Below are 230686 nucleotides of genomic sequence, written 5' to 3'. Positions count from 1 at the left end.
TAACCGTGCTGGTTGGGGTGGATTATTACAACCTCTTGCAGATGGTATGAAGTTATTCTCGAAAGAGGAGTTTATACCTAATACTCCAAATAAATTTTTATTTGTTGTAGGTCCTGCAATTGCCATGAGTACTGCTTTAATGACAAGTGCCGTAATTCCTTGGGGAGATAAATTACATTTATTTGGCAGAGATATTTTACTACAAGCTACGGATATCAATATTGGATTATTATATTTCTTCGGAGTTGTTTCTGTTGGGGTTTATGGTATCATGATTGGTGGATGGGCATCTAACAGTAAATTCTCATTGATGGGAGCGGTTCGTGCTGCTTCGCAAATGGTTTCGTATGAAATCGCAATGGGATTGTCGATGATTGCTTTATTGATGATGACTGGTAGTTTAAGCTTAAGAGAAATCTCTATGCAACAAGCTGAAATGAACTGGAACGTATTTTACCAACCATTATCATTTTTAATTTTCCTTATTTGTGCATTTGCTGAAACAAACAGAACTCCTTTTGACTTAGCAGAATGTGAAACGGAATTAGTTGGTGGATATCACACAGAGTATTCTTCGATGAAAATGGGATTCTATTTATTTGCTGAATATGCAAATATGTTTATCTCGGCTACTATTATCTCTGTATTATTCTTTGGTGGATATAACTATCCTGGTATGCAATGGATGGTGGAGAATGCAGGTGTAAACCCAGCTAACGTTTTAGGAATGGTTGTTTTATTTGCCAAAATATGCTTTTTCATATTTTTCTATATGTGGGTTCGTTGGACTATTCCAAGATTCAGATATGACCAATTGATGCATTTGGGTTGGAAAATATTAATTCCGCTTTCTATCATCAATATCATGATTACTGGTGTTGTAATGTTAAGAGGTGAAATTGCAGCTTATTTAGGGTTTTAATAAACGAAATACCTAGCCCTGATAGAAGTGGAAATCCTTTATTGTTTTCCTTTAAAACAATAAAGATTGTAACGGATAGCAGGATTAGCTTCAGATAAAAATAAAAGAAATAAATTTTTGAATTTGGTTTTGGAATCAAAATCGCAAATGATAAATTAAAATGTCGATAGAAACTATATCATTATCGGGTAGAAAAAAGGTAGTCTCAAATAAAGAGATGACTTTTCTTGAGCGATTGTACCTTGTTGCAATTTTCAAGGGCTTGGTTATTACAATCAAACACTTTTTTAGACGTAAGAAAACAATTCACTACCCAGAACAAGTTCGTGTACGAAGCGATGTTTATCGTGGTCAACACCAGTTGAAACGTGATGAACAAGGTCGTGAGAACTGTACTGCATGTGGATTATGTGCTTTGTCATGTCCTGCTGAGGCAATCACGATGAAAGCTGAAGAGCGTAAACCAAATGAGAAACATTTGTACAGAGAAGAAAAATATGCTTCGATATATGAGATTAATATGTTGCGTTGTATTTTTTGTGGATTGTGTGAAGAGGCTTGTCCTAAAGATGCAATTTACCTGACTACGTCAAAAGTATTAGTTCCTTCTAGTTATGAAAGAGAAGATTTTATTTTTGGAAAAGATAAATTAGTGATGCCATTAGATGTGGCTATGAAAAACGCTCAACTTAAAAACGCTAATTAATGATACATATACCTGATTTTGCAAATGCAAATGCAATACAAATTACTTTTTGTATATTAGCTTTCATAACAGTGATAACTGCTTTCTTAACGATTTTTAGTCGTAACCCTATTCATAGTGCTATTTATTTAGTGATTTGCTTTTTCTCGATTGCGGGTCATTATTTACTATTAAATGCTCAGTTTCTAGCGATTGTTCACATCATAGTATATTCGGGAGCCATAATGATTTTGTTTTTATTTACCATTATGTTGATGAACCTGAACGAAAAACACGAAGTACATAAACCCCGAATTACTCGTTTGGGCGCTATTGTTTCTTTCTGTTTGATTTGTATTGTATTAATTGCAATATTTATTAACTCTAAACCAATTGTTGGTGAATACGACTCGACTGGTGAAGATTTTCAATCGATAAAAGTATTAGGTAAAATATTACTGAACGAATATATGGTTCCGTTTGAATTTGCTTCTATTTTACTTTTGGTTGCCATGATTGGAACTGTGTTATTGTCTAAAAAAGAAAAATCGAAAAAATAATGAATAATATTTTAAATCAAATAGGTATTGAAAACTACATATTTTTAAGTGTAGTCCTTTTTTGCGTAGGCATATTTGGTGTTTTATACAGACGTAATGCGATTATCGTTTTTATGTCAATCGAAATCATGCTTAATGCAGTAAACTTATTATTTGTTGCTTTCTCTACTTATCACCAAGATGCACAAGGACAAGTATTCGTATTTTTCTCGATGGCAGTTGCTGCTGCTGAAGTAGCGGTTGGATTGGCAATTTTAGTATCGATATTTAGAAACATACATTCAATTAGTATCGATAATTTAAAAAATTTAAAAGGATAAATGGCAATGGATACCAATTTAGCTTTAGTTTTAGTATTAGCTCCTTTTTTAGGATTTTTAATCAATGTTTTCTTTGGGAAAAGTCTAGGAAAGACAGTTTCTGGCGCTATAGGAACTCTTTCTGTAGTTGTTTCATTTGCTGTAACTATTTATTTTTTCCTTCAAATAAATCAAACTCAACAACCTATCAGCATTTCTTTATTTGAATGGATTCAGATAAGTAATTTCAAAGTTGATTTAGGTTTCTTATTAGATCAATTGTCATTGCTTTGGTTACTTTTTGTAACTGGTATTGGTTCTTTGATTCACTTATACTCTATCAGCTATATGCATGATGATGAGAAAATGCACCAGTTTTTTGCTTACTTAAACCTGTTTGTGTTTTTCATGATTACATTAGTTGTTGGAAGTAACTTATTGGTATTATTCATTGGTTGGGAAGGTGTAGGACTTTGTTCTTACTTACTAATCGGTTTCTGGTATAAAAACCAAGAATATAATGATGCAGCTAAAAAGGCTTTTATCATGAACAGAATTGGGGATTTAGGATTATTAGTTGGTATTTTTATCATCGGTTCTATGTTCTCTTCTCTAGATTATGCAACTATAAAAACTGCAATTGCTAGTGCGACTGACTTAAATGTTCCGTTACTTTCTTTAGCTGCTTTTTGTTTGTTTATTGGTGCTTGTGGTAAATCGGCTCAAATCCCATTATACACATGGTTGCCTGATGCGATGGCTGGACCAACTCCGGTTTCTGCATTAATTCACGCTGCTACAATGGTTACTGCTGGTATCTTTATGATTACCAGATTAAACTTTGTTTTTGATTTAACTCCAGATGTTCAAAGCCTAATTGCTATTATTGGGGCAATAACTTCTCTTGTTGCTGCTACAATTGGTCTGGTTCAAAATGATATTAAAAAAGTACTGGCTTACTCTACTGTTTCGCAATTAGGTTTAATGTTTTTAGCATTAGGATTAGGTGCTTACGAAGTAGCTGTTTTCCACGTAATAACTCACGCTTTCTTTAAAGCTTGTTTATTCTTGGGTTCTGGTTCTGTAATTCACGCTTTACATGGTGAACAAGATATGCGTAAAATGGGTGGATTGCGTAAAGCAATGCCAGTTACATTTATCACGATGCTTGTTTCTTCATTAGCAATATCGGGAGTTCCATTATTCTCTGGTTTCTTCTCGAAAGACGAAATTTTATTGACTGCTTTTCATCATAACATTCCGCTTTATGTTGTTGCATCGGTTGCATCTATCATGACTGCTTTTTATATGTTTAGATTAATGTTCTTGACTTTCTTTAAAGATTTTAGAGGAACTGAACACCAAAAAAGTCATTTACATGAAAGTCCTGCTTTAATCACTTTTCCATTAATCGTTTTAGCAATCCTGGCTACTTTTGGCGGATTGATTAGCTTACCTGGAAATAGCTGGTTGAATACTTATTTAGCTCCGCTTTTTACAAAAGTAGCTGGCGAAGCTCATCACTTAGGAACTACTGAATATACCTTAATGGGTGTTGCAGTAATTGGTGGTTTAGTTGGGATTTTTATTGCCTACTTAAAATACATCAAACAAAATAATGTTCCTAGTGAAGATGAATCTATTACTGGAGTAACAAAAGTATTATACAACAAGTATTATGTTGATGAAGCTTACGATTTTGTATTTGTACGCTCTATTAATGGATTATCTAAATTCTTTAGAGATTATGTAGAAACAAGTATATCAGCTCTTGTTTTCGGATTAGGAAAAGTAACCAATGAGATAAGTTATCAAGGTAGAAAATTACAAAGCGGAAGTATCGGACTATATTTGTTTGCTTTTGTTTTGGGTCTTTGTGCCATTGTTTCTTATATATTTTTAGCTCAATAATTTAATAACTATGAACGTTTCTCTTATATTAATTATACTTTTAATTGGTGCATTTGTCACTTATTTTGTTGGTGATAAACTAGCTTCAAAAGTAGCTTTGTTCTTTAGTTTGGCCGCTTTAGGTTGTTCGGTTGTATTGTTAAATCATTATAATCTTGGCGAAAGCATCAGTTATATTAGCCAATGGATTATTCAGCCTAAAATTTCATTTGTATTAAATGCAGATGGATTGGGTATTGCAATGTTGTTGCTTACAACGGCATTGACTCCTATAATCATACTTTCTTCTTTTGGGAATTCTTACCCAAATGCAAAAGGATTCTATGCTTTAATTTTATTCATGGCATTTGCAATGGTTGGGACTTTCCTTGCCGCAGATGGTTTGTTATACTATATCTTCTGGGAATTATCATTAATCCCTATTTATTTCATTGCCTTAATTTGGGGTAATGGCGATACCGAAGAACGCAAAAAAGCGGTAGTTAAATTCTTTATCTACACTCTTGCTGGTTCATTGTTTATGCTTGTAGCATTTGTTTACTTATACACAAAAGCAGGTAGCTTCTTATTGACTGATTTATACGAATTGGATTTATCTGCAACGGAGCAACTTTGGATATTCCTGGCTTTCTTCTTAGCTTATGCTATTAAGATTCCTCTTATTCCATTTCATACTTGGCAAGCAAGTGTATACCAAAAAGCACCTACTGCAGGAACTATGCTTTTATCTGGTATCATGCTTAAAATGGGACTATACAGTATCATTCGTTGGCAATTGCCAATTGCTCCACTTCCTGCAAAAGAATACATGACTGTATTTATTGCATTAGGGATTGCTGGTGTAATTTATGGTTCTATTGTTGCATTAAGACAAAAAGACTTAAAAAAATTACTTGCTTATTCTTCATTGGCTCACGTTGGGTTAATCGCTGCAGGTACTTATACTCTAACTGCTGATGGTTTAAGCGGATCGGTTTTACAAATGATTGCTCACGGTTTTGTAGTAGTTGGTTTGTTCCTTGCTGCCGAAATCATCTTTAGAAGATACGAAACCAGAGTTATCTCTGAAATGGGTGGAATTCGTTACCAATCGCCTAAGTTCACTTCGATGTTCTTGATTTTAGTATTGGCATCGGTTGCATTACCATCTACTTTTAACTTTGTTGGAGAGTTCACGGTATTATATAGCCTTTCTCAAATTAATATTTGGTTTGCCGTTTTAGGTGGAACTACTATTATTCTTGGTGCTTACTATATGCTTAAAATGTTCCAACATGTAATGTTAGGAGAAACAAATACAAAGCCTTTTGCTGATGTATCTATCTCTGAAGGAATTTCGCTTGTAGCAATTATTGCTGTATTATTCTTTTTTGGATTGTATCCAAAACCAATTACAGATTTAATTTCTCCAAGTTTAGATGTAATTTTAAAAGTTATACATAGAAACTAAGCTGGTAAAGAATAAATAACATATTTTAAATAAAAATAAATTAGGGCATCATTAGTTTTAGATTCCTAAATCAAAAAAACAAAAATGAATACATTAATAGCTATAATAGGATTGGGTGTTTTTTGCCTACTGTTTGAAATTCTTAATTTAAGAAAAGCCATTATTCCAGTAACTATAATTGGTTTATTAGGCGTTTTGGCAATAAACTATTCAGAGTTCGGTTTAACCGAGAGTTATTACAATAACATGATTGCGGTGAGTAAATACTCTACGGCGTTTTCATCTTTGTTTATTGTTTTAACGATTTTTTTAGTGGCTTTGAGTTACAATTTCTACGAAGATCACCAAACTAAAATTTCTGATTATGTAGCTATAAAAATATTCTTATTGGCAGGAGCTGTTGCAATGGTTTCTTTCGGAAACTTAGCGATGTTCTTTTTAGGAATCGAAGTATTATCTATTGCTTTATACGTATTAGCCGCTAGCGACAGAACGAAAATAAAAAGTAATGAAGCCGGAATGAAATATTTCCTAATGGGTTCTTTTGCTTCTGGAATTATCTTATTCGGAATCTGTTTGATTTACGGAGCTATGGGAAGTTTTGATGTAATTGAAATTAGTGATTTATCTCAATCTGCTGAATTGCCAATTTGGTTTCCTATCGGGATTGTTTTATTAACTGTTGGTATGTTGTTTAAAGTTGCTGCTGTTCCTTTCCACTTTTGGGCTCCAGATGTTTACGAAGGTTCTCCTGCTTTAACAACTGCTTTAATGAGTACTTTGGCTAAAGTTGTTGCTATTGCTACTTTATACAAACTATTAACGATATTAAATGCTGAGCTTTCTGAAAGTTATGTAATCGTAATCGTGATTGTTTCTATGTTATCTATGACAGTTGGTAACATTATGGCATTGCGTCAAGTAAACGTAAAACGTATGCTTGCATATTCTGGTATTTCACATGCAGGTTTCATGTTAATGACTTTATTAACTTTGGCTACTTCTGCAGGAACTCTTTTATATTACACAACTGCTTATGCATTGGCTGGAATCGCAGCTTTTAGCGTAATCTTATATGTTTGCAAAAATCAAGATAACGAGGATATTACCAATTTTCATGGTTTAGGAAAAACGAATCCTTTATTGGCAGCAATCCTTACGGCTTCGCTTTTATCTATGGCAGGTATTCCGATTTTTGCAGGTTTCTTTGCTAAGTTATTCTTGTTTAATCAAGCAATACAAGCTGGATATATTGCATTAGTAATTGTTGCAGTGGTTAACTCTATTATTAGTGTTGGTTACTATTTCAAATTAATCTTAGCGATGTACACTAAAGAACCAAATGAAACTCGTACTGGAAGACCTTTCCTTATATACGCTGTTGCAGTAATTTCTATACTATTAAACATTGTTATCGGTTTGTTCCCTTCTTTGGTTTTAGACCTTTTGAACTAAATAGACTTACATAAAAATACAAGCCATCAAGTTTTAAACTTGGTGGCTTTTTTATTTAAACCATATAAGTCATTTAAGAGAATATACGTTTTTGCTACTTTTCTTAAATGAACTTACATAACCTATATGGTTAACCCGTTGGGTGTAATTAATTTTAACACATAGAAACATAGGCTTTGTATTCTCAAAGAAGTCGTTTCACTTATTTTAAATGCACATAGCTAAGCTATGTGAAAGAAATGTATTTCTTTTTGTGTTCTTTTTACATAAAATCTATGTTTCTATGTGTTAAATGAAATTTTTACGAATTACACCCAACGGGTTATGGTTAGCTTTTATCTATTATAGTTCCGATTAATACCGTTGATTTTTTATGACTATATAGATTGAATTGTCTCTTGCTTTAGCTCAATGTCATTAAGTTAAAACATAACCTTTAATACCGTGCCGAATAAATCTCTCGCAAAGTCGCCAAGTTTACACCTAAAATCTTTGCGCTTTTGCGACTTTGCGAGAAAATAATTAATCATGATTAGCTCACTTAATGACATTGTGCTTTAGCCACAGGTTTAATGAATTGATAATAAACCTGGCTTTAGCCAAAAGAAGAAGAAGGTTTGGCTAAAGCCAATACTCGTTTTGCTCATATTCCCCCAGCTAAAGCAGGTGGTTATTCATAAATAAGATGTCCTTAATAAATCTCTTGTCAGTATAAAAAAGCCATAATCCAATTGTTAAAATATATATAGGGATTGGAGCAATTATGAAAATATGCGTTATATTTGGTACGTTTTAAAATCAAAATATATTATGGCTTTCAACTCAAACAATCCGTTTTTAAGTAACAAACGTTTTTCTCCAACATCGGTTGCTGCAAAAAGTGACAATGTTCACCAAGCAAAAATTATCGATTACGGTAACGAAATGACATTGTCTGGTACTATCAACAAAACTCTTATCTTATTTTTATTGCTTACTGCTACAGCAATGATTACTTGGTGGATGTCTTTTAACGGAATCAACCCTATGCTTCCTACTATTGGTGGAGCTATCGTTGGATTAATTTTAGTAGTAGTCGCTGCATTCAAACCGCAACTTTCTCCATACTTAGCTCCAGGTTATGCCTTGTTCGAAGGTTTATTCATTGGTGGAATATCTGCGATTTTTGAAGCAATGTATCCTGGTATCGTAATTCAGGCTGTTGGTGCTACATTTGTAACATTTATGGTTTGTCTTGGTTTATATAAATTCAAAATCGTAAAAGTAACTGAGCAATTCAAATCGGTTGTTATGGCAGCTACACTGGCAATTGCTACTTACTACTTAATTTCTTGGATAGTTTCGATGTTTACAAGCTTTACTCCTGTTCATCACGGTAACTCTATGATGAGTATTGGTATTAGTGTTTTTGTTATCGTTATTGCTGCTTTAAACCTATTTTTAGATTTTGACAGAATCGAAGAAGGTGTTCAACAAAAAATGCCAAAATTCATGGAATGGTACGGCGCAATGGGATTAATGATTACTCTAGTTTGGTTGTATATCGAATTCCTAAGATTGTTATCTAAATTAAATAACAGAAACTAATCCTTTCTATACTTATAAAAAAAGCCTTTTTTGAAATTCAAAAAAGGCTTTTTTTATGCCGCTTTCTCAAAAGCAATAAAATGGGATAGTTTTCCCTTTACATTAAAAACAGGGAAAGCATTTATAGTACAAAAGTATGTTTCTCCGTTCTTTTTATAATTAAGAATAGTCTTTTCAAAAATTTCTTCAGAATCGATAGCTACTCTAATTTCATTTGTGGTTTGTGAACAGGTTTCAGGTCCTTGAAACATTTTTGGTGTTTTACCCAGAACCTCAACTTCTGTATATCCAGTCATGTTTACAATTCGGCTGGAAGCAAAAACGATCTTCAGCTCTAGATTGGTAATTACGACAACTTCTTCTTTCAATCGTTCTAAAACATCAAATTCGGATTCATCCCAATTAAATTGATTGGAGATATTGTTTACTCTTTGCCAATCTGAATAATTAGCTTTTAAGTCATTTAAAAAACCATGATGAAAATCCCATGAAATCACAGGAATGCCGTTGCAATTCATCTCTCGATGGTATTTTGCAATTGCGGTATCATAGGCATCTAAATTAAACATAAACAAAAATTTTAATCAAAGGTATATTGAAAACAACATCTATCATAGCGATATTACGCATTTAACGCTTGTTTAATCAATTTAAAAGTCAAATTTAAGCTGTACGACAATAGCCTTCTTTTCTTCTGTATTTAGATTGCTTAATGAAATTCCGAGTAATCGAACCGAATCTTTCATTCGTTCCTGATATAATAACTCTTTTACAGTTTCCATAATCAAACTCTTATCGGCAATAAAATAGGGCAATGTTTTACTTCTGGTTTGCTGAGTAAAATCACTATACTTAATCTTAAGTGTGACTGTTTTACCAGAAACTTTATATTTTTTTAAACGTCTTTCTAATGAGGTTGCAATTCTTTCTAGTTGTTCTAGCATAAAAATCTCCGAAGAAAGATTGACATCAAAAGTATGTTCCGCTGCCACCGACTTTGTAATTCTATCAGCTTTTACTTCGCTATTATGAACCCCACGTACAACATGGTAATAGAAAGTACCCGATTTTCCGAAATGCTTTTCCAGAAACTCTAAGCTTTTACTTTTTAAATCTGTACCGGTAAAAATACCAAGCTGATACATTTTTTCGGTGGTTACCTTCCCTACTCCATAAAACTTCCTAATAGGTAATTCTTCTAGAAAAGGAACAACCTCATCTGGATTAACCGTTTTCTGACCATTTGGCTTATTATAATCACTAGCAACTTTGGCTACAAATTTATTTATCGAAATTCCTGCCGAAGCTGTTATTCCGACTTCATTAAAAATACGCTGTCTTATTTCCTGAGCCAATAAACTAGCACTCGGATTTCCTTTTTTGTTAACCGTAACATCAAGATAAGCCTCGTCAAGCGAAAGTGGCTCAACTAAATCTGTATATTCATGAAAAATTTTATGGATTTTTATTGATATCTCTTTGTATCGGTCAAAACGCGGAGGTACAAAAATAAGCTCTGGACAATATTTCTTGGCAAGAACTCCGCTGATTGCACTACGAACACCAAATTTTCGAGCTTCATAACTCGCTGCAGATACTACGCCTCGATTCTCTGAACCTCCAACAGCAAGGGGTTTCCCTCTTAAAAAAGGGTTATCCATTTGCTCTACCGAAGCATAAAATGCATCCATATCTATATGGATAATTTTTCGATATGTAGGCAGTTCAGACATGCTACAAATTTAGACAGGAAACTGTTATAACAGATTCAAATGACACCAAAAAAATTCGATAAATACGTTAAATTTTATCTATAGTCTGGTAAACCAAAACAATCCTGAGGAACGTAATAAATAGGCTAATTAAATAAACTAAGATTTTTGTAATAATAACAAACATTAACAAGTGAATAAGTAAATACCAAATCAATTTCTGCTATTTTTGTAAGTACATTACAAAATATTAAAATGAGAACATTCGTTATTGGCGATATACATGGTGGCTTGAGGGCTTTGCAACAAGTCATGGAAAGAGCCGCTGTAACAGACAAAGATACCTTGATTTTCTTGGGTGATTATGTAGACGGTTGGAGCCAGTCGCCACAAGTAATTGATTTTTTAATTGACCTGAGACAAAAACAAAACTGCATTTGTATTCGTGGCAATCATGATGATTTACTACAACAATGGATGAGAGATGGTATAGACAATGAATTATGGCACCATCACGGAGGCGAAGCCACTGTACTTGCATACGAAGCAATAAGTAACAGCCATAAAGAAATACATGTTGCCTTTTTTGAATCATTACAGAATTATTATTTAGACTCCCAAAACAGATTATTTGTTCATGCTGGTTTTACCAATATGAATGGAGTAACCTATGAATATTCTAGTGAAGCCTTTTATTGGGATAGAACTCTTTGGGAAATGGCTCTTGCCCTAGACCCAAATATGAAAACTGATTCTTTGTTTTACCCTAAAAGATTAAAACACTATAAAGAAATTTATATTGGCCATACTCCTGTAACTAGAATACATGAAACTGTTCCTGTACAAAAAGCCAATGTTTGGAATGTAGATACTGGCGCTGCATTTACAGGGAAATTAACAATTATGGACGTTGACACTAAGGAGTTTTGGCAAAGCGAACCCTTAAACGAACTCTATTTTGACGAAAAAGGTAGGAATTAAGATATAAAAATCCTAGTTTTGCAAAAAAATTAAATCAATAAATTTTATGAAAAAGATTATTACACTTGCGTTTTTATTGGCATTTGGTTTAACTCAAGCACAACAAGCATTTAGTGGTAAAGGTGACACTAAAGTAAATATCGGTGCAAACATTCAAGATGGTGGATCAGGAATTCAAGCTTCTGTAGATTTTGGTCTTGGAGAAAATTTCTCTATCGGATTTGTTTCAAATTACTTATTAGGAGTTAACGAATATTCAGGTTTCTATGGTACAACTCAGTATTATGGAACTAAACCAGATTTTCAAGATCGTTTTGATGCTAAAGTTAGAGTTAATGCTAACCTAGGAAGCGTTATTAATGTAGATAAAAAATTAGATGTTTACCCAGGATTAAGCTTAGGTTTAAGAAATTTTGGTGGTCACGTTGGTGGTCGTTATTTCTTTACTGATGGATTTGGAGTATTTACTGAACTTGGTTTTCCTATTGCAAAATACGGAAATGATGACAGAGTATTTTACAACCTGAATAATCAATTCACATTTAGCTTAGGAGCTTCTTTTAATTTGTAAAAGAACAAGAGATAAAGCTTTTACACATAATTACTGTAGAAACTTACAAAAAAGACCATTTGAAATTTCAAATGGTCTTTTTTTATGACTAAACTACAATATGTCTATTAATTATTAAATACATTTGTAATAAATTATTTACATCTTAATTATGAAAAAACTAATTCTAAATTCGTTCTGTTTTGCAGCAATAGGAGTTTTAACTCTTAGTACTCTATCCTGTAAAGACTCTAATAAAGCTTCTGGATCTGAACAATCAAATCCATTTGCAGGTACATGGGTTGCTAAAGACTTCATCGATAATATAATTGAAGACAATGGAATTGAAACCGTTGATAATGGGGTTACAGAAATAATTATCCCAGAAACACTAAAAGACAGCATTACTTTCCTAAATGAAGATTTAGAAAGAGGCAAATATACTGCTACAATTAAAAACGACACTTTAGTTAATCATCTATACGAAACCAAAACTCAAAAAGCAGTTTTACAAAATGGAAATTTAGTATTATTACCTCTTGACGAACGCTATGAAGCACAGGAATACGTAAAGGCTGACAGTACTTTGGTAAAGAAAGCAAAAGAAGCAAATGTATCGGTAGTACGTATTTTAATAAACAAATTACTTTCAGGAAATACCTATTCTAATAAATCTTCTACAACCGAAATTAAATTTACTGAAGATGGCAAAGTAAGCGGATTAGCGAATTTTAAAAACTATTACATTAGTATTAATGGCGATGATGCCAATACACAAGGCATAACATCCATAAATTTTACAACTACAGATGGAACCTACAAAAAAATGGGAATAGAGTTTCTAAAAAACAAAATAGAACTATACGATGTTGTTCTATTAACAAAACCAGATGAGAAACCATCATTTAAAAAAGGTAAATTATTATTTTCGTTGAAAGTCACAAAGTCAAAATAATTTAAAGAAAACTATTAAAATAGAAAAACGATGCATCCTCATTCGTTTATAATAAAAAGCAACTCCTATTGAGTTGCTTTTTTTATGACCTAACATCAAAAAAACTACTGAACACAGAAGAAAGGACAACTAATCCTATACCAATAGAAAATAATTAACAAAACCAGAATAGACACACACAATCAATATTCAAACACGGTTTTTTTTATACAATGCGTATTTTTTTGACAAAATAATTACTAATACAGAAATTTTATTTACTTTCGTGTAATCGATTACATTTTAGATTAAAACAACAAACCTATTGCAACCAATTAATTACCAAACCATTATTAAAAACCATGATTATGAAAAAATTTCTACTTTTATTGACAATTACACTTGTCTCTGCTCAAGTTTGGGCACAACAAGTCACAATTAATGAAGCTTCAGGCTGGCTAGAATCTGCTTACGTAAAATGGCAACCCGTTACTAATGCCCAAAGTTATAATGTATACTATTCGGGGATGGGCGTAACCGACCAAAAAATAGATGGACAACTCATCCGTAGCTACGGAACATATTACCGTGCAGATATACCAGGAATTAAAGCTGGCTCATACACCATAAAAATTAGACCAGTCATATCTGGGGTAGAAGGCACAGGCTCAACAACAAATGCTATAACCGTAAAAGCGCATGACCGTGCAGGATTTGCTTTTTCTAACGGTCGTATTCCCGGAGCATACAATGCAGATGGCACACCAAAAAATGGAGCCGTAATACTATATATAACTGAGAATACTAAAAATACAGTTTCACTAGCAGTAACTGGTGCAACTCCGAGTCCTTCTGTAGGTTTACAAACCATCTTGGATGGTTATAAAAAAGGGAAAGATCTACGACCTTTAATTGTTCGTATAATTGGGCAAATAACAGACCCTGCCTATATGCTGGCTGGCGATATTGTAATCGAGAACAATAATAATGCTTCAAGCTATATAACTCTTGAAGGAATTGGTGATGATGCAGTAGCAGATGGCTGGGGGATTCGCGTAAAAAGCGCCTCAAATATCGAAATTCGCAATATAGCCACAATGAACTGCGACAGTGGCGAAGGTGACAATATAGGCTTGCAACAAGACAATGACTATGTTTGGGTACATAATTGTGATTTCTTTTATGGAAATGCTGGTGGTGATGCGGATCAGATAAAAGGTGATGGTGCTCTGGATTGCAAAAAATCAACTTATATCACATTCTCTTATAATCATTTTTGGGATTCTGGAAAATCTAATCTTTTAGGTTTAAGTGAGAATACTACAACAGGATTATACATCACTTATCACCACAACTGGTATGATCACTCAGATTCACGTCATCCGCGTGTTCGTTTTTATTCAGCTCATGTATATAATAACTATTATGATGGTAATGCAAAATATGGTGTAGGATCGACTATGAGCTCTTCTGTATTTGTTGAAAACAACTTTTTCCGTAATTGCAAATACCCAATGCTTACCTCTATGCAAGGTACAGATGTATATAATGGTGCTTTAGGAACTTTCTCTAAAGAAGATGGGGGAACAATAAAAGCCTATAACAATACCATGAGTGGAGAAACACGTTTTGTTGCCTATGATCCTACCAATTTTCCAATAGAATTTGATGCTTATGTAGCAACTACAAGAAATGAATTAGTGAGCAATACCATTGTTTCTAAAAAAGGCGCTAAAACATACAATAACTTCGATACAGATACAGCTGTAATGTATCCTTATACACCAGATAGTCCCGAAGTTGCCAAAACTAATGTTATGCAATATGCGGGGCGTATTTCTGGAGGTGATTTTAAATGGACTTTTAACAATGCCATAGATGATGCCGAATCTTTGGTAAATGCACCATTAAAAGCCGCTCTGGTAGCTTACAAAACAAGTTTAATAGCAGTACAAGGAGAAAACAACACACCAATAACTTCTCATACACTAACTTCAACTGGAAACAATGATCAAACTGTTGCTACTGGATCAGCAATTAACACAATTGTGTTTACTTGGGGTGGAGATGCTACAGATGCAACTGTAACAGGATTACCTGCATCTGGAATTGCGTATACAAAAAACTCAATTGCCAAAACAATTACAATAACTGGTACACCAAGTGCTACGTTATCCTATTCTATTACTACTACTGGTCCTGTAGGAACACCTGCCACTGGCTCAGGAACAATAACGGTTTCTACCAATGGCAGCGGTCCTGCAGATAAAACACATAATTTTACTACCGATGCAAAAGTAAATGCTTTCTATACAATTATAGGAAACATGAACTCAACTGCAGGATCTGTAACCTATTCTGGTTTATCATTAACAGCGCGTTTAAAAATGGAATCGAGTACATCTATCACTTATACCACAACTAGCGAATCGACATTAACCTTAGTGTTCGACAATACATTTGCTGGAAAGGTAAAAGTAAACGGTTTAAATTATACCGCAGTAGCAGGAATTGTTACCATATCGGTACCGGCAGGTAACAATACTATTACCAAAGGCGATACCACAAACTTATTCTATATAAGTACTGAATACAAAACGACATTACGTATTGAGGAAGAAATCATGCCAACAAAATTAATGTTGTACCCTAATCCGGTAACTGATTATTTACGCATATCAAACCCAAATCAAAATATAGAGAAAGTAACGATTTACAGCATGAACGGTTCAATAGTAAAAACTACTGAAAAAGGTATTGAAACTATAGATATGAGCCATCTAATTCCTGGAAATTATTTGGTAAAACTACAAACAGCAGAAGGCATATTAAACCAAATAATAATTAAGAAATAACCAAAACCAATTACTGCTTTAAAACAAAAGGCTTCCGAAATCGGAAGCCTTTTGTTATTGCAACTTTATTGCGAAAAGTATTTTCAATGCGAATTTCACAAATCAAGATCAATTTATTTAAAAAATTAGCACTAATCTGGGCAATTTACATTAATCTAATTACTTAAATCCAAATAGCAATTATGTTGCATTATCTGTTTCTATTTCTAAATTCCTGTTGTTCTGTTAATTTGCCAAACTCTTTTACAAACTTTTTAATCGTACTAAGATTAAACACTACAAAGAATAACATCCCTGAAAAGATTGTTATCCAACTGTAAATTAGCTGCACGCCTGAAATGTCTGATGCTACTACACAAAAAATAATTGTTGGTAATATCGAGATTAACAATGTTAGACCTAAACACAATATTAGTGGTGATATAAAATAACTAATAATAGCAGTTAAACCAATCTTTCTAAATATGATTGCAATAATACTTAATCCTAAAATACCAAATATTAGAACAGCAAACCCGTAGATTAAAACTAAGTCATGTGCTTTATTGATTTCGGTTTCATAACCGAAGAATGTATTAAAATTGAATCCCATTATATGCTTTTTCTTCTGTTGAAACTTCAAATAACGTTTGTGTATGATATCCTAATATTTTTGCCAAAATAAGATTAGGGAATTCCTGAATTCCGATATTATAAAGATTGACACTATCATTAAAAAACTCCCTTCTATCGGCGATTTTATCTTCCATCTGAGAAACTCGTCTTTGTAATTCCAGAAAATTTGAATTAGAAGCTAATGTTGGATAATTTTCTGAAACGGCAAATAAGGTTTTCAATGATTTAGAAAACTCATTGGCGTTTTCAATCTTTTCGTCGACTGTTTTAGAATTTAAGAAATCAGTACGAAGCTTAGTCAAATTAGTTAACATAGCGGTTTCGTGTTCCATAAACTTAGAAGCAACTTTAACCAATTCGGGAACTTCTTCTGCTCTTTGCATCAAAATAACATCTATATTTCTAAAAGCTTTTTCGAAGTTATTCTTAAGCATAACCAGTTTATTATATGTACCTATAAAAAAGTTAAGTAGTATAATTACCAGAATTAACCCTACGATTAAAGCAATGTTTTGTGCTGACATAATTTGTTTAGTTTAAAATGATATAGATAAGTACGAGTGTGATAAAAAATAACGTGGTTAAAAATGAAATCAACAATGGTTGATATTTATTTCTAAATGAAATGCTTTGAGGAATTGCAACACCAAAAATGCCATTAGAATCTCCTTTTCTGAGAATAACGTTCCCATTATCAGAATCGGCATAACCAATAAGCAACATATAATCATCATGTTTTAAATAGGTTTCAGAATATCTCTTTTTACCTCCCTCTTGCCTATCGACTCTATCAAAATAGAATTCTAATCCTTCTCCATTTACAGTAACACTTCCCGTTTCGTCTTTTATTTTAAAATTACCCGTTTTTAGTTCGGTAAAAATAGTTCTATAAGATCTTTTACCATCATCATCTGCCGGACCTTCTTCTTCGATAGTATAATAATATCCTATGCAAGGTTTACTGAAATATGGTGAAATGATAGGTTCAATTTCTTCCAAATCGCCCTCTACTTCAACTAATCCCATAGCAATAGCATTCATCTTAGAAGTTGGTAAGACTGCCTGAAGTTTAAGAAACTTACTTTTGTTACTCGGAAAAAAAATAATTTTTATAAAAATAAGCCCTGGAATAATAAAGAAAAGAAACTGTAGTTTCTCTATATAAAGCAACCAAAAAAATCCTCCAATAACTCCAAGCATCATAAGCAAGCCCAATAGTTTCTTGCCTAAAGGTGTTTTCTGGATGTTGTGTTTTGCATTAAATTTTTCTCTTTCTGCTTTTTCACTTTTACTACTTCTAATTCCGGAATAAAACATACCGACAATTCCGAGTATAAAAACAGATGCAAATAAGAAGAAGAAAACCATGAGAGCATATTTGGAATCTACCAGAAAGCTCAAGCCAATAAACAATGGACATAAAACAAAAAATAACCAACTTGGGAACTTTAAATTATATAACCCAGAGAGAATTATAGTTTGAAACAAAGCAATACCAAGACTGAAGAACATCAGGAATACTACCATTCCTCCATCTAGTTTATTCTGCTCAAAAAAGGCAAAGAATTCGTTCATTATTAGAATTTAAAAAAGGGTTATCAATATTTAGAAGTTATTAAAACACTATTTCGACCTGATTAGCAAGCAACTTACGAATCTTATTTCTTTCTACGTCAGAAATAGGATTACCACTTAGATCCAAACCTATTAATTGCTGCAACTTATTTACTTCGTTGGGGATTTCACTAATATTATTATTACTTAAAGTCAGAAACTTAATATTTTTAAATTGTAAAATCGCTACGGGAAATTCATCTATTTTGGCATTAGCTAAATTTAACTCCACTACCATATCGGGTTTTAGCTTTGCTTCTTCTAATTTATAAAAAGTGGTCTTTTCTTTTTTCTTACCTTCTTTAGTTTGAATTACAAGACCAATAGCAGCCAAAATAAGTGATGCCAAGAAAAAGATACATAAGAAAGCAACCCAAATAGGAGAATCATCTTTTTCATGAGTAAAAAGCCTTAAATAAACAAAATAAGCTAAGCCGCCAACCATCGTTAAAAACAATCCGAGCACTATTAAAAACAAAACGTATTTAAAAATCGTAAGAAGCACTTTTTTAACTCTCGTTCTATTCTTGCTGAATACAATGAATGCTGCCAAAACTAAAAGTACAGACCAAAAAACAGCCACTCCTATCTGTGCAATTTTTGCCCCATTCTCTATAATCGAAAAAGATATAGAAGCAGGAAACATTAAAGCAAACCAAATAACAAGAGCTGTTAACCCGACGGAGAGACATCCCATCTTTTCTTTTTTGCCCGATGACTTAAGCCACATATACGCAATTAAAACAGACAATGCCAATATTCCTAAAAAACCATATCCATAAGGCGTAAGTCCTGCTAAAAAAATCAAACTCATTTTAATAATTTTTCAAAATATTATTTGGTTACTCTATTATTATTTCTGCTACTATTTACCCAAAATAGCATCAGAAATAACAAAAAATTTCATACTTAAATGCGAATTTAAATAAAACACTATAAATTATGCAATAAAAAAAACCGCTTCTTCCAAATAATATGGAAAAAAGCGGTTTTTATATAAATGATTCTAATCTTACAAATCAAATTTTATTCCTTGTGCCAATGGCAAACTTGTAGTATAATTGATAGTGTTAGTTTGGCGACGCATATATATTTTCCAAGCATCAGAACCTGATTCACGACCTCCACCAGTTTCTTTTTCACCACCAAAGGCTCCACCGATTTCTGCACCAGAAGTTCCAATGTTTACGTTTGCAATTCCGCAATCTGATCCTACAACAGATAAGAAATACTCTGCTTCACGCAAATTATTAGTCATAATTGCAGAAGATAACCCTTGAGCAACTCCATTTTGTATATCAACAGCATTTTCTACAGTTCCACTATATTTAATCAAATATAAAACTGGAGCAAATGTCTCGTGTTGTACAATTTCAAATGAATTTTCAGCTTCAGCAATAGCTGGTTTTACATAACATCCACTTTCGTAACCTTCTCCAGAAAGTACACCACCTTCTACAAGGATTTTACCTCCTTCGGCAACAACTTTAGTTAAAGCATTTGCATACATCGCTACCGCCTGAGTATCGATTAGCGGACCAACATGATTATTTTCGTCCAAAGGATTTCCGATACGTAATTGTTTGTAAGCCGAAACAATCGCATCTTTTACTTTGTCATAAATACTTTCGTGAATAATTAAACGACGTGTAGATGTACAACGTTGTCCTGCCGTTCCTACTGCTCCAAAAACAGCACCAATCACAGTCATTTTAATATCTGCATCTGGAGTAACAATGATTGCATTATTTCCTCCTAACTCTAATAATGATTTACCTAAACGTCCAGCAACAGTTTGCGCAACAATTTTACCCATACGAGTAGAACCTGTAGCTGATACTAAAGGAATACGTTTATCTGCAGTCATTAACTCTCCTACTTTATAATCACCATTAATTAAACAAGAAATCCCTTCTGGAAGATTGTTCTCTTTAATTACCTGTGCAATTATATTCTGGCAAGCTATACCACAAAGAGGTGTTTTCTCTGATGGTTTCCAAACGCAAACATCTCCACAAATCCAAGCTAAAGCCGTGTTCCATGACCAAACTGCCACTGGGAAATTAAATGCCGAAATAATTCCAACAATTCCCATTGGGTGGTATTGCTCATACATACGGTGTCCTGGACGCTCTGAATGCATTGTTAATCCGTGAAGCTGACGTGATAATCCTACTGCAAAATCACAAATATCAATCATCTCCTGAACTTCACCATATCCTTCTTGTAATGATTTCCCCATTTCGTAAGAAACCAATTTACCTAAAGCTTCTTTATTTTGACGTAATTTTTCTCCAAACTGACGTACGATTTCTCCACGTTGTGGCGCTGGCATAAGTCTAAATGTCTTAAATGCTTCAGTCGCTGTTTGCATTACTTTTTCGTAATCGGCAGCTGTAGATGTTTTTACCGATGCTATTAATTTTCCGTCTACTGGCGAAAAGCTTTCAAGAATATCACCTGAAGAAAAATTATTTATTCCGGTTGATGTTCCTTCGTTTATGGCTTTTATACCCAATTGCGCCAATGCGTCTTTCATTCCGAATTGCTCTGCTATTGTTATCATTGTAACTTTTTGGTTAGAAATTGTTATATTTTTTTATGTAAATATATTTGAATTTATCTATCTATTAAAATTTTATTACGTGTGGTTACATAATGTTTTTCTTTTTAAACCAGATATAAATAAAAAAACACATGACAAACATAAAAATAATTGCGTACAAATAACCATATTTCCACTCCAATTCTGGCATAAATTTAAAATTCATCCCATAAACCCCAACTAAAAAGGTTAAAGGCAAGAAAAAAGCAGAGAAAACTGTTAATAGTTTAACCACATCATTATTTTTTTGCGCCGTTACAGACAAGAAAGTGTTCATTAAATTTATCGCATCCTCCATCGCTTCCTCATAGGCTAAGATGAGCTTAACAAGATTATCTTTTACATCCTCAAGTGCCGACAAATTTTCGTCTGGAACATGAATCTTATTAATTACATTTTGCGTAAGCACCAATAACTTCTTACTAATCCTTGTTTCGGCTTTCTGGAAATACAAATCTTCCAGCGAAATTTTGTTTTCCTTTTTCAGGAAGATCGTTTTCTCAACTTCATCGACCTGATCCGTTTGCCATTGCGAGGGTACATTATAAGTTTGTACGATTTCTTTAAAAATATGAATAAGTAATTCGTAAACCGATTTAAACTTCAAATCTGATTTGTGAATATCTTCCAAAAAAGGAAATGCTGTTCTATGAATCGTAATCAATTGCTTTTCATTATAAAAAAAAGCAACTTTATTTGACAGTTCTTCTACTGTAGAATTGTTATCAAACTCATTTGCCGTATAAGCCCTCAAAATGATAAAATCAAAGTTTTTAATCTTTTCTAGTTTAGGTAAATGCCCATGCTCCACCGAATCTTTGACTGGAAAAACCTCTAGATCAAACTTTTTAGCAACATCTTCTAATTGTGTTTCAGTAGGTCCTTTTATGTCGAGCCAATTAAATGATTCAAATGTTTTCTCGGAGATATTTTTAGTCATTATACTATTTAGTTTTTTAATTAAGATTGAACCTATTAGGCGTAATTAATTTTAAACCTATAAAGTTACGATTAAGGATTTAAAACAAACAAAATGATTTTTGTTTCACCCAGATATTACAGATTAAAGCAGATTTATAAGTAAATAAATCTGCGTACATCAGCTTAAATCTTGTGAAATCTGCGTGAAAGAATATTTATACCTCTTTATTGTTGAGTTTGGATATGCGTAAAACTAGTTAAAACATATTCTTTTTCTTGAACAAGAAAACACCACAAATTGATATTAATAATGAAATCAATAATATGATAAAGAAACCGTGATTGTTTTCCTGAAGATTATTAGGAACGTTCATCCCGTATAAACTCGCCACCAATGTTGGAATCATCAATATTATCGAAATAGAAGTTAACCTTTTCATGATAACATTTAAGTTATTAGAGATTACAGATGCATAAGCATCCATCATTCCGGTCAGGATATTGCTGTAGATATTTGTCGTTTCTTCCGCTTGACGTAACTCAATCTCGACATCTTCGACTAAAACAGGATCAAAATCATCTCTGTGATTTTTAAGATTCTTAATTCGGTGAAACAACATATCGTTGCCTTTAAGGGAAGTAATAAAGAAAACCAAACATTTTTCTATTTGAAGCAATGCTTGTAATTCTTCATTTTTAATCGATTTTTCAAGATTATCTTCAGCCAATCGAATACGCTGATTGATTTGCTTTAAGTATTTTAAGAACCAAATACTTGAAGACAGAAGCAATTTTAAAACCAAATCGAAATGATTACTAATATCCGATTTTTTACGTTGGGTATATAAAACAAAATCGGGTAAAATCTCGGTTTGATGAAAACTAAGCGACACAAAAACATCGTCTTTAAACATCAATCCTAAAGGTGCTGTATTAAAAGGTAATTTTGCATCATTGCTCTTAAAAGGAATTCGCAAGATGATAAGAAACCAACCGTTTTCGATTTCTATACGAGGTCTTTCGTCGATATCTTCAATATCGTTATAAAAAGCTTCTGGAATTTGTAACTCCTGGAGTAAGAATTTAGTTTCTTCCTGAGTAGGGCAAACTACATTGATCCATTTGTTGTCTTCACGGTTTTCTGTAGGGAATAATCCGTTGTTGTTTTTGTAAAAGGTAATCATAATGCAAAACGTTATTATAGAAATAGCGCATGCATTATGCAACAACTATTTCTGTTTATCTTTCTTCTTCCTCGAATAATAATCGTCCATGTGGATAATTTATTTTTTTTTGCAAAAGTATACCTTTTAAATAGAAAACTCAGAATTATTTTTTGGCTATAAATCTTGGATCAGATTCCATTACAGTTCCACATTTTGTACAGGTTCTCAAATCTTTAGAATTATAAAAATGCTCGAAGTGTGGCAAGAAATCTTTCTCGATATTATGAAGCTCAAAAAATACTTCGTATAATTTATGATTGCAATTATCACAATGCCAAAGCAATCCGTCTTTATATCCTTTCCCTGCACGTTTTCTTTCGATTACTAAACCTATAGAGCCTTCTGAACGTACTGGAGAATGTGGTACACGAGCAGGATGAAGATACATATCTCCCGCATGTAATTCCATTTCCTTTCGTTCGCCATCTTCCTGAATAATAACTTTTATACTTCCCTCTAGTTGGTAAAACAACTCTTCGGTTTCATTATAATGATAGTCTTTTCGGGCATTAGGTCCCGCAACAACCATTACAATATAATCACCAGATTCGGTATATAAATTTTTATTTGCAACTGGTGGTTTAAGTAAGTGACGGTTTTCATCAATCCATTTAGTAAGATTGAATGGTTTTGCTATAGCCATATTTTTTAGGTGCTAAGTTACTAAGCTGCTAAGTTAATAAAAAGTACGCTGTCTCGATGTTCAGTCACAGTTTTTAGTACCAGTATTCAGTAGCAGTTCGCTGTACCAATTCGCTGTACCAGTCGCAGTTTTCAGTTGTAAACTGGTACTGCGACTGTAACTGTGACTAAAAACTAAAAACCCATCTCTTTAATAAGATAAACATAAACCGGAAAATGGTCACTGTAACCAACTTCGGTTGTGGCATGTCGAAGCGGATATCCTTTGTATTGGCCAGAAGTTTGTATTAAATACGATTTATTGAAGATTCCTGCTTTCCAGAATCGATAGGAACTGAAATCTGTCTTAATCAAGGATTCTGTAACCATGATTTGGTCAAAAACATCCCATGAATCTCTATACGCGATAGTTCCCATTCCTTTCTTTGCCATATCTTCAAAGGGATTGTAAACACCAAACTCTGGAACATCGGCTTTATTGGCTTTCGCGCCAAGCGCAACTTTTACACTTTTGTTATAAGGTCCATCGTTTAAATCGCCCATTGTAATAACTTTGGCATTGCGATTTATTTGCTGCAAGGAATCAATTATTTTCCGGTTTAAAGCCCCAGCAGCTTCACGATACGGACTCGATTTTTGTTCTCCTCCAGAACGTGACGGCCAGTGATTTACAATTATATTAATTTCCTCCCCATCCAGAAATCCCGTTACAAGTAATTGATCTCTTGTAAACACCCGATTCTTTTTATTCGCGATTGTATCGACACTATTTTCTGTTGGCTTTTTATAAATAACAAGCGGAATATTCGAAAACGAAACTGGTTTAAAATGTTTCTTCTGATATAGTAAAGCCACATCGATACCTCGCTGATCGGGCGAATCAAAATGAATGATTCCGTATTCTTTATCTATTAATTTAGGTTGTTTTATTAAATCCTCCAGAACTCCCCTATTTTCTATTTCGGCACAGCCAATAAAAGTTGGTGAATTAGGATTTTCTGGCGTTCCAATTTCGGATAACACTCTGGCAAGATTGTCTAATTTCTTAAAATATTTTTTAGATGTCCAATGTCGTGTACCATTTGGTGTCCATTCGTCATCCAGAATATGCGGATTCTTTATGGTATCAAAAAGATTTTCGAGGTTATAAAAAGCCACTGTATGAATCGTGTACTTTTTTGTTTGTCCGTGTAATTGTGTCATCAATAAATTGAAAAATATAAAGATAGAAAAGGTAATTGTTCTCATAGCAATTCATATTAAAAAAGAAAAACCTTTAAATTAAAGAAATTTCTTTCAATTATAAATCTAATTCATTTAATTAAGATATTTTAAATTACTTTTGATAATGGCTATCTTTGTTTTACAAAATCTAATTTATCCCATAAATACTAGGGATTGACATTTATAATATTAATATAGAATGAAACTTTTAGCGACAACTTTACTCGTCCTTTTATTCAACTTTACTTTTGCACAAGTCACTTTTAAAGTAAATAACTTTTCGAAGGATTATTACGGAAAGATATTTATCGCAGACACATCCGAAGTTTTTTCTAAAGGCTGGATTGCGATTTATGATACTAAATCGCAAAAACAAATTATAAAAGTAGATGCTGAAGAACTGGCACTGAGTTTACATGACGGAAAAGCACTTGCAAACATAAAACAGTTGCCTTATGGCGAACAAAGTTCAATAATGTATGAGGATTACAATTTTGACGGAATTAAAGATTTTGCTATCGAAGACGGACAAAACAGTTGCTACCACGGCCCTTCTTTTAAAATATATTTAGCAACTAAAAATGGTTTTAAATTCAGTCCCGAATTTACAGCACTTGCTCAAAATTATTGCGGAATGTTTCAGGTAGATTATGAGACTAAGAAAATAAGCGTAATGACAAAAAGCGGATGTTGCTGGCATCAGTTCTCGGAATTTATTGTCGAGAATAACAAACCGAAAGTAGTCAAGATAGTTGAAGAAGACCAAATGGGATATCCTTATAATAATTATAGCGAAGAAAATTGGGATGGCAAAAAAATGGTACTAACATCAAAAAGGACGATTAATCTTGATGAAGATGGTATAAAAACCCTACTATCCTTTACAGTCGATAAAAACCAGAAGCGAGTTGTTTTATTTAACATCAACGACCGCACGCTTAATTATGCTTTAATTGATAAAAATGATGAAGTTGAGTTTTCTTATCCTATAAATACAGTTTATCAGAACCCCGATTTTACTCTTGACAAAAAGAACAATACCGTTACATTTAAAAATAAAGATGTTGTTTATACTATATATGACAACAACGATTCTATCGGAATCACAATAAATACTGGCGGAAAAACATATAACTGGATTGGAAACAGTACAACCAAAAAAGGCAAACTAACGGATATAACAACAACACAATTAGACAATGTTGTTGTAAACTAAAGATAAAAAACATGAACACAAACCAATTCCGATACATCAAGAAACATTTTGCTTTTTGTAAATTCGCATTTCTTATTATAGCATTACAATCATTCACCTGTCAATCTCAACAAAACATGATAACACCACCTTACTTACAAAAAGGCGATACTGTAGCACTTGTAGCAACAGCTAGAAAAAACATCGATGATAATTTAAAACCAACTATAGACTTACTTAAAAGCTGGGGGATAGAAGCTGTAATAGGAAGCACAATAGGTTTAGACACCAATCAGCTTGCTGGAACCGATGAACAACGTGCAGCCGATTTCCAACATCAGATGGACAATCCAAACATTAAAGCTATTTGGTGTGTTCGCGGTGGTTACGGAACCGTTCGAATGATAGATTTACTTGATTTTACAAAATTCAAACAACATCCTAAATGGGTTATTGGTTTTAGTGATGTTACCGTTTTACACAATCATCTAAACACGATGGGGTATAAATCTATTCATGGTATTATGCCAGTAAGTATTCCGCGCGCCACTCCAGATGCAATTGCAACTATGCAAATGGCTTTATTTGGCAATCCAATATCTTATGCTGTTTCGCCAGATCCTATGAACCGATTTGGTAAAGCAACCGGAGAATTAGTTGGAGGTAATTTATCTATACTATATAGTTTATTAGGTTCGAAATCGGCTATCGATTGTCAGGATAAAATACTTTTTATAGAAGATTTAGATGAATACCTATATCATATCGATCGAATGATGATGAACTTAAAACGTAACGGTTGTATCGAAAACCTAAAAGGAATAGTAATTGGTGCAATGACTAAAATGAAAGACAACGATATTCCGTGGGGAAAAAATGCCTTAGAAATCATTGATGATGTTACCAAGAAATATAATATTCCCGTAATCTTTAATTTCCCTGCAGGTCATATTCAAGACAATAGAGCATTGGTAATGGGAAGCACCGTAACAATAGAAGTTAATGCATCAGGAAGCACACTTGTTTTTAAATAAAGTTATAAGTAAGGGTTGAAATAATAAAAAAACATCACTATGAAAAAAGTATTATTATCTGTTTTTCTCTTTTCTTCTGTAAATCTGATTTTTTCTCAAGAATTATTCACTGAAATTCAAGGGAAGAAAGTTGATTATTTTATAAATATTGAGAAAAATTTAAAAAGCAAATTATTTACTACTGATACAAATTTCATTTCATTTGATGATTCTGCTCAACCAATAATTTACAGAAGAAAAGAGAAAAATATTCCCGACTTACTAGTCTATTATACTTTTAGCAAAAAAGACTCTATTGTTAAAAAAATTTTATATGAATGGGACGTTTATAATTTCGACAAAAGCGATAATAATGTCAAACCTGAAAAATTCAGTAAAGCCTTGATTGAAAAATACAACTCACTTTTACAGATTTTCACAAACAAATACGGGAAAAGTGAAGTGCAAGGAAATCTAAATAATGTAAAAAAAATAGATTCCCCTGAAGGATTAAAGAGAAAAGACATTTGGGAACCAAATAAAAGCTTAGAAATCATTATGTATACATCTATTTCTAATTATTACAAGAAAGAAGGTATTGCAACAATAAATCCTACTCACAGAATAAGGCTTTATATAAAAAACATTAAAGAAGACACTGAGGAAGATGTTGAACCTGTGTTAGATGATGAAAATATTATTATTTCAAATCAAAACTTTGAAAACTTTATAGCAAAACTTAAAGAAAACCAATTTACCGAAGCTAAATCATTTTTATCTGAAGAAATTTTGCAAACCACAACGGATGATAAATTTATAAAACTACGAGGATCCATCAATTTTGACAATAAGCTAGTTCGATTTCTTACAGGAATTGAATTTACTGCTACAGGCGAAAGTTGTTTGATGATACAATACAAATATGATAATGATCCAAGTGAAGTCCCAACATCTATTATAAAAGTATTGTTCAATAACGAAAATAAAATTCTTGCTATTCAACCATTACAATTACAAAGAAAAAAATTATAAACTTCAAATTAAAGTTTTACAATTTTTCAAAACCCATAACTAAAAAAAATGGCTGAACACAATGAGCTCGGAAAAAAAGGAGAAGATCTTGCTGTGGAATATCTCCAACAAAACGGCTATAAAATTCTAGATAGAAATTGGACTTTCCAAAAAGCCGAAATTGATATTATTGCTACCAAAGAAGATATCTTGGCAATTGTAGAAGTAAAAACCAGATCGAGTTTAGATTTTGGCTCGCCACAAGATTTTGTCGATGCAAAAAAAATTCAACTTCTTGTAAAAGCAGTAAATGCCTACATAAACGATAGGGAAATAGATTTTGAAGTTCGTTTTGATATCATCGGAATCCATAAAAATAAGGAATCATTTGTGGTTGAACATCTTATAGATGCTTTTTATCATTTTTAACATAATTTTTTATTGTTATAATTGTAACAAATTGTTTTTTAATTTATATTTGTAAAAAAATATAACACAACAACTAACTAAACCAACCACACTAAATTAGTAAAAAACCAGAAAATTATGAAAACTGTTTCCTCCATCGTAGAAAATTACATCAAAACGAAGCCTTTTTTATTAAATGCATTATCACTCGGCATTATTAATCTGACCTCATTGTCTAGAAATATAATGACAGAATTAGAAAGCGAGTTTGGCAAAGAAGTAAAACAAGGTGCTGTAGTAATGTCTTTAAAGCGTTTAACGGAAGAATTAGATTTTAAATTAAACCACAAAATCAATAAAGTAATCAAGAATATCGGTGAGATTACTGTTCGCTCAGAACTTACAGATTACACTTTTGCAGCATCAGAAACTGTCTTAAACAAACAAGCTGATTTAATTTCGGACATTAATACATTATCAGATATATTTTATACCTCATCTCGTGGTGTAAACGAAACTAACATTGTAGTTAGCAGCAGTATAAATCAACTAGTTGAAAAACATTTTGCTCGCGAAAAATTAATCCAAAAATTGAGCAACTTAGCTTCAATTACTGTAAAACTACCAAAAGAAAACATTGTAGTTCCTGGAATTTACTATTTCATTTTCCAACGCTTAGCTTGGGAAGGAATTATAATCAACGAAGTAATTTCGACTTCAAATGAATTTACCATTTTAGTAAGCGAAGATCAGGTAGATATCGCTTTTAAAGTAATTAAAGACCTGAAGAACTAGATTCTTAATAAATATACCGAAATCCCTTTTCCAATTTAAAAGTTGAAAAAGGGATTTTTTTATGTATACTTCTCAATACTTGTAACATATAAAACGAGGAAAAGAAAAGCGCCTTTAAACATTGCCACCAAAAAATCAAACTGATTTGTACTGGTAGGGTTATTTTTGAATCAATCCGAAAAGAATAAACAGTTCTCCCGCTAAAACTTTTAGTATTAAAAAAGAATAGATTCTAACTATTAATTGTACTAAAACTCATACTTAAAAATTTACTTCGACTACAGAATAATTTCAAAAAAATAGCATTTAAACAGAAAAAATACAATTAAGAGATTACTTTAAAATATTCACCCCAACACATTTCACTTAATATTACAACGAAAAACCTTATGTTTTTTCGTCATTCAATCAAATTTTACTCCATTTTAGTTTCCTCTTTACTAATTTATGAGTATTTAAAATCATTCCTCTTTTTTGATTTTCTAAGCTAAACAATCTACTGATTTTATCACTTGGTAAAATGGCACACTTGGCACACTTTTTTCCAAGCATCAAAAACAAACTGGTAGGTACTGGTGTATTTTATATATACAATCTTCTAAATTTGAATTTCATTATTCTTAGTAAAAAGCATTCAAAAAAATAAATATCACTTTTTTAAAAGTAAAACCCATTCATAATGACAAAAAATTAATAACCACGACAGACAAAACCACCCAAATAGAATAAAAAAGCTTAACCACAACCAGAAACCAAAAACTAACACCAATGAAACAATTAAAAAACTTACTTAGGAAGCCTTTTCTAATGCCGATCATTCTCCTTTTTTGGCTGCCTAATACCCTGCTTGCGCAGGAAAGTCAGGCAAAAAAAACTATCTCTGGAAAAGTTACAGATGATAAGAACAACACCTTACCAGGTGTTAGTATATCTATAAAAGGAACCAAATACAACGCTGCAACCGATTTTGATGGGTCTTACTCCTTAACGTATACTCCTAGTGGCACAAATCAAACTATTGTTTTTTCATATGTAGGTTTTATAGAGAAAACTGAGCCTCTTGATAATCGCAGTGAGATTAATGTATCCATGCAAGAAGAAACCAATAAACTTAACGAGGTAATCGTGATTGGTTATGGTACTCAAAAGAAAGGTAATGTTACCGGAGCTATCTCATCAGTAAGGAAAGAAAGTCTTGAAACACGAGCTACAACAAATCCAGCCGAAGCATTACAGGGTTTGGTATCTGGAGTAAATGTGCAAAAAGCAGGTGGTGTTGCAGGTGCTGATGTGAGCGTAAAAATACGTGGGGTAAATACCTTTGGAGCTACTGAACCGCTTTATATTATTGATGGTTTTCAAGGAAACATCAACACAGTTAACCCAACAAATATAGAATCTATTGAGGTTCTTAAGGATGGCGCAGCTGCTGCAATTTATGGATCTGTTGCTGCCAATGGTGTAATTATTGTTACAACCAAAAACGGTCAGAAAGAAGGAATAAAAGTAGACTTTAGTTCTTTTTTAAGCATCACTAATCCATCAAAAACGTTGGATTTATTAAATGCAGATGAATATAAAACCGTACACAAAAGAATGTACGATGAATATAATAAATATGCTACTTCTCCTAAACCACTGCCTGCATATATAAGCGCACCATCTACTACCGATACTGATTGGCAAGATGAGGTTTTCCGTTCTGGACTTACACAAAATTACGGTTTGGGAATTCAAGGAAGACAAGGCGATATTAAGTTTGCATTATATGGTAACTATGTAAAGCAAAAAGGAATTGTAATCGATAATGATTTTGGTCAACAAACTGCCAGCGCAAGAGTTAGTTTCAAAAAATCAATCTTTGATGTAGATGGAAAAATGGCATTTATAGGAACACAAAATGCACAGCCAACTTTTCAGTTAAAAGAAGTATATACAATGTCACCATTAGTGCCTGTTTATGACGCTGACGAACCTTATGGATATGGATTATCAAACAAAAATGGTTTACCAGCTGGTACAAACCCGGTTGCCGAAGAACATTTTAGAGATAGAATGAACAAAGGACAAGATTTAACTGCAAATATTGCCATAACTGCAAACATTACCTCTTGGTTAAAATATAAAATAGCGTACTCTTACCGTGTAAAAAACAATCAGGAAACCTATCATTTCCCTCCATACATTGCCAACCCTAAAGAAATACATCAATATGCTTCACAAGAAGAATTAAGAACACATTGGGATGAACAAATATTAGACAACATTATTACAATTGATAAAACTTTTGGAAAACATTCTTTTGGATTAATGCTTGGTAATACTATAAACGGAGTTTCGTCTAACTGGAATCGAGTAACTGTAGAAGGAAAAACAACCGATTATTCTGTAGAGAATGGACAATTGGTATCGATTGATCGTCCGTCTGGGTTTTTAGATCCAGGTTTTGCAACTATCGGAGCTGGTAAAGGAGGAACATTTTCTGCGGATGGTTCAAAATATCAATACAACCGTGTTTCTTTCTTTAGCCGATTAAACTACTCATTTAATGATCGTTATTTACTTCAAATGACGGTTAGAAAAGATGGTTCTTCTAAATTTGGAGAAGACAGCCGTTGGGGAACTTTCCCATCTATAGCATTAGGATGGAAAATAGAAAAAGAAGATTTCTTCCCTAAAGATTTCATTATATCAACTTTAAAATTACGTGCTAGCTGGGGACAATTAGGTAACGAAGCTGCCTTAGGATATTACTCTGCAAATACATTAATTAAAACAGGAAACACTTTAGGCTCAGGTTATGTACAAGGAAGCGGAAGCAACCCTTGGCCAGGAAGTATTGCAACAGCATTAGAGAACAGAAACTTACAATGGGAAACAACAGACTCTAAGAATATTGGTATCGATTTTACACTTAAAAACGGGAAAATTAGCGGTTCTATGAACTACTACCATAATGTAACCGATAATTTATTGATTACAAAAAAACTGGCTCCATCTGCTGGAGTAGATGACCCAACACTTAACGTAGGTAAAATTAGCAATAAAGGATTTGAACTTGAAGTTAATTATCGTGATCAAATCGATGAGTTTAAATACAACGTAGGCTTTAACTTTACAACGCTTAAAAACAACGTAGAATCTCTTGCAAACGAAGGGCAAACCATTTACGGACAAGGATTAAAATTTGGTACAGAACATTTCCCAACTCAGGCACGTGTAGGAAGCCCGATTAGTGCATTCTACTTATACAGAACCGATGGTATTTTCCAATCTACTGACGAAGTAAATGCTCATAGCAAAAATGGTGTTTTATTACAACCAAATGCGCAACCAGGAGATATTCGATTTAAAGATTTAAACGGAGATGGTGTTATAGACGAAAATGACAAATCATACGCAGGAACAGGATTGCCAAAAATGGAAGCTAACCTTAGTTTAGGTGCTAGTTATAAAGGATTTGATTTCTCTGCATTGATAGGAAGTGGTTGGGGTAACAAATTATATAACGGAAACAGATATTTTTACGAATCTATGAATTCAGGAACCAACATGTTGGCTACAACACTTAACTCATGGACACCAGAAAATCCTAGTAACACTCCTCGTGCGGTACTACAAGATCCTAACGGAAACAGTCGCGAATCTGATCGTTTCTTAGAAAGTGGTGATTTTATAAGAATGCGTCAATTACAAATAGGATATACAATACCTAATAAAATGTTAGGTGGTGCAAAAATAGATAAGCTTAGATTTTATGTAAGTGTTGAAAACCTATTTACTATCACTAATTACTCAGGTATTGACCCAGAATTCTCACGTGAAACAGTTCTTAATACAGGAGTAGATCGTTTTGTGTATCCATTTACAAGATCATTTGTATCTGGTGTTCAATATATATTTTAATACTATTATAAAAAACATAATCATGAACAAGATATTTTTTATATTATCCGTTATAGGTTTATTCACAATCACTGCTGGTTGCAGTGACTATTTAGACCAACAATCGCCCGACCAACTTACATCTGAAAATTTCTGGAGGAACAAATCTGATGCTGAGTCTGCTCTCGCTGCAGCATATTCTCAACTTGAAGCTGCTACAGATGAATGGACTTTTGCCGAAATAAAATGGCCAGTTGAGGCATACCGCGAAGATATTTGTGATTTAGGTAGCGATGCATTGAATTACCAAAACTGGGTAGAACTTTCAACATTTACCTACACCAATGGTAATAGCCAGTTTACGGAATATTGGAAAATCAATTATAGAGGAATTAGTAATGCCAATCAGGTTATTGATAAGTTACCACAAGTTCCAGCATCGACTATTACCGATGCTGACAGAGCGCAAATAGAAGCTGAAGCTCGTTTTTTGCGTGCGTATTATCACATGAAATTGCTTCTTAACTGGGAACAAATTTATGTTAGAAGTAAGTATGTTACTAAAGAAAGTGATTTAAACATACCATTATCTACACGTGCCGAAGCTTGGGATTTTATTACAAGCGAGTTTAAAGCTGTAGCTGCAATATTGCCTCCTAAACAATCTCAGGATAAAACGGGTCGTGCTACCAGCGGAGCTGCCAATAGTTATTTAGGATTTGCTTATTTAACCAGAGCTTACGAAGAAACGGCTCAAAAACAAACCTACTTAAACGAATCTCTTACTGCATTAAACAAAGTACAAGGATATGATTTGGTTAAAGATTATGTATCTATGTTTGACGGAACTAATAAGAACACCAAAGAATCTATATTCGAACTTCAATTCTCAGAAACAACTGCCAATGGAGCATTCTATCGCAATGCACTACATTATTGGATGGGTGCTGCAGAACTTGGTGGATGGGACGAAATTCTTCCGAGTACAATGCTAGTAAATGAATTTAAAAAAGAAGGAAAAATAGCGACTACAGGAAACTACGATTCACGTATTTATAGCACACTTTTCTTTAAAGATCCTTATTTTAATGACCCAGATAACCCAAGAGTATTAGGAACTACTTATGATGAAAGATTTGGCGATGCCGACAAACCTGTATTCCGAAAATTCATACCAAGTACTCAGGAAAAAATGGATCAGGAATTTACTGCAATCAACATTCCGCTTATGCGTTATTCAAATGTATTGTTGATGCAAGCAGAGGCATTAAACGAATTAGGTCGTACACCCGAAGCAATCCCATATATTAACAAAGTTCGTGACAGAGCCGATATGCCTGCAATGACTGGTACAACAGGTAGTGAGGTAAAAGCACAAATTGAACACGAAAGAATACTAGAATTCCCTCTAGAGAACTATCGCTTTTATGACTTACGTCGTTGGGGAAAAACAAAAGCGGCACTTGATGCTGTAGGCCGTACCGGTTTTGATACATCAAAAAACAATTTTTATCCAATACCATTAACAGAATTACAAACAAATTAATCCATTAAATCATTTTAATTTTTAAAAGAATAGCCCTATATTTCTTGGGCTATTCTTTTTATCTACTGATTTCGTATTTCTCTATTAATCACTACTTAAAAAAAGAAATATATCTCAAAACCAAAAACATTCAATAAAAAACGAAATAACATGGGCAAAAGGCAAACACTTTTTATTCTTTCATTCTTTTTTATATTACAATCCAGTTGGGCACAAAAAGACTTTCCGATTTTAGAATCTTCAAAAAACAGCATAAACTACAAAGGAAACCCAGCAAATGCAACCGATAGAGAATCATTGGTTTTCTCGGATAAAGGCGCTTGGTTCGGATTCGGATTTCTAGAACCTTCTGAAGTTCAAGGTGGTTTTTCTGGTCCATTTTTAATGACAGAACAAAACGGAGTTTGGTTAAGTCCCTCGTTTGTTTCCTTACAACTTAATGACGAGAACAAACAAGAAGCTATAAACTGGAAAAAGGCTTTAGTAAGTCAAAACAGCTACAATAGCCACTTAGAACAGCAATTTAAAAACGAAAAATTAGAGATAAAGCAACAACTAGTTTTTTTATCAGGACATTCGGCATTACAAAAAACAAGTATTACCAATAAATCAGGAAAAACAATAACACTTTATCCATCTTATGGTTCAACTACTTTTTTAGATGATTTACAATTATCTAAAGAAGGTAAAATATTAAAAATCGTTTCCACGAAAAGTACAGCCGTGGGTTACATTCAGTTTTTTAATGCAACACCAGAAATTGAAATCACAAAACAAGGTTATAAAACTCAAACAGAAAAGCTAACATTAAAGCCAAACGAAACCAAAGAAATAGTTGTTTCTCAATCCTTTATTTTCTCACAGTACTCATGGAAAAAGGAGAATGAAGTTATAGCAAAAACAACATTTAATACGCTACTTAAAAACACACAAAAAGAAAAAGAAACTCAATTAGCACAATTAATAGCCAAGAAAAAAGCCATCTACAAAGACAATACGTATTCTGATTTAGTCGCTAAACTGGTACTTACATTACAAAACAATACCCGAATTGCTGCCGAAGGTTTAAAACACGGTGGACTTTTCCCGAGTTACAATTATGAGTGGTTTCATGGTTTTTGGGCATGGGACAGTTGGAAACACGCAGTTGCAGTTGCCAATTATGATGCTGAACTAGCAAAAGACCAAATGCGTGCGCTATTTGATTATCAGGAGCCAAACGGATTTATTCCGGATTGTGTTTATAGAAACAATCTAATAGAAGAAAACAATTACCGAAACACAAAATCTCCACTTGCTGCATGGGCAATCTGGAAAATTTATGAGAAAACTAAAGATGCTAATTTTATAAAAGAGTTTTATCCAAAACTAAAATCATATCATAACTGGTGGTACAAAGAGCGTGACCATGACCAAGACGGAATATGCGAATTTGGTTCTACAGATGGAACATTGGTCGCAGCCAAATGGGAAAGCGGAATGGATAATGCTGTTCGTTTTGACGATAGTAAAATCTTAAAAAACGGTGATAAAGCCTATTCGCTAGATCAAGAAAGTGTTGACTTAAATTCCTTTTTATACGCCGAAAAGAACTATTTAAACAAAATGGCTCAAGTTTTAAAATTGAATGAAGAAGCTAAAAAATGGCAAGACGAAAGTGTTGCATTAAAAGCTAAAATCCAAACTCAATTTTGGGATCCAGCAACAGGTTGGTATTACGATACCACAATCGACGGTAAAACATTGATAAAAGCAATGGGTTGCGAAGGATATTTACCTATTTGGGCTGAGGTTGCTACTTCCGAACAAACCAAAGCAATGAAAGAAAACATGATGAATCCTGCTATTTTCAACACTTTTGTTCCGTTACCAACATTGGCAGCAAATCACCCAAAATTTAAACCAGAACGTGGCTATTGGAGAGGACCAATTTGGCTTGACCAAAGTTATTTTGGTATAAATGGATTAGAAAAATATGGTTATACAACCGAAGCAAATCAATTGGCACATAAACTCATTCATAATGCAGAAGGTGTTCTGGATAAAGGCACATCTATAAGAGAAAACTACCAACCCCTTACAGGAAAAGGAATGGAAGCTTTTAACTTTAGCTGGTCGGCATCACATTATTTAATGCTACTTTTAGAAGATAAATAATTAAAAAAATACCACATATTCGATTAACTCAATACAACCAAGAATGTTCAAGCAAAATATACCATTAGTTAAAATTTTATTTACACTATTGCTTATCGCAAATTGTAATTCGAATCCCGTTTTTTCTCAAAGCAAAAAAACCACTTCTACGGAGAACAAAGACGCACAACGTTTTTTTTCAAAACCCGATTTAATGCAAATTGGTGTTTACTATTATCCTGAACAATGGCCAAAAGAACAATGGGAACGTGATTTAAAAAACATAAAAAAACTAGGATTTGAGTTTACGCATTTTGCCGAATTTGCCTGGACGTATATGGAACCCGAAGAAGGGAAATATGATTTTAAATGGCTTGATGATGCACTTGCCATAGCCGAAAAAAATGGATTAAAAGTGATTCTTTGTACCCCAACTCCAACTCCACCAGCATGGATGGGAGACAAATATCCTGAAATTTATTTGGTAGATGCAAGCGGGCGTCGCAGAGAACACGGTAATAGAGCTAATGTATCTATAACAAATGAAAAATACCGAGAATTTACAGATCAAATAGTTGCCGAACTTGGAAAAAGATACGGTAAGAACAAAAATATTATGGGTTGGCAAATCGACAATGAACCTTTGGGAACTGCCGATTTCAGTCCTTCAGCTCGTAAAGCATTTCAAATTTGGCTTAAAGCCAAATACGGAACAATCGAAAAACTAAATACAGAATGGGTTGGGAATTTTTGGAGTACTCGTTATAATAACTTTGAACAAATAGTTTTACCTAATGCCGAAATTTATTTTGAAGATAAGCTAAGCCCTCATGCCGTTTTAGATTTTAAAAGATTTACCTCGGATGCACAGGGTGAATATTTAAATAGACAAGCCGAAATACTTAGAAAGTATGTTGATCCAAAACAATGGATAACAACCAACTTTACCAATGTAATCTATGATGCCGATCCTAGAAGTGCTAACAAAATGGATTTCATTACGTATACCATGTATCCTGTAAGTGGACAGAATCCTTTAGGAGGAGATAGTTTTAGAATGGGGCATCCTAACAAAATATCTGAAGCAAACGATTATTACAGATCTATAAGCGGTGTTACTGGTATTATGGAGTTACAACCTGGGCAAGTAAACTGGGCTGGAATTAACCCACAATTACAACCAGGAACGGTTCATATGTGGATATCTCAAGCTTTTGGTGGTGGTTGTTCATTTACTTGTACGTATAGATACAGACACCCGCTAGGAAGTAGTGAAATGTACCATGACGGAATCGTAGGAACCGATGGTGTTACACTTACTACAGGTGGAAAAGAATTTGTACAATCTATCGAGGACATGAAATTGCTTCGTAAAGAATACAATCCTAAAGCGGTAATTCCTCAGGAAATTGCAAAAAGAAAAACAGGTTTTTTATGGAGTCATGAAAATCTTTGGGATTTAGAAAACCAAAAACAAACAGAATTCTGGAGTACCTGGAGACATAGAAACATATATACAACTGCAGTAAAATCGACTGGTGCGCCAATGGATTTTATTACAGAAGATGAAGATTTCTCTGCTTATCCGTTTATTGTTGCTCCTGCTTATCAACTTATAGATCAGAAATTGGTCGATAAATGGACTAAATATGTTGAAAACGGAGGAAACTTAATCCTTTCTTGCCGTACAGGTCAAAAGGATAGAAACGGACATTTCTTTGAAGCTAATTGGAGTGCGCCAATCGTACCATTAATTGGTGCCGATGTAGATTTTTTTGATATGCTTGTTGCCAATGTAAACGGAACAATAAGCTCAGGAAACAATACCCACAAATGGAATACCTGGGCAGATGTCCTAAACCCAAAACAAGGAACGGAAGTATTAGCAACCTATGCAGATCAATTTTATAAAGGTAAAGCTGCTGCTATTACAAGAAAATTAGGCAAAGGGACTGTTACTTATATCGGTGCAGAAAGTAAAGACGGAACTTTAGAAAGACAAGTTGTACGTACTATTTACGAACGTGCAAAAGTTACTATCGAAGATTTACCAAAAGGAGTATTTGTAGAATGGAGGGATGGTTTTTACGTAGGTGTAAACTATACAAACGAACCTATAAACTTACCAATACCTCAAGGAAGTAAAATTCTTGTGGGACAAAACCCTTTACAACCAGCACAAGCCATTATTTGGAAATAAAAAAACAGCCACAACCCGAGCCTGAAAGAGCGAACTGGCGAAGCAATTAGCACAAATATAAGAATGCTTTTATTTAAAAAAATTAGCGATAATTTGTGAAATTTGTGGTGAAAAACTTTTCACTACATAATCAAAAAAATACCTTGTAGGAAAACGAGAAAACAGACAAAACAACTTAATAAACAATACCAATGATTTTTTCAGAAACAGACATTCAGCAATTAGCGATAGAACATTATGGATTATCCGCTACCGTAAAAGCGTTAGACGGTTATGATGAATTGAATTTTATCTTAACCGATGAGAAAAATCAAAAGTATATATTAAAGCTTTCTGATGAAAATCAGCCGTATCCTTTTCTGGATGCGCAGGTTAAAATCATTCAGCATTTAAGCAAAAGCCCTTTAGCAGACAATTTTCAGCAGTTTTCTATCAATAAAAACGGAGAAGCTTTAACCCAAATAATCAGAGATAACAAAACGTATTACGTACGAATTCTTAGTTTCCTCGAAGGCACTTTTTGGTACGAGGAACAAAAAAAATCAAGCACTGCTCTTTATAATTTAGGTGCATTTATGGGGAATATGGATAAAGCATTACAAGACTTTTCTCACCCTGCAATGCATCGCCATTATACGTGGGACATTAGCAGAGCGGGTGATGCCAATGAAAAACTGAAGTACATTACCAATCACGAACGAAGACGAATTGCTGGGTATTTCCTTTTGCAGTTTGATACCGAAGTGCTTCCGCAAATACATTCATTACGACACGCATACATTCATAATGATGCCAATGATTGTAATGTAATGACGCAAGGAGAAAAAACTACTGGTTTGATAGATTTTGGCGATATGGTTTATTCCGCTTTAATCAATAATCTTGCAATAGCTTGTACGTATGCAATCCTAGAAAGTGATGATCCGTTAACAGCTGCTTCATTCATCGTAAAAGGATATCATGAAGCATATTCGCTTACAACACAAGAACTAGATTTATTATATTATTTAATCGCTGGAAGGCTTTGTATAAGCGTAACACAGTCGGCTTATAACGCATCGCTAAATAGCGATAATGCCCATCATTTCATAACAGAGAAGCCAGCTTGGGAGTTATTATACAAACTCATCAAAATAAATCCTATAAAAGCTCAGGATACTTTTAGAAAAGCTTGCGGATTTGATGGCGTGATAAATGATTCCGACTATTCTGATTTATTACAGGCTCGTCAAAAAAATGTAGGTAGAAATCTAAGCATTGGTTACAACGAGAAACTAAAAATCGTAAAAGGGGCATTACAATACTTATATGATGATAAAGGAAGAACCTTTGTAGATTGTGTAAACAATCCATCCCACGTTGGACATTGTCATCCTGTAGTGGTAAAGAAAATGCAAAAACAAATTGCAACTTTAAACACTAATACAAGGTATCTTAACGATACTATATTAGAATATGCTGAAAAACTTACCGCAACATTACCATCGTCATTAAGCGTTTGTTATTTCGTAAACTCTGGTAGTGAGGCAAATGACCTTGCTATAAGAATGAGTCGCCACTTTACTAAGCAAAAAGACATTATTGTATTGGATCATGCTTATCACGGAACCTCAACCGTGGCAATGGAAATGAGTCCGTATAAATTTGACAGTAAAGGAGGTTTTGGAAAAATGCCGTGGATTCATAAAGCAATTAATCCCGATTTATATCGAGGTCCTTATAAATATGGCGATGCAAATGCAGGCGAAAAATATGCTGCCGATGTACAAAGAATAATTGAAGATTTAAAAAAAGAAGACAAAGCACCAGCAGTATTTATCTGCGAAACCTTATTGGGAGTTGGAGGTCAGATTCCATTACCCCAAAACTATCTAAAAACAGTGTATGATTACGTAAGAGCTTCGGGTGGAGTATGTATTGCCGATGAAGTTCAGGTAGGATTTGGAAGAGTTGGGGATAAATTCTGGGGTTTCGAGTTACAAGATGTCGTTCCCGATATTGTTGTACTAGGAAAACCTATAGGAAACGGTCATCCGCTTGCAGCAGTAATCGTAACAAACGAAATTGCCGATGCTTTTAATAACGGAATGGAATACTTCAACACTTTTGGAGGTAATCCAGTATCTATGTCGGCTGGACTAGCTGTTCTGGAAGTAATTCAAGATGAAGAAATGCAACAACATGCCTTAGAAGTGGGTAATTACTTAATGGATTTACTAAAAGGATTAATGAATAAATTCCCAATCATTAGTGATGTTCGTGGGCATGGTTTATTCATTGGTGCCGAAATGGTAAAAGACAGAACAACCATGGAACCCGCAATTCCAGAAATTGACATTGTTGTCGAAAAAATGAAAGAAAAAGGATATTTACTAAGTACTGACGGACCCTTGCACAATGTTTTAAAAATAAAACCACCAATGCCATTCAACAAACAAAATGCAGATGAAATGGTACAATACCTTGAAGAGATATTAAAAGAAGTTCATGTTTAAATAAATTAATTGTCAAATAGTTAATTACAATAATCGGATATAGTTTCTATCCCGTTGAATTAATAAGGGCGTATGAAAATTTCATACGCCCTTATTTTTTTTCAGGAAACTCATTTGTTTTTATGCTCTAATAAATTTTAAGAAGCTCATCCATAAAAATGTTTTATTTTTGAACCCTCTTCATCAATTCAATTAAAGCAACTCGTAAGTGATAACAAACAAACCTTATTTAAAAGAAATCTCACTCAAAAGAGAATCAATTACAAGTTATGAGGAATATCCCTTTACGATACCATCTATAAAAGGGTTGGATAAAGTTGAATTTCACTCTGATGTTACTTTTATCGTAGGAGAAAATGGCTCAGGAAAATCAACGCTGATAGAAGCAATTGCTTTAAGTATGGGATTAAGTCAAGAAGGAGGAAGTAAACATGCTCGTTTTAGTACCCATCAGAATACATCTGGTCTTTTTAATTATTTGAAGATTGCAAAAAGTCATAGTCTCCCAGAAGACTATTACTTTCTTCGTGCTGAAAGTTTTTATAATCTGGCAACTTATATGGAAGCAACAGACAACCTTCAGGGAACGGGTCATTCCTTGCATGAATGTTCTCATGGGGAATCTTTCATGAAAATCATTACTGAACGATTAGGCGGAAATGGTCTTTATGTTTTTGATGAGCCCGAAGCTGCTTTATCTCCCATGAGGCAACTTACACTGTTTGCGGCAATAGATGAACACGTAAAAAACAATTCGCAGTTTATAATCGCTACCCACTCTCCCATTCTTCTGGCATATCCGAATGCAATAATATATCAATTGGATGAAAACGGAATAAGACAAGTCGATTATGAAGAAACGGAACACTACTTAATCACCAAAGGTTTCTTAAATAATTATAAGAATATGACCGAAATACTGTTGGATAATAAAAAATAGAATTTACTATAGTACAGATCTAACAGGTTTTAAAAACCTGTTAGTTCTGATCCAATATTACTCCCCCAACATTTCCATCAACTCCAAAGCTCTTTTGGTAGATTTTACATTCTCGAAAGTCAATAAAAGACGTAAACCATTTGGAGTTTCTTTTTCTTTCATTTTGCAAATATTACTATGTGTTTGCACAAAATTTATCACTTTATGAAAACGTTTCGATTGATAATAATCAGACTGTTGATCGGAAACAAAATAGCCAATCATTTTACCTTTTTTCATTACCAGTTTCTCAATTCCTATTTTAGTCGCAATCCATTTAATGCGAATACTATTCATCAAAGCATTGGCACGCGGAGGCATTGGTCCGAAACGGTCAATTAATTTGTTCTGGAAGAGAACCAGTTCTTCTTCATTTTTCACAGAACCTAACTCGTTGTACAAACTCAAACGCTCTGTAACATTATTAATATATTCATCAGAAAACAATAACTCAAAATCGGTATCGATTTGCAAGTCTTTTACGTACTCCTTCGTTTCAATATCGTTCTCTGCAGGATATAAATCTTTGAATTCGTTTTCTTTTAATTCTTCGATAGCTTCATTCATGATTTTCTGGTAAGTATCAAACCCGATTTCATTAATGAAACCACTTTGTTCTCCTCCTAATAAATCTCCTGCTCCACGAATTTCAAGATCTTTCATAGCGATATTAAAACCACTTCCTAACTCGCTAAATTGTTCTAAAGCCTGGATTCGTTTACGAGCATCTTCGGTCATGGATGAATATGGCGGACAGATGAAATAACAAAATGCTTTCTTATTGCTACGCCCTACCCGACCACGCATTTGATGTAAATCCGACAATCCGAAGTTATTAGCATTATTGATAAAAATGGTATTGGCATTTGGTACATCAAGTCCACTTTCGATAATTGTTGTAGCTACCAGAACATCAAAATCTCCGTTCATGAACGCTAGCATTAATTCTTCCAGCTTAGCACCTTCCATTTGTCCGTGTCCGATTCCTACTCTTGCATTTGGAACCAAACGCTGAATCATTCCGGCAACTTCTTTTATATTTTCGATTCGGTTATTAATAAAGAAAACCTGTCCGTTACGCTGAATTTCATACGAAATTGCGTCACGAATCAATTCTTCATTAAAACCAACTACATTAGTCTCGATTGGGTAACGATTGGGCGGAGGTGTTGTAATTACAGATAAATCTCGCGCTGCCATTAAGGAGAATTGTAATGTTCTCGGAATTGGCGTTGCTGTTAATGTCAACGTATCCACATTGGCAGCAATTGTCTTCAATTTATCTTTTACGTTTACTCCAAACTTTTGTTCTTCGTCGACAATTAGCAATCCTAAATCTTTAAAAACTACATTTTTATTTACTAATTGGTGTGTTCCAATTACAATATCCAGTTTTCCTTCGGCTAAATCTTTAAGCGTTTGCGCCTTTTGTTTTGCAGTTCTAAAACGGTTTAAATACCCAACAGAAACTGGCATTTCTTTTAATCGTTCCGAAAAAGTACGGTAATGTTGGTAGGCAAGAATTGTGGTTGGTACCAAGACTGCAACTTGCTTGCTATTATCTACTGCTTTAAAAGCGGCACGAATTGCAACTTCTGTTTTTCCGAATCCTACATCACCACAAACCAAACGATCCATTGGTCGGTCGCTTTCCATATCGGCTTTTACTTCCTGAGTTGATTTCGTTTGATCTGGTGTATCTTCGTAAATAAACGAACTTTCTAATTCGTTTTGTAAGTAACTATCTGGCGCAAACTGGAATCCTTTTTCCAATCTTCTTTTTGCATACAGCTGAATAAGATTGAAGGCAATATGTTTGACACGTGCTTTGGTTTTTTGTTTTAAAATCTTCCAAGCATTCGATCCTAACTTATAAATTTTGGGTGGCGTTCCATCTTTTCCGTTGTATTTAGAAATTTTATGAAGCGAGTGTATACTCACATACACTATATCATTATCGGCATAAACCAGCTTAATGGCTTCTTGCGTTTTTCCTTCTACCTGAATTTTTTGCAATCCACCAAATCGCCCGATTCCGTGATCGATATGTGTTACATAATCCCCAACCGATAATGTGGTCAATTCTTTAAGCGTGATATTCTGTTTTTTAGAATAGCCGTTTTTAATATTGAATTTATGATAACGCTCAAAAATCTGATGATCGGTATAACACGTAATCTGATTTTCGTCATCAATAAAACCTTGATACAATGGTAAAACTATCGTATGATATTGCTTGCGAATATTCTCAGAATTGGCTTCGTCCAAGGTTTCAAAAATATCATGGAAACGTTTTGCCTGCGCATCATTTGAACAGAACAAATAATTCTTGTATCCGTTAAAATGATTATCACTTAAATTATTCAACAATAAATCAAACTGTTTATTAAATGAGGGTTGTGGCTGAATATGGAAATCGTATTTCTTGATTGTTTTAAAAATTGGTTTACTGGCCAATTCTACAATCGAAAAATCTAGTGCTTTTTTTATAAATGACTTTTGGTTTAGGAATAACTGATCTGGCGTTGCGCGCTTAATTTCTTGCGATAATTTCTCGTAAGCTTCTTCGGCTCTTGCAAATTGTTTGTCTAACTGACTCAGAAATCCATCTGTATCTTGAATAAAAAGAACTGTTTTTTCAGAAATATAATCCAAAAAACTTTCTCTATTTTCCTGAAACACTTTGTTCTCGACATTGGGTATTATCGTGATTTTTTTATGTGTTTCTATAGATAATTGTGTCCCAACATCAAAGCTTCGAATACTATCGACTTCGTTTCCAAAAAACTCAATTCGATATGGATTATCATTTGAAAAAGAAAACACATCTACAATTCCTCCTCGAACAGAAAACTCTCCAGGCTCGGTAATAAAATCTACTCTTTTGAATTCATATTCGAATAAAACTTCATTAATAAAATCAATTGAAATTTTATCGCCAACTGATACTTTCAACGTATTCTTATCCAACTCTTTTCGAGTCACTACTTTTTCAAATAATGCTTCGGGATAAGTTACAATTACAGCGGGTTTTTTACGCGAATTAATTCGGTTTAATACTTCCGCACGAAGCAAAACATTGGCATTATCAGTGTCTTCTATCTGATACGGTCTTCGGTAAGATCCGGGATAAAATAATACATCTTGCTCCCCGATCATTTGTTCTAAATCGTTCAGATAATACGCTGCTTCTTCTTTATTATCCAAAATAACAAGAAAAGGCAATTCGACTTTCTTAAACAAAGAACGAATTACAAATGAAACCGACGATCCTAACAATCCGTTAAGATGCAATTTTACTTCATTGTTTTCTATTAACTGATTGGCAATTTGCTGTGTTTTGGGCAAATTATCGTACGTAGTATATAAAGCACTTTTACTCAACTCTAGGAATATTTGGGGTCACTTTTTCATTAGGAATTGCTCTTGCAGTATCCTTTATCATTTTCATTAACTCTGTCTCCCCGTCTTCAACAGGAATCTTACTCTTTACAAGAATCTTATCCATTTGTCTTTGTAAAGCCATTAGTTCATTATTTATTTCTCTGATTAAAATACTGACCTTTTCGTCGGGAATTCTATCCAAATGAATATATAAATCCATCATTTTTATTTTCGTAATTATGATAGCGATTCTAGTTTTAACTTGAGGTACATTAAGTTGGGCAGGAATATTATTATTTAAAGCCTCGGCGCTTTTGGTGATTTCAGTAGATTTTTTTTGAAATGCTCCAATGGTTTTTTGAGGCGTTCCTTTTAATACTTTTAAAAACAGGTGCCATTCATTCCACTGGTTTTCAATTTGTTCTGAAGCCTCATTGATAGAACTATCGTAAAAAACCCAACTATTTCTAATATTATTAAAAATCAATTCTTTCTTTTTGGCTTCCTTTTTATTTTCGGCAAGTCGCTTTTCGTCGTTATTCTGACATGAATTTAAAAGAAAAACAAAAAGCAGGAAAAGAGATATTCTATATTTCATCGGTTCAAACATTAAGCTACAAAGTTACAAAGTAATTTTACAATTACGAATTCTGTTTTTTGCTAAAGATTCTATAAATCATGGTTGATTTTTTGGCCCACAGATTTAGCGGATTAAACAGATTGACACAGATTTTTTCTAGTTTTTAAACCATCATTTTGAAAAATTAAACCGCAAAGCACGCAAAGATTTTTATTTTGTGTTAAGGTTAGAAAACACAAAGTTCGCAAAGCTTTGTATTGATCTAGCTTTGCGAACTTTGTGTGTTTATAAAATGGCTTAATTAAAAAAACTTTGCGTGCTTAACGGTAAAGATAATTAAACACCTCAACGGAGAATAATCCAAAAATCAATCTTCATCCTTATTAAATTTATAATTTGTTATTCCGAAAAGTAAAATTATTTGCGAAAACGTTATATTTGCGTTACTAAAAACAACACATAATGAATCCAAAAATATTAATCATTGGTGCTTGCGGTCAAATCGGAACGGAGCTTACCCAAAAACTACGCAAATTATACGGAACAGAAAATGTAATTGCATCTGACATTCGTAAATTAAATACTGACGTTGTTAATTCTGGTCCTTTTGAAGTAGTAAATGCCTTAGATTTCAATCAAATCGAGCACCTTGTAGAGGTTCATAAAATAACTGATATTTATTTAATGGCTGCTTTATTATCGGCTACTGCCGAAAAGAATCCAGCTTTTGCCTGGGATTTAAACATGAACTCATTGTTTCACGTTTTAAACTTAGCCAAGGCAAATAAAATAAAAAAGATTTTTTGGCCATCTAGTATTGCTGTTTTTGGACCAACAACTCCAAAAGAAAACACTCCACAATATACTGTCATGGAACCTTCTACTGTATACGGAATTAGTAAACAAGCTGGTGAAAGATGGTGCGAATACTACCATAACATATATGGTGTCGATGTAAGAAGTATCCGTTACCCTGGTTTAATTAGCTGGTCTACACCTCCAGGTGGTGGAACAACAGATTATGCTGTTGATATTTTTTATAAAGCTATTGCCGATAAAAAATACGAATGTTTCTTATCATCTGAAACTAAAATGCCAATGATGTATATGGATGATGCTATAGAAGCAACTATAAATATCATGAAAGCCCCTGCTGAAAAGATCAAAATTCACTCCTCTTACAATTTGGCAGCAATGAGTTTTACTCCTACTGAAATTGCAGCAGAAATTAAAAAACATATTCCTGAATTTACGATTTCATACAATCCAGACTTCCGTCAAAAAATTGCTGATAGTTGGCCTGCTAGCATCGACGATAGTTCGGCTAGAGAAGATTGGGATTGGAATCATACTTTCGACCTTGAGTCAATGACTAAAGATATGCTGGAGCATTTAGGTAACAAAAAATAAACATCGCCTTTATACGATAAAAGTCCATTTTTAAAAGGAATTCCTTTTGAAAATGGACTTTTCTTTTTTTACCAAACAGATCCTTTCCTTTTAATTACAAACATTATTTGTCATTTAAAATTTGATTGCTTTATATTTTTCTTATTTTTGATTTAGCTATGAATAACTCAATAATTCATACAAAATCATCAATCAAATCACAATAAAAACGTTAATCAAATGACAAATTCTTATCATCCTGTCGAACAAAGCAAAAGAACTGCTATTGTCGACATTCTTCGGGGCTGGGCCATATTAGGCGTTGCAATTGGCAATTATTCCGGTTTACCACACATTAATCTACCACAAGAAACTAAGAATAGTATGTTATCTGAAATACTATCTAATTTTGATCAGTTTTTTTTCTCTGGAAAATCCTGGACTTTATTAACAATCTTGTTTGGTTATGGCTTTGCAATTTTAATTAATAATGTCGCTGCGAAAGGCAAAAATCCAGTTACTTTTTTTAGCTGGCGAATGATATTGCTTTTTGGTTTGGCTTTTATTAATTGTATTTTTTGGTTTGGCGACATCTTAAAAGATTATGCTTTTCTAGGACTTGTATTATTGTTTTTTTACAAATGTTCTGCAAAGACATTAAGTATAATCTGTACAGTTCTTATTCTTATCATTCCTTTTTTAATGGCCTATATCAAAGGTTTTAACTTCGAAAGAATAGATATTATCTCCAATCCTGAATATTTAAAATTATACCACTCAGGAAACTGGCTGGACTTTTTTAAATTTAATCTATTGGCTTCTTATTACCAACAAATCGTTTCTCCTGGTTATGCCATTATAGCACATATTGTAATGCTGGCTTGTATGCTTTTTGGGGTTCTGCTTCAAAAATTAGATTTTTTTAATCGTTTAAACGAAAAGAAAAAACTTTTAAAATATGTACTTATAATCAGTCTGATTATTGCCGTTATAATTGGTATTGTTTTTTTCTTTGCTATTGAAAACAAAGTTGGTTTCCTCAAATTCTTCCACCCCTATTACTGGCTTATTTTAAGTACAATGGTTTTTATTGCAACGGGAATATGCTTACTATATGAAAATGGTAAACTAAAAACGATCTTCAAATATTTTAGTGCTGGCGGAAAAATGACTTTGACAAATTATATATCTCAAAATATACTCGTTGCCTTTATTTTCTCCGGAATTGGTTTAAATATTGAGAATTCCTTTCCGTATTGGTTTTACTTTTTACTAGCTGTTTCTGTTTTTATAATTCAATTATTTATTAGCAAATGGTGGCTTTCTAAATACAATTATGGACCAATTGAGTGGCTATGGAGATGTGCAAGTTATAGAGAATTATTTCCGTTTAAAAAACAAAAACAGAACACCTTTATTTCTGAAACTAATGCAGAAGCAGCAGAATAATCATCTCAATAAAAAAACCATTTATAAAAACTACAAATTCAGTTAATTATATGACAAATTCATTTCAACCAGTTCAAGAAAACAAAAGAACTGCCATCGTAGATATTTTAAGAGGATGGGCATTATTAGGGGTTGTAATAGGTAACTATGTCGATTATCGTTATGTAGGATTAGAAAGCGCTGTTCTTAAAAAAGGCCCTTTTTCTGAAGTAATCGCTGCAATTAATCAATATTTTTTTGCCGCCAAATCCTGGACTTTACTAAGCGTTTTATTTGGTTATGGTTTTGCAGTACTTATTAATAATGTGGCAAGTAAAGGCAAAAATCCAGTTTTATTTTTTTGCTGGAGAATGGTTATTCTTTTTATACTTGCTTTTATTAACTCTGCATTTTGGTTTGGCGACATCTTAAAAGATTATGCCTTTTTGGGTCTATTTCTTTTATTGTTTTACAAAAGTTCTAAAAAAACAATACTTATAACCTGCGCAATACTCTTTTTGACTATTCCGTTTCTTACAGCATACATCAATTCGATAACACAGACTTTACCAAACGTACAATCGGACGTTAAATATTTAAAGCTATTTTACTCGGGAAATTGGCTGGATTTATTTCAATTTAATTTGCTAGGTACTTATTATAGCGAAATGATTAATCTCGTATATGCTATTACGGTACACGTAGTAATGTTTGCTTGTATGCTTTTGGGTTTTTATGCTCAAAAAATTAACTTCTTTAATCGCTTACCTGAATTTCAAAAATTATTAAAAAGAACCATTATAACAACTTTTATTATTGCGCTAGTATTTGGTTTTCTTTTAATAACGGCAATAAATTATAAAGTACCTTTCCTTAAATATTTCCATCCAATATTCTGGTTAATAATAAATACGATGCTATTTATTGCATCGGGAATATGCTTGCTTTACACAAATGGTAAACTAAAAACTGTTTTTAGCTATTTTAACGTCAGTGGAAAAATGACATTGACCAATTATATGGTTCAAAACATTCTGGCTACCTTTATTTTTTCGGGTATTGGCTTAAAAATCCACAATACATTACCTTATTGGTTTTACTTTTTTCTTGCGGTAGCATTATTCATAGTTCAGCTTTTTATAAGCAAATGGTGGCTTTCTAGGTACAACTATGGTCCTGTCGAATGGTTATGGAGAGTCGCGAGTTACAGGCAATTATTTCCATTTAAAAAACAAAAACAGAACATTGTTATTTCTGAAACTAATACGGAAGTAGTAAAATAATCATTTTTTAAGAAAACCATTTTTTAAATAAAAAGCCCTTAAAGAACAATATGTCTTTAAGGGCTTTTTTATTGAATAAGAGCAAAGATTTACTTCACTTCATAAACATTATTCGCAGCTTTAATATCAGCCATTAATCCGCTTGGATCAATAGTGATTTTCTTAATTGTGCTTTTGCTTTTTGAGATTGTCAAATTATAAGTTGGCATTGCCCAAGCCCAGTCATTTGAAACCGTTCTTTTCATAGAAGGATTAGGATTTTCTTTTATGAAATTCATCATTCGTAACGGAATGTAAAAACTCTCTTTTGTTCCATCTGTATATTCTACAGTTAAATCAATAGGCATTGGCATTCTTCCAATTCTTTCTAAAGTTACAACTGTTTTATCTCCACTATCAGCTACGTCTTTAATACCGTAATCAATAGTATTCGTAGTTCCTGTCCAATCGATTAAATACCAATCTAACTCTGCTCCAGAAACACGCTCAGCAGTTCTCTTGATATCGTTTGGTGATGGGTGCTTGAATTTAAAATCGCTATAATATTTTTTTAGCGTTTTATCTAGATTGTTTTCACCAATCAAATATCCTAATTGAGATAAAAAGATACTTCCTTTTACATAAGAAGAAATACTATATGGTCTGTTCTCATCATAACGATCACCATGTGTAGTTTGTGGTTGTTCTTTACCAGATTCTACCAATTTATAATACGCTGCATAATTTCCTTTAAACGGATTTTCTACTTTTTTATCTCCAGCTAATTCATTTAAAGCTAAATCTTCGATATAAGTTGTAAAACCTTCATCCATCCATGGGTGCTTAGATTCATTTGAAGCCAAAACATGCTGGAACCAAGAGTGTCCTAACTCATGCGTTGCCGTTCCTAAAATCCCTTCAAGAGTTCCGTTTCCTAACATTAGAGTACACATTGCATATTCCATTCCGCCATCTCCACCTTGAATAAATGAATATTGTTTGTACGGATATGGTCCTACTTTATGATCATAAAAATCCATTACTTTCACCATTAATGGCTCTAGTTTCTTCCAGTTTTCTGTAGTTTTTGGATTGTTTTTGTATAAGAAATGTAAATCAACATCATTTGGTCCTTTTACCACATCATGAGTATATTCTTTATCGGCTGCCCAAGTAAAATCATGTACCATTGGTGCTACAAAATGCCAGGTAAGTGTTTTTGTTTTTTTAGGATAAACTACTGTAACACCAGCATCTTCATATCCATGACCAATTTCATTTTTGTTTTGCAAATATCCAGAACCTCCGATTGTGTAGTCTTTGTCGATTGTAATTTTTACGTCAAAATTTCCCCAAACTCCATGAAATTCTCTTGCGATATAAGGATCTGCATGCCAACCTTCAAAATCAAATTCGGCCAATTTAGGATACCACTGAGACATTGACAAAGCAACACCTTCTGAGTTATTTCTTCCTGCACGGCGAATTTGTACTGGAACTTGTCCGTCAAAGTCTAATGTAAAAGTAGTTTTTGAGTTTGGTAAAATTGGCTTAGCCAAAGTAACTTCCATAACAGTTCCCGAAACTCTTGTTGTAGCAGTTACACCATCTTGCTTGAAATTGGTAATATTAAGAAAACCTATTTCATTAGGTTTTAAAGTTTTCATGCGGCTTTCTTTAACATCTTTGCCATCAACTTTTACCTTATTTATCATTCTTCCATCAGGATCTTTTATAGTCTGGATTCTTGCATCCATCTCACTTCCTGGCTGAAATGCATTAAAAAACAAATGGTAAAATACTTTTCTTAAAGTATCTGGCGAGTTATTAGTATAAACCAATTCTTGCTTGCCTTTGTATAGATAGTCTTTTACATCCATCGATACATCCATTTTATAATCTACATGTTGTTGCCAATAAGGTGCATTTTGAGCAACTAGTGAGCCAAAACTAAGGCTCAAAAAAGAAAGTAATATAATTTTTCGCATGGGCTATATAATAAAAATGGAAGGGTTGCCACCCTTCCATCGGATTAATATTCTTTACAATTTATTTTTTTGACATTTTTTCTGCCATCAATAACGCATTATAAGCATTCACCATTTTAGCCGTTTTTGACGACTCTGACGATGAAACAGCTACTGGTTTTTCAGCTGGATTTGGATTTTCACCCAAAACTACCATCGACGGAAGCAAAACACCAGAATCCATCAATATATGTTTTACTTGCGAAGCTTTTAATTTTGGATAGTACGAACGAATTAAAGCTGCAACTCCCGCAGCATTTGGAGCAGCCATCGATGTTCCTTGCAAATATTTATATTTGTTATTAGGAACTGTTGCATAGATTTCTTCTCCTGGAGCATAAACATCAACATTTATTTTTCCAAAATTAGAGAAACTAGCAATTACATTTTCTCCGTATACTTTATTAATTGCTCCAATTGTAATTAAATTATCTGCAAACTCTTTTATGTTGTCTTCAGAATCATTTGGGTAATTGATGTTTTTCTCAATATCTATATTGTATCCATCATTTCCAGCTGCGTGTACAATTAGCACATCTTTTTTAGCAGCATATTTTATGGCATCATAAACCCATTTTTTATGTGGAGAAAAGCTTTTCCCGAAACTTCCGTTAATTACTTTTGCTCCATTATCTACTGCATAACGTATTGCCAATGCAATGTCTTTATCATACTCATCTCCATCTGGAACAGCTCTTACAGTCATAATTTCGACATTATTAGCAACTCCGTCTCCACCTAAATTGTTATGACGAACCTGAGCTACAATACCTGCTACGTGAGTTCCGTGTAATGCTTTTTCTTTATCTGGTCCTGTAACATTGTTATTACCATAACGAGTATTTTTAATATCCTCTGGATTATCACCTACAATTTTACGACCATCAAATTCTTTATTCAAATTATAATTTAACTGATCATAAACCTGAGCTCTATATTCTTCAAAATCTGCTTCAGGATTAAAAGTTGGACCTGCATTACCAAAAATTTGGGTCATTATCATTTTAGCTCTAAGTACTTTTGAATCTGTAGAGCTAATTGTACTTAAATCTTCAAGATTGTAGTTTTCTTTATTCAAAGCTGTTTTCACAGTCTTGTGTACTTCTAGTAAAAAATCTACTTGTTCTTTATCTTTTAAAGCTTTCTCGTATTTTTCATTGTATTGTGCCAATGCGTTTTTATATTCAGCAGAGCCATCGTCACCTTTCTTTACGATACGAGTCATTTCTGTATTCTCGTTTACAGCATCACCAAGAAAGTTCCATCCATGAACATCATCTATAAAACCATTCTTATCATCATCGATTCCGTTACCAGGAATTTCTTTTGTATTCGTCCAGATGTTTCCTTGTAAATCTTCGTGTTCTATATCTACACCCGAATCAACAATTCCTACGATTACCTTTACTCCTTTTTTGTCTTTTAGTAATTCGGCATACGCTTTATCAACACTCATTCCGGGGATAGTATCTTTTACTAAATCCAGATGACTCCATCTTTTTAAATCATTTTCAGAAAGTGGGGCTTTTTTTACAATAACTAAAGGTGCAGTAATCGTTTCTTTAGAAGTTGAAACTTGTGCCTGTACAGTTGCACTACTAGCTAAAGCAAGTAATACCCAAGCAGATATGTAAATAGGTTTAATACTATTCATTTATGTAAATTTAATAAAAGTTAAAATATGGGCCTAAATTATGATTTTTGTTACAAAAAAAAGACAGATTAACAATCTGTTAGGAATCTGATTTAATCTTTTCTTGACAAAATGAAACGGCTCAAATATAAACATTCTTTAAGAAATGAAAATACTGAATCTAATTACAATCTGATAAATAAAATTTTAACACGAAATCATTTGTAATTTGTATCATTGCATATTCTAATTCAAATAGTTAAAATTATGATTAAAAAACTACTCTTTATTATTTTTTTGGCATTTTCCTCAACTTATGCTCAAACTTCTACTGTCCCAACATATGTACCGAAGGACGGATTACTTGCTTATTTCCCTTTTAATGGTAATGCAAATGATGCAAGCGGAAGTGGAAGCGACGGAAATCCTACAGATGTTACTCTAACTACCGATCGTTTTGGAGTTGCCAATACAGCCTACTCTTTTAATGGCATCAGCAGTAATATTAATGCTCTAATAACTAATATTCCTCAAAACAATTCTCCAAGAACAATTTCGGGATGGTTCAAGACAAATGATGCCTTTACAACCCCAGACAAATATGAAATTTGTATTTTTAACTATGGTATTTTAGCAAAAACACAAAGACTTTCTCTTTCTGTTTACTCAAAGGGATACCTCAATGTAGTAAATGGCCCTGTTTTTTCTGACGGCTCTTTTTATGTAAACAACTTTGATTATTCAAACAATGACTGGTATTTCTACACACTTACATACGATGGAACTAAAGCTTCATTATTTATCAATGGCGAATTTGTATCTGAAAATCTTATAAGCTTAAACACTACAGGCAATACTTTTAAGATAGGACAAAGAATTCCTGGGGATACTACAGATGAAAGCTTCAAAGGTAAAATAGATGATATTGGAATTTGGAATCGTGTTTTAACTCCAACAGAAATCAACGCTTTATATGAGTCTGGTGACACAAGCAGTTTTTACACATTAATCCCCGACGCAAACTTTGAGAAAAAGTTAATTGCGTTAGGACTTGATTCTGGTCCTATTAATGGGAAAGTCATGACCGCAAATATTTCATATATAACTTCCTTAGACGTATCTGCCAGTCAGATATCCGATTTAACTGGAATTGAAAGCTTTGCCGCTTTACAAGTCCTTAATTGCAGAGCTAATTACTTAACAAATTTAAACATATCCAAAAATAATGCTCTGACATATTTAAACTGTAGCAGCAATCGACTAACAAATTTGGATATTTCTAGTAACATTAATTTAAAAAATTTAAGCTGTGATAACAATCAATTAACCAGTTTAGATGCCTCTAGCAACATTGCTTTAACAACTTTATATTGTAGCTCCAATAGCGCACTAACAAATTTGAATGTTTCTAAAAATACTGCTTTAACATATTTAAAATGTAATGCTAATAAGTTGACATCTTTGAATGTTTCCAATAATACTGCTTTAACAAATTTAAATTGTAGTGACAATAAATTAACTAATCTAGATGTTGAAAAGAACGTCTCTCTAAATATTTTATACGTAGCGGTTAATCAATTAACAAATTTAAATCTTTCTAAGAATGTTAACTTAACAGAATTATATTGCGGCGTAAACCAATTAACTAATTTAGATCTTTCAAAAAATATTGCTTTAACAAATTTCGATTGTAGTGAAAATCTACTATTAGCAAGTCTTAATTTAAAAAACGGAAAAAATACGCTTTTAAAAAGTTCAAATTTGGGATTCATTTACAATCCACAATTAACCTGTATTCAAGTAGATGATGTAGCATATTCTGATGCAAATTGGTCAAGCAAAAAAGATGCTAAAGCAACTTTTAGTACCGATTGTTCTCCAAAATACATACTACTACCTGACAATAATTTTGAACAAAAATTAATTGATCTAGGAATTGATACAGATGGTTTAAACGGAAAAATTTCCAATTCAAATATAAGCACGATCACCTCTCTGAATCTTTCAAATAGTAATATTTCAGATTTAGCAGGTATTGAAAATTTCACATCGTTAACGGATTTAGATTGTAGTAATAATCAATTAACGACTCTAAACCTGAATCAAAATCTACTTTTAGAAACACTTAATGCGTCTTCTAACCAAATTACTACATTGGATTTATCAAAAAACACCAATCTTAAAATCATATATATTGCAAACAATCCGCTAGTATCATTAAACATACGAAATGGAAATAATACAAAACTTATCGTACCATCAAAAGCTAGAAAAAGAACTGCTATTAGCACAAGCTTTCTAGGTCTTAATAAGCTTGGCTGCATTCAGGTTGATGATGAGGAATACTCAAACGCCAATTGGTCAAATATAAAAGAACCAACCACGATTTATTCAAACACTTGTAAAACTTTGGGTCTCCAAGAATCCATATTCGACAAAGTTGTAATTTATCCAAACCCAACAAAAGGAGAATTACACATTAATAACATTTTGCTAAATAAAGCAACTGTTTATGATGCTTTGGGCAAATTGATAAAAACAACGACTTTCAGCACTGGTAATAATGACAACATAATTCATTTAGCTGGTTTACCAAAAGGCATTTATTATGTATATCTAGAAAGCGAAGGTGCAAATACTGCTAAAAAAGTTATCGTAGAGTAACCAACTTTAGTTTAAACTAAAAAATCCCATTCTCGTTATATATCGAGAATGGGATTTTTGTTTTAATGCCATTTTTTAAATATATAAAAATTTTAAACTTCTATTAAACATACACAACAATTTTATCATAAAAAAGATACAAAATATAGAATAAAATCAAAAAAGAAACCATTTCTAATTTGTAATATTGCAACACCTAATTTTTCAAACCAATCTATGAAAACAAAACTACTTTTATTTTTATTATTACTTTCTTTAACAATTACTGCTCAGACCAATTTGGTACCGAATGGTAATTTCGAAACTTGGTCTTCATCATCTCAACCTGACAATTGGTACCGTTTTTTTAGCGGTTATATTTCTCAGAGCACAACTGCCCAAAATGGCAAATCGAGTACAAACATGATGATTGCTACGGGAACTTTTAATTACATGAATAGTGACTTTTTTGCTGTACAGGCAAACAAAACCTATCGTGTAACTTTATATCACAGAGCTGTAAAAGGAACTTTTTCTTCTGTAGATTTAAGTTTATACCATAAACCCAGCACTTTTAAAGAGGAAATAATTAAAAAGTCTGATGTTACTTTTTCTACTACAGAATGGAGAAAAATTGAATTTGAATATACTTCAAAAATTACAGAAAACATCGAAGTTGATATATGGACAAACGGATCTCTTGATTCTGAAATCTTGATTGACAATGTGTCTGTTGTAGATGTAGCAGATGTGCCTGCACAATATACCCTTATTCCTGATGCGGAGTTTGAAAAAAGTCTAATTGATCAAGACCTAGATTCTGGAGCAATAGACGGAAAAGTACCTACATTGAATATAAAGTCTGTTAAAACGTTACAATTAAATTCGTTAGTTATTTCTAACTTAACAGGTATTCAAGATTTCGAATCACTAGAATCCCTAATTTGCAAGGGCACTGGATTTTCTAGTGCAAGTGGAGGCAATGGAAAATTAACAACTCTAAATGTTTCTAAAAATTTAAACTTAAAAACCTTAGATGTTTCTGCCAATCAATTAACTAGTCTGGATGTCTCTAAAAATACTGCTTTAACTTCTTTAGATTTCAGCGCTAATAAAATACCAGCGATTAATCTTACTAATAACACAAAATTGACTGCTTTGACTTTTAATTATAATCAAATTAAGGGTATTGACGTTACAAAAAACCTTGCTTTAGAAAAATTAGAATTCACAACTACATTAGTATCTGCTATTGACCTATCTCAAAACACCGCTTTAACTTATTTAAGATGTGTAGACAACTCAGGTATAACAACAATTGATGTATCTAAAAACATTAATCTAATCTACTTAGAAGTAAGTCTTCTTAAATTAGCCTCTCTGAATGTTTCAAAAAACACCAATTTGCTTACAATAAATTGTTATTCAAATCAAATAGCTTCTCTTGATGTTTCTACAAATATTAATTTGAATTCATTAAATTGTTCCGACAATCAATTAACCACTCTTGATATTTCTACAAATTTAAATTTACACACTTTATCTGTTTTTAAAAATCAGTTAACAACTCTTGACGTTTCTAAAAACACTAAGCTAACTGGCATTATTTGTAACTCAAATAAGTTAACGTCTCTTGATGTATCTAAGAATACTCAATTATCAAATTTTGGATGTGCTACAAATCAATTAAAGAGTTTGAATCTGAAAAATGGTAATAATTCTGCAATGAAAGGATATTCTATAATTCTTACCCAAAATCCAGATCTCTCTTGTATTGCAGTTGATGATGTTGCCTACGCAAATACAAACTGGACAGATCAAAAAGATCGCGAAACTTACTTCTCTTCTTATGATTGTGCAACTGTTACACAAATTTCAGACCCTACATTTGAAGACAAATTAATTGCTATGGGAATTGATACTGACACCAAAAACGGATTGGTATTAAACTCTAGTATTGCTGCAATAACTTCATTAGATATTTCGAGTAGTTCTATTGTTAATTTAGACGGAATTCAAGGATTTAAAGCTTTAACAACTCTAAATGCTTCTGGAAATTTATTAAAAAAAATAGATCTTTCTAAAAATAGTGTTTTAACAACCTTAAACACTTTAAACAACCCTACATTAACCTGTATTCAGGTTGCTGACCTTGCTATTGCTGCTACTTGGAATACTACTAAAGATGCTACAACAAATTTTAATTTAGATTGTAATTTTTATACCTTAATTCCAGATTCTAAATTTGAAGATAAGCTAATTGCGCTTAATATTGACAGGGATGGGAAAAATGGAAAAGTTAAAACGGAAAATATTGAATCTGTAACAAAACTAGATGTTTCTAACCTTGACATTACCGACTTGACAGGTATACAGGATTTTAAAAATTTAAAAACTTTATATTGTAACGGCTCTAACTCTTTTAATGTTTCAACTGGAAAATTAACAAAACTAGATGTTTCGAAAAACCTAATGTTAACGGAATTAAATTGTTCCTACAATCAATTAACCAATTTAGATGTTTCAAAAAATCTGTCATTAGGAGTATTATACTTAAACAATAATAAATTTACGGAGATAAATTTTTCAGCAAACAAAAACTTAACAACGCTTATTTGTAGTAACAATCCAATAACTAAAATTAATACCTCCGAAAATCCTGCATTAGCTTATTTATATTGTACTGATGTTTCTGTAACAAGCCTTAATGTAACAAACAATTTAGCATTAAAGGCTCTTGATTTTGAACGCAATACTATAACTGATATTGATGTTTCTAAAAACACAGCTTTAGAGTTTTTAAATTGCGCCCAAAACCCAATATCTTCATTGAACCTGACTAACAATAAAAACTTAAAAACCCTTAATTGTTCTGGAAGCTATTATCAAAATAGTGGGGGATCAGGCAAAATCACCACTTTAAACCTTTACAACAACCCTTTACTTACCACTTTAGATTGTGGTTCTAATCAATTATCCAAACTTGATTTGAGCTCAAATCCGAAGATTGTGACTCTTCGCTGTTACGGGAACATTTTGACCGATTTAGATCTTTCTAAAAATACAGCTTTGACACAAGTAAGTGCTAACAGTAATAGATTAAAAAGCATAAATTTTAAAAACGGAAATAACACCAAAGCAACTACTGTTGAATTCAATTCTAATCCAAGCCTAGATTGCATACAAGTTGATGATGTTAGTTATGCTAATTCTAATTGGAGTACTAAAAAAGATGAAACTTCAAATTTTAGTACAGATTGCGCTTATTCAACACTAATTCCAGATCCTAAATTTGAAGATAAACTAATTGCTCTAGGAATTGATTCTGGCGAAAAAGATGGTAAAGTACTCACTCAAAACATTGCAAACCTAACTTCTTTAGATGTTTCAAATGCTCAAATTAGTGATTTAACTGGTATTGAATCTTTTATTAATTTAGAATCATTAGCAGCCAATACAAATAGTTTAACAAAAATAAATGTTGCTGAAAATCAAAAATTGACTAACTTAAATGTTTCAAAAAACCAATTAACGAGATTAAATGTTAACAATAATCTTAAACTTGTAAGTATTTATTGCAGTGATAATTTACTTACGAATCTTGATTTATCAAAAAACTTAAGTTTAATCACTACTTATTGTCCTAACAACAAATTGACTTCATTAAATTTAAAAAATGGAAACAATATTGCTTCTGATATTTCAGGCATCAAAAATTTTACAAATAATCCAGATTTAAGATGCATTCAAATAGATAATGAAACTCATGCGAATGCAAAATGGGCATCTTACAAAGATAGTAGCGCTAATTACAGTTCAAATTGTGAATATTCAACAGCAATTCCAGATCCTAAATTTGAAGACAAATTAATTTCTCTTGGAATCGATTCAGGTGAAAAAGATGGCAAAGTAGCTACAGTAAATATTAGTGGTATCGTAAAAATAAATTTAGACAGTTCAGAAATTAAAAATTTAACCGGGATTCAGGATTTTGTCTCTTTAAAAACTTTATCTCTTAGAAATAACCAATTAACAACTTTAGACATTTCTAAAAACAATGATTTGATAAGTTTAGATGCTTCTCTTAATCAATTAACAAGTATAGATATTTCTAAAAACACTAATTTAAGAAGTTTAGACGCTTCTCTTAATAAGATAACAAGTATCGATGTTTCTAAAAATACAAAATTAGAAAGTTTGATTATTACAAATAATGAATTTACAGATCTAAACATCTCTAAAAACACAAATTTAACTGCATTATACATTAATTACAATAAAATATCCACTATTGATATCTCCAAAAATACATTACTAACTTCTTTATACGCAGTTAGTAATAAATTGGAAAGTCTAAACCTTTCAAACAATAAATTTTTAGCTGTATTAGATGTAGCATCTAACCAAATATCAAGTTTAGATGTTTCCCAAAATACTCTTTTACAAGTCATAAAAATATCAGAAAATATTCTAAAGACATTTGATGTATCTCAAAATCCAGCTTTAAATTTTTTAACTGTTAATAATAACCAATTAACAAGCCTTAATCTAAAAAACGGCAAAAATACATTACTAACTAGCGGCTATATCTCTCTTTATACAAATGCAAAATTATATTGTATTCTTGTTGATAATGTCACTTATGCTAATACCAATTGGTCTAATAGAAAAGATGATTTTGCAACTTTTAACACAGAATGTACGGGAGAATTAACTTTACCAGTTAACAATTTTACTGTTGAAGCTAAAGGAGAATCTTGTATTGGTGAAAATAATGGAGAAATAAGTATTGTTGCAAAAAGCTCATTTGCTTATACTGCAACGATCAATGACGAAACGTATGCTTTTACTAACAATAGTTTAAAAGTGGCTAGTTTAACTCCAGGTGTTTACAAAATCAAAATCACGATTCCTGAGATGATTTTCGAGCAAAACTTTACTCTTACTATTGCAAAAGGCGCTACAATTACAGGAAAATCAAGTATGACATCTAAAACAGTCGATGTAGAAATTACAGCCGGAACTGCACCATTTACTGTTTTTGTTGATGGTACTGAACAGTTTCAAACCAATGACGCAACATTTTCTGTAGATGTTACTAAAAATGCCTTAGTAGAAGTAGCCACTGCAAAAGCTTGTGAAGGTGTTTTTGCCAAAAAGGTTACAGTTTCAGATTTTGATGCTGACTATCAAATTTTATCTGCTTATCCTAACCCTACTGCAGGTAATTTTGAAATTGAAATTCCAAGTGTTAAAAATGAAATTAAAATAGAATTATACAATTTCTCAGGTCAATTAATTTCGGCTAAAACATATCCTATCGAAAGCGGAAAGGCACAATTAAATATTGAAAATCAACCTTCAGGAATTTATGCAGCCAAAATTTATTTAGACACTCCGGAATACATTAAAATTATAAAAAAATAAAAATGAAGAATTTAATATACCTATCCATCATTGGCTTTTTATTCACAGCTTGCGGCAGCGGCGGAGATGATTCAGACCCTACTCCCGAAGCAAATGTAGCACCAACAGCACCTGCATTAGTCCTTCCGGCAGACAATAAACTATGCGTAGACAATACTGTTTCGTTTCAATGGAAACTTTCTACAGATGCCAATAAAGACCTGATAACGTATCAAATTCAAGTTGCAAAAGACAATACGTTTACTCAAATCGTAAAAACAAACGAAGTTACAGTTGATAATTCTTCGATAAGTTTAGATAAAAATACGGCATATTACTGGAGAGTAAAAGCTACCGACAGCAAAGGTTTATCTAGTACTTATTCGCCTACCTATAAGCTGTACACAACTGGTAAAGCTGTAGTGAATCATTTGCCATTTTCTCCTGAATTAGTACAACCTGCTATTAATTCTGTATTGAATACAGCAACTGCAACTTTAAAATGGAAGGCGACTGATGTTGATGCGACTGATGTTCTAACTTATGATGTTTATTTTGGAAAAACAAATCCGCCTACAGCAAAAGTAAGCGAGAATACAAGTGCAACTTCATTTGATGTTACACTTGAACCTGCAACTCAATATTTCTGGAAAGTTGTCGTAAAAGACAATAAAGGAGGAGAAACAATTGGACAGGTTTGGAAATTCAAAACCAACTAAAATTTTAATAATTACAATTAGTTAACTAAAAAAATCCCATTCTCTTTATATATAGAAAATGGGATTTTTTTTATGTTTGATTTTTTCTGTTTAAAAAATGTCTTCACAAGTAAAAACATCTTTAAGGCGAACACCTTTTTCAGTATGTTCTACCGTTATGATTTGATTGTGTGCATCATGTTCCAGAAACAAATAGTAATTGTTATCTGCGGCAGCGTTTAGGAATTTTGCTTTTTCAGGTAGCGTTAACAAAGGTCGAGTATCATATCCCATAACATACGGTAACGGAATATGTCCGGCTGTAGCCAATAAATCAGCACAAAAAACAATCGTTTTATCTTGGTACTGAATATGCGGAATCATTTGTTTTTCGGTATGACCATCGGCAAAGAAAATACCAAAGCCAAGTTCAGATGTTGGAAGAAAATCTGTTTCTGGTCTTTTTATAAAATTTAATTGTCCGCTTTCTTGCATTGGCAAAATATTCTCGGACAAGAAAGAAGCTTTCTCACGAGCATTAGGTTTCGTTGCCCATTCCCAATGATTTTCGTTACTCCAGAATTTTGCATTTTTAAACGCTGGTTCATACCCTGTTTTATCAGCATTCCATTGTACACTTCCTCCACAATGATCAAAATGCAAATGCGTCATAAAAACATCGGTAATATCATCTCGATGAAACCCATATTGAGCCAATGATTTATCTATAGAGTGTGAGCCCCAAAGCGAATAATACCCAAAAAACTTTTCAGTTTGCTTATCACCCATTCCAGTATCAATCAGAATAAGTCGATTACCATCTTCAATAAGCAAACATCTTGCGGCGATATCTATTAAATTGTTAGCATCGGCTGGGTTGGTTTTATTCCAAATAGTTTTAGGTACAACACCAAACATTGCACCTCCGTCTAATTTAAAATTTCCAGTTTCTATAGGATATAACTTCATTATATTTTTTATTATAAAATTAAACATCAAAAAAGCAAAATCACGATATATTCAAAAAAACTATCAAATAGCGTCTTAAATTATCAAAACCTCAAACTTTTTAAATAATCCTGCAATTTAACAAAATCCTTTTGCATTAAATGAAATCAAATAGACTTTATCTATTTTAACATTAATTATAAAAATGTTAAGCGTTATGGAAAAAGGTTTTTATATAGTATCTTTGCCCATAATTTAGACAATAATCTATATAACAATGATAAAGGTTTCAGATACTGCCAAAAAGAAAATTATCGACTTGATGCAAGACGATGGTTTTGATGCCGCACATGACTACGTGAGAGTAGGCGTGAAAAGTGGTGGTTGCTCCGGTTTATCATATGATCTAAAATTTGATAAAACCAAAGGAGACGACGATAAAATATTCGTAGACAATGATATAACTATTGCTGTCGAGAAAAAATCATTTCTGTATTTAGCTGGAACAATATTAGAGTTCTCAGGTGGATTAAACGGAAAAGGATTTGTATTTAATAATCCAAACGCAAGCAGAACTTGTGGTTGTGGAGAATCTTTTTCTCTATAAATAATTAAATGATTGCAAAATTTAAAGATTTAAAAATTGCGTAAGTGATTTTGATATTTAAATCCTTCAATTTTTAAATCTTTCAATAAAAAAACAATGAGCAAATACACAGAAGACGATTTAAAAATCGAACTCGAAACTAAAGAATACGAATACGGATTTTATACAAATATAGAATCGGATACGTTTCCTATTGGGCTAAACGAAGACATAGTTCGTGCCATTTCTCTAAAAAAAGAAGAACCTCAATGGATGACCGATTGGCGTATTGAAGCTTTTCGTGCATGGGAAGAAATGATTGAACCAGAATGGGCAAATGTACATTATCAAAAACCCGATTTTCAGGCTATTTCATATTACTCTGCTCCTAAACAGGTAGATCCAAATAAAACATTAGACGATGTTGATCCGGAACTTTTAGAAATGTACAAAAAGTTAGGAATCTCTGTCGATGAACAAAAAATGATGAACAATGTCGCTATGGATATTGTTGTCGATTCTGTTTCTGTTGCCACTACTTTCAAAAAAACATTGGGAGAAAAAGGCATTATTTTTTGCCCAATTTCAGAAGCAATTAAAGAACATCCAGAATTAGTTCGTAAATATTTAGGAACAGTTGTACCACAAAAAGACAATTTTTATGCTGCATTAAATTCTGCAGTATTCTCAGATGGTTCATTCTGTTATATTCCAAAAGGCGTTCGTTGCCCAATGGAACTTTCAACTTATTTCCGAATCAATCAAGCAGGAACAGGACAATTCGAAAGAACATTGGTTATTGCTGACGAAGGAAGTTATGTATCATACCTGGAAGGCTGTACAGCACCAAGCCGTGACGAAAATCAATTACACGCTGCTGTAGTAGAATTAATCGCTCTTGATGATGCTGAAATTAAATACTCGACTGTTCAAAACTGGTATCCAGGAAATAAAGAAGGAAAAGGTGGGGTTTTTAATTTTGTAACCAAAAGAGGTTTATGTGAAACTAACGCAAAAATTTCATGGACTCAGGTTGAAACTGGTTCTGCCGTTACTTGGAAATATCCTTCTTGCGTTTTAAAAGGCGACAATTCGGTAGGTGAATTTTATTCGATTGCCGTTACCAATAATCACCAACAAGCGGATACTGGAACAAAAATGATTCATTTAGGAAAAAATACTAAATCGACTATCATTTCAAAAGGTATTTCGGCTGGAAAATCACAAAACAGCTACCGCGGATTAGTGCAAATAAGTGCTCGAGCAGATAATGCCAGAAACTTTTCACAATGTGACTCCCTTTTAATGGGTAATAATTGCGGTGCGCACACTTTCCCTTATATCGAAAGTAAAAATCCTTCTGCAAAAATAGAACACGAGGCTACAACAAGTAAAATTGGTGAAGACCAAGTATTTTACTGTAACCAACGTGGAATTCCAACTGAAAAAGCAATTGCATTAATTGTAAACGGTTTCAGTAAAGACGTTTTAAATAAACTTCCAATGGAATTTGCTGTAGAGGCACAAAAATTATTAGAAATTTCTTTGGAAGGTTCTGTAGGATAAAAAACAAAGTATTATGGATATCATCTTAAAAAATGTAAAGAAAAAAGATTTTCCAGTATTAAAATCACTGGCAAAATCTCTTGGTTTTGAAATTGTTGAAGAGATAGAGAAACCATATGATCCTGAATTTGTAAAAGAGATTTTACAAGGTCAAAAAGACATCAAGGAAGGCAAAGGCATAAAAATGACAATGGAGGAATTACAAGCTTTATGCAAATAATATTTACTCCAAAAGCTAAAAAAGATTTAGAATTTTGGGTCAAATCAGGAAATAAAAATATTCTAAAAAAAATTAATGCGTTAATTGAAGATATACAACTTCATCCTTTTGATGGAATTGGAAAACCAGAAGCGCTAAAGCATAATCTATTTGGCGTTTGGTCACGAAGAATTGACAAAGAACACAGATTAATTTATGAAATTACAGACGAAAACACAATAGAAATACTAAATATCCTTTCTTTAAAAGGGCATTATTAAAAGAAAAAACACATTAAAAAGATGTTATCAATAAAAAACCTTCACGCCTCAATTGGCGATAAAGAAATTCTTAAAGGAATAAACATAGAAGTTAAAGCTGGCGAAGTACATGCCATCATGGGACCAAACGGTTCTGGAAAAAGTACACTTTCGGCAGTAATTGCCGGAAACGAAAACTACGAAGTAACACAAGGTGAGGTTTTTCTTGACGGAGAAGATTTAGCCGATTTAGCACCAGAAGAAAGAGCACACAAAGGCGTTTTCCTTTCTTTTCAATATCCTGTAGAAATCCCAGGAGTTAGTGTAACTAACTTTATGAGAACTGCAATCAATGAGACTCGCAAAGCAAACGGACAAGAGGAAATGCCAGCTAACGAAATGTTGAAAGTGATTCGCGAGAAATCTGAATTATTAGAAATTGACCGTAAGTTTTTATCACGTTCTCTTAACGAAGGTTTTTCTGGTGGAGAGAAAAAACGTAATGAAATTTTTCAAATGGCAATGTTGGAGCCAAAACTAGCAATCCTTGACGAAACAGATTCAGGTTTAGATATCGATGCGTTAAGAATCGTTGCTAATGGTGTTAACAAACTAAAAAGCGACAAAAATGCAATTATTGTTATCACACACTACCAACGTCTACTAGACTATATCGTTCCTGATTTCGTTCACGTACTTTACAACGGAAAAATTGTAAAATCTGGAGGAAAAGAATTGGCTTACGAGCTTGAAGAAAAAGGATACGACTGGATTAAAGCAGAAAATTAGTTTGCAGTTACAGTTTACAGTTTGCAAAACTCATAACTTATAACTCATAACTTACAACTAACAAAAATGGATTTAAAAGAAAAATTAGTATCGTCTTTTATGGCTTTTGAAGAAAGTGTTGATGTCAATTCAGATCTTCACGAAATCAGAACACAAGCGATAAAAAACTTCGAGAATAAAGGTTTCCCAACTAAAAAAGAAGAAGCTTGGAAATATACATCGTTAAATGCCATCCTAAAAAATGACTTTACAGTATTTCCAAAACAAGAAAATGCAATCGAATTTAATCATGTAAAGAAATACTTCTTACATGAAATAGACACTTATAAAGTAGTTTTTATTGATGGTGTTTTTAGCTCGCATTTATCTTCTACCACACATGATGGAATTGATGTTTGTTTGATGTCTTCAGCATTGACCAAACCTAAATATAAAATGGTTATTGATAAGTACTTTAATCAAATAGCAAATAAAGAAGATAGTTTAACTTCTTTAAACACTGCATTTGCAATTGAAGGAGCTTATATCAATATCCCTAAAAAGAAAGTAGCTGCTAAACCTATCGAGATTATGTATTTCTCAACAGGGAATGAAGCTGCACTTATGGTTCAACCAAGAAACTTGGTAATTGTGGGTGAAAATTCACATGTACAAATTATTGAACGCCACCAAAGTTTAAATGAGAATCCTGTTTTAACCAATGCTGTTACAGAGATTTTTACAGAAAAACGTGCCATTATTGATTATTACAAGATTCAAAATGACAATAGCGAAGCCAATTTGATTGACAATACTTATGTTTCACAACAACAAGAAAGTCACGCATCGGTTCACACATTTTCTTTTGGCGGAAACTTAACCCGAAACAATCTGAATTTCTATCACTTTGGAGAAAGGTTAACAAGTACGTTAAACGGAATAACAATTATTGGCGAGAAACAACACGTAGATCATTATACTTTAGTAAAACACTCTACTCCAAATTGCGAAAGTTTCCAGGATTACAAAGGAATCTTTACAGACCGTTCAATAGGTGTTTTCAACGGAAAAGTATTGGTTGAAAAAGAAGCGCAAAAAACAAATGCGTTCCAAAAAAGCAACAATATCTTATTGAGTGATAAAGCAACTATAAATGCTAAACCACAATTAGAGATTTTTGCCGATGATGTAAAATGTTCTCACGGTTGTACAGTTGGACAATTAGACGAAACAGCTATGTTCTACATGCAATCTCGTGGAATCCCTCAAAAAGAAGCCAAAGCATTGCTAATGTATGCATTCTCGAATGCCGTTATCGAAAGCATCAAAATACCAGAATTAAAAAAACGAATCACTACGATTATCGCTAGCAAACTAGGCGTAAAAATGGGATTTGATTTATAGAGGATTTTAACCGCAAAACTTTAAAGATTTAACCGCAAAGTTCGCAAAGGTTTACGCAAAGGGCGCTAAGTTTAGTAATTAAACTCTGCGCCCTTTGCGATTTCTTTTACTTTGCGAACTTTGTGGTTAATTTTTTATTTAATGGCAGAAACTACCTCCTTCAAAAATACATTAAAATCAAATTCGAGATCATCTGTCAAGCCCATTCTTACTATTACTAAATCCAAAGACGGAATAATAAATACTTTCTGACCTTGAAAACCGCTACAGTAAAACATATCTCGTGGCGCATCTTTATACTTTCCACCGGCATTTAACCAAAATTGAGCTCCGTAATCACCATTTGATGTATTGGTAGGTGTAGATACATATTTCACCCAACTTTCGTCAAGAATTTGCTCTCCATTCCAGTTTCCTTTATGCAAATATAACAAACCTAATTTCGACCAATCTCTTGTTGTAGCCCAAGCATATGACGAACCTACATAATTCCCAACCATATCCGTTTCAATAACCGCCGAGTTCATTCCGATTTTATCTATTAAAGCCGAATACCAAAAATCCAGATATTCCTGATGTGTCTTAAATTGTTTTCTTAAAATAGCCGATAGCAAATTGCTAGTTCCCGAAGAATAATTCCAGTGTGTATTAGGCTTAAACAAAGCTGGTTTTTCTAACTGCACTTTTGCCATATCTTCAGATTCAAAAAGCATAATAGTAGCATCACAAATTGTATTGTAATTCTCAACCCATTCTAAGCCCGAGTTCATATGAAGCAAATCGTTGGTTGTAATGACTTTACGTCCATCATTTTGCCATTCGGCTATGGGAGCAGGTTTATAAATATCAAACTTTTTTTGCTTTTGCAGAACCCCAAACATAGTTCCAGTAATACTTTTAGTCATAGACCACCCAAGTAATTTACTGTTTTTGGTAAAACCTGATTCGTACTTTTCAACTATCAATTTATCTTTATACAAAACCAAAACCGATCGTGTTCTTTTCGTTTTTCCTCCTGAAGTATCAAAAGCGTTTGCAACAGCTTTATTTAATTTTGCATAATCTATATTAGAAAACAAGGTGTCTTTCGGTTCATTATTCCCATAAGGGAATGGTAAATTATTCACCAACTTCGTTCTTTTAGGAACTTCATATGGTTTAGATACATCAAAATTATCATTAATTAATGTAGCACCGATGCCTTCACGGTAAATTGCTTTACGTTCTTTTAATCCGTAAACATTTGATGTAGCAAATTTCCCTTCTTCATTAATTTTACTTGTCGCCAAGTCGAGTAAAGGAATATCATTATCTCCTTTTTCTATAGATTCCAGCGAACGATTATCGATAAAATGACATGATGCAATACTTTTTGAAGTAAAGCCAGAAATCAAATCGAGTTTGGGATAAGTAGTAAATCTGAAATAAATAACAATGATAACCAGAAGAAGAACAAGTAGTTTTAAGATTTTTTTCATAATTGTACAGGTTAATTTACACTGCAATATAATTATAATTTCTTCACAAATTAACTTTGAATCCATTCAAAATCAAATACAAACCACTAAAAAATATCAAATCAGCAAGACAACATTGTATTTAATGTGATTATCTAAAACCAGAAAAGGAAATTTAGCAATTGCTACTTAAAACAATTTTGTTTTAGTACTTTTGTATGTAGAATTTTTCTAAATAAGATATGCTAGATATTCATAAAATAAGAGCTGAGTTTCCGATACTTTCACAAAAAGTAAACGGGAAACCTTTGGTATACTTTGATAACGGAGCAACATCACAAAAACCACAAGTTGTGATTGATGCAATTTCAAAATATTACCAAGAAATTAATGCAAACATACACCGTGGAGTACATACTTTGAGCCAGTTAGCAACCGATGCTTACGAAATTTCAAGAGTAAAAATCCAACATCATATTAATGCCAAACTTTTGCACGAAGTACTATTTACTTCGGGAACAACTCACGGAATTAATTTAGTCGCAAATGGTTTTGCTTCTATATTAAAACCTGGAGATGAAGTACTGGTTTCGGCGTTAGAGCATCACAGTAATATTGTGCCTTGGCAAATGTTGTGTGAGAAAACTGGTGCTATTCTTAAAGTGATTCCGATGACTCAGTCTGGAGAACTTGACATTACTGCATACGAATCTTTATTATCGGATAAGACCAAGATTGTAACTGTAAATCATATTTCGAATGCGTTGGGAACAATCAATCCGATAAAACATATGATTGAGAAAGCCCATGTAGTTGGCGCAGCAGTTCTAATAGATGGTGCACAAGCCGTTCCACATTTAAAACCTGATGTTCAGGATTTAGATTGTGACTTTTATGCTTTTTCAGGACATAAAATGTGTGGACCAACAGGAACTGGAATTTTATATGGTAAAGAAAGTTGGCTAAATAAATTACCTCCTTATCAAGGTGGTGGTGAAATGATTAAAGAAGTTACTTTCGAAAAAACTACTTATGCTGATCTTCCTCATAAATTTGAAGCCGGAACGCCAAATATTGCTGGCGGAATTGTTTTAGGAACTGCAGTAGATTACATGAATAGCGTAGGTTTTGAGAATATTCAACAACAAGAAAATGAATTATTAGCTCATGCTACAAAACAATTACTTGAAATTGAAGGTTTAAGAATTTATGGTACTGGTAAAGAAAAAGCTTCGGTTATCTCATTTAATATCGACGGAATTCACCCATATGATATTGGTTCGATAATTGATAAATTAGGAATTGCAGTACGAACAGGACATCACTGTACTCAACCGATTATGAATTACTTTGAAATTCCGGGAACTGTTAGAGCATCTTTCTCTTTTTATAATACAAAAGAAGAAATTGATTTAATGGTCGAAGCAGTGAAAAAAGCTAAAACAATGCTATCTTAACAACACGACATATGAAAATACTATCTTTTTTACTTCTGACAATTTTTATAGGAAACAACTGTACTAGCCAAAAGAATACAGATATGAGTACAACACAGATAGAATATTCGGCTATGTCGCGAGGTTATTATCTGAAGGTTGTGGTAAAAGACCAAATGGTTACTATCACAAAAAGCAGAGGTGAAGAATCTGCTACCAATAAAATCAATGGAATGCAATGGGCAAAAATTACTTCTGAATTTAAAAAAATAAATTTAGAGGCAATTCCAAATTTAAAAGCACCTACCGAAAAACGTTTTCATGATGGAGCTGCCATTGCAAATTTAAAAATAACACAAAACGGAAAAACCTATGAAACAAAAGGATTTGACGATGGTTTTCCGCCAACAGAAATAGAAAAATTAGTAACTTTATTAGTTGCTTTTACGCAAGAATAACATGACAATAAAAGAAATACAAGACGAAATAGTCGATGAGTTCTCCATGTTCGACGATTGGATGCAACGTTATGAATACATTATCGAACTAGGCAAAAATCTTCCGTTAATAAAAGAAGAATATAAAACAGACGAAAATCTAATTAAAGGCTGCCAATCGAAAGTTTGGTTACAAGGCGAGCAGAATGATGATAAAATTGTTTTTACTGCTGATAGTGATGCTATTTTAACCAAAGGAATCATTGCAATCTTAATTAGAGCTTTCTCAAATCAGAAAGCAGAAGATATCTTAAAAGCAGATGTTGATTTTATTGATGCAATTGGACTAAAAGAGCATTTATCTGCAACACGTGCAAACGGTTTAGTTTCGATGATTAAAAATATCAAAATGTACGCTTTGGCATTCGACTCAAAAAACAAAAATTAAATTAATAAAACATAATGTTTTTGATTTGAACCATTAAGAAATTAAGTTTCATTAAGAAATAAACTTAATCATCTTACTATAAAATAACTAAAACATTAAATTTCATAAAGAAGCAAAACTTAATTTTCTTAATATCTTAATGGTGAGAAAAAAATAAGCTTGCTGTTTAAAATGAACTTACATCACTTATACGGTGAAAAAAACAAAAACAAAAAAATGGAACACGAAATAGACACTAACGAATTAGGAGAATCAATCGTAAAAATCTTAAAAACAATATACGACCCTGAGATTCCTGTAGATATATATGAGTTAGGATTAATTTATGATGTAATGGTAAATACTGATTACGAAGTAAAAATCTTAATGACACTTACATCTCCAAACTGCCCAGTAGCCGAAAGTTTACCAAGAGAAGTTGAAGAGAAAGTAAAATCTATCGACAATGTAAAAGATGCTGAAGTAGAGATTACTTTTGATCCGCCTTGGAGCAAAGAGTTAATGAGCGAAGAAGCTAAATTAGAATTAGGAATGCTTTAAAAAGTAAACGGTTTTCAGTCTCAGTTTACAGTATTTAACTGTGACTGAAGACTGAAACTGAAAACTAAAAGAAATGGAAGAAATAATCAATAAAGTTGCCAATAGTGCTTTGGAAGTTTTTGACCTAGAGGATTATTATCCAAAAGGATTGCGTGCGCAAATTGATATTTCGCAATGGCTACTGGAAGGTTTTCTATTAAAAGAAAAAGACTTTCGCGAACACCTTAAAAACCACAATTGGTCACAATACCAAGATGCTTATGTAGCAATTAATTGCAGCACAAATGCGATAGTTCCCGCTTGGGCTTCAATTTTGGTTGCTGTGCAATTAGCTCCATTTGCTAAAAAAATTGTTGATGGCACATTAGAAGATCTAGATGCTAGTTTGTATGAAGAAATCTTGCGCGAGCTGGATTATACTGCATATAAAAGCAAACCTGTTATTATAAAAGGATGTTCTAAAAAACCTGTCCCTACACGTGCTTACATCTTGGCGGCACACTATTTACAACCTTTTGCCAGAAGTATCATGTATGGCGAAGCGTGCTCTGCCGTGCCTTTATATAAAGAAAATAAGAAATAAATTACAAATAAAATTGAGTAAGTTTTAACAACTTCAAGGTTTTTAGTATATTTGTTTAAATCAACTTTTAAACAGGATCATATGAAAAATCTTCTTCAACTCCTTTTTATCTTCCTAACAAGCTTAACGTTTGTTGAGGCACAGAACACTGAAAAAGAATTAGTAAAAAACACAGAAAAAGCGGTAAAATTCATATCCGATACAACAGGAAATGGATGGAAAAGCACAGGGAATATCTCATTCCTTTTTAACCAATCTAATTTTAATAACTGGATTGCTGGTGGTGAAAATAATGTATCGGGAAACTTAGGGCTTAATTACAACATCAACTACAAGAAAGATGACATCAGTTGGGACAATAAAATCCTGGCTTCTTATGGTATCTTACAAACCGAGAATTCTGATTTTGAGAAAAAGACAGATGACCGTTTAGAGATTAATTCTATTTACGGAAAAAGGGCATTCGGAAATTGGTATTACTCCTTTTTTGGTAATTTCAGAACTCAGTTTACCAAAGGATATGTTTACGGACAAGATGCAAATGGTGCTGAAATAAGAACTGAGAACACTAATTTCATGTCTCCGGGTTATCTTACTTTTGGTCCAGGTATTTTCTGGAAGAAAGATGACAATCTAAAATTAAACTTCGCTCCTGTAACCTCAAAAATGACTTTTGTAGACAAGTTATACACTTCTGAAGTTGGATATGTAGATGAATCTTATTTTGGCGTTAAAGCGAACAAAACGATGCGTTACGAGTTAGGTTTCTATGCTTCGGCATATTATAAACTTAATATTATGACAAATGTTTCTGCCGAAAACATCTTAAACTTATATTCTAATTACTTAGAGGATCCTCAGAATGTAGACATCGATTATTCATTAAACATTGTAATGAAAATCAATAAATTCCTGTCGACCAATTTATCCTTTCAAGCGATTTATGACGACAATGCTTTTCAAGGGTTTCAAACCAGAGAAGTATTTGGTTTAGGAATCAACTACTTATTTTAAAACATAAAAAAAGCGCTTACAAATTGTAAGCGCTTTTTTTTTAATCTTCATCTTCTTCTTTCTCGATTGCATCCTTATAATCTGGATACAAAAACTTATTGTATGGGAATCGGGTAATATGAATTTGTCTTACAGCTTCATAAACTCGCTCTCTAAACTCTTCGAAGTTTTCTTTATTGGTAGCCGAAATAAACAAAGCATTTTGCTCTCCTAAACGGTGCATCCAAGTAGTCTTCCACTCTTCAAGCGTATAATGTCTTGGTGTTTTTTCGGTAATTAAATCATCTTCATCGATTGTTAAATGTTTGTAAGCATCAATCTTATTAAAAACCATAATAACTGGCTTATCATTAGCTTTAATATCTAACAAGGTTTGATTTACCGATTCAATATGATCTTCAAAATCAGCATGAGAAATATCTACAATATGCAATAACAAATCGGCTTCGCGAACCTCATCTAGTGTACTCTTAAAAGAATCTACTAATTGAGTTGGTAATTTACGAATAAACCCTACCGTGTCCGAAAGTAAAAAAGGTAAGTTTTTGATAACTACTTTACGAACTGTTGTGTCCAAAGTAGCAAACAATTTGTTTTCTACAAAAACATCACTTTTACCAACTGCGTTCATCAATGTCGATTTTCCAACATTGGTATATCCTACCAAAGCCACACGAACCATTGCACCGCGATTACTACGTTGCACACCCATTTGCTTATCGATAGTTTTTATTTTCTCTTTCAATAATGCAATTCGGTCACGAACGATACGTCTGTCTGTCTCGATTTCCGTTTCTCCAGGTCCACGCATTCCGATACCACCTTTTTGGCGTTCCAAGTGTGTCCACATACCCGAAAGTCTAGGCAATAAATACTGGCATTGTGCTAGTTCTACTTGTGTTCTCGCATAAGATGTTTCGGCTCTTTGAGCAAAAATATCTAGAATAAGATGCGTTCTATCAAGGATTTTACAATCTATAATTTTGGATATATTCTTTTGTTGCGATGGTGATAATTCATCATCAAATACTAGAGTCGAAATACCATGTTCTTTTACAAAAAGATTGATTTCGTCTATTTTACCTGTTCCAACAAAAGTTTTAGGATTTGGACGTTCCATTTTTTGCGTGAAGCGTTTTATAACTTCTCCGCCTGCAGTAAAAGTCAAAAACTCTAACTCGTCCAGATATTCATTTAACTTTTCTTCACTTTGATTTTGAGTTACAATCCCAACAATGGCTGTTTTTTCAAAATTTAGTACTTCTTTTTCTAACATAACTTTAAATAAGCTACAAATTTAGTGATTTGCAAGGTACTAAAGCCAATTGAAGTCTTTTTTTATAATACAAAACCAAAGACTTCAATTGCTATTCAGTAATTATTCTTACTCGTAAATGTAAGTTTTATCAATTTTAACAATACCATTTTGCTCTAAAAACGAAGATGATATTGGATAATTCGCAGCATTATACTTATATTTTCCGGTAACTCCAGTGTAATTTGTAGATGATGGAATAAATGCTAATTCATTATTATATGAAATAGATTCAAAGTCAAACTCTTCTTCATGAAAAGAGATTAATGGTACAATTACTTTATAGTTTGGTCCAAATAAATTCTGCACGATTAATAAATCAACCGATTTTTTGTCATCGAAAGTAAAATTATTAAACATTTTTTCTCCAAGTACTCCTTTGTGTCTTATCACATTATCATTAGAATACACATATTCGATCTTATTAAAAATTTGTTGATTTCTATCTCTGGAAGAGCGTCTGATGATAAGTCCATTTTCAACCACATATTCTATATCCTCAATTACAGTATGAATATTACTTTTTTTGGTAATAGCTTTTATTCTGGCACCTTCGTAAGTCATCGTTACTGTCTTGGTTACCGTCTCACCATTTTCATCATATTTTTTTAAGAATTTGGTGATTCTGTCTTCTTTGTCATAACTATAATTTACAACCTCTTTCCAGTTGCTACCTATTCTTTCTTTTACAGTCATGTCTAGCAATCCTTTTGGATTATAAAAAAAACTTTGCACAACGTCGGATGTCTTAATTGACAAAAGTTTACCGTCCTTAAACAGAACCGTTTTGTTTTCAATTTCACCACTTTTTAAATCGCGGTAATTAGTCTTTACGACATTAATTTGTTTTAACTTAACTTGATTTTCTTGATCTTGACTGTGGATCAAACATGGAAAAGCCATCATAAAAATGGCAATGAAGTAGTTTTTCATCATGGTATTTATATCGATTTGGGATGACCAAAATACAAAAATCATCGAAAAAATACTGTTTTTACTTCTAAAAAACTAAGTCATATAACAAATCCTTAAAACAGGTTTTTATTTATCAATTGAATACCAGCGATTTATATTATTTTACAAATAGTACTCAAAATATAAATCCTTACTTATCTCCTACAATTACAACATCGTCTACCATAAAAGCTCCGTTAAGTGTTTTGTCTTTACCTGATCCAATATACTTAAATGCAATATGAATATTTCCTGAATAAGCAGATAAATCTATACCTCCTGAACTTATAAACTGTCGTGTAGGAGTTGATAACGAGGCGACTTTTGCAGTTAATTTTGTCCATTTAGCCTTAGTGATATTCGAACCATCAAAATTAGTTGACACATAAACTTCTAAAGCATTCAACGGAGAATCCACTTTTAAATCATGTTGTGCACTTCTAAAAGACAGTACCGCGTTTTTATAATCTGTTGTATTGATTTTAGGAGAAACCAACCAAGCAACGTTTTCGGCGGCTGTTGTACTTGTCGTATTGAACTCGGCGTAACCATTACCTGCGTAAACAATACTTTTCCATAATTTGGTTGCTTTTTCAACAATATTACTCCAACCTGGCAGACTAAAATTCACATTATGTTTGACTGATTGAAAATCTTCTGAGAAAAACGGAATAGTTCTCTTCCCTTCCATTACTACATCTTTTTCTGAACGTACCATTATTTGATAATCTGTACCATATTTTGTCAATATTCCTCGAACTGTTCCACTTCCTTTTGGCACTAAACTGGTTGCGAAATCGGCATAACTACTAGTTCTAAAAATAACCTGATTACCCGCTTTATCGCGCAAATTCCAGTTTGTAGCACCTCCTACATTATTTGCTTCTTCAAAATAATGACGACCTAATGCTGCATCGGCAAATTGAACATCAGATAATTGCACTAATGTATTTATGTTATTATCATTTAATAATTCTGACAGCGAAAGGGAACGAACTAACTTGTTTTCGTCAATTACAGTACATGAAGTATTCAATACATTTTTATACTCATTTTGCGCAATTCTTCCAACTGTTGCTTCTCCATAGGCATTAACATACAAACTCCCAATCCTCATTCCGCCATAGTAAATATCAGTAAATTGGTTCTTTAATTTTATGAATACCTTGCTTCCTATTCTATAATCGATATAGGAGTTTGTCGCGTCAAACCCTATACTAAATCCTTGTGCAACGCCATTTATAGGTATGGTTTGAAAAGATATTGTTTTAAAAAAATTACCCGATTCATCACTAGAAACGACATATCCTTCTATAATATCATCATATAAATATTTAGCCGCAACAGGATTGGCAGCATTATAAACATCAGACACAGTTTTGTTTACTTTTAAATCAGGCTGGTTACATGTAAGTTCCGGAATTGCCGTTTCTTCTCCTGCACAACCAAAAAAAGCAAGCATCACAATTACTAAAAAAACCGAAGGGTTATATTTATTCTTCATATTAAATACGTTTATATATTTATAAATTAATTGCCAGGTTTCCGAAATAGGTTCTTCCGTATCCATAAAAATACTTTGGCGCAAATGATGGGGTTCCGCTCGAAGCTTGCTGATCTAATCGGCGGAAATTTGCATTCCTTGCTTGTTCAAAACCACCCGTTTTATAGATCGTATTCAGCACATTATTTACACTTGCAAAAAGAGAAATATTCTTTCTGCGAATACGCCATGATTTTCCTCCTGTAATATTTAATAATGAAATCGGATTAAACTTTTCTTGCTTCAATAATACCCTGGCTCTTTCTGCTGAGGCTTCAGGAAAAGGAAAACCACTCTTAGGATTAATATAAAACTGCGCTGTTCTGGAAATTGGAGATACGTCTATATAAGAATTTGTGAGGTAATTTATATTCGCGCCAAGCCACCAATATCTAGGATTACGATATTCAACCCCAAATGAATAGGCTTGTTGTGGCATTCCTGGTTGTTTGTAATTTTTTAGTGCCGCAGTTCCAAAATTATAAACAGGATTACTATTTGTTAAAGATGCCTGAGCATCGTTTGTAATTGTTACATTCGGGTTACTATCATACGTATATTGCCCGTATGCAGCAGACAAAGTGGTTTTAAAAGTAGGCAGGATTTGATATTCAAAACTTAACTCAGCACCAATATTCTTTTTGTTTAAATGTGTTAATGTCTGGCTTACAAATGCATTTGTATTATCATATCCAGCACCATCATCAAAAATTCCTTCGGCATAGAAAAAGGAAGTTTGCGTTGCATTCTTTATCAAACTATAATATCCCGTAAATCTGGTTTTTAGTTTAGGCGAATGATATATGTAGTTTCCTTCAAGACTACTAATGTTCATACTTTCTATTCCGTCGACTATACCATTATTAAGTCGAGCGTTGGGAAATGTATTTCTTATTGTCGGTGCTTTGGTTAAATGCGCTCCATTAAAAAACAACCATTGTTTTCCTGATATTTTATATGTTAATCCTCCCTTAAAAGCAAAATTCTCAAAATTCACTTTCTCACTTTTGCCAAAAGAATTTGTAGCATAGATTCCGTTTTGATATAAACCATCTCTTTGATAAGTAGCACTTGAGAAGGCCTGAGCAAGATAAAAATCGACTTTGCGATAAGAGAATTTAAACTGCGTAAAAACGTCAACTGTATTTGCCAGATAATTATAGTTATATCCATACGTATCTCCTACTCCTACTTGACGATTTGGATGCTGCAAATCCGATTGCGATTGATCGCCTTTGTAAAACAAATCAATATCTACAAAATACGATCCTCCCAATAAATCCGTGAGAAATTGATAATTATGTGATTTTAAATTTCTAAAAGCGATTCCGCCATTAAAAATTATATTCTCCGTTAATTGAGAGTTTATAGTAGAGTTAAAAGATATTGTTTTATCATCTGTTCTGTCTTCATACAAAACGTAATGACTCTGAGCAGCTACATAACCATTTACCATTCCTTTTGAGTCGGTTGTAATAGTTCGATTTGATCGATATAATTCATCCCAATTTATTTGAGGATTTGCTAAGAAATGAGTTCTGTTTATCTCTGCATTTTCATAATCGGGTGTAAAATCGCCTGGGTATTCTCCTCGGTCTTTTGCATAAAGCGAACTATAATAACTTGGTAACTTACGATAATAGGTAGGATCAGGACTATCGGCATTTTGATAATCGATATTACTATTGCTGATTTTCCCGAACTGATATGTTATACTGGAATTTAAAGTTGTTTTATCATCTATCTTAAAAAAATGATTCAGCATTAAAACGGGTTCTTCAACAGTTTTTAGTCGTGCATTTCTTTTCTTACCATCTTGCCACCCCCAATAAGAATTATATTGTTCGTTGGTAAGTTGTGTTACTTCGTTTGTATTTGGTGAATTTTTCCCTCTTGAATTTGGCGTATAAAATCCAGTGAAATTGAGCGAATGACTGTCACTTAATTTCTTTTCGACACTCATAAAGAAAGAATCGGCATCGTAATTTGTTCCTTCAAAATAACCTTCGTTTGCCCAACGTTTCCCTGCTGAAACTACAAAAGCCCATCCAGAAGGCATTAATCCTGTAGCATAGGTTGCCATTGCTCGCAAACTATAATTGGTATTACTACCCGAAAATGTAATTCGGGAAGTTGGTCGGTATATCGAAGCACGGGTATTAATTTGTTGCGTGCCTAAAATCCCTCCAAATGTATAATCTGATGTTGCCGTCCCGACAGAAAACTCTTGATTTCTGGTAGCATCATTCAGCCCACCCCAATTTCCCCATTGTGGTCTGCCATCATACATTTTGTTCATTTCAACACCATTAATCGTCATTTTAGCATGCTCGCTATCTAATCCTCGCATCCTAAAACGGGCTTGTCCCCAATTAAAAGCCGATGCCTGTAAGAACGCATCACGAGATGATTGCAAAAGTCCCGAAGTATTCTCGGATGTACTATTATCATCTGTCAAATCACTCTCGGATAAAGAAATCAGAATAGCTTGTGAACCAATTTGATTGTCTTCATCTAAAATCAAAACTCCTAAATCTGTCATTTGTCCAGAAACAACCTTTACAGGAAAAAGCAAATCTTTATATCCTTGACTGTGCAGTAATAATAATTGATCTCCTTCGGATAATAAAAGTAATTTAAATGTACCATCGCTATCTGTTAATTGCATGGTTGAAGAATTTTGAATACTAACCACAACATATTGCAACGGCTTCTGTGTTCTGGAATCGATAATTTTTCCTAAAAAACCAGTTTCGCTTTGCGCGAAAGAAATCGCTACTTGTAAGATAAATAAGAATACCGCCATCCAACTTTTCATAACCATTTTATTTTTTTAAATTTTAAAATATATTATCGAAAAATGGCGTTCAAGAAAGAATTTCTGAAAGCACTACAACTCAAAAGAATGAACTTTCAAGTTATAGAGCAATCAAGAAAAAAATCTATTTTTGGAATAGTGCTTTAATAATAAAACAAGTGGTATTTTGAAATTCCCTATTAAAAAAATGTACGTTTTTTCTTTAATTTAATTTCAAATATAACTAATTTATATTTAACTTTATTTTTCCTGTTAAATAAAAATACAAAAACGCAGAAAATTACATTATGAAGAGCTGAGAAAATTAACGTATTACATCATTCACTTTCATACTTAAAGTTCTAAACTAACACTTTAGTTTGAACCATGTAAGTAATGAAAGTAAATATAAGCGTGACTATCAGCATAAAAACTTAAATGAGCTTACATAACTTATATGTTTAACTTCTTTCCACAATTTTAAAGTAATGTGATATGATTATTCTATTGCTTTGATTCTTGTAACCATAAAAGCAATAAAAAATCCGAAGATACCGATAAAAGCAAAAGAAAAACGAAGACCAAAAGCTTCGGCAATATGACCGATAACAGGTGGTCCCATTAAAAAACCAAGAAAGCTAACGCTCGAAACGATTGTTAAAGCTTCACCTGCCGGAACCGATGGGTTTTTACCCGCAACACTGTACAAAGTTGGCACAACAGTAGAAACTCCTAAACCAACAAACATAAAGGCAATTGTACAAGGAATTATATAAGGGAAAAGAACTGAGGTAAAAAGTCCAAGCGAAATGACCAATCCGCTTATTTGCAGTACTTTTTTTCTTCCGAATTTAAGAATTAGTCCATCACCAAGAAAACGTCCGCTTGCCATCATAATCATGAATGATGTATACCCTAAGATTTCTAATGCCCCAGGAGCTTTTACGACATCTTTAAAATAGACACCGCTCCAATCGAACATTACTCCTTCGCTCGCCATACAACAAAACCCAATTACTCCAAGCCAAATTAATGAACTGTCTGGTTTTGCAAAAAGTTTCTTTTTCTTCTCCTGTACTTTGATTTTTTCTTTGGCTTTGACCAAAAATTTATAATTGAAAGCAATCATAATAAGTACAATTCCTGCAACAATTACAAAATGATAATATGGTGATAGTTTTAACGCTAACATTCCTAAACCAACTAAAGCTCCTGTAAAACCAGCAAAACTCCACATGCCATGAAAGGAAGACATTATAGTTTTCTTGAAAAGTACTTCGGTGTAAACTCCTTGTGTATTTACTGCAATATTGGCTAGGTTTCCGAATACTCCGAAAAGGAATAAACCTATAGATAACTGCCATGATGTAGTTGCTAAACCTAAATTAGTTAAACTAAAAGCATAAAATAGTAAAGAAAAAATTAAGATTCTATGACTGCCAAAACGAGTTACAACTTTACCAGAAAAAGGCATAATTAGTAATTGTCCCAACGGTAATGCAAACAAAATAGATCCTAATTGTCCTTCGCTTAAATCTAATGCGGCTTTAATACTCGGAATTCGGCTTGCCCAAGTAGCAAAACATAAACCCATTGCAAAATAAAACATTCCGACAGCAAAACGGATTCGGTTTAAGTACGAAGCTTTAGCATTTTTATATGTTTTCTTAAATTTTGCTTTACTTCTGAATCTGCCTAGGAAGTTTAAATCTATCAAAATGAGTTATTTAAAGTTTGATTGGACAAAATTACGAAAATCATCCTTAACATTAATTCAACCCTACTAGTTAGGATTAATTATAACGTTATTGTTTATAAATTAAGTGGAACGCAAATGGAACACGGATGAAGCGGATTCGCCAAGGCGAAAAAACGGATAAAAACGGATTTTCTCCCATCCAAAAGCTGAATGTCATTAAGTTAAGAATAAAAGCGCCGAATAAATCTCACGCAAAGTCGCCAAGCCGCCAAGTTTACACCTAAAACCTTTGCGCTTTTGCGTCTTTGCGCGAAAAAAATTAATCATAATTAAATCAAAAAAGCTTAACTTAATAACGTTGTCAAAAACTTAGGGATTAATTATTTTTAAAAATCCGTATTTTTCCGCGTCTTTACTTTAGTAAATCCGTCCCGACGCTTCGGGATCGCGTTACTTTCGCAAAGAGTTAAATGCTTACAAATCAATCACTTTGTGTTGCGCATTACTTGCAATAGCTGCTTCGATGATTTTCATGGTTTTAACACCATCTTCGGCTGTAACTGGCTCTATAGCATTTGTCGTAATCGACTTGTAAACTCCATCAAAGAACTCATAATAGTTTCCTTGTAAAGTTGGAATTTTCTCTTTGATAACCTCACCATCAATTTCTGTGTGTAAAATTCCGTTTAAACCTTCTGCTTCTGTTCCCCAAGTTACAGTATCTGGTTTTTTGCTCAATTTTAAATCATCTTCCTGAACATCTCCACGAGGTTTTAAGAACGAACCTTTTTTTCCGTGAACTACATAAGCTGGATTGGCTTCTCTAACAAAGAAACTAGCTTTTAGTCGAACTCTAAAATCATCGTAATATAATAGTAAATCGATATAATCATCGACCAATGAATTTTCGCGTGTTATTCGGATGTCTGCAAAGACTGATTTTGGAAATCCAAACAGATGCAATGCCTGATCTATTAAATGTGGTCCTAAATCTTTTAGAATTCCTGCGCCTGAATTGGCAGTTTCTTTATGTGTTTTAATACTTAATAAAGGATTATAACGATCAAAATGAAATTCGGCTTCGACCAAATCTCCTAACAAACCGTCTTTAACAACCTTTTGAACGGTTTTAAAATCACTATCCCATCTTCTGTTCTGGAAAACGGCCAATTTTAATCCTTTTGCTTTAGCTAAATCAGCCAATTCTTGTGCCTGTGCAACGGTGGTTGTAAATGCTTTTTCGACTATAGCGTGTTTACCAGCCTCTAGAACTTTTTTGGCATATTCGTAATGTGTTTCAACTGGTGTGTTTACAATCACCAAATCGACATCGTCTGCAAGAACATCATCGATAGTTGGGTAACTTTTTACTGTTGGATAATCTTCTTGTATTAATTTCTTGCTTCTTTCCCAAGAACCAATAAGTTCAAATCCTGGGTGAATGTTTATAAATGGTGCGTGAAAAACTTTCCCCGACATTCCGTATGATAATAGTGCTGTTTTTATTTTTTGCATTTGATTTTTATTTTTTTTCTTCACCATTAAGAGATGAAGAAAATTAAGTTTATTGTTTTGTCACTCCCGATAGGTATAGAGATAAAGGATTTTCCACCATTAAGAAATGAAGAAAAAATTAAGTTTCTCTTTTTAATGAAACTCAGTTAATGTTTATTGTTTTTGTCACTGATTAAATTAAGTTTTTTTACCATTAAGAAATAAAGAAAACTAAGTTCAAAGCTTAATATAACTTAATCTCTTAATGGTTCAATTAAAAAACTTGTGTTTTATTTCTTCTAACCATTAACAGATTGAAAAAAATTAAGTTCAACGCTTAATATAACTTAATCTCTTAATGGTTCAGTTAGAAACTCATGTTTTATCTCTTAATGGTTTAAATAAAAAACATTAATGTTTCATCAAATCTTAGCTCGTTCGTATTGTTTTGGCCATTGTATATCGGAGTTTAACTCGGATGCAAAATGCAAAGCCAAGTTTGGGTCACGAAGCGATTCTCTGGCAAACAAAATCAAATCGGCTTGACCTGAAGTTAAGATTGCTTCGGCTTGAGTAGCCTCGGTGATTAAACCTACTGCTCCTGTTAAAACTCCAGTGTCTTTTTTTATCCTTTCGGCAAAAGGAACCTGATAATTTGGTCCTAGTGCAATTTTTTGATGAGAAACCAATCCTCCCGAAGAAACATCTACAACATCTACTCCTTTAGATTTTAAAATTGCCGAAAGCTGTACCGATTCTTCAAGATTCCAACCTCCTTCTGCCCAATCGGTTGCCGAGATTCGAACAAACAACGGTAAATCTGCTGGCCATTCTGATTGTACTGCATCAACGATTTCTAAGGTAAGACGAATTCTATTTTCGAAACTTCCGCCATATTCATCAGTTCTTAAATTAGACAATGGCGACATAAACTGGTGTAACAAATATCCATGCGCTCCATGAATTTCCAAAACCTGATATCCTGCAGCAACGGCTCTTTTGGTAGTTGACTTAAAATCGGCAATTACTTTCTGAATTCCTTCTTTATCCAAAGCTATTGGAGCAGCTTCATTATCATGATAACCTATTGCACTTGGCGCAACGGTTTGCCATCCGCCTTGAGCGAAATCTAACTTTTTATTTCCTTGCCATGGAGCTGAAACACTCGCCTTGCGTCCGGCATGTGCAATCTGGATTCCGGGAATGGCATTTTGAGAAACAATAAATGTATTGATTGCTTTTAATTTTTCTATTTGTTCGTCTTTCCACAGTCCTAAATCCTCGGGTGATATTCTTGCTTCAGGCGAAACCGCTGTTGCTTCCTGAATTATCAATGCTGAACCTCCCGTTGCACGAGCTCCTAAATGTACCAAATGCCAATCGTTAGCAAAACCATCAATAGCTGAATATTGACACATTGGCGAAATAACGATTCTATTTTTTAAGGTGATTTTTTTTATCGAAAGCGGAGAAAATAATAATGAAGCCATATAATGTAACTTTTAGCGGATTAACACTACTAATATTTAAAATAGTGTTTAAAAAGTAAAGTTACTGCATCTTGTTAAAAGTAGAAATCTAAATGTTTATTAATTAACAAACATTTAAAACCTTATGACTTATATTGCACTATGAATTAAAATAGAAAACGTTACTTTTGTGCGTTATTTAAGAACTAAAATTAAACAATGGATATAGTTATCAAGCTTTCTCAATTTTTATTGAGTTTATCATTACTTATTATTCTTCACGAATTAGGGCATTTTATCCCCGCAAAATTATTTAAAACAAGAGTCGAAAAATTCTATTTATTTTTTGATGTCAAATTTTCACTTCTAAAAAAGAAAATTGGCGATACTGAATATGGTATCGGTTGGTTACCTCTGGGTGGTTATGTAAAAATCTCCGGAATGATTGACGAAAGTATGGACAAGGAACAAATGGCTTTACCACCACAACCTTGGGAGTTTCGTTCTAAACCAGCTTGGCAACGTTTAATCATTATGTTGGGTGGTGTTACGGTAAACTTTATTCTTGCGTTTATTATATATATAGGAATGGCATTTGCTTATGGTGAAACTTATGTTGCTAATGCTGACATAAAAGACGGTCTTTCTATTGAAAATCCTGTTATGATTAAAGCTGGTTTTAAAACTGGTGATAAGATTCTAGCTATCGATGGTAAAAAAGTAGAGAGTTTCGACAATCAAATAAACATGGACTTAGTGATGTCTAAACAAGTTCTTATTGAAAGAAACGGTGTTGAACAAACTATCCAGATGCCAAACGATCTTGTTGACCAATTATCAAAACATGAAAAAAGCCCTCTTGCTTCTATAAGAATGCCTTTTGTTATTGGAAATATTGCTGCTGAATCTCCAAATAAAGAATTGCAACCAAAAGATTTGGTTACTTCTCTTAACGGACAGAAAGTAAAATATTATGACGAGGTAAAAACAATACTAGAAAATAACAAAGGAAAAACTATTCCTGCCGTTGTTTTAAGAAACCAAAAAGAGACTCCAGTTAATGCTATTGTTACTAAAGAAGGTAAACTTGGTGTAAATGTTGGTACTCTAGGAATGGAATCATTAGAGAAATTAGGCTACTATAAAATAAGTACTAAAGAGTTTGGATTCTTTGAATCGATTCCTGTAGGGATTGAAAAAGGAAAAGATCAATTGGTAAGTTACGGAAAACAGCTTAAAATGATTTTTAACCCAGAAACCAAAGCTTACAAACAAGTAGGTGGTTTTGCGGCTATTTATAATATTTTCCCTAGTACTTGGAGTTGGGAAGTGTTCTGGTCTATCACTGCACTTTTATCAATTATGCTTGGAGTAATGAATTTATTACCGATTCCTGCTCTTGATGGTGGTCATGTGATGTTTTTATTATACGAAATCATTAGCGGTAAAAAACCAAGCGATAAATTCCTAGAAAACGCGCAAATGGTTGGCTTCGTTTTACTTATAACATTGCTTTTATTTGCTAACGGTAACGATATTTATAAAGCAATCGTAGGCAAGTAAAATTTATTAATAAAAAGTGCGAAAAAATTTTTTAGAAAGGAAAAAACCTTCTATATTTGCACTCGCTAAAAAGAACAACAACTTCCTCCTTAGCTCAGTTGGTTAGAGCATCTGACTGTTAATCAGAGGGTCCTTGGTTCGAGCCCAAGAGGGGGAGCAACTTTTTTTTAGCAAACATATTTACCTTTAAGGTGATTCCTTCTTAGCTCAGTTGGTTAGAGCATCTGACTGTTAATCAGAGGGTCCTTGGTTCGAGCCCAAGAGAGGGAGCTTAAAATACCACTTACAAATGTAAGTGGTATTTTTTTTTTTGCACATTACATCCAATCTGTTCCTTATGCACTTTGTTTACATTATTTACTCTCCAAGCAAGGAAACCTATTATATTGGGGAAACTTCAGATATTCAAATTAGAATACAATGGCATAATTTAGGTCAGTTTAAAAATTCACACACCAAAATTGCAAATGACTGGACATTGTTTTATTCTATTGAATGTGTTGATATTTATCAAGCAAGAAAAATAGAAAAACATATAAAAAGTATGAAAAGCAAAACCTACCTTCTTAATTTGCAAAAATATCCTGAGATTACAGAAAAACTATTATTGAAATACTGTTAATCAGAGAGTCCTTGTTCCGATAGCTATCGGAACGAGCCCAAGAGAGGGAGCAAAAAAGACTATCAGAAATGATAGTCTTTTTTTTTGGTTATAGGTTTCCCATATTTTATTCCTTACCTCAAACCCGATAACACAGATTTTCATTGATTGTGGTTTTTTACCGCAAAGAACACAAAGGTTACGCAAAGATTCGCAAAGTTTAATCAATAGCTTTTCAAACAACGATAACGCGAATCCATTGTTTGTGGGTTTTACCGCAAAGAGCGCAAAAGATTACACAAAGATCCACAAAGCTTAATCAATAGCTTTGATAACCTTTTTGCTCGATAACACGGTTTCCCTTATTTTATTATCACCCAATCTTGTCACCCTGAGGAACGAAGGGTCTCCGCTAGTAACTCGATTACAAAAGTTGAGCATTAAATAAAAAGACTTTACCGCAAAGAGCACAAAGAAAAAAACGCAGAGGTTCGCAAAATTTAATCAATAGCTTTTCAAACAACGATAACGCGGATCCATTGTTTGTGGGCTTTTACCGCAAAGAGCGCAAAGGATTTACACAAAGGTTCGCAAAGCTTAATCAATAGCTTTGATAACCTTTTTGCTCGACAACACGGTTTCCCTTATTTTATTATCACCCAATCTTGTCACCCTGAGGAACGAAGGGTCTCCGCTAGTAACTCGATTACAAAAGTTGAGCATTAAATAAAAAGACTTTACCGCAAAGAACACAAAGGTTACGCAAAGATTCGCAAAGCTTAATCAATAACTTAGCGAACCTCTGCGTCTTTTTCTCTTTGCGCTCTTTGCGGTTAAATTGAGCGTTATTATATTACGACTGTTTTACACGCAAAATTAGAAGCATAAAGGCATTATTAAGCTTTTACAATCCCATTGCAGGCTTTTTCTATTTCTTGATCGGAGAATCGCTCTAATGCTTTTTTCAGCATTTTACTCGTTTTAATACAACTTATCATTTTAGTTCGTAAATCCTGGTCATTACCGATTTCTGTTTTGAGAATATTCTCGAAAATTTCAACTAAATAGTCCGGTTGATACCTAAACTCTCCTTCCACCCAAAGAGCCGAAAGGAATCTCGCTACCGATTGCATTACCTCATCATGATGCAATGGAATATGATTTTCTTTTTGCATTACTATATTTTTTTGTTTTTAATCTCTACCTGTGCGAAAAATTGTATTTTTACAACACATCGCAATTAAGCAATCTATTCAACTGTACTGTATCATTTCTAGCCGTACCGTACTTAGCTAAATATGTTTTTTACATATTGACTGTTATTACACTTAATTATTATCTTTGAATTATGAGCACACTTACAAAACCAAATCATATAGGGCGAAAAATAAGCCGTATTCGTGAACTTCGAGATATGAAGCAAGAAGCTTTGGCACAAGCTTTAGGAACAAACCAACAAGCAATCTCTGCTATTGAAAACAGCGAAACAATAGATGATGAAAAACTTAAGGCAATAGCTGAAGCATTAGGAGTTTCTGTTGAAGGAATTAAAAATTTCTCTGAAGAAGCGGTTTTAAATATTATTGGAAACACATTAAATGACGGCAGTGTCATTAATGGAAACGCATATAATTGTACTTTTAATCCGCTTGATAAAGTGGTAGAACTTTATGAGCGTTTGGTTTTGGCTGAAAAAGAGAAAGTTGAATATTTGGAGAAGTTATTAAAAGGGAAGTAAATCCTTTGCAGAAATATTATCGTTAATAATTAAGAAAGAGGACTCATGAGAGCCCTCTTTCTTATTAAATTACCCCCCTTATGAAGAAAATCTATTGGTCAAACAGATGGAATACCCTTGCAGATGAAATTAAGTTTACATTTTTGATAAGCTTCTCCCTAATTATTATTATAGAATTTGGCCTTGGTGAATTCAATGCCTTCAATGATTTTTGCTATAGATTTGGGCAATTTATACTAAAACTAAGCTATTCTTTTACAGCTGCATCTATTTTCTATTTCTTAGTTCAACATATGCCAAAAGAAAGAAAAAGAATAAAGCTACACGGCTTACTAAGTTATAAAATACGCAACATAGAAATGCAAATCACCTACCTTATTAAAGATTTATTGGGAGATAACGAATTAAAAACTATTAAAGAAATATCACTCATTAAATGCTCAAATTTACTTGCTGACCTCTCAGTAGATAAAGAAATAAATATAGATAATATGTTAATTAAAGGCACTTATTCAAATGAAGAATATTTCAAATTATCTATTGCTAATACATTGAATTTCTGTGATGAAATTTTAGAATATAACGAATATGTCGACACAAAAGCAATCCATAGAATTGCTCAAATTAAATCATCTTGCGAAAATATAACGAGATTAAACATCTATCACAAAACTAACAATTTACGCAAATATGATTTTGATTTTTACAATATTATACAACATAATCTTAAATTAGAAGAAGCTATTCAAAGCTATTCTAAAAATTACTATAAAGAAAGTCAAGCACTTAACACAACGTACCATAAGATCAAAGAAGGGGAACAATTTGAAGGAGATGATATTATTAATAATTGACTATCTTATTTTGACCATAACTCAAGGTTGAAACCGTGTGATACAAATTGCAATAATGCATTACACTCCAACGGTTGAAACCGTTGGCTATGTTTATAACATTTTATTTTTATTTACTACCTCATTTACCCATATTCAAAAAAAGCCTTATGAATTCTAAGGTTTTTTATGCATTTTTAATTGACTAGCCTAAATTTATACATCTACATCAAAGCACATTCAAGAAAGTTTTTATCTATATTAAAGAAAATCTACAAATAACTATTAGAAAATCTTAATGAAGATAAAGAAAGTTATTAGTAATGATGAATCTTTATATATACTTAAATCATTACATCAAAATAGATATAAAAATTTCTATAACTTAAAGTAAAAAGATTGTCACCATTGTTAATAATCTAAAAACAATACATAATTTAACTATTTATAGCTATTCCATTGTTAATTATTTACTATTTATTTTATCTTTATATTAAAATATGCGTTTAAATTTTTTTATATGAAAGACATGAATAAGAACAGCCCCTATGATGAGCTAGTTAATTTTGACGACCAACCACGAGAAATCAAAGAAAACGACAGGGAAAGATTATTAGAAGAATTAGAAAAATTTAATAAATGGTTAATTGATGAAAAAGTTACTGAATCTTTATTTGACATTAAAGATGTAACAATAGAGCCAACTTCTAAAGGAGACTGGATTATGAAAGTTCATAATCATAATGGAGCACAAAAAGTTTCATTCAATCCTGTTAATCTTAACGCATGGGGATATGATTTCTTTGAGGTTGTAATTTTACATGAATATTTTCATCTTGTTGTTCAAAAAGTACCAAATAAAGATGATGCTGTAAAAATTAAAGATTATTTCGGATCAGATTTTATGAGTTTAATAGATATTGAAGCAGATTTTTATGTAGCTTTATATTTGAAAGATATAAAAGGCTATAATATAGATTCATATTGGGAATTGAATTTTAAAGGCTCGACAGCTTTTTCTGACGATTGGATTAGAGCAAAAAAATTTGAACGCTTTTTAGGATCATTATTATCAGTGAATAAAATGTTTTTAAGTCCAACAAAAATATTTGATTTATATTTGCCCTCAATTTCTCCTGTTTACACAGAAGATCATATGAAAATTTTAGTATTAAAGCGCGAACATATATATTTTGAAGAAATAAACGCATCTTATCAAGATTTTATTGATATAAAAAAGATCTATAAACAACCTTCAGAACACAGTGTTACAGGATATATAAAAACGATTAAAAAATTCACAGCAAAAGCTTTGAATACCTCAATAGAGTATTAACATTTTAAAAAAAAATGTATGAATAGTATAGAAGAAAAAAAAGTTATAGTTGAAAAATGGTTGGGTAAAAACGGTTTTTCTAATATTAAATTCACAGACAATAACTATTTTGTCAAGGCTGATGGAAGAGATCAGAAAATGTTCATTACTATTAAAGATAATTTTGATCTCGATAAAGACGAATTGAAAAAGTTTGCAACAAAAAACTACAGACAAGCATGGATTGCTGACGTGAAAAACGAAAATGAAGAATCAATAGATTGGGAATATATTTAATTTGTTTGATTGATTAATATTAATAAATAAAGCCACTCAAATTGAGTGGCTTTATTTATTTTAAAAAGATTAAATTATTTTTCTGCTGAGATGGAAATGCATTCTTAAACTTATCTGGTTTAGGCTTCTCAAATTGTTTTTTAGAATTTTCGATTTTGATTCTGAAACCAGCATTAGGATCTTCATACAAAGCTTTCTTTAAAGCTGATGTATCAGTTTGCGGGATCGTTCTTTTTTCCATTGTGATTAATTTTTTTAGTGGTAGGTTTTTTTGTAACGTCTGCTTTTGATTTAGGTTGTTTTCGTTCAACAGTTTTATGATCTATTCCATTATTAAGCAATTCTTGAGGAATAGGTAATGTTTCATTTTCTTCTTGATTTTGTTTTATAATAAATCCTATAAAAGTAAAATCTTCTTGGATTATCAATTCAGAAGAAATTTCGGTAAGTAAATTTTCGTAAATAATTCCTAATTCGCTTGATTTTGATACATTCGTCAGAAATTGAGAAATCAAATTATAATCAATAACATATCCATGATCTGGACAGCCGTTAACTAAATAATCAATTAAATAGGCTTTGTTTTTGTCAGGCAAATTAGGATGATACGTAGAAAGTATCCGATCCGCATAATTATGACCTATCTCCAACATTCTCTTTTTTCTCCCCAAATGGTATGGATTAATTTGACTTAATAAAGGTTTGTAAAATGAAGCTAAATATTCTAAAAGCTGTTTTGATAATTCAATTTTATTAATTTTAATATCATTACTGGAATAAAGGTTTGTAAACATTTGATAGTATAGTTCCTGCGACCTAGCTTCTATTCTTCGAACAGAATATTCATCATTCAATGCACTTTCTCTATCAATTTCAGGACTATCATCTCTTTCAACAGCAATTTGAATATCTAAAGGCCCAAACTCTCCAAATTCATCCATTATAATTTTAGTTGCGCCTAAACTGAGTAATGTTGCAGCACTTTTAGCCCAAAAGGGAACTATTACATTTACCGTTTCAAAATTATTTCTTAAAGTTCTTATTATTCTGTAAGCATCAGCTGGCGATCCTCCTGGGGAATTAATTATAAAATCTATTTCATTAACATCTGCAAATTCTTTTTTAAAGGAAAGTATTTCATCTCTTACTGCTACCATAGTATGAGGATGAATTGCTTCTGCAAATAAAAATTGAGGAATATCACTCCTTATTTCAGATAGATTTTCGATTAAATCTAGAATTTTAATTTTTTTACTCATGATATCCTTTAATGAATTATTTTAAAACACTAACTAAACAATATACTATGTAATTATCATAAATATATGATTTTACAAAATCAAAACGTCATTTTAATATCAATTTATAATACAGCAACTAAAGACTTTAAATTAACTTAATCAATGATCATAGTAAATATACTATAAATTAATAATATAAAAACAGGTAAATTTACTTGTTTATAAATTTACTAAAGACTCTGTTTTTTAATTTAAAAACTAAGGTAGAACTTTAATAAGATTTTTTTTAACTTTTTATCAAATTTGAATAATGCTATATTTTGGGTATATCATTGTTATATTTTAATTCCATCAAAATCGATGTAATTAAAAACAATAAATACAATAAAAAAGCGCCACAATTTCTTGTAGCGCTTTCTTTATATTTTAAAAGTTCTAATTAACTTAAACTCCTAACTTCTTAGCAATATCAGCAGGTAATCCGCCTTTGTTTACCATAAGAGCAGTAGTTTTATACTTCACGAAGTTTTTAGTTACAAACAAGAAACCTTTGTAGTCATTTGTTTCTCCCCAAGAATTTTTTACGATGTAATATTCTTTACCAGTTTGATCTTTGGCTAAACCAATAATGTGCATTCCGTGATCATCTGTAGTTTGATAGTTATCAAAAGCAGCCTGACGCATTTCGGCAGTAATTTCTGGTTCTGCTTTTGGTCCGTTAAACATATCTGCTTTTTCATCTGCAGTCATATCATCAAATTTCTTTGTTGGTACATATGCTACACCGTTTTTCCAGCTAAAGCTTTTCTCACTTACATCTGTAGCCCAAGCTACTGTATATCCTTTTTTTAATGCATTATCAATAACATCGGTCATGTCATTAACTTTTACATTGTAAACCTGATCAAATGACCAGTTGTCTGGCACTGCCAATAATGTTTTTTGGTAATATGGAGCTGTTGTAAATGATGACATTTCAACATATTCATCTGGATTAACACCTACTATCTCTTTAGCAAATGATTGTGGTGTATAATTTTTTCCTTTGTAAGTAAAGTTTTCTGGCACTTTTCCTAAGTAAGAATCAATAACTGCTGCATAGGCTTTTTCCCAGTTTGGAGTAAGTTCTCCGTTTGGATTTTTTACTACTGCTGTTAAAACACCTTCGTTTATAGCTGCCATTTCGGCAAATTTATTTTTATCTGTTCCGTAGTTTAATCCTGTATATACTTCTCTTGGAACAGCTCCGTATTTTCTGTACATATTGATTACATCATGCAATGAACCTCCGTCGCCTAATGTTACTGCTCCATGCATACGCACGTAGTTTTTACCTTTTTCTACATACACATTTCTTGCAGAGAAAATTTGAGACAACTCAACTGGTTGTTTCCCAAGTCTAATCATTTCTGACTCTAAGAAAGAGTTTGTCGCATAGCTCCAACATGTTCCTGAAGAACCTTGAGATTTTACCGATGTTGTTCCTAGGTTAATTTGCTCCGTAAATTTAAAATTCTCTTTACTTTTTTCGCTTGCATTTAACTTTAAAGAGTTAACCAAAATGTCTTGTGCGAAACAACCACTCACACCTACCATAAAGGCAGATGCTGCGAATACCGATTTCATCGTAATTTTATACATAATCAATGATTTAAATAGTTGACTAATTAGTAGCCTTGATTTTATTTTTGTTACAAAACAATTAAATATTAAATAAAAAAACTAACCTAATGCAGTTAATTTTTATACAATGTTTTTATTAATCTATAAAAACTTACAAAATACTCAAAACAGGTAATCTTTTTTTAGCAATAAAGTAAAATTATGCTGTTGCTTCTAAATAAAAAGTCCTGAATAATCTAACACTCACGCGTGTTCTCTTTTTTTATATAAAGTTTTCTTAAATTATTATTTTTATCAAGTCTAAATAAATATATATTTGCACCGTAAAAATCCAAATACCATACAATGAAACTAATTTATATAGTGCTACTTATAGCATTTTTTAATATTGGGCAAGCTCAAACTACCCAAATTACAGGAAAAATAGTTACCGAAAACAATGAAGAGGCTTCTTATGCAGCTGTCTTTATTAAGGAACTAAAAAAGAATATCTCCGCCGACGAAAAGGGGAATTTCCAGATCAATAATCTTAAACCAGGAACCTACACTCTTCTTTTTTCTAGTTTAGGTCTTTCTTCTCAGGAAAAATCGATCGAATTACATGAGGATGAAAAACTAAACTTACCAACCATTACGCTAAAAGAAAATATTAATACGCTGCAAACTGTAGAGATTACTGGTAGAAAAGAGAAATCATACAAAAACACAAAATCTTTTATTGGTGCAAAAACAGAAATTGCTCTTAAGGATTTACCACAAGCGGTTTCTTATGCTACTAAAGAACTAATTGCCGACCAAGGCGCAATACGCATCGGAGAGGTTATAAAGAATTTTAGTGGTGTAAGTCAGTTCACTTTTTATGATGATGTATCGATTAGAGGTTTTAGAATAAATGGAGGAAGCAATACGCAATTACTAAATGGTTTAAGAACTTCGACAGGATTCTGGAAACAGCCTTTGGCAAATTATCTGGAACGTGTAGAAGTATTAAAAGGTCCATCATCAGCATTATTTGGTAATGCATCGCCTGGTGGAGTTATAAATAGGGTAACCAAAAAACCATTGGATCAACCAGCAAATAGTATCAGTTTTTCTACAGGAAGTTTTAATACTCTTAGAGCATTAGCCGATTTTACAGGACCGCTTACCGAAGATAAATCACTTTTATACCGCTTGAATATAGGTTACGAGAATGCCAATTCTTTTAGAGATTTACAATTTGATAAGAACATTGTTATTGCTCCTTCGCTATCGTTTTTACCAAATGATAAAACCCGAGTAAACTTTGATTTAATTTATACAAGTTCAAAAGGGATGCTAGATCGTGGACAATCGACTTACGAAAACAACTTGTATTCTACAAAAACCAAACAATCATTAAACTCTCCTAATGATTATCTTAACGAAGAAACTTATATTGTTACAACTTCATTAAACCATCAATTTACCGATAAGTTGTCATTCTCTGCTTCGTATATCCGAACTGGCTATAATGAAGACTTGCTAGAACATCGTGGCGCCAACAAATATGCGTCTGCAGCAGATGGTAGTACAATTCCGTCTGCGATAGAAATGCAGGTTTTTATGCGTAAACGTAAACGCTATATCGATAATATCTCGACCTTTTTTGTGTACAAAACAAAAACAGGCGATTTAGATCATAATTTAATCTTAGGATATGACTACGCTCAGGAACAAGTACCATCTGGAGGTTCTCAGCTTGAGGCAAAAGGATACAGAAATGCAGCAAATAATGGAGCGATTAATACTTATAATCCAAAAAATAGCAATGCTTATTTATTAGATTCCAAAGGAAATCCTGTTCCGAATGTTGCTCATTTTGACTTAACAAATCCGTCTGGATCACAACAACTAAAGGATGTTAGCAAATATTTTTATACTGCACGTCCATTCGACCCTAGCTATTATTCTTTATATGGAATCTATTTGCAGGATCATATAAAATGGGGACGTCTGCAAGCCTTAATTGGAGTTCGATATGACGAATATACCGACCGCGAAAATTACACAAAAGACAATGAGAAGAAAGTAAAACAACATTCATTCTTACCACGTATAGGTCTAACGTACACTGTAAACTCAAACATTAATGTTTATGGTACCTACGTAAAAGGATATAACCCACAAACCACATCATCATTATCTAATCCAAATGCTGGTGGACCTTTTGATCCTTTAGAAAGTAATATGATAGAATTTGGAGGTAAATCGTCATGGTTTAAAGAAAAGTTATTCGTTACTCTGGCACTATTTAAGATTCAACAAAAAAACACGTTGTATAATGCCAATGATCCTTCTAATATTGACTTAATGAGACAGGTTGGTACAGAAGAATCTAAAGGAATTGAAATTGATGTAAATGGAAGTATAACTCGCCAATGGAGTATTTCTGCAGCTTACTCTTATAACGAAGCACATATTACCGAAAGTCCAATAGCTGACGAAATAGGAAGACAAAAACCAAACACTCCAATACAACAAGGAAACATCTGGACACGTTATAATTTTGTAGATGGTGCTCTAAAAGATTTTGGGCTTGCTATGGGAACAAACTTTGTAACAACTCGTAACTTAAGTATTAGTGCAACACAAACAATACCTGGTTACACGTTAATGAATGCTGCTTTGTATTACACTATTAACAAATTTAAAATACAATTGAACGCAAATAATCTAACCAATAAAACCTATTGGGTTGGTGGATATGATTACATCCGTTTATTTCCCGGAGCTCCAAGAAACTGGTTGCTTACGCTTGGATATTCATTTTAAGAAAACGGTATAGAAATAAAAAAAACCTGATAGCAATTGCTATCAGGTTTTAGACAATTATTGAATTAACTAACTAACAGATATTTTTTTAAGGTAAATTAACGAAGCCAATTACTTCCAAAAACCACATAATATGCCCAGTCTTCCGGACCTCTCGCTACATCGACCCCCATTCTTAATTTAAATTTTCTAGCAATTAAATATCGAAAACCTGTTCCATAACTATAAACAACTGGTTTAGCAAAAGCTTTATCCCAATCGTTAAAAGCACTTGCCAGACCGCCATAGCCCATAAGACTCCATCTTCTGTACAAATCCCATCTTAGTTCAGCCTCTGTAACAACACTGGCTTTACCCTGATATCTGGCTGAAGGAATTCCTCTTAAATTAATTCCTGGTCTAAGGTAAAAAGGAGCATTACCAAGTGCCTGTTCTCCTTCTAGTCTAAGTCCGCCAATTAATTTTTTAGCGATAGGATAATACCCTATTGCTGAAAAATTTAACCGCCATGCATCATAATCACTGCCAATTGTGTTATCTGACCAGAAAAAGTCAAACTGAAACCGCATTCCTTTATCTGGCGTAAAGATATTATCGCGCCCATCAAACTGAATGGCTCCACCTAATTGACTTACTACACTTTTTACATCACTTAATTTAGCAAACGAAGGAAGATCATTTAAATCTGGGAAATTAACTTTAGAATCCAATAAAAGATACTGTGGACCTGCACTCCATTTTCCGTTTCTAAACTGTTTCATAACCCGAGCATAGAATGCAAATGATTTAAAATTAAGGTCAATTTCTTTGTCTTTACCATTAGGCAAATTTTCATAAAATGACATATTTACATCTCCATAGCCTCCTCCTACACGATACAATATTCTTGATTTTATAAAACTTCCTGCACGAAATGCTCCTACTGCCCAACTTTTGTTACCAGTATACATTCCCATGGCTCCTGTTATATCAGGATCTATAAATCTTTTCTTTCCATTTGCATCAATAATTGGATCATGTTTTTTAAGATAAAGAGGTAACACCGCTCCCCCGATTCCTCCTAAAGCAGGCTCAGTAATAAGTGTAGGTACAACTATAAAACCATGTGCATAAATTATGTAATCACTTAAATCAAAAGCCCCATCTAGGGAATCTTTCATACTTATGTGTTTATGTTCATTGTCCTGCCCTGTCATCGTTATCGTCATGAAAACTATAAGAAACAGGAATACTTTTCGGAGTTGGTTTGTTTTTTTCATATTAAAATCCAAATCGATAATTTACTGAAGCTAAAATTGAGGAACGTCCACCAAAAAAGCCTGCTTCTGTTCGAAACTGCCAATGGTGATCTAATTGAAACTGTCCACCCACAGACATACTCCAAGGAGAAAGTGCTTTCTTTTTAAGTGAATACGAAATTGAAGCATCTTCTGGATCTAACTTATCTAATTTGTCTCTTATTTTATCGGCTATTTGTTTAATAATAACCTTATCTGCCGCAGGTAAATTTTGATACCAAGCCTTATCTTCGACATCAAAATCTGCCGAGTTTCCGCTAACTCCTAAATCCGAAAGATTAATAGTTCCTTTGGTCACTCTGTTTACAAAAAGTCCCTGAACTCCAATCCATGGAGCAAAATTCCTATTCGGTTTTCGTCGGGACTGAAAAACATATCCAAATCTTGGCGCTAACATTTGAGAATGAATAGATCCTTCGATTTGATCAAATTTTGTCCATGTATTGTTATAATCTAAGGTTCCGAATACATGTTTGTAAGCACCTCCTAAAGTCATTCCGACTCCAAAAGTCCCTCCTTCAAAATCGACTTTGTTACTAAAATTCATTGGCTCGACAACGTTTACACTTGTACTCGCCCAAGTTTTACCTACAACTGCATAAATGTCTACAAAAGGCAATGCCCAAACATCTATACGTGAGGTTACGGAATTAAGTGTGGCTTTGGTTTCTCCAAATTTCACAAAATCAAGAGGAACTAACGGGCTATTGTTTATCCCTACTTCCAGATCACTGATAACAACCTTTTGACTTCCTGAAAAATAATTTATCATAATCCCGATCGGATATGGCAAATCGACTCCTCTTTTGGTAATACGTTGTCCCCAAGCGGGTAATCTATAAGCCCATGTAGATGTTTTTATACTATCAGCGTAAGCTTGGCGTAAATCTTCTTTTTGGGCAAATACTATATTCTGATTAATGATAATAAATATCAGTACTAATAATCCTTTTAATTTCATACGCAGGTATATTTAATTACTTGTTGAGAGATTTCACACCTTTATCAATTGGAACCCTTATACCAATTTCTTATAATTGGCTATTTATTTCTTTGTACTAAAAACATGAGCCAACGTTATAAAAAAAGTATTCCCTTTAAATCTGTTAATAGATTCAACTTCTCCAAACCAGCGTAATCCCGCTGAGGTACTTGAGCTAATATGAAAATAATTTACTTCGGCACCTAAAGCCATAACACGATCTTTGTTACCTGAAAAAACGGAGTTCCCAATAGGTATTTCATCGCTTGTTGCTTTAAACTGCATGTAGTAAACTAAACCTGCATTAATTATAGATTTCGGAGCTGGTGCATCTGTAGTGCCTCCCATTACATAATATGTTTTTCCGAATCCTCCTTCAAGGCTAAAAAGATCTCCTGTTTTAATATCGGTATCTTTTTTCTTTCCATTTATTTCATAAGAAGCTAATGCTGATAAATGCAATGTTTTTTTATCATTAAAAAAAAGTGTTGTTCCTGCCGAAAACTCATTTATAAACATTCCTAAACCACTGTTATCACTAGCTCCGTTTTCAAACTTACCCGTAGGCAAATACATGGCGTAAGTAAAAATGAAATCGGCTTTTTTATTATGCCAACCCAATTGTAGTGGTATGATATAAGTATCTGAATACGCAAAAGGGCTTTTTGAGCTTACATAATTCCCCTGAATTGCATTGGAGGCAAATGGTAATAATGCTGATGCTCCATAATTTCCTCCTAAAATCTTAAAATCGCTTACCCAACTTACACCTACGGCTGTAAGGAACATATTTAAGTTTGGATCTGCGATTGCAACGTCGCCATCGTTATTTCGTAAAGAAGTCGTGTTATAAAAATAAACGGGTACAAATACAGAAAGGGTATTTTCGGGTGTTTGGGTACCCGATTGTAATCCCATAGCCCCCAGAAAATGTCCACCTTTAAGTTGTGCATTACTAAAAAAAGGAATTAATAAAACCAGTGTTGTAACAACTGTTTTTATAGATTGTATGTTTTTATTAAATACTGTTTTCATGATTTTACTTTATAATAATTCATTAAATAATTTTAGAATACTTAATCAATAAAAGAATCCCTCAACACAAGTTTTATCTTGTTCTGGTAATGAAATTATTTTATCGAGAATTCATTTCTTCCTTCAGAAGTTACTCGAATAAATTTAAAATACTCTGATGGAGATTTACCTGTGTGTTTAACAAATGCTCTAAAACAAGTTGTTCTGGATTTAAATCCCGAGCCCCATGCCATTCCTTCCAGAGATAAGTGTTTCCAATCGATATCGTTTACTTTATCTTTAAAGTATTCGATTCTTTTAAGATTTACATAATCCTGAAAATGAAGATTATATTCACTATTTATCAGACTTGAAAGATGGTGAACTGGTATTCCTGTTTCTTCGGACAAATCGCGAATGACAAGATTTTTCTTTAAGAAGAGTTTTTTACTAAGAAAGGCTTTTTCAAGTGTTATTAAATAAGTTATTTTCTTTTCGTCTGTAAGCAAGCTTAATATAGGCAAAGCGTCTTTTACTTCTTCTGTCTTTATAGTTTTACTAAAATTATCGTTGCTAAAATTACGCAAAGTAATAAGCGGCTCACGTAAACCGTACAAAACCTGAGGTTTAAAATACAACCAACTCACTGTAAAAAGAAGGATAAAAGATACCATTGCGTTGTACAGAAAATCAATATTAATTACGGAGCTACTCAAGAATCGATGCACAAAAAGTGTCGAAAAAAGTACTATAATCATAATATTAAAAATCCTCAACCAATTAATAACCTTATCATTATATCGTTTAAGTTTATGTGTGTTTTTTAAATCAAATTTTAAAATCATTATGGTTTGCACAAAAGCATATCCTAACCAAGATAATATTATGATTAACGGAAATGCAGCATTTACTTTAACAGATAAATAGTCTGTTCTCTGTATTATATCCTCATTAAACAAACCTCCTAAATAATTAAGATAACGGTCTGAAAATGAAAATAAAATATAAATGAAACATACTATAAAGGGAGTAAAATGTATCCAATCGTATTTTCTAATCATTTTTCCAGGCAACAAAACATTTCTTATATATAAAAAAGAACATGGTGCTACCAAGAAAATAAAAGAACGGGTGATTATAAAGAAATTTGAAAACCCTTTTAATACACTTGCAGACAAGTAAAAACTATAAATACTTCCTATAGCAAGGCTAAATAAGCAAAGACTCAAAAAGAAATTCTGATTAAGATTTTTTTTGGTAAAAATAATCATCAACGAAACAGCAAAACCTGCTATTGATGCGATAAAGAAAAAGAGAGATAGTAATATATAAATCATGGGGGAAAGATTTAACATTTTTATTCTAGAAATGATTTCACTTATAAAATCAACATTATCAAAGACATTGTAGTTGCCTGCATTATAAAACGATTAAACTTATCTAGTAGGGAGATAAGTTTAATCGAGTTGTAATATACTCGTTGTAGAACTTATTTTTTTACAACTAAGCCAGGAGGGAATCCTGCTAAAATTTTCTTTACAGAAGAACTAATAAATTCATCTGGATTATCTGGTCTTTTATCCAATTCGGTATTACCGATGCCTTGCCAAATTAGTTTTTGTGTTTTTGTAGATACAATATCAATTACCAAAGATCCATCAACATAATCGTAGGTATCATAAGTTGTAGTACCACTTAACATACCACCACCAGCACCCCAATATCCATACGGACGATACATACCGCCATATCCATAGAAATTAGAATTTGCTGTAACCTGTTTTTTGTCTTTTAAAATGGTAACCGCATTAACTTTCAGATCAGGATTGTTTGCTGTTTCTTTAAATCCTTTACTAGCCATTTCTGTACGAATTGCATTTGCAATTCTATCTACATTCAACTGGCTTACCTGACCCTCTTGCGCTTTTAAGTCATAAACCGCAAATGTTTTATATTCTGAAAAATTAGCTGAATGGTCGTAATCGTTTGTAACTTTTACGCTTGGAGCACAGCTGTAAATCAAACCCAATAATATAACTGGGATTATGAATAAGGTTCTTCTTCTCGTGTTCATTTTATTAAATTTTAAAGTGATTATTAAAAAATTAGTAAGCTATTTAAACTATTAAATAAATGATCAAATTTTGAATGAGCGGAAATTCCTGTTAAGAATATTGTTTTTTTAAGTTAAAACATTCTTAAAATTAAGTGGTATTTTCCCTAAAGGTAAATTATTTTATTAATTACCCCAAACAAATTTGATTAAATATCCTCCATTATAAACTGAATTGCACATGTTTAGCCTTACAATGGAAGTTTTTACAAATACATTCTGTCAATTATTTACCTTGTACGACAACGTAACTATCCTGACCATCTTTAGAAATTGGCTGATAATACACATTGTTATAAAGCAAGTATTTTTGACCGTCGATTGTTTTTTCTTCTGCTCCTTCTGGAAGATGTGTTACAACTGCTCCAACTGGTGCTGTTACAACTTTATACTTGCCTGAAGTTTTACTATAATAAGTTCCTCCATAATAGTAATACTCGGCACCCGAGACAGTTATTGTTACATATCCTTTTGGCAAATCAGATATTGTTGCGCCTATTGGTGCTGGTACAACTTTATACCCACTGGATTCTTTTACATAATATACTCCATCGTCATAATTATAGTTTGTATTCTCTACAGATACAATTATTGCTGCGGTGGTTAATGTTGCCAAAAAGAAACCTACAGGATACCATGTTGGCCCCCAAACATAGGGCACAAACGGATGATAGGCATATGGAAATGGTACTGGGTAAGGATGAAATGGCACCGGATACGGCCTTGGATACGGGTGTGGAGGTGGCGGCAACGGCCTTGGCGGTATCGGCCTAATCGGTTCTGGACGTGGCATAGGTCTAATCGGCTCCGGACGAGGCATTGGACGCGGCGGTGGGAAATGACCAAAACGTTGTGCTGTAACTGTTTCTGGAATCATTAATAGCATTGCAAACAATACCATAATAAATATCGAAATTCTATTTGATTTATATGATTTCATAGGAATCTATTTATGTGATTACTTAGTTTTTTCTCTAGGAGCAAATTTTGTTTTGGTAGCCTTAGGGGGAGCTTTAAACTCAAACAAAGTGTCTGGCAAGTCGGCGTTTATTACCCAGTCTTTATAAACTGCTTCAAATTGTGGACTCTCTTTTTGATCTGTATAAATTATTACCATCTTAAGAGGTAAAAACAAATCATCATTTGCTATCCAAAACTGAAAACTTTTGGTTTTATCTCGTCCTGCAATATGAAAACATTCCTTTCCATCAATAGTTGTTTTTCCCAAAAAGACCAAATCTTCACTAGAAGACTGAATATCGCTAACAAAAGATGGGTAGAAAAAATCGGCAGCCGAAAACTCAATTCCGTACTTTTTGCTAACATCATCTATTGTTTCAATCACAGAATTTGGTGCAGCGGTCGTAGCATAAGTATTATTATCGTAAGAATAATAATTTAAACTTTGTCCATTATACAACAATGCCCGATTGCCTTTGTCTCCTGTAGAAGTTACTTTCATTTTCTCTGGAAACTTAATGGCAACTTTATCAATAATAGCGTGCTTTACAAGTCCTAAATTATTCGTTAAAATATCATAAGTCGTTACCGCAGTAAAACTACAAGACTTTATATCCTGCATGGTTTCGGTAGTTCGGCTTAAGAGATAAACAGCCGTAGAATCTATACGCTGTGTTTGGGCATTTGTTGAGATAACCATCATCAAGAAGCCTATTAAAAATAAAAACTTTCTATTCATATGTAGATATTAATTGATTTTTATCGGTCATATGTAATTCGCATATCTTCATTGGTGTTTGCGACCAATTTAAGGTCATGCTCATTTCATACGTTTGTTTCTTATTTACTTATTAAATTAACTTTCCATTGGTATCGGTAATCTTCCGCTTTTAACAGCTTCTAACATTTTCTTATAATCTGCTTCATTTTGATTGGCATAGGAAACCGAAAAATCGGCAATCGCATTGGCAAATTCTTTGTTTTTACCCATATAACCAGATAAAACCGAAGCATCTCCCGAACGTGCATGTGCTCTTGCTAATACCCATCCGCATGCTTTGGCATAATCCATAAGATTTTTGGCTTTCATAACCTCAAGAACAGGTTTAACTTTGGCATCGCGAAGTTGTCGTATGTAAAAAAACTTCCCACTTTCTCCATCTGTCCATCCCAAAAACATATCCGATGCTGACTGCATTAACTTCTGTCCCATTACGATACGTTCACCTTGATGTTTATAAATACTTTTGGTTTTTAAATTAGGTTCTAATACACTTTGCCTAGCTTCTTTAAATTGTAAAAAAATCGGTTCGCCAGTTCCCGACATTAACAGACTTATCCCGCAAAGCGTTCCTACACTTCCTACTCCTACTACTTTTATAGCAATATCATGTACTGAATATCGGTTTAGGAGTATTCGTTTATCTTCAGATAATGATTTTATATACTTTTTATGAACTGCCTCTGCTTGTCTCAGCATATTTTCGCCTTCTTCGCCCGTTAGGTGATAAATAAGTGGTGGCTCATCTTTAATACGAGCCCGTTTTCCTTCTTGATACGTGAGTTTGGCAAACTCTTTTTCATGGGCAGTATATTCTGCCGCTTTTTTTAGTCTTTTTTTCTGGAACTGCTTTATTTCTTCATCACTTCCTAAGTCTATCAAGTCGGCTAGATCAATATGAGCATACCATATTTGTAGTGCTGATAATTTGCTATATTCAAGCATGTGTTTTTTGTAACTCTCGGCAACCAGTCGAGCTACTTCTTTGCTTATTTTTGGAGAAAAATTCTTCCATCTTGCTGCAATAGTAAAACTGGTTGCAAGTCGTTTTAAATCCCATTCCCATGGTCCGGGAAGCGTTTCATCAAAGTCATTAATATCAAAAACTAACTGACGCTCAGGAGTCGCAAATCCTCCAAAATTCATTAAATGACAATCTCCGCAAAGCTGAAGTTCTATTCCTGTTGTGCGGGACTGTTTTAAATCGGCTGCCATAATTGCTGCTGCACCTCTATAAAAGGAAAATGGAGATTCCATCATCCTACTATATCTTATAGGTAATAGACTTTCGACTCTACCTACACTTGTATTAATTAATATAGCAACAGGATCTTCTCTATCTTTGGCGGGTTTCCACTCGCTATGAATGGAGCGCGGTGTAGTTTTACGAATTGCTTTTCCCTCGGCAAATCGCTCTGCTTTTGATATTCCAGAATCAAATATGTTTTCGTTGGTTTCTTTGGATTCATCAATCATAGCTTCTAATTTTTATTTTCGTTTAAAAGGCAAATCAGTTGTAAGCGTAATCCTAATCGTATGATTCATTCTGCTAAGCCCACTTTCGGTATCGGGCGATTTCCAGAAAATCTGATTCATATATCCTACTTCCAATCGTATTTCTCTCCGTTTGTCAAGACTATAAGCAGTTCCCAAATACAATCGGTTTTGATCTAAGTAATTCTCATCGCTGCTGGCTGCATTGGTTCTTATATGAACCTCATCATAAACTACAGCTGCCCATCGTTCTTTAAACCATAATTGATACCGTACTTGGTATCGTAACGTATTTTCGAATTTGTAATAATCAAAATGGTCGCTTGTGCTATTTGGATCGTCTTTTCTACCTAACCATCGTTGTTCCATCCTAAAACGTTGTGACCAAACTTCTTTTCCTTCTTTCTTTACTATACGCCAAATAAATTGCTCGTATATTCTGTAATCTGGATTATTGTATGGTAAGGAGATCTCATCATACGGCAAATCCCATTGATAGGCAATACCTGCTCCTAATCGGTTTCCGTTTTTAAGATAATAATTGGCTCCTGCTCTGTAAAAAGCCCCTTGAAGTTCAGATACAAATTGATTTCCTTTTGAATATCCTTCCAACAACAATCCCCATCTTCCATCTTCTTTAAATGGTAAATACAATTCATAACCAACCCATGCCGCAACATTTTGTTCCATTTTTTGAGCATTTGTTTTAACACTACCCAAAAAAGTAAATACGATTATAAAACTTATGGTTTTCAAAATATTGGTTATGTTCATACAACTACTCAATTAGTTTTCAATAATTTAAAAAAACACTTAATCTCTACCTTAGTTTTATTTCACAAGTTCTGGCTGCGGAGCTTTCCATGTACCATTTAATATCGATTCGTCTGGACCATAAATTCGGATTAAATAATAAAATGCATCTGTGAGAGTAGACAACTAGTTGAATTCTTTTTTCTTTGATATTTTCTTTCAAGTAAAAAATACAAAATGCTTTTATGAACCTGGAAAAACAAAAGCCAATACTGCTCTTAGTCCCCAATCTGGTTTAGATTCTGATGGTCCATCTATTGGGATTAATGGCATTAAGGCAAATTGAACGACTTGACTTCCTAATTTTGTTACCGCTCCTATCGAAGGGTTGAAAGATATTGTTGTTGTTTTTCCTTCCCAGTTTTGGGTTACTTCTACATTTGCGCCTAAACTGGCACCACTTTTAAAACTATGAGAAAGGAACGCTTGTATATAGAATTCATTAAAATCGGCGCGGTCTTCATTTCCTGCTACCGACCATATTTGGTTGGCAAGAAAACCTACCGAAAGTCCTTTTCCCTGATGCATGATTAATACACTAGGTCCTACCCCGAATTTCTCGGTTCCTAAAAACTTATCGGTTGCGGTTGGAACTAAAAATGCTGGACCAACTCCCCATATAATCTTCTCACTTTTGGGTGCAAAAAAAGCGGTTACAGTTGCATCACTTAATCCAAATTGATGTGTATTTTCACCTGTAATATCTCTTTGATCTACAATTGGAACTATATAACGGGTAATTAAATTTAGATTATCACTTAATTTAAAAGGAATTACCGGTTGTACGTTAACTGTATATTTAGATCCATTATAAGGACCAATACCATAATTAAGATTATTTTGCAATGGAACGCTTATAAGACTCGCAACTGGATTTGCCAATTTATCTGCAAGTTCTTGTGCGCTTGCACCTGCTTTTTCTTCCTGTGCATTTGCTGTAAAATGAGTTAAAGAAATTACTATTACAATAAATGCTGATTTAAGTTTTAGAAATGGGGTAAAACGTTTCATATATTCGATTTTAAAATGTCCTTAATTGTACTTATTAAAGGATACAGCTTTTAAACAAACAAAAAAGCTGTATCGCTTTAAAACCTAACCAAAACCAATACTTATTTGTCTGCAAAAACTTTCTTCCAGTCTTCTTTCATGTTTATCACATGCCAGTTGTTTTTTGCAGCAGCATTCAATGATGCATTATCTTTTTCCTGATAACTAAATTCTCTTATCGAATCATTGTGATTTACTAATAATTGAAAAGATGGGTATTTGTTACCTTGGGTGTATTTAAGCATTGCGATATCTCCAGCACCACCTTCGTTACCACAAGCAAATACAGGTCGTTGCCCGATATGCAATTGAATTCCGACTGGCTTGCCTTCTTTATCGTTCAATAAATCAAGAGCTGGTTCACGGGTAATATTACCAGTTGCAGCATCAAATTTGTATTTGAAAGAAGTACCTACAACTTGTTCTTTAGGGATTCCATAAAAATCGGCTGAGATTGCACGAACCAATTCTATAGTTCCACCTGTAACAATAAATGTTTTGAAACCATTAGCGCGTAAGTAGTTCAATAACTCCAATTGTGGTTGATAACGAATTTGTTTCAACGGAACATTTTTTCCTGGATAAGTTGCTCCAGCGAAAAATTCCTTAACTGAACTCTCAAATTGGTCTTCGGTCATACCCGTATGAGTTGCCGCAACCAGTTCTATAAGTGCTTTATCTCCTCCTTTGGCAAAAAAATCTTTGTCTTTTTCAACAACAGCTTTAAAAGGTTGCACTTTAGCCAATTCTGGTTTTACCTCTACCATTTTTTTAACACGGTAAAAAGCAAACAATTCCTGAACATATGGCTTTTCAGCCCAAAGTGTTCCATCATTATCAAAAGTTGCAATTCTGCTTTCAACTGGAATAAAGTCGGGGCTTCCTTCCTTAGTTACTTTCTCAACATAAGCTATGATGTCTTTTTTTAGTTTTCCATCATTCCAACTTGGTAACGGATCACCACTTGTTGCAACAACTGTTGTACTGTCATTAGAATTAATACTTGTAACAGTATCAGTTTTTTTACAAGAAACAAGCAATAATAAAAACAGGGGTACTATATATATTTTTCTATACATGATGATACTATTTAAGTGAAAAGAAACAGGACTATTTAAAATCCTGTTTCCTTAAAGTATTATTATTTCTTTTTTGATGCTGCTTCATCCTCTTGTAATTTAGGAAGTACATTCTTCTCAATATATTTCTGTGCTTTAATATCTTTCATTGCCTCTTCCATAATTGTATAGGCTGAGAAGCTCGGCGGAATTGATCTTGGAGGATAATCTTTAAATGTTTCTGCAAATACAACTACATCTTGTATTGCGCCATACATTAGCTGAACGTGATTCAACTGCCACTCCCAAAAACTATTCGAAGTGATATCTGCTCTTTCAAAAGGATCTTGGTACAAATTGAATATTTTTTGTAGGCGCAGTTTAGTAAAAGGTTCTGCCCAAACTCCCATCGTACCTCCCAAACGTTGTTCTGCAAAAACATATTTATAATCACCTTCTCTCAAACCAACCAATAAGCCATCATCATCTGTATAAAAGAATTTGTCTCTGGCACTTTTTTGTATTTTGCCTCGTAAAAAGTTACTTTGATCAAAACCATCTAAATGCACTTTGTACGTTTTTCCGTTTGCATTATAACCCTTTAAAAGTTTATTAGTTAAATCTGGCTCACCGACAATTGATGCTAAAGTTGGAATCCAGTCATTGTGAGACATTAATTCAGTTGTAACTTGTCCTGGTTTAATTACTCCTGGCCAACGTACTAAACATGGAACACGAAATGCACCTTCCCAGTTAGTATTTTTTTCAGAGCGAAAAGGGGTCATTGCACCATCAGGCCATGTATTCATGTGAGGACCATTATCTGTAGAATAAACTACAATTGTATTATCAGCGATTCCTAAATCATCCAATGCTTTTAAGATATCTCCAATAGTTAAATCGTGTTCAATCATACCATCAATATATTCACTATCTCCATGAGTATATTTTCCTCTATGTTCTGCTCTAACGTGTGTACGAAGGTGCATACGTGTAGCATTGAACCAACAGAAAAATGGTTTTCCTGCAGCCGTTTGTCTTTTTATAAAATCAATTGCAGCAGCAGATGTTTCGTCATCTATTGTCTCCATTCTTTTTTTAGTAAGAGGGCCTGTATCTTCTATTCTTTGTTTTCCAACTCTGCCAAATCGTGGATCAGTGGTTGCATCATCTGAATTTGTTGCTGTACATTTTAGTACTCCTCTAGGACCAAATTTTTTCAAATAGGCAGGGTCTTTAGGATAATCTGGCAATTCTGGTTCTTCTTCAGCATTTAAGTGATACAAATTTCCAAAGAATTCATCAAAACCATTTACTGTCGGTAAACTTTCATTACGATCTCCTACGTGATTTTTACCAAACTGTCCTGTAACATACCCTAAGTTTTTCATAATGCCTCCAATAGATGGATCAAGTTGGCTCATACCCATTGGTGCTCCCGGGAAACCTACTTTTGTAAGCCCAGTACGAAGACCATGCTGTCCTGTTAAGAATGCTGCACGACCCGCAGTACAGCTTTGTTCTCCATAATAATGTAAAAAACGTAATCCTTCGTTTGCCAGACGATCAATATTAGGGGTAGTATATCCCATTAGACCATCACTATACGCGCTTATATTGGTAGTACCAATATCATCTCCCCAAAGTATAAGAACGTTGGGCTTTTTACTGTTTTGAGCTTCCAGCTGGGGTACTGCAAGACATCCTGCCGCAAAAACTAATATTGCGCCTTTTAATCCACACTTGTTAAATAATTGTTTCATAATAATAATAAAATTTGTTAATAATCCTTGTTGCTTTATAAATACTAAAAATGTGAACCTAAGCCCTATTTAACAAGTCACTTAAGGGATAAATATGTTCAACATTTATTTTACTTCTTTAATATCATCGCTTTGTAACCTTAGTAAAAATTGGTTACATAAAAGCGTATATAAATAAACTTGTATATGCTTAAATAAGGCCTACTACTATTTTGATTATTAATTCTTGATTTTGATTTCTCATTCATCGCATTTAAGCTTTTGTAAAATCCTGTTTACTATTACATCTATCGTTAGATACCTAAATAATAAAACCAAAAACGTACATTACTAGTTTGCAATTCATTGAAAAATATGAAACAAGAATTTTCTTAAAATTATCATAAGGCAATCAAAATTAAATATTAAAAAAGAGCAACATGTCTAAGATGAGCTATCCTTCGTTTCATTTTATAAAATGGAACGTCAAAAAAATTGCTTTTTTCGTTTCATTTTTAAATATGAAACCTTAATAAAAGCGAATTAATCGCTATGTAAACTATAATTCTTATTTTATATGTACGATTTATCCCAGATTAGTGGTTTTCTCTTTTTTCAGGTAAATGGAAAGAAATGATTAAAATCTGCCCCTAAAAATGTCATAGATGTAGTATTTGATGTAGTATTTTGTTTAAAAAGTTTTCTGAAATAATAAACAGAATTTAGAGCTAAAAAAAGTCCCATGAAAATCATTTCACGGAACTTTTAAGTAATTAATGTGTAAGCTATTTGTTTCCTAATAAAAGTAGTTCGGTTATAACGACTTCGGTTATAAAACGTTTTTCTCCGTTTTTATCATCGTAACTTCTATGTGTTAATTTCCCTTCAACAGCAATTTCTTTTCCCTTAACCACATATTTCTCGATAATCTCGGCCGTTTTTCCCCAGGCAACAAGACGGTGCCATTCGGTTTGCTCTACTTTTTCCCCATTGCTATTAGTGTATCTTTCATTTGTAGCAATTACTAAATTGGCTAACTTTTTACCTCCTTCAAGGTTTTTAATTTCTGGATCGTTTCCTACGTTTCCTACTAACTGTACTTTGTTTCTTAATGTACTCATGGCGTGTATGTTTTAAATATTTTATATTGATATGTCTCTCAAATCAACAAGGCAAAGTTGCGACAAGTAGGTATCGTTAATCGGTTGGTAACTATTTACTTTCGGTTGTAACTACTTGTAAGCGTTTGTAAATGGGAATAATTCATTATATTTGAGGAAAATCTCACATTATGCAGGCCAAAATCAATAAAGTAGAATTACGAAATTTAGAATTTGAGGACTACAAACAGTTGAAAAACTCTATGGTAGAATCCTATCCTGCCATGGCCGATTCTTACTGGAGGGTAGAGCATATTGAGAAATTACTCGAAATTTTTCCTGAAGGTCAATTAGTGATTCTTGTTGATGGAAAAGTGGTAGGGTCAGCATTATCGCTGATTGTCGATGAAAAATTAGTTGATAAAAAACATAATTATCTCCAGGTAGTAGGAAACTATACGTTTTCGACCCATAATAAAAACGGAGAAATCTTATACGGGATTGATGTCTTTATTCATCCTAATTATCGTGGTTTACGTTTAGGAAGACGTTTATATGATGCCAGAAAAGAATTATGCGAGCAACTTAACTTAAAAGCAATTGTTTTTGCTGGTCGAATTCCAAATTACGCACAACACGCCAAGAAACTAAGCCCGAAAAATTATATTGATAAAGTAAAACATAAAGAACTACACGACCCTGTCCTTTCGTTTCAATTGAGTAACGATTTCCACGTTATCCGAATCATGAAAAATTATCTGGAGGGCGACGAAGCTTCGATGGAATTTGCTGTGCTTCTGGAATGGAATAATGTTTATTATGATGAAAGTCCGAAATTAATTAATCTCGACAAAAGCATTATTCGCCTTGGACTGATTCAATGGCAAATGCGCCAACTTAATAATATTGAAGCTCTTTTTGAGCAATCGGAATTTTTTATAGATGTAGTTTCGGGTTATGGAAGTGATTTTGCTTTGTTCCCTGAACTCTTTATTGCGCCTCTTATGGCGGATTATAATCATTTATCTGAAGCCGAAGCGATACGCGAATTAGCCAGACATTCGGACCCGATTCGTAAGCGTTTTCAGGAATTTGCTATTTCTTATAACATCAATATTATTACGGGTAGTATGCCGTATATGGAAAACGGTAATTTATATAATGTTGGTTTTTTGTGTAAACGTGACGGAACATCCGAAATGTATAGCAAAATACACATAACGCCCAACGAAGTACAGCATTGGGGAATGAAAGGTGGCTCGGAGATTAAAACCTTTGATACTGATTGTGGTAAAATAGGAATCCTGATTTGTTATGATGTTGAGTTTCCTGAGGTTTCAAGAATTATGTCTGACGAGGGTATGAATATTTTGTTTGTTCCATTCTTGACTGATACTCAAAATGCGTATGTTAGGGTAAAACATTGTGCACAAGCCAGAGCGATAGAAAACGAATGTTATGTTGCTATTGCGGGTTGTGTTGGTAATTTGCCTAAGGTGAACAATATGGATATACAATATGCGCAAGCGGCTGTTTTTACGCCTTCGGATTTTGCTTTTCCTAGTAACGGAATTAAAGCTGAAGCAACTCCTAATACGGAAATGACATTGATTGTAGATGTAGATCTGGATTTGTTAAAAGATATTCATGAGCATGGTAGCGTACGAATTTTAAAAGACCGCCGACATGATTTATATGAAATTAAGAAATTAAATCCATAAGAATATCAGGATTGGTAAGAAAAACAATTATCCCCATTAGCCCTGATAGAGCCGATATCCTCGTAACGTAGTGGAGAGATAAAGGCGAAAGCAGGAACGATGTTAACAAATAAAAGCTATTGACTCGCTCATAATAACAAAGTAATTGAGCTGTTTAATATAAAAAAGTGAATCCATGAAAACATGCTTGGAATGCTCTGAAAAAATTGTAGGTCGAGAGGATAAAAAATTCTGCTCTGACAGTTGTCGGAATGCCTATAATAATAAAATAAACAAGGATAGTACTAATTTTATGCGTAACGTAAATAATAAATTACGCAAAAACTATCGCATATTATTGGAGTTAAATCCCGACGGAAAATCAAAAGCTACAAGAGATAAAATGCTTAGTAAGGGTTTTGATTTTGATTTTTTCACCAATATTATGGACACTAAAACCGGAAATACCTACTATTTTTTATATGACCAAGGATACCGTTCTTTGGAAAACGATTATTTTTTGCTTGTTAAAAAAGAACTCTAGCCCCCCAAAAATACCACATGAAAAAAACCATTCCCTCCATCTTATCTATTCTAGGCATACTTGCCGTACTAGCTTTTGTTTATGTCACTCTTAAACCACAATGGGTTTCTAAGGGTGAAGAAGCTCTTGCCGAATTTTCGACCGATAGAGCTTTGGCTCACGTTAAAGAAATTGCTCAGGAACCTCATTATGTCGGTTCGGCAAATCATGAAGTAGTAGCACAATATATCGAATCTGAACTAAAGGAACTAGGTCTTGAAACTTCTGTTCAGGAAGGTTTTACAATGAGTGACTGGGGAAATCTGGTAAAATCTAAAAATATTATGGCCCGCATAAAAGGGTCTAACAATAGCAAAGCGTTGTTATTATTATCTCATTATGATAGTGCTCCGCATTCTTTCTCGCATGGTGCAAGCGACGATGCATCGGGTGTTGCAACGATTCTAGAAGGTGTTCGCGCCTTTTTGTACAGTAAAGAAAAACATAAAAATGATATTATTATCCTTTTTACCGATGCCGAAGAATTAGGTTTAAACGGTGCTGCTCTTTTTGTAACACAACATAAATGGGCTAAAGATGTAGGTTTGGTTATAAACTTTGAAGCTCGTGGTACGTCTGGACCAAGTTATATGCTAATGGAAACTAACAGCGGAAATGCTGAGATGGTTAAAGAATTTGCCGAAGCAAAAACTACTTATCCTGTATCGAACTCGCTTATGTACAGCATTTATAAGATGTTACCTAATGATACCGATTTAACTGTTTTTAGAGAACAAGGTAATATTCAGGGTTTTAATTTTGCTTTTATAGATGACCATTTTAATTATCATACGCAACAGGATGACCTTGCTCATTTAAACAAAACTAGCCTAACACACCAAGGTAGTTACTTAATGCCTTTGCTGAAATACTTCTCTAACAGCGACTTAAATCACGCTCCAACTACTGAGGATTTTGTTTATTTCACCATTCCGTTTACGTTTATAAATTATCCTTTTTCATGGGTTTTACCAATAACTCTTATTGCATTAGGGCTTTTTATATTCTTGATTTTTATAGGAAAAGCAAAAAGAATTATCACATTTAGTGACATGTTTAGAGGTTTTATCCCTTTGCTTGGTGCAATAATTGTTGCCGGACTTGTTACTTTCCTGGGCTGGAAGTTAATATTACAAATTTATCCGCAGTATAACGACTTGCTAAACGGTTTTACGTATAACGGTCATGCTTACATTTCTGCCTTTGTCTTATTGACAATCGCTATTTGTTTTTCATTTTACAATAGTTTCTCTGATACAAAAGTTACAATTAGTCATTATGTAGCTCCTTTATTTTTATGGATTGTTATTAATGGTTTATTAGCAAATAGCTTAAAAGGTGCAGGATTTTTAATCATTCCTGTTTACTTTGGGTTAATCTTATTTGCAGCTTATATAATTACTCAAAGAGTAAATTTATTCGTTAGTCTATTATTCAGCATTCCTGCTTTGTTGATTATTGCGCCTTTTATCCAAATGTTTCCAATAGGTTTAGGATTAAAAGTACTTTTTGGAAGTGCTATTCTTACTGCACTAACTTTCGGGTTATTACTTCCTATTTTTGGTACATTTATAAGAAAAGGAATTTGGGCATTGTTCTTTCTTATCGCTTCGATTGGTTGTTTTGCATGGGGTGGTTATACTTCTGGATATGAAAATGGCAAAGCAAAATCGAATAGTTTGTTGTATGTATATAATGCAGATACGGACAAGTCTAAATGGACAACTTATGATGTTAACCTAGACGAATGGACTCAAAAATATTTAGGGCAAGACCCAAAAGATGCTATTGCCTTAAACAACCTTCCGCTATTTAGCAAATACAGCTCTGGGTTTACCTATAGCGCAGATGCTCCAAAAATAGCATTGGCAAAACCTACAATTGCTTTTCTACAAGATAGTGTGAGAGGAAATACAAGGTTCTTAAAAATTAAAATTACGCCTAACAGAAACGTAAATCGTTATGATATTTTTGGAGATCCAAAAATGGCTTTCAATAATTTTAAAGCAAACGGTACAGCACCTCTTGGACAAAAAGGAAGCCAACTGGAACGAAAAGGCGCTAAAGTTTTAAGTTATTATGTGGTGAACAATGAACCGCTTGTAATGCAATTTAGCATCGATGCAAAAACAGTTTTCGACATGACTTTAATAGAAAGTTCGTTTGATTTATTGACTAATCCATTACTTAAGGTCGAGAAAAGAGCTTCCTGGATGATGCCAACTCCTTTTGTATTAAACGATGCTGTTGTAATTAAAGAAAAAATAAAACCTTCGAAAGTAGTTTTAGACACTCCCGAAACAACAACCGTTGCTCAAGACAGTTTAAAAGTTGTAAAAGATAGCTTAAAACCAACTGCAATCACACCGCAATAATACAAGGTTTACACAAAAAACAAATCCCAAATTATCAAACTGATAGTTTGGGATTTTTGTTTACTACAAGTAAACATTCTTCATTTATTGTTATTGGTTTTTCTTTCTTTTTATAATTGATGATAAAAACTCCCAAAATAATCAATGCTGTGGCAATGATAAAATCAACCGTAATTACTTCGTCTAGTAACAACCAACCCAAGAACACTGCGATTATAGTATTGATATAAGACAAAATAGAAATTTGAACCGCCGTTACTCGCTTTATCGCATAATGGTAAGAGAAGAATGCGAGCACAGAACCAAAAACTGACAAATATAAAGCCGCAGAAAAGCTTCTTAAACTCCACGAACTTATATCTGGATTAGGAGAAAAGATAAAAGCCAAAACAAGCTGAACCAAAGTCGCAATTGCAAATTGGTAAAACAAATTGAGTGCAATCGTATTCGATTTATGCGCTTGAGCTTTGGTATAAACCGTTCCCGATGCCCAACCAAAAATTGCCATGCTTATAAATATAAGTCCGTGTTGGTAATTAGAATCTAAAAAAGCCCCAAGTCCGTCTTTAAATATAAAAACGACTCCCGAAAACCCTATTATAACACCTACAAAACCTTTTAAACTCGCTTTTTGTAATCCAACGAAAACACTTCCAACAAAAATAAGTATGGGAGATAGCGCGCTCATTATCGATGCGAGTCCGCTTGGTAAAGTTTGTTCGGCAATTGTTGTGAACCCATTTGCAATAACAATCATTAATAAAGATGGAATTAACTGATGCCTGAAATTTGTCCAGCCAATCCATTTCAGTTCTTTTTTAAATAGTAAAATAACCATTACTATTAATCCTGCCAATCCTTGTCGGATGGAGGTTACAAACCAAGGCGGAATCGTTTCAACCGCAACCCTGATTCCTAAAAAGGTTGTTCCCCATACAATCCCTACTGTTGCCAAACAGAGTAATAATTTATAATCTGGACTTTTTTCCATTATGATTAAATGTGTTTTTTATTAATTATGAGAATCATTTTCTCGCTAAGTCGCAAAGTCGCAAAGCTTGCATTTGGTTTCTTTGTGGCTTTGCGTCTTTGCGAGAGATTTATTTGCCAAAGCATTATAGTGTCTTTCTTATTTTTGTGCCAGAAGGCTAAAACAGAAGGGCTATTCTTAACAAGCACATTCAATTTTCAATCCTGTTTGTTTTCCATTTGTGCCTTCGGTAGCATAACCATCAAATTTCCACCATTCGATTCCTCCCATTAATTCTTTTACCTTAAATCCCAATCGGGTCATGGCAAGAGCGCCTTTTGTCGATGCATTGCAACCAATGCCATCGCAGTAGGTTACATATAAAATTTCTTTATCCAGATGTTTCGTGTTTTCGATTGTCATCTCGCGATGCGGAATATTAATTGCTCCCGGTATATGCTCGGCTTCAAATCCAAAAGCTTTTCGGGCATCTAGTGCAACAACTTTATCACCAACGTTTAAAGCATCGAATAAATCTGATGGATCCATTTCAAATGCTAGTTTGTTTTCATAATGTTTAATTTGATCTTCCATTATAGTATTGTTTTTAGTTATTTAACAATCCAAAATTAGAGCAACAACAACTGTAATAAAAACGAAAAGAATTCATGTATTGCATTACTTTTTTTCATGCAAATGCAAGTATAAATTTTTGTTTCTTTGTGTAAACAACGCTCAAAAATGGAAATAAGACATTTACGATTGATAAAAGCAATTGTCGAAGAAGGAAGTATTACCAAGGCTATTGATAAACTACATCTCACTCAATCGGCATTAAGCCACCAACTGAAGGAGGCAGAATATCAACTAGGAACCAAGATATTCCTGAGAGCAAACAAAAAACTGGTTTTAACTAAAGCTGGTGAAAAACTATATGGGATTTCTAATGAGATTCTGGACAAAATATCAGAAACTGAGCAAGAAATCAAACAAATGGTTTTTGGCGAGTATGGAGAAATCCGTATTAGTACCGAATGTTTTTCCAGCTATCATTGGTTGCCTTCCGTTTTAAAGCAATTTCACTTTGTATATCCAAATATTGAACTCAAAATAGTAACCGAAGCCACGCAACAACCCGTTCAGAAATTACTTGATAATGTAATAGACATTGGTATTGTAAGCGACATTATAAAAGATGACAGAATAAAATACCTGGAACTTTTTCAGGATGAAATGGTAATGGTTGTATCTGAAAATCATTCCTGGGCAAATAAAAAATATGTTGTAGCCGAAGATTTTATCAATGAACATTTAATCATTCATTCGCTACCGATAGAAAGTGTTACAATTCATCAAATGCTTTTGGTTCCTGCCAAAGTAACTCCCCGAAAAATAACTCCCTTGCCACTTACCGAAGCTTCTATCGAAATGATTAAAGCTGATATGGGCGTTATGTCAATGGCAAAATGGGCAGTATTACCATATTTAAAAAATAGCCCGTTAAAAGCGGTTAAAATTGGTAAAAATGGCTTAAAAAGAAAACATTTCATCGCCATTAGACAAAGCAAAGAATATCCAGACTATTTTAATCATTTTATAGAATTTTTACAAACCGAAATTCACCATCAATGGAATTTATAATACGAGATTGCAACACAAACGACTTACCAAAACTGGTCGACTTGTGCCAAAAACATGCCGAATACGAGAAAGCAACTTATAATACTGAAGGAAAAGAAGACAAACTAAAAATTGCTTTGTTTGCCGAAAGTCCAAAACTGTATTGCTTAATTGTTGAGCTAAATGCTGCAATTATAGGTTATGCTACTTATACTTTCGATTATTCTACATGGGATGCAGCCGATTTTATGTACTTAGATTGTTTGTATCTTGAGGATTCCGCTCGTGGATTTGGAATTGGCGAAGCCATTATAGAAAAGCTTAAGCAAATTGCGATTAACAAAAACTGCATTAATATACAATGGCAAACGCCGACATTTAATACAAGAGCGATAAAATTCTATAACCGCATTGGTGCAAACGGAAAAGATAAAGTTCGTTTTTTTCTAGATTTCTTAAATTAAGGTGCAAAGGCACAAAGGCGCAGAGATACAAAGGAAATAACGCTAAGAATAAAACTTTCTTATCGAGAAAATACACACTGATTACAAGAAAACTAAATGACAAAAATTAGTATTTTAGGTTGTGGATGGTTGGGATTACCTTTGGCGAAAGCCATGATTACAAAAGGCTTTTCGGTAAACGGATCTACAACCTCAACAGAAAAATTATCAATATTAGAAGAATCCGGGATTAATCCGTTTTTAATAAATATCAATCGCAACGCAGAGAATCCGCCTTTCGGCAAAAGTACATCAGGACAAATTGAAGCTTTTTTGAATGAAAGCACAATTCTTATTATCGATATTCCGCCCAAGTTACGTGGCGAAAACGCAGATAGCTTTGTAGATAAAATCGCTTTCCTGATTCCTCTTATCGAAAAATCAACCATTGAAAAAGTACTTTTTATAAGTTCGACATCCGTTTATGGTGAAAGTGATTTATTGATAACCGAAGAAACAAAACCTGATGCCGATACCGAAAGTGGTAAACAATTGATAATTGCCGAAGAACTTCTGCATAGCAATACCAATTTTAAAACTACTGTTCTCCGTTTTGGAGGTTTAATTGGCGAAGACCGAAACCCTATTAAATTTCTATCTGGAAAAGAGAATGTCGAGAATCCCGATGCGCCTATCAACTTTATTCATCAGGACGATTGTATTGGTATTATCCTAAAAATTATAGAATCCGACTCATGGAATGAAACTTTTAATGGCGTTACTCCATTTCATCCTACGCGTGAGGAATATTACACCCAAAAAGCGATTGAAAAGGAATTAACTCCTCCTAAGTTTAATCACGAAAAAGAAAGCTTTAAAAAGGTTATTTCGAGTGCTAAAATAGAAACGGCACTTGGATATAGTTTTTTGAAGAAAAGGTTCTGAGGTTTTTTAAGAAGGTACTGAGGTTCTGAGTGACAAAGGTTCAAAGGTTTTGGTTTGCGCATAAAGTTACCACAAACTTGTCATTCCGAAGAATTGAGGAATCTCCGTTAGTGGCTCCGCAATTTATGGAATACTTTATGTTAGTTACTCGCGTGGCTTCGACTCCGCTCAGCCTGACAAGATTGAGTTTTTTTATGCGCAAACCAAGCCTTTGAACCTTTATTTCTGTACATAATTTCTGTCCCCCTGAGCGGAGTCGAAGGGCGTGGGCTTCTCCCGAAGTTTCGGGACGCTCAGCCTGACAAGATTGGGTCTTTTTTATGCACAAACCAAAACCTTTGAACCTTTGTCACTCAGAACCTTTGCACCTCAAAAAAAAGGGGGCTGCTTTAATAAAAGCAGCCCCCTTTTTTTTATAAACTTGATATTACCAGATTTTAACTCTTTTCTCTGGTTCTATGTACATTTTATCTCCTTTTTTAATAGAGAATGCTTCATAGAAAGAATCCATATTCTGGATAGGCACATACGCACGGTACATTCCTGGAGAGTGCGGATCTACTTTTACTTGATTTTTTAAAGCTTCATCACGGCTTTTAGTTCTCCAAACCGTAGCCCAAGAAATAAAGAAACGTTGCTCTGGAGTTAATCCGTCGATTAAACCTGGATTACCATTTGCTTTTAAGTACAATTGTAAACCATCGTAAGCAGCGTTTACTCCACCTAAATCGCCAATGTTTTCACCTAAAGTAAATTTACCATCTACGTGAACTCCCGGAAGTGGCTCTAATGCACTATATTGATCTGCAAGAGCAGTTCCTAATTTTGTAAATTCTTTCAAATCATTTTCTGTCCACCAATCAACAAGGTTTCCTTCTGCATTATAACGAGCACCAGCATCATCAAAACCATGAGAAATTTCATGACCGATTACAGCACCGATTCCACCATAATTTACTGCTTCGTCTGCTTCGTAGTTATAAAAAGGAGGTTGTAAAATAGCTGCAGGGAATACAATTTCGTTATACGATGGGTTGTAATATGCATTTACAGTTTGTGGAGACATTCCCCATTCTGTTTTATCAACAGGTTTAGGTAAATCAGAAAGTCCTTTATTGAAACTCCATTTAGAATAGTTTTTCATGTCTTCAAAATAGCTTCCGCCTTCAGCAAGACTTTTAACTTCTAAAGCTGAGTAATCTATCCATTTATCAGGATAACCAATTTTTATAGTAATCTTGTTTAATTTCTCAATCGCCTTAACTTTAGTTTCAGCAGACATCCAAGTTAAATTGTTTATTCTGTTTTGGTAAGCTAAAATTACATTCTGAATCATTTTCTCTGCTTTTGCTTTAGCTTCAGCTGGGAATAATTTCTCTACATATAATTTACCTAAAGCTTCACCAATGGTTTGGTTTACAACCTGAAGTGCTCTTTCTTCACGTGGACGTTGCTTAATCGCTCCAGTTAATGTTTTTCCGTAGAAATCAAAGTTTGCACTTTCAATATCAGTAGACAATTGTGATGATGATGCACTTAATAAAGACCATTTCATGTATTCTTTCCAAGCTGCTATATTGTTTTCTTTGAAAATAGTTTCCATAGCTTTCATATATCTTGGTTGCAGAACAATAACAGTATCCACTTTAGCCATTCCAATTCCTGTAAGGTAATTTTTCCAGTTAATAGCTGGTGTCATTTTTTGCAAATCAGCAATCGAAGTTGGATTGTACTGTAATCTGCTATCTCTGCGTTCTACTCTATCTAATCTTGGTTTAGACATTTCGATTTCTAATGCTAATATTTTCTCAGCATTTTGCTTTGCAACTGCAGGAGTTTCTCCTATAAATTGCAACATTCTAGCTACGTGAAGTACATATTTTTCACGTTTTTCTTTAGAATCTTTTTCTTCAGATGTGTAATAATCTTTATCTGGTAAACCTAATCTACCTAAACCAAGACTTACTGAGTTTTTAGTACTATTTTTTTCATCAGCACTTACATATACTCCAAAAAATCCAATTCCGCCAATAGGCTCCGTTTCGATTAAAAACTTCTCTAAATCAGCAATATTTTTTATTGCATCGATTTTTTTAAGATATGGTTTTAAAGGAGTAATTCCTTGTTTGTTTCTTCCAACAGTATCTAAGATTGCATTAAAAAGATTTATTGCTTTTCCTTGATCCGTATTCGATTTATATTTTGGATCTTTTGATGCTTCTTTTAAAATAGCTAGCGAATTTGCATCTGTACTCTTCAGCAATTCATTAAAACTTCCCCACGTAGTTCTGTCTTTAGGAATTTCGGTCTTATCTAACCAAGTTCCATTTACATAACGAAAGAAATCTTCGCTTGGCTTAACTTTTTTATCCATTAAGGATACATCAATTCCAGAAGCTGAAGGCGCCTGACTTTGAGCCTGACACATTGCAAAACCCAACACTGCTGGTATTGCAAATAGCAAATTCTTACTATTGTTCTTTTTCATTTTTAAATAAGGTTTTATAGTTACTCACAAACTTATTGTTATTATTTTGAATAAAATGTTAATTTTTGTTAGATTTAAGTTTGTAATCAATTGGTCTGCCTTTTGAAATTTTGTTACATATTTAGATTAAAAAATGTAAGCAAAAAAGCAATTTTATGATATTAATTCAAAATTATTTCTGAATATTTACATCATAAAACGATCAGTACGTGAGAGCTAAAATTCAGCAGGCATTTTCTAACAAAGTAGAATCTATTGGTTTACCAATACTTGCTTTATGCTGGGTTAGTTTTTTTTGGGGAACAACATGGCTGGCATCCAAAGAAGGCGTAAAACATATGCCTGCGTTGCAACTAGCAACTATCCGACAGTTTATGGGCGGAATTTTATACGTTGGTTATTTCATACTCAAGAAAGAACCTTGGCCAAAAGGAAAACAATGGCAAACTATCTTGGTTTTAAGTATCTTAAATTTTGTTTGTAGTAATGGTTTAAGCACTTGGGGCGTAAAATATATTAGCAGTGGTTTGGGTGCCATTATTGGTGCTATTTTCCCAATATGGATTGTTGTTATTTGTTTTTTTAAAGGGGAACGCATTGCCCGACTTGCCGTTGCGGGAATCTTAATTTGTTTTGTAGGTGTTTGTATCATTTTTATAGATCACCTTTCTGATTTCTTAAACCCTCAATTCCAATTCGGAATCTTCTTATCCGTTGCTTCAACCATAACTTGGGCTTTCGGGATTTTACATACCATGAAAAAAGCAGCTAGTTTTAATCCTTATTTTAGTCTGGGATTGCAAATGCTTATTTCGAGCTGTATTCTTTTTGGTATAACCGAAACAACTGGAACTAATATTCCTCTAAATCAAATCCCTGCTTCCTCTTGGTGGTCTATTGGGTATCTGGTGATTATCGGGTCGGTTTTAACCTTTATTGCTTTTATCTATACATTGCAGCATTTACCAAAAGAAGTTAGTAGTATTTATGCCTACATTAATCCTATTGTTGCCATTTTATTGGGTTTCATCCTTTTTGACGAAACGCTTACTCTTGCCATTGTCATAGGAGTTTTGGTAACTTTAATTGGTTTGTATTTAGTAAACTCTTCTATTAGGAAGATAAAGAAATAGACTAATTAGACTTCTTAGACTTGCTTAGATTTTTAGACTGACTTAGATTGATTAGACTGACTTAGACTTCTTAGATTGTTAGACTAGTTAGATTTGTTAGACTATCTTAGATTCTTAGACTGACTTAGACTTCTTAGATTGTTGGGCTGGCTAGATTTGTTAGACTATCTTAGACTTCTTAGATTGTTAGACTTTTTAGGTTTTACCTTTAGTATCGCAAAGCCTTTTCCTGATATTAGTATTTAATAATAAAGAAATTGCTTTTAGGTACAAAATACTTAATACTTAATACTTAATACTTAATACTTAATACTTAATACTTAAATAAAAAACGGCTGCCTTATTAAAGACAGCCGTTTTTGTATTTTTATTTTACCAAATCTTAACTCGTTTTGATGGTTCTATATACATACCATCTCCTTGTTTTATAGAGAATGCATTATAAAAAGCATCTACATTTTGTAACGGCACATAAGCTCGGTACATTCCCGGAGCGTGTGGATCTGTTTTAACCTGACTTTTTATTGCTTCATCACGACTCTTAGTTCTCCAAACTGTTGCCCAAGATATAAAGAAACGTTGTTCTGGTGTAAAACCATCTATTAATCCAGGGTTTCCATTGGCTTTTAGATATAATTGCAATCCATCATAAGCAGCATTAATACCTCCTAAATCGCCTATGTTTTCACCCAAGGTAAACTTTCCGTCTACGTGAATTCCAGGTAAAGGCTCTAATGCACTATATTGGTTTGCCAATGCAGTTCCTAAAGCTGTAAATTGTTTTAAATCATCTGCTGTCCACCAGTCAACTAAATTACCGTTTGCATTATAACGCGCACCCGAATCATCAAAACCATGAGAAATTTCATGACCAATTACTGCACCGATTCCGCCATAATTCACAGCTTCATCTGCTTGATAATTGTAAAATGGAGGTTGTAAGATAGCTGCTGGAAATACAATTTCGTTATATGATGGGTTGTAATATGCATTTACCGTTTGCGGAGACATTCCCCATACCGTTTTATCAACTGGCTTTTTGTATTTAGCAATATCTTGATTATAGTTCCATTTAGCCAGGTTGATGCTATTATCAAAATAACTTCCTCCCTCGGACACATCTTTAATAACCAACTCGCTGTAATCTTTCCATTTATCAGGATAACCAATTTTTATGGCAATTTTATTCAGTTTTTCAATTGCTTTAGTTTTAGTTTCTGCTGACATCCATGGCAAATCAGTAATACGGTTTTGGTACGCCAAAACTACATTCTGAATCATTTTTTCGGCTTTTACTTTAGCTTCAGCTGGAAACATTTTTTCAACATATAGTTTACCTAAAGATTCTCCAACCACTTGGTTTATTACCTGAAGTGCTCTTTCTTCTGCTGGACGTTGCTTTATAGCTCCTGTTAATGTTTTTCCGTAAAAATCAAAACTAGCATCTTCTATTTGAGTAGTTAACTGCGAAGATGTTTTATTTAAAATACTCCATTTTAAATATTCTTTCCAAGCGCCTACTTTATTCTCGGTAAAAATGGTTTGTAATGCTTTCATGTAACGAGGTTGCGTTACAATAATCGTATCTACTTTTGTCATTCCAATACCTGTTAGGTATTTATCCCACTGTATTGCAGGAGTCATTTTTTTAAGATCTGCAACAGCCGTAGGATTATATTGCAATCTTCCGTCTCTACGTTCCACACGGTCTAATCTTGGTGCAGACATAGCTATTTCTAAAGCTAAGACTTGAGTAGCGTTTTCTTTAGCCTTTTGTGGAGTCTCTCCTATTAATTGCAACATTCTTGCAATATGAAGTTCATACTTAGCACGTTTCTCTTTAGAATCCTTATCTTCAGACACATAATAATCTTTATCCGACAGTCCTAATCGACCTACACTTAAACTAATAGCATTAACATTACTGTTCTTTTTATCAGCACTTATATAAAATCCAAAGAAACCAACACCTCCCTGAGATTCCATCTCTGCTAAGAAATTCTGTAAATCGGCTACATTTTTAATCGCATCAATTTTCTTTAAGTAAGGTTGCAGCGGCGTAATTCCTCTCTTATTTCTTCCAACTGTATCTAAGATTGTATTAAAAAGAGCGATTGCTTTTCCTTGATCTGTATTCGATTTATATTTTTGACTTTTTGAAGCTTCTTTCAAAATTGCCAAAGCATCATTGTCTGTTTTCTGACGTAGTTCATTAAAACTTCCCCAAGCATTTCTATCACTAGGTATTTCAGTTTTATCCAGCCAGGTTCCATTTACATATCTAAAGAAATCCTGACTTGGTTTAACATTTTTATCCATTAAAGAAACATCAATGCCTGATGTTTTTGGTGCCATGCTTTGAGCTTGACACATTGCAAATCCTAACATTGCAGGAATTGCAAACAACAAATGTCTATTAACTTGTTTTTTCATATTTGTTTTTAAGTTTAGTATTCACAAACATATCGTTATTATTTTGAATAAAATGTTAACGATTGTACGATTTTTAGTTTCAAAAACCGGAAATCTTTAGTTGTTTCATAACAAAACAATAAATATTACAATACATTCTTATCTTCTTGGCAGAAATCACATCCTATAATTTGGTTAAAAAAAACAATGTTACCGTATTTAAAAAGAGGTTTTTGTACTTTTGCACCAAATTTTGTTTATGAAATCTTTACTCTACAAGTACAGGAAATTTTTCTTGGTCCTATTCGTATTTTCAGCCGTTACAATTTCGTTGTTTTATTCAGCATTAAAACCGAAGAAAACATTGCCTATTTTTAATCCAGCCGATGTAAATCCAGAACTGGTTGATAGCACCATGCAATACAAAAGCAAGTACCATACAATTGCCGATTTCTCCTTTGTAAATCAAAATGGTGATACGATTACTCAAAAAGATTATGATGGAAAAATATACGTAGCCGATTTCTTTTTCACTACTTGTGGTTCTATCTGCCCTAAAATGACAGCAAATCTTGCCGACGTTCAAAAAGCGGTTTTAGATAATCCTAAAGTAATGTTGCTATCGCATACTGTATTTCCAGAAACTGATAGTATTCCTGTTCTAAAAGCATATGCTGTAAAAAACGGTGTTGTAGATAGTAAATGGAACTTGGTTACTGGCGACAAAAAAGAAATTTACACTATGGCTCGTAAATCATATTTGGCTGTAAAACTAGGAAGACCTGATCAATTGTACGATATGGTGCATACAGAGAACTTTGTTTTGGTAGATCAAAAAAGACGCGTACGTGGTTTTTATGACGGAACCAAAAAAGAAGATATTCAAAAACTTATAGAAGATATTAACTTTTTGTGTACCGAATAACTTTTCGATTTTAAATTTTCTTTCAAAATCGTTAAATCTCTGAATAAATGGTTTTCATTTAACTTTTAGCAGAGCCAATCCTATATGTGAATTATATCTTAAAACATTGAAACCATAGGGCAAAACGGCTTTAAATAAATATTAAATGACTAATATTGCAATATTAATTCAATCTAAATAAACTTGAAACAATCTATCCACACCCTGAAAAAAGGCGAAAAAGCCATTATCAAAGAATTTGATATTGATTTAGTTCCGTTGAAATTATTAGAAATGGGTTGCTTGCCAGGTAACATGGTCGAATTGCTTCAAATTGCTCCGTTCGGAGATCCTTTATATTTGAATATTAATGGTTCGCATGTGGCTATTCGCATAGAAACAGCACGTGTAATAGAAGTAGAAATAATCAAATAGAATTTGCAATGAACATTCAAAATATAAACGTTGCCTTAATAGGTAATCCAAATACAGGAAAAACTTCAGTTTTTAATCAATTAACAGGTCTTAATCAGCAAGTAGGAAACTATCCGGGAATTACTGTTGAGAAAAAGATGGGGTTTTGCAAATTGCCAAATAACATTAAAGCCAACATTCTCGATTTACCGGGAACGTACAGTTTAAATGCCAGCTCTATTGATGAGAATGTGGTAATTGAACTTTTGTTAAACAAAAACGACAAATTATATCCAGATGTAGCACTTGTTGTTACAGATGTAGAAAATCTTAAAAGAAATTTACTTCTTTATACTCAGATAAAAGACCTTGAAATTCCGACTATATTAGTTATTAATATGGCTGATAGAATGGAATCTAAAGGAATCACGCTTGATATCCCCTATCTTGAAGAACATTTAAAAACAAAAATTGCGTTAATAAGTTCTCGTAAAGGTCACGGAATCGATGAGCTTAAAAACCTGATTGTTAATTATAAAAACATTCCGAACGAACCATGTTTAAACGCATCGGTTATTGACCCGGAATACTTTAAGAGTTTGCAACACGCTTTCCCAAACCAGTTATTATACAAGTTGTGGTTGGTAATTACACAAGATGTGAACTTTTTAAATTTGGATAGAAACGAAATCAGAAGCACATTTACCAAATCGCATTCTGAATTAAAACGTTTGCAGCAAAAAGAAACCATTAAGAGATATCAATTTATAAATGATGTTTTAAAAGAAGGTTTAAAAGTCGACCATACTGTCGCTAAAGATTTCCGTGCAAAACTAGACCGCATATTAACTCACAAAGTTTGGGGTTACGCTATATTTTTTGCCATCTTGTTTATCATCTTTCAATCAATATTCCAATGGTCAACAATACCAATGGACTTTATCGATAGTACCTTTGCATCATTAAGTGCATTGGCTGCTGAAAGATTACCAAGCGGAATCTTAACTGACTTATTATCTCAAGGAATTATTCCTGGAATTGGAGGAATCTTAATATTCATCCCACAAATCGCCTTCTTATTCCTCTTTATTTCCATACTCGAAGAAAGTGGTTATATGAGCCGTGTGGTTTTCCTTATGGATAAAATCATGCGTAAATTTGGATTATCAGGAAAAAGCGTTGTGCCTTTAATTTCGGGAACTGCTTGTGCAATTCCAGCAATTATGGCTACTCGTAATATCGAAAACTGGAAAGAACGATTGATCACTATTCTTGTAACACCATTTACAACTTGTTCAGCCAGATTACCAGTTTATGCGATTATCATTTCATTGGTAATACCAGACGAGCGTGTTTTTGGAGTGCTGAATATGCAAGGTTTAACATTGATGTTGTTGTATCTTTTAGGTTTCGGGATGGCAATTTTGTCTTCTTATATCTTAAATAAAATATTAAAAATAAAATCCAAAACGTATTTTGTAGTCGAAATGCCAAACTACAAAATGCCATTATTCAAGAACGTTGCCATTAATGTTGTTGAGAAAACCAAAGCATTCGTTTTTGGTGCAGGAAAGATAATCTTGGCGATATCGGTTATTTTATGGTTTTTAGCCTCATACGGACCAGGAAAGAACTTTAATGATGCTGAAGCTATCGTAACCGAAAGACACAAAGAGAAGCCTCTAAGCGACTTTGAATTTGAAGAAGCTGTTGCATCTCAAAAAATAGAAAACTCTTATATCGGTTTAATGGGGAAAACCATCGAACCAGTGATATCACCTTTAGGATACGATTGGAAAATTGGTATTGCAATCATAAGCTCATTTGCAGCCCGAGAAGTATTTGTGGGAACACTTGCAACTATTTATAGTGTGGGTGGTACCGATAATGAAGCTACTATAAAAAGTAAAATGCAGGAAGAAATCAACCCTCAAACGGGTGAGAAAATCTTTAATTTTGCTTCAGGAATCTCATTATTACTCTTTTATGCCTTTGCATTGCAGTGTGCAAGTACACTTGCAATTACCAAAAAAGAAACAAACTCTTGGAAATGGCCAATGGTTCAGCTTGTATTAATGACAGGCTTCGCATACATTACTGCATTAATAGCTTTTCAATTACTAAAATAATGTATCATGATACAGGAAATAATAGCATTCGGAATTTTATTCATTTCTATAGCATTTTTAATTCGTAAGTTTTTCTGGAAACCTAAGAAGAAAAAGGGTGACTGCGGAGAAAATGACTGTGGATGTCACTAGGAGAAAGGTACTGAGGCTCTAAGGTTCTGAGGTACTAAGAAACAAAGGTTCAAAGGTTGCTCGGTTTATGTATAAACTCGACAATCTTTGAACCTTTTGAATTTTTATTTAAATTGAAATCTCTGTAATTGAGCTATGTGTGTAGATGCTGTTCTAGATTAGAACTACAATGCAACGGTGTTGCTTTATTTGTAAAATTGAGTTTATACTCAATTATTTATGTGTGTGTTTTTATGCGCAAACCAAGCCTTTGAACCTTTGTCGCTCAGAACCTTTGAGCCTTTGCCACTCTGCTCCTTTGAACCTCTCCTAAACCAACTTTACAAACAGATTCGAAGCAATTTTATTAGAAATCGTCAATTCCTTATCATTTACTTTGATTTTCAATGATTGATCGAAGCTTTCTTTTGATACACATTCGATTTTTGATCCTAAAGCAATTTCTTGTTTGTCTAAATATTGTAAGAATTCTGACGAAGTATCTTTTACGCCTACGCAAATACCAACCTGTTTCTCTACAAGTTCTGAAAGTAATTGCTTTTCGACTTTAATGATTCGACCGTGCGCATCTGGAATTGGATCTCCGTGTGGATCTTCGGTTGGATTACCAAGAAAATCATCCAATTTATTGATTAATTGTTCCGATTTAATATGTTCTAATTGTTCGGCTATATCATGCACTTCATCCCAGGAAAAATCAAGTTTATCTACCAGGAATACTTCCCACAAACGGTGTTTACGAACAATCATCTTTGCCGCTAGTTTCCCGTTATCGGTTAATGAAACGCCTTGGTATTTTTTATAATTTATTAAATCCTTTTCGGATAGTTTTTTAAGCATATCTGTTACCGATGAGGCTTTTGTTTCCATCATTTCGGCAATAGCATTCGTACTAACCTCAGCTTCAGAAGAAGTAGTTAGATGATAAATGGCTTTAAGATAGTTTTCTTCTGAGAAGGTCATTTTTTTGAGGTTCTAAGGTTCTAAGAATATGAGGTTCTGAGTTTTTTTTAAGAATCTAAAGAAAACCTTAGAATCTTAGCAACTCAGCACCTTACTTACTTTTTTTAACAATAAACAAAGGTATCGAAATTTTGTGACGCAATTTGTCGACTGTCGTACCAAAAATCAAATCTTTAAACCCGGTATGTCCATGAGTTCCCATTACCAGAATATCAAAACTCCCTTTGTTTACAATGATTGGGATGATATTGTTTGGTTTACCAAATCCAAGTTCGGTATGAATCTTAAATCCTTTTACCATGAGCATCTCTTTATATTCTAGCAAAAGTTTTTCATCGATTGTAGTTTCATGATCATCTACATTCTGACCGTACATATGTGCACCAACAGTTTCGACCACGTGAATTAAAGTATAATTTGCATCTATTCCTCCCAACTCAAAAGCGCTATTAATTGCAGCTTCATCAGCATTAGAGAAATCTACTGTAATGGCAATATTCTTTTTGTTATACGTTTCTTTTACAGAAAAATGCAAGCTAAGATTATGAGGCGAATGATTTTGTATATTAGATTTTGCTTTGGCAACAAATGGTTTCACAACGATATAAAGTAACAGGACCAGAAAAGCAATTGCCAGAGGAACAACGGTAAGCCAAAGCACAATAGGATTATCTGAAGCTGCTAACCAACCGCTTATTTCATCAAAAACCAATTTCCCATTTAATGAAACAATGATTGAGGCAATTATCCATGCCGTAACCTGAGTTAATCGGCTAATATGAAATCCCTTCATCTTGGTTTTATCACTCACAAAATGGATTAACGGAATAATAGCAAACCCCAATTGCAAACTCAGGATTACCTGACTTAGAATCAATAATTTGCCCGTGACGCTCTCGCCATAAATCAAGATTACGATTACAGCCGGAACAATCGCTATTAAACGTGTTATAATACGTCGCACCCAAGGCTGAATACGAAGATTCAAATACCCTTCCATAACAATCTGCCCTGCTAAAGTTCCTGTTATTGTAGAGCTTTGCCCTGCAGCAATTAAGGCTACTGCAAAGAGTATTGGCGCCCACTTAGTTCCTAAAAGTGGTTCTAAAAACTTATGTGCATCCTGAATCTCGGCTACCTCAAACATTCCGTTACGATGAAAAGTTGCTGCGGCTAAAATCAAAATAGCTGCATTTACAAAAAACGCGAGATTAAGTGCAATTGTCGAATCGATAAGATTATATTTTAATGCTTGCTTGATTCCAGCTGGACTTCGGTCAAACTTTCTGGTTTGCACCAATGAGGAATGCAGGTATAAATTGTGTGGCATTACCGTAGCTCCGATAATTCCGATGGCAATGTATAGTGCCGCAGAATTTGGTAAAGATGGAATCAATCCGTATAATACTTTATCTAGTTCAGGCTCAGCAAAAATCATTTCGAAAACAAAAGAAAAACCAATTATTGCAACAAGTACAATGATAAAAGCTTCCATTTTTCGGATTCCTTTATTGATAAGAAATAGCAATAAGAAAGTATCAAGAACAGTTATTAAAACTCCTTCGATAAGCGGAATGTCAAATAATAAATTAATACCAATTGCCATTCCTAAAACCTCAGCAAGATCGCAGGCTGCAATAGCTACTTCGGCAAGAATATATAATATATAATTAATGAATTTAGAATAGGTTTCTCGCGAAGCTTGTGCCAAATCGCGTTGAGTTACGATTCCTAATCGGGCACTAAGACTTTGCAACAACAAAGCCATTAAATTACTCATTAACAAAACCCAAAGTAAGGCATACCCAAACTGACTTCCTCCTGCAATATCAGTCGCCCAGTTTCCTGGATCCATATAACCCACACTCACCAAATAAGCCGGGCCAAAAAATGCTAATATTTTTCTAAAAACAGAGGATTTATTTTGCGTATGAACCGATTGGTTAACTTCTTCGAGAGATTTAGACATTTCATAAAAATTATTAAAGCAAATATATACAAAAATAGTATTGCTCAAATATTTTTTTTAGCCTTGTCTAAATGTTAAATAGTTTTATAAACAATTCGGACACAATCCCGAAAGAGTAAAGTTTACATCATTGACCTTGTAATTACGAGGGATTATATAGCTTGGCTGCACGTTTTCCATACAAGTAACCTTTAAGCATTTTTCACAACTAAAATGTACATGATTATGAATATGCACATGGTTTGCATGATGACATTTGGCATACTTAATAGTACCATCAAGATTCACGATTTTATGAATAACATCTTCATTCACCAATCGGTCTAAAATTCTATAAATGGTAACACGATCACATAAATCCTGAGTAAGTTTATGAATCTCTGAATGGGACAAAGCCGAATCTGAATTGGTAATTAATTCTAAAATGGCTCCCTTAGCCGCGGTATTACGGGTAACTTTCATATGTAAAATATTAACGCAACATAGTTGCATTTAAAATAATTTTCTATATTTGCAACATTATTGCATTAAGCAAATATACAAGATAATGAAAACAAAAACAACCTTTAATTGGGACTTATTAGGAATTTCGAGCGCATCTATTTGCCTGATACATTGCTTAATTTTCCCTGTCATTACAATCCTTCCTTTAGGACTTAGTCACAATCCCTTAATCGATTTATTATTTGTTTCAATAGGATTCTTTGCTGTTGTAAAAATAATAAAGAAATCCAATCTTTTGGTAAGTAGTATCCTTATTCTGTCTTTAACCCTCATTTTTATAAGCATTCTCATAGAAATAGTACTAGATGTACATTCCAATTTAATCTTTATTGGGGGAATCGGAATGATAATCGGCCATTTTTTAAATTACAGAAGCCATAAAAAAACAGAACAATGAAAAAACTACCTGTAACTGTATTAAGCGGATTTCTTGGAGCCGGAAAAACAACTTTGCTCAATCACATTCTTCACAACAAAGAAGGTCTAAAAGTCGCTGTGATTGTTAATGATATGAGCGAAGTAAATATTGATGCGCAACTTGTAAAAAATGAGCACACATTATCGCGCACCGAAGAAAAACTGGTCGAAATGAGCAATGGATGTATTTGTTGCACCTTACGAGAAGATTTAATGATTGAAGTTGAAAAGCTTGCCAAAGAAAATCGCTTTGATTATTTGCTTATCGAAAGTACCGGAATTAGCGAACCCATTCCCGTTGCACAAACGTTCTCTTTTGTAAATGAAGATGAAAATATCGATTTATCACGGTTTAGTTATGTCGATACAATGGTTACGGTTATAGATAGTTTAAACTTCTTCAAGGATTTTAGTTCTGCCGAAACATTACAAGAACGAAATGCATCTGATATAGAAAACGATAACCGAACAATTGTAAATCTTTTGGTAGATCAGGTAGAATTTGCCAATGTTATTATCCTGAACAAAACAGATTTAATATCTCCTGAATCACTACAAACACTTAAAGCTTATATTCAGAAACTAAATCCCGTTGCCAAAATACTTACTTCCGTTTTAGGCAAAGTAAATCCGGCTGAGATTATAAATACAGGATTATTCAATTTTGAAGAAGCCGAGAACTCAGCAGGGTGGATTAGAGAGTTAGAAGGAATTCATACACCCGAAACCGAAGAATACGGAATAAGTTCGTTTGTATTTCGTGACCCAAAGCCGTTTCACCCACATCGGTTTTGGCATTTTATTAAATCTGATTTCCCTTCAAATATAATTCGCAGTAAGGGATTATTATGGATGGCATCTCGTCCTGAGCAAGCCATAAACTGGAGTCAGGCTGGTGGATCAATGAAAGCTGAGGGCGCTGGCGTTTGGTGGGCAAGTATGCCGCTTGGCGAACGCATGTCTTATAACAATTTTGTAGAATTTCAGGATATAATCGAAGAACGCTGGACTTCAGATTTTGGCGACCGACTTAATGAGATTGTTTTTATTGGTCAAAAAATGAATGAAGAAAAAATCACCAAAGAACTTAAAAAGTGCCTTTGCTCCGAAGATGAAATTATTGATTATCAAAAAGGAAGTTTCTCAAAAAAAGACCCTTTTCCTATACCTAGAATCTTTTCATAGCCCGGTGGGTACAATTACAGCGTCTATAAGCTCTTCATTCGGGTTGTAAAAAATTATTTAACACATAGGAACATAGATTTTATGTGTAAATAAAAGAAATCAAAAAGAAATATATTTCTTTCACATAGCTAGCTATGTGCAGTTAAAACAAGTGAAACGCCTTTTTTGTGTGTGCAAAATCTATGTTCCTATGAGTTAAAATTAGTCGTCCCTAACAGGTTTTTCATAAACAATAAATATAAAACTATGATAGACAATAATAAATATGATGTTATAATAATCGGTGGCAGTTATGCCGGGTTTTCAGCAGCAATGGCTTTAGGTCGCGCGTTACGAAAAGTATTAATAATCGATAGCGGCAAACCCTGCAACCAACAAACGCCATATTCTCACAATTTTATAACCCTCGATGGTAAGAAACCCTCAGATATTAATAGTAGAGCAAAAAAACAAGTTTTAAAATACCCAACAGTAACTTTCGTAGAAGCTAAAGCAACTACAGTTACAAAAAGCAAAAATGCTTTTGAGATAGAAACCGAAAAAGGAGAAACATATACTGCCCGAAAATTACTTTTTACAACAGGGTTAAGAGATTTATTTCCAGAGATAAATGGGTTTGCAAAATGCTGGGGAATTTCAATATTACATTGTCCATATTGCCACGGATATGAGGTAAAAAATGAAACAACCGGCATTATTGCAAACGAAGCTATTGGATATGAATTCACAAAGATGATTTCTAACTGGACAAAAAGCTTAACCTTATTCACAAACGGTACATCAGCTCTAACCGAAGAACAAACCAAAATTCTTAAAAAGAATAATGTTGCTATAGTCGAAAAACCAATTGATTATTTCGAGCACAATGAAGGTAAATTAATAAATATCGTTTTTAAAAACGGTACAAAAGCAGCAATTAAAGCACTTTATGCCAAACCTCCTTTTGATCAACATTCCTTTTTACCACAAGAATTAGGTTGCGAAATGACCGAACAAGGCTTAATAAAAGTAGATGCTTTGCAAAAAACAACAATTCCTGGCATTTATGCCGCAGGCGACAATAGCACATTTGCACGCTCTCTAGCTCTGGCCGTTTCCTCAGGATCTGTTGCTGGCGCAATGATAAACAAAGAAATTATAGAGGAAGATTTTAATTAAACGTTTCATTTTTTTAATTTTTGTTTTTTAGAATCCCGATTGTTTTGGTTTGCGATCGGGATAGTAAGCGGTTCATCTTTAACAATGAACCGCTTTTTTAATATGAAATTATACTTTTCTTATATTAGAATTTTGTTTGTCGAATATAATTTTTAGATTTGTCTAAAATATAATTTACATAAAATGAAATATTTATTTACAATGCTACTGTTTTCAATACTTCAGGTTTCATTTTCACAAAATACTACTTCAATTTCAGGAAAAGTATCTATTGAAAATCAGGAAAACCCACAAGCTAATGTTCAATTATTAAAAACAAATTATAAAACCCAAACCGATAGTTTAGGTAATTACAAATTAGAGAGTATTCCGCAAGGAAATTATAAGATTCAGATTTCATCGCTTGGCTTGCAAACTATAATCAAAAACATATCTGTTAAAGAAAATCAACCACTTATAATAGATTTCGAATTATCTAATGATGAAAATGAACTAAACGAAGTAGTAATTTCAGGAACTTTAAAAGCAGTAAAAAGATTAGAGAGTGCCGTACCTGTAGAAGTTTATTCACCTGTATTCTTCAAAAAAAATCCTACCGCCAATATTTATGAAGCTTTGCAAAACGTAAATGGAGTTCGACCTCAGCTTAATTGTGGTGTTTGTAACACAGGAGATATTCATATAAATGGTCTGGAAGGTCCATACACAGCCGTAATGATTGATGGAATGCCAATTGTAAGTAGTTTATCGACCGTTTATGGATTATCGGGTATTCCGAATTCACTGGTAGAAAGAATTGAAATTGTAAAAGGTCCTGCATCCTCTTTATACGGAAGTGAAGCTGTAGGTGGTTTAATAAATATTATTACCAAAAGTGCAGCCAACGCACCGACTTTCTCAGCCGATGTTTTTACTACAAGTTGGTTAGAAACAAATGTAGATTTGGGAGTAAAATTTGACGTGGGTAAAAAAGCAACCGCATTATTAGGGGTTAACTATTTTAACTATAACCAAAGAATCGATAATGACAATGATGGTTTTACTGATGTTACATTGCAAGATCGTATTTCGATATTTCAAAAATGGACTTTTAAAAGAAAAGAAAACAGGCTTTTTACCATTGCCGCACGCGGAATGTATGAAGATCGCTGGGGAGGAGATGTACGCTGGGAGAAAAAATATCGTGGTGGCGACGAAATTTATGGTGAGAGTATTTACACGAAACGAGGTGAACTTATAGGAAGTTACCAGTTACCAACGGAAGAAAAACTAGTATTCTCTTTTTCTGGTAACGTACATTACCAAGATAGTCGCTACGGAACTACATCGTATATTGCAAATCAAAAAATAGGTTTTGCTCAACTTACCTGGGACAAGAAAATTGGAAGTAACGATTTACTTGCCGGGATTGCTTCTCGTTACACTTATTACGACGATAATACAACTTCGACATCCCTACAAGGACAGAATAACCCTGAGAAAACATGGCTGCCTGGTATTTTCTTGCAAGACGAAATAACGCTCAATGAAAAAAACAAAATCCTATTAGGGCTTCGATACGATTACAACTCTATTCACGGGAATATCATCACTCCAAGATTTGCTTATAAGCTAAAATTCAACGACAATAATATCCTCCGTTTTAACGCCGGAACGGGTTATAGAGTTGTGAATTTATTTACAGAAGATCACGCCGCTTTAACAGGTTCACGAGAAGTTGTTATTGCAAACAATCTGAATCCTGAAAAATCTGTTAATGCCAATTTAAACTACATCAAAAAAATATACTTCCCGAGCGGAACATTCGTAGGAATAGAAACTACAGCCTTTTATACCCGATTTAGCAATAAGATCGTTTCAGATTATGTAACTGACCCAAACAAAATCATTTATGACAATATTAATGGTTATGCGATAAGCCAGGGAATCAGCACAAACATTGATGTGAACTTTACTAACGGATTAAAAATAATTACTGGCGCAACGATTATGGATGTTTCCAATGTAGAAGATGGAACTCGACAAAGACCATATCTAACGGAGAAATTCACAGCAACTTGGAGCATTTCGTATAAAATTGATCCGATTGATTTAGCAATAGATTATACTGGAAATCTATACAGTCCGATGAAATTACCATTGTTAAGCGATACCGACCCTAGAAGTCCGAACTCGCCATGGTATAGTTTACAAAACATCCAGTTTACGTATACAGGTTGGAGAAATTTTGAATTATATGCAGGAATTAAAAACCTACTTAACTTTACACCAAAGCGAAACAATCCGTTCTTGATTTCTAGAACCAATGATCCATTTGACAAAAAAGTAGAATACACACCAAACGGAACTGTACTTGTAACGCCAAGCAATCCATATGGCTTAACATTTGACACAACTTATGTTTACGGACCAAACCAAGGAATACGAGGTTTCTTCGGTTTACGTTATAACTTGAAATAAAGAATAATTTAAGCTACAGATTGCACACATTAAAAGAAGTTAGTAGCGAAAAAAGGACGCTGATGACGCGGATTTACAAAAGTAAAAACGCGGATAAAAACGGATTTCAAAACATTAAAAAAACTATGCTATCAGCGTTCTTTTTTAAGCCACAGATTATAAAGATTAAAAGGATTTCAAAAAACAATAAAAAATCCGTTTTTATCCGCGTTTTCGCCTGAGCGAATCCGTTTTATCCGCGTTCCCTTTATCACTAGCAAAAACCAAATGAAAAAGCTCATTCTATTTCTTTTCTTCTTAGCAATTACCTCAACAGGTTTTGCTCAACTACGCTCCTATCCGTTTGAGCAAATAGATAGTTTACAGCAAATCCAGAAACGGAAAGTCATTGTTTTTATCCATACCGATTGGTGCAAATATTGTCAGGCAATGAAAAATTCAACTTTCAAGAACAAAACAATAATAGCGCAACTCAACGCCGAATTCTATTTTGTTGATTTTAATGCTGAAGAAAAAAAAACAATCCGTTTTAATAATCAAACCTTCAACTATAATCCAAACGGAAATTCAAGCGGAGTTAATGAATTGGCAATTCAATTAGGAACAGTAAAAAATCAAATAACGTACCCTATTATTTGTGTTTTAAATCCCGAAAACGAAATCATTTTTCAAGATACAAGTTATCGCAATACTAAAGATTTTGAATTGATTTTAGCGAAACTCAAAGATTGAGTATTTACTCTATTTTACATACTATAATTGTCTATAAGGGAACGCAGATGAAACGGATTTACTAAAGTAAAGACGCTGATTAAAACGGATTTTTAAACTTTACTTCCGACATTTCAGGCAATGTCATTAAGTTAAGCCCTTTTGAACTAATTATGGTTAATTATTTTCGCGCAAAGTCGCAAAGGTTTTAGGTGTAAACTTGGCGACTTTGCGACTTTGCGTGAGATTTATTTGGCACATTATTGCAGCTGTTTTTCTTAACTTAATCACAATGCGCTTCAGGATTGCGTAAAAGCCTTGCGTTCTTTGCGGTTAATTTTTTTTGCCACAGATTGTACAGATTAAAAAGTTTGATAAATGTTGTGGTTCAATTTCTCTATAAAGATTATCAAGCTACTTCCTTTATCAGAAGGACAAGCTTGGGAAATAATAAGTTTAATAAAATTACCTATTTTTGATAAAAATAGATTTTCCACAACATGAAGCATTACGATTACATTTTTACAGGAACTGGTTTATCAGCAATGATGACGGTTTATAAAATGGTGTTGTCTGGGAAGTATACCGGAAAATCTATTTTGCTAATTGATGAAGACACTAAGAAAACCAATGATCGAACTTGGTGTTTTTGGGAGAAAGAGGAATCAACTTGGGAAAGCGCTATTTCAAAAAAATGGGATTTAGCATTATTTGCCAATGAAAACTTTAAACGCGATTTAGAGTTAAAGCCCTATCAATACAATCAAATTCGTAGTTTGGATTTTTACAATTCTGTTTTTAAACTAATTGAAAAACAAGAAAACATCACTTTCCTAAACGACAAAGTAACCGACATTAACGAACTTGAAACTCATGTTTTTGTCGCAACTTCTACAAATACTTTCACCTGTAACCAGCTTTTAAATAGTATTTACAACAAAGCATTGGTCGAAAGTCAACAAAAATATCCCGTTTTACAACAGCATTTTATCGGATGGTTTATCAAAAGTAACCAAGCTGTTTTTAATTCGGAACAAGTTACCTTCATGGATTTTTCGGTTGCTCAAAAAGGAAACACTCGCTTTATGTATGTTTTACCAACATCTACGACCGAAGCTTTGATAGAATATACTTTGTTTTCGCATTCTCTTTTAGAAAAGCAAGAATACGAATCGGAGATTAAAAACTATATCCAAAACCTAGGTATTCAGGATTATGAAATAATCGAAAAGGAACAAGGAAGCATTCCGATGACTTGTTATCCTTTCTGGAAAAGAAACACCAATCGAGTACTGAATATCGGTACGGCTGGTGGCTGGACCAAAGCAAGTACAGGATATACTTTTAAAAAGTCTGATAAAAAGTCAACACAATTAATATCATTTCTTGAAACTCAAACTGATTTCCGGAAATTTCATAAAAAAAGTAAATTCTGGTTTTATGATTTGCTTTTATTGGATATCCTTGACAGAAACAATGAACTGGGAAGCTCTATTTTTTCGGATATGTTTCAGAAAGGAAATTCTGCATTGATTTTTAAGTTTTTAGACGAAGAAACTAACTTAATCGAAGATGTTAAAGTTATTTTAAAGTGCCCAAAAATGCCATTTATAAAAGCGTTATTTAGAGTGATTTTTCTTTCAAATAAATACTAACTTTAAATCTTACCTTTTGAGAAACATTATTTTAGGTTGCTGTTTTTTTACTACAATTCTTTCCTTTGGTCAAATGCCCAAAAACAAGGCTCAGGAAGCTATCGTTAAACAATATCTAGATAGTTGTGCTTACAAATACAATTACACTTTTCAAATGTCGGAGTGGCAAAATTGTATTGATGAAGGCTTAAAAAAAGACAATACAATAGCCTATTTGTGGCAACAAAAAGCAATGCCTTATTTTAAATGTAAAAAATATGAAGTTGGAATGCCTTTTCTAGACAAAGCTGTTTTATACGATAAGCAAGAATGGTTGCCATATAGAGGTTTTATGAAATGTGTTTTCGTAAAAAACTACAAAGAAGCGATCCAGGATTTAGAAGAATCTATTAAACTTTACGGAAACGGATATAGAATGGATCATCCCTATAGTTTTTATATCGGGCTTTGCTATTTGCAACTTAACGAATATGATAAAGCAGAAAAACTTTTTGACGATTATGTAAATGATATCTATAAAAACAGACAACAACTAGAACATCCCACCGCTTATTTTTACCAAGGAATAGCCAAATATGAACTCAAAAAATGGGATGAAGCAATTGCTATTTTTGATAAAGCTTTAAAAATTTACCCACAGTTTTCGGATGCAAAATATTACAAAGCAATTTGTTTGTTTAAATTAGGCAAGTCAAAAGAAGAAATTACAACCTTGGCAGCTTCGGCAAGAGAAGATGCTGCTAAAGGATTTACGCTTAATGAGGACAATACTATTTACGAAACCTATCCGTATCAGGTAAAGTTTACCAAATAATACTTAACCAACAAAACTCTACTATCTGCAAAGTCTCTCTACTTTGCAGATTTTTTTTATCCCAATACGACTTAAAAATAATTCTAGATTTATCTGTTGATTTGATACTCTGACTACTTTTCTATAGAAATTACAAGAATATCCTTTTATCGAAAAAAGTAGTGGATGCCTTGAGAACTGAGGTTTATTCTACAACTAAAAAATGTCTTATTCTTTTGTTATAAGGTTTTATTGAGGCGATTAGGAAGACTTCTTCGTATTTAACTTTGCAAATTCTAAATAATCTTCAATTCATTATTGAAGAAAACTAAGGTTTAACCACTAGTGATAGTAAGCAAACCGAAATAAAGAGAAAAATAAGGAGTAAGAAAATCTACTATAATAATGTAGATCTAATGTAATCGTTCATTCACGATAATGAATAAATTGGAAAATTATGGGAGTTACTAAACACTTAAATTTTGATATAGAAACTAAAGCAATAGGGAAAATTTGTAAAGCACTGGGACATCCTACGCGAATACAAATTATGACCTTGTTATGGAAAAGAAATAACAGGACTTGTGGTGAAATTGTTGAATTAATTCCGCTGGCACAATCAACTATATCCAAACATTTATTAGAATTAAAAAAAGCTAATCTTGTAATTGTAACAAACGAAGGAAAAAAAACAATTTATTCTATTGAAGTTGAAAACATTCAAATGCTTAAAATGTATTTGACCAGTTATCTTTCGACCATTGAACTTTCTGAACAAAACAAGGCTACCGTTTTAACAACTAAACGTAAACCAAGAGGTAGAAATAGCCATTTCAAACAATACAACTATCAATTTCCTGATAAAATAATAAAACAAGCAATGTAGATATCCTTGATTTCTCCCATTGAAAAGCCACAAAGTAGAAGAGAATATAGTATTGTATTTAGTTTAAAAACAAACTTTAAACTATTACAAAAACTTTATTCAGGAATTAAAATTCTTACTTTTAAACTTTGTAACTTTACAATTAAGACTAATGTACATTTAATGTAATCGTACAATAACGATAGTAAATTAATTGGCAAATTTATGGGAGTTACTAAACACTTAAACTTTGATATCGAGACAAAAGTAGTAGGGGAAATTTGCAAAGCACTTGGACATCCTACGCGAATTCAGATTATGACCCTGCTCTGGAAAAAAAACAACAGAACTTGCGGTGAAATCGTCGAATTAATTCCGTTGGCACAATCAACAATATCCAAACATTTATTAGAGTTAAAGAAAGCAAATCTTGTAATGATAAAAAATGAAGGGAAAAGAATAGTTTACTCGGTTGAAATTGACAGCATACAAATGCTCAAAAAATATCTAAGCAGTTATCTTTCAACCTTTGAAGTTCCCGAGAAAAATAAGTCAACCATTTTAACAACTAAACATAAAACAGAAAGTATAAATGGTCGCTTGAAACAATACAATTATCAATTTCCTGATAAAAAATAAAACAGCAACTTTATCTTATCTATCTGTAAACCCACAAAATAAGAAAAACTTCGAATAATGTTATACTATATGATTTGATTTAAAAACAAATACTAAACTATAACAAAACTTTATACCGGAATTAAAGTTCTTGTTTTTAAACTTTGTAACTTTGCAATTCTTAAAGTTAAACTAAAAAATAAAAAATATGTATCCAGAAGAAATGGTAAAACCAATGCAAGCTGAATTAACATCAGCAGGTTTTCAAGATTTACATAGTGCAGCAGAAGTTGATAACGCAATCAAATCAGAAGGAACAACATTAGTAGTTGTAAACTCTGTATGTGGTTGTGCAGCAAGAAACGCACGTCCAGGAGCAAAAATGAGTTTAGATGGTGCTAAAAAACCAGACCACTTAATTACTGTTTTTGCAGGTGTTGATAAAGAAGCTGTAGATGCAGCAAGACAACATATGTTCCCTTTCCCTCCATCATCGCCAAGTATGGCTTTGTTTAAAAACGGAGAATTAGTTCACATGTTAGAGCGTCACCATATCGAAGGTCGCCCAGCTGAATTAATTGCTGAGAATTTACAAGATGCTTTTAATGAGTTCTGCTAGTTAGGTTCAAAGAAGCAAAGGTACAGAGGTACAAAGATTAAAAAGCACTATTAATTTAGTGCTTTTTTGTTTTTGTTAAGTCCCGTTTAAAAACTTAAAACCTTGGTAACTTAGTATCTCAGAACCTTTGTTACTTCAAGCCTTTGCAACTTTGAACCTTTTTCCTTACTTTTGCACTTTCAAAAAAATAATTTCTTAACTTAAAACTGTTTATAGCATGCAACTGTATAACACTTTGAGCGCAGAAGAAAGAGCCATCATGATTGATGATGCCGGTAAACAACGACTAACGTTGTCTTTCTATGCGTATGCCAAAATTCAAGATCCCAAAAAATTTCGCGATGATTTATTTGTAGCCTGGAATAAGCTTGATGCTTTAGGCCGAATTTACGTTGCCAACGAAGGTATAAATGCTCAGATGAGTATTCCTGCCGAAAATTTGGAGGCTTTTAGAGAAACTCTTGAAATCTATGATTTCATGAAAGGCATACGATTGAATGAAGCTGTAGAACATGATGACCATTCATTTTTAAAACTTACCATTAAAGTTCGTCACAAAATTGTCGCTGACGGTTTAAACGACGAAACTTTTGATGTAACTGATATAGGCGTTCACCTGAAAGCCGCAGAATTCAATGAAATCCTTGATGACCCAAATACTATTGTTGTTGATTTTAGAAATCACTACGAAAGTGAAGTGGGACATTTTAAAGGAGCAATTACTCCTGATGTAGAAACTTTTAGAGAAAGTTTACCAATAATTAACGATCAACTTAAGAATCATAAAGAAGATAAAAACCTGGTAATGTATTGCACAGGTGGAATTCGTTGTGAAAAAGCAAGTGCTTATTTTAAGCATCAAGGTTTTAAAAATGTGTATCAATTAGAAGGTGGAATTATTAATTACGCTAAACAAATTGAAGCTGAGGGTATAGAAAGTAAATTTATCGGGAAAAACTTTGTATTTGATAATCGTCTAGGCGAAAGAATCACCGAAGATATCATTTCGCAATGTCACCAATGTGGGAAACCTTGCGACAATCACACCAATTGCGAGAATGACGGATGTCATTTATTGTTTATTCAGTGTGATGATTGTAAAACTGCAATGGAAAACTGTTGCTCTACAGAATGTCTAGACATTATACACATGCCACTAGTTGATCAGGTTCGATTAAGAACTGGAAAACAAGTTGGAAATAAGGTTTTTAGAAAAGGAAAATCGGATAGTTTGAAATTCAAACATTCTGGTGAACTAGCTAATACTTCTTTGGCTACAGCCGAGAAATCAGTCGATATTCGTCAAAAAATAAAAGTAAAGAAAGTACTTCTTGGTAAAGCAGAACATTATTATGTGAAAGCTCAAGTTGGTCTTTTTACTATCGAAAATCAAGAGTTGAATGCTGGTGATACAATCTTAATCTCTGGACCAACTACTGGAAATCAGGAATTGGTTTTAGAAAAAATGATTGTTAATGAAATAGCTGCTACTACTGCTAAAATTGGCGATAGAGTTACTTTTGAAGTTCCCTTCAGAATTAGATTGTCTGATAAAATCTATAAAATTTTAGACTAACATCATGACAACAAATAATAAAATTGAACTTATGGCTCCTGCAGGGAGCTTTGAGTCACTTCAGGCTGCACTAGATAATGGTGCCGATTCTATTTATTTTGGTGTAGAACAACTCAACATGAGAGCACGCTCTACCGTGAATTTCACTATGGATGATTTGCAAGAAATTGCTAATCGTTGTGCTACCAAAAATGTACGAAGCTATCTTACTTTGAATACGATTATTTACGATCACGATTTATCGGTTGTAAAAACATTGCTTAACAAAGCCAAAGAAGCCAATATCACAGCCGTAATCGCATCTGACCAAGCCGTAATTGCAATGGCAAGAACAATTGGTATGGAAGTACATATTTCAACTCAATTGAATGTAACTAATATCGAAACCATAAAATTCTACAGCTTGTTTGCAGATACAATGGTTTTAAGTCGTGAATTAAGCTTACGCCAAGTAAAAAGTATCACAGAACAAATTGAGAAAGAGCAAATAAAAGGACCAAACGGAAATTTAGTCGAAATCGAAATCTTCGGACATGGTGCTTTATGTATGGCTGTTTCGGGAAAATGTTATTTGAGTTTACACTCTCATAACTCATCGGCAAATCGCGGTGCTTGCAAGCAAAACTGTCGTAAAAAATATACTGTTATAGATCAGGAAACAGGTTTTGAAATCGAAGTTGATAATGAATATCTTATGTCCCCAAAAGATTTGTGTACGCTAGATTTTCTTGATCAGGTAATCGATTCTGGAATTCAGGTTCTTAAAATAGAAGGTCGTGGTCGTGCTCCCGAATATGTAGCAACGGTAATAAAAACCTATCGTGAAGCAATAGATTCTTACTACGATAAAACTTTCTCTAAAGAAAAAATCGCTGTTTGGATGGAAGCGTTGAACACCGTTTACAATCGTGGTTTTTGGTCAGGATATTATCTTGGGCAAGAATTAGGAGAATGGAGTGATATTCCTGGATCTGCAGCAACACAAAAGAAAGTGTATGTGGGTAAAGGAACACATTACTTCCCTAAAGTAGACGTTGGACAGTTTAAAATAGAAGCTTACGATATTAAGGTTGGAGATAGAATTCTGGTAACTGGCCCAAGTACCGGAGCTCAGGAAATGGTAATAGAAGAAATGTACGTAAACGACATTGTAGCCGATAAAGCTACAAAAGGAGATGATTGTACCTTCAAATTGCCTTTCAGAATCAGAATGTCTGATAAATTATATAAAATTGTAGAGGCGTAATGGTTATTATTACTTTACAAAGAGACAAATGCATCGGCTGTAATTATTGCGTCGAAATGGATCCGGTACATTTTCAGATGTCAAAAAAAGATGGAAAATCAGTTTTGATTCATTCCGTAAATGCAAAAGGTTTTTTTACTCTAAAATCGCCTAATCATGCCATGGTCGAAAGTTGTGAACTTGCAGCAAAGGCCTGTCCTGTAAAGATTATTACGGTTAAGGAAACATAGTGTATTTTACTTAATTATAAATTTAAAGAGCCACAAATTGTGGCTCTTTAAATTTATTTCTAGTCCGTTATTCTTTTATACCTTTTAAAAACTTAGTATTTACCAATGCAGATAAAGTTCCTTTTTTTATGTATTAATGATTTTGCAATTTATTTCTTGGCAATGTTCTCAGTAAATTTACCACTTATCCAGCCTCGCAATTTTTGGTCTTTAAAATCAAAATTAACAGGATTACATTCGCCAGCAATGGCAGTCTTTTCTATTTCTACAAAAAGCCAGGTACGCACCGCTTCAACTTTCTCTGCAAGTACTTTAATAGTTGACTTTTGTTTTAATTTTGCTATAATATTTGTGCCTTCTTCACAAGTAAAAACAAAATCGTCGACTCCTTTTTTGCCTGTTTCTTTTATTGTTGGAGAATAACGTACGTTATAATTATCTATAGTATTGCTTACAAAACGTGGTGTAGCTAAATAAACTGAAGGAAGTAACATTGCATTCTTTTCTTCAACATATTCATCATTTGTTAATACATAGTTTTCTTCTACTAACGCAGCATTTTTACCAAAACCAAATAAACGTCTGGACTCATAGGGACTTTCTCCGCAGCAATGATATAATATCAATTGCAATTGTTTTTTGCTTGTGGTTTCATCCAACTTACTATTTCCGAATGGTTCGCTTATCACTTTTTTATATGTGCCACCTATATTTACATACACTTCTACACATTTAGGTTCTCCACATTGGTAAGTATATATAATATCAGTTTGCCCATCGTTATTCAGGTCTACCGGTTTTTTTTGATATTTCCCCTCCATCGCTTGGAGTTTTATACCCTTCTCAATCTGTTTAATATCGGCACTTTGTGCATTTAATGCAACTGTATTGCATAATAAATAAAGGATCAGAATTATAACTTGTTTCATTTTATTGCTTTATTCTATTTTTAGATTTTAACTTCCATTTACCATTTCTTCCCATATATACATAATCATGCATATGCTTACCTATTCTGTTCTGAAAATGTTTTGTTAGTGGAATAACAGTAAGCTCATTTTGTAATTTATAACTACTTTCCGCAGAAGTTCCAAAAGCACTTCCGTAAAGTTCCGTATGTATCGTATTTGTTTCTTTATCAAATCTAGGCTTGTCCCAAATATCAGTTTCATCAGCAGTATTATATAATCTAACCAGTTTTTGTTGCGTTTGGTCATTTATAAAAATGATGGTCCATTCATTACCATTTACATTAGAGAATACCCAGCACAGTAAATCCTCGTCTCCATCGTTATCAAAATCAACTATTTTAAAATTTGAGAAAAGCATATCCTTATCAAAATGCCAAAAGAATGGCTGATAATGGACATTTTCCTGAAGTTCTAATTTGTTATTTTTAAATTGATAAAGGGATGCAATGGAGTCATTTTGTAAACGGAAAGAATATTTTAAAGGTGTTTTTCCTTTAAGTTCGAATATGCATTCGGGCTTTTCTTTACTAAAGTCAATATCTTCCATACTTAGAGACTCTGGAGCATAATTAACTTTAAACATAAGATTGTACGGAATAGAATCTGTTTCTGTTTGCGAAAAAGTAACGCTACAAGTAAACAAAAAGAGCAAGAATAAATATTTCATTAAGGCCGTATGATATTGAATGTTTATGTAATTTGAAATAATTTCATCTATAAAAGTATTCACTTTTAATCAAATGAGCAGCATAATTCGAGTAATTAAAATCCCTTTAAATCAAGTAGATTGTCCAATAAAAATCATCATAATAAAGGAAACCTAAAAGAAAACCCTATTCTATTTGATATAGAATAGGGCTTTTTTTTATAAGATTAAATTAGTGTCTGTTATCACAATTTAAAAAAACATCAGGTTCATTATTATCTAAGAATGAGATCCCTGGGCAACCAAAAGAAACGTATACAAAACCAAAAACTACCTCTGGTTTGTTCTTAAACAGTTTACCAGTCCATTGATTAACTTCTTTATCCTCACTATTATCGTTTAATTGTGCAAACGAGCCACCTTCACTCTCACGGTAATACTTATCACAAACGATCTTGTTTGTTTTTTCCTCTTTAACAATCAACCTTCTCAACAATACTGTTTCTTCATTTATATAATCCTGTAAAAAGTATTCAAATCCGTTTGATTTATAACTATAAGCCGTTTTTTTACTTGTCATTTTTATCAAATCATTATATTCTGGATTTATAGCTACAACAGGCACCTTAGCAATTGTTGTTTCTTTCCACTTTATAGCTTTCAATTGCTTCATTGCAAAAGGATTCTTTGAACCAATGCAAACCAAAGTATTCAAATAATAGGAATCGAATCCTTTTAGTAATTTGGGATCTAGTCCAAATCCAATCATATAATCGTCTTGTGAATAAGGCCAATCTGCCCCGTATACATTTATAGCAGCGACTACTTGTAGAGATTTCACAGAAAATGCATTGACAATATTGGTGGCATAATCGTAAACATAAACACTATCTTTTTCTGAAATTTTCATTTTAGATAGCATTCTGTTTCTATATGTCGAATTCAACACTAGATATTGAGCCTCTTTTTCTCCTAATTTTTTAACATCAGGAATAGCAAGAGAATCCTTATGTTCGCTTAATTGATATTTATCAGACAAGGATATTAGCGCAATAGTATCTTTTTCGCCAAAAATTGAATTAACATTATATATATCTAAATCAGACACTTTTTGTGTTTCCACAGCTACAGCGCTAGCAATAGTTGTGTCTTTTTTAACTGAATTTATGTTTTTTTGATCTAAAGGCTTTTTATTCGTACAACTAATAAAAAAAGGGATTGCGAATAAAACGTAAAATAATTTGTTCATGGTTTTTGTTCTAAATAATATAAAAAGATTGATAATTTTTGAAAATATTGACAATGAGCTCAACAGCAAAATAATAATTTGCATTCCAGTAACTAATAATTCGTGCCAATGAGGGATATTTTGTTTGTTTTTTAACCAACACTAAAAGCTAAGTTTTTAATATAAAACCTATAAATACAAACCAAATATAAGCTTAAATATTTTTTTTAAGAATAATCAGAATAGTTTTTTGTTCAAAAAAACCACCATCAAACTATAAGTCCTTTTAAGCAAGATAAATAAATAACAAACGAATTTTCTTGATAAATCCAGTTTCATACTATCATAAAAACCACTAATTTTCTCTTAAACACGACTGTCTTTTGTATTTAACGTAGCATTAGTGTTAATCCATTAAAAAGCAAACTAAAAAAAATACTATCTTTACACATTAATCTTTTTTAAGAACTTAAGTTGCATTTATTGCGACACTACATATAAAATTATGGCATGTACAAGTTGTTCAACTTCTGATGGTGGCGCACCTAAGGGTTGTAAAAATAATGGGACTTGCGGCACCGATAGCTGCAATAAATTAACGGTTTTTGACTGGCTTTCGAATATGAGTTTGCCTAACGGAGAAGCTCCTTTTGATTGTGTTGAAGTACGTTTTAAGAACGGTAGAAAAGAATTTTTTAGAAACTCAGATAAATTAACATTAAGTATTGGAGATATCGTTGCAACAGTAGCATCTCCAGGACATGACATAGGAATTGTAACTCTTACAGGCGAATTAGTAAAAATTCAAATGAAGAAAAAAGGAGTTAGTCCTACTAGCAATGAAGTTCCTAAAATTTACCGTAAAGCCTCTCAAAAAGATATCGATATTTGGTCGGCAGCCCGCGAAAAAGAAGAGCCGATGAAAGTTCGCGCTCGTGAATTAGCGATAGCTCAAAAACTAGAAATGAAAATTTCGGATATTGAATTTCAAGGAGATGGCTCAAAAGCTACTTTTTATTATACTGCAAATGACAGAGTCGATTTTAGACTTTTAATCAAAGATTTTGCTAAAGAATTCAGTACAAGAGTCGAAATGAAACAAGTTGGTTTCCGTCAGGAAGCTGCGCGTTTAGGAGGAATTGGTTCTTGCGGAAGAGAATTGTGTTGCTCTACTTGGTTAACCGATTTTAGAAGTGTGAACACCTCAGCAGCACGATACCAACAATTATCGTTGAATCCGCAAAAACTAGCAGGACAATGCGGAAAATTGAAATGTTGTTTAAACTATGAGCTAGACACCTACATGGATGCTCTTAAAGATTTTCCTGATTACGATACCAAATTAGTTACTGAAAAAGGCGATGCAATTTGCCAAAAACAAGATATTTTTAAAGGATTAATGTGGTTTGCTTATACCAATAACTTCGCAAACTGGCATGTTTTAAAAATTGATCAGGTAAAAGAAATCATAGCCGAAAACAAACTCAAAAACAGAGTTTCTTCACTTGAAGATTTTGCAATAGAAATCACTCAAGAACCTGAAAAAGACTTCAATAATGCTATGGGTCAAGAAAGCTTAACTCGTTTTGACCAACCAAAAAGAAAGAAAAAACCAGCTAAAAAACGCAAAACTATTGGCGAAAATGTTGCTGCAGCTGCGGCTCCTGCAACTGCTCCCAACAATCAAGCACCAAAGAATCAAAATCCAAAAGGCAATAAACCAGCTGGAAACAATAATAACAATAAGCCAAACAATAATGCTGCGAACGATAAAAAACCAGCTGGCCCTAGAAAACCAATAATTATTACAAAAAATGAGAATAAAAAATAGCGGGATTCTTCTTTTGGTGGCTATACTTCTTTTTTCATGCGACAAAAAAAGAGTATTTGATGAATACAAATCTGTTGGAGATGCTTGGCATAAAGACAGCATTGTAACCTTCGACTTACCCGAATTAGATTCGACCAAACGATACAATTTGTTTGTAAATTTGAGAGATAACAACAATTTTCCCTTCAACAATATATTTTTAATTGTTGCTATCGAAACCCAAAGCGGATTTACAAAAGTAGATACTCTTGAATACCAAATGGCACATCCAGACGGAACTTTAATGGGGAATGGATTTACAGATATAAAAGAAAGCAAACTCTTTTATAAAGAGGATGTTAAGTTTAAAGGAAAATACAAAGTTCATATCAAACAAGCAGTTAGAGAATCAGGAAAAGTTCCTGGAGTACAACAACTTGACGGAATAACTGATGTAGGTTTTAGAATTGAAAAAAAAGATTAGAATAGATTTATATGGCTGCTAAAAAAAACAATCCAACAAAAACTGATAAAGACATCAATTATTACAAAAAGACCTTTTGGAAAATTTTTGGCTATGGTTTATTAGGTGTTATTACCTTTTTCTTATTTGCTTCATGGGGAATTTTTGGTTCTATGCCTTCATTTGAAGACTTAGAAAATCCAGATTCTAATTTAGCTACCGAAATCATCTCTTCTGATGGAGTTGTTATCGGGAAATATTTCCAGACAAACAGATCACAATTAAAATATTCTGACTTACCTAAAAGCTTGGTTGAAGCACTTGTAGCAACAGAAGATGAGCGTTTTTACGAACATTCAGGAATTGACGGTCGTGGAACTTTAAGAGCTATTGCTAGTTTAGGAACTAGCGGAGGTGCAAGTACGCTTACACAACAATTAGCAAAACAATTATTTCACGGAGAAGGATCTAAATTTTTGCCTTTTAGAATTGTACAAAAAGTAAAAGAATGGATTATCGCTATTCGTTTAGAAAGACAATATACTAAGAATGAAATTATTGCAATGTATTGCAACGTATATGATTTTGGTAATTATTCGGTTGGGGTAAGTTCTGCTGCTCAAACTTATTTCTCTAAAGAACCAAAAGACTTAACAATGGATGAATCGGCTATATTAGTCGGAATGTTCAAGAATTCAGGTTTATACAATCCGGTAAGAAATCCGCAAGGAGTTAAAAACCGTCGTAATGTTGTGCTTTCGCAAATGGAAAAAGCGGGTATGATTACTAACGACCAAAAAAACAAATTACAGGCTCTTCCTATCTCATTGAAATTCAAACTAGAAAGTCACCGTGAAGGAACTGCAACTTACTTTAGAGAATATTTACGTGACTACATGAAAAAATGGGTAGCCGAAAATAAAAAACCAGACGGTACTGAATATAACATCTACAAAGATGGTCTAAAAATATACACGACTATCGATTCCAGAATGCAATTACATGCTGAAGAAGCTGTTGCTGCACACATGAAAAACTTACAAGAAGAGTTTTTCCAACAATCTAAAACAAATAAAAATGCTCCTTTCGTTAATATTTCTGAAGCCGAAACGCAACGAATTATAAACCAAGCGATGAAATCTTCATACCGTTGGACAGTAATGAAAGCTGCCGATAAAAGCGATGAAGAAATCATAAAGTCATTTAGTGAGAAAACAAAAATGACTGTGTTTACCTGGAAAGGTGAAAGAGATACAATTATGACTCCTCTGGATTCTATTCGTTATTACAAGCACTTCTTACAAGCTGGTTTAATGGCAATGGAACCACAAACTGGTAGCATTAAGGCTTGGGTTGGTGGAATTAATTACAAATACTTCCAATACGATCACGTAGGTCAGGGAGCAAGACAAGTAGGTTCTACATTTAAACCATTTGTTTACGCAGCTGCAATTGAGCAACTAAATATGTCTCCTTGTGATTCAATATTAGATGGTCCATTTATGATTCATAAAGGACGTCATCACGTTACTGCTGACTGGGAACCAAGAAACTCGGATAACAGATACCGCGGAATGGTTACTTTAAAACAAGGTTTAGCAAACTCTATTAATACGGTTTCGGCTAAATTAATTGACCGTGTTGGTCCAGAAGCTGTAGTTGAACTAGCACATAAATTGGGAGTAAAATCTCAAATTCCGGTACAACCTTCAATCGCATTAGGTGCTGTTGAAATTACTGTTGAAGACATGGTTGCTGCTTATAGCACATTTGCAAACCAAGGTGTTTATGTAAAACCACAGTTCTTAAACCGAATTGAAAATAAAAGTGGCGAAGTAATTTACGAGCCAATTCCAGAATCTCACGATGTACTGAATAAAGATATCGCATTTGCTGTAATTAAACTTCTTCAAGGGGTTACCGAAAGTGGTTCGGGTTCACGACTACGTACTGAAGGTGGTGGTAGCGGTGATAAACGTTGGACAGGATATCCATATATGTTCCGAAATCCAATTGCTGGTAAAACAGGAACAACACAAAACCAATCTGATGGTTGGTTTATGGGAATGGTTCCGAACTTAGTTACTGGTGTTTGGGTAGGTTGTGAAGATCGTTCGGCACGTTTCAAAAGTATTACTTACGGACAAGGTGCAACTGCTGCCTTACCTGTTTGGGGTTATTTCATGAAACTTTGTTACGCTGACCCTGCTTTACAAGTATCTAAATCTGATTTCGAAAGACCTGCAAATCTTCAAATAAAAGTAGATTGTTATTCTGCACCGAAAGTAAAAGACACAACAGACACTGAACAAAACACAGACGAATTCGAACTGTAGTTTAAGTTCGCTTTTAAAATAATTAATATCCTTTTGTAACTTCTGATTTTTCGGAAGATGCAAAAGGATTTTTTTTGGAACAAATTGATTGTAGATTAATCCAAGAAATAAAAGATTTACCGCAAAGGGCACAAAGCTTAATCTATAAAATAACTTTGCGATTTTGTCTTTGTGAACTTTGCACTTAATTTCCTTGCCACAGATTACTCAGATTAAAAGGATTTAAAAACTTTGCTCCCGACGCTTCGGGATTGCGTATCCCGAAGCGTCGGGATAGCGTCCTTTGCGGTTAATCACAATCGTTGTTAAATTATATCAGACAAATTACTTGTAGATTTATTTTTTACGAAATCGTTATAATTTAATCTAAAATTGGTATTTTTATCAAAAATATACGTCAATACAAGACAAATAATATGATTAGTAAAAAAGTCAACTCAGTTCAGGAAGCAATTCAGGGAATCAAAAACGACATGACAATTATGTTTGGCGGATTTGGTTTATGTGGTATTCCAGAAAACACTATTGCCGAATTGGTAAAAACAGAAAACTCAGGTCTTACTTGCATCTCTAATAATGCAGGTGTCGATGATTTTGGTTTGGGATTATTATTGCAAAAAAAGCAAATCAAGAAAATGATTTCTTCTTATGTAGGTGAGAATGCCGAATTTGAACGTCAGATGCTTTCAGGAGAATTAGATGTAGAACTTATTCCGCAAGGAACATTAGCCGAACGTTGTCGTGCCGCACAAGCCGGAATACCAGCTTTTTTCACGCCTGCAGGTTACGGAACCGAAGTTGCCGAAGGTAAAGAAGTTCGTGAGTTCAACGGAAAAATGCATATTATGGAACATGCCTTCAAAGCTGACTTCGCTATTGTAAAAGCATGGAAAGGCGACGAAGCTGGAAATCTTATCTTTAAAGGAACAGCCAGAAATTTCAATTCTTGTATGGCAGGTGCAGCAAAAATAACAATTGCCGAAGTAGAAGAACTAGTTCCAGTTGGTACATTAGATCCAAATCAAATTCATATTCCCGGAATCATGGTACAACGTATCTTTCAAGGAGAAAAATTTGAAAAGAGGATTGAGCAACGCACAGTGAGACAGAGAAATTAGATAATTGAGATAATAAGACAATTAGATAATTCTCTACAGAATGTTTTAAATTTTCTAATTATCAAATTGACTAATTGGCACATTAAAAAAATTAACACATTAAAAAGATATGTTAACAAAAGAAGATATTGCAAAACGAATTGCACAAGAGCTTAAAGACCGTTATTTCGTGAATTTAGGTATCGGAATACCAACATTGGTAGCAAACTATATCCCAAAAGGAATCGACGTTGAATTTCAAAGCGAAAACGGCGTTCTGGGAATGGGACCTTTTCCTTTTGAAGGAGAAGAAGACGCTGATATTATTAATGCAGGAAAACAAACTATTACAACTCTTCCTGGAGCTAGTTTCTTTGATTCGGCTCTTAGTTTTGGAATGATTCGTAGCCAAAAAGTTGATTTAACTATACTTGGTGCTATGGAAGTTTCTGAAAACGGAGATATTGCCAACTGGAAAATCCCAGGTAAAATGGTAAAAGGAATGGGTGGAGCAATGGATTTAGTGGCTTCTGCCGAAAATATTATTGTTGCCATGATGCACGTAAACAAAGCTGGCGAATCTAAAATATTAAAAAAATGCAGCTTACCATTAACTGGTGTTGGTTGTGTAAAGAAAGTTGTAACCGAATTGGCTGTTTTAGAAATAACTCCTAAAGGGTTTAAACTTTTAGAACGCGCACCCGGAGTTTCGGTAGAACATATTATTGCTTCAACTGAAGCAAATTTGATAATTGAAGGTAATATTCCGGAGATGATTATCGATTAACGCTTCTTTTTAAATAATTCACACAAAAGGCTAACACTTAAAAAATGTTAGCCTTTTTTCTGTTACAGCTTATTCTACCTAGCGGTCACATATATTTTACAACTAAATCAAAGTCAGTGAGTTAAGAACCAAACAAAACACTGCAAATCAATAATATAATAATAAAAACAGGTTTTTTCTGATGATTGTTTTTAATTTGTTAATATTTAATAATTATTTAACAACAATTGTTGCATTTTATCGATTATTTGGATTTATGTTAATTTATTTAACAAAATGTTTATATTTTTATAACAAATTAAAGTATTTACCTACACGCTTTAATTGCTATACAAACTAATAATTAAATTAACATTAAACCCCAAATCGATTATGAAAAGTACATTACCCAAAATTGCCACAACAACCGCTGTTGTGCTCACATTCTCCTTATCGGCATTTGCACAAATAACGGATAAACGTGTAAGCCAAAAAAATGTATCCGAAAATGGACAACCTAGTTTAATCACTTTTAGTGACCAATCAACCTATAGAGGTACTGATTCTCAAAAAGTCTTTAAAGATCAATTGGGATTGAAAGAAAATCAATCTTTTGCAAGGGTCAAAACTGAGTCTGATCCACAAGGTTACACACACGAAAAATTTCAATTGTACGAACAAGGTATTAAAGTAGAGTTTGCCAACTACACCTTACATTCCAAAGACGGAAAACTTGTCTCTATGAATGGGGAGTATTACAACATCGAAAAAGTAAAAACTACGCCAAAACTATCCGCTCAAGATGCTCTTAATAGAGCAATTAGCTATACTGGTGCACAACAATACCTTTGGGAAAATCCACAAGATGCCAAAGCGATTGGTTATGAAAAACCAAAAGGCGAACTGGTATTTTTACCCGCAATGGAAGATCAAGGTACTAACAGAACTACGGACAAGGTTCGTTTAGCCTATAAATTTGACATTTACGCAACAAATCCGGTAAGTAGAGGGGATTTATACATTGATGCAGAAAACGGTCAAATATTGTTCTATAATGCAACCATAAAGCATCTCGGAGAATACAGTCATGGACGTAAATCAAAATCTGCTAATGCCGATGCAAAGAACCTAAAAAATGATGCTAGTTCTAAAATGGCTTTTGTTGCAGCAAACGCAGCTACACGTTATAGTGGAACGCAAGTAATTCAAACTACTTTAAGTGGGTCTTCTTATATCCTGGCAGATGCAACAAGAGGTTTAGGTATAAACACGTATAATATGAAAAAAGGAACTAGTTATACGGCTGCTGTAAATTTTACAGATGCTGATAATAACTGGACAGCTGCTGAATATGCAAATGCTAATAAAGACAATGGTGCACTTGATGCTCATTGGGGAGCTGAAAAAACATACGACTATTGGTCAACCGTGCATGGTAGAAATAGTTTTAATAATGCAGGTGCCATCATAAAAAGCTATGTACATTACAGTAATGCATACGATAATGCATATTGGGATGGTAGTGTTATGACTTATGGAGACGGAAGCGGAACTAATTTTGACATCTTAACTGCTATTGATGTTGCAGGACACGAAATTGGTCATGCAGTTTGTACTTATACAGCAAACTTAGCTTACCAAAAAGAATCTGGAGCTATGAATGAAGGTTTCTCAGATATTTGGGGTGCTTGTATTGAATATGCTGCAGCACCTACAAAATCAACTTGGTTAGTTGGTGAAGATATCGAAAGAAGATCGGGTCATCTAGCTTTACGTTCTATGAGTAATCCTAAATCCGAAGGTCAGCCTGACACTTATGGCGGTACTAACTGGAAAGTTATAAATTGTGGAACTCCTACTCAATCCAATGATTATTGTGGTGTTCATACAAATTCTGGTGTACTAAACCATTGGTTTTATATCTTGTCTGTAGGTAAGACAGGAACAAACGATATAGGAAGTTCTTATAGTGTAACAGGAATTACAATTGATAAAGCTGCAAAAATCGCTTATCGTTTAGAAAGTGTGTACTTAACGGCAAATTCTACTTTTGCAAATGCAAGAACATCAGGAATACAATCGGCTATCGATTTATACGGTGCTGGTTCTGCAGAGGTAATTGCTACGACTAATGCATTTTATGCTGTAGGTGTTGGAGCTGCTTATTCAGGTTCTACAGATACAATTGCGCCAACTGCGCCAACTGCTCTTGCAGCTTCTGGAACAACTGGATCAACTACCAATTTAACTTGGACTGCGGCAACAGATAATGTAGCTGTTACAGGATACGATATCTACCAAGGAACAACTCTTAAAGGTTCATCTACAACTACAAGCTATACTGTAACTGGATTAACTGCTTTAACAGCTTATACTTTTAGTGTAAAGGCTAAAGATGCTGCTGGAAATGTTTCTCCTGCAAGTAATACTGTAAGTGTAACAACATTAGCCAATACAATAAGCTATTGTGCATCACAAGGAAACAATACAGCTGACGAAAAAATCAGTAAAGTAGTATTTGGTACAATCAGCAATACCTCAACAGGAACAGCTGGTTACGAAAACTATACGGCTATTTCTACAAATGCTGCCGCAGGAACTGCTTACACAATTACAATTACTCCTGTTTGGACTTCTACAAGTTACAATGAAGGATATGCAGTTTTTATAGATTATAACCAAGATGGTGATTTTGCAGATTCAGGTGAAACTGTTTGGACAAAAGCTGCATCTAAAACAACTCCTGTAACTGGAACAATCACAATTCCAGCTTCAGCTACTCTTGGAACTACAAGATTGAGAGTTGCTATGAAATACAACGGAATCCCAACTTCTTGTGAGGCTTTCTCTTATGGTCAAGTAGAAGATTACTCTGTAAACATTACAGCTGCTGGTCCAATTGTAACGCCAGAAGTAACTGCGGGATTAGTAGAAACTAATGATAATGCAAGTTTTGCTTTATATCCAAATCCTGTTGATAATGAATTGAATATTTCATTAGCAAAAAGCGATGGAGCTACTTTCAGAATTACAAATAATCTTGGTCAACAAGTAAATTCAGGTCAATTAAACGGATCGTCTATAGATGTAAGCAGATTAAATACTGGTATTTACATCATAGAATTAAATAACGGCGGAAAAAGAATCGTTAAGAAATTCGTTAAGAAATAAATTGTTGCTTACTAAAAACGGAAAAGCCTCGCAATGTGCGAGGCTTTTTTTATTCTGCAAATTGAGGATAAAATTCATTAAAAGTAATGTCTTTTTTCCAGTACACCTTTTCCTTTGGGGTTAACAATCGTTTTTCCCATTTATTGTTTTTTAGATGAAACACGATAGAATCAGAATGTTCTACGGTTCCCATATCTTCATCATTAACATCTTCTTTACCACCGTAAGAAACTCTTTTACTATAAAAAGAAACTGGTTCATTTTTAGGATCTATTCCTCCAAATTCTAACCAACTTCCCCAACCACCGTCACTCATAGAATCCCAGTCGTGCACAAGCTGTACCTTGTTATTTTTAAGATAAAACAAAAAGTGTTGGCGATTATATCCACAAGCTTCATAACCAAAACTGACATGGATAAAAGGTGATACCTCAGCATTATCTTCATCTGATAAACCATATGTCGCACCCCAACCTGAACCTTCTGTAAATGGAACAATGGTAACCTTATCTGATCCTACTTTTGTTTTATTAGTAAAAAAATCAAGTCTGTATTGAACAGTTATTAGACTGTCTTTATCAATTTTCTTATCCAAAAGAGAAGCTAAAACATAGTTACTCACGCCTATTTCTTCATTTCCAGAAATATGTATCGTATCGATTTTTGGGGTAGTCCTGTTAAATGCTGGCTTTGCAGTCATTTCTTTTTTGTCTTCCTTAGTCCACTTTGGACCTACTGTTGCTGGTTCTTTTTTACAACTTACCAGAGCCAACAAAAACAACGTAATGTAAATTCTATTCATATTAACCAACTAACTTTTAAGCTAATAGACTCGTAATTAAAAAAAGCAACATTAGTGCAATTGCAATGTATTTTGTGTATTTACTCATTCTCATACTGTTTTATATTTATATAATTTTTAATTTAAATGCTATTTACTAAAAAAACCAACTCGCCACAAATATAGCTGTAATCACACAAATTACATCAACCAAAAGCATAGTTCCTAAAGCGTAACGGGTATTTTTTATATTAACTGAACCAAAGTAAACCGCAATTACGTAAAAAGTACTTTCGGCGCTACATTGAAAAATACTACTCAATCTTCCAGTCATAGAATCTGCTCCAAAAGTATTCATCGAGTCAATCAAGAATCCACGTGAACCCGCAGAACTAAAAGGACGAAGCATAGCAACTGGCAACGCATCGGTGATTTCTTTACTCACACCCATATTCGAAAAAATGAATGCAATCCAATGGCTAATAATTTCAAATAAACCACTGTTTCTAAATAATGAAATCGCTACTAACATCCCTAAAACATAAGGAAAAATAGTAACTCCTGTTTTAACTCCATTATTTGCACCTACTACAAATGCATCAAAAACAGTAGTTTCTGCTTCAATAAATTTTTTCTCATGTCTTAACGAAAAAACCAAAGTAAATCCAATGATGGCAAACAATATTAATCCTGAAAGATTTGATGTAAAGAAGTTTTTACCAATTAAATCTAAACTATTTACGTAAAATAAAAGTCCAACAATGGCCGCAATCATAACCATCAAACCAACAACCAAAGAAGCACTTTTAAAATTAATTTTTTGTTTAATACCAACAATTAAAAAAGCGGCAATTGTCCCGATAAAAGAGGTAATAATACAAGGCAACATTACATCGGCTGGGTTTGTTGCCCCAGCGGCTGCACGATAACCAATGATAGAAGTTGCAATTAATGTAAGTCCCGATGCATGCAGACACATAAACATGATCTGTGCATCACTGGCTTTGTCCTTATCGGGGTTTATTTCTTGTAAACTCTCCATGGCTTTAAGACCAAATGGAGTCGCCGCAGAATCTAATCCTAAAAAGTTAGCCGCAAAGTTTAAGGTCATATATGAAATCGATGGGTGATTTTTTGGGATACTTGGAAATACCTTTACAAACACCGGACTCAAACCCTTAGCTAATTTTCCTGAAGCTCCAGAAATAATTAAAAGCTCCATTAATCCGCAGAAAAAAGCCAAATAAGCAATAAGTGGAAGAATTAAATCGACCAAAGTACTCTTACAAGTTGGCAATAAACCATCTGATTTTTGAACTCCGCTAAAAATCTTTACGGTTTTGTTTTTATAAACATAGGTCGTATCGGCATTTGCCTCATCACGATTGATGATAATAGTGTTGTCTGGCGCTTTTTTAATACTATCTCTGATGAAACCAGGAACTTGCTCAATATACTTTTCTGAGATTAAAATAGGCTCGTCTTTCTTACCATTCAATACATAATCAATAGTATATGTATTACCAGTAAACAAACTGATTACAATAAAAGCAATTGACGAAATAAATATCGCTAGCCAAAATCTACTTAACACCATAATTATATATTTTTTGTAAATGTAATTATTTAGCAATAAAATGCACAACCATTTTACTGATGAAACACGAAGTATTTATTATAGATCGAAAATCATTATCCAATTTTAATATGTCACCCCGATGGGGTTCAACACTACGAGCTCTAATTATTGCTATAAATAGCCCACTCCTAACGGAGTTTTTATAGCTTTTGTGAAGCATGACATCTAACAGAAACCATCAAATATTTATTCTGAAACCCTAGCAAATGCTTGACTCAAACCTAATGCAATAAAATTGCACTAATGTTTTAGCAAGAACAAATCATAACATGGTTTGAACAGCCCTAGCAGGGCGTCATATTTATAGAAAATGTCACAATATTGATATCAATAGCTCTGTAAGAGCGACATAAAAAATCCGTATCTAAAAGCTATTCGATAACAATTTTAGTCTCGAGATAATTTTCAAAAGACTTAATACCATCAAATAAAGCCGTTTTTTTATCATTCTCGGTTTCATGAAAAAATTGTGTTTCTATTTTCGCATGGTCTTTTTTAATAGTTCTTTTCCAAGTTCCAATGACTTTTCCGTTTTCTAGAATAATTGGTCTAAAAATACCGTTATTAGTAAACGCCTTCGATTGATGTTCTTGTAAAATAGACGCTTCTCGTGTTTTATACGAAATTAAAATCTCATCGAATGCAGGAAGAAAATGTACGCTTTCGCGAAAGTTATCCTCATCGGTAAAATTTGTTCCAAACCAATATTTTTGATTATCTATTTCTATCGAGTTTAGTTCCGATTCTATCGAGCTAATAACCTGTTTGCAAGTTGTAGGCGAAAAACCTGACCACCATGAAAAATCTAATAACGTCGCAGGGCCATGACTTTCAAAATAACGTTTAGCTAATTTTGCCAAACCCTCGTCTTTAGACAATTTCGTTTTTGGCTTTGTAACTCTTTCATCCAGCAAAGCATACGTTATCTGCTTGCCTTTCATTTTTCCATTACAGACTAAACCTACCGACTCAGCATACATCATGATAGGTCCGCTCAAAGAATCATCACTACAAACCTTATTGTTATTGAGTTCCTGCATGATCTGATCCCGAGTTAGATGATTATTACCAGCTAATATTTTTTCGATAGATGCATTAATTTTCTCAAATTTTTTATCATCAAATCCATATTTTTTGACATAAGAAGCTACTATTCTCTTGACTTGAGGTCCAGAAACATCCAACATCCAATGAATATCTTCCGCAGCAACAAAATGCCAGGTTGGTCGCAGAATGTGTGTTCGGATAATTTCTGCTGAATTTATTGCTTCTTCTATAGCTTTTTCAGTCACATCACAACGAGAACCAATCGCCCATTTTGCCATTGCATAATCCTGAGCCTGCATTGCACCCAAATGATGCACAATGTCTTGTGGAGAACTTGGCGCTTTTTTATATAGTTTTTGAGAAACTAATCGATGATGTGAAATTTCCTGATGTACCATTGTAAAACATTAAAATCTTATAAATTAAATCTAACTCATTGGAAGCAATTAATTTTAACACATAGAAACATAGGTCTTATACACACAAAAAAGGCGTTTCACTTGTTTTAAATGCATCCCGTCCCGATGCTTCGGGATCAGGACTAGCTATGTGAAAGAAATATATTTCTTTTTGTTCTCTTTTTTATACATAAAATCTATGTTTCTATGTGTTAAATTTTTTTTTACGACCCGAGCGAAGCGAATAAATGCAGTAATTGTAACCAATAGGTTAAGTCTATTTAAACTTTGAACCTTTGCTCCTTTGTACCTTTGTACCTTTGTACCTTTTAAAAACTATACATGAATAATTTCATCATCAATCAACAAATCTTCACGTCGTAAACGCAGGAAAATCTGAGCCACAGCAATAGTATCTTTCTCGCAATAGGTTACAATTCGGTCAATGTCTTTCTCTACATAATAAACATGTCCTACCTGACTTCCGTCGATATCTCCTTTTGGAGAAGGAACTCCCAAGATTTTAGTCAATAATTTCAGCGAAGTAAAATGCTTGTAATCACCGAATTTCCAAAGCTCCAACGTATCTAGATGCGGAATCTCCCAAGGTTTTTTTCCAAATAAATTCAGCTTGTCTGGTATTGCAATTTGGTTGATAATCATTCGTCTTGCGATAAACGGAATGTCAAATTCTTTTGCATTATGTCCGCACAAAACATGATACGGTTTATTGTAATGATTGTTTAATAGATTATTGAAGTCTCTGAGAATCTTTACCTCATCACCAAAAAATGATGTTACTCTAAAATTTCGAACATCGCCTTTAATGGTGAAATATCCCACCGAAATACAAACAATTTTACCAAACTCTGCCCAAATTCCAGCTCGATCATAAAATTCTTCAGCTGTAAAATCCTCTTTACGCTGATATTGCGTTTTGTGCTCCCAAAGTTCTTTCATCTCATCATCTAGTTCTCCAAAATCGGCTGTTTCGGGAACGGTTTCTATATCTAGAAAAAGGATGTTGTTTAGGTTTATTTTTTCAATCATTATTAAGACAACTTAGAATTTTAGACTTCTTAGATTATTGAACTTACTTAAATTAGTTAGACGGCTTAAACATTTTTAGAATGTTAGATTACTTGCATTATTAGACTTACTTAGATTGTTAGACAGCTTAGACATTCTTAGAATGTTAGACTACTTTGATTGAAATTGAACCCTAAACAATCAATCTCTATCGTTATCCTGCAAGGTCTTTTTCTGACCTTGTAGGTATTAAACCTAATTTACGCATTAAAAGCACCTACAAACTTTCCAAGATTAGAATTACTCGTTTTAGATTTCTATACTTTATTTAATATCGTTTTATTCTTCCTTACAAATATGCGTAAAATTCTTACCATTACAAGAAAACACCTAAAACAAACTTTGTTGCTTTAGAGGATTTTCATGATCTAGTAACCATTTTTTACGCCATAATCCGCCAGCATATCCTGTTAATGAACCATCGGTTCCTATTACTCGGTGACATGGAACAACTATCCAAAGTGGATTTTTACCATTTGCCGATGCTACTGCACGAATAGCTTTGACATCTCCAAGTTTTTTAGATAGTTCTAAATAACTCATGGTTTTACCAAAAGGAATCTCAAGTAATCCTTTCCAAACTCTTTGCTGAAATTCTGTTCCTTTGGGGTTTAGCTTAAAATCGAAATCGGTTCTTTTGCCTAAAAAATAGTCATTTAATTGCGAAACAGCTTCTTGCAACTCTATTGCAATTACATCTGAAACCTCATTATCACCAGCGTTAGCAACGGTAATCTCTGAAATTCCGTTTTCATCGCCAACAATTTTGGTGATTCCTAAAGGCGAATTTATATATGCTGTTTCCATGTTATAAAAGTAAAAAAAATAATAGTAATGATTTGTGATTTCTCTCGACCAATCTTAAATTCTATTATATTTTTGATTATAGCTCACGGTCTCAACCGTGTGAAGCAGATTGCGATAATATTGCGTTCCAACAGTTGAAACCGTTGGCAATGTTTATAACATGTATTTATTATGATAAGTAAATGTCACGCAGATTAAACAGACTTAACGCAACCTTTGTCAAAGTTTTGAACTTTGACAAAGATCTACTTGAGATTACGAATCTAAATGATTTATTGTTGAGTTTCTTACGGAGATTCTTCCTTCGTAAGAAAGACAAGATTGTAGTTAAAAACCTTGCAGGTATAAAAAAACCACTCGTAAATACGAATGGTTTTAGTTTTTTTTAGCCCCGATAGAAGCGGCATCCTTTATGTTTTTTCTTTAAAAACATAAAGATATAGCGGCGGTCCCGATAGCTATCGGGATAGCTCCTACTTTAAAAAGCTATAAAAATAGGCTTCGATTGCTTTTAGTTCTTCGTCGGACATGGCTTGTGTTACAGGAAAATTGGTTTTCATGACTTCAAACTGACTTGGGTCGACTATTGGATCGCCTTTTCCTTTAAGAAACGTAACCATGTCTCCGTTTTTCTCTTTGTATATTTTGGCAATTTCTTTTATGCTTGGACCGATAACTTTTTGGTCTACCTGATGGCAGGCAAAACAGTTTCCTTGTCCTTCGAAAATTGCTTTCCCTAATTCTTCGGGCGTTTTAGCTGCTAGAGTAGCAGATTCTTCGCTTGGCATTCCTGAATTATCGATGGTTACTTTTTCTTCTTTTTTACAAGAAACGAACGCAAGTATTGCAAATGCAAGTATTATTTTTTTCATGCTTATGTATTTCAATCTTTTACTTATTTAAAATCACAGCAGCTTCTTTGGCAAAGTATGTCGAGATAATACTGGCTCCTGCTCTCTTAATGCAATGTAGTTGCTCTATCATAATTTTGTCGTGATCTAACCAACCTCTTTCGGCTGCGGCCTTTACCATAGCGTATTCTCCCGAAACCTGATATACTGCAACTGGCACGTGAACTGCATCTTTTATCTCGCGAACGATATCCAGATAAGCAATTCCTGGTTTTACCATAACGATATCTGCTCCTTCTTCTACATCTAGCAATGCTTCACGAAGTCCTTCGATACGATTGGCATAATCCATTTGGTATGTTTTTTTATCTTTTGGAATATCTAAAGAATCAACTGGTGCAGAATCTAATGCATCACGGAACGGTCCGTAAAATGCCGAAGCATATTTGGCACTATAACTCATGATTCCCACATTGTGGTGTCCGTTTTCTTCTAATGCTTTACGGATTGCAAGAACGCGACCGTCCATCATGTCGCTTGGCGCTACAAAATCGGCTCCTGCATCGGCATGACTTAAACTCATACGAGTTAATGCATCTACCGTTGCATCGTTTATAACTTGTCCGTTTTCTATAATTCCGTCGTGTCCGTAAATAGAAAATGGGTCTAGTGCTACATCTGGCATTACAATCATTTCTGGAACTGCATCTTTTATAGCACGAATGGCTTGTTGCATTAATCCATCTTTGTTCCAAGCTTCTACCCCTTTATTATCTTTAAGGTTCTCGCTCACTTTTACATAAAGATTCACTGCTTTTATCCCTAATGCCCAAGCTTCTTTTACTTCTTTTATCGTGTTATCCAATGAATGACGGTATATTCCTGGCATTGACGGAATGGCGACTTTTACATCTTTTCCTTCGGCAATAAACATTGGAAGCATAAAATCATTTGGACTTAGTGTAGTTTCACGAACTAAAGAGCGAATAGATTCATTAGTTCTTAAACGGCGGTTTCTTTGTAGTGGGAACATAAGTGTTTTTTATAAATTTTTAAGAAGTATGCTAATGCTAAAAAAGCCTTAACATCCGTTTTAAAGTTGAAATTAAAATTGTGTCGCAAAGTTAAAGAAAAATCAACAGAATAAGGCTTTTAGCATTGTTCAGAATGCGTTAATATTATCTAAAATTTACTGTTTTATATTTCCCATTTAAGAATCTTCTTATATCATGGTTTTTAAAATATTTAAATTTAAATTTGCCTGATGAAGAAAATTCTCGCTTTATGCTGCTGTTTGCTCTTAACAGGATGTTTTGAGATAACGGAACGAATCAAACACCATGACGATCAAAGTGGTGAATACACACTTATGGTTGACTTTTCGAAATCTTGGTTTAAGACCAAATCGGCCATTTGGCTGGAAGAAGTTGATGGTGTGAAAATCCCGAATGAACAGGAAATCACCAAGAAACTAGCCGATTTTAAAGCAAAAGCTTTAAAAATTGACGGAATTTCAAATGTAAGTACTAAAACTGATTTTGAAAATTATGTTTTCATTATTAAACTCAACTATGCCAATTTAAAAGCACTCAATGCCATTGTAAATAGTATTAATAATCAGAGTGACCAAATTCATTTTAGCAGTAATGCTAAGAGTTTTGAAAGGATTGCCTCTTACCCTGTTCCTGAAAACCTGGTAAAAGACCCAAAGAAAAAACAGGATTTGGAACAAGCCAACATTATATCGATTTACACCTTTGACCGTGATATTGCCAACACTGATAACCCTAACAGTAAAATATCTAAAAACAAAAAGACCGTTTTTTTAAAACAAAATATGTACAGCGTACTTAAAAAATCGTCTTTAATGAATAATACAATCCAATTAATTCCCTAGTATATGAAGCATTTTTTTACCTATTTTATTCTATTAACAACCTTATTTGCCAATAGTCAGACCAATACTAAACCATACGATTATTTTGTACAATTTAATGGCGACCAACTTTCTAAGAAAGTAAATATTCTTGATGTATTAAATCATTCTTTAATTAATAAATATACTGAAGGCAAGCCCGATTATGATATCAACCAATATGCAAATCTTTTTAAATTAGACCAAAAAATAAGCGTAAACGGAAATTTCACAGATAGTATTCCGTATTACCAAGTCACAATTCCTATTAAGAATAGAAATGACATTAAACAATTCATGCAAAAACTGCATGTAGAAAAAAATGCTGACTCTATCCCAACCGCTACAATCGAAGATTTCCCTCTATACTCTCTATTAACTTCTGTAAATAAAGGAAGTTCTATGGCATGGAACGATAATTATCTTGTGATTGTAGGTTTTACAAAAAAGTATAGCTCTAATCTATACGATATTCCAGAAATTCAGGAAGAAATCACTGTAGATGTAGCTCCAGATGAAGGAGAACCTATAGGAGAATCTCCTATTGACATTAACACTCCATATACAATAGAGGAACCTATAGACTCTACAGCTGTTTCTACCGATAACTATTACGCTGAATATGATCTTGGACGTGCTGCTTTTGACAGTTTACAATCGATACAACGAAATGATTTTATTAAATCTCTTTTCGAAAAAGGTTTTACTGCTCCATCTTCTGATAAGATAAACGCTACTGCAGACATCTCATCTTGGATTAATTACAGCGCAGCGATGTCTTCTTTTTACGAGTCTTACGCTACTCTATCTCAATTTACCACTTATAATAAATTCTTGCCTTCTCAAAAAAACTGGGGAAATCTTGTAAAGGGAATCAATTTGGATTTTTATTTTGATAATGATAATGCTCGTGTAGAAGAGATTATTGAATACTCTAAACCAATGGCTGATATTGTGGACAAAATGGCCAATAGAAAAATCAATAAAAACATTTTTAATTATTTTCCTGACAAAAAGCCTTTGGGTTATATGAGCTATCATATTAACACCAAAGAAACATTAAAAAACTTTCCGAATTTAATGACCGAAGTTTTAAATAGTGCTGCATTAACGAAGGATGATATGGGTATTGTAACGGATTTAATCTCGACTATTGTTGATGAGGAAGCCACTGCAACTCTTTTTGACGGTGATTTAAGCATGTTCTTACTCGATGTTAAGGAAATTGAGGTAACGTCAAAATCTTACGAATACGACGATAATTATGAAGAAATAGAAGTTGAGAAAAAAGAGAAGAAATCAATTCCGATTTTTTCAATGATTTTTACCTCAACGCATCCAACATTTGGCGACAAGCTGATACAGTTAGGCGTTCGTAAAAAATTATTGGTACAAAAAGGAAATTATTACGAAATCGTCGGAACCAACGGTAAATACGGGGATTTGTTTATCCTTAAGGATAAGGATGTAGTAGTAATAGGAAATTCTCGTGACTACTTCAATACCAATAACGGATCATTTGTAAAAGAAGTAAAGAAAGACTTGAAGCAAAATTACTTTTTAGCGAAGCTTAATATTCCTGAGATTTCTAATGCATATAGCCATACTGGTGAAACAAAAACTGCTGATATTAAAAAAATCGATCAATTTGCAACACAGTTTAGTGATATAACACTTCAATCTTCGAAAAAACTGATTGATAATAAACTAAAATTTGAATTACGATTAAATTCGTTAAAATCGGATAAGAACATCATTCTGCAAACGTTAGATTTTGTTCAGGAACTTAGCAAATAATCTAGATTTTAGTAGATAAAAAGAGAGAGGCACCGTTGGTGCCTCTCTCTTTTTATTATAATCCCGTTTTCTGATTTATTTTATCATAAATCTCGGTCACTTTTTTGGGAGCATTAAATCGATAACCCGCCGTAATTTTTACAGTCGATATATTATCATTTAAGCCTATATCACTTGTTTCACCCTCAACAAAATTGAGATAATTAATATTCATGAATGCAAAAAAAGAATCGGAATTGTAACCCGTTTTCAAACTCATATCCAATTCAGAAACCACTTTAGAATGACCCTCTGTAAAATAAATACCTGCACCCAAAGATAATCCTGCAGAAACCAAAACATGTTTTCCTAAAACCAGATTATAAAAATAGGATGGCGCCAATGAGAACAGATATGTTTTCCCATTTATTTTATCTCCATCTCCATTATATTTTATATTGGTGTAATAAGCAGAAAAATTAGGAATAAAACTTCCTGCACTCTTTGTTTGCCACTCATTCTGACTTCCGATTGCTTTATAAGAAAACTTTTTATTAAAAATATAAGATGTAGCTCCTCCTATTTTAATCGATTTAAATCCTGGGAAAGCCGCATCTATACCATCTTGACTTACATAAAACCCTTTTTGATAAAAATAAGTAAAGCTCTGCATCCATTGCTTATGATACAATCTTGTATTAAGACTTAAAAGCTTAGAACCTGAATTATCTTTATTGGCATTTAAAAATTTTGGCGAGAAACCAAAAGACAAATCAACAAACTTAAACGAAAGTGAAGCTCCTAATTGTTCTTTTCGATTAGGAATTAAATTAAGAATTTTTGTCCCTTCTCCAGGAACAGGGTAAACAAACTGAAAATTATTGGATGTATCCAGATAATAAATACTTGCGGTAACCTTATCATCATATGATTTAAAATAGGGATTTTGAAGAGAATCTTTTTGAGCAAAACACCCAAAAACTCCTGCAAAAAACATAATATAAATCAATTTTACATCCATTCTCTAGGATTTTCAAGTGTTTGTATTAGTTTCTCCTCATCGCTTCCTACTTCTGGGTGATGATCGTAAACCCATTGTACATGAGGCGGCAAACTCATTAAGATACTCTCGATTCTACCATTGGTTTTTAAACCAAATAGCGTTCCTTTATCATGAACCAGATTAAACTCGACATAACGACCACGACGAATTTCTTGCCATGTTCTTTGTTCTTCGGTATATAATAGAATTTTTCTTCTTTCGACAATTGGAACATAGGCTTCTAAGAAACTGTTTCCTACTTCGGTAACAAAATTATACCAATCCTGCATACTCATTTCGTCTGTAGCTTTGCAATAATCAAAGAACAATCCTCCTATTCCGCGGGCTTCATTACGATGTGCGTTCCAAAAGTAGGCATCACATTGTTTTTTATATTTCGGATAAAACTCTGGATTGTGTTTGTCACAAGCTATTTTACATGTTTGATGAAAGTGTTTCGCATCTTTTTCGAACAAATAATAAGGCGTTAAATCCTGACCTCCACCAAACCATTGCTGAATTACATTTCCTTGATCATCATACATTTCAAAATAACGCCAATTGGCGTGAACAGTAGGAACCATTGGATTTTTTGGATGTAAAACCAAACTTAGTCCACAAGCAAAAAAATCGGCTTCACCTACATTAAACATTTTTTGCATGGCTTCTGGCAATTTACCATGAACTGCCGATATATTAACACCGCCTTTTTCAAAAACAGCTCCGTTTTCGATTACACGTGTTCTTCCACCGCCTCCTTCTGGACGTTCCCAGATATCTTCACGGAATTTGGCTTGACCATCAACTGCTTCTAATCCTGAAACTATTGTATCTTGAAGGCTTTGTATATATTTATAAAATTGTTCTTTCATCTTTTTGTTAATTCATATAATTCCATATCTAACGCAAGTTCATTAGTTGGAGTAAATTCGCTAATTAATGTTTTTCTCCATAGGAATCCGCAATTTTCTGCGACTTTAATGCTTCCTAAATTCGTTTTATGAGAAATGATTTGTAATGTTTTCAAATTTAATTCATTGAAAGCATAATTTGAAATTTGACTTACTGCATCAGACACCCAACCTTTTCCCTGATATTTTGCTCCAATACAATAAGCAAGTTCGCCTTGTTTGGTTTCCCAATTCAATTTTTTGATGATAATTAGTCCTGCAACTTTATCAGTTTTGTTTTCTTTAATTCCAAAAGTAAATTCAGAATTGGATTGAATCTCGTTATTTTTTTCTAAAACATAAGCTTCTGAAGCTTCAAGAGTTAAGTTCTTAGAGAGCGTTTTAGGGAAAAATCTCTTAAAACGTTCTACATTATGGAGCATCATTTCATTAAGACTTATCGCATCTTTTAAAGTTAAAGTTGTTATATGAAACTCTTCTGTTTTATAGATTATCATTTGCTATGATTTACAAATTTGCTTTTGCAGAAGCAATTTTACTAATAATCCCAAATGAAAAGGTCTTGCTTTCTTGCTGAACATATTCATAAATGGCAATTGCTTTTCCTGAAAAGTTATAATTATCTACAACGGAGAATCTAACTAAAAAATCTCCAAATAATTCTAATTGATTCCAATCTAAATGGCATCTAACTAAGAGCGTAATTAAATCCTGTTCGCTAAGATTAACCATACTCTCTACACTTAATCCAAAGCTTGTAAGTTCATTATCGATAAGACTAGTATCTTCGATATTCCAAAATTTAGGCAGGAATCCAATGGACATTAATACTTTAAGTACATTGTCTATTCGGGTACTTTCTTCATCTCGTAATCCTTTGTTTAGCATATTTTAATATTTTATTTTCTGCAAAGTTTCTAATAGTATCTTTTTATCACTCTCTCTTTTACAAAGTAAGAGTTATAAGTACGTTTTATTATTCTGTATAAGAAAAACAAAACGGGTAATGAATAATATAAAAAACCCATACACATTGCGATATATGGCTTTTCCATAATTAATCCACTAGATTTTATTTCATCAAAGTAATGAACTTTTTCCAAAAAATCGGGTGTAAGTCCTAGTTTTGGTACAAACACATTCCCTAGCACTACGGCAAAAAGTAAAACAAAATACAACATTGCCCTAAAAACCGATTTTGCTATCTCTTTTAATCTGACTTCATCACTAACATTTGAGAAAGCAAATCGCATTCGATTTAAAACTACCAGCAAATAAATATAAAAAATATTGGTATCAATAACAGAATTATTGAAACTATATGCAAAAAGACCGTACATAGGGAAAAAGACCAAAATAGAATATCTCTTTGGCATTACCGCCATAAATACTCCTGAATGAACCATTATAAATTCAAAAACGATTAATACAGCTAAATCGTTTATCAAACTAGTATTGTATTGTTCAGGATGTAACCAAACCATCAAAAAAATAGTCGCATAATAAGCAGAAAAACCATATTCTATAAAAGAAAATGGTGAGTTTCTATGGAAGTTTATATTTGCGAGCATTTATTTTCAGTATTCTTTTAAATCATCAAATAAACAGGCTTTGTAATCTCGTACCCTAATGTTTGTTTTCAGCTACAGATTTCAGCTTTTAGTGAATCTGAAATCTGCAACCGATAACTATATACTAATTTCCGTATTCCTTAACCGCGTCAATAAACGCTTTGGCGTGGTCTACAGGAACATTTGGTAAAATTCCGTGACCTAAATTTACGATATATTTGTCTTTTCCGAATTCATCAATCATTTGGTGTACCATTTTTTTGATGGTTGGAATTGGAGAAAATAATCTTGATGGATCAAAATTTCCTTGTAATGTTATATTTCCTCCAGATAGGTAACGAGCATTTCTTGCCGAACAAGTCCAGTCAACTCCTAATGCCGAAGCACGACTTTGACCCATTTCGCCTAAAGCAAACCAACATCCTTTTCCGAAAACAATTACCGGAGCGTGGTCAGCCAAAGCTTCAACAATCTGATTCATGTATTTCCATGAAAACTCTTGATAGTCAGCAGGTGAAAGCATTCCACCCCAAGAATCAAAAATCTGAACAGCGTCAACTCCTGCTTTTACTTTTTCTTTTAGGTATAAAATAGTTGTATCTGTAATTTTTTGTAATAATGTATGTGCAGCTGCTGGGTTTGAAAAACAAAATCCTTTAGCAGTATCAAAACTTTTAGAACCTTTACCTTCTACAGCATAGCAGAAAATTGTCCAAGGAGAACCTGCAAAACCAATTAAAGGTACCTCATCATTCAGCATTTCCTTTGTTAGCTTAATTGCATCCATTACGTAACCAAGGCTTTCTTGAATGTCCGGAATATAAACTCTCTGAACATCTTGCATCGTACGAATAGGATTTGGCAAAAACGGACCAAAATTCTCTTTCATCAATACTTCAATTCCCATTGCTTGAGGAACTACTAAAATATCCGAGAATAAAATTGCAGCATCTGGAGCAATACGACGAATAGGCTGTACAGTAATTTCTGCAGCTAATTCTGGAGTTTGACAACGAGTGAAAAAATCATATTTATCACGCAAAGCGATAAATTCTGGCAAATATCTTCCTGCCTGACGCATCATCCAAACTGGCGGACGTTGAACTGTTTCTCCTTTAAGTGCTTTTAAAAATAGGTCGTTTTTTAACATGGTTTTTATTTGCTTTAGGCTTTAAGCTTTAGGCTTTAAGCATTTGTTTGTCTATAATTTTTTGCTTTCAGCTTAATGCCTAAAGCTTATTGCAATATTCAGTAATTACGTCTTCAAGCACATCTTCAACAGTTGGTTGATCAGCGATGATGATGTTTTTAGTAATTTTTTCTAAAGCCTCTGCCGTGGTTTCTCCAATACAAAAGCATTTTTCATTTTTAATAGTATTCTCTTTCAGATAACTTTCAATTCCAGATGGACTATAAAACAGGATTCCATCTACAACTGAATTGATTTTTTGAGGTGTTAAAGTAGTTTCATACACATTAATCTCATTCAATTTTACTCCAGCATCTTTTAGTGCCTTTGGCAATGTTTCTCTTCTAAGGTTTCCACTGAAAAATGTATAACTTTCATTGCTATAAATCAAAGTAATTATTTCGGCAAGATCAGCTGCATAACCAGTATAAGCTACAACATTAAATCCGCTTTCAGATAATAGAATCTTTGTTTTTAATCCGACACAAAAGACATTTTTACTTTTCAGTTCTTCTGATTTTGGGTCAGATAAAATGCTATGAACCGCATTTTGACTCGTAAAAATCAAATTTTGATTGATATCTTGAATCTTAAAAGGTTTATTTTGGGTTTCAATGAAATTTGCTTCGACTACATCAATATTTGCTTTTTGCAATTCTTGTTTCTGAATACTCGAAAGTACTTTTGTAGATAATATTTGAATTGATTTTGCCATTATTTTTTTAGAGATTCTTTAATCGTTTTCATCAATTCAGCTCCACCATTCATAAGAATTTCTTGTGCCATATTAAAACCTAATTTCTTCCATTCTTCAATTGGAACAATTTTATCAATTTCCAATTTTATTTTTCCATCTAATGAAAATAAAACTCCTTGAAAATGAAGTGTATCTTCTTCGTCATTATATTTAACCAAAGCTCCTATCGGTGCAGTACAACCACCCTCTAGAGTTCTTAAAAACTGGCGTTCGATATAAGTAACAATTTCAGTTTCGATATCGTTAAGTTGCGTTAGAGCGTCCAATGCAAAATTGTCGTTTTCCATTGCCACGACAACCATTGCGCCTTGAGCAGGTGCTGGAATCATCCAATCCAGATTAATATAATTTTCTGGTTTTAAATTGATTCTCTCTAGTCCTGCTGCTGCAAAAACGGCTCCGCTCCAATCGTTATCGTTTAATTTTTGCATGCGTGTATTTACGTTTCCACGTAAATCAACAACTTTATGGTTTGGGTATTTGTTTAACCATTGTGCCTGGCGACGTAAACTTCCGGTTGCAATAGTAGCAGACTCGTTTAAAAAATCCAGATTTCCTTTATGAACCAAAATATCTAATGAATTAGCTCTTTCCAGAACAGCTGCCTGAACAATTCCTTTTGGCAAAGCCGTTGGAACATCTTTCATAGAATGCACTGCAATATCTATTTCACCATTAATCATGGCAATATCAAGTGTTTTAGTAAAGATACCTGTGATTCCGAGTTCGTAAAGTGGTTTGTCAAGTAATATATCACCTTGCGATTTAACCGCAATAATTTGGGTTTTATATCCTAAATCGTTTAGTTTTTTCTCGACCGTATGCGCTTGCCAAAGAGCTAATTCGCTATCGCGAGTTCCTATTCTTATAATTTTATCTGCCATTTCTGTTTATTAAAACCAAGGTTTCTTGTTTTTTACCATTAAGAAATTAAGGTACATTAAGCTTGGTGAGTATTCTTTTAAGTTAATAAAGATAATCTCTTACCTTAAAATTAGTTCACTATCCTAATTTTACCATTAAGAAATTAAGATTCATTAAGGTTGTTTTTTTTAAGTATATCGCTTAATTTTTCTTAATCTCTTAATGCTTCAACTTCTTTTAAAACAAAACTTAATTTCTTAATTGTTCAATTTCTTTTTCTAATCTTCTAATCTCGAAAAAAACTCGTTAACCAGCGGTTTCATTGATTTTGTTATATTTATAGTATTAAAATTGATTAATAAACCTTGGGGTCTTTGTAATAATTTCATATACGTTAATAATTGTGCTTCGTGAATTGGCAATAAATTTTCTACTGCTTTTAATTCGACAACAATACAGTCATTTACTAATAAATCTATTCTTAAATCTGACTCAAATTCAAGATTGTAATATTCTATTTTAACCGCTAATTGTTGTTTAACATCATAACCATTTTGTTCTAATTCATATTTAAGGCATTGCTCATAAATACTTTCTAAAAGTCCGGGACCAAGTGTTTTATGAACTTTTATAGCAAAGCCAGTAATTTCATAAGCCAATTGAGTAACCTCTTTTTTTGTCATAGAACAAATTTTATTTCCTCACCATTAAGATATTAAGTTAATGAAGAGTTGCATTTATAACACAGCGCTTAATTTTCTTTATCTCTTAATTATTCATTTATATTAAGACAATACAAAAACTTAATTTTTCTTAATCTCTTAATGGTTCATTTTTTTTAAGACAAGACAAAACTTAACTTTTCTTAATCTCTTAATGGTAAATCTTTTTTAAGACAATACAAAAACTTAACTTTTCTTAATCTCTTAATGGTAAAATCTTATTTTGCGTAATGCGAAATTTTATTTTGCGCTTACTCCTATTTTAAATACTTTTTCAATCCATTCGATACTTTCATCTACCATAGTATTATCATCTTTAAGGTGATTGGCAAAATGAGTTGTAATTTTCTGGATGATTCTTGCACTGATAATTTCGGCTTGTTCCTCGTTAAAATCAGCTATTTTTTTACTTTGGAAATCCAACTCTGAATTTTTTATCGCATTCAGTTTTTCTTTCAAGGCATTGATAGTCGGAGCAAATTTTCTTCCTTTAGTCCAGGTTACAAATTCTTCCTTAATTTCTTCAATGATAGCTTCGGCAGCAGGAATATGTTTTTTACGATTCTCTAAAGTTTCGTCTGTAAGTTGCGACAAATAATCCATGTGGATTAAAGTAACTCCGTCCAGTTCTTCTACATTTTCATTTACATTCTTAGGAATCGATAAATCCAGAATCAATAAAGGTTTTTTAAGATTTAGGATTGCTTTATCAACTGTAGGATTTTGTGCTCCAGTTGCCACAACGACAACATCAGCCTTTTGTAGTTCAAGATGTAACTCTGAATAATCTTTTACAATAAGATTTAATTTTCCAGCAAGTTTTTCGGCTTTATCTTTAGTACGGTTTATCAAAGTGATATGTTCGTTTTTAGTATGTTTTACTAAATTCTCACAAGTATTTCTACCAATTTTTCCAGTACCAAATAACAAGATGTTCTTGTTCCCGATATCTTCAACGTTTTTTATAATATACTGAACCGAAGCAAAAGATACTGAAGTTGCACCTGAACTTATTTCGGTTTCATTTTTGATTTTTTTGCTAGCCTGAATCACTGCGTTTACTAATCTTTCGATAAAAGTATTGGCTAAACCAAATGCTTTTGATTGTGTGAAGCTAGTTTTAATTTGAGCAATAATCTCAAAATCTCCTAAAATCTGACTGTCTAAACCAGTTCCTACTCTAAAAAGATGATTAATTGCTTCTTGATTTTTATATACGAAACCAACTTTCTGAAATTCTTCGATAGAACCATTACTGTTTTCGCAAATTAATTTTATAAGTTGAAAAGGATGTTCTGCAAAACCATATATTTCTGTACGGTTGCATGTAGATGTAACTATTAAACTTTCAATTCCCTCATTCTTGGCTTGTTCCAGCAGGCGCGTTTTTGCATCAACGTCTAAACTAAACTTACCCCTAATCGCAGCATCGGCCTTTTTATAGCTCAGTCCAACTGAATAAAAATACTGATGTTTCGATACGTTATTATTTTCCATAAATGCCCTTGTCATAAAAGTGCAACAAAATTATCATTATAGTATTTATAAAAGTAACGCTCAAAGTACTTTTTGTGTCGCTATGTGTTTTTTTAATTCTAATTGGTTGTTATTATGCAAAAAACGTTATTTTTGCAGCAAAATCAAGTCATTAGAATTGTTTTATTTAGAGTTATTCTAAATAAGATTTGAGATTAACTTTCATTTTTAGCAAAAAAAAATATCGCTATGAGTTCTCAAGAAATTATAAAAATTGAAGACGACTTTACGCTTATTCGTTTTCAGAATGACAGTTCGGAGTTATTTAATGCCCAGCGAGAAATCGGTAGTGGGCTGATACAGTTTCACTTTGGTATAAAAGGAAAAGCAAAATTCCTATTCAATCAAGGCAGTTATGCATTGGAATTGAAAGAAGAAAAATCGCTACTTTTATACAATCCTCAAAAAGAATTACCTCTCCATTTAGAACTTTCGCCAAATTCATGGGTTATTTCGGTAATCATTTCGATTAAGAAATTTCATGCATTATTCTCAACCGAAGCTGATTACATCACTTTTTTAAGTGCCGATAATAAAGATAAGAAATATTATAACGAAGGAAACATTAGTCCATCGATGGCAATTGTTCTGAGTCAGCTATTTCATTATAATCTACATCCATCCATAAAAAACCTGTATTACAAAGGCAAAGGATACGAGTTATTGAGTTTGTATTTTAACAGAACCGAAGATCCAAATGCCGAACAATGTCCGTTTTTAATAGATGAAGACAATGTTTTAAAAATTCGAAAAGCCAAAGAAATTATTATCGCCAATATGGCTGAACCTCCAGGTTTACAGGAACTAGCCGATGAAATTGGTTTGAACCTGAAGAAACTAAAAATGGGTTTCAAACAAATTTATGGCGATACTGTTTATGGGTTTCTATTCGACTATAAAATGGATTATGCCCGAAAATTACTTGACAGTGGTTCTTATAATGTAAACGAAGTAGGTTTAAAAATAGGATATAGTACTGGGAGTCATTTTATTGCAGCTTTTAAAAAGAAATTTGCAACCACTCCAAAAAAATATCTGATGTCGATAAATACTAATATTTAAAATCAACATCAATTTTATATATCAAAACATAAATAAAAAATAATATTTATCATATTTCTCAAAAGTTGTATTACATACTTTTGACGAAAATTTAAACAAACAAATGCTTAAAGCCTAAAGCTTAAAGCCTAAAGCAAGAAAATCATAATGAAAGGCGTATTATTAGTAAATCTAGGTTCACCCGAAAGTCCAACTCCAAAAGATGTAAAACCATATTTAGATGAATTTTTAATGGATAAATACGTAATCGACGTTCCGTATTTATTGAGAGCATTATTAGTTCGTGGAATCATTTTAAGAAAAAGACCCGAAGAATCGGCACATGCTTACGAAAAGATTTGGTGGGATGAAGGTTCTCCTCTTGTTGTTCTTTCTGAAAGAATGCAAAAGAAAATACAACCTTTAGTTGATGTCCATGTTGCATTGGCAATGCGTTATGGAAGCATGACAATTGAAAAAGGACTTCAGGAATTACATGAAAAAGGAGTTACCGAAGTATTACTTTTTCCATTATATCCTCAATACGCAATGGCATCGACTTTGACAATTTTGGTTAAAGCTGAAGAAATTCGTAAAAAGAAGTTTCCACAGATGACTTTTACCGATGTTCCTGCCTTTTACAATAAACCAGATTACATTAAAAACCTTGCCGATTCTATTAAAAGAAATCTAGTTGGGTTTGAATATGACCATTTATTATTTTCTTACCACGGAATCCCAGAACGTCATATCCGCAAAACCGATGTAACAAAATCACATTGCAAAATCGACGGTTCATGTTGTAACACACCATCTCCAGCACATGATTTTTGCTACCGTCATCAATGTTATGAAACCACAAGACAAGTTGTGAAGTTATTAGGACTTCCTGCAGATAAATACAGTTTAACTTTCCAATCACGATTGGCTGGAGACAAATGGTTAGAGCCTTACACTGATGTTGAAATCAATAAAATGCCAGCTAAAGGAATCAAAAATTTAGCTGTAGTAACTCCTGCTTTTGTTTCAGATTGTTTAGAAACTTTGGAAGAAATTGCCATGCGCGCCAAAGAAGATTTTCAAGAAAATGGCGGAGAAGAATTCCTAGCTATTCCATGTTTAAATGATGATGATGAGTGGTGTGTAACGGTAAGCAACTGGATTAAAGATTGGGCTAAATAGAAAATAGAGTAAAGAAAAAAGATTTTATACTGGACGCAAGTTGTGGCCAAAATTATAAATATATAATGGAATACTATAACTACTTAAAGTCATTACACCTCATCTTTGTAATCACTTGGTTTGCTGGATTGTTTTATATTGTTCGATTATTTGTTTACCAAATCGAAGCCAATGACAAACCATCTCCAGAAAAAGAGATTTTGCAAAAGCAATACAAGATAATGACGTATCGATTGTGGTATATTATTACTTGGCCATCGGCAGTTTTAGCAAGCATTTTTGCTTTCTGGATGTTATTTTTTACCGATTTAGGTAAATCATGGTTACAAATGCCATGGATGCACGTAAAACTTTGCTTTGTATTTTTATTATATTTATATCACGGAAAATGCCATCAGATATTTAAGCAATTACAAAATAACGAAGTAAAACACACTAATAATTTCATGCGTTTGTGGAATGAAGGAGCAACTATAATATTGTTTTCTGTAGTGTTTTTGGTTGTTTTAAAAAATGCTGTAAACTGGATTTATGGTGTAATCGGGATTATATTATTCTCGGTTTTAATCATGCTGGGATTTCAATTTTATAAAAGAATACGAGAGAGAAATAAATAGTCTTCAGTACTAGTCGCAGTTTCCAGTTTTGCACTGATACTTAAAACTGCGACTGGAACTCAAAACTAAATACTAAAAAAATGTTCAAGAACTTCAAAATGTCGATGCTTTCGTTGCGTGTAAGGATATTCCTTTCGATGATTGTATTGATTGTTGTTGCTTCTGTTTTATTGGCTTCGATTTCGATTATTCAATTTAAGAATGAGGCCAAAGAATATCACCAAGAGCGTTTAGAGCGAAAAGAAAATGCAGTAAAAGAACACATCAATTATGTTCTTGCTACTACAACTTATCCTTTAAAAACTGCCAATTTGGATTTGATTTTTAAAGATAAAATTCATGAGCTAGCACAAATTCATAATATCGAAATCAACATTTATAGTCTTAAAGGGCAACTTTTAAAATCATCCAAAGAATCATTTGCTGTTGATAAAGTTTCGCCGCCAATCCCTGAATACATCTTAAAACTAGTGCGTTCTTCTATAGAAAAACGCTTTGTAGATATAAAAACTCAAGATGGTGTAAAAAACCGTTCTTCGTATAGTTTAATAAAAGACGAGAAATTCAAACCGCTCGGGATTTTGAACTTACCATATATTGAAGATGATGGGTATTATGAAAATGAGCTCAATACTTTCCTTATCCGTTTGGGTCAGGTTTATTCATTTATGCTTATTGTAGCATTTGCACTGGCTTATTTCCTATCAACCTACATCACCAAATCATTAAAAACCATTTCGGATAAGCTGAGTGAGACCAACCTGAACCAGAAAAACGAAATGATTGTTTTAGAGGCCAGCAGTAAGGAGATTAACTTCCTAATCAAGTCTTACAACGGAATGGTGGAAAAACTCGAGAAAAGTGCCATAAAACTAGCTCAAAGCGAACGTGAGGAAGCTTGGCGCGAAATGGCGAAACAAGTAGCGCATGAAATTAAGAATCCGCTTACGCCAATGCGTTTGACAGTACAAAGTTTCCAAAGAAAATTTGACCCAACTGCTCCTGATGTTAAGCAAAAACTGAATGATTACTCCGAAACATTAATTCAGCAAATAGATACCATGACAGCTGTGGCTTCGGCATTTTCTAATTTTGCTTCGATGCCTGCACAACAAAACGAAACATTAAATGTGGTGGAAGTGGTAGAGCTTGCGCTAGATATCTTTAACGAAGAATATATTGTTTTCCAGAGCGAAGAGGAAGAGATTATTTCGAAAATGGACAGAACACAACTTATCCGAATTATTACCAATCTGGTTAAAAATGCCACACAAGCCATTCCAGAAATCCAACATTATAAATCGATTTTGGTTACTGTAAAAAGACAAGGCGACAATGTTGAAATTACTGTAACAGACAACGGAATAGGAATACAAAAACAAGATGTTGACCGCGTTTTTGAACCAAAGTTTACCACAAAGAATAGCGGAATGGGTCTTGGTCTCGGAATAATAAAAAACATTATCGAAAATTATAAAGGAACAATTACCTTTGAAACAGAATACGGAAAAGGAACCACATTTACGGTTACACTACCAATTACAAACTCATAAATAACAGTATCATGAACTACGAAAATATACTAGTCTCAATCGAAGAGAAAATTGCAACCGTTACAATTAATCGTCCTACGAAGCTTAATGCTTTGAATAAAACAACGATTAATGATTTGCAAAAAGCATTTAAATTATTGGCAAAAAACAATGACATTCGTGTGATTGTATTAACTGGAAGCGGAGAAAAAGCATTTGTAGCTGGAGCTGATATTTCAGAATTTGCTAATTATTCTATCGAAGAAGGAACTGCTTTGGCAGCAGAAGGTCAGGAGAAATTATTTGATTTTATCGAAAATTTAAAGAAACCAGTTATTGCAGCCGTAAATGGTTTTGCTCTTGGTGGCGGATTAGAATTGGCAATGGCTTGTCATTTCCGAATTGCATCTGATAATGCAAAAATGGGATTACCAGAAGTTTCTTTAGGACTTATTCCTGGATATGGAGGAACACAACGTTTACCTCAACTTATTGGTAAAGGTCGTGCTATGGAAATGATTATGACTGCAGGAATGCTTAACGCTGAAGAAGCTAAACAATACGGATTGGTTAATCACGTGGTACCTCAAGCTGAGCTTATTGCTTATTGCAATGGTATTGCAGAAAAGATAATCAAGAATGCTCCATACGCTATTTCTAAGGCTATTAAAGCTATAAATGCTAATTATAAAGATGGCAAAAATGGTTTTGAAACTGAAATAAAATCTTTTGGTAAATGCTTTGGAACTAAAGATTTCATCGAAGGAACTACAGCATTCTTAGAAAAAAGAAAAGCTGAATTTACTGGGAAATAAAGGTTTTTTAACCGCAAAGAGCGCAAAGTTATACGCAAAGAACACTAAGGAAAACCTAAAACAAAGCTTTGCGAACTTTGCGTATAACTTTGCGCTCTTTGCGGTAAAATCAAGACTCCTACAAATCTTTGCGGTAAAATCATTAAACCGTTAAAACAATAAATAATATTAAAACAACATCATGTCTTACGAATCTATATTAAAAGAGTTTTGGCAAAAAGTAAAAGAAAGTATCCAGAGCGGAACTTTTGCTAAACTTACATTGGCTAAAACCATTGGTGACACCGAAATAAAAAACATCTATTTCCGTCTTGTCATCAACGAAGACAACACTTACGGTGTTTCTCTTACGGCACGTTATAAAACAGAAGAAATAGAAAGTTTCCATACTCTTGATGAAGCTTTTATTGTTCTCACTCCATACATCAAGAATCCTTTTTTAACGGCTTTATTGTTTACAACCGATGCTGATATTACTTTTAAAGTAAATAAAAAGAATGTAGGAAGTATTATCGAACAAGCTCCGACTTTTAAAAATGCATCTCCAGTAATGCTTGAGATGATTGAAAAAGGTATTATATAATCAAAGAAGCACTGCGGTGCGTCTCTACTAATCATTCATAACCAAAACCACCAAGAAATATTCCAAATGAAAACTACAGTAACATCTTTATTTTTAATAGCTTCACTTTTTATGAGCACAGCTATTTTCTCTCAAAGCACTTTTAAAGAGTATAAAGCAGGACACACTTTTGATATCAGTTTGCCTGATTATATGAGCAAAACTGCTGATTTAAACAGCTCAGCTGCCATACAATATAAAAACGTAGTAAAAGATATTTATGGAGTTGTCATTTTTGATACTAAAGAAGAATTGAAACTTCTTGAAATGAACTACACCTCTACTAACGAATTTTACGAGGATTTCATTAAAGACTTTCTAAAAGATGAAGAAAAAAGAAATGTATCAAAACCAAAATCGACAAAAAAAGGAGAGATCAGTTTTATCGAATGTGATGCAAGTTATTTTGACAAAGAAATCAATAATAGCATTTACTACTTTGTTGGGATTGTAGAAACAAAAACCGCTTTTTACAAAGTTTTATCCTGGTGTTCTATGGAGAACAAAGACAAGTATAAAGCAGATTTCCAAAAAATACTTTATAGCTTAAAAGACTAAAAAAGAGCCTAAGTTTAATACATAAACTTAGGCTCTTTTTTTTAAAGGCTTCGACTCCGCTCAACCTGACAAACTAAACTCTTCTTACTGATTACTTTTCAGAGTTTACATTTCACTAAAAACTGAATACTGAGACTGAATACTAATACTACTTCACTCCTTCCCACTCAGCATAAAACTGCGAAAGGAATGTTTCCATAAAACGATGTCTTTCGGCAGCGATTTGCTTTCCAGTTTCGGTATTCATTTTATCTTTTAGCAACAATAATTTCTCATAAAAATGATTAATTGTTGGTGCATTATTCTTTTTATATTCTTCCTTAGTCATATTGGTAATCGGAGCAATATTGGGATCATAGATAGTTCTATCCTTGAATCCTCCGTAATGAAACGCTCTTGCAACACCTATTGCACCAATAGCATCTAAACGATCTGCATCTTGTACGATATCTAATTCTGTCGAATTAAATTTCTTTTCAAAATTGCCTCCTTTGTATGATATGTTTTCTATAATACTTACAACATGCGCTATAATCTCTTCCGAAACATTTTCTGACTCTAAAAACAATCTTGCTGTTCTTGGTCCAATAGTTTCATCTCCGTTATGAAACTTACTATCGGCAATATCATGTAGCAAAGCACCTAATTTTACCACTGTAACATCACAAGGTGTGTTATTAGCGATTAAAAGTGCATTTTTATACACTCGCTCAATATGAAACCAATCATGCCCTCCTTCGGCATCATTTAGTTTTTCTTTTACAAAAGTGATTGTTTTACTTATTATCTCAGAATTATTCATATTCATGTATTTAATTAGTGCTTCTCTGCAAGACTAAAAATAGTATACAGATTTTGCAGATTAACAGGATTTAAATAAACAGATTAGCTCTAAATCCTTATTTTAAATAAAAAATGTTGATTGTCAAAGTCTTGAAAACCTTAACAATCAACATAAATATTTATATTTTTTCAAAGTTCAGCTTCAAAATAGAAATTCAATTTAAAATCCTAAATCTAAACTCAAAATCAGAAATTTAAAATTTAAAGTCTTGCAGGCTCTACCCATTTAAAGATATGTGATTCTTGAGGAATAACTAATCTTTCGGATATTTTTGCCATTCTTCCTGGTAATTTCATCAAGTAATCACGCGCTTTTTCAGCTTCGTCTGTAAGACCACCAATTTTGTCAATTTCCCATTTGTCAATTAACTTTTGCATGATATCTACATAATCGCTAGCTGTGTAAACACCGATACGTTGTGCTGAATCAGAAAATTGCTCAAAAGCAGAACTTATCTTTTGCCCTGATTCTCTAAGGAAATGCGCTGGCATAACGATTTTTTGCTTCATCATGTATTGAAAAGCAAGCATCATTTCGCTAGGATCTACTTGAAAAATACGAGTAACAAATTCGCTATACGCATGATGATGGCGCATTTCGTCACCAGCAATCATTTTACACATTTTAGACAATTTATTATCGCCATATTTCTTAGCCATTTGTGCTACTCTGTTATGAGAAACATACGTTGCAAGCTCTTGAAAACTAGTGTACACAAAGTTTTTGTATGGATCACTTCCTGTTCCGATATCAAAACCATCATTGATTAAATGTTGTGTGGTCATTTCTATTTCGCGCATATTTACACGACCAGACAAATACAAGTATTTATTTAGCAAATCACCGTGACGGTTTTCTTCACCAGTCCACTGTCTGATCCATTTAGACCAACCGTTTCCACCATTTTCTACCTGATTAATACCTTCTACATCCATTAACCAAGATTCATATGTTGGTAATGCTTCTTCGGTAATTGTATCACCTACTAAAGTTACCCAAAAATCGTATGGTAATTCTTTTGCTATTTCGCGTAGTTCTTTTACCTCTTCAAAAAAAGTATCTTTTTCAGAATTGGGTAAAAAATCTGACGGCTGCCAAATCTTTTCAACAGGTATTAAATACTGTTCAACGAAGCTGTCTACGTTTTTCTCTAAAAACTGCATCACTTCTAATCGAATGTTCTTTATAGACATTTTATATAATTTAAATTTTAACTCCTTCTACTACAGCCTTTTCCGACTTTTCCATTATCGTTGTAAAATCGTAATCCTTCACCGCTAACGGTTTATGGATGGTAAAGGTAAGATGATTTCCTAAACCCACAGGAAAAAAGCCAAATTTTACCATTTTCCATGAGTTATTAATACTAACAGGTACAACATATGCAGATGGTGCATATTTGCATAATATCTTCAAACCGTTTTGAGCAAATTCCTTTGGTTTTCCAGTTTTACTTCGAGTGCCTTCGGGGAAGATTACGGCAGCACGATTATTTTTTTCAATATATTCAGACAATCCTTTAATAGCAGGAATGGCTTGTTTAGGATCTTTACGGTCAATTAGGACAGAACCTCCATGACGTAGATTATAAGATACACTTGGTATTCCTGAACCTAACTCTTTCTTACTTACAAATTTACAATGAAAACGGCGTAAATACCAAATCATTGCCACAATATCGTACATGCTTTGGTGATTTGAAACAAAAATAATAGGAACTCCAGTTGGAATTAATTCTCTGTTTTCAAATTTATACGTTGTACCAACTAGGTTTGTACATCTAACCAAAAAGAAATTAAGGTAATCTACACTTTTTTTATGTGCTTGGTAGCCAAAAACATTAAAACAAACCCATTGAATTGGATGGAAAATTGCTAAACAAAATCCAAAACACAAATAATAAATAACGGAAATGGGGTACGAAATTAGTTTTTGCATGCTTAAAAAATTAGCTGCAAAAGTAATAAATATATTTTTAGCTCTAATTAAATCGCAAATAATAATAGGTTTGTTGTTAAATTGTACCTTTGTTGGATAATCCACAGTTTTTTCAAAATCAAAAAATGAGCTTTACTTACCCAAAAAACGAACGACTAAAAAGCAAAACAATAATTGGACTACTATTTTCTGAAGGGAAATCGGTGTCTAAATATCCGTTGCGATTGGTTTATTATTCTGGTGATATAAAGCAAGATGAGAAAATAAAAATGGGTGTTTCGACATCTAAAAAATATTTTAAAAAAGCTGTTGATCGTAATTACTTCAAACGTGTTTTACGCGAAACTTATCGTTTAAACAAGCATATCTTACTTGACAATTTAGACAAGCCTTATTCGTTTATGTTCTTTTATCAAACAAAAGACAGACTGTCTTATGAAGAAATCAATACTAAAACGATTCAATTGTTTGAAAAATTTGTGCTTCAGATAAACCCAAAACCTATTCCTGAAACCGAAACGGACGTACAAAACGATTCGATTCAATAGATTTTACCACTCAAAAACGTGTTTCGGTATAGACTCTCGTTAATGTTGCTTAATTATTCTTATTTTAGTACTCTGAAATTTAAGATAAATCACAAACATGGTCGCGTTTTTCAAAAAAAAATTTATAATCCCTATTGTTGCAGCTGCATTTTTATTCGTTGGAACTAGTTTTAAAGACGACTTCTTCGAAATCGCAAAGCAAATAGAAATCTTTACAACTTTATTTAAAGCTGTAAACACAAATTATGTGGACGAAACCAATCCTGGTGATTTAATGGATAAAGCCATTAAAAGCATGTTGGGTAGTTTAGATCCCTATACTGTTTACTTTAATGAGCAAGATGTTTTAAATTTTAAAATCAACAATACGGGAGAATATACCGGAATTGGTGCGCTGATTACCCGAAAGGCAGACCGATTGATTATTAAAGAACAATACAAAGATTATCCTGCCGATAAGGCCGGACTTAAAGCTGGTGACGAAATCATCCAGATTGGTGATGTACTAATTGCTGACTTTAAGGATGATGCTTCGCAATTGCTAAAAGGTGCTAAAAACACTAAGATCGCTATTAAATACCTTCGCCAGGGAAAAACGAATACTACTGATATCGTTCTTGATGAAGTAGATATTAAGTCCGTTCCATTTTTCGGAATGATTGATGCTAAAACGGGTTATATCGTTTTGGCACATTTTAGCCGTAAAGCTTCTGCCGAAACTCAAGCCGCATTAGAACAACTTAAACGTGATGGAGCAACTCAGATAGTTTTGGATTTAAGAGGGAATCCAGGTGGACTTCTTAATGAAGCTGTAAACATTTGTAATCTTTTTGTACCAAAGAATGAGGTTATTGTAACTACAAAATCTAGAATCGAAAAACATAATAACACTTATAAAACCACCAAAGAACCTATTGATACTCAAATCCCATTGGCTATTTTGGTTAACGGAAGAAGTGCTTCTGCATCCGAAATCGTATCTGGAGCTTTACAAGATTTAGATCGTGCAGTTATTCTAGGAAGTCGTAGTTTTGGTAAAGGTTTGGTACAACGTTCTGTTGATCTTACTTATGGAACTCAGCTTAAAGTAACGATTTCTCGTTATTATACGCCTTCTGGAAGATGTATTCAGGCGCTGGATTATGCGCATAAAGACAAAAATGGCGTAGCTACAAAAACGGATGCTAAGAACTTTAATGCGTTTAAAACCAGAAAAGGAAGAACTGTTTATGATGGTGGTGGGGTTATGCCTGATATCGAATTAGACGAAACTAAATTGAGTGCGATTACGAATGCGTTACTTAAAAACGATGGAATTTTTGACTATGCTACTAGCTATTATTATAAAAATCCAAATCTTGGAACTCAAATCCCGACGCTAACCGATGCTGATTATAGTAGTTTCAAACAGTTTTTGAAAACCAATAAAATTACTTTTGATACTGAAACTGAAGTGGCTTTAAAAAACACTTTGGCTGCAGCCAAAAAAGAAAAGATAGACGAAACTATTACTTCTGAATATCAGCAATTACTTAATGCATTGGAAAAAAGCGAAACTACTTTGCTTGACAAGAACCAAAAAGAAATCAAAAATCTGATTTTGGAAGAATTAATAAAAAGATACCAATATCAAGAAGGTTTGTATCAATATTATCTTAAAAACAACTCAGAGATTAAAAAGGCTGTTGGAGTTTTAAACAACCAAACGGAATATAAATCTATCTTAAAAATGTAATTAAATAAAGATCTGTTTTATAAAAAAATGCCAAAAGGAATATTTTTCTTTTGGCATTTTTTTATAAAAGTACAAGTTTAAGTCTATGATTTAATGTTAATTATACTCCCTTAAATTCTCCTATTGTCATGATTGCTGTGAGAAGTCTCCCGACTTCACACCCGCTCCAATAAACAACATATTTTTATAATCAAGCTAATATAAATAGTAAATCAAAAGTTGGGGTACGAAGTCGGGAGACTTCATACAGCGCAACTGTAATTATACACTCGTTTCCTTAAATGGCAACTACAATATTTTAAAAATAAATTCTATAAATATCTCTTTAACCAATCGGCTATCTGATTTAACAAATTATCGTTCACAATTTCTAAATCATGTCCTTCATTTTCATAAACCAATAAGCGTGTAGTATATTCTTTTGAGTTTAATTTGGAATAAAAAGCAAAGGCATTACTAATATCAACTTTTACATCTTTATTACCCTGAATAATAAAATGGGAAACTTTTTTATTCTGGATAGAATCTATTGCCAGTAAACTAGAGCGGGTTTTTAAGGCTGCAACAGAATCTTTGGCGTAACCAGGAATTCTTTCTCTATAAACCCCAAACATCTCTGGACGTTTCGTTTGGATTAAATCTGCCTGTCCTGCAATTGCAATATTGGTTTTTATACGATTAGTCTTTTTTAACATCAGGAAATTAGTCATAACGCCACGACTCCAGCCAAAAACACCAATCCTGTTTTTATCGGCATTTGGTAATTGATCTATAATATCAAAAAGACTTAAGACATCGTTTACATCTTTACCACCAAATTCGTCTACGCCTTCACTTACTGAAGTTCCACGGAGTTGAGAACCAATAACAATATAACCTTCATTGGCAATTTTGCTAAGAAACTCCGTTAAAAAAACAGAATTAACTGCACCAAAATTACCGTTACCACCGCGATTGTATATTAAAACGGGATAGTTCCCTTTCTTTTTAGGTTCTATTAAAAAACCTCTAAGTTTTAGGTTGTCAAAAGACTTGTAATGAATACTGCGGAAATTTAAAGAATCAAGAAATTGGTATTCTTTTTTTAAAACTATCTTTTCATTTATCTTTTCCGAAATAACTGGATTAAAAGGGTAATCCGTAATTTTTCGGTTCTCTAATGTGAAACTAGATTTTGATGTTTGTGCAAAACTGAAATTGAATAAAAACAGCAATACCAAAAGAATAACTTTCTTCATATTTTATTTAGTAATTGACTTCATGTATGTACCAGTATATTTATCTGCAAATTCTACATACCATTTGTTTAATGTTTCTTCGCCTAAATAATCATAGATAAGCTCATATTGTTTCTTTAAAGCTATTTTATAATCCTTTATACTTTTCTCAATATCCTTGTTCCACTCTTCGTTTTCTTTTCTGGTTTTTGGCTGATGATGAATATATTGTCCGAAATAAGTTTGACAAAAATCATTATAATCTTTTGTAAAAAGAATAAAATTATGCCACATTTCATCAATTATAATTATAGAATCATCACTAATAAAATTAAAATTTACATTGGAGCATAACCAAAGCCATTTTTTTGTTTCCTGAAAAATGCTAACTGCTTCTGATTCTTCTATTTTATAAAACTTTAGAAATCTATCTACAACATCTTCATTCTTATAATTGAGTACATTACTCAAACTTTCTTCCATACTTTTTTGCATTACTTGAAAAAATTTAAAAAAAAGGAGGCAATGTAAAACATTAACCTCCTTTTTGTGTTATTAAACTGCTGTTACAACACCTCTACAATCTCTACTAGCTGTACAAGATCCTGAAGAATTACCTCCTCCAACAATTTTCTCTAAACGCTCAAACTTTTTATCTAATAAATCATTGATTGTTTTTTTCTTTTTGTCTTCGTTAATTTTTTTCATCGTTTTTAATTTTTACGGTTAGATTTAAATTTTGTACTAATCTGCATTAAGCATTTCTTATCTCTTTTGCCTGTCGACTGGGCTATCAGAGATTTGAAATGATAACAAGATAGTTTTTCAAAAATAGACTCTAATGAAAATAATCCTTATGCATTTTTATGCGAATTATGTAAAACTTAAAGGACTCACACGTATAAAAAGCTTGTATAATTAACTAAAACTTTCAAAATATCATTAAAAGTGGGTATTGTTCTGAAAAAAATATTTCCTCATTTTTGCAGCAAACTAAAAAGAATAATGACCAAAAAGAAACTGCTACAAGTAAGATTAAACAAGGGATTCTCTCAGGAAAAACTAGCAGATTTAATTGGTATGACACAATCTAATTACAGCCGAAGAGAAAATGGACGCAAAAACATTTCGGAGGTAGAATGGCTAAAAATAGCTAAAGTTTTAGGTGTAGAAAAAGATACTATTTATGAGCCTAATGGCGATAATAGCAGTATAATCGATCCGTTTAATATCCCCGATTCTGTTTTTAAACAACTTGAGTTGCTAAGAACAGAAAATAGGGCACTTAAAGAAAAATTAAAAGCTCTTACAAACTAGTTCTTAGCTATTACACTTAATTTGTTGGGTGTAATTACTTTATCTATTGACTTTGCTTGGGCACAAAAGTTTCATTTAACACATAGAAACATAGATTTTATGTGTACAAAAGAGTACAAAAAGAAATACATTTCTTTCACATAGCCAGTCCCGAACCTTCGGGATGTATTTTAAACAAGTGAAACGCCTTTTTTGAAAGTTTCAAAATCTATGTCTCTATGTGTTAAAATAATTTCAACTTATATTTTGTACATAAAAAAACACTTGTAATTAACTTTTAATCATCTCGATATGCGGAATATCATCTTCAAGATACATTTCGCTGGTTTGTACAAAACCATGATTTTCGTAGAATTTTTTCAGATATAACTGTGCTCCAATAGTAATATCGGTTTTATTAAAATGGGTTTTAATTCCTGCAATTGCTTCTGTCATTAAATCATGTCCCCATTTTTTATCGCGATAATCCGGGCTTACTACAACTCTTCCTATCGAGGCGTTATCAAAACTAATTCCGGCATCAAAAAGACGTGCATGAGCCACAATTTTGCCTTCATATTCGCCTATTAGGTGTAAAGCAAGTTTGTCTTTCCCATCTAGATCTAAATAAACACAGTTTTGCTCTAATACAAAGACTTCACTTCGTAATTTGAGGGTATCGTATAGTTCGTGAACAGTTAATGCCTCAAAAGGCTTAATTTTCCAAGTTGGTTTCATGTTGTAATAGTATAATCTGATTTTATTTTAAAAGAGTATTATCGCTTATTGATTCTAACCGATTTTATAATGGCTTCTAGTTCCAACATCGAATCTCGTTCTTCATTGGATGGAGAATAACAAAATCCCTCGAGTACTAGTATTCGGTTATAGGCTTTATCAATAATTGCATAATTAATAAAAGGTCCTGTCATGAAATCATTTCTTAAATCCCAAGTTCCTTTGGTTTCATAAGCAGTTTTTCCGTCTAGGGTAATTTTAGAGAAATAAGGTGCATAAGCCTCCTCGGTAATCATTTGGGTATTGGGTTCTCGACCTTTTATATACCTTCCTACTGAATCCCGCATTTTTACGATGTTGCCAACAATATCGGAGTTCTTGGTAATACTTGTTATTGGAACCTGGTAAATAAGTAAACTGGTACTACCGCTTACCATTTCTTTTTTAAGCCAAAGAAAGTTACGCTTATGCAATGCATATTCATATCCTGTGGGAACATCTAACTTTATATGAAACTTATTGTTGAGAATGGCACCATCTAACAGTGATTTACTGTTGTTTTTTTGGCATTCGGCTATTTCGGTTTCCCTAATTATTCGAATTATTTGCGGTGTGTGTATTTCAAACGCTTCTATAATATCCGAAACTGATTTTCCTGATATACGAAATACATTTTGTGGTGATGTATAAACGTTTTTAGTGATTTCGAACTTACTTGTATTCGATTTTTTAACTACAATAATATTTCGCCCATCGGTCATGAAACCTTCTAGTAGTTTGGCTGGATATTGATTTATGGTAAATAATGGTTCTTCCTGGACAAGACCTACAACTGGTGAAGCAAATTTATTCCTGATGCTATCCCCCACTTCTCCGTACCACAACTGATCATCTATAATAATTGAGATTGTGTTTATTTTACTGCTATCGTTGTGCTGATGTATTTTCTCATTCTTTTTTAGACATGAGAAAAACAAAAACGGAAGTATTAGCAATAAAAAATGGGTTTTATTCATCTTTAATTTTTAGTTAAGTTATGAAATAAAACCCAAATTTATATACAATTTTTGATTATCCGTTTATTTTGAGCTTCATTCCTGGTTTAATAGCTCCGTTTTCGATATCATTCCATTTTTTAATATCAGAAATAGTTACTCCTGGATATTTTTTTGCAATGCTATATAACGAATCTCCTTTTTTTACATAGTAATCAACTCCAACATTTTTTACAACATCTGTTTTTTTCTTGAAAGTATTAATGTTGTTTGATGCAACAATAATTTCTGGAGTTTCAGATGGTTCTTGAATATTAGAATGAATTACTAATTTTTTCATTGAAGCAATCAAATCCATATTCTCTGGAGTCAAACCGTTCCATTCTTTTAAATCTGATAAAGAAACATTGAATTTCTTAGCGATTGTGCTTAAATTATCTCCTGCTTGTACCACGTAAAGTGACGGCTGAGATTCGGTTGTTTTTTTATCATCAACACTAGCAATTGCTTCTTCTGTATGTTTTTTATCAACTGCAGGAACCAATTTTACTTCATTGATATCTTTCTTAATAATTTTGCTTTCCGAAATAATTTTTAGACTTTTCCCAAGTGCAATTGAATTGCTCTTTAGGTTGTTCCATTTCTTCAATTGATTAATTGAAACATCATATTTACTTGCAATTGAACCTAAATTATCTCCTGAATGAACCTTATAAATTTGTGTTTTTGAAACAACAGTTTGGTTTGTTTTAGGCGAAGCTAATTTTGTAGCTGCAATTAATGTTTGCAGTCTATTTATTTTAGAACTTGATTCATGATTAAGATAAGCGTAAATTTTGTCTTCGTTTGAAGTAAAAATAGCCACTTTATCTTTTGGCAATCTCAAGAAATGCTCTTCGTCTTGATAAAACGGAACTACATTCAGTTTATAAGATGGGTTTAAAAGCTGAAGTTGTGCTTCGGGAACATCTAATAAATTAGATATTTGCCTAAAACTCATCTTTTCTTTAATTCTTACCGTATCTGTTTGAAAGTGTTGTACAACTGCTCTATCTGGAACAATACCATGTTCTTTATGATATTCGTAAAGATACATTGTAGCTAAAAATGCCGGAACATATCCTTGTGTTTCTTTAGGAAGGTAACTACGAATATCCCAATAAGTTTGTTTTCCTCCTGAACGACGAATCGCTTTGGATACGTTTCCTGGACCTGAGTTATAAGAAGCTAAAACTAGCTCCCAATCGCCAAAAATTTTATACATTTTTGACATATAATCTGCAGCTGCAGTAGATGCTTTTAATGGATCACTACGCTCATCAATAAACGAATCTATTTTTAGATTATATTGTTTACCAGTGTGGTACATAAACTGCCAAAGTCCTGTGGCTCCCATTTTAGAAACTGCTTTTGGGTTTAAAGCTGATTCTACAACGGCTAAATATTTAATTTCTAAAGGAACGTTTTGCTTAGCAAATGCTTCTTCGAACATTGGAAAATAATATTCTGATAAAGCCATTAATCGCGAAAATGATTTTTTACGATTCTTTAAGAATGACTTTATGATATTTTCCAACCCTTGATTATACTGAATATTAAAGGGTGATTTCTCATTCATTGCCTCAAGACGTTGCTTTAACAACTCGGTTGGCAATTCGTAATCTACCTTTGCATCGGTATTAATTGTTTGGATATCTTTAGATAAATCTTCGTATATGTCTAAACTCACTAATTCTTTCATCCAAAGACTGTCTACCCGAACTGCGTAATCGTCTTTTACAAATGAATTTTTAACTGAATCTAAATACGAAATCTTAATGTCCTGCTTTACAACTGGGTTTGTTTGCGCAACTTCTTGTGCAAACAAACCCATTGTAGACAACAGGAGTACTGATAATGTGGTATTTTTTACAATCATAACATCTATTTAATTGACATATTTCTTACAATTTCTATGCCGTAATTTTTGCAAACTTAAGGACTATAAAATGAAAGATTCTTTAAAAAGTGTTAAAAATGAGACAGTTAGTCCAAAATAGCTGCAATTCCAGGTAAAACTTTACCTTCTAACATTTCTAACATTGCTCCACCTCCGGTAGATACATAACTCATTTTATCTTCAAAACCGAACTGTTTTACAGCAGCTACTGAATCTCCTCCTCCTACTAATGAGAAAGCTCCATTTGCAGTAGAAGCAGCGATATAATCTCCTAAAGCGATTGTTCCTTTGGCGAAAGATTCCATTTCGAAAACTCCTAATGGACCATTCCATAAGATAGTTTTTGATTCCATGATTACTTTCTCAAAGTTTTCCAATGATTTAGGACCTGCATCAAGACCTTGCCATCCATCAGGAATTGCATATACATCTACCACTTGTGTGTTTGCTGTGTTTGAGAAATCATCTGCAGCAATAACATCAACTGGAATATGTATTTGAACTCCTTTTTCTTTAGCTAATCTCAAAATTTCAAGTGCTAGTTCTAATTTGTCATCTTCACAAATAGAATTTCCTACTTTACCACCTTGTGCTTTAATGAAGGTAAAAGTCATTCCTCCACCAATAATCATATGGTCAACTTTATCTAAAATGTTTTCGATAACCGTAATTTTCGAAGAAACTTTAGATCCACCAAGAACAGCTGTAACTGGTTTTTCACTATTTTTAAGTACTTTATTTAAGCTTTCTATTTCTTTTGCTAATAATGTACCGAAGCATTTTTCGTTAGGGAAAAATTGGGCAATTATTGTTGTCGAAGCATGTGCTCTATGTGCTGTACCGAAAGCATCGTTTACATAGATATCTCCTAATGAAGCTAATTCTTTTGCGAAAGTTACATCTCCAGCTTCTTCTTCGGCATGGAAACGTAAATTTTCTAATAATAAAACTTCTCCTGGTTTTAAATTTGCAGCAGCATCTTTAGCAACTTCTCCAACACAGTTTGAAGCAAACTGTACAGGAACTCCTAAAATATCTGAAGCTGTTTTTAAAATATGTTTTAAAGAGTATTTTTCTTCAACTCCTTTTGGTCTTCCAAGGTGTGACATTAAAATCACGCTTCCGCCTTGGGCTAAAATTGCATCAATTGTAGGTTTTGCAGCTTCGATACGAGTTGCATCTGTTACATTAAAATTTTCATCTAATGGCACATTGAAATCAACACGAATGATTGCTTTTTTATTCTTAAAATTAAAATCTTTTAACGTTTTCATTAAGGTAAGTTTTTTAGTTTTTTTTGAAAGAATAACAAATATAGAACTTTTAGCTTAGTAATAAATTCGATAAAAATAAAAAACAGGGGTTTACATAAACGAAAACGATGTAATTTGATAATTATTTTAAATTAAACACAAAAAATCAAAAATTGGCTAATTAATTATTAATCGTGAACTGGATTTTGTGTACATGGACAGTTACTAATTGCCTGAAGGAAATCGAATCCTATAGTTACAACGTGTGTTCCTGAATTGTAAGCTCCTATACGATTAAGTGATGCCTGGTATGAATAACCAAAGTAAAAACCTGATTTCTTAAAACCTGCCATAGGTCCTACCATTAATGGCTGGAAGAACTGATCATTTAGGAAACGATAAGAAACTCCTATCCAATAATAATCTTCATAACGATTGTATTGTCTGAACTTAAAGTTAAAATCGGTACTTGAACGCTGATCACTTGCAAACAATTGGTAATAAACTGATGGTTCGAACTCGATTCGGTTGTTCTCTGCTCCTTTAAAAACATATCCAGTATAAACTTGATAGTTTCGAAGTAAATTAGGCTCTATACCGTCGAATTTGTCGATTTCTTTATTCAGGATGTTACTCGCATTAAAACTTAAATAGAACGACTTATTACGATATAAAACACCTACATCGAAGTTGTTGTTAGAAACGAATCTGTTATCGGTAACACTTGGATCTGGTGCTGGGATTTCGTATGTTGGATTAAATTCGTTGATATCAATTTTAAAATTATTGATGTTATACGAAATACCAAAAGATAAGTATTGCTTAGAATAGTAATCCAGAATTAAGTGGTGCGCAAAAGATACTTTGGCTCCTGTTTGTCTTGTATATCCGTTACTATCGTTATAAAGCGATATTCCCACTCCTGAACGATCTAAGATTCTAAAATCCGCATAAAGCGATTGGTTATCTGGCGCGTCTTTAACTCCTACCCATTGTGTTAAACCATTGGCACGTATTCTTAAGTTATCACCAATTCCGGCAAAAGTTGAAGATACTACAAATGGGTTATCAGCAAGGTATTGTGTGAAAACTGGCAAATTTAACTCCTGGCTGTAACCTGATGTTACAGCCATAAGTAGAAATGATATGATAATTTTTTTCATTGTATTTTTAATTTTAGATAACATAATTACTTTGTTATTAGTTATCTGTAAAGGGTGAAATGTCCAACAAACTCTCTGTCATCTTTATTGTCATTGAGTTTCAATACATACCAGTAATCACCAGATGGTAATTCGGCACCATTGTATTTTCCATCCCATTTTTGACCCAATCTGTATTTGCAAATTATACGTCCGTATCTGTCAAAGATGTCGAATGTTAAATCTTTATAATTTACTGTACATCCTGGAGCCCAAGTATCGTTTATGCCATCTCCATTTGGAGTAAAGTGGTTCGGGATACAAACATCAATGTAAGGAACATATCTTGTAGCTGTAGCTGTACATCCATTTTTATCTGTTACAACAACTGTGTAAGTTCCTGTTTTGTAAATAATGAATTTATTAACTGATCCATAAGGTTCTCCATCTAATGTGTATTGGTATTCTCCACCACCACCTGTAGCTGTTGCAACAATTTCATTTAATCCACCATCGGTTAATGTTAATGTTAATGGTTGAACATCTTCTATCGTAAATGGTAATGTAGTTTGCTCACAACCATTAGAATGTCTTGCTGTTACCGTATGTACTCCCGGAGCAACATTAACAAATATGTTACTATCCTGATATGTTGTGCTACCATCTAATGCATAATCTACATCGGCTGGGTTTGCACTTTCATGAATTGTTATAGTCACAAAATTTGCAGCTACATTATTCACACAATCCGTATTAACCTTGGCAGTTGGCTCTAGTTTAACTGATTCTGGCATTGGAATTTCTAGTTCAGCCGTACAATTGTTAGCGTCCAAAACATAAACAGTATGTATTCCTCCAACTAAACCTGTAAAGAGATGGTTTGTACCTGTTACTGGTGCATAAGTACCTTTTCTGTCATCTAAACTTACTCTGTAAGGAGCAGTTCCTCCAACAATTTCGATACTAAATGATCCATTTTTCTCTCCAAAACATAACTCTGGTAATATACTATTTGGTACTAGAGATGGGCTTAAGATTCCTGGTTCTTTTATTTCGATATCTTTAATAGGTAACTCACATCCGTTTTCGTCCTGTACTAATACATGGTAGAATCCTGCTTTTAAATTGTCAAAAACATTAGATTCGAAGAACTCTTTAAAGTTTGGCGAAATCGCATATCTAAGTTTACCTGTTCCTCCAGAAGCTATAACTGTAATCATACCGTTTTTAGACGCATTACATGTTAAATGTGTAGGAACGGCATTAGCTGTTATACTCGTGTCTGGTTCTGTAATTGAAACTAATATAGACTTCGTATTACAATCTCCACTATCAACTCTTACAATATAATCTCCTTTTGAAAGGTCTTCAAAACGTCCTGCTACTTTTTGAGTTGGCGTAGGCACAATTGGTTGACCAGCTGCATCTAGCAACGTGTAAACATAGTTACCTAATCCACCTACAGCAGTTACATATATACTACCTGTACTTGATCCTTTACAATGAATGTCATAATCAGTAACACTACTTAAAACTAGTTCTGGAACTTTCGGCGGTGTAATACTATTAACAGTTTCGGTAGTACAACCAAATACATCTTGTACAAAATATTTATACGTAGTTTCTGTTGTCGTAAATGGCAATACAATTGTAACTGATGAATTAAACGGCGCACTATAATCAGTTCCATTTGTACTATACTTATATGGTCCTGTACCTCCTGTTGCAGTAAGTGTTAACTCTGGAACTATAAGACAAGTTTCGTTAGTTTTAATTGCTAAAGATCCTTTTACTATTGGTGGCTCATTAATTTCTACTGCTACAGATGTACCTGTACATGTCCAATTATCTGTAACTATCACTACATAACTAGCTGCTTTTAATCCTGTAAATACATTATTTGGTTGTGGACCGTTTTTAGTTACAACTCCATCAGGATATGTTGCAACCAATGTATATAAATATTTACCTGAACCTCCTGTAGTAGCTACTGTAATTTCTCCTGAATTATCACCAAAACAAGTTAACATTGCTTTAGCTACATTAGCTGTAACTACAATTGGTGCTGGTGTTTTTAATTCTATAGGCTTTGGAACTTCACACATCTTAGTATCTCTTACTTTTACAATGTAATTTCCAACTCCTAAGTTAGAGAACGTTGATTGAGTAGACCAACCAACTAATTCTGCTCCATTTAATACTAACTGGAACTCGTATCCTCCTGGCCATCCACCTTTAGCAGAAGCTATGATTTTTCCATCATTATTACCTGCTGCACAAGTAATTTCTGAATGCTGTACATCAAGTTCTAATGCTGCCAATGGTCTTTTGATTTCAAACTCAGCATCTACATCACAAAATGGAGAATCTATTAATGTAGCTGTTATTTTATAAGAACCTGCTTTTAAATTACCAATTGTAAGTGGTCCTAGATTTGCACTAGTGCCATTGCTTGATGTTGGGCCAGTAATTACATATTTGAATCCTTTAGGAAGATTAGATGGAATTACTTTAGAATCTACTAAAGTGAAATCTATGCTTCCATTATCTGAATCAAAACATGTAAGATCCTTAATGTTTGTTGCTTTTAACTCGAAAGTATTCGGATTATTAACATTATGAATTCTATCAATACTACATCCTGTATCAGGATTTTTAACTGTAATTGTATATTGCCCTACTGGTAAATCAGTAAAAGTATTTACTCCAATTAGATTCGTTTTAATTGTACCATCTGGATACTTTATAGAATATTCTAAAGCTGGTAATGGCAATACTCCTTCAGCAGTTACATTAACACTGATATCTTCATTAGTTAAACATGTGATGTAGGCATCAACTTTTATAACAGCATCTTTAATACCTACATAAGGCTTAATTACTGCTGTAGTGCTTATAGGGCAATTATTGTTGTCATAAACTTCTATGATATAAGTGCCTCCTGCTACTTCAGACGAAGTATATATAGTCTCTTTTCCTGACTGAACAATTCTGTCATCTGCTGGTGTAGCTCCTTTTTTAATAAATACATATTTAGTAAGCGGCTGAGTACCTCCTGAAGCGCTTACTTCTATCGTAGCAAACTTAGGTGCATTTGTTCCTGCATTACATTCAAATTCTGTAACAACTGGAGTAGCAATAACAATTATGCTTGGTTGTATAATTTCAGTTTTTGCTGAACCTGGACAATTTCTACCCGACATAACCGATACTGTATATTTACCTGCTGGTAAATTACTGAATGTAGGTTCTTTTTGTTCTGCTCTAGCAACAATATTACCTTTATAATCAACACCATCTAAAGTAAACTTATAGTCAGGGTTATTATTACTTGCATCTAGAGTAACTGTTATAGTACCATTAGCTCCATCAAAACATGTAACAGGAGTTGCTGTTAAATCAGCATCTACAATAGTAACAACTGCTGCTGTAGGTATTGTATAATCAATTGATGCCATACAATTTGTCACCATATCTTTTACCCAGAAATAATACTTAGTTCCTGGAGTTAAATTAGGGAATACAGCCGTTACGCTAAATGTATTTGGTGTTGTAGCAGTTCCAGTAGCATATTGATAATTAGCAGGAATTGTTCCTCCTAAACCTTGTAGAGTAACAACACCGTCGCCACCGTTACAAGTTGGGTATGTTGAAATTTCTGCCGATAACTCTAACGGTTTCAAAATTGTAAATGCTGCAGTTGCTTTGGTAATACATCCATTAGCATCTTTTACATATACATCGTATGTACCTGGTCCTTTTACTGTTAATTGATTGTTTGTCGTAAATGTTTCATCAACATTAGTTAAACTATATTTCAATGGTCCTACACCATTAGCAGTAACTGTTATTGTATAATCTGCACCAGCTACATAACATTGACTATCTGGTGTAGCTACAATAGCAGATGGAAGTGGATCTACAGTAATATCTACAGTTGTCATAACTGAACATAGATTTTTATCTATAACCCAAACATCCCATTTAGTGCTCACAGTTGGATCAAGTGTAGCGGTATTGCTATCAAAATACTTCCCAATTGGTGAATCTCCTGATTTTACAAATGCATATTTATAATCTGGTGTACCACCAATAACCGATGCAATAGGAACTGTTACCTGTGCACCTTTAGTTTTACAATTTTGTGGCACATTTGTAATTGGTCCTAAGCTTAATGCTAATAAAGGTTCCGTAATTATAACCGCAGTTGATGTTTCAGAACATTTAGGGAATCCCGTTTCTTTAACTACAACTGTGTAATTATTTCCTGCAGGTAACCCAGCAGTAATTGTTGAACCTAGAGTAGTATCTCCATTTCCTGCATCTACAGGAACAGCACTTATTCCGTTATAAACTTCATAAGTATATGCTCCAGTATATCCGGTAACATCGATAGTGATTTTTCCTGTGCTATCAGTTTTACATCCTACTTGAGTGGAAGCAAAAGCTGTTACTTTAAGATCATTAAATAATGGAACTGGTTGAATCTCTGATTTTATACTACAACCTGTATTATTATCGAAAATTTCGAATTCATAATAACTACCTGCAGTATCTGCTTCATAAGGAAATGTAGTACCTGTAACAGTCGTCAAACTTCCTGGAACAAGAACCCCATCTTTATATACTTGGTATGTAAATTCTTTTGGAGTATTTGTTCCTCCAGTAATAACAACATCCATTACTTGTTTCTTGTTTTCACAATCCATATCTGCACCAAAAGTTACATCCGCAGAAATTAAACTAGGGAATGGAGCGATTGGAATCGTTACACTATCGATACAATCATTTTCGTCCTTAACGTAATATGTTACGTTTTGAATTGCTTTGTCAGCACCTACATAAAATACATTATCATTTCCATAAGTAATATTGTCTTTACTATAAGTGAATTTTCCTGTTCCTCCAGCACCTGTAACAGTTACTTTTGTTGTTTTAGGAGTATTTCCTGTAGAACACTTAAATGGGTCTGGAGTTGCGCTAGCAACAACTTCAACAGGTATACCAATAGTAACTTTTACTGTTTCTTCACAACCTCTTTCAGATTTTACTGTAACATTATAATCTCCTGAAACTAAACCAGTAAAATAACCATTTGATAGTTGTGTTTTCGGAAGACCTGTTAACGGAGCAAGTGGCGTAAGTATGTATGTATAATCTGGGTTATTATTAGCTGCTGGTAAATTAACTTTAATTGTACCATTACTAACGTTTCCTTGAGCTGGTTGCCCTGCCGGAGTCATACAATTAGGTAATGTTACAACAATATCACCAATTGCTAATACTACTTTTGTAGCAAGCGGAATATCAACATCTACAGATTTTGTACAACTTGTACTTAAATCCTTAACTATAATCGTATAACTGCCTGCCGCCTGATTTAAGAAAACTCCATTGTTAAGCTGTACTACATCAAGAGGAGTAGGAATTACAGTCTTGTTTTTTAAAGTAAATTCAAATCCTTTTCCAGGACCTGTAGCGGTGTCACCTCCAGAAACTTCAGCGGTAATAGTACCATTTGCAATATCACAAACAGGGTCTAGGGTAAATTTAGCTTTAAGGTCTAACGGTTTGAAAATTTCTAATTCTACTTCATTACTTGTACAACCGTTCAAGTCTTTAACTTTAATTTTGTATTTCCCTGAAGTCAAATCAGCTATTGTAAATAATGGTGTTGTTGTAATCGCAACAGCGTTACCCCCATTTAAAGTGTATGTATATGGCCCTACACCAAGTGTAGTTATATTTACTTTGATGGCAAAATTACCTTCGGTAGCAGAACAGAAAGCTGGATCTATAACTGCATCAATTATTGGTTCTGGATCTTTAACAACTGTTACTGCTTTATATGCAATACAACCATAAGCATCACGAACATAAACCAAGTAATTACCTGCTTCTACTTTAAAAATGCTTGATGTATGTGTAGGAATAACGAAAGAATCTGCTGTAGGCGGAACATCTATTAATGGATCCTGACCTATTGCTCCATTATCAACAACAATTTGATACAAGTATGGAACCGCTGCAGAAGCTGGAATTGCTGGCGTAGTTGGTGTTGCTGGTACAGCTACAACCGCTGGCAAAGTAGTTCCTCCTTTTCCAAAAGCTTCGACAATTCCTTTCAATGGATTACAATTAGCATTGTTAGTTGACCTAGCATCTAATGTTAAAGGAGTAACTGATTCAGTAATTGTGAAAGTTTTAGATGCATTTATACAAACATCAACACCTAAATTATTAAGTTCTGTAAATAAAATATAATATGTACCTGGTTTCAATGAAGCAGGAATCTCATAATCAGTACTAGCTGTTGCCTTAGATATAGTTTCAAAAATAGCAGGAACTAATGGTTTATTTGTTTGTGAATTATAAATTTCATATTTAATATCTGTTGTCACCGTGTTAAAATCTGTAAGTTTAAACGTAACTTTTCCATCATTGTTCCCCATACAAGTAACATTTTTAGATGAAATTGTAGGTTTTAAAGTCGATGCAGTTTCTGTTGGTTTTTCGGCTTGCTTGAAATAATAACAGTTTGTTGCTTCATCATAAACTATAAATGAATAAACTACACCTGGATTTAATCCTGTAAAAAGAGATTGAAGATATTGTGGGCTTGTATTGTCAGTTGTATTAATAGCGTCCTGATAAGATCCAGTATTACTAGCATACTCATAAGGCGGTATTGATCCAGATATAATCGGATAAAGTGCAAAATGATATGGACCTCCAACAACACCAGGTTTCACAGTTACCAATAATTCCGCTGTAGTACATGATACTGGTGCACCAGTAACAGTTATGTCCATATCTTCTGGTGGAGAGGCCATTTTAATTGTTTTTGTTACAGAACAATTATTAGCATCTGTAACAGTTAATTCATAAATACCAAAACTTAAAATTGTGAATTTATGATCACCCCTTACATCTGAGATAGCATGTGGAGCTACTTGTGTAGGTTGTCCAACATTATTCGTCAATGTATAAGTAAATGGCCCGTCAGATACGGCAGGTGGTCCTACATCTGCAACTTTGGAACCTCCTGTCAAATTTTTAACTGAAATAGAACCATAAGACAATCCAGCACCATTACATTGCATATTTTCTATTTCTGCATCGAATTTAATCTTAAGTGGTTCTTTAATGATAGCAGTTTTAGTAAGAAAACAAGATTTAGAATCAGTTACTTTTACAGTATAATTACCTGCTGGAAGTCCAGTAGTTTGCTCAAAATACTTTGTATTAGTAGTTGTATTCAAAACATCTATTACATAAGGTCCTACCCCAAAAGCAGTGTCTATAGTTACAGTAATTGAACCTGTAGACTCTCCATTACATAAAATAGTTGAATTGGCTACTGCTGTAAATTGTGGGTCTGTTTTTGGTTTTACAGTAACTGTTGAAGTTACTTCACAACCTGTATTATCTTTTATAACAAATACATATTTGGTATCTGTTGTAGCTGTTGTAGCCACATTATTTGTGTAAGAGAACTTGTTTCCTGTTATTGTTTTAACAATAGGATCTGCAACTCCATTTACAGTTACTGTGTAAGTATAAGGCGCTGTACCGTCAAACACTTCTCCTTTAATAATTATATCTGGATCAGTAGTAGTACAATCAGCACTTTTATCCAAATTTACAGTTGCTCTTAGTTCTTTTGCAATATGTTGAGATGGTAATACTAATGTACAACCAGTTACTTTGTCTCTAACTGTTACAATATAATCTCCTGGTTCTAAATTAGAAAAAGTACCTGTAGGCTGATAAGTCCCATTATCAAGTTTATATTCGTATGTAGGCGATGGCACTACATCTGGCGTAACAATTATTGTTGCTTTATTCGTTTTATCATAACATAAATCTGAAGTTACATCTATTGTAGCCTTAGGTTTAACTTTATCTTTCAATTCAAATGTTTCTGATACTTCACAACCATTTAAATCTTTTACAGTTACTTTATAGTCTCCAACTTGTGTTAAATTATCAAAACTATTTGTTGATTGTGGACCAACTACAGTTCCATCAGGTTGTGTAAGGGTATATTTATTAGTTCCCCAACCTCCTTTAGTATCAACTACAACTTTACCATTAACAGCACATGTCATTGGTGTTACAGTTAATTTTGTTATTACTAATTCTTCAGCAGGAGCCAAAATTTTAGCAGTCGCTGAAGCAGTACAATTTGTTCCAAGATCTGTTATGATTAATTCATAATTCCCTGCTCCTAAATTTGGTACATCTACATCAAATGTTGTTGATCCCGTATCTTGTGTTGTACCTGTTACAGGTGCTCCTCCATTGATAGCGTATGAGTAATCAACTTTATTTCCTAAATCCTTGATAGTGAATTTTGCAGAACCGTTTGTAGCATTTAAACAAGTAATGTTTATTGACTCTTTTACTGTTACTACAATTGGTGTTAATGCTTTAATAGTATGCGGGAATGAGAACGTACATTTATTAGCATCTCTAACAGTAAATGTATAAGTACCCGGAGCTAAATCTTTGAATATATTTTCTGGCTGCCAAGCTCTTGTTAATCCAGTTGGTGCCGTTATTGAATATTCATATGCTGCTTTTCCTCCTGTTACGCTTGTAATTTTAACATCTACTAAATTAGATGGGCATTTAAGAGCTGAATTTGTAATATTCATCGCTGTAATCGGAACTAAATCCAGAATAATTCCTGCATCCTTAGTAACGTTACATCCTTTGCTATCAGTAATTGTAACTGAATAAGCTCCGCCTGTAGTTAAATCTTTAAATATACCTGTGTTATTAGTTGCTACTACTGTAGTAACTCCACCTTTGGTTATCTTCAATACGTAAGTATAAGTAGTACCGTTTCCACCTGTTGCCGAAGCTGTAATGATAGCTTTAGTTTCACAAGTATATGGTGTAGATATAGATACTGATGGTGTTATTACATCTGGTTGTGTAATATCAACTTCTACCTCTCCAACACAACCATTAGTATCTTTTACATAAAATTTATGCTTTCCTAAAGTTAAATTATTAAAAGTAGATACGCTTGTAAATCCTGTTGTAGGATTATCACTAAACTGGTAATCACCTGTTCCGTCATGTCCAGTTAATACAACTGAACCATCAGACAATCCGTTACAACTAATGTTTGTTTGCTCTGCCTTAACCGTAGGGTTTGTAATAGAAGCTACATTACCATCTACAGTTGTTTTACATTTATTTTTATCGGTAATTTCAAAAGTATATTTACCCGCAACAGTTGTAGTATATGTGAATTTTGGACCTGCAATAGTTCCTACACTTGCATATACTGGGTTACCTAAATTATCTTTAACTATATAACTAAATGGAGTTGTTCCTCCATTAATTGTTACTTCAATCTTAGCTTCTTTTGGATCGATACAAGTTAATGAAGTAGCTGTTTGGGCATCTGCAGTAAGATTAGCATTAATTGTTTGGCTAATTACTGTAGCCTCACAACCATAAGAATCTGTTATTACAAATGTGTAATCTCCTGTTGCTTTTGCCTCATATGTAAATGAAGTAGCAGGAGCTGGAATAGGAATTTTTGAACCTAATAGCCCTGTATTATATTTAACCTGATAGAAATAAGGAGCTACACCATCGGTAATATTAACTGTTATTGTTGCTACTTTACCGTCAAAACATAAACCTGTATTATTAGCAATTTCAGCTTTTGGAGCAACTGGTTTATCAATAACCAAAGGTATGTCTATATCATCTAAACAACCATTTTTATCTTTACCTGAAACCGTATACGTTCCTGGTTTAACGTCTGTTAATATCCCAGTAGATGGGAAAGTAACTACATTAGGCGGTGTTGCCGAATCTGTAAGTGTAAATGTATAGTCTTTTGTACCACCTTTTCCTGATGCAGTAACTGTAGCACCTATAGAACACTTAGCAGCAGTAGCTTTTGCTTCTACTTCAAACTTATCTGGTGATCCAACTGTAGGCTTAAGCGTAAAATCACATCCTACTGAAGTTGCATCGTAACGAACCTTAACCGTATGTTCTCCCTCTCCTAAACCATCAACAATAGTCTCTTCCAATTTAGAAATTTTCCAAGGCAGAACTCCATCTATTAAATATTCAAATCCATTGGTAGTATCAAAATTAGATGCAATAATTGTTAACCTTCCATCTTTATTTCCTTTACATTGTGTTGCGACAATATCTTTAACATCTGCAGTAAATTTTTTATTCGGATCTACAATAACTTCAAATTTTTTGGTAGATAAACATGATTTTGGTAATTGATATACTTCTATATCATCAACCGCAAAGTCAATCCCATCAACTTGAGAAACTTCAAGTCGTAATACAAAATCTAATGTAGTATTACTACCTGGATTTATTGTTCTGTTATATTCTACCCAACCGTCTGTTTTTGGTATTCCACCTGTAGATTGAGATGATAATGGTTTCCCTGCACTGTTTTGCAATTCTACAGTAAGGGAAGCGTCTGGCTGTAAATTACCTACTTTTAATAAATTAGTAGCAAAAAACCTAACCTGTATTGGCTGATCTGGCACAATATCTTTAATAGTTTTTCTATAAAGAACTGCGTTATTTGGAATAGCTGTTCCAGCATCAACTGCTAAATACCTGCCTCCAGTAGCAGCTGTACCAGTTGTATGGTCAATAGGGTTATGCCATCCGTAATAAGGATTATTTCGTAAAGAATTGGTAACCGTGTATTCTCCGTTTCCAAAGAACTTATTTCCATTACATTTTGTTGCTTCAACTTGTCTCTCCCAACAAAAAGCAGGGTTAATTCCAGGCGAAGTTTCATCTGGTCCAGAACCAAAATCTTCATTTAATAAATTACTAAATGTTGGTGCCGAAATCAATTTATATCTTACTTCTATTTTGTGTGGTGTACCAGGAACTGATGGTGGCACATTTACAAAAACATTTGGCGGAGTATTTGTATTTACCACTCCATTCAGTAAATATTCATAATCATAATTAGCACCTCCAGTATTTGTAACCGTAACTGTTGTTGATGCATTTCCGTCACAATTAAATGTTGGTGTTGATACCTCAATTGTAGGATCTGCAGGTTTTTCTTCTAAAATAATTCCTGTCATTGCAAAAGGACAACCTGGTGCTGGTGAACTATCTTTAATATAAAAAGTATACGGTGTAGTCCTTGGATTAATGTAAGCTTCATTTGAATCTTGCCAAGTAGTACCTCCGTCAAAACTATATTTATATGGAGGAATTCCTCCTTGAGCATTTGTAATTCTAACTTTACCTTGTTTTTCAGATCCTGTTGGTCCACAACCAGATAACTCGGCAACCCCTGCAGAAGCAGTAACTTTTGTTGCTGGTGCTGTTATTGTAATTTTTACAGACTCATCAAAACAATCAACTTTGTCATAAGTATATTTTACTACAACATCGTAATCGCCTGCTGCTAAATTTTTTATTGGAGAAATTGTACTAAATGGTCCAGCAAGTCCATTAATACTATACGATACTGTATAGTCTGAAGTAGCAGGAGTTAAAGTAAATGAAATCTCACCATCAGCACTTCCGTAACAATTAATGTTTTTCTGATCAATTTTAACAGTTGGTCTTACTAAGTCTGGAACTGTAATAGTAGGGATTGTAACACTACATCCCGCAGCATCTATAACAACTATATCATACGTTCCTGCTTTTGTAATTGGAATTAATGGGTCGGTTAAAGGAGTTTTATCACCATTAACATAATAGTAATAAAAATCTGGGAATCCTGCGACAGGCGTTCCTCCTGTTGCTACTACCGTAATCACACCATCATTACAAGTAAGAGGTGTTGTAATACTAGCTTTAGCATCTAATTTATTATCATTTATAGTAACTCTTTCTGTTTTTACACAACCATCTTTTGTAGTAATTGCTACATCATATACACCTGGTGCAATACCTTCAAAAAGGTTAAAATTCTTAGGGGCAACAATTTTTCCTGAGTCGCCTTTTACATCACCAGTTGCAACTTCAGTAACAATAAATTGATACCATCCGTCTACTCCAGTAACAGTCGCTTTAATAGTTCCTCCTTTTCCTGCACAACTTGGATCTGTAGTATCTATTTTTGTTTTAAAAGTTTTCTCTATAATTGTAACATCCGCTGTATACTCACATTTTTCAAATGTATTATCTACTGCTTTTGTTTTTATATGAACGATATATCTTCCTGCTGGAACATCATCGAAAACATTTGAATCCTGGTAAGGTTTTACGCCATCCAAACTATATTGGTATCCGAATCCATCATTTGGTTTTGGATTTGTAATGGTAATACTTCCCTTCGTATCACAAACAATATCTTGCTTTGTAAAGGTTGGGTCTACTACACTTTGAGTCACATTAAAATAATATATGTTTTCACATGTATTATTATAAGTAACTACAAGTCTAAAAGTACCTGCTCTATTAGCAGTATAAGTTGGCCCCTTAGCTACTTCTGTCCAGTTTGTAGCAGTTACGTCAGGACAACTATCATCTAGTGTTGATGGTCTTGGATCTTTTGTTTCTTGCCAAACAATACTTGATGCTCCTTCGATTTTAGTGTCAATATCTTTGAATGCGTTTTTACCACATAAGAATATTTTCGGAAATGGCTTACCATCATTAATACAAGTATAAGGCAATTTAGTTGTTGGGTCAATATTATCCGCAAAACTATTAACTGGATTATCATTAATGTTTACAGTATATTCCTTAACAATAAATGTTTGAGTTATTCCTTTGCATGGTGCTGCTGCACTAGTAACTACTGTATATGTACCTGGTTTAGTAACGGTAACTTCTTGGTTGTTACCTCCAAAAATATTTCCGTTAGGATCTTTCCATACATAAGTAGTATAACCACCTCCAGCTTTTAGTTTAACTGTACCACACAAATATAATGTTTGCTCAAATTTACATTTCTCTAAACCAATAAGAAAGTTAGTTGCTGTTGGTTTACCAACATTACAACCTTCCTCTGCGGAAAGACTTCCTTCTCCAAATGTATTATCGTTAATAACTCCGTTATATTTTGAATTAGCTGTATTATCAATAACATTTGAGCATGCGTCTGTTAAAGCATCACAATCTTTAACTGTCTTTACTCTAAATGTCAGAGTAGTGGTACCACTATTACTTACAACAAGTTCCGGAGCAACGTCAAATACTATGGTTCTTGTGGCCGCATCATAAGATTTTACCTTTACTCCATCTGGTATATCTAAAAAATCGGTTTTATCGTTAAAAATAATGTTATTAGGCAAAATATCTGTAATTGTAAAGTTTACAGCATTATCATTCCCTTTGTTTTGGAAGCTTATTTCATATTTTAATTCTTTATCGATACTGATGTCCTTACCTCCCGCATCATAATACTTACCATTATCATCTTTTGCAAAAACCTTTTTAAGAAGTACAATCCTTGGTGCAATGATTTCAACAGCAAAAGCATTAAAATAATAAAAGTAGAGATCCTGATCACTCCCCAAACTTATGATTGCCGAAGTATCTCCATTTTTAATTACAGAACCTCCCGGGAATTGAGTGGTTGGATCATTTTTTACTTCAAACACACCCGCATCAAATCCTAACGTATTGGAACTATTGAGATCTCTATCCTTTAGAATAGTCCCCATTGAAGTAACCGAACTGTTAAAGAAATTATCTTTAGTAACCCATTTTTTACCATTATAAAACGATTCCTGTGGTCTTTCCTGAGGTGTGGATTTAAATCCATTAATCGATAAATAATCACCTCCGATATCTAAATCTCCTTCTATTGCCGAAAAAGCAAATTTTGCCTTTACCTGACCCACTGGAATTGTAGTAAATCCAGAAATTTCGATTTTTAAATTATTCTTTTCGTCAATTGCACTAAATCCATCAAATGAAGTAATCGCTTTTTCTGGTAAAGTAGCATTTTCATATACAAAGAAAAGTGACCATCCTGCAGATAAACCTGTACCTCCAGAACTAGCATTAGCTGGTCTATTTGTACCTTGTGCTGTAGAAATATTGGCTACAGAATAATATCCCTGAGGATTAGGCCTAGGTGTTTTAGTAAAATAATCTGTTACATTGGCATAACATGCATAAGGCAAACTAGTACCTATTTTAGTACCGTTAGCATTATAAATAACAGTACCATCTATATCGACATAGCTACCTCCAGGCATTTTAAACTTTACCTTATCTATTGCCTCAGTACCCCTGGTAACTGCACTCCAGTAAAGTCCTACATATACGATTTTGGAACAAGCTGCATCAGGCAAGGTCAACTTAGCTTTACTTGAATTAAAAATACCAGCACCTCCATCAACATTAACATATTTCATCTCGAAACTGCTATTCTGATCCCTGTCGTTAAAGGGTACCTCTGGGCCGTCGCCACCCCACCAACTTCTAGAATCCCTATTCAGAACGCTATTTCCAATCAAGAGAATGTCTCCTCTTAAATTTTTATTATTGTAGCGAATATCAAAACTTTTATAATTTTGAGAATAGGAAATAATGCTCTGTAAGAAGATCAAAGCAAATAACGTAATTTTTACAATAGTAGGTTTTTTCATGGTATTTTCTATTTAATCATTTGCAATGCTTTCCTAAATGGGGGGTCCAGGAAAACAAGACAAATGGCACTCTAAATATTTATTCAGTAGCATGCTCTTCTAAAAAACTAGAAGCTCCCTTGCATACTTTTTCTTATAATTTTATACAATAATCGTTTTATTCGTTTTCGACTTTTACAATAGACATTTTTCCGTTGTATGGTTTATTACCTTTTGATTCTAATGCTTTACTAGCCTCTTGTAAATTATCAAACTTATCGTAATAGATGTAATATTTACTAGCACTTACATTGTAAAAGAAATTAATATCTGATTGTCCTGCAGAAACTGCTTTGGTCAAAAATTCATCTCTTTTATCTGAGCTACTATGTACAGCAATAATCAAATAATAACCACTTTCTGCATTTTTAACATTCTTGATAATTTGCATGTTCGATTGTTCATCGCCATAATCAAAATCATTTGCCTTTAATGGTTTACTACTTGGTCTTGTCGTTTCTTTTATACGTTTTAAAGTAGCAACATCTTGTTGGTAACGACCTTGATCATTCTCGAATGCCGCACGCTTAATTCTACGTCTTTTCTCTATCTCAGTTTCTAGTTTAATTTTCTCTAAACTAGCAATCAAATCTGCATTCGATTTTTCTGCTCTTAATTGTTCTGCTTTTAAAGCTTCAATTTTGGCTAAGTAACTTTTGTTAAGTGCATCGTTTTTATTCGGCACTTTTTTAAGTCGTTCATTATACAAATTCGTCAATCTGGTTAACGCATTTTTTTGTTCGCTGTTAACTTGAGCTATTTGTAATTTTAATGCCTCTAACTCGCTATTTTCAGACGCTACGCTCTTAAATGGTTTCGGTTCTTTATATATTCCTTTTTCACTTAAATCATTTTCTTCTCTAAGGTCATCAAGGTCTTTTTGTTTTTTAGCAACTGTAGCTGTCAATTGATTCAATAAATCTGTTTGTGTTTTATATGAACTATCAAACACACTAGTTAAATTATCAATTGATTTAGCAGTCTCATCTTTAGCCGCATTCGCAGCTGCGTTTGATGCTGCAAGAGCATCTGCATCTTGTCTCGCTTTTAGTTCAGCATCCTGAGCTTGTTTTGCCTGAAGTGCGTCAGCATCAGCTTTGGCTTTAGCATCTGCATCTAATTTAGCTTTGGCATCAGCATCAGCTTTCGTTTTAGCATCTGCTGCTAATTTTGCTTGTAATGCTATTGCGTCAGCTTTGGCTTTTGCATCAGCTGCTAATTGAGCATCTGCATCAGCTTTCGCTTTAAGTTTGGCATCTGCAGCTTCTTTTGCTTGTAATGCTGCAGCATCGGCTTTAGCTTTTGCATCTGCAGCAAGTTTGGCTTTTGCGTCTGCATCAGCTTTCGCTTTTGCATTAGCCGTTTCTTTAGCCAATAATGCTATTGCATCGGCTTTGGCTTTTGCATCAGCAGCTAACTTAGCTTGAAGAGCAATTGCATCAGCTTTAGCTTTTAATTTAGCTTCTGCAGCTAGTTTTGCTTGTAATGCATCAGACTCCGCTTTAGCTTTAGCATCGGCATCTATAATTGCTTTTAATTCGGCAGCTTCGGTTTTCGCCTTAGCGTCTGCTTTTATTTTAGCATCAGCATCAAGTTTTGCTTGGATTGCATCGGCATCAGCTTTAGCTTTTGCATCGGCTGCTAATTTTATTTTAAGTGCTTCTGCAGCATCGGCTTTAGCTTTATTATCCGCAGCAAGCTTAGCGTCGGCATCTGCTTTAGCTTTAGCATCAGCATCTAATTTTGATTGTAGTGCAGTAGCATCAACTTTTACTTTAGTATCAGCTGCAAGTCTTGCTTGTAATGCAGCGGCGTCGGCTTTAGCTTTTGCATCAGCATCTAATTTTGCTTGAAGTGCATCGGCGTCTGCTTTGGCTTTTGCATCTGCTTCAAGTTTTGCTTGTAATGCAGCAGCATCGGCTTTAGCTTTATTATCTGCAGCTAGTTTTGCTTGTAGTGCATCGGCATCTGCTTTAACTTTAGCATCTGCAGCTAATTTTGCTTGTAATGCAGCAGCATCGGCTTTAGCTTTATTATCGGCTGCTAATTTTGCTTGTAACGCAGCGGCATCTGCTTTTACTTTTGCATCTGCAGCAAGTTTTGCTTGTAATGCAGCAGCATCAGCTTTGGCTTTATTATCTGCAGCTAGTTTTGCTTGTAATGCAGCAGCATCAGCTTTAGCTTTATTATCTGCAGCTAGTTTTGCTTGTAGTGCGGCAGCATCAGCTTTGGCTTTATTATCTGCAGCTAGTTTTGCTTGTAGAGCGGCAGCATCAGCTTTAGCTTTATTATCTGCAGCAAGTTTTGCTTTAGCATCGGCATCAACTTTAGTTTTTCCATCAGATGAAAGAGCTTTCGTTTTAAGTGCTTCAGCATCTGCTTTAGACTTAGCCGCTTCTAATTTTGCTGCTTCTATTCTGGCTTGAGCTTCAGCATCGGCTTTAGCTTTATTATCAGCTGCCAATTTAATTTTTGCTTCAGCATCAGCTTTAATTTTTGCTTGTGCTTCTAATCTTGCCTGTATTGCAGCTGCATCAGCTTTGGCTTTTGCATCAGCGGCAAGTTTAGCTTTTGTAGCTCCATCTGTTTTTACGACAGGAGTTGTAGTTGTTTTGGCTGGTGCCACTTTTTTGACAACAGTAGGTTCAATAAGTGCTCCTTCTTCTTCGTCATCTCCATAATAGTAATTTTTGCTTTTAAATTTATAAGCAATAACAAATTCATGAGAAGCTCCAAAATTGGAAAAATTACCAGTCCCTTTTTCGTAGTTATATTCAATAGCAATTTTTGGTGTGATATTTACACCAAAACCTGCTGACATTCCGTATAAAGTGTTGTAACCTGCTTGTGCCCAAAATCCTTTAGGAATAGCAATCATTGCTAATCCAGAAATGACAGTTTTGTCTTTCTTGAATTCAGATTTTAAAAGACCTGAGAATTTACTTCTGTCAAAAAAACCATAGGCATCAATATAACCTGTGTACATAAGGTGAACTTCCACAGCTTGCTCTGGATCGTCTTTTACCATCTCTGAAGTGGCAAAATTGTACAGCAATAAATTATTTACAGATAAACCAACGTCTAAAAATGCGTTACCGTAGTTAACACCTGGGTTAATCGTAATTAGTGAATTTGAAGGAATGTCATCGATATTAAGATTCATATCGTTTGAGATGATTTTCCCCTGATCTAATCCGCTTTTGTAAAAACCAACATTTGCACCAAAAGTAAGATTACTGTCTTCTTGTAATACTACGTTGTGAGCAAAGTTTCCTATGATTCCAAAAGTAGTCATAAGACCATAATTTTGTTGGAATAAACCAATACCTATACCTTCATTTTCTCTAAATCTTCCTGAATAACTAAATAAATAAGTTTGTGGTGCATTATCAAATTGTACCCACTGACGCTTGTTATAAAAACTCGCATAGGAATTTTGTTCGCGAACAAAACTGAACGCTGGGTTAATAATATATCTATTAAATTTTAATGAATTTCTGATTGGTATTGAAAACGAAACAACTCCATCCCCTTTGACATTGTCTTGAGAATAGAGTACATGTGTTGAGCCGTAAAGAAAAGTAACGAATAGTAATATTTTCTTCATATTATTTAATTACAGTTATAGATCCTTTTTTTTCATCACTACCTTTTGTGATTATGTAATAATAAACCGGATTTATATTTTTAAAACTTTTTATTTCCCATTTTGAAGGATCGTAATCCACACCATTAAACATCACCTCTCCTTGTGAACTAACTATCATAACATTTGTATCTGCATTTTTATAATCAGCAGGAATGTCCCAAGTATTAAATGCGCTACTTAGGCTTACTATATTTGGAATATTTTTAAGATTTGAATCCGATACCTGAAAACCAAATTCTTTGGTTCCTGTACAACCTGTAGTTTGTGTAACAGTTACTTTATAATTACCCAATTCTTTAACCGAATAATTATTGGTAATAGCATCTGGGATGACTACACCATTTAAAAACCATTTGTAAGAAGGATCTACAGCATCGCTAGTAACAGTAACATCTAATGTCTCTCCTGTTTCTACATTAATCACGTTGCTATTGGGAACATTAATACTTCCTGTAAAAGAACCTTCACTTTGCAAGTTGATAGATCCATTACCAGTACAACCACCAAAATCAATCTTAACAGAATATAATCCGCTAACATTGGTCTCGTAAGTTTTATTATTTGCTCCCTCGATTTTAACTCCTTCTTTAAACCATTCAAAGTTTATTCCTCCAGAGACACTTAAAGTAGTGGTTCCTCCGTTTGGACAAAATGGATTTCCAAGGCTTGATGTAATTGTAGTACTTGCATCAGTTGTAGATTCGGTAACAGTAACTTTATTCGAGTAAGAATTTGCGCTTAATATACAAGCCCCATAATTGGTTCTGGCATAATAAATACCTGGCTGTGTAACAGTATAACTACCGCCACTTGCCTCCGCAACTAAAGTTTCGGGTAAGACAAGACCATTGTCTTTATACCAATTGTAAGTTAAGTTTGTGTGTTTTAAAGGAGAATCATTTAATGGTCCACCTGGATTATCAATAGATAAAACAAAATTCCCACCAGCACAATATGTCGCTGTCGGGATAAAATTGTTTAATGTATATTGAGCATTATGAACTTTATAGTACGCAGGAAATTCAACCGAAGGCTGACCAGTAGTTACTGGCGCCGTGGCTTTTACTCTAAGTCTATAATGTTCTCCAGCAGTATTCGTTGGAAATGCTATTCTTATTTTTCCTGGCGATGATACAATTTCTCCAACTGCAGAGGTGTAAACTACCGATGAGTTTGTAGTAAAGCTTCCGTCTGGGGCGGATAACTCAACTATAAACTGATTGGTTGCTAACAATCCTGTAACAGGCGAAAAGTTAAAATTTATATCATAGCCATTAAATCCAGGGCTAGCACAAACTGGGCTAAAACTAAACGTAGGTTGCCCTATAATTATTTGTGCTGATAAATTTGTATTGGCAAAAAAGATAACAATTAAAAAAAGAAAACTTCTGCGAAGAATAGTAGGTAATTCTTTCATCATATGATACGCTCTTTAATTACATCTTTATCAAAAAACAATAAGCTATCAATAAATGTTTCAGAAAAATCGTACTTACAGTTTACATCTAACACTTCAACTGGATTGTTGTTTTGTAGCGTAAACTTGGGTTGCGAACAGTCGGTTTCTATGTCATTAAAACTATTTACTACGCTTGAGTTTATAGCAAAGCTACCTATGGGGGCGGACAACTCTACTATAAACTCAGTTGTAGTATTTAATTCTAAAACTGGTGAAGAGCAAAGATTCTCTTTAGCAGTTTTTTCTATAGAATTAACGCAAATCGAGGTATCAGGAAAATCTGATTTTCCAGTAGTTGCCTCTTGAGCGAATGTATGATTAGTTGTTATAAGGAGCCCAAATAACAACAGATATGGTATTTTTTTACTATGTGGGGCGATCATTCTTTTTTAGATATATGTTTCCAATTAAAAGACATAAAATGTCTCTACGACTAAATTGTATTTAAAAAATTAAGAATCAAACAAACAAGTAGGTAAACTATTTGTTTGAAGCTGTAATTTTACCAATATTAAGTCTGTAGTCCGGTCTTTTTGGATTAGAGATATCTATAAAAGTTTCGTTATTATTACTTTGAGAATAAACGTTAAAGAAGATACTGTTTCCGTACCAGTTCTCTAAGTCTTCATTGTTAGAATTAAATTCTGAGAAAATATTTCCTTTACATAAATTGAAATACATTTCTTCAATTTTAATTTTTTTCAAATTAGCATCGTTGATCTCAATTTTACTATCTAATACAACCGCTGGATTAAATCCAGAGATAACACTTCTTTTAAGCTCGATAGCTGCATTACTACCTACGTAAATAGCTTCTTTTACTAATCCAGATTGAATATCTGCACTAATGTTATCGCTATCATTTAGCATGGTAATATTAGCTGCAGTAACCAACGTTTGTTTCTTAGTAAAATCAGTCTCTTCTTTCTTATCGTAAGAAGCAACTTCCATACAACGAGAACCTTCTTTATTACTAGTTAAATAAGAAGATCTAACTGCAAGAGAGTTATATATTTTACATTGAGTTCCTTGAGTAAATTTAAAATCGTTGTTGATAGACTTATAAGAAACAAATTTGTTAATGTTTAAATCTCCACCAATCATATCAAATGAGTCACCTCCAGAGAAGCTAGCCATAACGTTTTCTAAAATTGTTTTGCTTCCAACACCAGCCAAAGTTAGTGAGTTGAAATTTCCAGAACCTTTAACTTTTTTACCAGCAAATTCGATTCTAACATATCTTAAAATACCTGAATTTGCAGTAGTATTATCACCACCATAAGTAGTTAATGAAGGATCAAGATCATAATTTACAGATGAGATGTTTCCAAATTTATTTATCGGAGCATCCCCTAAAATTACAATTCCACCCCAGTCACCAGCTTTCTTAACAGCTTTGTTTGAAGTAAAAACGATTGGGTCCGTTTCTAAACCATCAGCTATAATCGAAGAACCTTTAGTAATAACAAGAGTTCCTTTAGAATCATAATCACCAATGATTAATGTTCCTGGCTCTATTGTAAGTACGGCATTGTTTGTTACATAAACATTACCTTGAAGAACGTAAATATTCTTCTTTAATAATTTTGTATTTACTGATATTTTTCCAGCCAAAATCTGATTGGCTTCACCATAATCAACTTTGTTGGGTTTAAATTCTGTCCAGTTGTTTAACCAGTTGCTATAACCCATTATACCTTTCTCTTGTTGTGCATTTACGCTGCACACAGCAAAAAGGGCAATCCAAATAATTTGTAATGATTTTTTCATGGTAGTAGGTTTTAATATTAACACTAAAGTGATATTTGAGTTAATGAAATTAAAAAAACTCATTTCGGAGTTTTCCTGATAAATCAAAGAAAACGCCGAAAACGAGTTGTATAAATATCCTGTATCTCATTATACGTTCTAATTAATGAGATTTAAGACATAAATAGATTCAAATTATTCGTTATTTTCATTGAAAAGGTGCAACGTTTTAAGTGTATTTTCATAAAACAAAATTGCTGCAACTAAATTATCTTTATCAGAGTAAGGCATCATTTTTCTCTGAAATTCTACTGTTACATCTAGGAATGAATTAGTCGACGCTACTTGAGCATCTTGGATTTTCTTGTTTTCACTATCCATCGGGATACCTAGATCAGCCATCGTAACTCCTGGTTTAGTAGCCAAAGCAATATAAGGTAAAGTTTTTACCAATACTTTGATACGCTCGATGTATAATTCTAACAATTCACCTTTTTGCATACCTTTTAATTCTTTCTGATCATGGTATTTCCTAATCAGTGCAGTTGTACTAATAATGCTTTGGGGAGCATTTTTAGCTTGAGATGATACCACCTCAGTTGACAACATTAAAAAGATGCTTAAAAAAATAATTTTCCCTTTCATAAATTCTGATTTTAAAAATTCAATTATAAAAACAAAAATATATAAATAAAGTTAACTTGCAATTTTTATTATCCTTTTTTTTAAACAAAAAGAGCCAAAATAGGACAAAAAAAGGCTATTAAACGACAAAATACGCTTCTTTGTCGATTTTTTTTGACAGTTTAAAAAAAACAGTTTTGTAGGATATAAGGCTATTTTAGTAGACTAATTATCAACGTGTTAATATTTTAATTACTAAAAAAAACCTTACCTTTTTTAATTAAGCCAAAATGATATTAACAAGAAAATGTTAATATATATTTGATAAAACACCCAATCTGGGATTTTTTGTTAATTTTTTATTTTTCTTAAAAAGAAATTAACTAAAAATCCCAAAACAATGTTTAAAACTATTAAATGGATCATTCCTGTCTTTTTAGATTTTAAATTTAAGAACACTATCGAGCCAAGATTGACATCAAACTTTATTTCTGAAAATTTTTGACTAAATCATTTTCTACTATCTTTGCTTCATGCTATTTTCTGAAATTTTAGGACAAGATTACATTAAAAACCACTTAATAAAAAGTGCTTCTTCGGGTAGGATCCCTCATGCACAATTATTTATAGGTCCAGAGGGCTCCGGAACTTTACCCGCGGCTATCGCATACGCACAATATATATTGTGTGGGAATTCTGGATCAGATAATGAAAATGGGAATGCTTCCTGCAACTTAAAGTTTCAGTCTATATCCCATCCCGACTTACATTTTATATATCCAACCGTAACAACCGAAGATGTAAAAACTAAACCTAAGAGTTTAGATTTTATTCAGGATTGGCGTAATTTCATTCAGGAAACACCATATGGTGGATTATTTGATTGGTATAAAATTCTTGGCGTACAAAACAAACAAGGAGAAATTCGGGTAGAAGATGCTCAGGAAGTTTTAAAATCACTTTCATTAAAATCTTATGAAGGCGGTTATAAAATCATGATTATATGGATGGCAGATAAAATGAATATTGCTGCATCCAACAAACTTTTGAAATTATTAGAAGAACCATCTGATAAAACGATGTTTATTTTAATATCAGAAAACGAAGAATCAATTATTCAGACTATACGATCACGTTGTCAAGTACTTCATTTTAATGGATTAAGCGAAAAAATAATTGCCGATGCATTAGTTGCTAAACAAAATATAGAAACCAATGCCGCATTAAAAATAGCGCATCAAGCACAAGGAAATTTCAACAAAGCCTTGCATTTACTAAGAAATGATGATGATGAATATCCATTTGAACAATGGTTTGTTACTTGGGTTCGTGCCGCATTTAAAGCCAAAGGAAATGCAGCAGCTATTCAGGATTTAATAGTTTGGAGCGAGCAAATTGCAGGATTAGGAAGAGAAAGCCAGAAGAAATTTTTAGAATTTTGTATAGAGATGTTTCGTCAGGCACTTTTGCTTAATTATCAAGCACCGAGTTTGGTATATATGGAACCAAAAGTAGAGAAGTTTAAACTAGAGAATTTTGCTCCATTTGTAAATGGAAACAACATAAACGATATATTCAAAGAGCTTTCTGATGCGATGTATCATATTGAGCGTAACGGAAATGCAAAAATTATTTTAACCGATTTATCCATAAAACTAACACGTTTAATTCATAAAAAATAAAAAGATGAACAATATTGCCTCCATACTAATTTTAGTATTTTTAGCTGTTACATTTATTCAATCTGCTTACGACAAAATATTTTATTGGAAAGATAATGTAAGTTGGCTAAAGGGACATTTTTCCCAAACACAACTTAAGAACCAAGTACCACTTGCCTTATTTAATATTCTGGTTTTAGAATTAATTTCAGGAATTTTATGTATCGTTGGTTCAATACAATTATTCTTAAACAGCGGAAGAGAATTTGGATTCTACGGCGCAATTTTTTCTTGTATTACACTAATAATGTTACTTTTTGGACAACGATTGGCAAAGGATTATGATGGTGCAAGAACAATTGCAATTTATTTCATTCCAGCTGTTATTGGCGTTTATTGGTTAAACTAAGAAAAATAGTTCAATAGATTTATAAAACAAACTTCCCTGTTTTAACCATTTTTTTAAGCCAAATGTTACTTGATATAACATCTGGTGAACAACTATTTGTTTCTAACTAACTAGATGATTATCAGAATTTCTAGTCGAGAAACAAATACCTGAAATTTAAAATTTATGAATCATTTAAAATTGAGCAAACACATTTTTTATCTTTTTTTGATATTCTCATTTCAAGGAAAATCATTTGGCCAAGAAGTATTTATAGATTCTATACAAGATAAGTACGGACTAAAAAACGAAAAAGGAATTGTTATTTGTTCACCAAAATATGATGCTATTTATTCATTTGATGAAGGTTTCGCACCAATAGTACTAGATTATAAATGGGGATTTATAGACGAAAAAGGAAACGAAATAACACCCCTAAAATACACCATGGTAACCCCCTTTGAAGAAGGATTTTCATCAGTTTCCCTTGATAACAAATGGGGATTCATCGACCAAAATGGCAAAGAAATAACATCTCTAAAATACGATGATACAGGCTTTTTTAATAAAGGTCAAGCCAATGTAATCATTAACAACAAATACGGACTAATCGATAAAACCGGAAAAGAAATAACTCCCATAAAATATGATAATATTGGTTGGTTAAGTGACGGTCTTACGTTAGTACTTCTTAACAAAAAATGGGGATTTATCGACCAAACTGGCAAAGAAGTTATCCCATTAAAATATGACGGAGTAACGCCGTTTAATAAGGGTATCGCAGAAGTAAAACTAAACGGAAAAACATTTTATATTAACTCAAAAGGAGAACGTACTTCTAAAAATTGAAATCTCATTTTATGAAACATCTAAAATTAAACAAAACCATATTCTTATTATTATTAGCATTAATAACTCAAGGAAAAACTATTGCACAAGAAGCTTATTCAGATCCTGTTACAGATAAATGGGGATTAATAGATGAAGAAGGAAACTATATCCTGGCTCCAAAATATGATAAGATGTTTGCGCCAGAAGAAGGTTTCTTTATCGTCGTTAAAAATAAAAAACAGGGCTTTATTGATGGAACAGGAAGAGAAATACTAGCGCCTAAATATGATGATATATTTGCTCCAAAAGAAGGACTTTTTATTGTAGTTAAAAACAATAAATCGGGTATTGTAAACAATACAGGAAAAGAAATTTTAGCGCCTAAATATGACAGAATATTTGCTCCAGACTCGGGTTATTTCATTACGGTTCTTAATAATAAATATGGATTTATCGATTTAAACGCCAAAGAAATACTAGTTCCTACATACGACGAAGTTTTAGCTCCCGAAGAAGGCTTTTTTGCTGTAAAACAAGGTTCTAAATATGGTACCGTAAATGAAGCTGGAAAACAAATTGTAGCACCAAAATACGATCAGATTTTTGCCTATCATAATGGTTTAGCAATTGTTGTCATTAACGAAAAACAAGGTTTAATCGATAATAACGGAAAAGAAATAACTCCAATAAAATATGATAAAGTTTATGGGTCTGAAGGTGGTTTTTCATTAGTAACTTTAAACAACAAAACTGGATTTGTTGACCAAACAGGAAAAGAAGTTGTATCTCTAAAATACGATGATGCCTTTGATTTTACGAATGGTTTTGCAATAATAGTTACAAACAACAAATGGGGGTTAATGAATGCAAAAGGTAAAGAAGTAGTTCCTCCTAAATATGATAAAATATTCGCTCTGGAAGGGAATATTGCACAAGTTATTCTTAAAGAAAAAGTAGGATACATCGATGTAACAGGTAAAGAAATTATTCCTTTAAAATATGATTCAATCTTTGCTTTTGATGGCGAATATACTTCAGCAAGTATTAATAATAAATGGGGATTAATCAATAAAAAAGGACAAACTATAATTCCTTTTAAATACGATTCTATGACATGCTATTGCGGAGAAAGAACAGAAGTAGAACTTAACGGCGAAACATTTTATTTGAACATCAAAGGAGAACGAATAGATTAAAGCTTTAAATAATTTATCAAAAATCTAAGAAGACTAACATTCTAAGAAATCTAATTATTGATTACATTTGAGCCAAATAATACATTTTAATGTTTTAATTATTAAAATATTAAAAATCAACAACATAACAATTAAATGAAACCTAAACATCCTTCAGAATCTTTAACAATATTAACCGATTTAGTTTTACCAAGCGAAACAAATCCCTTAAACAATCTATTTGGTGGCGAATTATTGGCCAGAATGGATCGTGCTGCAAGTATTGCTGCCCGAAGACATTCACGCCGAATTGTAGTTACAGCTTCTGTAAATCACGTGGCTTTTAACAGAGCAATTCCCCTGGGTGCTGTTGTAACAATTGAAGCAAAAGTGTCCAGATCTTTTAAAAGTTCTATGGAGATATTTATCGACGTTTGGGTTGAAGATCGCGAATCGGGATTTCGTACAAAAGCTAACGAAGCCATTTACACATTTGTAGCAGTAGATGATACAGGAAGACCAGTAGAAGTACCACCAATTGATCCGGAAACTGACCTTGAAAAACAACGTTTTGATGCTGCTTTACGTCGCAAACAATTGAGTTTACTACTTGCCGGGAAAATAAAACCTTCTGAAGCTACAGAATTAAAGGCTTTATTTTTATAGTGAAATTTGTGACAATTTGGAACAATTTGAGAGAATCAAACTTCAAAAAAAAGAACTAATTTTACAAAATTATAAATCAGTTGAAATCAAAACATTAGGGTAACTTTTTGAAAATGAAACTAGAATTACAAAAATTCAGAATGCCGATTGATTGTAAAATAATTGAAAATAAATTTTACACGTATGATCCTGAATTAGAATATGCTGAAGAAAATAATCTATTCTATCTTTGTGAAGATTTACTGCAAATCAAACTAGAAAGACTAGATCTAATTGTAGACTTAGGCTGGTATGGAAATGTTTCAAAAAATAACGGTATATTCAAAATATACATTATCAAAAATGAAAATTGGGAACATCCTGTAAAAATTGAAGCTTCAAAATCCCAAAAAGAAATTACCCGTAAGCTGGAAGAAATTTTATTTGAAATAACTGAATTACAAGCCTGATACAAATCTAAATCAGCAAGTTATTAACTTTCTGATTTGTTTTGAAATGAAAAAATTATAAAAATTCACATGAAAGAAAAAGAAAAAAAAGAGATGAGTTCAGAGAAAGAAGCCAAATTAAAAGCGCTACAACTTACGCTTGATAAACTTGATAAGACTTACGGAAAAGGAACCGTGATGAAAATGGGCGATAAAGCCATTGTTGAAGTAGAAACAATTTCATCAGGATCATTAGGAGTAGATTTAGCCTTAGGAGTAAACGGTTACCCAAAAGGAAGAATTATCGAAATATACGGACCAGAATCTTCTGGTAAAACAACACTAACATTACATGCTATTGCCGAAGCTCAAAAAGCGGGTGGAATTGCTGCATTTATTGATGCTGAGCATGCTTTTGATAGAAACTATGCTGAAAAATTAGGAATCGATATCGAGAACCTAATTATTTCTCAACCAGACAATGGAGAACAAGCACTAGAGATTGCAGAGAACTTAATTCGTTCTGGAGCAATTGATATTGTGGTAATTGACTCTGTTGCTGCTTTAACACCAAAAAGTGAGATTGAAGGAGAAATGGGAGATTCTAAAATGGGTCTTCACGCACGTTTAATGTCTCAGGCACTTCGTAAACTTACAGGTACAATTAGCAAAACAAATTGTACAGTATTCTTCATTAACCAGTTAAGAGAAAAAATTGGTGTAATGTTTGGAAATCCAGAAACAACAACGGGTGGTAATGCATTAAAATTCTACGCTTCGGTACGTATCGATATTCGTCGTTCATCTCAAATTAAAGACGGTGATAACGTAATTGGTAACAGAACCAAAGTAAAAATCGTTAAAAACAAAGTTGCTCCACCTTTTAAAACTGCCGAATTCGACATTATGTACGGAGAAGGAGTTTCTAAAACAGGAGAAATTTTAGATTTAGCTGTTGAATTTGAAATCGTTAAAAAAGCAGGTTCATGGTTTAGCTACGGTGAAACAAAATTAGGACAAGGTCGTGATGCAGTAAAATCGCTAATTAAAGACAATCCTGAATTGGCAGAAGAGCTAGAAGTTAAGATTAAAGCACATATCAAAGAATTGGCAAGCGCCTAAAATATAAAACCCGAATATAATTCGGGTTTTTTTGTGCTTTTTACGCAACCTTTTTCTAAAAATCACATCTATACAAAGAATAGTAGTTTTTAAGCCTTAAAAAGGCTCATTGTTATGAATTTTTAAAACATAAAAGATGAAGAAGAAACTGGAAACGTTATTCCAAAATCACTGGATAACAAAAAGAAAATTAAGAATTGTAATGAATTTTATTTCGAAAAAAATCATTCATCGATAAGGCAAAATTTACTTTTTAAGAATTAACGCTTGACTCTTGTTTTTGCAAGACAATATCTTCCTGAAAGATTTTGTCTTTGCGAAACACTAACAATTGCTTATAAATCAGCTGTCTTACCTGATCACGAAGATCTTTTCTATCTTCTGGATTCAGATTTGCTGTTTCTATAAACGAGTGAATTTTTACTCTCATTTTTCCTGGGCTTCCGCTAAAAAATGTATACGAAAATCGCTTTTTATTATCCGCATAAGTAATCGGAACAATCGGAATATGGTGCTCAACTGCTAAACGAAAAGCGCCATCTTTAAACTCGTCCAAAACAATCGATTCATCATCTGGAACTCCACCTTCAGGAAAAATACAAATGCTCAAACCTTGACTCAAACGCTTTTGAGCTCGGTTAAAAACATCCATTTTACTTTTAGATGATTTTCTATCAACTAGAATACAAGTTCTTTTGTAGAAAAATCCGAACAATGGAATCTTCGAAAGTTCTTTTTTTCCAACAAAAACGAACGGATTTTTAATAATAGCCAACGTTAGCATAATGTCAGTCATCGAAGTATGATTAGCCACAATCATGTAGCTCTTATTAGGATCTAAAGCTTGCTCCTTCTCTACTTTGTAATAAAAACCCATTCCGAAAAGAATAAATTTTGCCCAAATTCTTGCCATTTTAAAGAAATAGGGATAGCCACTTTCGGTAAGAATCGATAGTACTAAAAACGGAAACATTACCAATATCGGGATGGCCATTAAAACATAAAACCAAACACGCCAAATAACCCAAAAAACAATTTTAAATCCTTTCATAGATTCAAAAGTAATAAAAGAGAAATGAATTTTGCAAAAAAGAATTTACTAGCACTGAAATTAACTGCAAACTTTTTTATTTACCGCAAAATTAACAAGATGTTTATTTAACACAGAGAGCCCAAAGTTTTTCGCAGAGAAAAGAAAGTGAGAATTTAACCCTTTATGAAACAAAGAATAATTATAAGAAAAAATGTGTTAAATTTGATGTTTTATTCAAAATTCTAATGACTGAAAACGAAATATCAACAGCAATTATCGGATTAGCGATTCAAGTACATAAAGCACTTGGTCCAGGATTATTAGAGAATGCCTATAAAGAATGTTTATTTTACAAAATTACGAAACATGGTCTTTTTGTAGAGAAAGAAAAAGCAATGCCAATAACTTTTGAAGACGTAAAACTAGATTGTGGTTATCGTATTGATTTATTGGTAGAAAACAAACTAATAATTGAACTTAAAAGCGTAGAATCTTTAAATACAATTCATTTAGCACAAACGTTAACCTACTTAAAATTGGGAAACTATAAACTAGGTCTTCTTATAAATTTCAATGAAATTTTACTAAAAAACGGAATCAGAAGAGTAATTAACAACTTCTAAATTCCACAAAACTTTGTGCACACTGTGGTAAAAAACTTTACAAAAACCTTTGTGTTCTTTGCAGTTAAAAAATCTCGTTAATCTTAATAATCTGTGGCTAAACTTTATATTCTCTGCGAAAAACTTCGTGCTCTCTGCGGTAAAAAAGACTTACTATCTTTGCGAAAACCTTTGACCTCTCCGTATTTAAAAACCGCGTTAATCTTAATAATCTGTGGCTGAACTTTGTGTTCTCTGCGAAAAACTTCGTGCTCTCTGTGGTAAAAAACTTTACGAAAACTTAATGCTTTGCAGTTAAAAAACCTCATTAATCTTTATAATCTGTAGTTAAAACTTTGTGCACTCTGCGAAAAACTTTGTGATCTCTGCGGTAAAAAACTTTGCCACAGATTATAAAGATTAAATGGATTTTTAAAATTAGTGTTGATCTACATTTGTTCATAAACGCAATTCTGAAGCAAAAAACGTAACATTCTTTCCGATAAATAAAAACTTTGAGAAAAACTTTGCGGACTTTGCGTAAAACTTTGCGAACTTTGCGGTTAAGAAAAAATTTAGCATGGCAAAAATACTTACAGGCGTACAAAGTACTGGAACGCCGCACTTAGGCAACTTATTGGGAGCAATTATTCCTGCAATCGAATTATCTAACAAACCAGAAAACAATTCATTTTTGTTTATCGCAGATTTGCATTCGATTACACAAATAAAAGATGGTAAAATTCTAAGAGAGAATACCTTTAGCGTTGCTGCTGCCTGGCTTGCTTTTGGTTTGGATATTGACCGTGTTACTTTTTACAGACAATCAGATGTTCCACAAACAACTGAGTTAACTTGGTATTTAAGCTGCTTTTTTCCTTTCCAAAGGTTGACATTAGCACATTCTTTCAAAGATAAAGCTGACAGACTTGACGATGTAAATGCAGGTTTGTTCTCGTACCCAATGCTTATGGCAGCAGATATTTTGCTTTATGATGCAGAGTTTGTTCCTGTTGGAAAAGATCAAATGCAACATTTAGAAATTACACGTGATGTAGCCTCTCGTTTTAACCACCAAATGGGTGAAACTTTTGTAATTCCTGAAGTTAAAATTCAAGAAGACAGTATGTTAATTCCTGGAACTAATGGAGGGAAAATGAGTAAATCGGCTAATAATTATATCGATATATTCTCAGACGATAAAACGTTACGTAAGCAAGTTATGAGTATCGAAACGGATAGTACTCCACTTGAAGATCCTAAAAATCCAGATACTTGTAATGCATTTGCAATTTATGCTTTAATCGCAACTGAAGAGCAAATTGCCACAATGAGAGGAAATTATTTAGGTGGAAATTATGGTTACGGTCATGCCAAACAAGCTTTGTTTGAATTGATTACTGAGAAATTTAAAACCGAAAGAGAAAAATACAATTACTACATAAATAACCTTGACGAAGTAGATGCTTTACTTAAAAAAGGAGCCCAAAAAGCAGCAGTTATTGCTAATGAAGTTTTGGAAAGAGTACGAGTAAAACTAGGGTTTAACTAGAAAATAACTTAAAAAAAATCTCACCAATGTCTTACAATCATTGGTGAGATTTTTTTATAAACATTATACTAAATCGATTTAGTAATTACGCAAGGAGCATCAAAATAAAAAGAAATAGTAACTAATTTGAAGGTATTTAAACTCCATAATCTTGTCTTTTCTGTAAATGTTAGATATTTCGGTAACAAAATTTAACTTTAATAAATTTTGTTACGATGAGAAATAATAGTCAAGATTCCACTTTAGAGCGAAACTATTTAGAAAAGTATCGTTTTTTAATAAAAGAATATGAACAGGTGAAAAACAAAACTCATCCTTTGCATAAAA

General features: G+C 33.3%; 185 protein-coding genes and 2 tRNA genes (1 of these 187 cut by a window edge). 101 read left to right on the top strand and 86 right to left on the bottom strand.

Annotated features, from left to right (window positions below; genetic code table 11):
* The 8 genes from nuoH to OA93_RS12635 form a co-directional block, all read left to right on the top strand.
* A protein-coding gene (gene nuoH / locus OA93_RS12670; RefSeq protein WP_039113661.1) for an NADH-quinone oxidoreductase subunit NuoH crosses the window boundary here: on the top strand, positions 1–922 show its 3' portion. It extends 131 nt beyond the left edge of the window; 922 of the gene's 1053 nt are visible here — the last part of the coding sequence; its start codon lies off the left edge, out of view; the stop codon is at positions 920–922.
* 160 nt (positions 923–1082) lie between these two features.
* On the top strand, positions 1083–1628 hold the full coding sequence (locus OA93_RS12665; RefSeq protein ID WP_039113659.1) for an NADH-quinone oxidoreductase subunit I: 546 nt from the start codon (positions 1083–1085) through the stop codon (positions 1626–1628).
* The gene (locus OA93_RS12660; protein WP_039113657.1) at positions 1628–2167 is read left to right on the top strand and encodes an NADH-quinone oxidoreductase subunit J; all 540 of its coding nucleotides are present in this window, start codon (positions 1628–1630) and stop codon (positions 2165–2167) included. Before OA93_RS12665 ends, OA93_RS12660 begins: the two co-directional genes overlap by 1 nt.
* Entirely contained in the window at positions 2167–2487 is a 321-nt protein-coding gene (gene nuoK, locus OA93_RS12655) for an NADH-quinone oxidoreductase subunit NuoK (protein ID WP_035618229.1), read from the top strand. Before OA93_RS12660 ends, nuoK begins: the two co-directional genes overlap by 1 nt.
* A gap of 6 nt (positions 2488–2493) precedes the next feature.
* The gene (nuoL, locus tag OA93_RS12650; protein WP_039113849.1) at positions 2494–4377 is read left to right on the top strand and encodes an NADH-quinone oxidoreductase subunit L; all 1884 of its coding nucleotides are present in this window, start codon (positions 2494–2496) and stop codon (positions 4375–4377) included.
* A gap of 10 nt (positions 4378–4387) precedes the next feature.
* Entirely contained in the window at positions 4388–5827 is a 1440-nt protein-coding gene (locus OA93_RS12645; protein WP_039113655.1) for an NADH-quinone oxidoreductase subunit M, read from the top strand.
* 84 nt (positions 5828–5911) lie between these two features.
* The gene (locus OA93_RS12640; RefSeq protein WP_039113654.1) at positions 5912–7282 is read left to right on the top strand and encodes an NADH-quinone oxidoreductase subunit N; all 1371 of its coding nucleotides are present in this window, start codon (positions 5912–5914) and stop codon (positions 7280–7282) included.
* Positions 7283–8092: 810 nt separating this feature from the next.
* Entirely contained in the window at positions 8093–8869 is a 777-nt protein-coding gene (locus OA93_RS12635; protein ID WP_039113651.1) for a Bax inhibitor-1/YccA family protein, read from the top strand.
* A gap of 53 nt (positions 8870–8922) precedes the next feature.
* On the opposite strand, the gene OA93_RS12630 is transcribed toward OA93_RS12635, so the two are convergent.
* Together OA93_RS12630 and dinB are read right to left on the bottom strand one after the other, a co-directional pair.
* Complete coding sequence (locus OA93_RS12630) at positions 8923–9438, bottom strand: PAS domain-containing protein (RefSeq protein WP_039113649.1); 516 nt, start codon at positions 9436–9438, stop codon at positions 8923–8925.
* A gap of 81 nt (positions 9439–9519) precedes the next feature.
* Positions 9520–10602 (bottom strand): DNA polymerase IV, encoded by a 1083-nt coding sequence (gene dinB / locus OA93_RS12625; protein WP_039113648.1) that lies wholly within the window; start codon positions 10600–10602, stop codon positions 9520–9522.
* Between the two features lie 234 nt (positions 10603–10836).
* Here dinB and OA93_RS12620 point away from each other — a divergent pair, with 234 nt between their 5' ends.
* From OA93_RS12620 to OA93_RS12605, 4 genes are all read left to right on the top strand, one after another.
* Positions 10837–11562 carry a metallophosphoesterase family protein gene (locus OA93_RS12620; protein WP_039113646.1) on the top strand — a complete coding sequence of 242 codons (726 nt, stop codon included), beginning with the start codon at positions 10837–10839 and terminating at the stop codon, positions 11560–11562.
* A 46-nt stretch (positions 11563–11608) separates the two neighbouring features.
* Positions 11609–12133, top strand: coding sequence for a DUF6646 family protein (locus OA93_RS12615; protein WP_039113645.1), 525 nt, complete (start codon positions 11609–11611; stop codon positions 12131–12133).
* A gap of 151 nt (positions 12134–12284) precedes the next feature.
* Positions 12285–13067 (top strand): hypothetical protein, encoded by a 783-nt coding sequence (locus OA93_RS12610; protein WP_039113643.1) that lies wholly within the window; start codon positions 12285–12287, stop codon positions 13065–13067.
* A 347-nt stretch (positions 13068–13414) separates the two neighbouring features.
* The gene (locus OA93_RS12605) at positions 13415–15901 is read left to right on the top strand and encodes a T9SS type A sorting domain-containing protein (RefSeq protein WP_039113848.1); all 2487 of its coding nucleotides are present in this window, start codon (positions 13415–13417) and stop codon (positions 15899–15901) included.
* A gap of 190 nt (positions 15902–16091) precedes the next feature.
* Here OA93_RS12605 and OA93_RS12600 read toward each other — a convergent pair whose 3' ends face one another.
* From OA93_RS12600 to OA93_RS12560, 9 genes are all read right to left on the bottom strand, one after another.
* Entirely contained in the window at positions 16092–16493 is a 402-nt protein-coding gene (locus tag OA93_RS12600; protein WP_039113641.1) for a hypothetical protein, read from the bottom strand.
* Positions 16477–17040 carry a LemA family protein gene (locus tag OA93_RS12595; protein WP_039113640.1) on the bottom strand — a complete coding sequence of 188 codons (564 nt, stop codon included), beginning with the start codon at positions 17038–17040 and terminating at the stop codon, positions 16477–16479. The genes OA93_RS12600 and OA93_RS12595 overlap by 17 nt, the downstream gene beginning before the upstream one ends.
* Positions 17041–17047: 7 nt before the next feature.
* On the bottom strand, positions 17048–18091 hold the full coding sequence (locus tag OA93_RS12590) for a hypothetical protein (RefSeq protein WP_039113639.1): 1044 nt from the start codon (positions 18089–18091) through the stop codon (positions 17048–17050).
* A 40-nt stretch (positions 18092–18131) separates the two neighbouring features.
* A complete protein-coding gene (locus OA93_RS12585; protein ID WP_039113638.1) occupies positions 18132–18944 on the bottom strand; it encodes a leucine-rich repeat domain-containing protein in 813 nt (270 codons plus the stop codon).
* 198 nt (positions 18945–19142) lie between these two features.
* Positions 19143–20696, bottom strand: coding sequence for an aldehyde dehydrogenase family protein (locus tag OA93_RS12580; RefSeq protein ID WP_039113637.1), 1554 nt, complete (start codon positions 20694–20696; stop codon positions 19143–19145).
* Positions 20697–20781: 85 nt separating this feature from the next.
* On the bottom strand, positions 20782–21675 hold the full coding sequence (locus tag OA93_RS12575; RefSeq protein WP_039113636.1) for a CorA family divalent cation transporter: 894 nt from the start codon (positions 21673–21675) through the stop codon (positions 20782–20784).
* Between the two features lie 238 nt (positions 21676–21913).
* Positions 21914–22840: a magnesium transporter CorA family protein gene (locus OA93_RS12570; protein ID WP_039113635.1), complete on the bottom strand. Its 927-nt coding sequence runs from the start codon at positions 22838–22840 to the stop codon at positions 21914–21916.
* Between the two features lie 145 nt (positions 22841–22985).
* On the bottom strand, positions 22986–23525 hold the full coding sequence (locus OA93_RS12565; RefSeq protein WP_039113634.1) for a 3-hydroxyanthranilate 3,4-dioxygenase: 540 nt from the start codon (positions 23523–23525) through the stop codon (positions 22986–22988).
* Between the two features lie 173 nt (positions 23526–23698).
* Positions 23699–24772, bottom strand: a complete 1074-nt coding sequence (locus OA93_RS12560) for an endonuclease (protein ID WP_039113633.1) — start codon at positions 24770–24772, stop codon at positions 23699–23701.
* 175 nt (positions 24773–24947) lie between these two features.
* Between OA93_RS12560 and OA93_RS12555 the strand changes: the two genes are divergently transcribed.
* The 11 genes from OA93_RS12555 to OA93_RS12505 all read left to right on the top strand — a co-directional run bounded on the left by OA93_RS12555 (position 24948) and on the right by OA93_RS12505 (position 42372).
* Entirely contained in the window at positions 24948–25964 is a 1017-nt protein-coding gene (locus OA93_RS12555; protein WP_039113632.1) for a hypothetical protein, read from the top strand.
* Between the two features lie 116 nt (positions 25965–26080).
* Positions 26081–26977 (top strand): LD-carboxypeptidase, encoded by an 897-nt coding sequence (locus OA93_RS12550; protein WP_039113631.1) that lies wholly within the window; start codon positions 26081–26083, stop codon positions 26975–26977.
* A gap of 39 nt (positions 26978–27016) precedes the next feature.
* Positions 27017–27988, top strand: coding sequence for a hypothetical protein (locus OA93_RS12545; RefSeq protein WP_039113630.1), 972 nt, complete (start codon positions 27017–27019; stop codon positions 27986–27988).
* A 48-nt stretch (positions 27989–28036) separates the two neighbouring features.
* Positions 28037–28396, top strand: coding sequence for a YraN family protein (locus OA93_RS12540; RefSeq protein WP_039113628.1), 360 nt, complete (start codon positions 28037–28039; stop codon positions 28394–28396).
* Between the two features lie 117 nt (positions 28397–28513).
* Positions 28514–29170, top strand: a complete 657-nt coding sequence (locus OA93_RS12535) for an aspartate kinase (protein WP_035618292.1) — start codon at positions 28514–28516, stop codon at positions 29168–29170.
* A 768-nt stretch (positions 29171–29938) separates the two neighbouring features.
* Positions 29939–33076 (top strand): TonB-dependent receptor, encoded by a 3138-nt coding sequence (locus OA93_RS12530; protein WP_039113627.1) that lies wholly within the window; start codon positions 29939–29941, stop codon positions 33074–33076.
* A 22-nt stretch (positions 33077–33098) separates the two neighbouring features.
* The gene (locus OA93_RS12525; protein WP_039113847.1) at positions 33099–34601 is read left to right on the top strand and encodes a RagB/SusD family nutrient uptake outer membrane protein; all 1503 of its coding nucleotides are present in this window, start codon (positions 33099–33101) and stop codon (positions 34599–34601) included.
* A 150-nt stretch (positions 34602–34751) separates the two neighbouring features.
* Entirely contained in the window at positions 34752–36758 is a 2007-nt protein-coding gene (locus OA93_RS12520) for a trehalase family glycosidase (RefSeq protein ID WP_039113626.1), read from the top strand.
* Between the two features lie 43 nt (positions 36759–36801).
* Positions 36802–38937: a beta-galactosidase gene (locus OA93_RS12515; RefSeq protein WP_052259444.1), complete on the top strand. Its 2136-nt coding sequence runs from the start codon at positions 36802–36804 to the stop codon at positions 38935–38937.
* A 191-nt stretch (positions 38938–39128) separates the two neighbouring features.
* Positions 39129–41432: an aminotransferase class III-fold pyridoxal phosphate-dependent enzyme gene (locus OA93_RS12510; RefSeq protein WP_039113624.1), complete on the top strand. Its 2304-nt coding sequence runs from the start codon at positions 39129–39131 to the stop codon at positions 41430–41432.
* Between the two features lie 208 nt (positions 41433–41640).
* Entirely contained in the window at positions 41641–42372 is a 732-nt protein-coding gene (locus tag OA93_RS12505) for an AAA family ATPase (protein WP_039113622.1), read from the top strand.
* Between the two features lie 57 nt (positions 42373–42429).
* Here the strand turns inward: OA93_RS12505 and mfd are convergent, their stop codons facing one another.
* Both mfd and OA93_RS12495 read right to left on the bottom strand, forming a co-directional pair.
* Positions 42430–45795, bottom strand: coding sequence for a transcription-repair coupling factor (gene mfd / locus OA93_RS12500; protein ID WP_039113621.1), 3366 nt, complete (start codon positions 45793–45795; stop codon positions 42430–42432).
* Entirely contained in the window at positions 45788–46393 is a 606-nt protein-coding gene (locus tag OA93_RS12495) for a hypothetical protein (RefSeq protein WP_039113845.1), read from the bottom strand. The genes mfd and OA93_RS12495 overlap by 8 nt, the downstream gene beginning before the upstream one ends.
* Before the next feature lie 444 nt (positions 46394–46837).
* Between OA93_RS12495 and OA93_RS12490 the strand changes: the two genes are divergently transcribed.
* From OA93_RS12490 to OA93_RS12480, 3 genes are all read left to right on the top strand, one after another.
* Positions 46838–47785: an L-threonine 3-dehydrogenase gene (locus tag OA93_RS12490; RefSeq protein WP_039113620.1), complete on the top strand. Its 948-nt coding sequence runs from the start codon at positions 46838–46840 to the stop codon at positions 47783–47785.
* Between the two features lie 219 nt (positions 47786–48004).
* Positions 48005–49213 (top strand): DUF418 domain-containing protein, encoded by a 1209-nt coding sequence (locus OA93_RS12485; RefSeq protein ID WP_039113619.1) that lies wholly within the window; start codon positions 48005–48007, stop codon positions 49211–49213.
* A 50-nt stretch (positions 49214–49263) separates the two neighbouring features.
* The gene (locus OA93_RS12480; protein WP_039113618.1) at positions 49264–50475 is read left to right on the top strand and encodes a DUF418 domain-containing protein; all 1212 of its coding nucleotides are present in this window, start codon (positions 49264–49266) and stop codon (positions 50473–50475) included.
* Positions 50476–50564: 89 nt separating this feature from the next.
* Here OA93_RS12480 and OA93_RS12475 read toward each other — a convergent pair whose 3' ends face one another.
* Together OA93_RS12475 and OA93_RS12470 are read right to left on the bottom strand one after the other, a co-directional pair.
* Positions 50565–52442, bottom strand: a complete 1878-nt coding sequence (locus OA93_RS12475; protein WP_039113617.1) for a M1 family metallopeptidase — start codon at positions 52440–52442, stop codon at positions 50565–50567.
* A gap of 61 nt (positions 52443–52503) precedes the next feature.
* On the bottom strand, positions 52504–54135 hold the full coding sequence (locus tag OA93_RS12470) for a S8 family peptidase (protein WP_039113616.1): 1632 nt from the start codon (positions 54133–54135) through the stop codon (positions 52504–52506).
* 246 nt (positions 54136–54381) lie between these two features.
* On the opposite strand from OA93_RS12470, the gene OA93_RS12465 reads away from it, so the two are divergent.
* The 3 genes from OA93_RS12465 (at position 54382) to OA93_RS12455 (ending at position 62882) form a co-directional block, all read left to right on the top strand.
* Positions 54382–56778 (top strand): LamG-like jellyroll fold domain-containing protein, encoded by a 2397-nt coding sequence (locus OA93_RS12465; RefSeq protein WP_052259443.1) that lies wholly within the window; start codon positions 54382–54384, stop codon positions 56776–56778.
* A 216-nt stretch (positions 56779–56994) separates the two neighbouring features.
* Positions 56995–62184, top strand: coding sequence for a T9SS type A sorting domain-containing protein (locus tag OA93_RS12460; RefSeq protein WP_039113614.1), 5190 nt, complete (start codon positions 56995–56997; stop codon positions 62182–62184).
* Positions 62185–62186: 2 nt separating this feature from the next.
* On the top strand, positions 62187–62882 hold the full coding sequence (locus tag OA93_RS12455; protein WP_039113612.1) for a fibronectin type III domain-containing protein: 696 nt from the start codon (positions 62187–62189) through the stop codon (positions 62880–62882).
* Positions 62883–62972: 90 nt separating this feature from the next.
* Here the strand turns inward: OA93_RS12455 and OA93_RS12450 are convergent, their stop codons facing one another.
* On the bottom strand, positions 62973–63830 hold the full coding sequence (locus OA93_RS12450; RefSeq protein ID WP_039113611.1) for an MBL fold metallo-hydrolase: 858 nt from the start codon (positions 63828–63830) through the stop codon (positions 62973–62975).
* Positions 63831–64086: 256 nt separating this feature from the next.
* On the opposite strand from OA93_RS12450, the gene OA93_RS12445 reads away from it, so the two are divergent.
* The 6 genes from OA93_RS12445 to sufD all read left to right on the top strand — a co-directional run bounded on the left by OA93_RS12445 (position 64087) and on the right by sufD (position 68592).
* Complete coding sequence (locus OA93_RS12445; protein ID WP_035618328.1) at positions 64087–64416, top strand: iron-sulfur cluster assembly accessory protein; 330 nt, start codon at positions 64087–64089, stop codon at positions 64414–64416.
* A gap of 96 nt (positions 64417–64512) precedes the next feature.
* Complete coding sequence (sufB, locus tag OA93_RS12440) at positions 64513–65961, top strand: Fe-S cluster assembly protein SufB (protein ID WP_039113609.1); 1449 nt, start codon at positions 64513–64515, stop codon at positions 65959–65961.
* 13 nt (positions 65962–65974) lie between these two features.
* On the top strand, positions 65975–66181 hold the full coding sequence (locus OA93_RS12435; protein WP_039113607.1) for a DUF2683 family protein: 207 nt from the start codon (positions 65975–65977) through the stop codon (positions 66179–66181).
* A complete protein-coding gene (locus OA93_RS12430) occupies positions 66172–66441 on the top strand; it encodes a Txe/YoeB family addiction module toxin (protein ID WP_039113606.1) in 270 nt (89 codons plus the stop codon). The genes OA93_RS12435 and OA93_RS12430 overlap by 10 nt, the downstream gene beginning before the upstream one ends.
* 21 nt (positions 66442–66462) lie before the next feature.
* On the top strand, positions 66463–67209 hold the full coding sequence (gene sufC / locus OA93_RS12425; RefSeq protein ID WP_035618340.1) for a Fe-S cluster assembly ATPase SufC: 747 nt from the start codon (positions 66463–66465) through the stop codon (positions 67207–67209).
* 66 nt (positions 67210–67275) lie between these two features.
* The gene (gene sufD / locus OA93_RS12420; protein WP_039113603.1) at positions 67276–68592 is read left to right on the top strand and encodes a Fe-S cluster assembly protein SufD; all 1317 of its coding nucleotides are present in this window, start codon (positions 67276–67278) and stop codon (positions 68590–68592) included.
* A 134-nt stretch (positions 68593–68726) separates the two neighbouring features.
* On the opposite strand, the gene OA93_RS12415 is transcribed toward sufD, so the two are convergent.
* Positions 68727–70070, bottom strand: a complete 1344-nt coding sequence (locus OA93_RS12415) for a serine hydrolase (protein ID WP_039113843.1) — start codon at positions 70068–70070, stop codon at positions 68727–68729.
* Positions 70071–70291: 221 nt separating this feature from the next.
* Between OA93_RS12415 and OA93_RS12410 the strand changes: the two genes are divergently transcribed.
* The 6 genes from OA93_RS12410 (at position 70292) to OA93_RS12385 (ending at position 74507) form a co-directional block, all read left to right on the top strand.
* The gene (locus OA93_RS12410; RefSeq protein ID WP_039113602.1) at positions 70292–71506 is read left to right on the top strand and encodes a cysteine desulfurase; all 1215 of its coding nucleotides are present in this window, start codon (positions 70292–70294) and stop codon (positions 71504–71506) included.
* A gap of 11 nt (positions 71507–71517) precedes the next feature.
* Entirely contained in the window at positions 71518–71943 is a 426-nt protein-coding gene (locus OA93_RS12405; RefSeq protein ID WP_039113600.1) for a hypothetical protein, read from the top strand.
* 1 nt (position 71944) lies between these two features.
* The gene (locus OA93_RS12400; protein WP_039113598.1) at positions 71945–72370 is read left to right on the top strand and encodes a SufE family protein; all 426 of its coding nucleotides are present in this window, start codon (positions 71945–71947) and stop codon (positions 72368–72370) included.
* 216 nt (positions 72371–72586) lie between these two features.
* Complete coding sequence (locus OA93_RS12395; protein ID WP_039113842.1) at positions 72587–72910, top strand: SUF system Fe-S cluster assembly protein; 324 nt, start codon at positions 72587–72589, stop codon at positions 72908–72910.
* Between the two features lie 73 nt (positions 72911–72983).
* The gene (locus OA93_RS12390; protein WP_039113596.1) at positions 72984–73493 is read left to right on the top strand and encodes a DUF2480 family protein; all 510 of its coding nucleotides are present in this window, start codon (positions 72984–72986) and stop codon (positions 73491–73493) included.
* An 81-nt stretch (positions 73494–73574) separates the two neighbouring features.
* The gene (locus OA93_RS12385) at positions 73575–74507 is read left to right on the top strand and encodes a DUF3078 domain-containing protein (RefSeq protein ID WP_039113594.1); all 933 of its coding nucleotides are present in this window, start codon (positions 73575–73577) and stop codon (positions 74505–74507) included.
* Positions 74508–74547: 40 nt separating this feature from the next.
* Here the strand turns inward: OA93_RS12385 and hflX are convergent, their stop codons facing one another.
* The 7 genes from hflX to OA93_RS12350 form a co-directional block, all read right to left on the bottom strand.
* Positions 74548–75783 carry a GTPase HflX gene (gene hflX, locus OA93_RS12380; protein ID WP_039113593.1) on the bottom strand — a complete coding sequence of 412 codons (1236 nt, stop codon included), beginning with the start codon at positions 75781–75783 and terminating at the stop codon, positions 74548–74550.
* A gap of 108 nt (positions 75784–75891) precedes the next feature.
* Entirely contained in the window at positions 75892–76800 is a 909-nt protein-coding gene (locus OA93_RS12375; RefSeq protein ID WP_240474725.1) for a hypothetical protein, read from the bottom strand.
* Between the two features lie 127 nt (positions 76801–76927).
* On the bottom strand, positions 76928–78280 hold the full coding sequence (locus tag OA93_RS12370; RefSeq protein ID WP_039113841.1) for a DUF5689 domain-containing protein: 1353 nt from the start codon (positions 78278–78280) through the stop codon (positions 76928–76930).
* A gap of 19 nt (positions 78281–78299) precedes the next feature.
* Positions 78300–81137: a carboxypeptidase-like regulatory domain-containing protein gene (locus OA93_RS12365; protein ID WP_039113840.1), complete on the bottom strand. Its 2838-nt coding sequence runs from the start codon at positions 81135–81137 to the stop codon at positions 78300–78302.
* A 478-nt stretch (positions 81138–81615) separates the two neighbouring features.
* Positions 81616–82833, bottom strand: coding sequence for an MFS transporter (locus OA93_RS12360; protein ID WP_039113590.1), 1218 nt, complete (start codon positions 82831–82833; stop codon positions 81616–81618).
* Between the two features lie 456 nt (positions 82834–83289).
* A complete protein-coding gene (locus tag OA93_RS12355; protein WP_039113839.1) occupies positions 83290–84330 on the bottom strand; it encodes a Gfo/Idh/MocA family oxidoreductase in 1041 nt (346 codons plus the stop codon).
* 401 nt (positions 84331–84731) lie between these two features.
* Positions 84732–85799 carry an NADH:flavin oxidoreductase/NADH oxidase gene (locus OA93_RS12350; RefSeq protein WP_039113589.1) on the bottom strand — a complete coding sequence of 356 codons (1068 nt, stop codon included), beginning with the start codon at positions 85797–85799 and terminating at the stop codon, positions 84732–84734.
* A 198-nt stretch (positions 85800–85997) separates the two neighbouring features.
* Between OA93_RS12350 and rseP the strand changes: the two genes are divergently transcribed.
* The 4 genes from rseP to OA93_RS12330 all read left to right on the top strand — a co-directional run bounded on the left by rseP (position 85998) and on the right by OA93_RS12330 (position 87963).
* Entirely contained in the window at positions 85998–87341 is a 1344-nt protein-coding gene (rseP, locus tag OA93_RS12345) for an RIP metalloprotease RseP (RefSeq protein WP_039113587.1), read from the top strand.
* An 83-nt stretch (positions 87342–87424) separates the two neighbouring features.
* A tRNA-Asn gene (locus tag OA93_RS12340) sits at positions 87425–87498 on the top strand.
* Positions 87499–87537: 39 nt separating this feature from the next.
* Positions 87538–87611: transfer RNA gene (locus OA93_RS12335), tRNA-Asn, on the top strand.
* 67 nt (positions 87612–87678) lie between these two features.
* Complete coding sequence (locus OA93_RS12330) at positions 87679–87963, top strand: GIY-YIG nuclease family protein (protein WP_039113585.1); 285 nt, start codon at positions 87679–87681, stop codon at positions 87961–87963.
* 875 nt (positions 87964–88838) lie between these two features.
* Here OA93_RS12330 and OA93_RS12325 read toward each other — a convergent pair.
* Positions 88839–89117, bottom strand: coding sequence for a hypothetical protein (locus OA93_RS12325; RefSeq protein WP_039113584.1), 279 nt, complete (start codon positions 89115–89117; stop codon positions 88839–88841).
* Positions 89118–89290: 173 nt separating this feature from the next.
* Between OA93_RS12325 and OA93_RS12320 the strand changes: the two genes are divergently transcribed.
* From OA93_RS12320 to OA93_RS12305, 4 genes are all read left to right on the top strand, one after another.
* Complete coding sequence (locus OA93_RS12320; protein ID WP_039113583.1) at positions 89291–89680, top strand: helix-turn-helix transcriptional regulator; 390 nt, start codon at positions 89291–89293, stop codon at positions 89678–89680.
* Positions 89681–89760: 80 nt separating this feature from the next.
* Positions 89761–90534, top strand: a complete 774-nt coding sequence (locus tag OA93_RS12315; RefSeq protein ID WP_039113582.1) for a hypothetical protein — start codon at positions 89761–89763, stop codon at positions 90532–90534.
* A 499-nt stretch (positions 90535–91033) separates the two neighbouring features.
* A complete protein-coding gene (locus tag OA93_RS12310) occupies positions 91034–91849 on the top strand; it encodes a hypothetical protein (protein WP_039113579.1) in 816 nt (271 codons plus the stop codon).
* A gap of 18 nt (positions 91850–91867) precedes the next feature.
* Positions 91868–92125, top strand: a complete 258-nt coding sequence (locus OA93_RS12305; RefSeq protein ID WP_039113578.1) for a hypothetical protein — start codon at positions 91868–91870, stop codon at positions 92123–92125.
* A 55-nt stretch (positions 92126–92180) separates the two neighbouring features.
* On the opposite strand, the gene OA93_RS12300 is transcribed toward OA93_RS12305, so the two are convergent.
* From OA93_RS12300 to OA93_RS12290, 3 genes are all read right to left on the bottom strand, one after another.
* Entirely contained in the window at positions 92181–92366 is a 186-nt protein-coding gene (locus tag OA93_RS12300; RefSeq protein ID WP_039113577.1) for a hypothetical protein, read from the bottom strand.
* The gene (locus OA93_RS12295) at positions 92338–93384 is read right to left on the bottom strand and encodes an ATP-dependent Clp protease proteolytic subunit (protein WP_039113574.1); all 1047 of its coding nucleotides are present in this window, start codon (positions 93382–93384) and stop codon (positions 92338–92340) included. Before OA93_RS12295 ends, OA93_RS12300 begins: the two co-directional genes overlap by 29 nt.
* 426 nt (positions 93385–93810) lie before the next feature.
* Entirely contained in the window at positions 93811–95007 is a 1197-nt protein-coding gene (locus OA93_RS12290) for a C1 family peptidase (protein ID WP_039113572.1), read from the bottom strand.
* A 327-nt stretch (positions 95008–95334) separates the two neighbouring features.
* On the opposite strand from OA93_RS12290, the gene OA93_RS12285 reads away from it, so the two are divergent.
* The gene (locus tag OA93_RS12285) at positions 95335–97782 is read left to right on the top strand and encodes a TonB-dependent siderophore receptor (protein ID WP_039113571.1); all 2448 of its coding nucleotides are present in this window, start codon (positions 95335–95337) and stop codon (positions 97780–97782) included.
* Between the two features lie 98 nt (positions 97783–97880).
* On the opposite strand, the gene OA93_RS12280 is transcribed toward OA93_RS12285, so the two are convergent.
* The 13 genes from OA93_RS12280 to ssb all read right to left on the bottom strand — a co-directional run bounded on the left by OA93_RS12280 (position 97881) and on the right by ssb (position 112208).
* The gene (locus OA93_RS12280; RefSeq protein ID WP_039113570.1) at positions 97881–99041 is read right to left on the bottom strand and encodes a BamA/TamA family outer membrane protein; all 1161 of its coding nucleotides are present in this window, start codon (positions 99039–99041) and stop codon (positions 97881–97883) included.
* A 1-nt stretch (position 99042) separates the two neighbouring features.
* On the bottom strand, positions 99043–100041 hold the full coding sequence (locus tag OA93_RS12275) for a hypothetical protein (RefSeq protein ID WP_039113567.1): 999 nt from the start codon (positions 100039–100041) through the stop codon (positions 99043–99045).
* 84 nt (positions 100042–100125) lie between these two features.
* The gene (locus tag OA93_RS12270; RefSeq protein ID WP_039113565.1) at positions 100126–101097 is read right to left on the bottom strand and encodes a transporter; all 972 of its coding nucleotides are present in this window, start codon (positions 101095–101097) and stop codon (positions 100126–100128) included.
* A gap of 95 nt (positions 101098–101192) precedes the next feature.
* On the bottom strand, positions 101193–102413 hold the full coding sequence (locus OA93_RS12265) for a helix-turn-helix domain-containing protein (RefSeq protein ID WP_039113838.1): 1221 nt from the start codon (positions 102411–102413) through the stop codon (positions 101193–101195).
* A 152-nt stretch (positions 102414–102565) separates the two neighbouring features.
* On the bottom strand, positions 102566–103150 hold the full coding sequence (locus tag OA93_RS12260) for a DUF4136 domain-containing protein (RefSeq protein ID WP_039113563.1): 585 nt from the start codon (positions 103148–103150) through the stop codon (positions 102566–102568).
* A gap of 265 nt (positions 103151–103415) precedes the next feature.
* Complete coding sequence (locus OA93_RS24125; RefSeq protein WP_131450956.1) at positions 103416–104129, bottom strand: DUF6515 family protein; 714 nt, start codon at positions 104127–104129, stop codon at positions 103416–103418.
* Between the two features lie 18 nt (positions 104130–104147).
* Complete coding sequence (locus OA93_RS12250; protein WP_039113560.1) at positions 104148–104888, bottom strand: DUF2092 domain-containing protein; 741 nt, start codon at positions 104886–104888, stop codon at positions 104148–104150.
* Positions 104889–105005: 117 nt separating this feature from the next.
* Entirely contained in the window at positions 105006–106406 is a 1401-nt protein-coding gene (locus OA93_RS12245; RefSeq protein WP_039113558.1) for a DUF2252 domain-containing protein, read from the bottom strand.
* A gap of 12 nt (positions 106407–106418) precedes the next feature.
* On the bottom strand, positions 106419–107198 hold the full coding sequence (locus tag OA93_RS12240) for a DUF2490 domain-containing protein (RefSeq protein ID WP_039113557.1): 780 nt from the start codon (positions 107196–107198) through the stop codon (positions 106419–106421).
* Positions 107199–107420: 222 nt separating this feature from the next.
* Positions 107421–108248, bottom strand: coding sequence for a transporter (locus OA93_RS12235; protein WP_039113555.1), 828 nt, complete (start codon positions 108246–108248; stop codon positions 107421–107423).
* Positions 108249–108349: 101 nt separating this feature from the next.
* Positions 108350–109366 carry an HAD family hydrolase gene (locus OA93_RS12230; protein ID WP_082001811.1) on the bottom strand — a complete coding sequence of 339 codons (1017 nt, stop codon included), beginning with the start codon at positions 109364–109366 and terminating at the stop codon, positions 108350–108352.
* 62 nt (positions 109367–109428) lie between these two features.
* Positions 109429–111108, bottom strand: a complete 1680-nt coding sequence (locus OA93_RS12225) for an arylsulfatase (RefSeq protein ID WP_039113553.1) — start codon at positions 111106–111108, stop codon at positions 109429–109431.
* A 764-nt stretch (positions 111109–111872) separates the two neighbouring features.
* Entirely contained in the window at positions 111873–112208 is a 336-nt protein-coding gene (gene ssb, locus OA93_RS12220) for a single-stranded DNA-binding protein (RefSeq protein ID WP_039113551.1), read from the bottom strand.
* A 170-nt stretch (positions 112209–112378) separates the two neighbouring features.
* Here ssb and OA93_RS12215 point away from each other — a divergent pair, with 170 nt between their 5' ends.
* The 3 genes from OA93_RS12215 to OA93_RS12205 all read left to right on the top strand — a co-directional run bounded on the left by OA93_RS12215 (position 112379) and on the right by OA93_RS12205 (position 116845).
* Positions 112379–113908: a bifunctional GNAT family N-acetyltransferase/carbon-nitrogen hydrolase family protein gene (locus OA93_RS12215; protein WP_039113549.1), complete on the top strand. Its 1530-nt coding sequence runs from the start codon at positions 112379–112381 to the stop codon at positions 113906–113908.
* A 175-nt stretch (positions 113909–114083) separates the two neighbouring features.
* The gene (locus OA93_RS12210; protein WP_039113547.1) at positions 114084–114431 is read left to right on the top strand and encodes a hypothetical protein; all 348 of its coding nucleotides are present in this window, start codon (positions 114084–114086) and stop codon (positions 114429–114431) included.
* A 17-nt stretch (positions 114432–114448) separates the two neighbouring features.
* A complete protein-coding gene (locus tag OA93_RS12205; RefSeq protein WP_039113546.1) occupies positions 114449–116845 on the top strand; it encodes a M20/M25/M40 family metallo-hydrolase in 2397 nt (798 codons plus the stop codon).
* A gap of 34 nt (positions 116846–116879) precedes the next feature.
* On the opposite strand, the gene OA93_RS12200 is transcribed toward OA93_RS12205, so the two are convergent.
* Entirely contained in the window at positions 116880–117836 is a 957-nt protein-coding gene (locus OA93_RS12200; RefSeq protein WP_039113545.1) for an EamA family transporter, read from the bottom strand.
* A 177-nt stretch (positions 117837–118013) separates the two neighbouring features.
* A complete protein-coding gene (locus OA93_RS12195) occupies positions 118014–118409 on the bottom strand; it encodes a rhodanese-like domain-containing protein (protein WP_039113543.1) in 396 nt (131 codons plus the stop codon).
* A gap of 147 nt (positions 118410–118556) precedes the next feature.
* Between OA93_RS12195 and OA93_RS12190 the strand changes: the two genes are divergently transcribed.
* The 3 genes from OA93_RS12190 to OA93_RS12180 all read left to right on the top strand — a co-directional run bounded on the left by OA93_RS12190 (position 118557) and on the right by OA93_RS12180 (position 120823).
* Positions 118557–119456, top strand: a complete 900-nt coding sequence (locus OA93_RS12190; protein ID WP_039113542.1) for a LysR family transcriptional regulator — start codon at positions 118557–118559, stop codon at positions 119454–119456.
* Positions 119444–119899 (top strand): GNAT family N-acetyltransferase, encoded by a 456-nt coding sequence (locus OA93_RS12185; protein WP_039113540.1) that lies wholly within the window; start codon positions 119444–119446, stop codon positions 119897–119899. The genes OA93_RS12190 and OA93_RS12185 overlap by 13 nt, the downstream gene beginning before the upstream one ends.
* A gap of 96 nt (positions 119900–119995) precedes the next feature.
* Positions 119996–120823 (top strand): epimerase, encoded by an 828-nt coding sequence (locus OA93_RS12180; protein WP_039113539.1) that lies wholly within the window; start codon positions 119996–119998, stop codon positions 120821–120823.
* A gap of 427 nt (positions 120824–121250) precedes the next feature.
* On the opposite strand, the gene OA93_RS12175 is transcribed toward OA93_RS12180, so the two are convergent.
* Positions 121251–123311, bottom strand: coding sequence for a M13 family metallopeptidase (locus OA93_RS12175; protein WP_039113538.1), 2061 nt, complete (start codon positions 123309–123311; stop codon positions 121251–121253).
* A 209-nt stretch (positions 123312–123520) separates the two neighbouring features.
* On the opposite strand from OA93_RS12175, the gene OA93_RS12170 reads away from it, so the two are divergent.
* Positions 123521–124444 (top strand): EamA family transporter, encoded by a 924-nt coding sequence (locus OA93_RS12170; protein WP_039113536.1) that lies wholly within the window; start codon positions 123521–123523, stop codon positions 124442–124444.
* 372 nt (positions 124445–124816) lie between these two features.
* Here OA93_RS12170 and OA93_RS12165 read toward each other — a convergent pair whose 3' ends face one another.
* Positions 124817–126877 (bottom strand): M13 family metallopeptidase, encoded by a 2061-nt coding sequence (locus tag OA93_RS12165; RefSeq protein ID WP_039113534.1) that lies wholly within the window; start codon positions 126875–126877, stop codon positions 124817–124819.
* Between the two features lie 238 nt (positions 126878–127115).
* Between OA93_RS12165 and OA93_RS12160 the strand changes: the two genes are divergently transcribed.
* The 4 genes from OA93_RS12160 to OA93_RS24480 all read left to right on the top strand — a co-directional run bounded on the left by OA93_RS12160 (position 127116) and on the right by OA93_RS24480 (position 130435).
* Positions 127116–127781, top strand: a complete 666-nt coding sequence (locus OA93_RS12160; RefSeq protein WP_039113533.1) for an SCO family protein — start codon at positions 127116–127118, stop codon at positions 127779–127781.
* 183 nt (positions 127782–127964) lie between these two features.
* Entirely contained in the window at positions 127965–128195 is a 231-nt protein-coding gene (locus OA93_RS12155) for a FeoA family protein (RefSeq protein ID WP_039113531.1), read from the top strand.
* An 8-nt stretch (positions 128196–128203) separates the two neighbouring features.
* Positions 128204–130303 carry a ferrous iron transport protein B gene (gene feoB / locus OA93_RS12150; protein ID WP_039113529.1) on the top strand — a complete coding sequence of 700 codons (2100 nt, stop codon included), beginning with the start codon at positions 128204–128206 and terminating at the stop codon, positions 130301–130303.
* A gap of 6 nt (positions 130304–130309) precedes the next feature.
* Positions 130310–130435: a FeoB-associated Cys-rich membrane protein gene (locus tag OA93_RS24480; protein ID WP_082001810.1), complete on the top strand. Its 126-nt coding sequence runs from the start codon at positions 130310–130312 to the stop codon at positions 130433–130435.
* Between the two features lie 309 nt (positions 130436–130744).
* On the opposite strand, the gene OA93_RS12145 is transcribed toward OA93_RS24480, so the two are convergent.
* The 3 genes from OA93_RS12145 to OA93_RS12135 all read right to left on the bottom strand — a co-directional run bounded on the left by OA93_RS12145 (position 130745) and on the right by OA93_RS12135 (position 133829).
* Entirely contained in the window at positions 130745–131398 is a 654-nt protein-coding gene (locus OA93_RS12145; RefSeq protein WP_039113528.1) for a metal-dependent transcriptional regulator, read from the bottom strand.
* Positions 131399–131489: 91 nt separating this feature from the next.
* Complete coding sequence (locus OA93_RS12140) at positions 131490–133367, bottom strand: Nramp family divalent metal transporter (RefSeq protein ID WP_039113527.1); 1878 nt, start codon at positions 133365–133367, stop codon at positions 131490–131492.
* Between the two features lie 84 nt (positions 133368–133451).
* The gene (locus tag OA93_RS12135) at positions 133452–133829 is read right to left on the bottom strand and encodes a transcriptional repressor (protein WP_039113526.1); all 378 of its coding nucleotides are present in this window, start codon (positions 133827–133829) and stop codon (positions 133452–133454) included.
* Positions 133830–133914: 85 nt separating this feature from the next.
* On the opposite strand from OA93_RS12135, the gene OA93_RS12130 reads away from it, so the two are divergent.
* The 13 genes from OA93_RS12130 (at position 133915) to OA93_RS12070 (ending at position 147404) form a co-directional block, all read left to right on the top strand.
* Positions 133915–134268, top strand: a complete 354-nt coding sequence (locus OA93_RS12130) for a MerC domain-containing protein (RefSeq protein WP_039113525.1) — start codon at positions 133915–133917, stop codon at positions 134266–134268.
* A complete protein-coding gene (locus tag OA93_RS12125) occupies positions 134265–135473 on the top strand; it encodes a GTP-binding protein (protein WP_039113524.1) in 1209 nt (402 codons plus the stop codon). Before OA93_RS12130 ends, OA93_RS12125 begins: the two co-directional genes overlap by 4 nt.
* A gap of 246 nt (positions 135474–135719) precedes the next feature.
* A complete protein-coding gene (locus tag OA93_RS12120) occupies positions 135720–136631 on the top strand; it encodes an NAD(P)/FAD-dependent oxidoreductase (RefSeq protein WP_039113523.1) in 912 nt (303 codons plus the stop codon).
* Between the two features lie 183 nt (positions 136632–136814).
* Entirely contained in the window at positions 136815–139091 is a 2277-nt protein-coding gene (locus tag OA93_RS12115) for a TonB-dependent receptor (RefSeq protein WP_039113521.1), read from the top strand.
* A gap of 267 nt (positions 139092–139358) precedes the next feature.
* Complete coding sequence (locus OA93_RS12110) at positions 139359–139823, top strand: thioredoxin family protein (protein ID WP_039113520.1); 465 nt, start codon at positions 139359–139361, stop codon at positions 139821–139823.
* Between the two features lie 479 nt (positions 139824–140302).
* Positions 140303–141457 carry a lycopene cyclase family protein gene (locus tag OA93_RS12105; RefSeq protein ID WP_039113517.1) on the top strand — a complete coding sequence of 385 codons (1155 nt, stop codon included), beginning with the start codon at positions 140303–140305 and terminating at the stop codon, positions 141455–141457.
* A gap of 16 nt (positions 141458–141473) precedes the next feature.
* Positions 141474–142271, top strand: coding sequence for a tetratricopeptide repeat protein (locus OA93_RS12100; protein WP_039113516.1), 798 nt, complete (start codon positions 141474–141476; stop codon positions 142269–142271).
* Between the two features lie 436 nt (positions 142272–142707).
* Positions 142708–143136: a metalloregulator ArsR/SmtB family transcription factor gene (locus tag OA93_RS12095; RefSeq protein WP_052250034.1), complete on the top strand. Its 429-nt coding sequence runs from the start codon at positions 142708–142710 to the stop codon at positions 143134–143136.
* 204 nt (positions 143137–143340) lie between these two features.
* A complete protein-coding gene (locus OA93_RS12090) occupies positions 143341–143754 on the top strand; it encodes a metalloregulator ArsR/SmtB family transcription factor (protein ID WP_052259441.1) in 414 nt (137 codons plus the stop codon).
* A 187-nt stretch (positions 143755–143941) separates the two neighbouring features.
* Positions 143942–144352 carry a BrxA/BrxB family bacilliredoxin gene (locus OA93_RS12085; RefSeq protein WP_039113515.1) on the top strand — a complete coding sequence of 137 codons (411 nt, stop codon included), beginning with the start codon at positions 143942–143944 and terminating at the stop codon, positions 144350–144352.
* A 217-nt stretch (positions 144353–144569) separates the two neighbouring features.
* On the top strand, positions 144570–145928 hold the full coding sequence (locus OA93_RS12080) for a rhodanese-related sulfurtransferase (protein ID WP_039113514.1): 1359 nt from the start codon (positions 144570–144572) through the stop codon (positions 145926–145928).
* 4 nt (positions 145929–145932) lie between these two features.
* On the top strand, positions 145933–147174 hold the full coding sequence (locus tag OA93_RS12075) for a peptidase U32 family protein (protein ID WP_039113512.1): 1242 nt from the start codon (positions 145933–145935) through the stop codon (positions 147172–147174).
* Positions 147174–147404, top strand: a complete 231-nt coding sequence (locus tag OA93_RS12070) for a ferredoxin (protein ID WP_039113511.1) — start codon at positions 147174–147176, stop codon at positions 147402–147404. Before OA93_RS12075 ends, OA93_RS12070 begins: the two co-directional genes overlap by 1 nt.
* A 149-nt stretch (positions 147405–147553) precedes the next feature.
* On the opposite strand, the gene OA93_RS12065 is transcribed toward OA93_RS12070, so the two are convergent.
* The 3 genes from OA93_RS12065 to OA93_RS12055 all read right to left on the bottom strand — a co-directional run bounded on the left by OA93_RS12065 (position 147554) and on the right by OA93_RS12055 (position 150270).
* Entirely contained in the window at positions 147554–148333 is a 780-nt protein-coding gene (locus OA93_RS12065; protein WP_039113510.1) for a hypothetical protein, read from the bottom strand.
* Position 148334: 1 nt separating this feature from the next.
* Positions 148335–149105, bottom strand: coding sequence for a hypothetical protein (locus tag OA93_RS12060; RefSeq protein ID WP_131474476.1), 771 nt, complete (start codon positions 149103–149105; stop codon positions 148335–148337).
* Positions 149106–149253: 148 nt separating this feature from the next.
* On the bottom strand, positions 149254–150270 hold the full coding sequence (locus OA93_RS12055) for a hypothetical protein (RefSeq protein ID WP_052259440.1): 1017 nt from the start codon (positions 150268–150270) through the stop codon (positions 149254–149256).
* 484 nt (positions 150271–150754) lie between these two features.
* On the opposite strand from OA93_RS12055, the gene ricT reads away from it, so the two are divergent.
* The 6 genes from ricT (at position 150755) to OA93_RS12025 (ending at position 159892) form a co-directional block, all read left to right on the top strand.
* A complete protein-coding gene (ricT, locus tag OA93_RS12050; RefSeq protein ID WP_039113507.1) occupies positions 150755–152080 on the top strand; it encodes a regulatory iron-sulfur-containing complex subunit RicT in 1326 nt (441 codons plus the stop codon).
* Positions 152064–152543, top strand: a complete 480-nt coding sequence (locus tag OA93_RS12045; RefSeq protein WP_039113506.1) for a gliding motility lipoprotein GldH — start codon at positions 152064–152066, stop codon at positions 152541–152543. Before ricT ends, OA93_RS12045 begins: the two co-directional genes overlap by 17 nt.
* 11 nt (positions 152544–152554) lie before the next feature.
* Positions 152555–154858: a transglycosylase domain-containing protein gene (locus OA93_RS12040; RefSeq protein ID WP_039113505.1), complete on the top strand. Its 2304-nt coding sequence runs from the start codon at positions 152555–152557 to the stop codon at positions 154856–154858.
* A 416-nt stretch (positions 154859–155274) separates the two neighbouring features.
* Complete coding sequence (locus OA93_RS12035; protein WP_039113504.1) at positions 155275–155976, top strand: CoA transferase subunit A; 702 nt, start codon at positions 155275–155277, stop codon at positions 155974–155976.
* A 109-nt stretch (positions 155977–156085) separates the two neighbouring features.
* Positions 156086–156742, top strand: a complete 657-nt coding sequence (locus OA93_RS12030; protein ID WP_039113503.1) for a CoA transferase subunit B — start codon at positions 156086–156088, stop codon at positions 156740–156742.
* Positions 156743–157114: 372 nt separating this feature from the next.
* Positions 157115–159892, top strand: coding sequence for a M4 family metallopeptidase (locus OA93_RS12025; RefSeq protein ID WP_039113502.1), 2778 nt, complete (start codon positions 157115–157117; stop codon positions 159890–159892).
* Between the two features lie 49 nt (positions 159893–159941).
* On the opposite strand, the gene OA93_RS12020 is transcribed toward OA93_RS12025, so the two are convergent.
* The 7 genes from OA93_RS12020 to hemB all read right to left on the bottom strand — a co-directional run bounded on the left by OA93_RS12020 (position 159942) and on the right by hemB (position 167537).
* Positions 159942–160694 carry a hypothetical protein gene (locus tag OA93_RS12020; protein WP_039113500.1) on the bottom strand — a complete coding sequence of 251 codons (753 nt, stop codon included), beginning with the start codon at positions 160692–160694 and terminating at the stop codon, positions 159942–159944.
* Positions 160695–160830: 136 nt separating this feature from the next.
* Entirely contained in the window at positions 160831–162270 is a 1440-nt protein-coding gene (locus OA93_RS12015) for a nucleoside recognition domain-containing protein (RefSeq protein WP_039113499.1), read from the bottom strand.
* Positions 162271–162683: 413 nt separating this feature from the next.
* Positions 162684–163757, bottom strand: coding sequence for a winged helix DNA-binding domain-containing protein (locus OA93_RS12010; RefSeq protein WP_039113498.1), 1074 nt, complete (start codon positions 163755–163757; stop codon positions 162684–162686).
* A 336-nt stretch (positions 163758–164093) separates the two neighbouring features.
* Positions 164094–164807, bottom strand: coding sequence for a 3'-5' exonuclease (locus tag OA93_RS12005; protein WP_039113497.1), 714 nt, complete (start codon positions 164805–164807; stop codon positions 164094–164096).
* Between the two features lie 369 nt (positions 164808–165176).
* Positions 165177–165653, bottom strand: a complete 477-nt coding sequence (locus tag OA93_RS12000) for a methylated-DNA--[protein]-cysteine S-methyltransferase (protein ID WP_039113494.1) — start codon at positions 165651–165653, stop codon at positions 165177–165179.
* A 473-nt stretch (positions 165654–166126) separates the two neighbouring features.
* Positions 166127–166525 carry a c-type cytochrome gene (locus tag OA93_RS11995; protein ID WP_039113493.1) on the bottom strand — a complete coding sequence of 133 codons (399 nt, stop codon included), beginning with the start codon at positions 166523–166525 and terminating at the stop codon, positions 166127–166129.
* A 19-nt stretch (positions 166526–166544) separates the two neighbouring features.
* The gene (gene hemB, locus OA93_RS11990; protein ID WP_039113492.1) at positions 166545–167537 is read right to left on the bottom strand and encodes a porphobilinogen synthase; all 993 of its coding nucleotides are present in this window, start codon (positions 167535–167537) and stop codon (positions 166545–166547) included.
* A gap of 231 nt (positions 167538–167768) precedes the next feature.
* Between hemB and OA93_RS11985 the strand changes: the two genes are divergently transcribed.
* A complete protein-coding gene (locus OA93_RS11985; RefSeq protein WP_039113491.1) occupies positions 167769–168401 on the top strand; it encodes a hypothetical protein in 633 nt (210 codons plus the stop codon).
* Positions 168402–168404: 3 nt separating this feature from the next.
* A complete protein-coding gene (locus OA93_RS11980; protein WP_039113489.1) occupies positions 168405–170216 on the top strand; it encodes a hypothetical protein in 1812 nt (603 codons plus the stop codon).
* Positions 170217–170271: 55 nt separating this feature from the next.
* Here OA93_RS11980 and OA93_RS11975 read toward each other — a convergent pair whose 3' ends face one another.
* The 10 genes from OA93_RS11975 to hemA form a co-directional block, all read right to left on the bottom strand.
* A complete protein-coding gene (locus tag OA93_RS11975) occupies positions 170272–171216 on the bottom strand; it encodes a DUF4421 family protein (RefSeq protein ID WP_039113487.1) in 945 nt (314 codons plus the stop codon).
* Complete coding sequence (gene hemF, locus OA93_RS11970) at positions 171207–172109, bottom strand: oxygen-dependent coproporphyrinogen oxidase (RefSeq protein WP_039113485.1); 903 nt, start codon at positions 172107–172109, stop codon at positions 171207–171209. Before hemF ends, OA93_RS11975 begins: the two co-directional genes overlap by 10 nt.
* Positions 172106–172645, bottom strand: coding sequence for a GNAT family N-acetyltransferase (locus OA93_RS11965; protein ID WP_039113484.1), 540 nt, complete (start codon positions 172643–172645; stop codon positions 172106–172108). The genes hemF and OA93_RS11965 overlap by 4 nt, the downstream gene beginning before the upstream one ends.
* 10 nt (positions 172646–172655) lie before the next feature.
* Positions 172656–173036 (bottom strand): hypothetical protein, encoded by a 381-nt coding sequence (locus OA93_RS11960; protein WP_035618549.1) that lies wholly within the window; start codon positions 173034–173036, stop codon positions 172656–172658.
* A gap of 29 nt (positions 173037–173065) precedes the next feature.
* Positions 173066–173719, bottom strand: coding sequence for a hypothetical protein (locus OA93_RS11955; protein WP_052259439.1), 654 nt, complete (start codon positions 173717–173719; stop codon positions 173066–173068).
* 124 nt (positions 173720–173843) lie between these two features.
* Positions 173844–174869: a uroporphyrinogen decarboxylase gene (gene hemE, locus OA93_RS11950; RefSeq protein ID WP_035618552.1), complete on the bottom strand. Its 1026-nt coding sequence runs from the start codon at positions 174867–174869 to the stop codon at positions 173844–173846.
* Positions 174870–174948: 79 nt separating this feature from the next.
* Positions 174949–175623 carry a uroporphyrinogen-III synthase gene (locus OA93_RS11945; protein WP_039113483.1) on the bottom strand — a complete coding sequence of 225 codons (675 nt, stop codon included), beginning with the start codon at positions 175621–175623 and terminating at the stop codon, positions 174949–174951.
* The gene (gene hemC / locus OA93_RS11940) at positions 175623–176549 is read right to left on the bottom strand and encodes a hydroxymethylbilane synthase (RefSeq protein WP_039113481.1); all 927 of its coding nucleotides are present in this window, start codon (positions 176547–176549) and stop codon (positions 175623–175625) included. The genes OA93_RS11945 and hemC overlap by 1 nt, the downstream gene beginning before the upstream one ends.
* A gap of 258 nt (positions 176550–176807) precedes the next feature.
* A complete protein-coding gene (locus OA93_RS11935; RefSeq protein ID WP_039113480.1) occupies positions 176808–177212 on the bottom strand; it encodes a GxxExxY protein in 405 nt (134 codons plus the stop codon).
* A gap of 279 nt (positions 177213–177491) precedes the next feature.
* The gene (hemA, locus tag OA93_RS11930) at positions 177492–178748 is read right to left on the bottom strand and encodes a glutamyl-tRNA reductase (RefSeq protein WP_039113479.1); all 1257 of its coding nucleotides are present in this window, start codon (positions 178746–178748) and stop codon (positions 177492–177494) included.
* 228 nt (positions 178749–178976) lie between these two features.
* On the opposite strand from hemA, the gene OA93_RS11925 reads away from it, so the two are divergent.
* The 7 genes from OA93_RS11925 (at position 178977) to OA93_RS11895 (ending at position 185154) form a co-directional block, all read left to right on the top strand.
* The gene (locus OA93_RS11925; RefSeq protein WP_039113478.1) at positions 178977–179849 is read left to right on the top strand and encodes an AraC family transcriptional regulator; all 873 of its coding nucleotides are present in this window, start codon (positions 178977–178979) and stop codon (positions 179847–179849) included.
* Positions 179850–179996: 147 nt separating this feature from the next.
* Positions 179997–181010, top strand: coding sequence for a ferrochelatase (hemH, locus tag OA93_RS11920; RefSeq protein ID WP_039113476.1), 1014 nt, complete (start codon positions 179997–179999; stop codon positions 181008–181010).
* 65 nt (positions 181011–181075) lie between these two features.
* Positions 181076–181627, top strand: coding sequence for a CopD family protein (locus OA93_RS11915; RefSeq protein ID WP_039113475.1), 552 nt, complete (start codon positions 181076–181078; stop codon positions 181625–181627).
* Positions 181628–181764: 137 nt separating this feature from the next.
* Positions 181765–183180 (top strand): ATP-binding protein, encoded by a 1416-nt coding sequence (locus OA93_RS11910; RefSeq protein WP_082001809.1) that lies wholly within the window; start codon positions 181765–181767, stop codon positions 183178–183180.
* An 11-nt stretch (positions 183181–183191) separates the two neighbouring features.
* Positions 183192–183974 (top strand): enoyl-CoA hydratase-related protein, encoded by a 783-nt coding sequence (locus OA93_RS11905; protein WP_039113472.1) that lies wholly within the window; start codon positions 183192–183194, stop codon positions 183972–183974.
* 181 nt (positions 183975–184155) lie between these two features.
* Positions 184156–184557: a hypothetical protein gene (locus tag OA93_RS11900; protein WP_039113471.1), complete on the top strand. Its 402-nt coding sequence runs from the start codon at positions 184156–184158 to the stop codon at positions 184555–184557.
* Between the two features lie 66 nt (positions 184558–184623).
* On the top strand, positions 184624–185154 hold the full coding sequence (locus OA93_RS11895; protein WP_039113469.1) for a hypothetical protein: 531 nt from the start codon (positions 184624–184626) through the stop codon (positions 185152–185154).
* 148 nt (positions 185155–185302) lie between these two features.
* Here OA93_RS11895 and OA93_RS11890 read toward each other — a convergent pair whose 3' ends face one another.
* The 3 genes from OA93_RS11890 to OA93_RS11880 all read right to left on the bottom strand — a co-directional run bounded on the left by OA93_RS11890 (position 185303) and on the right by OA93_RS11880 (position 187936).
* Positions 185303–185956: an HD domain-containing protein gene (locus OA93_RS11890; RefSeq protein ID WP_039113831.1), complete on the bottom strand. Its 654-nt coding sequence runs from the start codon at positions 185954–185956 to the stop codon at positions 185303–185305.
* A 242-nt stretch (positions 185957–186198) separates the two neighbouring features.
* Positions 186199–187191 carry an acyl-ACP desaturase gene (locus OA93_RS11885; protein ID WP_039113467.1) on the bottom strand — a complete coding sequence of 331 codons (993 nt, stop codon included), beginning with the start codon at positions 187189–187191 and terminating at the stop codon, positions 186199–186201.
* Positions 187192–187201: 10 nt separating this feature from the next.
* On the bottom strand, positions 187202–187936 hold the full coding sequence (locus OA93_RS11880; RefSeq protein ID WP_039113830.1) for a lysophospholipid acyltransferase family protein: 735 nt from the start codon (positions 187934–187936) through the stop codon (positions 187202–187204).
* A gap of 125 nt (positions 187937–188061) precedes the next feature.
* Here OA93_RS11880 and OA93_RS11875 point away from each other — a divergent pair, with 125 nt between their 5' ends.
* A complete protein-coding gene (locus OA93_RS11875; protein WP_039113829.1) occupies positions 188062–188484 on the top strand; it encodes a ribonuclease P protein component in 423 nt (140 codons plus the stop codon).
* A 97-nt stretch (positions 188485–188581) separates the two neighbouring features.
* Complete coding sequence (locus tag OA93_RS11870; RefSeq protein WP_039113465.1) at positions 188582–190219, top strand: S41 family peptidase; 1638 nt, start codon at positions 188582–188584, stop codon at positions 190217–190219.
* Between the two features lie 311 nt (positions 190220–190530).
* Here OA93_RS11870 and OA93_RS11865 read toward each other — a convergent pair whose 3' ends face one another.
* The 3 genes from OA93_RS11865 to OA93_RS25030 are packed head-to-tail and all read right to left on the bottom strand — an operon-like array spanning position 190531 to position 192144.
* The gene (locus tag OA93_RS11865; protein ID WP_052250037.1) at positions 190531–191457 is read right to left on the bottom strand and encodes a prolyl oligopeptidase family serine peptidase; all 927 of its coding nucleotides are present in this window, start codon (positions 191455–191457) and stop codon (positions 190531–190533) included.
* Between the two features lie 3 nt (positions 191458–191460).
* Entirely contained in the window at positions 191461–191931 is a 471-nt protein-coding gene (locus OA93_RS11860) for a hypothetical protein (protein ID WP_052250038.1), read from the bottom strand.
* 60 nt (positions 191932–191991) lie between these two features.
* Positions 191992–192144: a hypothetical protein gene (locus OA93_RS25030; RefSeq protein WP_165572098.1), complete on the bottom strand. Its 153-nt coding sequence runs from the start codon at positions 192142–192144 to the stop codon at positions 191992–191994.
* Positions 192145–192441: 297 nt separating this feature from the next.
* Between OA93_RS25030 and OA93_RS11855 the strand changes: the two genes are divergently transcribed.
* Positions 192442–192753: a helix-turn-helix transcriptional regulator gene (locus tag OA93_RS11855; RefSeq protein ID WP_039113463.1), complete on the top strand. Its 312-nt coding sequence runs from the start codon at positions 192442–192444 to the stop codon at positions 192751–192753.
* A gap of 270 nt (positions 192754–193023) precedes the next feature.
* Here the strand turns inward: OA93_RS11855 and OA93_RS11850 are convergent, their stop codons facing one another.
* The 11 genes from OA93_RS11850 to OA93_RS11800 form a co-directional block, all read right to left on the bottom strand.
* Positions 193024–193470 (bottom strand): GNAT family N-acetyltransferase, encoded by a 447-nt coding sequence (locus OA93_RS11850; protein ID WP_039113462.1) that lies wholly within the window; start codon positions 193468–193470, stop codon positions 193024–193026.
* Between the two features lie 38 nt (positions 193471–193508).
* On the bottom strand, positions 193509–194486 hold the full coding sequence (locus tag OA93_RS11845) for a DUF4837 family protein (protein ID WP_039113461.1): 978 nt from the start codon (positions 194484–194486) through the stop codon (positions 193509–193511).
* Between the two features lie 55 nt (positions 194487–194541).
* Positions 194542–196383, bottom strand: a complete 1842-nt coding sequence (locus OA93_RS11840) for a LysM peptidoglycan-binding domain-containing protein (RefSeq protein ID WP_039113459.1) — start codon at positions 196381–196383, stop codon at positions 194542–194544.
* 107 nt (positions 196384–196490) lie between these two features.
* Entirely contained in the window at positions 196491–197678 is a 1188-nt protein-coding gene (locus tag OA93_RS11835; RefSeq protein ID WP_039113457.1) for a phosphoglycerate kinase, read from the bottom strand.
* 167 nt (positions 197679–197845) lie between these two features.
* Positions 197846–198820, bottom strand: coding sequence for a type IX secretion system membrane protein PorP/SprF (locus tag OA93_RS11830; RefSeq protein WP_039113825.1), 975 nt, complete (start codon positions 198818–198820; stop codon positions 197846–197848).
* 41 nt (positions 198821–198861) lie between these two features.
* Entirely contained in the window at positions 198862–213381 is a 14520-nt protein-coding gene (locus OA93_RS11825; RefSeq protein WP_039113455.1) for a T9SS type B sorting domain-containing protein, read from the bottom strand.
* 157 nt (positions 213382–213538) lie between these two features.
* Complete coding sequence (locus OA93_RS11820; RefSeq protein WP_039113453.1) at positions 213539–217027, bottom strand: type IX secretion system membrane protein PorP/SprF; 3489 nt, start codon at positions 217025–217027, stop codon at positions 213539–213541.
* A 1-nt stretch (position 217028) separates the two neighbouring features.
* The gene (locus tag OA93_RS11815; protein WP_039113450.1) at positions 217029–218489 is read right to left on the bottom strand and encodes a hypothetical protein; all 1461 of its coding nucleotides are present in this window, start codon (positions 218487–218489) and stop codon (positions 217029–217031) included.
* A complete protein-coding gene (locus OA93_RS11810; RefSeq protein ID WP_039113449.1) occupies positions 218486–218911 on the bottom strand; it encodes a hypothetical protein in 426 nt (141 codons plus the stop codon). Before OA93_RS11810 ends, OA93_RS11815 begins: the two co-directional genes overlap by 4 nt.
* 97 nt (positions 218912–219008) lie before the next feature.
* Positions 219009–220298, bottom strand: coding sequence for a hypothetical protein (locus tag OA93_RS11805; RefSeq protein ID WP_039113823.1), 1290 nt, complete (start codon positions 220296–220298; stop codon positions 219009–219011).
* 174 nt (positions 220299–220472) lie between these two features.
* Positions 220473–220922 (bottom strand): hypothetical protein, encoded by a 450-nt coding sequence (locus OA93_RS11800; RefSeq protein WP_035618624.1) that lies wholly within the window; start codon positions 220920–220922, stop codon positions 220473–220475.
* A 512-nt stretch (positions 220923–221434) separates the two neighbouring features.
* Between OA93_RS11800 and OA93_RS11795 the strand changes: the two genes are divergently transcribed.
* The 7 genes from OA93_RS11795 (at position 221435) to recA (ending at position 227172) form a co-directional block, all read left to right on the top strand.
* Positions 221435–222583: a hypothetical protein gene (locus OA93_RS11795; RefSeq protein WP_039113448.1), complete on the top strand. Its 1149-nt coding sequence runs from the start codon at positions 221435–221437 to the stop codon at positions 222581–222583.
* A gap of 4 nt (positions 222584–222587) precedes the next feature.
* Complete coding sequence (locus OA93_RS11790) at positions 222588–222971, top strand: DoxX family membrane protein (protein ID WP_039113447.1); 384 nt, start codon at positions 222588–222590, stop codon at positions 222969–222971.
* A 165-nt stretch (positions 222972–223136) separates the two neighbouring features.
* Positions 223137–223799 (top strand): WG repeat-containing protein, encoded by a 663-nt coding sequence (locus OA93_RS11785; RefSeq protein WP_052259437.1) that lies wholly within the window; start codon positions 223137–223139, stop codon positions 223797–223799.
* Positions 223800–223810: 11 nt separating this feature from the next.
* The gene (locus tag OA93_RS11780) at positions 223811–224977 is read left to right on the top strand and encodes a WG repeat-containing protein (RefSeq protein ID WP_052259436.1); all 1167 of its coding nucleotides are present in this window, start codon (positions 223811–223813) and stop codon (positions 224975–224977) included.
* A gap of 135 nt (positions 224978–225112) precedes the next feature.
* On the top strand, positions 225113–225622 hold the full coding sequence (locus OA93_RS11775) for an acyl-CoA thioesterase (RefSeq protein WP_039113444.1): 510 nt from the start codon (positions 225113–225115) through the stop codon (positions 225620–225622).
* Positions 225623–225735: 113 nt separating this feature from the next.
* The gene (locus OA93_RS11770; protein WP_039113443.1) at positions 225736–226071 is read left to right on the top strand and encodes a hypothetical protein; all 336 of its coding nucleotides are present in this window, start codon (positions 225736–225738) and stop codon (positions 226069–226071) included.
* Positions 226072–226164: 93 nt separating this feature from the next.
* Complete coding sequence (gene recA / locus OA93_RS11765) at positions 226165–227172, top strand: recombinase RecA (RefSeq protein WP_039113820.1); 1008 nt, start codon at positions 226165–226167, stop codon at positions 227170–227172.
* 253 nt (positions 227173–227425) lie between these two features.
* On the opposite strand, the gene OA93_RS11760 is transcribed toward recA, so the two are convergent.
* A complete protein-coding gene (locus OA93_RS11760) occupies positions 227426–228223 on the bottom strand; it encodes a lysophospholipid acyltransferase family protein (RefSeq protein WP_039113442.1) in 798 nt (265 codons plus the stop codon).
* 227 nt (positions 228224–228450) lie between these two features.
* Between OA93_RS11760 and OA93_RS11755 the strand changes: the two genes are divergently transcribed.
* On the top strand, positions 228451–228828 hold the full coding sequence (locus OA93_RS11755) for a GxxExxY protein (RefSeq protein WP_039113441.1): 378 nt from the start codon (positions 228451–228453) through the stop codon (positions 228826–228828).
* Between the two features lie 559 nt (positions 228829–229387).
* Positions 229388–230359, top strand: coding sequence for a tryptophan--tRNA ligase (gene trpS, locus OA93_RS11750; protein WP_039113439.1), 972 nt, complete (start codon positions 229388–229390; stop codon positions 230357–230359).
* Positions 230360–230686 lie beyond the last annotated feature (327 nt).

Origin of the sequence: Flavobacterium sp. KMS, assembly GCF_000813005.1 — a bacterium.
Classification (GTDB): domain Bacteria; phylum Bacteroidota; class Bacteroidia; order Flavobacteriales; family Flavobacteriaceae; genus Flavobacterium.
This window is presented reverse-complemented; position numbering and strand designations above follow the sequence as displayed.

Bases quoted from the DNA above. Each gene is read 5' to 3' on its own strand.
- OA93_RS12665 (WP_039113659.1), top strand. From the start codon at position 1,083: ATGTCGATAGAAACTATATCATTATCGGGTAGAAAAAAGGTAGTCTCA.
- OA93_RS12660 (WP_039113657.1), top strand. From the start codon at position 1,628: ATGATACATATACCTGATTTTGCAAATGCAAATGCAATACAAATTACT.
- nuoK (WP_035618229.1), top strand. From the start codon at position 2,167: ATGAATAATATTTTAAATCAAATAGGTATTGAAAACTACATATTTTTA.
- nuoL (WP_039113849.1), top strand. From the start codon at position 2,494: ATGGATACCAATTTAGCTTTAGTTTTAGTATTAGCTCCTTTTTTAGGA.
- OA93_RS12645 (WP_039113655.1), top strand. From the start codon at position 4,388: ATGAACGTTTCTCTTATATTAATTATACTTTTAATTGGTGCATTTGTC.
- OA93_RS12640 (WP_039113654.1), top strand. From the start codon at position 5,912: ATGAATACATTAATAGCTATAATAGGATTGGGTGTTTTTTGCCTACTG.
- OA93_RS12635 (WP_039113651.1), top strand. From the start codon at position 8,093: ATGGCTTTCAACTCAAACAATCCGTTTTTAAGTAACAAACGTTTTTCT.
- OA93_RS12630 (WP_039113649.1), bottom strand. From the start codon at position 9,438: ATGTTTAATTTAGATGCCTATGATACCGCAATTGCAAAATACCATCGA.
- dinB (WP_039113648.1), bottom strand. From the start codon at position 10,602: ATGTCTGAACTGCCTACATATCGAAAAATTATCCATATAGATATGGAT.
- OA93_RS12620 (WP_039113646.1), top strand. From the start codon at position 10,837: ATGAGAACATTCGTTATTGGCGATATACATGGTGGCTTGAGGGCTTTG.
- OA93_RS12615 (WP_039113645.1), top strand. From the start codon at position 11,609: ATGAAAAAGATTATTACACTTGCGTTTTTATTGGCATTTGGTTTAACT.
- OA93_RS12610 (WP_039113643.1), top strand. From the start codon at position 12,285: ATGAAAAAACTAATTCTAAATTCGTTCTGTTTTGCAGCAATAGGAGTT.
- OA93_RS12605 (WP_039113848.1), top strand. From the start codon at position 13,415: ATGAAAAAATTTCTACTTTTATTGACAATTACACTTGTCTCTGCTCAA.
- OA93_RS12600 (WP_039113641.1), bottom strand. From the start codon at position 16,493: ATGGGATTCAATTTTAATACATTCTTCGGTTATGAAACCGAAATCAAT.
- OA93_RS12595 (WP_039113640.1), bottom strand. From the start codon at position 17,040: ATGTCAGCACAAAACATTGCTTTAATCGTAGGGTTAATTCTGGTAATT.
- OA93_RS12590 (WP_039113639.1), bottom strand. From the start codon at position 18,091: ATGAACGAATTCTTTGCCTTTTTTGAGCAGAATAAACTAGATGGAGGA.
- OA93_RS12585 (WP_039113638.1), bottom strand. From the start codon at position 18,944: ATGAGTTTGATTTTTTTAGCAGGACTTACGCCTTATGGATATGGTTTT.
- OA93_RS12580 (WP_039113637.1), bottom strand. From the start codon at position 20,696: ATGATAACAATAGCAGAGCAATTCGGAATGAAAGACGCATTGGCGCAA.
- OA93_RS12575 (WP_039113636.1), bottom strand. From the start codon at position 21,675: ATGACTAAAAATATCTCCGAGAAAACATTTGAATCATTTAATTGGCTC.
- OA93_RS12570 (WP_039113635.1), bottom strand. From the start codon at position 22,840: ATGATTACCTTTTACAAAAACAACAACGGATTATTCCCTACAGAAAAC.
- OA93_RS12565 (WP_039113634.1), bottom strand. From the start codon at position 23,525: ATGGCTATAGCAAAACCATTCAATCTTACTAAATGGATTGATGAAAAC.
- OA93_RS12560 (WP_039113633.1), bottom strand. From the start codon at position 24,772: ATGAGAACAATTACCTTTTCTATCTTTATATTTTTCAATTTATTGATG.
- OA93_RS12555 (WP_039113632.1), top strand. From the start codon at position 24,948: ATGAAACTTTTAGCGACAACTTTACTCGTCCTTTTATTCAACTTTACT.
- OA93_RS12550 (WP_039113631.1), top strand. From the start codon at position 26,081: ATGATAACACCACCTTACTTACAAAAAGGCGATACTGTAGCACTTGTA.
- OA93_RS12545 (WP_039113630.1), top strand. From the start codon at position 27,017: ATGAAAAAAGTATTATTATCTGTTTTTCTCTTTTCTTCTGTAAATCTG.
- OA93_RS12540 (WP_039113628.1), top strand. From the start codon at position 28,037: ATGGCTGAACACAATGAGCTCGGAAAAAAAGGAGAAGATCTTGCTGTG.
- OA93_RS12535 (WP_035618292.1), top strand. From the start codon at position 28,514: ATGAAAACTGTTTCCTCCATCGTAGAAAATTACATCAAAACGAAGCCT.
- OA93_RS12530 (WP_039113627.1), top strand. From the start codon at position 29,939: ATGAAACAATTAAAAAACTTACTTAGGAAGCCTTTTCTAATGCCGATC.
- OA93_RS12525 (WP_039113847.1), top strand. From the start codon at position 33,099: ATGAACAAGATATTTTTTATATTATCCGTTATAGGTTTATTCACAATC.
- OA93_RS12520 (WP_039113626.1), top strand. From the start codon at position 34,752: ATGGGCAAAAGGCAAACACTTTTTATTCTTTCATTCTTTTTTATATTA.
- OA93_RS12515 (WP_052259444.1), top strand. From the start codon at position 36,802: ATGTTCAAGCAAAATATACCATTAGTTAAAATTTTATTTACACTATTG.
- OA93_RS12510 (WP_039113624.1), top strand. From the start codon at position 39,129: ATGATTTTTTCAGAAACAGACATTCAGCAATTAGCGATAGAACATTAT.
- OA93_RS12495 (WP_039113845.1), bottom strand. From the start codon at position 46,393: ATGAAATATAGAATATCTCTTTTCCTGCTTTTTGTTTTTCTTTTAAAT.
- OA93_RS12490 (WP_039113620.1), top strand. From the start codon at position 46,838: ATGAATCCAAAAATATTAATCATTGGTGCTTGCGGTCAAATCGGAACG.
- OA93_RS12485 (WP_039113619.1), top strand. From the start codon at position 48,005: ATGACAAATTCTTATCATCCTGTCGAACAAAGCAAAAGAACTGCTATT.
- OA93_RS12480 (WP_039113618.1), top strand. From the start codon at position 49,264: ATGACAAATTCATTTCAACCAGTTCAAGAAAACAAAAGAACTGCCATC.
- OA93_RS12475 (WP_039113617.1), bottom strand. From the start codon at position 52,442: ATGCGAAAAATTATATTACTTTCTTTTTTGAGCCTTAGTTTTGGCTCA.
- OA93_RS12470 (WP_039113616.1), bottom strand. From the start codon at position 54,135: ATGAATAGTATTAAACCTATTTACATATCTGCTTGGGTATTACTTGCT.
- OA93_RS12465 (WP_052259443.1), top strand. From the start codon at position 54,382: ATGATTAAAAAACTACTCTTTATTATTTTTTTGGCATTTTCCTCAACT.
- OA93_RS12460 (WP_039113614.1), top strand. From the start codon at position 56,995: ATGAAAACAAAACTACTTTTATTTTTATTATTACTTTCTTTAACAATT.
- OA93_RS12455 (WP_039113612.1), top strand. From the start codon at position 62,187: ATGAAGAATTTAATATACCTATCCATCATTGGCTTTTTATTCACAGCT.
- OA93_RS12450 (WP_039113611.1), bottom strand. From the start codon at position 63,830: ATGAAGTTATATCCTATAGAAACTGGAAATTTTAAATTAGACGGAGGT.
- OA93_RS12445 (WP_035618328.1), top strand. From the start codon at position 64,087: ATGATAAAGGTTTCAGATACTGCCAAAAAGAAAATTATCGACTTGATG.
- sufB (WP_039113609.1), top strand. From the start codon at position 64,513: ATGAGCAAATACACAGAAGACGATTTAAAAATCGAACTCGAAACTAAA.
- OA93_RS12435 (WP_039113607.1), top strand. From the start codon at position 65,975: ATGGATATCATCTTAAAAAATGTAAAGAAAAAAGATTTTCCAGTATTA.
- OA93_RS12430 (WP_039113606.1), top strand. From the start codon at position 66,172: ATGCAAATAATATTTACTCCAAAAGCTAAAAAAGATTTAGAATTTTGG.
- sufC (WP_035618340.1), top strand. From the start codon at position 66,463: ATGTTATCAATAAAAAACCTTCACGCCTCAATTGGCGATAAAGAAATT.
- sufD (WP_039113603.1), top strand. From the start codon at position 67,276: ATGGATTTAAAAGAAAAATTAGTATCGTCTTTTATGGCTTTTGAAGAA.
- OA93_RS12415 (WP_039113843.1), bottom strand. From the start codon at position 70,070: ATGAAAAAAATCTTAAAACTACTTGTTCTTCTTCTGGTTATCATTGTT.
- OA93_RS12410 (WP_039113602.1), top strand. From the start codon at position 70,292: ATGCTAGATATTCATAAAATAAGAGCTGAGTTTCCGATACTTTCACAA.
- OA93_RS12405 (WP_039113600.1), top strand. From the start codon at position 71,518: ATGAAAATACTATCTTTTTTACTTCTGACAATTTTTATAGGAAACAAC.
- OA93_RS12400 (WP_039113598.1), top strand. From the start codon at position 71,945: ATGACAATAAAAGAAATACAAGACGAAATAGTCGATGAGTTCTCCATG.
- OA93_RS12395 (WP_039113842.1), top strand. From the start codon at position 72,587: ATGGAACACGAAATAGACACTAACGAATTAGGAGAATCAATCGTAAAA.
- OA93_RS12390 (WP_039113596.1), top strand. From the start codon at position 72,984: ATGGAAGAAATAATCAATAAAGTTGCCAATAGTGCTTTGGAAGTTTTT.
- OA93_RS12385 (WP_039113594.1), top strand. From the start codon at position 73,575: ATGAAAAATCTTCTTCAACTCCTTTTTATCTTCCTAACAAGCTTAACG.
- hflX (WP_039113593.1), bottom strand. From the start codon at position 75,783: ATGTTAGAAAAAGAAGTACTAAATTTTGAAAAAACAGCCATTGTTGGG.
- OA93_RS12375 (WP_240474725.1), bottom strand. From the start codon at position 76,800: ATGATTTTTGTATTTTGGTCATCCCAAATCGATATAAATACCATGATG.
- OA93_RS12370 (WP_039113841.1), bottom strand. From the start codon at position 78,280: ATGAAGAATAAATATAACCCTTCGGTTTTTTTAGTAATTGTGATGCTT.
- OA93_RS12365 (WP_039113840.1), bottom strand. From the start codon at position 81,137: ATGAAAAGTTGGATGGCGGTATTCTTATTTATCTTACAAGTAGCGATT.
- OA93_RS12355 (WP_039113839.1), bottom strand. From the start codon at position 84,330: ATGCAAAAAATAAAAACAGCACTATTATCATACGGAATGTCGGGGAAA.
- OA93_RS12350 (WP_039113589.1), bottom strand. From the start codon at position 85,799: ATGGCTTCATTATTATTTTCTCCGCTTTCGATAAAAAAAATCACCTTA.
- rseP (WP_039113587.1), top strand. From the start codon at position 85,998: ATGGATATAGTTATCAAGCTTTCTCAATTTTTATTGAGTTTATCATTA.
- OA93_RS12330 (WP_039113585.1), top strand. From the start codon at position 87,679: ATGCACTTTGTTTACATTATTTACTCTCCAAGCAAGGAAACCTATTAT.
- OA93_RS12325 (WP_039113584.1), bottom strand. From the start codon at position 89,117: ATGCAAAAAGAAAATCATATTCCATTGCATCATGATGAGGTAATGCAA.
- OA93_RS12320 (WP_039113583.1), top strand. From the start codon at position 89,291: ATGAGCACACTTACAAAACCAAATCATATAGGGCGAAAAATAAGCCGT.
- OA93_RS12315 (WP_039113582.1), top strand. From the start codon at position 89,761: ATGAAGAAAATCTATTGGTCAAACAGATGGAATACCCTTGCAGATGAA.
- OA93_RS12310 (WP_039113579.1), top strand. From the start codon at position 91,034: ATGAAAGACATGAATAAGAACAGCCCCTATGATGAGCTAGTTAATTTT.
- OA93_RS12305 (WP_039113578.1), top strand. From the start codon at position 91,868: ATGAATAGTATAGAAGAAAAAAAAGTTATAGTTGAAAAATGGTTGGGT.
- OA93_RS12300 (WP_039113577.1), bottom strand. From the start codon at position 92,366: ATGGAAAAAAGAACGATCCCGCAAACTGATACATCAGCTTTAAAGAAA.
- OA93_RS12295 (WP_039113574.1), bottom strand. From the start codon at position 93,384: ATGAGTAAAAAAATTAAAATTCTAGATTTAATCGAAAATCTATCTGAA.
- OA93_RS12290 (WP_039113572.1), bottom strand. From the start codon at position 95,007: ATGTATAAAATTACGATGAAATCGGTATTCGCAGCATCTGCCTTTATG.
- OA93_RS12285 (WP_039113571.1), top strand. From the start codon at position 95,335: ATGAAACTAATTTATATAGTGCTACTTATAGCATTTTTTAATATTGGG.
- OA93_RS12280 (WP_039113570.1), bottom strand. From the start codon at position 99,041: ATGAAAAAAACAAACCAACTCCGAAAAGTATTCCTGTTTCTTATAGTT.
- OA93_RS12275 (WP_039113567.1), bottom strand. From the start codon at position 100,041: ATGAAATTAAAAGGATTATTAGTACTGATATTTATTATCATTAATCAG.
- OA93_RS12270 (WP_039113565.1), bottom strand. From the start codon at position 101,097: ATGAAAACAGTATTTAATAAAAACATACAATCTATAAAAACAGTTGTT.
- OA93_RS12265 (WP_039113838.1), bottom strand. From the start codon at position 102,413: ATGATTTATATATTACTATCTCTCTTTTTCTTTATCGCATCAATAGCA.
- OA93_RS12260 (WP_039113563.1), bottom strand. From the start codon at position 103,150: ATGAACACGAGAAGAAGAACCTTATTCATAATCCCAGTTATATTATTG.
- OA93_RS24125 (WP_131450956.1), bottom strand. From the start codon at position 104,129: ATGAAATCATATAAATCAAATAGAATTTCGATATTTATTATGGTATTG.
- OA93_RS12250 (WP_039113560.1), bottom strand. From the start codon at position 104,888: ATGAATAGAAAGTTTTTATTTTTAATAGGCTTCTTGATGATGGTTATC.
- OA93_RS12245 (WP_039113558.1), bottom strand. From the start codon at position 106,406: ATGATTGATGAATCCAAAGAAACCAACGAAAACATATTTGATTCTGGA.
- OA93_RS12240 (WP_039113557.1), bottom strand. From the start codon at position 107,198: ATGAACATAACCAATATTTTGAAAACCATAAGTTTTATAATCGTATTT.
- OA93_RS12235 (WP_039113555.1), bottom strand. From the start codon at position 108,248: ATGAAACGTTTTACCCCATTTCTAAAACTTAAATCAGCATTTATTGTA.
- OA93_RS12230 (WP_082001811.1), bottom strand. From the start codon at position 109,366: ATGTATAGAAAAATATATATAGTACCCCTGTTTTTATTATTGCTTGTT.
- OA93_RS12225 (WP_039113553.1), bottom strand. From the start codon at position 111,108: ATGAAACAATTATTTAACAAGTGTGGATTAAAAGGCGCAATATTAGTT.
- ssb (WP_039113551.1), bottom strand. From the start codon at position 112,208: ATGAGTACATTAAGAAACAAAGTACAGTTAGTAGGAAACGTAGGAAAC.
- OA93_RS12215 (WP_039113549.1), top strand. From the start codon at position 112,379: ATGCAGGCCAAAATCAATAAAGTAGAATTACGAAATTTAGAATTTGAG.
- OA93_RS12210 (WP_039113547.1), top strand. From the start codon at position 114,084: ATGAAAACATGCTTGGAATGCTCTGAAAAAATTGTAGGTCGAGAGGAT.
- OA93_RS12205 (WP_039113546.1), top strand. From the start codon at position 114,449: ATGAAAAAAACCATTCCCTCCATCTTATCTATTCTAGGCATACTTGCC.
- OA93_RS12200 (WP_039113545.1), bottom strand. From the start codon at position 117,836: ATGGAAAAAAGTCCAGATTATAAATTATTACTCTGTTTGGCAACAGTA.
- OA93_RS12195 (WP_039113543.1), bottom strand. From the start codon at position 118,409: ATGGAAGATCAAATTAAACATTATGAAAACAAACTAGCATTTGAAATG.
- OA93_RS12190 (WP_039113542.1), top strand. From the start codon at position 118,557: ATGGAAATAAGACATTTACGATTGATAAAAGCAATTGTCGAAGAAGGA.
- OA93_RS12185 (WP_039113540.1), top strand. From the start codon at position 119,444: ATGGAATTTATAATACGAGATTGCAACACAAACGACTTACCAAAACTG.
- OA93_RS12180 (WP_039113539.1), top strand. From the start codon at position 119,996: ATGACAAAAATTAGTATTTTAGGTTGTGGATGGTTGGGATTACCTTTG.
- OA93_RS12175 (WP_039113538.1), bottom strand. From the start codon at position 123,311: ATGAAAAAGAACAATAGTAAGAATTTGCTATTTGCAATACCAGCAGTG.
- OA93_RS12165 (WP_039113534.1), bottom strand. From the start codon at position 126,877: ATGAAAAAACAAGTTAATAGACATTTGTTGTTTGCAATTCCTGCAATG.
- OA93_RS12160 (WP_039113533.1), top strand. From the start codon at position 127,116: ATGAAATCTTTACTCTACAAGTACAGGAAATTTTTCTTGGTCCTATTC.
- feoB (WP_039113529.1), top strand. From the start codon at position 128,204: ATGAACATTCAAAATATAAACGTTGCCTTAATAGGTAATCCAAATACA.
- OA93_RS24480 (WP_082001810.1), top strand. From the start codon at position 130,310: ATGATACAGGAAATAATAGCATTCGGAATTTTATTCATTTCTATAGCA.
- OA93_RS12145 (WP_039113528.1), bottom strand. From the start codon at position 131,398: ATGACCTTCTCAGAAGAAAACTATCTTAAAGCCATTTATCATCTAACT.
- OA93_RS12140 (WP_039113527.1), bottom strand. From the start codon at position 133,367: ATGTCTAAATCTCTCGAAGAAGTTAACCAATCGGTTCATACGCAAAAT.
- OA93_RS12135 (WP_039113526.1), bottom strand. From the start codon at position 133,829: ATGAAAGTTACCCGTAATACCGCGGCTAAGGGAGCCATTTTAGAATTA.
- OA93_RS12130 (WP_039113525.1), top strand. From the start codon at position 133,915: ATGAAAACAAAAACAACCTTTAATTGGGACTTATTAGGAATTTCGAGC.
- OA93_RS12125 (WP_039113524.1), top strand. From the start codon at position 134,265: ATGAAAAAACTACCTGTAACTGTATTAAGCGGATTTCTTGGAGCCGGA.
- OA93_RS12120 (WP_039113523.1), top strand. From the start codon at position 135,720: ATGATAGACAATAATAAATATGATGTTATAATAATCGGTGGCAGTTAT.
- OA93_RS12115 (WP_039113521.1), top strand. From the start codon at position 136,815: ATGAAATATTTATTTACAATGCTACTGTTTTCAATACTTCAGGTTTCA.
- OA93_RS12110 (WP_039113520.1), top strand. From the start codon at position 139,359: ATGAAAAAGCTCATTCTATTTCTTTTCTTCTTAGCAATTACCTCAACA.
- OA93_RS12105 (WP_039113517.1), top strand. From the start codon at position 140,303: ATGAAGCATTACGATTACATTTTTACAGGAACTGGTTTATCAGCAATG.
- OA93_RS12095 (WP_052250034.1), top strand. From the start codon at position 142,708: ATGGGAGTTACTAAACACTTAAATTTTGATATAGAAACTAAAGCAATA.
- OA93_RS12090 (WP_052259441.1), top strand. From the start codon at position 143,341: ATGGGAGTTACTAAACACTTAAACTTTGATATCGAGACAAAAGTAGTA.
- OA93_RS12085 (WP_039113515.1), top strand. From the start codon at position 143,942: ATGTATCCAGAAGAAATGGTAAAACCAATGCAAGCTGAATTAACATCA.
- OA93_RS12080 (WP_039113514.1), top strand. From the start codon at position 144,570: ATGCAACTGTATAACACTTTGAGCGCAGAAGAAAGAGCCATCATGATT.
- OA93_RS12075 (WP_039113512.1), top strand. From the start codon at position 145,933: ATGACAACAAATAATAAAATTGAACTTATGGCTCCTGCAGGGAGCTTT.
- OA93_RS12070 (WP_039113511.1), top strand. From the start codon at position 147,174: ATGGTTATTATTACTTTACAAAGAGACAAATGCATCGGCTGTAATTAT.
- OA93_RS12065 (WP_039113510.1), bottom strand. From the start codon at position 148,333: ATGAAACAAGTTATAATTCTGATCCTTTATTTATTATGCAATACAGTT.
- OA93_RS12055 (WP_052259440.1), bottom strand. From the start codon at position 150,270: ATGAACAAATTATTTTACGTTTTATTCGCAATCCCTTTTTTTATTAGT.
- ricT (WP_039113507.1), top strand. From the start codon at position 150,755: ATGGCATGTACAAGTTGTTCAACTTCTGATGGTGGCGCACCTAAGGGT.
- OA93_RS12045 (WP_039113506.1), top strand. From the start codon at position 152,064: ATGAGAATAAAAAATAGCGGGATTCTTCTTTTGGTGGCTATACTTCTT.
- OA93_RS12040 (WP_039113505.1), top strand. From the start codon at position 152,555: ATGGCTGCTAAAAAAAACAATCCAACAAAAACTGATAAAGACATCAAT.
- OA93_RS12035 (WP_039113504.1), top strand. From the start codon at position 155,275: ATGATTAGTAAAAAAGTCAACTCAGTTCAGGAAGCAATTCAGGGAATC.
- OA93_RS12030 (WP_039113503.1), top strand. From the start codon at position 156,086: ATGTTAACAAAAGAAGATATTGCAAAACGAATTGCACAAGAGCTTAAA.
- OA93_RS12025 (WP_039113502.1), top strand. From the start codon at position 157,115: ATGAAAAGTACATTACCCAAAATTGCCACAACAACCGCTGTTGTGCTC.
- OA93_RS12020 (WP_039113500.1), bottom strand. From the start codon at position 160,694: ATGAATAGAATTTACATTACGTTGTTTTTGTTGGCTCTGGTAAGTTGT.
- OA93_RS12015 (WP_039113499.1), bottom strand. From the start codon at position 162,270: ATGGTGTTAAGTAGATTTTGGCTAGCGATATTTATTTCGTCAATTGCT.
- OA93_RS12010 (WP_039113498.1), bottom strand. From the start codon at position 163,757: ATGGTACATCAGGAAATTTCACATCATCGATTAGTTTCTCAAAAACTA.
- OA93_RS12005 (WP_039113497.1), bottom strand. From the start codon at position 164,807: ATGATTGAAAAAATAAACCTAAACAACATCCTTTTTCTAGATATAGAA.
- OA93_RS12000 (WP_039113494.1), bottom strand. From the start codon at position 165,653: ATGGAAACAGCATATATAAATTCGCCTTTAGGAATCACCAAAATTGTT.
- OA93_RS11995 (WP_039113493.1), bottom strand. From the start codon at position 166,525: ATGAAAAAAATAATACTTGCATTTGCAATACTTGCGTTCGTTTCTTGT.
- hemB (WP_039113492.1), bottom strand. From the start codon at position 167,537: ATGTTCCCACTACAAAGAAACCGCCGTTTAAGAACTAATGAATCTATT.
- OA93_RS11985 (WP_039113491.1), top strand. From the start codon at position 167,769: ATGAAGAAAATTCTCGCTTTATGCTGCTGTTTGCTCTTAACAGGATGT.
- OA93_RS11980 (WP_039113489.1), top strand. From the start codon at position 168,405: ATGAAGCATTTTTTTACCTATTTTATTCTATTAACAACCTTATTTGCC.
- OA93_RS11975 (WP_039113487.1), bottom strand. From the start codon at position 171,216: ATGGATGTAAAATTGATTTATATTATGTTTTTTGCAGGAGTTTTTGGG.
- hemF (WP_039113485.1), bottom strand. From the start codon at position 172,109: ATGAAAGAACAATTTTATAAATATATACAAAGCCTTCAAGATACAATA.
- OA93_RS11965 (WP_039113484.1), bottom strand. From the start codon at position 172,645: ATGATAATCTATAAAACAGAAGAGTTTCATATAACAACTTTAACTTTA.
- OA93_RS11960 (WP_035618549.1), bottom strand. From the start codon at position 173,036: ATGCTAAACAAAGGATTACGAGATGAAGAAAGTACCCGAATAGACAAT.
- OA93_RS11955 (WP_052259439.1), bottom strand. From the start codon at position 173,719: ATGCTCGCAAATATAAACTTCCATAGAAACTCACCATTTTCTTTTATA.
- hemE (WP_035618552.1), bottom strand. From the start codon at position 174,869: ATGTTAAAAAACGACCTATTTTTAAAAGCACTTAAAGGAGAAACAGTT.
- OA93_RS11945 (WP_039113483.1), bottom strand. From the start codon at position 175,623: ATGGCAAAATCAATTCAAATATTATCTACAAAAGTACTTTCGAGTATT.
- hemC (WP_039113481.1), bottom strand. From the start codon at position 176,549: ATGGCAGATAAAATTATAAGAATAGGAACTCGCGATAGCGAATTAGCT.
- OA93_RS11935 (WP_039113480.1), bottom strand. From the start codon at position 177,212: ATGACAAAAAAAGAGGTTACTCAATTGGCTTATGAAATTACTGGCTTT.
- hemA (WP_039113479.1), bottom strand. From the start codon at position 178,748: ATGGAAAATAATAACGTATCGAAACATCAGTATTTTTATTCAGTTGGA.
- OA93_RS11925 (WP_039113478.1), top strand. From the start codon at position 178,977: ATGAGTTCTCAAGAAATTATAAAAATTGAAGACGACTTTACGCTTATT.
- hemH (WP_039113476.1), top strand. From the start codon at position 179,997: ATGAAAGGCGTATTATTAGTAAATCTAGGTTCACCCGAAAGTCCAACT.
- OA93_RS11915 (WP_039113475.1), top strand. From the start codon at position 181,076: ATGGAATACTATAACTACTTAAAGTCATTACACCTCATCTTTGTAATC.
- OA93_RS11910 (WP_082001809.1), top strand. From the start codon at position 181,765: ATGATTGTATTGATTGTTGTTGCTTCTGTTTTATTGGCTTCGATTTCG.
- OA93_RS11905 (WP_039113472.1), top strand. From the start codon at position 183,192: ATGAACTACGAAAATATACTAGTCTCAATCGAAGAGAAAATTGCAACC.
- OA93_RS11900 (WP_039113471.1), top strand. From the start codon at position 184,156: ATGTCTTACGAATCTATATTAAAAGAGTTTTGGCAAAAAGTAAAAGAA.
- OA93_RS11895 (WP_039113469.1), top strand. From the start codon at position 184,624: ATGAAAACTACAGTAACATCTTTATTTTTAATAGCTTCACTTTTTATG.
- OA93_RS11890 (WP_039113831.1), bottom strand. From the start codon at position 185,956: ATGAATAATTCTGAGATAATAAGTAAAACAATCACTTTTGTAAAAGAA.
- OA93_RS11885 (WP_039113467.1), bottom strand. From the start codon at position 187,191: ATGTCTATAAAGAACATTCGATTAGAAGTGATGCAGTTTTTAGAGAAA.
- OA93_RS11880 (WP_039113830.1), bottom strand. From the start codon at position 187,936: ATGCAAAAACTAATTTCGTACCCCATTTCCGTTATTTATTATTTGTGT.
- OA93_RS11875 (WP_039113829.1), top strand. From the start codon at position 188,062: ATGAGCTTTACTTACCCAAAAAACGAACGACTAAAAAGCAAAACAATA.
- OA93_RS11870 (WP_039113465.1), top strand. From the start codon at position 188,582: ATGGTCGCGTTTTTCAAAAAAAAATTTATAATCCCTATTGTTGCAGCT.
- OA93_RS11865 (WP_052250037.1), bottom strand. From the start codon at position 191,457: ATGAAGAAAGTTATTCTTTTGGTATTGCTGTTTTTATTCAATTTCAGT.
- OA93_RS11860 (WP_052250038.1), bottom strand. From the start codon at position 191,931: ATGCAAAAAAGTATGGAAGAAAGTTTGAGTAATGTACTCAATTATAAG.
- OA93_RS25030 (WP_165572098.1), bottom strand. From the start codon at position 192,144: ATGAAAAAAATTAACGAAGACAAAAAGAAAAAAACAATCAATGATTTA.
- OA93_RS11855 (WP_039113463.1), top strand. From the start codon at position 192,442: ATGACCAAAAAGAAACTGCTACAAGTAAGATTAAACAAGGGATTCTCT.
- OA93_RS11850 (WP_039113462.1), bottom strand. From the start codon at position 193,470: ATGAAACCAACTTGGAAAATTAAGCCTTTTGAGGCATTAACTGTTCAC.
- OA93_RS11845 (WP_039113461.1), bottom strand. From the start codon at position 194,486: ATGAATAAAACCCATTTTTTATTGCTAATACTTCCGTTTTTGTTTTTC.
- OA93_RS11840 (WP_039113459.1), bottom strand. From the start codon at position 196,383: ATGATTGTAAAAAATACCACATTATCAGTACTCCTGTTGTCTACAATG.
- OA93_RS11835 (WP_039113457.1), bottom strand. From the start codon at position 197,678: ATGAAAACGTTAAAAGATTTTAATTTTAAGAATAAAAAAGCAATCATT.
- OA93_RS11830 (WP_039113825.1), bottom strand. From the start codon at position 198,820: ATGAAAAAAATTATCATATCATTTCTACTTATGGCTGTAACATCAGGT.
- OA93_RS11825 (WP_039113455.1), bottom strand. From the start codon at position 213,381: ATGAAAAAACCTACTATTGTAAAAATTACGTTATTTGCTTTGATCTTC.
- OA93_RS11820 (WP_039113453.1), bottom strand. From the start codon at position 217,027: ATGAAGAAAATATTACTATTCGTTACTTTTCTTTACGGCTCAACACAT.
- OA93_RS11815 (WP_039113450.1), bottom strand. From the start codon at position 218,489: ATGATGAAAGAATTACCTACTATTCTTCGCAGAAGTTTTCTTTTTTTA.
- OA93_RS11810 (WP_039113449.1), bottom strand. From the start codon at position 218,911: ATGATCGCCCCACATAGTAAAAAAATACCATATCTGTTGTTATTTGGG.
- OA93_RS11805 (WP_039113823.1), bottom strand. From the start codon at position 220,298: ATGAAAAAATCATTACAAATTATTTGGATTGCCCTTTTTGCTGTGTGC.
- OA93_RS11800 (WP_035618624.1), bottom strand. From the start codon at position 220,922: ATGAAAGGGAAAATTATTTTTTTAAGCATCTTTTTAATGTTGTCAACT.
- OA93_RS11795 (WP_039113448.1), top strand. From the start codon at position 221,435: ATGCTATTTTCTGAAATTTTAGGACAAGATTACATTAAAAACCACTTA.
- OA93_RS11790 (WP_039113447.1), top strand. From the start codon at position 222,588: ATGAACAATATTGCCTCCATACTAATTTTAGTATTTTTAGCTGTTACA.
- OA93_RS11785 (WP_052259437.1), top strand. From the start codon at position 223,137: ATGAATCATTTAAAATTGAGCAAACACATTTTTTATCTTTTTTTGATA.
- OA93_RS11780 (WP_052259436.1), top strand. From the start codon at position 223,811: ATGAAACATCTAAAATTAAACAAAACCATATTCTTATTATTATTAGCA.
- OA93_RS11775 (WP_039113444.1), top strand. From the start codon at position 225,113: ATGAAACCTAAACATCCTTCAGAATCTTTAACAATATTAACCGATTTA.
- OA93_RS11770 (WP_039113443.1), top strand. From the start codon at position 225,736: ATGAAACTAGAATTACAAAAATTCAGAATGCCGATTGATTGTAAAATA.
- recA (WP_039113820.1), top strand. From the start codon at position 226,165: ATGAGTTCAGAGAAAGAAGCCAAATTAAAAGCGCTACAACTTACGCTT.
- OA93_RS11760 (WP_039113442.1), bottom strand. From the start codon at position 228,223: ATGAAAGGATTTAAAATTGTTTTTTGGGTTATTTGGCGTGTTTGGTTT.
- OA93_RS11755 (WP_039113441.1), top strand. From the start codon at position 228,451: ATGACTGAAAACGAAATATCAACAGCAATTATCGGATTAGCGATTCAA.
- trpS (WP_039113439.1), top strand. From the start codon at position 229,388: ATGGCAAAAATACTTACAGGCGTACAAAGTACTGGAACGCCGCACTTA.